This window comes from Bifidobacterium sp. ESL0825 (assembly GCF_052606465.1).
This window is the reverse complement of the sequence record NZ_CP199589.1, coordinates 1,785,317-2,016,002: the sequence shown is the minus strand read 5'-3', so window position 1 is coordinate 2,016,002 and position 230,686 is coordinate 1,785,317. Positions and strand designations below refer to the sequence as shown.

Annotated in this window: 186 protein-coding genes, 4 tRNA genes, 3 rRNA genes and 4 pseudogenes (1 of these 197 only partly in view); 76 read left to right on the top strand and 121 right to left on the bottom strand. The window is 58.4% G+C overall.

Features of this window, described 5'->3' with window-relative positions:
* The 9 genes from ACUIAG_RS08510 to ACUIAG_RS08470 form a co-directional block, all read right to left on the bottom strand.
* Positions 1–470, bottom strand: partial view of a hypothetical protein gene (locus ACUIAG_RS08510; protein ID WP_445339665.1) — the 5' end (the start) only. Its footprint begins 865 nt before the window's first position; 470 of the gene's 1,335 nt are visible here — the first part of the coding sequence; the start codon lies at positions 468–470; the stop codon falls past the left edge of the window.
* Entirely contained in the window at positions 467–823 is a 357-nt protein-coding gene (locus ACUIAG_RS08505; RefSeq protein WP_445339664.1) for a hypothetical protein, read from the bottom strand. Before ACUIAG_RS08505 ends, ACUIAG_RS08510 begins: the two co-directional genes overlap by 4 nt.
* A 459-nt stretch (positions 824–1,282) precedes the next feature.
* Positions 1,283–4,075: a hypothetical protein gene (locus ACUIAG_RS08500; RefSeq protein ID WP_445340400.1), complete on the bottom strand. Its 2,793-nt coding sequence runs from the start codon at positions 4,073–4,075 to the stop codon at positions 1,283–1,285.
* Between the two features lie 587 nt (positions 4,076–4,662).
* Positions 4,663–4,995 carry a hypothetical protein gene (locus ACUIAG_RS08495; protein ID WP_445339663.1) on the bottom strand — a complete coding sequence of 111 codons (333 nt, stop codon included), beginning with the start codon at positions 4,993–4,995 and terminating at the stop codon, positions 4,663–4,665.
* 854 nt (positions 4,996–5,849) lie between these two features.
* Positions 5,850–6,047, bottom strand: a complete 198-nt coding sequence (locus ACUIAG_RS08490; protein WP_445339662.1) for a hypothetical protein — start codon at positions 6,045–6,047, stop codon at positions 5,850–5,852.
* Between the two features lie 737 nt (positions 6,048–6,784).
* A complete protein-coding gene (locus tag ACUIAG_RS08485) occupies positions 6,785–7,102 on the bottom strand; it encodes a hypothetical protein (RefSeq protein WP_445339661.1) in 318 nt (105 codons plus the stop codon).
* A 293-nt stretch (positions 7,103–7,395) separates the two neighbouring features.
* Complete coding sequence (locus ACUIAG_RS08480; RefSeq protein WP_445339660.1) at positions 7,396–8,094, bottom strand: non-canonical purine NTP pyrophosphatase; 699 nt, start codon at positions 8,092–8,094, stop codon at positions 7,396–7,398.
* 36 nt (positions 8,095–8,130) lie between these two features.
* Positions 8,131–8,895: a ribonuclease PH gene (rph, locus tag ACUIAG_RS08475; RefSeq protein WP_445339659.1), complete on the bottom strand. Its 765-nt coding sequence runs from the start codon at positions 8,893–8,895 to the stop codon at positions 8,131–8,133.
* Positions 8,896–8,961: 66 nt separating this feature from the next.
* Complete coding sequence (locus tag ACUIAG_RS08470; RefSeq protein ID WP_339347018.1) at positions 8,962–9,600, bottom strand: Pr6Pr family membrane protein; 639 nt, start codon at positions 9,598–9,600, stop codon at positions 8,962–8,964.
* A gap of 103 nt (positions 9,601–9,703) precedes the next feature.
* On the opposite strand from ACUIAG_RS08470, the gene ACUIAG_RS08465 reads away from it, so the two are divergent.
* Together ACUIAG_RS08465 and ACUIAG_RS08460 are read left to right on the top strand one after the other, a co-directional pair.
* Complete coding sequence (locus tag ACUIAG_RS08465; protein ID WP_445339658.1) at positions 9,704–11,050, top strand: nicotinate phosphoribosyltransferase; 1,347 nt, start codon at positions 9,704–9,706, stop codon at positions 11,048–11,050.
* Positions 11,050–12,069 carry an aldo/keto reductase gene (locus ACUIAG_RS08460; protein ID WP_445339657.1) on the top strand — a complete coding sequence of 340 codons (1,020 nt, stop codon included), beginning with the start codon at positions 11,050–11,052 and terminating at the stop codon, positions 12,067–12,069. The genes ACUIAG_RS08465 and ACUIAG_RS08460 overlap by 1 nt, the downstream gene beginning before the upstream one ends.
* Before the next feature lie 25 nt (positions 12,070–12,094).
* On the opposite strand, the gene ACUIAG_RS08455 is transcribed toward ACUIAG_RS08460, so the two are convergent.
* Positions 12,095–12,406: a DUF3039 domain-containing protein gene (locus tag ACUIAG_RS08455; RefSeq protein ID WP_445339656.1), complete on the bottom strand. Its 312-nt coding sequence runs from the start codon at positions 12,404–12,406 to the stop codon at positions 12,095–12,097.
* A gap of 61 nt (positions 12,407–12,467) precedes the next feature.
* Between ACUIAG_RS08455 and coaD the strand changes: the two genes are divergently transcribed.
* The 9 genes from coaD (at position 12,468) to ACUIAG_RS08410 (ending at position 20,867) form a co-directional block, all read left to right on the top strand.
* The gene (gene coaD, locus ACUIAG_RS08450) at positions 12,468–12,977 is read left to right on the top strand and encodes a pantetheine-phosphate adenylyltransferase (protein WP_029677731.1); all 510 of its coding nucleotides are present in this window, start codon (positions 12,468–12,470) and stop codon (positions 12,975–12,977) included.
* Positions 12,977–13,666: a cell division protein gene (locus ACUIAG_RS08445; protein WP_445339655.1), complete on the top strand. Its 690-nt coding sequence runs from the start codon at positions 12,977–12,979 to the stop codon at positions 13,664–13,666. Before coaD ends, ACUIAG_RS08445 begins: the two co-directional genes overlap by 1 nt.
* On the top strand, positions 13,663–14,286 hold the full coding sequence (locus tag ACUIAG_RS08440) for a YceD family protein (RefSeq protein WP_445339654.1): 624 nt from the start codon (positions 13,663–13,665) through the stop codon (positions 14,284–14,286). The genes ACUIAG_RS08445 and ACUIAG_RS08440 overlap by 4 nt, the downstream gene beginning before the upstream one ends.
* A gap of 64 nt (positions 14,287–14,350) precedes the next feature.
* Complete coding sequence (gene rpmF / locus ACUIAG_RS08435; protein WP_015021378.1) at positions 14,351–14,545, top strand: 50S ribosomal protein L32; 195 nt, start codon at positions 14,351–14,353, stop codon at positions 14,543–14,545.
* A gap of 142 nt (positions 14,546–14,687) precedes the next feature.
* On the top strand, positions 14,688–15,449 hold the full coding sequence (gene rnc, locus ACUIAG_RS08430) for a ribonuclease III (RefSeq protein WP_445339653.1): 762 nt from the start codon (positions 14,688–14,690) through the stop codon (positions 15,447–15,449).
* Between the two features lie 217 nt (positions 15,450–15,666).
* Complete coding sequence (locus ACUIAG_RS08425) at positions 15,667–17,607, top strand: acetolactate synthase large subunit (RefSeq protein ID WP_445339652.1); 1,941 nt, start codon at positions 15,667–15,669, stop codon at positions 17,605–17,607.
* Between the two features lie 14 nt (positions 17,608–17,621).
* Positions 17,622–18,176, top strand: a complete 555-nt coding sequence (gene ilvN, locus ACUIAG_RS08420) for an acetolactate synthase small subunit (protein WP_029677724.1) — start codon at positions 17,622–17,624, stop codon at positions 18,174–18,176.
* A gap of 30 nt (positions 18,177–18,206) precedes the next feature.
* On the top strand, positions 18,207–18,866 hold the full coding sequence (locus ACUIAG_RS08415; protein ID WP_445339651.1) for a sugar O-acetyltransferase: 660 nt from the start codon (positions 18,207–18,209) through the stop codon (positions 18,864–18,866).
* Positions 18,867–18,920: 54 nt separating this feature from the next.
* Entirely contained in the window at positions 18,921–20,867 is a 1,947-nt protein-coding gene (locus ACUIAG_RS08410; RefSeq protein ID WP_445339650.1) for an ATP-binding cassette domain-containing protein, read from the top strand.
* Positions 20,868–20,869: 2 nt separating this feature from the next.
* Here the strand turns inward: ACUIAG_RS08410 and ACUIAG_RS08405 are convergent, their stop codons facing one another.
* A complete protein-coding gene (locus ACUIAG_RS08405; RefSeq protein WP_306221737.1) occupies positions 20,870–21,595 on the bottom strand; it encodes a type 1 glutamine amidotransferase in 726 nt (241 codons plus the stop codon).
* 91 nt (positions 21,596–21,686) lie between these two features.
* Between ACUIAG_RS08405 and cysS the strand changes: the two genes are divergently transcribed.
* Together cysS and ACUIAG_RS08395 are read left to right on the top strand one after the other, a co-directional pair.
* Positions 21,687–23,264: a cysteine--tRNA ligase gene (cysS, locus tag ACUIAG_RS08400; RefSeq protein ID WP_445339649.1), complete on the top strand. Its 1,578-nt coding sequence runs from the start codon at positions 21,687–21,689 to the stop codon at positions 23,262–23,264.
* A 4-nt stretch (positions 23,265–23,268) separates the two neighbouring features.
* Positions 23,269–24,279, top strand: a complete 1,011-nt coding sequence (locus tag ACUIAG_RS08395) for a LacI family DNA-binding transcriptional regulator (protein WP_313837085.1) — start codon at positions 23,269–23,271, stop codon at positions 24,277–24,279.
* Positions 24,280–24,305: 26 nt separating this feature from the next.
* On the opposite strand, the gene ACUIAG_RS08390 is transcribed toward ACUIAG_RS08395, so the two are convergent.
* From ACUIAG_RS08390 to ACUIAG_RS08375, 4 genes are all read right to left on the bottom strand, one after another.
* Positions 24,306–25,436, bottom strand: a complete 1,131-nt coding sequence (locus tag ACUIAG_RS08390; protein ID WP_445339648.1) for a glycoside hydrolase family 172 protein — start codon at positions 25,434–25,436, stop codon at positions 24,306–24,308.
* 93 nt (positions 25,437–25,529) lie between these two features.
* Positions 25,530–26,411: a carbohydrate ABC transporter permease gene (locus tag ACUIAG_RS08385; protein ID WP_306221734.1), complete on the bottom strand. Its 882-nt coding sequence runs from the start codon at positions 26,409–26,411 to the stop codon at positions 25,530–25,532.
* A 20-nt stretch (positions 26,412–26,431) separates the two neighbouring features.
* Entirely contained in the window at positions 26,432–27,367 is a 936-nt protein-coding gene (locus ACUIAG_RS08380) for a carbohydrate ABC transporter permease (protein ID WP_306221733.1), read from the bottom strand.
* Positions 27,368–27,398: 31 nt separating this feature from the next.
* Positions 27,399–28,709, bottom strand: coding sequence for an ABC transporter substrate-binding protein (locus ACUIAG_RS08375; RefSeq protein ID WP_101431937.1), 1,311 nt, complete (start codon positions 28,707–28,709; stop codon positions 27,399–27,401).
* Positions 28,710–29,115: 406 nt separating this feature from the next.
* Here ACUIAG_RS08375 and ffh point away from each other — a divergent pair, with 406 nt between their 5' ends.
* From ffh to rimM, 5 genes are all read left to right on the top strand, one after another.
* A complete protein-coding gene (ffh, locus tag ACUIAG_RS08370) occupies positions 29,116–30,732 on the top strand; it encodes a signal recognition particle protein (protein WP_306221732.1) in 1,617 nt (538 codons plus the stop codon).
* 30 nt (positions 30,733–30,762) lie between these two features.
* The gene (locus ACUIAG_RS08365; protein ID WP_445339647.1) at positions 30,763–31,725 is read left to right on the top strand and encodes an endonuclease/exonuclease/phosphatase family protein; all 963 of its coding nucleotides are present in this window, start codon (positions 30,763–30,765) and stop codon (positions 31,723–31,725) included.
* 171 nt (positions 31,726–31,896) lie between these two features.
* Positions 31,897–32,355 (top strand): 30S ribosomal protein S16, encoded by a 459-nt coding sequence (gene rpsP / locus ACUIAG_RS08360; RefSeq protein ID WP_045923945.1) that lies wholly within the window; start codon positions 31,897–31,899, stop codon positions 32,353–32,355.
* A gap of 35 nt (positions 32,356–32,390) precedes the next feature.
* Positions 32,391–32,624 carry an RNA-binding protein gene (locus tag ACUIAG_RS08355; protein ID WP_015021362.1) on the top strand — a complete coding sequence of 78 codons (234 nt, stop codon included), beginning with the start codon at positions 32,391–32,393 and terminating at the stop codon, positions 32,622–32,624.
* Positions 32,621–33,226, top strand: a complete 606-nt coding sequence (gene rimM, locus ACUIAG_RS08350) for a ribosome maturation factor RimM (protein WP_445339646.1) — start codon at positions 32,621–32,623, stop codon at positions 33,224–33,226. The genes ACUIAG_RS08355 and rimM overlap by 4 nt, the downstream gene beginning before the upstream one ends.
* 106 nt (positions 33,227–33,332) lie before the next feature.
* Here the strand turns inward: rimM and ACUIAG_RS08345 are convergent, their stop codons facing one another.
* From ACUIAG_RS08345 to ACUIAG_RS08335, 3 genes are read right to left on the bottom strand one after another with little or no spacing between them, the layout of a single operon-like run.
* A complete protein-coding gene (locus ACUIAG_RS08345) occupies positions 33,333–34,037 on the bottom strand; it encodes a LutC/YkgG family protein (RefSeq protein ID WP_045923943.1) in 705 nt (234 codons plus the stop codon).
* Complete coding sequence (locus ACUIAG_RS08340; protein WP_229132675.1) at positions 34,034–35,539, bottom strand: LutB/LldF family L-lactate oxidation iron-sulfur protein; 1,506 nt, start codon at positions 35,537–35,539, stop codon at positions 34,034–34,036. Before ACUIAG_RS08340 ends, ACUIAG_RS08345 begins: the two co-directional genes overlap by 4 nt.
* A complete protein-coding gene (locus ACUIAG_RS08335) occupies positions 35,536–36,354 on the bottom strand; it encodes a (Fe-S)-binding protein (protein WP_445339645.1) in 819 nt (272 codons plus the stop codon). Before ACUIAG_RS08335 ends, ACUIAG_RS08340 begins: the two co-directional genes overlap by 4 nt.
* 356 nt (positions 36,355–36,710) lie before the next feature.
* Between ACUIAG_RS08335 and ACUIAG_RS08330 the strand changes: the two genes are divergently transcribed.
* Positions 36,711–37,727: a YdcF family protein gene (locus tag ACUIAG_RS08330; protein WP_445339644.1), complete on the top strand. Its 1,017-nt coding sequence runs from the start codon at positions 36,711–36,713 to the stop codon at positions 37,725–37,727.
* A gap of 30 nt (positions 37,728–37,757) precedes the next feature.
* Here the strand turns inward: ACUIAG_RS08330 and ACUIAG_RS08325 are convergent, their stop codons facing one another.
* A complete protein-coding gene (locus ACUIAG_RS08325; protein WP_445339643.1) occupies positions 37,758–39,161 on the bottom strand; it encodes an MFS transporter in 1,404 nt (467 codons plus the stop codon).
* Positions 39,162–39,404: 243 nt separating this feature from the next.
* Between ACUIAG_RS08325 and trmD the strand changes: the two genes are divergently transcribed.
* Complete coding sequence (trmD, locus tag ACUIAG_RS08320; RefSeq protein WP_445339642.1) at positions 39,405–40,355, top strand: tRNA (guanosine(37)-N1)-methyltransferase TrmD; 951 nt, start codon at positions 39,405–39,407, stop codon at positions 40,353–40,355.
* A gap of 40 nt (positions 40,356–40,395) precedes the next feature.
* Here the strand turns inward: trmD and rsmD are convergent, their stop codons facing one another.
* The 4 genes from rsmD to ACUIAG_RS08300 all read right to left on the bottom strand — a co-directional run bounded on the left by rsmD (position 40,396) and on the right by ACUIAG_RS08300 (position 44,935).
* Complete coding sequence (rsmD, locus tag ACUIAG_RS08315) at positions 40,396–40,995, bottom strand: 16S rRNA (guanine(966)-N(2))-methyltransferase RsmD (RefSeq protein WP_445339641.1); 600 nt, start codon at positions 40,993–40,995, stop codon at positions 40,396–40,398.
* Positions 40,996–41,011: 16 nt separating this feature from the next.
* Entirely contained in the window at positions 41,012–43,489 is a 2,478-nt protein-coding gene (locus ACUIAG_RS08310; protein WP_445339640.1) for an ATP-dependent DNA helicase RecG, read from the bottom strand.
* A 101-nt stretch (positions 43,490–43,590) separates the two neighbouring features.
* Positions 43,591–43,785 (bottom strand): 50S ribosomal protein L28, encoded by a 195-nt coding sequence (rpmB, locus tag ACUIAG_RS08305; RefSeq protein ID WP_015021347.1) that lies wholly within the window; start codon positions 43,783–43,785, stop codon positions 43,591–43,593.
* A gap of 124 nt (positions 43,786–43,909) precedes the next feature.
* On the bottom strand, positions 43,910–44,935 hold the full coding sequence (locus ACUIAG_RS08300) for a helix-turn-helix transcriptional regulator (protein ID WP_445339639.1): 1,026 nt from the start codon (positions 44,933–44,935) through the stop codon (positions 43,910–43,912).
* A gap of 372 nt (positions 44,936–45,307) precedes the next feature.
* Here ACUIAG_RS08300 and ACUIAG_RS08295 point away from each other — a divergent pair, with 372 nt between their 5' ends.
* The gene (locus tag ACUIAG_RS08295) at positions 45,308–46,117 is read left to right on the top strand and encodes an ABC transporter ATP-binding protein (protein ID WP_445339638.1); all 810 of its coding nucleotides are present in this window, start codon (positions 45,308–45,310) and stop codon (positions 46,115–46,117) included.
* Here ACUIAG_RS08295 and ACUIAG_RS08290 read toward each other — a convergent pair.
* Positions 46,077–46,754 carry a sugar O-acetyltransferase gene (locus ACUIAG_RS08290; RefSeq protein ID WP_445339637.1) on the bottom strand — a complete coding sequence of 226 codons (678 nt, stop codon included), beginning with the start codon at positions 46,752–46,754 and terminating at the stop codon, positions 46,077–46,079. The genes ACUIAG_RS08295 and ACUIAG_RS08290 overlap by 41 nt on opposite strands.
* Positions 46,755–46,949: 195 nt before the next feature.
* Between ACUIAG_RS08290 and ACUIAG_RS08285 the strand changes: the two genes are divergently transcribed.
* Together ACUIAG_RS08285 and ACUIAG_RS08280 are read left to right on the top strand one after the other, a co-directional pair.
* Positions 46,950–47,402, top strand: coding sequence for a GNAT family N-acetyltransferase (locus ACUIAG_RS08285; RefSeq protein ID WP_445339636.1), 453 nt, complete (start codon positions 46,950–46,952; stop codon positions 47,400–47,402).
* Entirely contained in the window at positions 47,399–48,274 is an 876-nt protein-coding gene (locus ACUIAG_RS08280; protein ID WP_445339635.1) for a mechanosensitive ion channel family protein, read from the top strand. The genes ACUIAG_RS08285 and ACUIAG_RS08280 overlap by 4 nt, the downstream gene beginning before the upstream one ends.
* Positions 48,275–48,361: 87 nt before the next feature.
* Here the strand turns inward: ACUIAG_RS08280 and ACUIAG_RS08275 are convergent, their stop codons facing one another.
* The 9 genes from ACUIAG_RS08275 to leuC form a co-directional block, all read right to left on the bottom strand.
* On the bottom strand, positions 48,362–49,510 hold the full coding sequence (locus tag ACUIAG_RS08275; RefSeq protein ID WP_445339634.1) for a D-alanine--D-alanine ligase family protein: 1,149 nt from the start codon (positions 49,508–49,510) through the stop codon (positions 48,362–48,364).
* Between the two features lie 293 nt (positions 49,511–49,803).
* Positions 49,804–50,805, bottom strand: a complete 1,002-nt coding sequence (locus tag ACUIAG_RS08270) for an NAD(P)H-dependent glycerol-3-phosphate dehydrogenase (protein WP_445339633.1) — start codon at positions 50,803–50,805, stop codon at positions 49,804–49,806.
* Positions 50,806–50,918: 113 nt separating this feature from the next.
* Positions 50,919–51,812, bottom strand: a complete 894-nt coding sequence (locus tag ACUIAG_RS08265; protein WP_045923934.1) for a lysophospholipid acyltransferase family protein — start codon at positions 51,810–51,812, stop codon at positions 50,919–50,921.
* A 14-nt stretch (positions 51,813–51,826) separates the two neighbouring features.
* The gene (murA, locus tag ACUIAG_RS08260) at positions 51,827–53,158 is read right to left on the bottom strand and encodes a UDP-N-acetylglucosamine 1-carboxyvinyltransferase (RefSeq protein WP_445339632.1); all 1,332 of its coding nucleotides are present in this window, start codon (positions 53,156–53,158) and stop codon (positions 51,827–51,829) included.
* A 139-nt stretch (positions 53,159–53,297) separates the two neighbouring features.
* Positions 53,298–54,350, bottom strand: a complete 1,053-nt coding sequence (locus tag ACUIAG_RS08255) for a lysostaphin resistance A-like protein (RefSeq protein ID WP_445339631.1) — start codon at positions 54,348–54,350, stop codon at positions 53,298–53,300.
* A gap of 102 nt (positions 54,351–54,452) precedes the next feature.
* A complete protein-coding gene (locus ACUIAG_RS08250) occupies positions 54,453–56,981 on the bottom strand; it encodes a CPBP family glutamic-type intramembrane protease (RefSeq protein ID WP_445339630.1) in 2,529 nt (842 codons plus the stop codon).
* A gap of 167 nt (positions 56,982–57,148) precedes the next feature.
* Positions 57,149–58,108, bottom strand: a complete 960-nt coding sequence (locus tag ACUIAG_RS08245; protein ID WP_445339629.1) for a lysostaphin resistance A-like protein — start codon at positions 58,106–58,108, stop codon at positions 57,149–57,151.
* Positions 58,109–58,222: 114 nt separating this feature from the next.
* Complete coding sequence (gene leuD, locus ACUIAG_RS08240; protein ID WP_445339628.1) at positions 58,223–58,909, bottom strand: 3-isopropylmalate dehydratase small subunit; 687 nt, start codon at positions 58,907–58,909, stop codon at positions 58,223–58,225.
* Between the two features lie 52 nt (positions 58,910–58,961).
* A complete protein-coding gene (gene leuC, locus ACUIAG_RS08235; protein ID WP_045923930.1) occupies positions 58,962–60,365 on the bottom strand; it encodes a 3-isopropylmalate dehydratase large subunit in 1,404 nt (467 codons plus the stop codon).
* A 151-nt stretch (positions 60,366–60,516) separates the two neighbouring features.
* Here leuC and ACUIAG_RS08230 point away from each other — a divergent pair, with 151 nt between their 5' ends.
* The gene (locus ACUIAG_RS08230; RefSeq protein ID WP_045923929.1) at positions 60,517–61,305 is read left to right on the top strand and encodes an IclR family transcriptional regulator; all 789 of its coding nucleotides are present in this window, start codon (positions 60,517–60,519) and stop codon (positions 61,303–61,305) included.
* Between the two features lie 10 nt (positions 61,306–61,315).
* Here ACUIAG_RS08230 and ACUIAG_RS08225 read toward each other — a convergent pair whose 3' ends face one another.
* Positions 61,316–62,785 carry a serine/threonine protein phosphatase gene (locus tag ACUIAG_RS08225; protein ID WP_024627602.1) on the bottom strand — a complete coding sequence of 490 codons (1,470 nt, stop codon included), beginning with the start codon at positions 62,783–62,785 and terminating at the stop codon, positions 61,316–61,318.
* Positions 62,786–63,013: 228 nt separating this feature from the next.
* On the opposite strand from ACUIAG_RS08225, the gene ACUIAG_RS08220 reads away from it, so the two are divergent.
* The gene (locus ACUIAG_RS08220; protein WP_445339627.1) at positions 63,014–63,973 is read left to right on the top strand and encodes a polyprenyl synthetase family protein; all 960 of its coding nucleotides are present in this window, start codon (positions 63,014–63,016) and stop codon (positions 63,971–63,973) included.
* Positions 63,974–64,222: 249 nt separating this feature from the next.
* On the opposite strand, the gene ACUIAG_RS08215 is transcribed toward ACUIAG_RS08220, so the two are convergent.
* From ACUIAG_RS08215 to ACUIAG_RS08165, 11 genes are all read right to left on the bottom strand, one after another.
* Positions 64,223–65,716, bottom strand: coding sequence for a cytochrome ubiquinol oxidase subunit I (locus tag ACUIAG_RS08215; protein WP_445339626.1), 1,494 nt, complete (start codon positions 65,714–65,716; stop codon positions 64,223–64,225).
* Between the two features lie 261 nt (positions 65,717–65,977).
* Complete coding sequence (cydC, locus tag ACUIAG_RS08210; RefSeq protein ID WP_445339625.1) at positions 65,978–67,789, bottom strand: thiol reductant ABC exporter subunit CydC; 1,812 nt, start codon at positions 67,787–67,789, stop codon at positions 65,978–65,980.
* 67 nt (positions 67,790–67,856) lie between these two features.
* Positions 67,857–69,800: an ABC transporter ATP-binding protein/permease gene (locus tag ACUIAG_RS08205; RefSeq protein ID WP_445339624.1), complete on the bottom strand. Its 1,944-nt coding sequence runs from the start codon at positions 69,798–69,800 to the stop codon at positions 67,857–67,859.
* 61 nt (positions 69,801–69,861) lie between these two features.
* Positions 69,862–70,914 carry a cytochrome d ubiquinol oxidase subunit II gene (cydB, locus tag ACUIAG_RS08200; RefSeq protein ID WP_313838907.1) on the bottom strand — a complete coding sequence of 351 codons (1,053 nt, stop codon included), beginning with the start codon at positions 70,912–70,914 and terminating at the stop codon, positions 69,862–69,864.
* Between the two features lie 281 nt (positions 70,915–71,195).
* Positions 71,196–72,371, bottom strand: a complete 1,176-nt coding sequence (locus ACUIAG_RS08195) for an NAD(P)/FAD-dependent oxidoreductase (RefSeq protein ID WP_198189636.1) — start codon at positions 72,369–72,371, stop codon at positions 71,196–71,198.
* A gap of 315 nt (positions 72,372–72,686) precedes the next feature.
* Positions 72,687–72,758 (bottom strand) — tRNA-Gln (locus ACUIAG_RS08190).
* A 41-nt stretch (positions 72,759–72,799) separates the two neighbouring features.
* Positions 72,800–72,872 (bottom strand) — tRNA-Glu (locus ACUIAG_RS08185).
* Positions 72,873–72,940: 68 nt separating this feature from the next.
* Complete coding sequence (gltX, locus tag ACUIAG_RS08180; protein WP_313841605.1) at positions 72,941–74,467, bottom strand: glutamate--tRNA ligase; 1,527 nt, start codon at positions 74,465–74,467, stop codon at positions 72,941–72,943.
* A gap of 56 nt (positions 74,468–74,523) precedes the next feature.
* Complete coding sequence (gene nrdG / locus ACUIAG_RS08175; RefSeq protein WP_445339623.1) at positions 74,524–75,246, bottom strand: anaerobic ribonucleoside-triphosphate reductase activating protein; 723 nt, start codon at positions 75,244–75,246, stop codon at positions 74,524–74,526.
* An 83-nt stretch (positions 75,247–75,329) separates the two neighbouring features.
* Positions 75,330–77,726: an anaerobic ribonucleoside-triphosphate reductase gene (gene nrdD / locus ACUIAG_RS08170; protein WP_445340399.1), complete on the bottom strand. Its 2,397-nt coding sequence runs from the start codon at positions 77,724–77,726 to the stop codon at positions 75,330–75,332.
* A 348-nt stretch (positions 77,727–78,074) separates the two neighbouring features.
* Positions 78,075–79,079, bottom strand: coding sequence for a LacI family DNA-binding transcriptional regulator (locus ACUIAG_RS08165; RefSeq protein WP_445339622.1), 1,005 nt, complete (start codon positions 79,077–79,079; stop codon positions 78,075–78,077).
* A 314-nt stretch (positions 79,080–79,393) separates the two neighbouring features.
* On the opposite strand from ACUIAG_RS08165, the gene ACUIAG_RS08160 reads away from it, so the two are divergent.
* From ACUIAG_RS08160 to ACUIAG_RS08150, 3 genes are all read left to right on the top strand, one after another.
* Positions 79,394–80,497, top strand: a complete 1,104-nt coding sequence (locus ACUIAG_RS08160; protein WP_445339621.1) for an ABC transporter substrate-binding protein — start codon at positions 79,394–79,396, stop codon at positions 80,495–80,497.
* A complete protein-coding gene (locus ACUIAG_RS08155) occupies positions 80,494–81,282 on the top strand; it encodes an ABC transporter permease (RefSeq protein WP_306221699.1) in 789 nt (262 codons plus the stop codon). The genes ACUIAG_RS08160 and ACUIAG_RS08155 overlap by 4 nt, the downstream gene beginning before the upstream one ends.
* 121 nt (positions 81,283–81,403) lie before the next feature.
* Complete coding sequence (locus tag ACUIAG_RS08150) at positions 81,404–82,402, top strand: DUF805 domain-containing protein (protein ID WP_445339620.1); 999 nt, start codon at positions 81,404–81,406, stop codon at positions 82,400–82,402.
* A 51-nt stretch (positions 82,403–82,453) separates the two neighbouring features.
* Here the strand turns inward: ACUIAG_RS08150 and ACUIAG_RS08145 are convergent, their stop codons facing one another.
* Positions 82,454–83,320, bottom strand: coding sequence for a hypothetical protein (locus ACUIAG_RS08145; RefSeq protein ID WP_445339619.1), 867 nt, complete (start codon positions 83,318–83,320; stop codon positions 82,454–82,456).
* Positions 83,321–83,395: 75 nt separating this feature from the next.
* Complete coding sequence (locus tag ACUIAG_RS08140; RefSeq protein WP_445339618.1) at positions 83,396–84,052, bottom strand: histidine phosphatase family protein; 657 nt, start codon at positions 84,050–84,052, stop codon at positions 83,396–83,398.
* Positions 84,053–84,267: 215 nt separating this feature from the next.
* Between ACUIAG_RS08140 and ACUIAG_RS08135 the strand changes: the two genes are divergently transcribed.
* The 3 genes from ACUIAG_RS08135 (at position 84,268) to ACUIAG_RS08125 (ending at position 86,646) form a co-directional block, all read left to right on the top strand.
* On the top strand, positions 84,268–85,605 hold the full coding sequence (locus ACUIAG_RS08135; protein ID WP_445339617.1) for an MFS transporter: 1,338 nt from the start codon (positions 84,268–84,270) through the stop codon (positions 85,603–85,605).
* Between the two features lie 78 nt (positions 85,606–85,683).
* Complete coding sequence (locus ACUIAG_RS08130) at positions 85,684–86,190, top strand: GtrA family protein (protein ID WP_313841674.1); 507 nt, start codon at positions 85,684–85,686, stop codon at positions 86,188–86,190.
* A gap of 108 nt (positions 86,191–86,298) precedes the next feature.
* The gene (locus ACUIAG_RS08125; RefSeq protein ID WP_445339616.1) at positions 86,299–86,646 is read left to right on the top strand and encodes a phenylpyruvate tautomerase MIF-related protein; all 348 of its coding nucleotides are present in this window, start codon (positions 86,299–86,301) and stop codon (positions 86,644–86,646) included.
* Positions 86,647–86,768: 122 nt separating this feature from the next.
* On the opposite strand, the gene rplI is transcribed toward ACUIAG_RS08125, so the two are convergent.
* The 10 genes from rplI to ACUIAG_RS08075 all read right to left on the bottom strand — a co-directional run bounded on the left by rplI (position 86,769) and on the right by ACUIAG_RS08075 (position 94,936).
* On the bottom strand, positions 86,769–87,218 hold the full coding sequence (gene rplI, locus ACUIAG_RS08120; RefSeq protein WP_024627583.1) for a 50S ribosomal protein L9: 450 nt from the start codon (positions 87,216–87,218) through the stop codon (positions 86,769–86,771).
* Between the two features lie 14 nt (positions 87,219–87,232).
* Positions 87,233–87,481 (bottom strand): 30S ribosomal protein S18, encoded by a 249-nt coding sequence (rpsR, locus tag ACUIAG_RS08115; protein WP_015021310.1) that lies wholly within the window; start codon positions 87,479–87,481, stop codon positions 87,233–87,235.
* Between the two features lie 36 nt (positions 87,482–87,517).
* The gene (locus ACUIAG_RS08110) at positions 87,518–88,135 is read right to left on the bottom strand and encodes a single-stranded DNA-binding protein (RefSeq protein WP_306221694.1); all 618 of its coding nucleotides are present in this window, start codon (positions 88,133–88,135) and stop codon (positions 87,518–87,520) included.
* Positions 88,136–88,258: 123 nt separating this feature from the next.
* Positions 88,259–88,555, bottom strand: a complete 297-nt coding sequence (gene rpsF, locus ACUIAG_RS08105; protein ID WP_024627581.1) for a 30S ribosomal protein S6 — start codon at positions 88,553–88,555, stop codon at positions 88,259–88,261.
* Positions 88,556–88,694: 139 nt separating this feature from the next.
* Positions 88,695–89,690 carry a dTDP-glucose 4,6-dehydratase gene (rfbB, locus tag ACUIAG_RS08100; protein ID WP_445340398.1) on the bottom strand — a complete coding sequence of 332 codons (996 nt, stop codon included), beginning with the start codon at positions 89,688–89,690 and terminating at the stop codon, positions 88,695–88,697.
* A 61-nt stretch (positions 89,691–89,751) separates the two neighbouring features.
* Positions 89,752–90,900 (bottom strand): LicD family protein, encoded by a 1,149-nt coding sequence (locus ACUIAG_RS08095; protein ID WP_445339615.1) that lies wholly within the window; start codon positions 90,898–90,900, stop codon positions 89,752–89,754.
* The gene (locus ACUIAG_RS08090) at positions 90,893–92,023 is read right to left on the bottom strand and encodes an NAD-dependent epimerase/dehydratase family protein (protein WP_445339614.1); all 1,131 of its coding nucleotides are present in this window, start codon (positions 92,021–92,023) and stop codon (positions 90,893–90,895) included. The genes ACUIAG_RS08095 and ACUIAG_RS08090 overlap by 8 nt, the downstream gene beginning before the upstream one ends.
* Entirely contained in the window at positions 92,023–92,781 is a 759-nt protein-coding gene (locus ACUIAG_RS08085) for an IspD/TarI family cytidylyltransferase (protein WP_313838928.1), read from the bottom strand. Before ACUIAG_RS08085 ends, ACUIAG_RS08090 begins: the two co-directional genes overlap by 1 nt.
* Positions 92,782–92,819: 38 nt before the next feature.
* The gene (locus ACUIAG_RS08080; protein WP_445339613.1) at positions 92,820–94,097 is read right to left on the bottom strand and encodes an ABC transporter ATP-binding protein; all 1,278 of its coding nucleotides are present in this window, start codon (positions 94,095–94,097) and stop codon (positions 92,820–92,822) included.
* Positions 94,097–94,936, bottom strand: a complete 840-nt coding sequence (locus tag ACUIAG_RS08075; protein ID WP_313841617.1) for an ABC transporter permease — start codon at positions 94,934–94,936, stop codon at positions 94,097–94,099. Before ACUIAG_RS08075 ends, ACUIAG_RS08080 begins: the two co-directional genes overlap by 1 nt.
* 158 nt (positions 94,937–95,094) lie before the next feature.
* On the opposite strand from ACUIAG_RS08075, the gene ACUIAG_RS08070 reads away from it, so the two are divergent.
* Entirely contained in the window at positions 95,095–96,237 is a 1,143-nt protein-coding gene (locus tag ACUIAG_RS08070; protein ID WP_445339612.1) for an acyltransferase family protein, read from the top strand.
* Here ACUIAG_RS08070 and ACUIAG_RS08065 read toward each other — a convergent pair.
* The 3 genes from ACUIAG_RS08065 to ACUIAG_RS08055 are packed head-to-tail and all read right to left on the bottom strand — an operon-like array spanning position 96,226 to position 100,919.
* Entirely contained in the window at positions 96,226–98,271 is a 2,046-nt protein-coding gene (locus ACUIAG_RS08065) for a DUF6020 family protein (RefSeq protein ID WP_445339611.1), read from the bottom strand. The genes ACUIAG_RS08070 and ACUIAG_RS08065 overlap by 12 nt on opposite strands.
* Positions 98,272–98,289: 18 nt before the next feature.
* Complete coding sequence (locus ACUIAG_RS08060) at positions 98,290–99,222, bottom strand: glycosyltransferase family 2 protein (RefSeq protein ID WP_445340397.1); 933 nt, start codon at positions 99,220–99,222, stop codon at positions 98,290–98,292.
* Positions 99,222–100,919, bottom strand: coding sequence for a glycosyltransferase (locus tag ACUIAG_RS08055; protein WP_445339610.1), 1,698 nt, complete (start codon positions 100,917–100,919; stop codon positions 99,222–99,224). The genes ACUIAG_RS08060 and ACUIAG_RS08055 overlap by 1 nt, the downstream gene beginning before the upstream one ends.
* A 118-nt stretch (positions 100,920–101,037) precedes the next feature.
* Here ACUIAG_RS08055 and ACUIAG_RS08050 point away from each other — a divergent pair, with 118 nt between their 5' ends.
* On the top strand, positions 101,038–102,015 hold the full coding sequence (locus ACUIAG_RS08050; protein WP_445339609.1) for a glycosyltransferase family 2 protein: 978 nt from the start codon (positions 101,038–101,040) through the stop codon (positions 102,013–102,015).
* 37 nt (positions 102,016–102,052) lie between these two features.
* Here ACUIAG_RS08050 and ACUIAG_RS08045 read toward each other — a convergent pair whose 3' ends face one another.
* Complete coding sequence (locus tag ACUIAG_RS08045; protein ID WP_445339608.1) at positions 102,053–102,754, bottom strand: metal-dependent transcriptional regulator; 702 nt, start codon at positions 102,752–102,754, stop codon at positions 102,053–102,055.
* A gap of 175 nt (positions 102,755–102,929) precedes the next feature.
* Here ACUIAG_RS08045 and ACUIAG_RS08040 point away from each other — a divergent pair, with 175 nt between their 5' ends.
* The 4 genes from ACUIAG_RS08040 (at position 102,930) to ACUIAG_RS08025 (ending at position 108,088) form a co-directional block, all read left to right on the top strand.
* Positions 102,930–104,372, top strand: a complete 1,443-nt coding sequence (locus tag ACUIAG_RS08040) for an Nramp family divalent metal transporter (RefSeq protein WP_445339607.1) — start codon at positions 102,930–102,932, stop codon at positions 104,370–104,372.
* Positions 104,373–104,692: 320 nt separating this feature from the next.
* Complete coding sequence (locus ACUIAG_RS08035) at positions 104,693–106,135, top strand: catalase (protein WP_445339606.1); 1,443 nt, start codon at positions 104,693–104,695, stop codon at positions 106,133–106,135.
* Between the two features lie 126 nt (positions 106,136–106,261).
* Positions 106,262–106,349 (top strand) — tRNA-Ser (locus ACUIAG_RS08030).
* A 404-nt stretch (positions 106,350–106,753) separates the two neighbouring features.
* The gene (locus ACUIAG_RS08025) at positions 106,754–108,088 is read left to right on the top strand and encodes an MATE family efflux transporter (RefSeq protein ID WP_445339605.1); all 1,335 of its coding nucleotides are present in this window, start codon (positions 106,754–106,756) and stop codon (positions 108,086–108,088) included.
* A gap of 260 nt (positions 108,089–108,348) precedes the next feature.
* On the opposite strand, the gene ACUIAG_RS08020 is transcribed toward ACUIAG_RS08025, so the two are convergent.
* Both ACUIAG_RS08020 and ACUIAG_RS08015 read right to left on the bottom strand, forming a co-directional pair.
* Positions 108,349–109,782 (bottom strand): MDR family MFS transporter, encoded by a 1,434-nt coding sequence (locus ACUIAG_RS08020; RefSeq protein WP_445339604.1) that lies wholly within the window; start codon positions 109,780–109,782, stop codon positions 108,349–108,351.
* A 63-nt stretch (positions 109,783–109,845) separates the two neighbouring features.
* The gene (locus ACUIAG_RS08015) at positions 109,846–110,295 is read right to left on the bottom strand and encodes a MarR family winged helix-turn-helix transcriptional regulator (protein WP_445339603.1); all 450 of its coding nucleotides are present in this window, start codon (positions 110,293–110,295) and stop codon (positions 109,846–109,848) included.
* Between the two features lie 524 nt (positions 110,296–110,819).
* Between ACUIAG_RS08015 and ACUIAG_RS08010 the strand changes: the two genes are divergently transcribed.
* Both ACUIAG_RS08010 and ACUIAG_RS08005 read left to right on the top strand, forming a co-directional pair.
* A complete protein-coding gene (locus tag ACUIAG_RS08010; protein ID WP_445339602.1) occupies positions 110,820–111,257 on the top strand; it encodes a MarR family winged helix-turn-helix transcriptional regulator in 438 nt (145 codons plus the stop codon).
* Positions 111,254–113,527, top strand: a complete 2,274-nt coding sequence (locus ACUIAG_RS08005) for an ATP-binding cassette domain-containing protein (RefSeq protein WP_445339601.1) — start codon at positions 111,254–111,256, stop codon at positions 113,525–113,527. The genes ACUIAG_RS08010 and ACUIAG_RS08005 overlap by 4 nt, the downstream gene beginning before the upstream one ends.
* A 26-nt stretch (positions 113,528–113,553) precedes the next feature.
* Here ACUIAG_RS08005 and ACUIAG_RS08000 read toward each other — a convergent pair whose 3' ends face one another.
* Positions 113,554–114,324 carry a GNAT family N-acetyltransferase gene (locus tag ACUIAG_RS08000; RefSeq protein WP_445339600.1) on the bottom strand — a complete coding sequence of 257 codons (771 nt, stop codon included), beginning with the start codon at positions 114,322–114,324 and terminating at the stop codon, positions 113,554–113,556.
* Positions 114,325–114,672: 348 nt separating this feature from the next.
* Between ACUIAG_RS08000 and ACUIAG_RS07995 the strand changes: the two genes are divergently transcribed.
* On the top strand, positions 114,673–115,293 hold the full coding sequence (locus ACUIAG_RS07995) for an isochorismatase family protein (RefSeq protein ID WP_445339599.1): 621 nt from the start codon (positions 114,673–114,675) through the stop codon (positions 115,291–115,293).
* A gap of 18 nt (positions 115,294–115,311) precedes the next feature.
* Here the strand turns inward: ACUIAG_RS07995 and ACUIAG_RS07990 are convergent, their stop codons facing one another.
* Positions 115,312–116,058 carry an SDR family oxidoreductase gene (locus ACUIAG_RS07990; RefSeq protein ID WP_445339598.1) on the bottom strand — a complete coding sequence of 249 codons (747 nt, stop codon included), beginning with the start codon at positions 116,056–116,058 and terminating at the stop codon, positions 115,312–115,314.
* A gap of 218 nt (positions 116,059–116,276) precedes the next feature.
* Between ACUIAG_RS07990 and ACUIAG_RS07985 the strand changes: the two genes are divergently transcribed.
* The gene (locus tag ACUIAG_RS07985; RefSeq protein ID WP_445339597.1) at positions 116,277–117,200 is read left to right on the top strand and encodes a glycosyltransferase; all 924 of its coding nucleotides are present in this window, start codon (positions 116,277–116,279) and stop codon (positions 117,198–117,200) included.
* A gap of 3 nt (positions 117,201–117,203) precedes the next feature.
* On the top strand, positions 117,204–119,255 hold the full coding sequence (locus ACUIAG_RS07980; RefSeq protein ID WP_445339596.1) for a DUF6541 family protein: 2,052 nt from the start codon (positions 117,204–117,206) through the stop codon (positions 119,253–119,255).
* On the opposite strand, the gene ACUIAG_RS07975 is transcribed toward ACUIAG_RS07980, so the two are convergent.
* On the bottom strand, positions 119,252–120,214 hold the full coding sequence (locus tag ACUIAG_RS07975) for a glycosyltransferase (RefSeq protein WP_313838963.1): 963 nt from the start codon (positions 120,212–120,214) through the stop codon (positions 119,252–119,254). The genes ACUIAG_RS07980 and ACUIAG_RS07975 overlap by 4 nt on opposite strands.
* Before the next feature lie 162 nt (positions 120,215–120,376).
* Between ACUIAG_RS07975 and ACUIAG_RS07970 the strand changes: the two genes are divergently transcribed.
* From ACUIAG_RS07970 to ACUIAG_RS07960, 3 genes are all read left to right on the top strand, one after another.
* Positions 120,377–121,702: an MFS transporter gene (locus ACUIAG_RS07970; protein WP_313838965.1), complete on the top strand. Its 1,326-nt coding sequence runs from the start codon at positions 120,377–120,379 to the stop codon at positions 121,700–121,702.
* 414 nt (positions 121,703–122,116) lie between these two features.
* Positions 122,117–122,857, top strand: coding sequence for an SDR family oxidoreductase (locus ACUIAG_RS07965; RefSeq protein ID WP_445339595.1), 741 nt, complete (start codon positions 122,117–122,119; stop codon positions 122,855–122,857).
* 62 nt (positions 122,858–122,919) lie between these two features.
* Positions 122,920–123,336 carry a TIGR02328 family protein gene (locus tag ACUIAG_RS07960; protein WP_445339594.1) on the top strand — a complete coding sequence of 139 codons (417 nt, stop codon included), beginning with the start codon at positions 122,920–122,922 and terminating at the stop codon, positions 123,334–123,336.
* A 158-nt stretch (positions 123,337–123,494) separates the two neighbouring features.
* On the opposite strand, the gene ACUIAG_RS07955 is transcribed toward ACUIAG_RS07960, so the two are convergent.
* Positions 123,495–124,745 (bottom strand): MFS transporter, encoded by a 1,251-nt coding sequence (locus ACUIAG_RS07955; protein WP_445339593.1) that lies wholly within the window; start codon positions 124,743–124,745, stop codon positions 123,495–123,497.
* A 412-nt stretch (positions 124,746–125,157) separates the two neighbouring features.
* Here ACUIAG_RS07955 and ACUIAG_RS07950 point away from each other — a divergent pair, with 412 nt between their 5' ends.
* Entirely contained in the window at positions 125,158–130,362 is a 5,205-nt protein-coding gene (locus ACUIAG_RS07950) for a Spy0128 family protein (RefSeq protein ID WP_445339592.1), read from the top strand.
* A gap of 236 nt (positions 130,363–130,598) precedes the next feature.
* On the top strand, positions 130,599–131,015 hold the full coding sequence (locus ACUIAG_RS07945) for a hypothetical protein (RefSeq protein WP_045924232.1): 417 nt from the start codon (positions 130,599–130,601) through the stop codon (positions 131,013–131,015).
* An 83-nt stretch (positions 131,016–131,098) separates the two neighbouring features.
* On the opposite strand, the gene ACUIAG_RS07940 is transcribed toward ACUIAG_RS07945, so the two are convergent.
* The gene (locus ACUIAG_RS07940) at positions 131,099–131,869 is read right to left on the bottom strand and encodes an MIP/aquaporin family protein (protein ID WP_445339591.1); all 771 of its coding nucleotides are present in this window, start codon (positions 131,867–131,869) and stop codon (positions 131,099–131,101) included.
* 239 nt (positions 131,870–132,108) lie between these two features.
* Complete coding sequence (locus tag ACUIAG_RS07935; protein WP_445339590.1) at positions 132,109–135,603, bottom strand: SNF2-related protein; 3,495 nt, start codon at positions 135,601–135,603, stop codon at positions 132,109–132,111.
* A 160-nt stretch (positions 135,604–135,763) separates the two neighbouring features.
* Here ACUIAG_RS07935 and ACUIAG_RS07930 point away from each other — a divergent pair, with 160 nt between their 5' ends.
* The 4 genes from ACUIAG_RS07930 (at position 135,764) to ACUIAG_RS07915 (ending at position 140,529) form a co-directional block, all read left to right on the top strand.
* Positions 135,764–137,236, top strand: coding sequence for a DHA2 family efflux MFS transporter permease subunit (locus ACUIAG_RS07930; protein WP_445339589.1), 1,473 nt, complete (start codon positions 135,764–135,766; stop codon positions 137,234–137,236).
* 101 nt (positions 137,237–137,337) lie between these two features.
* On the top strand, positions 137,338–138,573 hold the full coding sequence (locus ACUIAG_RS07925; protein WP_445339588.1) for an FtsX-like permease family protein: 1,236 nt from the start codon (positions 137,338–137,340) through the stop codon (positions 138,571–138,573).
* On the top strand, positions 138,570–139,565 hold the full coding sequence (locus ACUIAG_RS07920; RefSeq protein ID WP_445339587.1) for an ATP-binding cassette domain-containing protein: 996 nt from the start codon (positions 138,570–138,572) through the stop codon (positions 139,563–139,565). The genes ACUIAG_RS07925 and ACUIAG_RS07920 overlap by 4 nt, the downstream gene beginning before the upstream one ends.
* 82 nt (positions 139,566–139,647) lie before the next feature.
* Positions 139,648–140,529, top strand: coding sequence for a hypothetical protein (locus tag ACUIAG_RS07915; RefSeq protein WP_445339586.1), 882 nt, complete (start codon positions 139,648–139,650; stop codon positions 140,527–140,529).
* On the opposite strand, the gene ACUIAG_RS07910 is transcribed toward ACUIAG_RS07915, so the two are convergent.
* Positions 140,508–141,173 carry an HD domain-containing protein gene (locus ACUIAG_RS07910; protein WP_445339585.1) on the bottom strand — a complete coding sequence of 222 codons (666 nt, stop codon included), beginning with the start codon at positions 141,171–141,173 and terminating at the stop codon, positions 140,508–140,510. The genes ACUIAG_RS07915 and ACUIAG_RS07910 overlap by 22 nt on opposite strands.
* Positions 141,174–141,406: 233 nt before the next feature.
* On the opposite strand from ACUIAG_RS07910, the gene zwf reads away from it, so the two are divergent.
* From zwf to pgl, 3 genes are all read left to right on the top strand, one after another.
* On the top strand, positions 141,407–142,888 hold the full coding sequence (gene zwf, locus ACUIAG_RS07905; RefSeq protein WP_231575765.1) for a glucose-6-phosphate dehydrogenase: 1,482 nt from the start codon (positions 141,407–141,409) through the stop codon (positions 142,886–142,888).
* Positions 142,885–143,892: a glucose-6-phosphate dehydrogenase assembly protein OpcA gene (locus ACUIAG_RS07900; RefSeq protein WP_445339584.1), complete on the top strand. Its 1,008-nt coding sequence runs from the start codon at positions 142,885–142,887 to the stop codon at positions 143,890–143,892. Before zwf ends, ACUIAG_RS07900 begins: the two co-directional genes overlap by 4 nt.
* Before the next feature lie 80 nt (positions 143,893–143,972).
* The gene (gene pgl, locus ACUIAG_RS07895; protein ID WP_445339583.1) at positions 143,973–144,764 is read left to right on the top strand and encodes a 6-phosphogluconolactonase; all 792 of its coding nucleotides are present in this window, start codon (positions 143,973–143,975) and stop codon (positions 144,762–144,764) included.
* Between the two features lie 134 nt (positions 144,765–144,898).
* On the opposite strand, the gene ACUIAG_RS07890 is transcribed toward pgl, so the two are convergent.
* The 6 genes from ACUIAG_RS07890 to ACUIAG_RS07865 all read right to left on the bottom strand — a co-directional run bounded on the left by ACUIAG_RS07890 (position 144,899) and on the right by ACUIAG_RS07865 (position 149,187).
* The gene (locus ACUIAG_RS07890; RefSeq protein WP_445339582.1) at positions 144,899–145,180 is read right to left on the bottom strand and encodes an ATP-binding cassette domain-containing protein; all 282 of its coding nucleotides are present in this window, start codon (positions 145,178–145,180) and stop codon (positions 144,899–144,901) included.
* Positions 145,146–145,298, bottom strand: a complete 153-nt coding sequence (locus tag ACUIAG_RS07885; RefSeq protein WP_181414382.1) for a hypothetical protein — start codon at positions 145,296–145,298, stop codon at positions 145,146–145,148. The genes ACUIAG_RS07890 and ACUIAG_RS07885 overlap by 35 nt, the downstream gene beginning before the upstream one ends.
* Positions 145,299–145,370: 72 nt before the next feature.
* Positions 145,371–145,865 (bottom strand): hypothetical protein, encoded by a 495-nt coding sequence (locus ACUIAG_RS07880; protein ID WP_445339581.1) that lies wholly within the window; start codon positions 145,863–145,865, stop codon positions 145,371–145,373.
* Between the two features lie 220 nt (positions 145,866–146,085).
* On the bottom strand, positions 146,086–146,820 hold the full coding sequence (locus tag ACUIAG_RS07875) for a FadR/GntR family transcriptional regulator (RefSeq protein WP_445339580.1): 735 nt from the start codon (positions 146,818–146,820) through the stop codon (positions 146,086–146,088).
* A gap of 79 nt (positions 146,821–146,899) precedes the next feature.
* Entirely contained in the window at positions 146,900–147,712 is an 813-nt protein-coding gene (locus tag ACUIAG_RS07870; protein WP_445340396.1) for an alpha/beta fold hydrolase, read from the bottom strand.
* 62 nt (positions 147,713–147,774) lie between these two features.
* Positions 147,775–149,187 carry a GntP family permease gene (locus ACUIAG_RS07865; RefSeq protein WP_445339579.1) on the bottom strand — a complete coding sequence of 471 codons (1,413 nt, stop codon included), beginning with the start codon at positions 149,185–149,187 and terminating at the stop codon, positions 147,775–147,777.
* 420 nt (positions 149,188–149,607) lie between these two features.
* Here ACUIAG_RS07865 and ACUIAG_RS07860 point away from each other — a divergent pair, with 420 nt between their 5' ends.
* Complete coding sequence (locus ACUIAG_RS07860) at positions 149,608–150,183, top strand: gluconokinase (RefSeq protein ID WP_445339578.1); 576 nt, start codon at positions 149,608–149,610, stop codon at positions 150,181–150,183.
* Positions 150,184–150,269: 86 nt separating this feature from the next.
* Positions 150,270–151,148: a phosphogluconate dehydrogenase (NAD(+)-dependent, decarboxylating) gene (gnd, locus tag ACUIAG_RS07855; RefSeq protein ID WP_445339577.1), complete on the top strand. Its 879-nt coding sequence runs from the start codon at positions 150,270–150,272 to the stop codon at positions 151,146–151,148.
* A 434-nt stretch (positions 151,149–151,582) separates the two neighbouring features.
* Here gnd and gndA read toward each other — a convergent pair whose 3' ends face one another.
* From gndA to ACUIAG_RS07840, 3 genes are all read right to left on the bottom strand, one after another.
* Positions 151,583–153,049: an NADP-dependent phosphogluconate dehydrogenase gene (gndA, locus tag ACUIAG_RS07850; RefSeq protein ID WP_313841654.1), complete on the bottom strand. Its 1,467-nt coding sequence runs from the start codon at positions 153,047–153,049 to the stop codon at positions 151,583–151,585.
* Positions 153,050–153,161: 112 nt separating this feature from the next.
* Entirely contained in the window at positions 153,162–155,483 is a 2,322-nt protein-coding gene (locus tag ACUIAG_RS07845) for a KUP/HAK/KT family potassium transporter (protein WP_445339576.1), read from the bottom strand.
* A gap of 175 nt (positions 155,484–155,658) precedes the next feature.
* Positions 155,659–156,615 (bottom strand): TatD family hydrolase, encoded by a 957-nt coding sequence (locus ACUIAG_RS07840; RefSeq protein ID WP_445339575.1) that lies wholly within the window; start codon positions 156,613–156,615, stop codon positions 155,659–155,661.
* 198 nt (positions 156,616–156,813) lie between these two features.
* Here ACUIAG_RS07840 and ACUIAG_RS07835 point away from each other — a divergent pair, with 198 nt between their 5' ends.
* Positions 156,814–157,878, top strand: coding sequence for a glycoside hydrolase family 43 protein (locus ACUIAG_RS07835; protein WP_445339574.1), 1,065 nt, complete (start codon positions 156,814–156,816; stop codon positions 157,876–157,878).
* A 1,119-nt stretch (positions 157,879–158,997) separates the two neighbouring features.
* Here ACUIAG_RS07835 and ACUIAG_RS07830 read toward each other — a convergent pair.
* From ACUIAG_RS07830 to ACUIAG_RS07810, 5 genes are all read right to left on the bottom strand, one after another.
* Positions 158,998–162,018 carry an HAD-IA family hydrolase gene (locus ACUIAG_RS07830; RefSeq protein WP_445339573.1) on the bottom strand — a complete coding sequence of 1,007 codons (3,021 nt, stop codon included), beginning with the start codon at positions 162,016–162,018 and terminating at the stop codon, positions 158,998–159,000.
* Between the two features lie 186 nt (positions 162,019–162,204).
* Positions 162,205–163,173, bottom strand: coding sequence for a carbohydrate ABC transporter permease (locus ACUIAG_RS07825; protein WP_198200905.1), 969 nt, complete (start codon positions 163,171–163,173; stop codon positions 162,205–162,207).
* Complete coding sequence (locus ACUIAG_RS07820) at positions 163,170–164,066, bottom strand: carbohydrate ABC transporter permease (protein ID WP_445339572.1); 897 nt, start codon at positions 164,064–164,066, stop codon at positions 163,170–163,172. Before ACUIAG_RS07820 ends, ACUIAG_RS07825 begins: the two co-directional genes overlap by 4 nt.
* A 35-nt stretch (positions 164,067–164,101) precedes the next feature.
* Positions 164,102–166,246: a beta-galactosidase gene (locus ACUIAG_RS07815; protein WP_445339571.1), complete on the bottom strand. Its 2,145-nt coding sequence runs from the start codon at positions 166,244–166,246 to the stop codon at positions 164,102–164,104.
* Positions 166,247–166,393: 147 nt separating this feature from the next.
* Positions 166,394–167,407 carry a LacI family DNA-binding transcriptional regulator gene (locus ACUIAG_RS07810; protein ID WP_445339570.1) on the bottom strand — a complete coding sequence of 338 codons (1,014 nt, stop codon included), beginning with the start codon at positions 167,405–167,407 and terminating at the stop codon, positions 166,394–166,396.
* Positions 167,408–167,619: 212 nt separating this feature from the next.
* Here ACUIAG_RS07810 and ACUIAG_RS07805 point away from each other — a divergent pair, with 212 nt between their 5' ends.
* Positions 167,620–168,960 (top strand): ABC transporter substrate-binding protein, encoded by a 1,341-nt coding sequence (locus tag ACUIAG_RS07805; RefSeq protein WP_445339569.1) that lies wholly within the window; start codon positions 167,620–167,622, stop codon positions 168,958–168,960.
* A gap of 360 nt (positions 168,961–169,320) precedes the next feature.
* Here ACUIAG_RS07805 and metG read toward each other — a convergent pair whose 3' ends face one another.
* Positions 169,321–171,195 (bottom strand): methionine--tRNA ligase, encoded by a 1,875-nt coding sequence (metG, locus tag ACUIAG_RS07800; RefSeq protein WP_445339568.1) that lies wholly within the window; start codon positions 171,193–171,195, stop codon positions 169,321–169,323.
* Positions 171,196–171,459: 264 nt separating this feature from the next.
* Between metG and ACUIAG_RS07795 the strand changes: the two genes are divergently transcribed.
* The gene (locus tag ACUIAG_RS07795) at positions 171,460–172,101 is read left to right on the top strand and encodes a hypothetical protein (protein WP_445339567.1); all 642 of its coding nucleotides are present in this window, start codon (positions 171,460–171,462) and stop codon (positions 172,099–172,101) included.
* The gene (locus tag ACUIAG_RS07790) at positions 172,098–172,544 is read left to right on the top strand and encodes a variant leucine-rich repeat-containing protein (protein WP_445339566.1); all 447 of its coding nucleotides are present in this window, start codon (positions 172,098–172,100) and stop codon (positions 172,542–172,544) included. The genes ACUIAG_RS07795 and ACUIAG_RS07790 overlap by 4 nt, the downstream gene beginning before the upstream one ends.
* Here the strand turns inward: ACUIAG_RS07790 and rsmI are convergent.
* Positions 172,523–173,476 carry a 16S rRNA (cytidine(1402)-2'-O)-methyltransferase gene (gene rsmI / locus ACUIAG_RS07785; protein WP_445340395.1) on the bottom strand — a complete coding sequence of 318 codons (954 nt, stop codon included), beginning with the start codon at positions 173,474–173,476 and terminating at the stop codon, positions 172,523–172,525. The genes ACUIAG_RS07790 and rsmI overlap by 22 nt on opposite strands.
* Before the next feature lie 223 nt (positions 173,477–173,699).
* Between rsmI and ACUIAG_RS07780 the strand changes: the two genes are divergently transcribed.
* Positions 173,700–175,256, top strand: a complete 1,557-nt coding sequence (locus ACUIAG_RS07780; protein ID WP_445340394.1) for a dolichyl-phosphate-mannose--protein mannosyltransferase — start codon at positions 173,700–173,702, stop codon at positions 175,254–175,256.
* Positions 175,257–175,321: 65 nt separating this feature from the next.
* Here ACUIAG_RS07780 and ACUIAG_RS07775 read toward each other — a convergent pair whose 3' ends face one another.
* Entirely contained in the window at positions 175,322–176,716 is a 1,395-nt protein-coding gene (locus ACUIAG_RS07775; RefSeq protein ID WP_445339565.1) for a GH1 family beta-glucosidase, read from the bottom strand.
* A gap of 212 nt (positions 176,717–176,928) precedes the next feature.
* On the opposite strand from ACUIAG_RS07775, the gene ACUIAG_RS07770 reads away from it, so the two are divergent.
* Positions 176,929–177,612, top strand: coding sequence for a DedA family protein (locus ACUIAG_RS07770; RefSeq protein WP_445339564.1), 684 nt, complete (start codon positions 176,929–176,931; stop codon positions 177,610–177,612).
* Positions 177,613–177,695: 83 nt separating this feature from the next.
* A tRNA-Ala gene (locus ACUIAG_RS07765) sits at positions 177,696–177,768 on the top strand.
* Between the two features lie 1,562 nt (positions 177,769–179,330).
* Here the strand turns inward: ACUIAG_RS07765 and ACUIAG_RS07760 are convergent.
* From ACUIAG_RS07760 to dnaK, 8 genes and pseudogenes are all read right to left on the bottom strand, one after another.
* Positions 179,331–180,716, bottom strand: coding sequence for an ATP-dependent nuclease (locus ACUIAG_RS07760; RefSeq protein ID WP_445340393.1), 1,386 nt, complete (start codon positions 180,714–180,716; stop codon positions 179,331–179,333).
* Between the two features lie 30 nt (positions 180,717–180,746).
* Positions 180,747–180,938, bottom strand: a pseudogene (locus ACUIAG_RS07755) (AAA family ATPase); the annotation flags it as partial.
* Positions 180,939–182,632: 1,694 nt separating this feature from the next.
* Positions 182,633–182,872: a helicase-related protein gene (locus tag ACUIAG_RS07750; RefSeq protein WP_445340392.1), complete on the bottom strand. Its 240-nt coding sequence runs from the start codon at positions 182,870–182,872 to the stop codon at positions 182,633–182,635.
* 139 nt (positions 182,873–183,011) lie between these two features.
* Positions 183,012–184,652: a DEAD/DEAH box helicase gene (locus ACUIAG_RS07745; protein ID WP_445340391.1), complete on the bottom strand. Its 1,641-nt coding sequence runs from the start codon at positions 184,650–184,652 to the stop codon at positions 183,012–183,014.
* Positions 184,653–184,854: 202 nt separating this feature from the next.
* Positions 184,855–185,385 carry a heat shock protein transcriptional repressor HspR gene (locus ACUIAG_RS07740; protein ID WP_024627809.1) on the bottom strand — a complete coding sequence of 177 codons (531 nt, stop codon included), beginning with the start codon at positions 185,383–185,385 and terminating at the stop codon, positions 184,855–184,857.
* Between the two features lie 52 nt (positions 185,386–185,437).
* Positions 185,438–186,442: a DnaJ C-terminal domain-containing protein gene (locus tag ACUIAG_RS07735; RefSeq protein ID WP_445339563.1), complete on the bottom strand. Its 1,005-nt coding sequence runs from the start codon at positions 186,440–186,442 to the stop codon at positions 185,438–185,440.
* A gap of 146 nt (positions 186,443–186,588) precedes the next feature.
* On the bottom strand, positions 186,589–187,314 hold the full coding sequence (gene grpE, locus ACUIAG_RS07730; protein WP_445339562.1) for a nucleotide exchange factor GrpE: 726 nt from the start codon (positions 187,312–187,314) through the stop codon (positions 186,589–186,591).
* Position 187,315: 1 nt separating this feature from the next.
* Positions 187,316–189,214 carry a molecular chaperone DnaK gene (dnaK, locus tag ACUIAG_RS07725; protein ID WP_445339561.1) on the bottom strand — a complete coding sequence of 633 codons (1,899 nt, stop codon included), beginning with the start codon at positions 189,212–189,214 and terminating at the stop codon, positions 187,316–187,318.
* A 396-nt stretch (positions 189,215–189,610) separates the two neighbouring features.
* On the opposite strand from dnaK, the gene ACUIAG_RS07720 reads away from it, so the two are divergent.
* The gene (locus ACUIAG_RS07720) at positions 189,611–191,383 is read left to right on the top strand and encodes a glycoside hydrolase family 13 protein (protein WP_445339560.1); all 1,773 of its coding nucleotides are present in this window, start codon (positions 189,611–189,613) and stop codon (positions 191,381–191,383) included.
* Positions 191,384–191,483: 100 nt separating this feature from the next.
* Here the strand turns inward: ACUIAG_RS07720 and ACUIAG_RS07715 are convergent.
* The 4 genes and pseudogenes from ACUIAG_RS07715 to ACUIAG_RS07700 form a co-directional block, all read right to left on the bottom strand.
* Positions 191,484–191,690, bottom strand: a pseudogene (locus ACUIAG_RS07715) (carbohydrate ABC transporter permease); the annotation flags it as partial.
* A 244-nt stretch (positions 191,691–191,934) separates the two neighbouring features.
* The gene (locus ACUIAG_RS07710; RefSeq protein WP_445339559.1) at positions 191,935–192,279 is read right to left on the bottom strand and encodes a hypothetical protein; all 345 of its coding nucleotides are present in this window, start codon (positions 192,277–192,279) and stop codon (positions 191,935–191,937) included.
* A gap of 10 nt (positions 192,280–192,289) precedes the next feature.
* Entirely contained in the window at positions 192,290–193,426 is a 1,137-nt protein-coding gene (locus ACUIAG_RS07705) for a hypothetical protein (RefSeq protein ID WP_445339558.1), read from the bottom strand.
* 824 nt (positions 193,427–194,250) lie between these two features.
* A pseudogene (locus ACUIAG_RS07700) lies at positions 194,251–194,406 on the bottom strand (beta-carotene 15,15'-monooxygenase); the annotation flags it as partial.
* 343 nt (positions 194,407–194,749) lie between these two features.
* Between ACUIAG_RS07700 and ACUIAG_RS07695 the strand changes: the two are divergent.
* A complete protein-coding gene (locus tag ACUIAG_RS07695) occupies positions 194,750–195,754 on the top strand; it encodes a LacI family DNA-binding transcriptional regulator (RefSeq protein WP_445339557.1) in 1,005 nt (334 codons plus the stop codon).
* Between the two features lie 35 nt (positions 195,755–195,789).
* Here the strand turns inward: ACUIAG_RS07695 and ACUIAG_RS07690 are convergent.
* Together ACUIAG_RS07690 and ACUIAG_RS07685 are read right to left on the bottom strand one after the other, a co-directional pair.
* Positions 195,790–196,313, bottom strand: a pseudogene (locus tag ACUIAG_RS07690) (extracellular solute-binding protein); the annotation flags it as partial.
* A gap of 450 nt (positions 196,314–196,763) precedes the next feature.
* Entirely contained in the window at positions 196,764–197,474 is a 711-nt protein-coding gene (locus tag ACUIAG_RS07685) for a histidine phosphatase family protein (protein WP_306221631.1), read from the bottom strand.
* Positions 197,475–197,539: 65 nt separating this feature from the next.
* Between ACUIAG_RS07685 and ACUIAG_RS07680 the strand changes: the two genes are divergently transcribed.
* Both ACUIAG_RS07680 and ACUIAG_RS07675 read left to right on the top strand, forming a co-directional pair.
* A complete protein-coding gene (locus ACUIAG_RS07680) occupies positions 197,540–197,905 on the top strand; it encodes a DUF4235 domain-containing protein (protein WP_313837254.1) in 366 nt (121 codons plus the stop codon).
* Between the two features lie 106 nt (positions 197,906–198,011).
* The gene (locus ACUIAG_RS07675) at positions 198,012–198,830 is read left to right on the top strand and encodes a nitroreductase family protein (protein ID WP_445339556.1); all 819 of its coding nucleotides are present in this window, start codon (positions 198,012–198,014) and stop codon (positions 198,828–198,830) included.
* A 183-nt stretch (positions 198,831–199,013) separates the two neighbouring features.
* Here ACUIAG_RS07675 and ACUIAG_RS07670 read toward each other — a convergent pair whose 3' ends face one another.
* The 4 genes from ACUIAG_RS07670 to ACUIAG_RS07655 all read right to left on the bottom strand — a co-directional run bounded on the left by ACUIAG_RS07670 (position 199,014) and on the right by ACUIAG_RS07655 (position 202,075).
* Entirely contained in the window at positions 199,014–199,265 is a 252-nt protein-coding gene (locus tag ACUIAG_RS07670) for a hypothetical protein (RefSeq protein WP_313837257.1), read from the bottom strand.
* 195 nt (positions 199,266–199,460) lie between these two features.
* Complete coding sequence (locus tag ACUIAG_RS07665) at positions 199,461–200,399, bottom strand: aldo/keto reductase (RefSeq protein WP_445339555.1); 939 nt, start codon at positions 200,397–200,399, stop codon at positions 199,461–199,463.
* A gap of 69 nt (positions 200,400–200,468) precedes the next feature.
* The gene (locus ACUIAG_RS07660) at positions 200,469–201,221 is read right to left on the bottom strand and encodes a tyrosine-protein phosphatase (RefSeq protein ID WP_445339554.1); all 753 of its coding nucleotides are present in this window, start codon (positions 201,219–201,221) and stop codon (positions 200,469–200,471) included.
* 194 nt (positions 201,222–201,415) lie between these two features.
* Positions 201,416–202,075 (bottom strand): NAD(P)H-binding protein, encoded by a 660-nt coding sequence (locus ACUIAG_RS07655; protein WP_445339553.1) that lies wholly within the window; start codon positions 202,073–202,075, stop codon positions 201,416–201,418.
* Between ACUIAG_RS07655 and ACUIAG_RS07650 the strand changes: the two genes are divergently transcribed.
* Positions 202,074–202,313 (top strand): hypothetical protein, encoded by a 240-nt coding sequence (locus ACUIAG_RS07650; RefSeq protein WP_445339552.1) that lies wholly within the window; start codon positions 202,074–202,076, stop codon positions 202,311–202,313. The two genes, ACUIAG_RS07655 and ACUIAG_RS07650, sit on opposite strands and share 2 nt — an antisense overlap.
* Positions 202,314–202,402: 89 nt before the next feature.
* Here ACUIAG_RS07650 and rrf read toward each other — a convergent pair.
* The 3 genes from rrf to ACUIAG_RS07635 all read right to left on the bottom strand — a co-directional run bounded on the left by rrf (position 202,403) and on the right by ACUIAG_RS07635 (position 207,693).
* A 5S ribosomal RNA gene (gene rrf, locus ACUIAG_RS07645) occupies positions 202,403–202,519 on the bottom strand.
* A 166-nt stretch (positions 202,520–202,685) separates the two neighbouring features.
* Positions 202,686–205,757 (bottom strand): 23S ribosomal RNA (locus ACUIAG_RS07640).
* Positions 205,758–206,168: 411 nt separating this feature from the next.
* A 16S ribosomal RNA gene (locus ACUIAG_RS07635) occupies positions 206,169–207,693 on the bottom strand.
* The 16S, 23S and 5S rRNA genes sit together here, the layout of an rRNA operon.
* A gap of 644 nt (positions 207,694–208,337) precedes the next feature.
* Here ACUIAG_RS07635 and ACUIAG_RS07630 point away from each other — a divergent pair.
* A complete protein-coding gene (locus ACUIAG_RS07630) occupies positions 208,338–209,093 on the top strand; it encodes a Sir2 family NAD-dependent protein deacetylase (protein WP_445339551.1) in 756 nt (251 codons plus the stop codon).
* 870 nt (positions 209,094–209,963) lie between these two features.
* Here the strand turns inward: ACUIAG_RS07630 and ACUIAG_RS07625 are convergent.
* Positions 209,964–210,344, bottom strand: a complete 381-nt coding sequence (locus ACUIAG_RS07625; RefSeq protein WP_101431815.1) for a toxin-antitoxin system protein — start codon at positions 210,342–210,344, stop codon at positions 209,964–209,966.
* Complete coding sequence (locus ACUIAG_RS07620; RefSeq protein WP_445339550.1) at positions 210,341–210,691, bottom strand: hypothetical protein; 351 nt, start codon at positions 210,689–210,691, stop codon at positions 210,341–210,343. Before ACUIAG_RS07620 ends, ACUIAG_RS07625 begins: the two co-directional genes overlap by 4 nt.
* A gap of 715 nt (positions 210,692–211,406) precedes the next feature.
* Here ACUIAG_RS07620 and ACUIAG_RS07615 point away from each other — a divergent pair.
* Positions 211,407–211,727 (top strand): hypothetical protein, encoded by a 321-nt coding sequence (locus tag ACUIAG_RS07615; protein ID WP_445339549.1) that lies wholly within the window; start codon positions 211,407–211,409, stop codon positions 211,725–211,727.
* A gap of 248 nt (positions 211,728–211,975) precedes the next feature.
* On the opposite strand, the gene ACUIAG_RS07610 is transcribed toward ACUIAG_RS07615, so the two are convergent.
* Positions 211,976–212,197 (bottom strand): hypothetical protein, encoded by a 222-nt coding sequence (locus ACUIAG_RS07610; protein ID WP_445339548.1) that lies wholly within the window; start codon positions 212,195–212,197, stop codon positions 211,976–211,978.
* Between the two features lie 121 nt (positions 212,198–212,318).
* Between ACUIAG_RS07610 and ACUIAG_RS07605 the strand changes: the two genes are divergently transcribed.
* Genes ACUIAG_RS07605 through ACUIAG_RS07595 form a run of 3 tightly spaced genes read left to right on the top strand, consistent with a single transcriptional unit; the run spans position 212,319 to position 213,029 of the window.
* Positions 212,319–212,534: a hypothetical protein gene (locus ACUIAG_RS07605; protein WP_045923824.1), complete on the top strand. Its 216-nt coding sequence runs from the start codon at positions 212,319–212,321 to the stop codon at positions 212,532–212,534.
* Between the two features lie 43 nt (positions 212,535–212,577).
* The gene (locus ACUIAG_RS07600) at positions 212,578–212,793 is read left to right on the top strand and encodes a hypothetical protein (RefSeq protein ID WP_445339547.1); all 216 of its coding nucleotides are present in this window, start codon (positions 212,578–212,580) and stop codon (positions 212,791–212,793) included.
* Positions 212,790–213,029 (top strand): hypothetical protein, encoded by a 240-nt coding sequence (locus tag ACUIAG_RS07595; RefSeq protein WP_445339546.1) that lies wholly within the window; start codon positions 212,790–212,792, stop codon positions 213,027–213,029. Before ACUIAG_RS07600 ends, ACUIAG_RS07595 begins: the two co-directional genes overlap by 4 nt.
* Positions 213,030–213,075: 46 nt before the next feature.
* Here the strand turns inward: ACUIAG_RS07595 and ACUIAG_RS07590 are convergent, their stop codons facing one another.
* A complete protein-coding gene (locus ACUIAG_RS07590; RefSeq protein ID WP_445339545.1) occupies positions 213,076–213,342 on the bottom strand; it encodes a hypothetical protein in 267 nt (88 codons plus the stop codon).
* Positions 213,343–213,765: 423 nt separating this feature from the next.
* Here ACUIAG_RS07590 and ACUIAG_RS07585 point away from each other — a divergent pair, with 423 nt between their 5' ends.
* Positions 213,766–214,023, top strand: coding sequence for a hypothetical protein (locus ACUIAG_RS07585; protein WP_445339544.1), 258 nt, complete (start codon positions 213,766–213,768; stop codon positions 214,021–214,023).
* A gap of 175 nt (positions 214,024–214,198) precedes the next feature.
* On the opposite strand, the gene ilvA is transcribed toward ACUIAG_RS07585, so the two are convergent.
* The 4 genes from ilvA to ACUIAG_RS07565 all read right to left on the bottom strand — a co-directional run bounded on the left by ilvA (position 214,199) and on the right by ACUIAG_RS07565 (position 221,354).
* Entirely contained in the window at positions 214,199–215,464 is a 1,266-nt protein-coding gene (ilvA, locus tag ACUIAG_RS07580; protein ID WP_198189759.1) for a threonine ammonia-lyase, read from the bottom strand.
* A 317-nt stretch (positions 215,465–215,781) separates the two neighbouring features.
* Positions 215,782–218,247, bottom strand: a complete 2,466-nt coding sequence (locus ACUIAG_RS07575; protein ID WP_445339543.1) for a bifunctional alpha,alpha-trehalose-phosphate synthase (UDP-forming)/trehalose-phosphatase — start codon at positions 218,245–218,247, stop codon at positions 215,782–215,784.
* A gap of 161 nt (positions 218,248–218,408) precedes the next feature.
* Positions 218,409–220,319 (bottom strand): glycoside hydrolase family 13 protein, encoded by a 1,911-nt coding sequence (locus ACUIAG_RS07570; RefSeq protein WP_445339542.1) that lies wholly within the window; start codon positions 220,317–220,319, stop codon positions 218,409–218,411.
* A gap of 60 nt (positions 220,320–220,379) precedes the next feature.
* Positions 220,380–221,354, bottom strand: a complete 975-nt coding sequence (locus ACUIAG_RS07565) for a ketopantoate reductase family protein (protein ID WP_313842275.1) — start codon at positions 221,352–221,354, stop codon at positions 220,380–220,382.
* Positions 221,355–221,576: 222 nt separating this feature from the next.
* On the opposite strand from ACUIAG_RS07565, the gene ACUIAG_RS07560 reads away from it, so the two are divergent.
* Complete coding sequence (locus ACUIAG_RS07560; protein WP_313837521.1) at positions 221,577–222,404, top strand: sulfite exporter TauE/SafE family protein; 828 nt, start codon at positions 221,577–221,579, stop codon at positions 222,402–222,404.
* A 9-nt stretch (positions 222,405–222,413) separates the two neighbouring features.
* Here the strand turns inward: ACUIAG_RS07560 and ACUIAG_RS07555 are convergent, their stop codons facing one another.
* Together ACUIAG_RS07555 and ACUIAG_RS07550 are read right to left on the bottom strand one after the other, a co-directional pair.
* On the bottom strand, positions 222,414–222,842 hold the full coding sequence (locus tag ACUIAG_RS07555) for a nucleoside deaminase (RefSeq protein ID WP_445340390.1): 429 nt from the start codon (positions 222,840–222,842) through the stop codon (positions 222,414–222,416).
* Between the two features lie 59 nt (positions 222,843–222,901).
* Complete coding sequence (locus ACUIAG_RS07550; protein WP_445339541.1) at positions 222,902–225,688, bottom strand: cation-translocating P-type ATPase; 2,787 nt, start codon at positions 225,686–225,688, stop codon at positions 222,902–222,904.
* 520 nt (positions 225,689–226,208) lie between these two features.
* Between ACUIAG_RS07550 and ACUIAG_RS07545 the strand changes: the two genes are divergently transcribed.
* A complete protein-coding gene (locus ACUIAG_RS07545) occupies positions 226,209–228,428 on the top strand; it encodes a cation:proton antiporter domain-containing protein (RefSeq protein WP_445339540.1) in 2,220 nt (739 codons plus the stop codon).
* Between the two features lie 6 nt (positions 228,429–228,434).
* On the opposite strand, the gene ACUIAG_RS07540 is transcribed toward ACUIAG_RS07545, so the two are convergent.
* The 3 genes from ACUIAG_RS07540 to ACUIAG_RS07530 form a co-directional block, all read right to left on the bottom strand.
* Entirely contained in the window at positions 228,435–229,190 is a 756-nt protein-coding gene (locus ACUIAG_RS07540; RefSeq protein ID WP_024627569.1) for an alpha/beta hydrolase, read from the bottom strand.
* 31 nt (positions 229,191–229,221) lie between these two features.
* Positions 229,222–230,031 (bottom strand): hypothetical protein, encoded by an 810-nt coding sequence (locus ACUIAG_RS07535; protein ID WP_445339539.1) that lies wholly within the window; start codon positions 230,029–230,031, stop codon positions 229,222–229,224.
* Positions 230,032–230,235: 204 nt separating this feature from the next.
* Positions 230,236–230,469: a DUF2188 domain-containing protein gene (locus tag ACUIAG_RS07530; protein WP_144085876.1), complete on the bottom strand. Its 234-nt coding sequence runs from the start codon at positions 230,467–230,469 to the stop codon at positions 230,236–230,238.
* Positions 230,470–230,686: the final 217 nt, after the last annotated feature.

Sequence of the window (230,686 nt, the reverse complement as noted above, 5' to 3'; positions counted from 1 at the left end):
CCGACCCAAGAATACGGGCCACTGCACTTCATATCTGCTTTGCTGTCCAAGCAGTAACCCATATACGCTTTCATCTGTTTGTCCTGTGACAGGCTTGCCGTGATATTTGAATATCTATCCTGAGCCTGTAAATCACTCATGGAAGCCGGATCAAAATTTGTGCAGTTATTGGTAGTCCAGGACCACGAAGAACTACCGTAAGACAGGGCCTTATTCTTGTCACCAACGACGGCCAAGACATTCAAGGGCTCAGGGTGACCACCAACCGCAAATTTTGCAGGATCAGAAGAGGAATCCGCGATATTCATGTCACTCTCAATGGATATGGCCAGGTAGTCATACAAACCAGAATTGATTATCTTATGAACGGTGAAGAACTCATCCTGATTTCTTGCCCAGGCTAAGGCCCCATCACAAGCGTCAGCATTTTTATTGCTGTCTACGTAATCATCTGGAGTTATAGTTTTCATATACCGTTCGCGTCTGTAATAGTCAGGATTGTCAGAACCAACAAACTGATATATGAAAGATAGATTGCATTGTGAGGGATTTTGGTATTAGTCCCACCAACACCAACGCAATCCGGCTTAAATTCATTGTGCTTTACGCGCAGGATGAAGTCCATGCGCAGCTCTTCCCGGTACGCATCAATCCTGTCGTTGAAAGCCATCATCCTATAGAGCTTCGGTTTTCTGCTGGCCGTTTCGTCCTGTCCATCAGCGGCATTGGCCTGATTGGTCGACAGGACGCTCAGCTCAAGCGGAACAACCACGGCCAACGTCGCCAGAAGGGTTACCAGAACGGCTATGATCGGAAGGCTCACATGCTGCGGACCTTTGGCGCTCCGTTCTTGTAACCTCTTTAATACAAGACCCCCCAAATCAAGATATAATTACCCTTTAGAGCGGCTTTACTTTGTTTTTAATTCCTCCCCGTTTGTTTCGACCTTATCGTAGAGATAAAAAATAGCATCTTCACTTTTTTCTTACACTCCATTACGAATGCTGGAATTGCAAGCATTATCTAGGATTCATATAGCGTGTTTCGCGAACGGTTTTCGCGACCGTTTACGGTCTTCATCCGGCTGGTCTGGGTTGGGGGTGGAGGCCACTTTGTCATGGAAAGGTCGACAGTTCGATCCTGTCAAGCGTTTCTTTCACCAGCTGCCCTTTAGACATCTGGACTCGAGTCCCGTCTCACGCACATGAAACACAAACAGGGCCTGCCCTCATCCCCCTAATTCCACGGAGGTAAGCGCAGACCCTGCCTTATGTCGTCGAAATCAGTATCGGCTCTCCTGCCTATTCCTTAGACAGGCAACAAAGCCTGCCAGACCCAATGTCAGCATCAACAGGATCTTGAGCACCGAAAGTGGCCATCTTCCGGCGAAGGGCAGGGAGGAGGTGGAGGGCCGGAATTCCAGTGCATGCGACACTGCGGCTGACTCGTTTCCTCCATGGAAGTTGCCGTTTAGAGGATCACTGCTTTCGGCATCATCGGAGGCAACCTGAGCGGTGAATTGCCCCTGATTGATGCCCTCAGGCGGAGTCGCCTGCCACAAGCCCTGGTCTCCCACGGCGACATCCGTACTGCTATTGCCGGGCCAGGTTATATGGACCAGGGTGCCCTTTGTCTCAGGAACCCTGGTGTTTCCATTGACATACTTATAGGCCTTGCCCGCCACCTGGAAGACGTCGTACCGCTCAAAGGTCAGAGTAGTTGGCGTCATGTCGACCGTCTGGTTGATGAAAGCCGGATCCGAAGGTACATTCAGGGGGTTGATCATCTTGACCTGGAAGATATACTTCTCTGTCTCGTCGTCACCGTTATAACCGGTAAACTTGTCAGCAGGGATGTTCAGCGTCCAGGACCATGTGGACGCCGCCGTCTTGGACAGACTAAGCGTGAGGCCCGTCGTGCGATCCGTGACGGAAGACGCGGTGTTGACCGCCGCATCCTTCTGGAATGTGTTGGCCGGAGTGGTCATCAGGCTGGTCCAATCAGAGGCAGTGTTCTGCTTCATGGAAATGGACATCTTGGAATCAATCACCCCCAGCCCTCCCGAGGACCAAGCTGTATATATAGGTGAAACAGTTCCTTTGAAGGTGACGACCGAGTTTGCCGGCAGAATACCGTTTTTCGTATGGGGCACTGTGACAGAAAGCTTGCCATCCGGAGCATTCTCGTTGGAGACGAAATAGGCTGTTCCTATGTTCGAGAAGAAGGAGGTCAAGCCGAACCCGGAGGCGGACTCAGTCACCCAGGCGTGATAGCGCCTGTAGCCGTTGTACTTGTTGCCTGGGTCCGGCGACGGATATTGCTTATTTGTGTCCTGTATCTGCCAGGACCCTCCCTGTCTGCTCATGGGATCGACCTTACAGACAGCATCCCCCAGCTTGAACCCCCAGGAGTCCGAGCTTTTGACCAGATCGTCGCTGCTCTTGCTCTGCCCCTCCTTGAAGGGATTGCCGGGATCCTCTCCGAACAAAGTAACCGTGTTGGGATGCGTATCGTCTTTGGAGGGAGTGCACTCACCGCTGACCACCGGATCAAGATTATCAGTATAGACGCTTCCTGAGGCATTCAAAGAACCGTCGGTATCATTCTGGATGTTGGTGATAGTCGGTTCACCAGGACGAGGCACATCATACTTATAGAAGGCAGTATCTATAGCCCATCCCGCATCCAGATTCGTATTTTTCTGAGCTTCAGGCATGTCGTCTGTTATCCCAACAAGGCCATCCTGTTGAGGGTCATATATCTTAGTGGTGATTTCAGGTGTGCTTGCCGTCGGCTTGCACTGGGTGCCATCGTCATTAGTAGTGACAGGCCAAGTAACTAATTTGAAATAACCATCGAGCTGCTGATATTCCTGAGCTTTCTTGAAGTCAATTGAACCATCAGGCAACTGTGCGGGCATGGGGTTCCCATTCTTATCAGTCGCGTACAATTCGTTCGAGTTGCTCGAAGTTGTCGGCAGATTATATGCCGTATTGGAATTGACCTGATATTGAAGACCCCAGGAATTGGTCAAATTATTGACGTCTGGCTTCTGACCAGTTACTAGCACAGGTTTAGGCGTCAGCGCATCGACAGGAACCCATTTGCTATCCTTCTGCCCCACCCATTGGTAGTAATACGAGTTGGTCTTGGAGCATATTCCACCAGCACTATTATTGCCACGTAAATTGAACCAATACACAAAGAAGGATTTGGGAGGCGCTACTCCTGGAACCGGCTTAGTTCCTATAGGAAATCCATAATCCGTTACCATGCCCCAATTGGCCTGGTGACCGCCATAGAGAAGGGGATTGCTGTCCCAACCAACCCAAGAACCGGGTCCGCTGCACTTAGGTTGGGGACTATTACCTAGGCAGTTGCCCATATACAGCTTGATGCCCTTGCCCTGGTCCGCAGTGATATTTGCAACCCTGTCTTGGACCTTACTGCTGATAGAGCTTGGATCGAAGGTGCAGTCATTCGTAGTGTAGTCCCATGGAGAAGTCCATGGGGAACTTCCACACGACAACGTATTGTTTTGTTGACCAACGATTGCGTAGACGTTCAAGGGTTCTGGATAACCGCCAGTGACGTAATATTTCGGATCATTGGAGGTATCCATATAGGACAAATCACCCTCTATGGATACAGCAAGAAAATCATATAAACCAGAGTTGATTACTTTATGAACCGTAAAGAACTCGGCCTCGTTTTCCGCCCATTGCTCAGCACCGCCAGTAGGGTCGTTAGGGTTTGTCGAAATAGTATTCAGATACCGTATCCTGCGATAGTGGGACGGATTTTGTGCTCCTTCAAACTGATATACGAAAGACAAATTACAGTTTACCGAATCATAAGGAGAAGTATCACGCATCGGTACGCATTGCGGATCGAATTCGTTGTGTTTCACGCGCAGGATGAAGTCCATGCGCAGCTCATCCTGGTAGGAATCAATCTTGTCGTTGTAGGCCAACATCTTATAGAGCAGCGGCTTCCTGCTTGCCGTATCGCCTTGCCCATCAATGGCATTGGCCTGACTGGCCGACAGGGCGCTCAGCCCAAGCGGAACAACCACGGCCAATGTCGCCAGAAGGGTTATCAAAAGAGCGACTATAGGGCGATCCACATGCCGTGGACCCTTATTGCCCCTTTCTTGTAATTGGTTCAACACGCTACCCCCCAACACCACTATGCGACCATTTCCAGAATCAGATGGACTGCACCCTTGTTTTGTCCCCAATGCAGGCCATGAAACCCTAGAGCACAAGTACCGCATCTTCACTTATGGCATCTTCTTTTTCCCTCTACATGCTTTAAGAGTACAGAGACTGTAAGCGTGATCTGGGATTCAGATAGGGTGTTTTGTGGCTGTCCTTAGTCTTTACTATGGACAGCCTGAACTAGGGGGGGGGGTGACGTCGACAGGACCACCATTCATCCTCTCAACTCAGTGGGGGCGGGGCGGGTCCTGTCGTATACTGCCGAAATAAGTGCCGGCTTTCCTGCCTGCCCTCAGGCAGGCCACGAAGCCGACCAGATCCAAACGCCATCAGTAGCAGGATTCTTAGCACTGAAGGCGGCCATCCACCGGTCAGCGACAAAGCCGAATTGGAAGGACGGAACTCCAGCGCATACGACACTGGAGCCGACTGGTTCCCGACTTCAGGAGGAACCGCCTGCCACGAACCCTGATCCCCCAACACCATCCGTGCCGCTATTACCAAGCCTGGTTATATGAACCAGAGTGCCTTTGGTCTCAGGAAACTCCGTATCCCCGGCCACACTACTTATGGCCTTGCCCACCTCCTGGAAGACGTCATACCGCTCCAAGGTCAACGCGGCGGGCGTCATGTCGATTTTCCGCTCAATGGACGCCGGGTATGAATGGTTGTTCATCGAGTTGATCATCTCAACCTGGAAGGTGTAGATCTGCATCTCGTCGCCGCCGTTGTAGGCGGTGAATTTCCCGGCAGGTATGTCAGCGTCCAGGACCAAGTGGAAGCCGCCGTCTTGATGACCTTCAGCACAGAACCTGATGTGGGGTCCGTGACGGAAGACGCAGTATCGAACCCCGAGTCTTTCTGGAAGGTGTTGGCCGGGGAGTCACCAAGGCCGTCCAGTTCAAGACGGTCTTCTGCTTCATCGAAACAGTCATCCTGGAATCCGTCATCCCCAGCTTCCCCGACGACCAGGCCGTATATAATGATGCTACAACCTTGAACAGGACGACTAAACCCGCCAGCAGGCTCCCGTTGACGGTATGGGGGCACCGTGACCGAGAACCTGTTTTCATCCGGGTCGTTCTCCCTGGAAACGAAATAATCCGTGCCGATATTCGAAAAGAACGAGGTCAGACCGAATACGGATACAGACTCAGCCACCCCGGCATGGTACCTCCGGTAGCCACTGTACCTGTTGCCAAGATCCGGCGACAGATACAGCTTGTTCGCGTCCTGTATCCGTCAGGAGCCTCCCTGTTTACTGTTAGTGTCGGCCTCGTACACAGCTTCTCCCAGCCTGAAACCCCATGTGTCCGATTTTTTCACCAGGTCATCACCTTCGCGCCTTGGCCGTCCGCAATCGGATTGATGGGATCCTCGTCATACAAAACAACCCATTAGGATGCTTGTCATCCTTGGAAGGTGTGCACTCACCACTGATTACCGGCTCAGGCTTGGTGGTATACACACTCCCAGAAGCAGCCAAACTGGCATCCGCGTCATTCACAATCTTCGTGATCGTCGGCTCATCAGGACGAGGCATATCATACTTATAAGACGCAGTATCAATCGTCCAACCCGCAGATAGATTCGTATCCTTCTGTACGGCGGACATATTATAATTGATTCCTACAAGACCGGCACTCTTAGGGCTGTACATTCCGAACCATCAGAATTTCTAGTGTCAGGCCAGGTCACCAATTTGAAATAGCCATCAAGATCCCGCTTCTCCTTGGCTTTCTTAAAATCAATCCCGCCATCAGCCTTCCGGGCAAGCATAGGATTGTCATCCTTGCCAGTATCAAAGACCACGTTGGTGGTAGTCAAATTATTGGGATTCGTCTGCTGTCCTGTTGACAGGACCGGCTTCTTAACAGGTACCCACTGGCTGTCCTTAAGAGCCGCCTATTGATAGTAATCAGAACTGGTCTCAGAACCGATGCCATTGGTATTGTTGGGTTTGCGGCGCAAGTTCATGCAATACACGAAGAAAGACCGTGCCGAGGCTGTGGCGTTTATATTTCCTACTAGACCATCGTTATAAGCCGGAAAACCATAATCGGTCACCATGCCCCAGTTAGCCTGATGCGCGTTATAAAGTTGTAGCTAACTGTCTCCTCCAACCCATGAAATATGCATCGCTGCATTCCAGGTCGCCTCCTCCGCTACCCAAGCAGTCACCCATATACACATTTGTCTGTTTATCCTTCGATAAACTCGCGGTTATATTTGAAGATATGTCCAGCAAGATGCTCATAGAGACTTGAGCGAAATTTGAGCATGTGGCGGTACCCCAGACTCGTGAAGAACTGGCGCAAGACAAAGCGTCATTCTAATCACTAGACAATAGCAAAAACAATCAAGGACTCAGGGTGACCGCCACCCACGAATTTTGCGGGATCTGCAGACTTATTCGCAATGTTTATATCACCCTCAATGAATACGGACAAGAAATCATATAAACCCGAGTTGATTATCTTGTAAACTGTGTAGCGCTCCACATGATCCCCAGCCATGCTACAGCCCCATCATACGCATTCCCATTTTTGTTATTTTCAAGGTCATTATCTGAAGTCATACTGTTTATATATCTTATACGATAAGTAATTTGTATGGTTATCAGAACCAGCATACTTATATATATTACATTTCGCCTTGCCACAGGTGTCCGACTTGCCCAGATCGACGCAATCCGGCTTCGAGTCGTTGTGTTTCACAAGCAGGATGAAGTCCATGCGGAACTCATCCTGCCAGGTATTAATCTTGTCGTTTGAAGCCAACATTCTATAGAGCCGAGGCTTCCTGCTAGCCGTTTCGTCCTGCCCATCATTGGCATTGGCCTGGCTGGATGAAAGCGCGCTCAGCCCCTGCGGAACAACCATGGCCAGCGTCCCCAGAAGGGTTACCAGAACAGCGATGAACGAACAGTTTCACGTGCAGCGATGCCTTATTGTTCCGTTCTTGCAATCGCTTCAATACGAAACCCCCAAGTCCCGATAGAGTCATGTGCTAAAACAGATCAACTTTGCTTTTAATTTGTCCCCCCCCCCTATCGCCGATATGCCATAGCGATAAAAAAAAAAAATCGCACCTTCGCGTTTCCTTGCATACTTCGAACGAAACCGACACTCAGAGCATGATTGTCGCAGTTTCGCGACTGTTCACAGCATGAAATCTATAAGAATTTATCAGTCTGTAAGTGGCCATCGCCCAGCACCCAGCTGATAAGAATCGGCATAATGGCCGCCAGAGCCTTGCCCCTGTGCGAAATAACGTTCTTTTCATCCGAGGTCATTTCCGCGGAAGTCAGCGGCTGCTGGCCGCTGGTGCGCCGGGGCTGATCATGAGGCACGAAAATCGGGTCATAGCCAAACCCGTTTTCCCCGCGTGCCTGGCGAATGATGCTTCCTGGCATCTCGCCAACCCTGGTCACCTGATGCCCTCGGACGGCATATCCCGCTACATCCGGAACGACCAGGGCGGCAGCACAGACAAACCGCCCTCCCCTGTGATCGTCAGGAATGTCGTTCAGCTGGTTCAGCAAGAGCTCCAAGTTGGCCTTGTCGTCGCCGTGGTGGCCGCTCCACCTTGCCGTAAGGATCCCCGGGGCGGCACCCATCACATCAACGACCAGCCCCGAGTCGTCCGCCAGCGCCGGCAGACCGGACTCCCGAGCGGCCTGTCCAGCCTTGAGAAGGGCGTTCTCCTGAAAAGTGGTGCCGGTCTCTACCGGATCGGGTAGTCCCAGCTGCCCGGCCGAAACCAGCTCGATTCTCCGCCCCTCAGCGGTCAAGAAACCGTCGAGTATGCGACGAAGCTCACCTAGTTTGCCCTCGTTGTGCGTGGCCACAACTACTTTTCTGATCCGCCCCATACCTGTCCTCCTCGCTGAAAATTCCTGCCCCGGACGTCAGTCGGATGCCAGAGCCTTGCGCTGAGCGGCCTGAAGCTCCTTGTTCCCCTTGGTTGCCAGGTCCAGCAAGGTGCCAAGCTCCTGACGATTGAAGGGACGATGCTCCGCCGTTCCCTGTATCTCTATGAAATCGCCGGAGCCGGTCATGGACACGTTCATATCAGTCATGGCCCTACTGTCCTCAAGATAGGGAAGGTCAAGCATGGGCTTGCCATCGATGATGCCCACCGAGACGGCCGAGACGCAATCCTTGATCACCTTGTCGGCACTGCGGATGTGATGGTGGTCCTGGGCCCATCGGAGGGCATCGACCATGGCCACGTAGGCGCCGGTTACCGAGGCTGTACGGGTGCCGCCGTCGGCCTGAAGCACGTCGCAGTCAAGCTGGATCTGATTCTCACCCAGAGCCTTCATATCCACCACACCACGCAGGCAACGGCCTATCAGCCGGCTGATCTCCTGGGTGCGGCCACCTACCTTTCCTCGAACCGACTCGCGTGCAGTCCTGTCACTGGTGGCCCTGGGAAGCATGGCGTACTCGGCCGTGACCCAGCCCAGCCCGGAGTCCTTGCGCCAACGGGGCAGCGTCGGCGTGAAGGAGGCCGTGCACATGACCCTGGTCTTGCCGCACTCGATCAGCACCGATCCCTCGGGGGCCTCCGTCCAATGCCTGGTGATGACGACCGGCCGCAACTCATCAGCCGCCCTGCCGTCAGGCCGCAGCACGGCACCCTCCTGGAGCATGTCCTTGATAGCAACCATCAGTGATGATCCTTTCCCGTTCCGCCCAGGCTCCCCTGGTCTGGTCCCCATTATTCCGTCAGCCGTCTACCGATCAATGGTCAGCGGTGTCTTGGCCGGCAGGATGCGATCGATCAGGAAGATGACCAGTGACAGGGCGAAGAAGACGACCAGGTACTCAGCCAGGTTGACTATCAGCTGGGCCCATCCTAAGTGTCCGAGGTCCAAGAAGGCATAGGGGTAGGGATTACCGCCCGGCTCCGGTCCCGAATGAGGCCAGATGGCGGCCCTGATCACTACGAAAGCTACGTAGAAGGGGAAATAGATCAGCCAGGTCAGCACGTTATGCCAGTGGAAACGACGATGAGGGTCGAACAGGAGGAAGTCCACCGATGCCAGGATAGGGCTGATGACGTGGATCATCCATGTGGTCCGGATACCCAGGACCAGCTTGTAGTCCGTGCTGTTCAGCCCCAGGACCAGGATGGCCACCAGCCCGGTGATGACTATGTAGAGCGTCAGACATCCTTTGAGCCAGGCGGGAGGCTGGATGCCCTTGAGCAGGGTGGCCGCTCCGGCCCAGAGCATGACCAGGCCTAGGGCGATATTGGTCTGGAAGGTAAAATAGACCCACTTGTTGCCGATCCCCAGCAGCCAGGCCTCATAGGTGCCGCCTAGGCAGAAAAAGGCGATCAGCAATCGGTAGATGCCCACGACGAATCTCATGCGGACCAGCATAGCCCGACCTTGGGAGGGCAGGGCGAGCCAAGCGGTCAGAGGATTAGACTGGGTGCCAACCAAGGGCCTTTCCACCCACAAAGGGGAAGATATGAACGCTGAAAACAATAGTAAGGACACCGGAACCTCCACGGCTCTGATGACCGATATGTACGAATACACCATGCTGGATGCCGCCCTGCAGGACGGTACGGCCGGACGCCAATCCGTCTTCGAGGTCTACACCCGGCACCTGCCGGCAGGGCGCCGCTACGGAGTTGTGGCAGGCACCGGACGGATTCTGGAAGCGCTGGCGGATTTCCATCCCAGCGAGGATGAGCTTCGCTTTCTGTCAGACCGTCACATCGTCAGCCAGACCTCCATCGACTGGCTGGAGCACTTCCGCTTCACCGGAACCATCCGCGGCTACCGGGAGGGCGAGATATTCTTCCCCGACTCCCCCATTCTGCAGGTCGAGGGCAGTTTCGGCGAGTGCACACTGCTGGAGACCCTGATCCTGTCCATACTCAACTACGACTCGGCCGTGGCCTCGGCCGCCTCCCGCATGGTCACCGCGGCCAAGGGCCGGCCCTGCATGGATATGGGTGCACGCCGTGCCAACGAGTATGCAGCCGTGGCAGCGGCCAGAGCGGCCATAGTCGGCGGATTCCAAGGGACATCAAACCTGCTGGCGGCCAAGCGATACGGTTTCAAGGCCATTGGAACCGCTGCCCACTCATTCACCCTCCTGCATGACAATGAACGCGAGGCCTTCCAGGGTCAGATTCAGGCCTTAGGCAAGGGGACCACCCTGCTGACCGACACCTACTCCATCGAGGAGGCAGTCAGAACAGCCGTCGAGGTTGCCGGACCGGAGCTGGGCGGGGTTCGCATCGACTCCGGAGACCTGGGCTCACTGGCACAGCAGGTCCGCGCCCAGCTGGACGCCCTGGGAGCCACCAAGGCCACAATCACCGTCACCAACGATCTGGACGAGTACGCCATCGCCTCCCTGCAGGATGCCCCGGTGGACTCCTACGGGGTGGGCACCATGCTGGTCACCGGTTCGGGGGCGCCTACCTGCGCCATGGTCTACAAGCTGACCGAGCGCGAGAACTCCAATGGGGACATGGAGGCTGTAGCCAAGAAGTCGGTGGGCAAGGCCTCGGTACCGGGACGCAAGCTGGCCTACCGCTCCTACCACAACGGGGTGGCCGATGCCGAGCACGTCATCTCGGGCGCCGAACAGGCGCTGGCGGCCTATACGCCTGAGCAGGACTGGCGGGATCTGCTGGTCACCTACGTGGATCATGGCCAGAGCAGGCCGGAGTTCCAGGGCGGGCAGGCCGTCCTGGATGCCCGGGAGCATCGGGCCAAGGCCCTTGAGGAGATGCCCATCAACGCCCTGAGCCTGATGAAGGGCGAGCCGGTCCTACCTACTTTGGTCAGGAGCATCTGATGAGCGCGCAAGGCGAAACCTACCAGCCAGACCCGAGCCGATATGATTCCACAGCCTACCGGCGTTGCGGTGACAGCGGTCTGAAACTGCCGCCCATCTGCCTGGGCTGCTGGCACAACTTCGGCGACACCACGCCCCTGGACCGTATGCAGGAGCTGTGCACGACGGCCTTCGACCACGGCATCACCCACTTCGATCTGGCTGACAACTACGGACCCGGACCAGGCGCCGCCGAGCGCAACATGGGAATCATCCTGCGGCGGTGCTTCAGCCACCACCGCCAGGAGCTGGTCATCTCCACCAAGGCCGGTTATGAAATGTGGCCTGGCCCTTATGGGGACTTCGGCTCACGCAAGCATCTGCTGTCCGGACTGGACCAGAGTCTGAAACGGCTGGGGCTTGACTATGTGGACATCTTCTACCACCATCGCCCTGACCCGGACACGCCTCTTGAAGAGACCATGGGCGCCCTGGCCCAGGCGGTCACCAGCGGCAAGGCCCTCTACCTGGGACTGTCCAACTACGACGGGCCGACCATGGCACGGGCCTCGGCCATCCTGACCGAGATGCACGTCCCCTTCGTCATCAATCAGAACCGCTATTCGATCTTCGACAGAACCATAGAGGACAACGGTCTCAAACAGGCAGTAATGAAAGAGAAAAAGGGACTGATCACCTTTAGCCCGCTGGCCCAGGGACTGCTGACCGACCGCTACCTGCACGGAATTCCCGAAGACAGCCGGATTCGGGCCGACGGCCGCTTCCTCAAGGAGTCCGCCCTGACCCCACAGCTGCTGAAGCAGATTCAGGACCTGAACGAGCTGGCCGGCCAACGCGGCCAGAGTCTGGCAGAAATGGCCCTGGCCTGGCTGCTCAGGGACCCGGCTGTCACCTCGGTGCTCATCGGCGCCTCCAAGCCCGAGCAGATCCTGGACAATCTCAAGGCCGTTCAGTCGGCCGACTTCAGCCAGGAGGAGCTGGAGACGATCGACCGAATCGCCTTGGGCAGGCAGTCCTGAAGCAGCCTGGGCCGCTCAGCAGTGCTTAGTGGCTGCCGCCGGTCATCTGCTCATAGATGCGCTTGCAGTCCGGGCAGACCGGGTACTGGGAGGGGTCATGCTTGGGCACCCAGACCTTGCCACAGAGTGCCACGACAGGCCGACCGGTCAGCTTGGACTCGGCGATGCGCTCACGGGAGACGTAGTGGGCGAACCTGTCGGCATCGCCCTGGTCGTTCAGCCGGGTTTTCTCGGCGGTCTCGGTGTCCGGACGGTCCAGCACGGCCGTGCCAGTACCCTGGTCGGGGTTCCGCTCTCGCTCCGGATCCTCCATGCGAATGCTCTTGCTTGCAGTCATGACACCATGGTACGGCGACGAGCTACACGTTCGCTCCCTATGACGCGCTACGCTGAGAATCATGACTATCGCTGTATGCCCTGGCTCATACGATCCGGTCACCTCCGGCCACATGGACGTGATCGAACGCTGCGCCTGCTTCTTTGAGACGGTCCACGTGGTTGTGGCCGTCAACGCCGCCAAGACCCCCATGTTCAGCGAACAAGAGCGGGTGGCCATGATCCGCCGGGCCCTGGACGAGGACGGGTACCCGAACATCACCGTAGCCTCTACTGATGGCCTGATCACCGACTACTGCCGTAAGGTGGGCGCCTCGGTCATCGTCAAAGGACTGAGGCAGAACGGGGACTATGAGGCCGAGCTGGGCATGGCCCTGGTCAATCGCAAGCTGTCCGGGGTGGAAACGCTCTTCCTGCCAGCCGATCCGGTGAGGGAGCACATCTCCAGCACCATCGTCAAGGACGTGGCAAGGCATGGAGGGGACATCACCGGCATGGTCCCCGACAGCGTCGTGGACGCGCTGATAGGCACATTGCACAGGGACACACCGCACACGGAAAAGAGCCAATGATGAACGAGCATACCCAGGAAAGGGACGATGGCGAGCCTATCGACGACTCGACCAGAGCGAGCGCTCCCAAGCCCGCAGTCGACATGAAGGACCTGCCCGACCTGCAGGAGGATCGGAGCAAGAGCGGGAACCCCCGATCGGAATTCACCACCGTCTATGACATCATCGACCGGATTCAGGCCATGCTGGACGAGGCCAAGGCCCCAATTTTCAGTCCGGGACTGGTCAAGGTGGACCGAGACGAGCTGGCCGATGACCTCAACGAGCTCAAGAAAATGCTGCCAGTGCAACTGGAACGGGCCTCGGCGCTCATGAGGGAGGCGGAACGTCGGCTGAACACGGCTCAGACCCAGGCCAACGCCACCATATCCGATGCCCAGAGTCGGGCTGCGGACATCGTCAAGGAGGCCGGCGAGCAGGCTCGCTTCCTGGCCGGCCAGGAGAATGTAGTGGCCATAGCCCGGCAGAAGGCCCAGACCATCATCGACACGGCCCAGTCCCAGGCAGACCGTCTGGTCCAGGGAGCTGATGGGTATGCCGCCCAGGTCATGGGCGAGCTTGATACCCAGCTGGGCAAGATGAGCCAGGATGTGCGTGCCGGCCTGGAGGTTCTCCATCAGCGTGAGCAGGAGGCGGCGCGTAGCATGAACGCGTCAGTCTCGGACCAGGGAGAGGAGGCACAGGGATGAGCAGACCGGAGGATTCCCCTTGGGCGGTTTCAGTGGCCCAGGTGTCGACGCGGGCAGGGCAGAGCACCCGGGTGGACCGTGATTTTCCATCCCCGGAGGGCATCGGCGACCAGGTAGTGGGCATCCCGGCAGGAACGCCTGTGCATGTGGAGGGAGACATCGACTCCCTGGTGGACGGACTCCTGTTGCAGGCCCATATCAGCGTGCCCCTGAAGACCGAATGCACCCGCTGCCTGAGGCCCGTCAATACCAGCATCAAGGACGACCCGGTGGTCTTCTTCCCCTACAAGGAGCCCGAACCGGAGCCGACCCATGGCAAGGAGGAGATCCTGGCCGAGCAGGAGGAAGAGGCTGGCGGCCAGACCTACCCGCTGGTCAGCGGAGGCGCCTTCATGGATCTGGAGGCCCTGCTGCGCGACACCCTGGTGGAGGCCCTCCCCCTGCAGCCCCTGTGCCGACCCGACTGCCGGGGCCTGTGCCCCCAGTGCGGCATGGATCTGAATGACCATCCCGATCACCACCACGAGATAACGGACGACCGGTGGGCGGCCCTGGAAGGACTCAAACAGCGTCTGGAGCAGGAGGAGAACCCCGGCAACGACGGCCGGGCTGGCGAATGACCGGAGGTTGCGGTAGACTACTCTACGCTTAAGCTCGAAGTATTCGATCGAAACAGAGGACAATATGGCACTGCCAAAGTACAAGACCTCGCGCGCCAACACCCATTCCCGGCGCGCCAACTGGAAGACCCAGGCCGCCGCTACGGTTACCTGCCCCAACTGCGGAGCTCCCGCGCTACCGCATATGGCATGCCCCAGCTGCGGCATGTACCGCGGGCGAGTCTACCGCGACGCCATTCGCTCGCAGTTCAGCAAGTGAGCCGATCAGCGATCAGCACGCAATGAAAGAACCCCGGCCATCGACGGGTGGCAGGGGTTTTTCCATATCATCAGATGGAAAGGCCGAGAAAGCGAGAATGACCATGCAGGCAGGGCACTCCAGGAAGGATCAGGAAGACCACATGCAGCAGAAGGAACAGGAGCAGGTAGATCCCGGCAACCAAGCGGCTGAGGAGCTCTTCCAGGCCCTGGGCGGCAGAGTCAGCCCGGGACTGTTGGTACACGCCCTGACCCATCGCTCCTTCGCCCATGAGCACCCAGGCATGCCCAACAACGAACGGCTGGAATTCCTGGGCGATGCGGTTCTGGAGCTGGTTGCCACCGAGACCTTATACAAGGTTCATCCGGACATGACCGAGGGCCAACTGGCCAAAATGCGGGCCAAGGCCGTCTCCGAGGAGGCCCTGTCGGCCATCGCCCGGGAGAAGCTGCACCTGGGGCAATATATTCTTCTGGGCCGTGGAGAGAGCGAGAACGGTGGAGCCGACAAGGACTCCATACTCTGCGACACCGTCGAATCACTGATCGGGTCGGTCTTCGTGGAGCACGGCATCGAGGGGGCCAGGACCACAGTCCACACCCTTCTTGACGACACCCTGGCCGAGGTAGCCACCGAGGGACCCGCACTGGATTGGAAGACCTCGGTTACCGTCAAGTCCCACAAGTTGGGTTTGGGCGAGCCCCGGTACACCATGGCGGTCTCCGGGCCGGAATACGCCCAGGTCTTCACTGCCGAGCTGCGACTGGACGACGGCGGGACCGTGATCGGCAAGGGCCGGGCCAGCAGCAAGCGGAAGGCCCAGCTGGCTGCGGCCGCCCAGGGGTGGAAGCGGCTGGACGACCAGGATCTGCTTAAGGCCCTTCGCACCGAGCAATCATCATGAGCCTCCAGCCGGAATTCCGGCATACGGTACTGCCGCCACGCCCCGACCAGACCCCTGTTTAGACTATGGGCATAACCCGGAGGCACGCCGTCACGAGCAGCAAAGGTGCCTCCTCCTGATCGGGATTCGTCCGCCCACCCCGCCGACGCTCCGACAGGTTCGTATTTCGACATGCACGGCCGCAGGTCGGCGCGCAGTCTGGAGGTCGAGAGGAAACATGAGTCTGCCGACACCTCTGCAAGCGTTCAGCTCGGTACCCAAGAACTGGGACCATGACGACAAGGATGTCCCCGCCCAGGGCGAGCCCATGACGGGAGCCCAAGCGCTGATTCGGTCCCTGGAGGACCTGGGGGTCACCCAGGTATTCGGCGTTCCAGGAGGGGCCATTCTGCCTACCTACGATGCTATTGACGAAAAGGCGCGCTTTAACTTCACCTTGGTTCGCCACGAACAGGCCGCCGGACACGCCGCCGAGGGCTACGCCGTCTCCACAGGCAAGGTGGGAGTCTGCCTGGTGACTTCTGGACCCGGAGCCACCAATATGGTCACCCCCATAGCCGATGCCATGATGGACTCGGTTCCCCTAGTGGTGGTGACCGGCCAGGTGGGCGTGGACTCCATCGGCACCGATGCCTTCCAAGAGGCTGACATCGTGGGCATCACCTACCCGGTGGCCAAGCACTCCTATCTGGTGACCAAGGCCCAGGACATCCCCCGGGTCATGACCGAGGCCTACCACATCGCCCGCTCGGGAAGGCCCGGCCCGGTAGTAGTGGATTTGAGCAAGACGGCTCAGAACGGCAAAATGCTCTACTCCTGGCCCCAGGAGATGATCCTGCCCGGCTATAACCCGGTGACGCGGGCCCATGGGCACGTCCTGGACGATGCCGCCCGACTCCTGGTCCAGTCACACAGACCTGTCCTCTATGTGGGTGGCGGCGCAGTCCGGTCAGACGCCCGTCGGCAGGTCCAGGAGCTCGTTCGAGCTACGGGTGCCCCCATGGTCACCACCCTGCCCGCGCGAGGCATCGTGCCCGACTCCGACCCAGCAGTTCTGGGAATGCCCGGCATGCACGGCACGGTGGCCGCCAATGGAGCTATCCAGCACTCTGATCTGCTGGTGGCTGTGGGCACACGCTTCGACGACCGGGTGACCGGCAGCCTGGAAGACTTCGCCCCGGTGGCCAGGGTCATTCATATAGACATAGACCCGGCCGAGATCGGCAAGAACCGGCAGGCGGATGTACCCATCGTCGGGGATGTGGGCCAGGTACTGGACGATCTGATCCCGGCACTCAAGGCGGCCCAACGCACCTGGGGCAAGCCCGATCTCAAACCTTGGTGGCGGCTGATCGACGGCTGGCGGCACGACTACCCCACCACCTTTGAGCCCAGCCCGGACGGCACCCTGGCCCCCCAGTGGGTGGTTCAGACCCTGAGCAACAAGGCCGATCCGAATACCATCTGGGTATCGGGGGTAGGCCAGCACCAGATGTGGGCCAGCCAGTTCATCGACTTCGAACGCACCCGCTCCTGGGTCTCCTCCTGCGGATTGGGGACCATGGGCTATGGTCTGCCCGCCGCCATCGGCACGGCAATCGGCACCAGGGAACAGGAAGATCCACGGCCCGTCTGGCTGATCGACGGGGATGGCTCCTTCCAGATGACCTCCGAGGAGCTGGCCACGGCCGGGCAGGCGGGGCTGCCCATTCGCATCGCCATACTCAACAACTCGGTCTACGGCATGGTCCGTCAGTGGCAGACCCTCTTCTACGGCAGCCACTACTCCCAGACCAACCTGGAGGACGGCGGCGCAAAGCCCGCAGAAGGCAACGGCATCCCCGACTTCGTCAAGCTCGCCGAGGCCTATGGCTGCCTGGGACTGCGGGCCTTTACCCAGGAGCAAGCCCTGGAGGCCATCGATAAGGCCAACGCAGTGACTGACCGACCGGTTCTGATCGACTTCCGCGTCTGGAAGGATGCCATGGTATGGCCCATGGTCCCGGCTGGCGCCTCCAATGACACCATCATCTATAAGCCTGGCGTGCAACCCCTGGCCGGCATCCGTCCGGAGCAGGAGCAGACCGAGCCGCATGAGCAGACCGGAGCCGACCGGGCAGCCATGGCCAGCGACGCCGCCGGTCGTATAAACAAGTAGGAAAGGGGCACCACATGGCCAATTATCCAGCTTCCAAGCCCGGTTCCGAACGGCACACCCTTTCCGTCCTGGTCGAAAACCGCCCCGGCGTCCTGGCCAGGGTGGCCGGCCTGTTCGCCCGGCGCGCTTTCAACATCAACTCACTGTCAGTCTCGTCCACTGAACGGGACGACATCTCCCGGATCACGGTCACAGCAGACGTGGAGGCCGTCCCCCTGGAGCAGATCATCAAGCAGCTCAACAAGCTCCTGCATGTGCTCAAGATCGTCGAGCTCAAGGGCGACGAGGCCGTGGAACGCGAGCTGGTGATGATCAAGGTCAAAGCCAACGAACGCAACCGCTCCGATGTGCTGGAGATCGTCAAACTCTTCCGTGTGCGCGTAGTCGACGTCCACCCCGAGTCCCTGACCATCGAAGCCACCGGGGCCGAAGGCAAGTTGGAAGCCCTGCTGCGGTTGCTGCGGCCCTTCGGCATCATCGAGCTGGTCAGGTCGGGCGCCGTGGCCGTGACTCGGGGACCCCGGGCCCTGAGCGAGAAGGTGCTGGGCTCCCAGATCACCGACCGCTGACTCATCCCATTATCCTGGAAGGCGGTGCCCATGACTGACGATGTGACGGCGGAAATGAGCCGGACCGGCCGAATCGAATGGGAGCGGATGGTATCCGGTCAGGTCTATCAGGACACCCATCCCGACATCGATCGCCAGAGGGAACGGGCCGAGAACCTCTTCCTGGAGTACAACAGGACCGGCCCTGGGCATAAGCAGAAACGCCGACGGATTCTGGAAGATCTTCTGGGCCAGGTGGGACAGGATGTCGTCATCAATCCGGACTTCAGATGCGAAGTCGGTTGCAACATACGGATCGGCAGCCAGACGCTGATCAATTATGGAGCCGTCATGCTGGACAACGCTCCGATCACCATAGGCAGGAACGTGTGGATAGGCCCCGGCGCAGGGCTCTTCTGCACCAACCATGCCCTGGACTATGAGGAACGGAAGGCTGGCGCCTGCCAGGCCCGACCCATCGAAATCTGCCAGGGTGCCTGGCTGGGCGGTCACGTGGTCGTCCTGGGAGGAGTGCGGATTGGCCGTGGGGCCGTCATCGGAGCGGGGTCTGTCGTCACCCATGACATACCGGATCAGGTAGTTGCGGTCGGCAACCCCTGCACTGTCCTGCGACCTATCACCGATGCGGACAGAACTGGCTATCTAGACAGAATTCGTCAGCGGGACCAGGGGAACGACCAGGACCAATAACCCCTAAAAGCCCAGAGCTCATTCCATCCAAGGCTGGCGGTAGATTGGGTAATCATGCCCATCTATGATCTCGGTCTGGAACACGTCGCTCTATCCTTCGCCACCAAAACCATCTTTACGGATGTGACGCAGGGCATCTTCGAGGGTGATCGTATCGGCATCGTGGGCCGAAACGGCGACGGCAAGTCCACCCTGCTGCACCTGCTGAAAGGCACCCAGGAACCCGAACAGGGCCGGGTGACCATGCGCAATGGACTCACCTTTGGCATGCTGGACCAACGTGATCCCCTGAAGGACGAGGACACGGTCCGCAAGGCGGCCCTGGAGAATCGACAAGACTACGAATGGGCTGCCGACCCCAGATCGCGCGAGATCGTCGAGTCCCTTCTGGGCGGCATGGAGCTGGAGGCCAAGGTGGGCACCCTGTCAGGCGGTCAGCGCCGCAGGGTGGATCTGGCACGGCTGCTGCTTCAGGATTGGGACATCCTGGCCCTGGATGAGCCGACCAATCATCTGGATCTGCTCACCATCCACTGGCTGGCCGAGCATCTGAAGAACCGCTGGGCCAAGAATTCCGGAGCCCTCCTGCTGGTCACCCACGACCGCTGGTTCCTGGACGAGGTCTGCACCTCCATGTGGGAGGTGCATGATGGAACCATCGACCCCTTCGAGGGCGGCTACAGCGCCTACATGCTCCAGCGGGTGGAGCGCGAGCGCCAGGCGGATCTGGCCGAGACCAAGCGCCGCAACCTGGCCCGCAAGGAACTGGCCTGGCTGACCCGAGGAGCCCGGGCCCGGTCGACCAAGCAGAAATTCCATGTCAAGGCCGCGCAGGAGCTGATCGCCGACGTGCCGCCCATGCGCAACAGCCTGGAACTCAAGCGGATGGCCACCTCACGCCTGGGCAAGCAGGTGGTGGACCTGGTCGACGTGACCAAGATCTATCCAGGGGCCGGTTCCGATGCCGATGGAAACAGGAACGACCGGGTCCCCTCCCCTCATGCCGAGCGCCCTCTGATGGGCTCGGTGACCGTGGCCGCCGATCCCGGCAAGGACCGTCCGGGCACTGCGGCAGCCGACACCCTCACCATCAGCGGACACAAGGTCCTGGACGACGTGACCTGGCTGATCGGCCCCGGCGACCGATTCGGCATCGTAGGCGCCAACGGAGCGGGCAAGTCCACCCTGCTAGGTCTGATTGACGGCAGCGTGGCTCCCACGGCAGGACACGTCAAGGTGGGCAAGACGGTCCGCTTCGCGGTGCTGACCCAGCGTCTGGATGAACTGGAGAAGCTGGGCCGCTATCGGATCAAAGAGGTCCTTAGCCGCTACAAGCCCACCTATCTGGTGGAGGGCAAGGAGGTGTCCCCGAGCCAACTGATGGAGCGCCTGGGCTTTGAAAGCTCCCAGCTGATGACCAGAATAGGCGACCTGTCCGGCGGACAGAAGCGCCGCATGCAGCTCCTGCTCATCCTGCTGGACGAGCCCAACGTGCTGGTCATGGACGAGCCAGGCAACGACCTGGACACCGACATGCTGGCCGTTATGGAAGACATGCTGGATTCGTGGCCGGGCACTCTGATCGTGGTCTCCCACGACCGCTACCTGCTGGAGCGGGTGACCGACCAGCAGTTCGCCCTGATCAACGGCAAGGTGGTTCACCTGCCCGGCGGCGTCCAAGACTACCTGGACATGGTCGAATCGGCCGACCGGGAGGCTACGGATGCACCGGGCCAGGCATCAGCCAAGGAGACCGGGAATCATAATCAGGCCAAGGCCGAACGTGTTGCCAGGCGAACTCTTAACAAGCAGGCCTCCGCCATCGAACGCAAGCTGGCCAAGCTGGCTGATCAACGCAAGGAACTTGAACGACAGATGGCTGAGCACGACCCAGGCGACTACCAGGGTCTCAACGAGCTCAACAGCAAGCTCAAGGATCTGACCGGGCAATCGGACCAGCTAGAGGAGGAGTGGCTGACCATCGGGGAGGAGCTGGAGTAGCCTCAGGCGGCAGCTAGCTGGGCGGCCTGAGTCGAGCACCTGGCCGCAAAGGCAGAGAAGATGGCATCGGCCAGAGGCTGCATCTGCGGCATCCCTTTGATAAATTCTTCGCGCATTTTAGCGATCTTGGACTTCTTCATCGTGCCAACCATGCTCGGCACCTGCATCCACTCCTCGAAAATGGGCGCCGTCACCTCCAGGTGGAACTGTAGGCCCAAGGCCGATCCAAGCCGAAAAGCCTGAACCTTGGTTGCCTGGGAGCGGGCCAGAAGCTTGGCCCCCGGCGGGAGGGTGACCTGGTCAGCGTGCCAGTGCAACACATCCGTGTTCTTGCTCCACATGGCCACGTCGTCGTCCTGCCCCACCCAGCGGATGGGGCCCATGCCGTATTCGGGATCCTGATCCCGCATCAGGGTGCCTCCCAGGGCCCGCGCCAGAATCTGATGACCCAGGCAAATCCCCAGAATGGGCTTGTTGGCAGCCATCGCCGCCTTGGCCAGCTTGGTCTCCGCCTTGAGTCCGGGGTGATGCGCGTAGTCGTCAGCCGACATGGGCCCGCCCATGATGACCAGTCCCGCCAACTCACGCGAGCGCGGCAGCTTGGGCTTCTTCTCGTCCACGATATTGGTGATCTCGGTGTCCAGCCCGCACTCCTGGAGGTTGTCGAGAATGCGACCCGGCTTCTCCCAATCCACATGCTGGACCACCAGCACCCTAGGTTTCGCCATGATTCCATTCTTGCACAGATGCCATCGGACCGGGTCTGCAGGCTCGGCATTTCCCCCTGGGCAGTCAGCAAGCCTTGGTAGGCTCAAGGATATGGATACGAGTTCGCAACCGCATGATTCCAAGGCTTCAGTCAGCCTGGCCGCAGCTGGTCTGCGTCTGTATGACACAGCTGGTCACCAGGTGACCCCCTTCCGGCCTATCGAACCGGGCAAGGTTGGCATCTACGTGTGCGGGGCCACGGTGCAGAGCTCGCCCCACATCGGCCACATCAGGACCACCTTGGCATTCGACGTGATCAGGCGCTGGCTGCTCAGGCTGGGCTACCAGGTGACCCTGATCCGCAACGTGACTGATATCGACGACAAGATCCTTACCAAGGCGGCGGCCAACGGCCAGCGCTGGTGGGAGCGGGCCTACATCTACGAGCGCGAATTCACCCATGCCTATGAGACCATGGGAGCCCTGCCACCCACCTACGAGCCCCGAGCCACTGGGCACATCCCCGAGATGATCGACCTGATCCAGCGCATCATCGACCGCGGCCACGCCTATGTGGTGCCCGACGAACAGGGCCGCCCATCAGGCAATGTCTACTTCGACGTGGCCTCCTGGCCTGAGTATGGTACCCTGACCCACCAGCAGACCGGCACCCAGCCCGCTGACGAGCAGGCCGCCGCCAACGACCGGCTAGGGCCCAGCATCGACACTGATGACCAGGCTGCCGATACCGATGAGGAGCCCGGCAAGCGAGACCCCCGCGACTTCGCACTTTGGAAGGCACCCAAGCCTACAGACCCGCCCACAGCTCGCTGGCAAACCCCCTTCGGCACAGGTCGGCCGGGCTGGCATCTGGAATGCTCGGCCATGAGTCACCGCTATCTGGGCGCGGATTTCGACATCCACGGAGGCGGCCTGGACCTGCGCTTCCCCCACCACGAGAACGAGATGGCCCAGTCGCACGCAGCCGGCTGGGGGTTCGCCCATCGATGGATGCACACGGCATGGGTGACCCAGAAGGGCGAGAAGATGAGCAAGTCCCTGGGCAACGGACTGTCCGTGGGTCAGGTGCTTTCGCAGCATCCGGCCTGGGTGGTGCGCTACGCCTTGGTCTCGGTGCAGTACCGGTCCATGCTGGAATGGTCCGACCAGTCCCTGCAGGAGGCCGAGGGCGCCTACGAGCGCATCCGCAACTTCGTGGACCGGGCCGGGCGGATCCTGGGCGCACAGCCCGAGCGTGCCCGCGTGGCTGGACTGAGCGCGGATGATCTGCCGGAGGACTTTGTGCAGGCCATGAATGACGACATCAACGTCTCAGGCGGCCTGGCCGCCCTCTATGCACTGATCCGTCAAGCCAACGCGGCCATGGATGCGGATCCGAATGCTCTGGATCGGAAGTGGCTGGCTAATGCCCTGCTCCAGGTCAGAGCCATGCTGGATGTCTTCGGCCTTGATCCCCTCGATCCCCACTGGGCCGGGGCTGCAGCCGACCATGACGATCAAGCCATGAACACCCTGGATGCCTTGGTAGGCCAGCAGTTGAAGGAACGCGATCAAGCACGAAAGGATCATGACTTCGCCCGGGCCGATGCCATCAGGGATCAGCTGACGGCGGCCGGCGTGACCGTGGCGGACACACCCGCTGGCAGCACCTGGGATCTGAACCGCTGACCTCATGTCCGATATACGCGATGTCGCCAGAAGGGCCGGAGTCTCGGTCAGCACAGTCTCTTATGCCTTCTCTGGCAAGCGTCCCGTCTCTCCGGAAACCTACCAGCGGATCATGCAAGCCGCCGACGAACTGGACTACGCCCCGGATGCCGGTGCCCGAATGCTGCGGGCCAAGCGCAATCAGATTGTCGCCCTGAGCGCCCCCCTGCGCCCCGGGCAGAACCGGGCCTCCTACGCGGATTACTTCATCGAGATGGCCAGCTGCGAGCATGCCCGTGGCTATGACTCCCTGCTGCTGACCGCCGAAAACGGCGTCGAAGATATTCGGCGGGTCACCCGCAGCAATCTGGCCGACGGCGTGGTCCTGATGGATCTGGTGGACGATGACATACGCGCCGCCCAGGCCGCCTCATACGGACGCCCCTGCGTGGCCTTGGGAGTGCCTCAGCAGCACGCAGCCTGCGCCTGTGTGGATTTGGACTTCGAACTGATGGGCCGCATGGCGGTGGAAGCCATGGCCCGGGCGGGATGCAAACGCCTGCTCTTTCTGGAGGATCTCGAGGGCGAATACCGGCGCGGTTCCGGCTTCCGCCTTATCCTGCTACGCAGTCTCAAGACCTGGGCCTGCCGCTTGGGCATGGATCTGCAGCTTCAGCCGGGACCTACCGGCAGCGATTTGGCCTATACCCAGCAGGTGCTGGATCTTATCCATCACGGCCGCATCGATGGCCTGATCGGCCAGATCCGCCCCTCCCTGCTGGACACCGTGGTGATTCGCATGCGTTCGGACGGCATGAGTATTCCTGATGACGTGGCCGTTCTGTCTTGCGCCGCAGGCAAGGTCAGCCCCACTCTTGAGCTTCAAGGCATCTCAGAGATGCCCCTTACCCCCCGCTCACTGTGTGCCAAGGCTGCGGATCTGCTGACCCAGGCTGTGGAGGAGGGGGCTTCCCTGGCCGGCCGAGTCCAACTGGAGCGTCCCAAGCTGATCGACCGCTCCTCCATCAGCCGATAGAAGCCGGAGACCGCCCGAGCCGCCACTCAGCGTGGCCGACGGTCCCTCTCCCCTGTCTCCAGCACATTGTGCGGGAAGGGCTGGTGAGGCTCCTGTTGGTACCAATAGGCCACACTGGCCAGGTCATCTTGACGTTCGAAGTAGCCCTGTTCGTCCACGCCTATCTGCTGCAAGGTCACCTTGATATCGCTCGCGAAAATAATGGGGTCGGGAATGTGCCAACGATAGAATCCTCTGGTCACCGGGGTATCGGCATCCCAGTACTGGGATTCGCGATTATCCAACTGCCTGGAATGGAAGGGAAATCCCATGTAGGCCCCGCTGTAGGTGACCTCGTGCATACAACCATCCGGATCCTGCCCGGCAAAGCTCCAGGCACCGCCGAAGTAATCCTCGCTGCCCGTGGAGCACCAAGTGGGATAGTCCTTGTCCCCGTCCAGGTAGACCTTGACCTCGCCCTCGCCCCACCAGCGGCTCTCCAGGGCAGTCAGAGCCAGATAGGTACCCACGTAGGAGCCCCGGCCATGTACTCCGTCCAGGATCACATAGTCCTGACCCAGTTCGGTGACCCGCTGACGGCGCCACTGGGCATGGAAGGTCATTACCTGCTCGGGCAGCTCGTCCTTTTCCACATAGTCGATCTGGTAAAAGAAGGCCTCGATGGGCTCGTTGTGGCGGTTGCGCAGGACGATCCGTGCCCCATGATGGAAAGGCATGGGCCAGTAGCAGTTGAAGCCCCGGCGTGGGTAGACGGCTACAGGCACGGACTCCACCCGGCAGCCCTGGGCGTGGCCACAGCAGAAGAAGTCGCCCAAAGGCACGCAGACTGAGGGCGTTTGTTCCCCATCCCAGTAACATTCCAGAATCAGATTGCGCAGGACGTTGGGCCCGGTAGGCGAAGTGGCATCGGTCACGGTCATCCAGATATGACGGATCTCGCCCGCGCCGGACAGGTCGGCTAGAACCATGTCCTGCCCAGGAGGGATGTTCCTCAGGCATGGGGTTCCTTTTCTGGATGGACCGAGATTGCTTGCAGTCATAGCTGCACTGCCCTTGCCTCCCCGAGGGTTCTCGGCGTTGATGCAACGGGTGCGGTCTGTGGATGGACGAGTCAGCGCCTCAAGACCGTTGGTGAAGTTCGGCATGGTCATACCCATGGTTGTGGTTGCCTTTCATGTTCGGGCCGCTCGCTCCCCTCCTCTGCCCTCTTGCAGCGGGCGGCCATGTTCAGTGTACTTGTGCAGCGGCGATTACTTGACAGCACCTGCCACTATCCCCTGCGAGAGCTTCCTCTGGAAGAAGATGAAGAAGATGATGGTGGGGATGATGCTGAGCAGGGAGGCGGATGCCAGGTCGGTGGCAGCCATGGTGTGCTGCCCCTGCATGGTCGCCAGAGCCAGCGGTATGGTCTGCGTCTTCTCGCTCATCAGGAAGGCCATGGGGATCATGTACTCGTTCCAGGTCCAGATGAAGAAGAAGACAAAGAGGACGCTGATGGTCGACCAGGACACCGGCAGTACGATCTTGCGCAGAATCTGCCAGCGCGAGGCCCCATCGACGGTGGCCGCTTCCAGGATGGCCTGGGGGAAGGTACCGTAGACCGAGGAGAGCAGGTAGGTGCCGTAGGCGCTCTGGATGATGGTGAAGATGATGATGATGGACCACTGGGAGTTGTAGAAGCCCATCCATTTGAACATGACGTAGAGCGGATAGAGCAGGGCCTCCTGGGGGACCATGTTGGCCAGCATGATGAACAGGAGGATGACCGTGTTGCCCTTGACCCTGCCGATGCCCAGAGCGAAGGAGTTGAGGACCGAAAGCAGGACCCCGACAACGGCCACTACCAGGGAAATCAGCAGGGAGTTGCCCAGCTTGAGCGGGAAATTGCTCTTGTTCCAGAAGGAGATGATGCCATCCATGCTGAAGTGGGCAGGCACGGACAGGGGACCCGTGGCGTTGTAGTCAGCCGTAGTCTTGAAAGCGTTCAGGACCAGGATCAGCAGGGGGAAGAGCATGATTACGGCTCCGGCAATCAGCAGGATCAGACCGGCCCAATCCCCCCAGGTGCGGATTCTATGGGCGTGCCGGGAGGACACCCGGGCGTCGGCTTGCAGTGTGGCTTGATTATTCATGATGTGCTTCCTAGCCTTCCTCAGGCGATGTTCTTTTGCACGCGCTTCTGCACGATGGTGAAGACGATGGAGAAGATGACGATGACCACGGTTAGGGATGTCGAGATGGCGGCACCGTAGCCCACCTGCTGCACCTGGAAGAACTGGTTGTAGGAGTAGTAGGAGGGAACCATAGTGGAGGTGCCGGGCCCGCCCTTGGTCAGCAGATAAACCGGAGCGAAGGTCTTCAGCGCACCGATGGTAGACGTGAGAATGACCACCAGGAGCTCGGGAATGATGGAGGGCAGGGTGATGACGCGAAACTTCTGCCACCAGTTGGCCCCGTCCAGGCTGGCCGCCTCGTAGAGCTCGGGATCCACCCGCTGCAGTCCGGACATGAAAATGACGATGGGATAGCCCAGCTGGATCCAGATCAGGATGACCATGAGGATGGGCAGGGCCGTGGTGGTCGAGCCCAGCCAGTTGTGGGCCAGTCCGCCCAAGCCGATCTTGGTCAGCAGGTCATTGACCGCACCGTCTTCAGGCCTGAAGATCCAGCCCATGATGATGGTGGCCACGGCCACGGGCAGAACCTGGGGCAGGTAGTAGAGGGCCCGCAGGGTCGAGGAGGTGTGGGGGCCGAACTTCTTCTGGATCACGTCAGTCAGGGCCGAGGAGATCAGCAGGCCCAGAACCGTGGGGATGATGACGATGGCCACGATGATCCAGAGGGTGTGCCCGAAGGAGACCCAGAAGGTCGAGTCGCCCATGAGTCGTCGCCAGTTGCGCAGACCCACCCATTTGGTCGGCCCCACCCCCCTCCAGCGGGTGAAGCTCAGGTAGATGTTCCAGAAGATGGGCACGATGACGATGGCCACGATGCCTATCAGACCGGGAATCAGATAAGGAACGAACCGCGAGGGCGCACTGCCCGGGATGCGGGACTGCGCCTTCTTCCTGCTATGTGTGTCAGACATGCTTGTACTCTCCTTGGCGGATTGACGCAGCTCAGTCGTCATCGAGATCGAGCTGGGCGACGCCGTCGTCGTAGTTCTTATGCAGGGTGTCCAAAACCTGGTCGGGGCTCTTGGTGCCGTTGACCAGCTCTTGGAAGGCGGCCGGCATGGCGTCGGTCAGGTTGGGCGCGGGGTAGTCGGGATAGTAGCTCATCCGGCTGGCGTCCGAGGCTTTGGTGTATTCATTGACCAGATCACGGCTCTTGGGGTTGGTAATAGCCGCCGTGTCAGCCGCCACTGGCACGCCGCCCTTGTTGCCGATGTAGTTCTGAACCTCCTTGGACAGGACCACATTGATATAGCGGGCCGCGGCATCCTTGCGCCGTGACTTCTGCGGGATGACCAGCAGGTTGCCCGCGCAGCCCTCGACCATCTTGGCCCCCGGGAAGATGGATGCCGTCCAGTCGAAAGCCTTGACCTGCTCCATGAAGCGGGTCTGGTTCCAGGTGCCGGTCTGGTAGATGGGATAGGTCCCCTTGATGAATGCCGTGGTCGTGTCCTCGGCCTTCATGCCGGTGGCATTCTTGGAGATATATCCCTTGTCGATCCAGTCACGGATGGTGTTGGTGGCGAAGGTCAGCGGCTTGCTGCGCCAGTTGACTGGATGCTTGTAGAGCTGCCAGTCATCGACGAATTGGGCATCGGCCTTGGTCATGGCCAGCTGCCACCAGAGCCAGAGCACCCCATATTCCTGGGCATCGGCCGCTATGGGCGTGACGCCGTGGCTCTTGAAGGCCTTGAGGGCTGCCACGAACTGGTCAAAGGTTTGCGGGATGGGGATCTTGTACTTGGCAAACAAGTCCTTGTTGTAGTAGACGCGCTGCATCTCCGCGTAGGAGGAAACCCCGTACCAGGTATCCCCGTCCATGACGCCGCGCTTGTCGTACTTGCCCACTGCCGCCGCCTGGCCACGCACCTTCTTGTCCCAGCCGTACTTCTGCACATAGGGCTTCAGGTCGGTCAGCAGCTGCAGGGTGGACAGGACCCCGGCCGAGCCGTTGCCGCGATTGGACTCCATGACGTCCGGGGCGTCGTCCGAGTTGAGGAACTGGCTGCCATTCTGGGCAATCTGAGTGAATGACTTTACCTCGAAATCCACCTTGATGCCGGTCTGTCGGGTAAAGATATCGGCAGCCTTCAGCCAGCCCCGGGCCTGACCGCTGCTGGGCTCCTCGTAGTACCAGATCTTGATGCTGGACGGATGGGCTTCCTGGGGAGCATCGCCCCCCGATCCGCAGGCCGCCAGCGGCAGGATCGACATGGCCAAGGCCAAGGCCGCCCCGATCCCTCTTCTGATCTTCATGATGGCTCCTAACTTCCTTGCATCCTTGCATCCATCTACTGCGATTCAACATGTCGAAAGGTTTCGACTTCAGGTGTAGTGCAGGCGTTGACCATGCCGTCGATGCAACCAAAATGTCGAATCGTTTCGATTCAGTATAGAAGCTGGTTGGGCACCATGTCAAGAAGACACAAAGTAGACTCATATCTTTCTTCTATATAGCTGCTCAGACCCTCTCACTCTCCTTCTTGTGATCGATACACCCGTGTTCAACCATTGTTTCCGTACTTCTCAACAGTCAAAGCACTACAACCGTTCGCCCATCAATATCGAATTCTCCCGAACCTCCTACGTCTGGTAGGCTCAGGGCACGGGCCTTACGGAGCTGCCGGCCAATCTCCCGGCTGACAGGTAGACTTGGGGCATTATGGCAGCATTTTCATCTTTGACCGACCGGCTCTCCCAGGCCTTCACCCATCTGCGTTCCAAGGGGAAGCTGACCGAGGCCGACATCGACGGCACAATCCGCGAGATCCGCCGCGCCCTCCTGGATGCCGATGTCTCCCTGGACGTGGTGCGCTCCTTTACCGGGCGCATCAGGGAACGCGCCCTGGGCGAGGAGGTCTCCAAGGCCCTGAACCCGGCCCAGCAGGTAGTCTCCATCGTCTACGACGAACTGACTGACATCCTGGGCGCTGGAGTGGATCGACCGCTCAATTTCGCCAAGAATCCGCCCACAGTCATCATGCTGGCTGGCCTGCAGGGTGCCGGCAAGACCACGTTGGCCGGCAAACTAGGCTACTGGCTCAAGGATGCCGGCCACACCCCCCTGCTGGTGGCGGCCGACCTGCAGCGGCCCAATGCGGTCACCCAGCTCCAGGTGGTCGGCGAGCGCGCCGAAGTGCCGGTATACGCACCCGAGCCAGGCGTGCAGACCAGCGGATCCGAGCTGGCAGCCCCGGGGCAGGTCACAGGCGATCCGGTCAAAGTGGCAGCCGACTCGATCAGGGTGGCCAAGGACAAGCTCTATGACGTGGTCATCATTGATACGGCCGGTCGGCTGGGCGTGGATCAGGAGCTGATGGAGCAGGCCCGCAATATCCGCGATGCCGTCCACCCCAACGAGATACTCTTCGTCATCGATGCCATGATCGGCCAGGATGCAGTCGCCACAGCCAAGGCCTTCGACCAGGGCGTGGATTTCACCGGCGTGGTCCTGTCCAAGCTGGACGGCGATGCCCGAGGCGGTGCGGCCCTGTCGGTGGCCTCGGTGACCGGCAAGCCCATCCTCTTCGACTCCAACGGCGAGGGCCTCAAGGACTTCGAGGTCTTCCACCCCGACCGGATGGCCTCCCGCATTCTGGACATGGGTGACATCCTGACCCTGATCGAGCAGGCCCAGCGCCAGTTCGATGAGGAGGAGGCCCGCAAGGCCGCCGGGAAGATGTCCGAGGGCAGCTTCGGTTTGGACGACTTTCTGGAGCAGCTCCAACAGGTTCGCAAGCTGGGTTCCTTCAAGAGCATTCTGGGCATGATCCCGGGCATGGCCCAGCACCGCAAGGAGCTTGAGCAGTTCGATGAGAAGGAAGTGGACCGGACCCAGGCCATCATCCAGTCGATGACTCCCCAGGAACGACGCGACCCCAGCATCATCGACGGCTCACGGCGGGCCCGGATCGCCTATGGCGCCGGCACTACGGTCTCGGCTGTCAACGGCCTGCTGCAGCGGTTCGAGCAGGCGGCCAAGATGATGAAGCGGATGACCAATGGCAGCCGTTCGATCCCAGGCATGGGCGGCATGGGCGCTGGCGGCGGCAAGAAGGGCAAAAAGGGCAAGAAAGGCCGCAAGGGTTCCCGTTCAGGCAATCCTATGAAGCGGGAGGCCGAAGAGAAGGCGTTACGCGAGCGCCTGTCCGGCAAGGGCAAGTCCTCCGGCGGCTCCGCCTTCGCCAAGCGCCCCGAAACTCCGCAGATGCCTGAAGGCCTGCCGGACCTGCCGCCCAACCTTGGCGGCGGACTGGGCGGTCTCTTCGGCGGCCGCTAAACCCCTCTCTCCTGCAGGAGACAATGGCACGTGAACACCCTTCTTTGGATTCTCCTGGGGCTCATCGCCTTGTGGATGGCCCTGCGCTTCCTCCCTGCCGGAGCTGACTGGCACCGCCCTCTGGTGGAGCTGATCGCTCTGATCGACCTCTTGGCCGTTCCCCTGTTGGCCATATTGATATGGACGGTCGTCGCAGGTGCCTGGCACCAATGCCTTCTGGCGCTGATTGAACTTACTCTGGTCAGCTGCCAACGCCTTCTTTACCGACTACCTCCAGCAGACCGGACCGGCCAACCATCTTCCGACCATGGACTGAGCGTCATGACTCTGAACTGTCGCTTCGGCCGGGCTGATCCTGAAGAAGTCGTGCGTTGCGTGCGCACCTATGGAGTAGAAGTGCTGGCCCTGCAAGAGGTAGAGGGGAAGCTGCTGGAATCGCTCCTGGATGCAGGCCTGAATCAGCACCTCCCCTACCTGACACAGGGTACTGCTAGCCCTGACGACAACGGCGGCTACAACGCCATCTTCTCGGCCCACCAACCCGTCAAAGCCTCGCCATCGGCTCTGGACCTTCCGGCAGCTGCAGTACCCCTAGTCGAGCTCAAGACCAGCTCCGGACCGATCCGAGTGGCCAGCGTTCATCCTAAATCACCCCAACGAGGCGCCAAACAGTGGGGCATGGGCATCGCTGCCCTGGCCAGGCTGACCCATCCACCCGTGCCCACCATCATCATGGGCGATTGCAACGCCACCCTGCAGCATCCGACCTTCCGGGCTATGCTGGCCAAATCCGGGCTGCATGACGCTTCTTTGCATCTGGAAGCCGGCAGCCACCTGACTTTCCCATCGGCAAGTGCGCTGCCCTCGTTGATTGAAATCGATCATATTCTGACGGACGGCGACCTGGTCCCACAATCCATGCACGCCCTACGGATTCCAGGCAGCGACCACCGAGCGCTGGTAGCCCGGCTGACTCCGCCGCATCGGCTCTGAACACCATACAGATTCACCACCCGCCATATCCCCCGGTTGAGGTATACTTTTGCTGTTATTCATGTCCGGAGGAGCCCTCTCATTCCGACGGCCGTGAGGAACACGCCAGGAGCGCCACCATGCCCCACATGGAGACGCCGCCGGGCACACCAAGTACCAAGGAGAGCCGTTTTGGCAACCAGAATTCGTCTGAAGAGAATGGGCAAGAAGTTCTACCCCTTCTACCGCGTGGTCGTGGTCGATTCCCGCAAGAAGCGCGATGGCAAGGTCATCGAGGAGATCGGCACCTACGATCCCAACACCCAGCCCTCTTCAATCAAGATCGACTCCGAGCGCGCCCAGTACTGGCTGGGTGTGGGCGCTCAGCCCAGCGACCCTGTCTTCAACCTTCTGAAGATCACCGGTGACTGGCAGAAGTTCAAGGATCTGCCTGGCAAGGAAGGCACCCTTAAGGTGCCCCAGGCCGAGATCGATGCCCAGGCCCGCATTGAACAGGCACAGAACGAAGCTCAGAAGCTCAAGGCTGCCAAGTCCGAGGCTGACGCCAAGGCCAAGGCCCAGGCGGAGAAGGAAGCCCCCAAGGCCGATGAGTCGGCAGATGCCGCCCAGGCCGAGCAGGCAGCTGAGTAAGGCATATTTACTGAGGATTGGAAGGACCGGCTATCATGCTTGCACAGGCCGTTGAGCACCTGATCAGGAACATCGTGGACTTTCCCGATGACGTGTCGGTCAAGTCCCACGAGAACTCTCGCGGAGAACTGTTGCGGGTGCGGGTCAACCCCGAGGATATTGGCCGCGTGATCGGCAGGGGCGGCAGGACCGCCAACGCCATCCGCACCGTGATCCAAGCGCTGGCAGACCACAAGGTGCGCGTCGACATCATGGACGTGCGCCGGTGAGCCCCAGCCGGTCCACCAATCACGACCCGCAGGGTCCGGACCCTCAGCAGCGAAGGTTGCTGAGGGTCTGCCGTATTGGCCGCGCCCAGGGACTCAAGGGCGAGGTCAACGTATATGCCTACACCGACGAGCCTGAGCGGCGCTTCGCCCCCGACTCCCAGCTGCAGACCGAGGACGGACAGGTTTTCACGGTGGTCTCCTCCCGCCGCTTCAAACAGCGTTGGATCGTCCTCTTCAAAGGCGTGGAAGACAGGAACACATCCGAAGCGCTGAACGGCATTGAACTGTATGTCCAGGCGGATCCAGCCCAGGAACTGGCGCAGGAGGATGCCTGGTATCCCGAGGATCTGATTGGACTCGAGGTTCGCATGGCTCCGGGCAACTCTCTGGGCGAGCCCTCCGGACGAGTGGTCGGCCAAGTCAGCGACGTGCTGGACGGCGTAGCCCAGCAGCAGCTGCAGATCTGCATGACCACCAAAGAAGACGACGAGGAGGCGGAAGGGCTGATACCCTTCGTCGAAGCCCTGGTACCCCAGGTTGACATTGAAAACGGGTACGTGGCCATCGACCCACCTGGAGGGCTTCTGCCTGGCCTGGTCTGAACCCGTCTTTCAGCAGAAGCGTATGTGGGGGTCAGCGTCCTTCTTCGAGCCGCTGACCCCCCACATATGGGAAATGCGCCCTGCCTAAGCAGGAAATGTTATAGAGCTACATGTCTTCAACCACAAGATATGTCATATCCAGGGGGCCATGCACGCCCACCACGATCACCATCTCGATGTCGCCCGTGTTGGAGGGGCCGGTGATGAAGTTGATGTTGGAGGTCTTGAGCTCACCTGAGACCAGAGCTGGGTCATAGTAGTCCATGGCTTGCCGTGTTCGGGGCAGGATCTTCGACTTGCGGATGATGCTCAGATAGTGCACCGGCAGGAAGTGGAAGGCACGACCCTGACCCGGGGTGGTAGCTACGGTGATGGTGCCCGACTCGGCCAGCAGGAAGTCCGCAAAGGCGATGGCTGTGCCGGACTCGTCGGCGGTCTTGATGTTCTCCTCGCGGCTGGCTCCCGGCTTCCAGAAAGTGGCGGGCGGGTTCAGACCGTCCCTCCACTCCTCCAGGCCGAAATCTGCAAACAGGTCGGAGGTGGGCAGCATCACATGGTCGCTGTCGTCCTTGCGCGAATCGATGAACTCGTCCAATGCAGTGGGCAACTCGGCCTTGGTGCAGGTGCGGAAGTCCACATGGACAGCCTCGCTGCTCTTCCGGGCGATCTCCAGCAGCTCGTCCTGGGTGTGACCGGACAGGGTGGTCTCCGGCAGGTCGTTGACCGGCACCAGAGGATGATCCTTGAGCTGGTGGCGGGGCCGTCCACTCTTCTTGGCCAGGTAGTCCAGGAATACCTCACGATCGGTCATGCCTGCTGCTCCTTCTTGTGATGAGCGAACCAACTGCGGAAGTTCTGCCCGTGCTTGGGCGGATCCGGCAGATCACGAACCTTGGTCCATCCGCCGAAGACGAAGGGCATCCATTCCACGTGCCGATCACTGGCGAAGAGGTTCTTGGCTGTCTCCGGCTGCTTCTTGGATATGGGCGTCAGCATGGTGTGATCCACCCCTAGGGCGGTGCGGAAGAGCGAGGAATGGCCAGTGCCCAGGCCCATGACCCTCATGACCGTGTCGTCGATCAGGTTGGCCTGGGACTGGTCATCCATCATGATCCGCCTGTGCTCGATCATAAGCTGATGCAGAGGGATCTTGACCGGGCAGGTGGCCGTGCATGCTGCGCACAGGCTGCAGGCGTAGGGCAGATCCCCGAAGTCGTCGTAGCCACCGTCCAGCACCGGCGAAAGCACCGAGCCCACAGGACCGGGATAGATGGATCCGTAGCCGTGACCGCCGATGTGCCGGTAGATGGGGCAGACGTTCAGGCAGGAGGCACAGCGAATGCACTGGAGGATGGGCTCGAAGACCGTTCCCAGGGCGTTGGAGCGCCCGTTGTCCAGAATGACCACATAGACATCGTCCGGTCCATCCGACTCCTGGCCGGTGCGTGGCGCAGTGTAGGTCAGATAAGAGGTCAGCTTCTGGCCGACAGCGGACCGTGCCAGCATGTTGTCCATGGTCTCGGCCTCCTTCATGGTCGGCACCAGACGCTCCATGCCCATGACCACCACCTGGGTCTTGGGAATGCACATAGCCAGGTCGGCGTTGCCCTCGTTGGTCACCAGGTTGATCATGCCGGTGTCAGCCACAGCGAAGTTGCAGCCAGTGATGCCCATGTCGGCCTCGAGGAAGTGCTTGCGCAGAACCTTGCGCGAGAAGCGAGCCATGTGCTGAGGGTCATTGTCGCCCTTGTAACCCAGCTTCTTCTCGAAAACCTGCCGAACCTGCTCGCGGTTCTTGTGCAGGGCGGGGAAGACCAGATGGGTGGGCTGGTCCCAGTCGTCCTCTTCCAGGATGAACTCGGCCAGGTCGGTCTCCAGCACCTCCAGGCCGGGCACCGTCATCAGCGTGGGATCCAGGTTGATCTCGCTGGTCACCATGGACTTGCTCTTGACGACGTGCTTGGCCTTTTTCTCGATGGCGATCTGCTTGATGTACTGGGCAGCCTCATCGTCGGTCTGGGCGAAGAAGACATGGCCGCCGCGCTTCTCCACGTTGTCGGCGAACTCCTCCAGGTAGTCAGGCAAATAGCGGATGACGTGCTGGCGGATCTGCTCGCCAAGGTCGCGCCACTGCTCCCAGTTGCCCAGCTCCTGTCGGGCGGCCTCACGCTTGACCCACTGCGCATCCTGGGCCTTGGCCACGGCCTGCTGGGCGAATTGGTCCTGCTCGGACTCTTTGACCCTGGTCAGGAAGGGAGCCTTGCTGGTTCGCAGATATTGTGCGGCCTTCTTGCCATTGACCATGCTGCTCATACCAGAGCCCCCTCTTCCTTGGCAGCCCTGACGGAACCCACGGCCCCATCGCCAGCAGAGCGGCCTTCCACATACTTGACACGGCTCATGTCCACGTTATGATTGAGCACCTCAGCCAGATGCATGATGGTGATCTTCTCGCCGCGCCGGTTGAAACGGCCGCCGATGTTCATCAGGCAGCCTGGATCGCAGGAGATGAGGACGCTGGCCTTGGTGCTGAGCACGTCGTTCACCTTCTCATCCACCATCTGCTTGGAGATCTCAGGCTCCTTCATGGAGAACATACCGCCGAACCCGCAGCAGTTCTCGATATGCGGCAGGGGGATCATGGTCAGACCCTTGACGTGGTCAAGCAGGGCGAAGGGGCTGGTCCGCTCCCCCAGCAGCCGTGTCATGTGGCAGGAACGATGGTAGGTGGCCACGGCGTTGAGTTCGGCGCCCGCGTCCAGCACGCCCAGCACACGATAGAAGAACTGCGAGAACTCATAGGTCTTGTCAGCCATGGTCTGGGCCTTGGCGGCATAGACCGGGTCGTTCTTGAGATGGAAGGGCAACTCCTTGAGCATATTCACGCAGGAGCCCGCCGGACCCACGATGTAGTCGGCGTCTACGCTCAGCAGGGCATCAACCTCGTTGCGCATGACCTGCATGCTCTCCTTGACATACCCGCTGTTGAAGGTGGGCTGGGCGCAGCAGATCTGCTCCTTTGGAAGGTAGGTGTCACAGCCGAACCGCTCCAGCACCTCCACCATGGCCTTCCCCACGTTCGGAAACATGAGGTCCACCACGCAGGTGGAGAATATTACTACTTTCATTACCGCACCTCTCTACAACCTTGCACGCCAGGTCCGAACCATCTCCGGATCGCGGAGAAACCCAACATCACTTGAACCCCTGATCCTCCCACCGCATCGCTGCCTTGCGACCAACCACGCCCATGCAGGCACCGATGTGCAATCCTGAAAGGACCCATCATTATCATGGTATCGACCTGGAATTCGCACCGTCGGGAATCGCCCACCCTCAGCTTTTGAACGTGTGAGATTTACCACATATATGCTACCACGGCAGGCTGGAAAGCAGTGGCATGTCAAGGACGAGCGGCGGCTCGTCTGTTCGCTACAGTGGAATAAAACCCTGCCAGTTCGTCCTCGGGAAGGGAAATCAAGGCATGACCAACTATATGCAGCTCCTCCTGCTCTATGCACCCGCCATCATCTTCGGCCTGCTCTTCCTCTGGGACCTGCACAAGGAGCCACGGCAGTTCCGCAATGCCATCTGGTTTCTGCTCCTGCTGCTGACCCTGGGCGGAGCGCTTCTTCTGCAGTTCGGCATGCGCTGGCTGATCCTGCCCCTGGTCATCCTGCTCATTGCCTCTCCCCTGCTGGTGATCTGCTTCCTGCTGGCCAACACTGTCATCGTCATCCGACATGAGGGAATCTCCCTGACCACTCTGCTGCCCGGGCTGCTGGCGCTGGCCGTGGTGGCCTACATGATTCTTTCGCCCCTCCTAGCAGGCTTTGGCGCTCCCTCATGGATGCAGAAGCTGGCTGGGCTGATCGACCTGGAAGCCACCTGGTTCTTCTTCTCCTTCCTGGCCCTGCTGCTCTATTCCAGTTTTTACAGGCTGCTGCCCCGTAAGCGTCGCTACGACTACATCATCGTCCACGGAGCAGGTCTGCGCGGCGAAGAACCCACGCCTCTGCTCCGGGGACGGCTGGACAAGGCTGTAGACCTCTGGAAGCGGCAGGGGCGCCTGGGACGATTCGTGGTCTCCGGCGGGCAAGGCCCCGACGAGGTGATCAGCGAGGCAAGGGCCATGGCTCAATATTTGCGCAACTCCTGCGGGGTGCCAGCCGAGGCCATCATCATGGAGGACAGGTCGACCACAACCCTGGAGAATCTGCGCTACTCCAAGCAGATCCTGGATGACCGCTACGAGATGGGCACCGGACCTGAGCATTACCGGGTGGCCCTGGTCACCAGCGACTACCACGTCTTCCGGGCCAGCGAATACGCCAGCAAGGTCGGACTGAATGCCGACGGAATCGGCTCACACACCAAGGGCTACTACTGGCCGACCGCCTTCATCCGGGAGTTCGTGGCCATCACCCGCATGCACTGGTGGCCCTACCTGGTCCTTGCGATAGGCTGGGCCGTCTGGATCGGCATTTCAGTCCTGCATTAACACCATCAACCCTTCAGAAGGAATCAGAGGTCATGCAACCTGAATCCCATCCCTATCCTGATCGGCCAGGCTGCGCTCCAGGAACCATGCCACCAGGAGGATGCCCAGGACGATGAGAAAGACGAAGACGAAAGCCCAGACGGCGCCGAACTGGAAGGCCTGAGGACCGGCATGGATCCCTCTGGCCTTGGGCATGCCAGTGATGATGGCAGCCAGGACGCCGGTCGAGGCGGCACCTGAATACTGCTGAAGGGTGTTGAAGAGCGCGTTGCCGTCAGGTACCAGTTTGGCTGGGATATGCTGCAGCCCGACTGTGAGCAGGTTGTTGAAGACGCAAGCCTGCCCGACCATGTAGCAGGCGTAGAGAAGAACCATCAGCGGGACGGACAAGTGCCGGCTGAGGACCAGGAAGCCTAAGGCCGAGAGGAAGAAGCCAGTGCTTCCCACCGCAAGCAGTCCAGGCAGGCCATGGCCATCCAGATAGCCGCCTGTGATGGGCTGGCAGAGTGCGGAGAGCAGGCTTCCTGGCAGCAGAAGCAGGCCGGCGACGGTAGAGGTCTCTCCCAGGACGGACTGGGCCATGTTGGGCAAGATAAACGTCAGGCCAATCTGAACGAACTGGACCAGGAAGTAGAGGATCAGGGCAAGGGTGAAAGTACGGTTCCGGAAGACCGCGATGTTGATCAGCCTGGTCCGCTGGCGCACAAGAGTCCAGACCCCTGCAACAAGTGCCAGGGCACCAATAAACAAGGACAGCCAGGTGATTGGACCATGCACATCCAAGGTGCTCAGACCCATGGTCAGACCGGTCAGGAAAATACCCAGAAGAAGGAACTGGAGCCAGGCGAAAGGACCGACATGGGCGCTCTCCCTGTCAACCGAGATGAGGGCAATAATCCCGAATACCAGCTCAATGGGCAGCACGATCAGGAAGATGGCTCTCCAGGATAAGGTCTGGATGACTGCTCCGCCAAAAGTCGGGCCCAGGGAGGGAGCCAGGGCCACCGCCATGCCGGCGCTGCCCACGTAACGACCCTGGATGTGGAGAGGAACCTTTTTCATGATCAGAGAGAACACCAAGGGAAGGGCGATACCAGTGCTAATGCCCTGCAGGAGGCGTCCAGCCATAAGGACAGGAAAGCTTGGAGCAAGAATGCACATCTGGTCGCTGCCCAGGAATATTCCTACGCTGGCCAAAATCAATGTGCGGGTTGTGAATGAGTGTTCCAGCCAGGCGGCGGCCAGAACCGTCAAGGCCACCACCAGCAGATAGCCGGTAGTCAGCCATTGGACTGTGCCCAGCCCGGTTTTGAAGTACCTGGTCATCTCCGGAAAGGTGACATTGAGCGAGGTCTCCAAAAGCACCCCGCAGAAGGCAAGGCCGGCAGTGCCGGTAATCAGCAGTTTTGTTTTCTTGTCAACATGGTCGACCATGGACCGTCCGCTCCTCACGCACCAGACTGTTCGCATAGCCATCACCACGGATCCGTACGGCATGGCATCATCCGATACCGCTCTCATTGCTGTTTACGCAACGGTTATAGCTCTCTGGCTGCGTTGATGACATCTCCCAAGCCGGATTCATACGCGACTTGAAGACCCAGACAGTGTAACACTCATAGGTGTACCAATCCGTGCCCGATTCCGACCCGAACAGGCTTGGGTAGAGTTGGTGGCATGCAAATCGATATCGTCTCTGTCTTTCCCGAGTATTTTGACGTAACTGGACTCAGTCTGCTAGGCAAGGCCCAGGAAAAAGGCCTGGTAACCATACACGCCCACAATCTGCGCAACTGGACCCATGACGTGCACCACTCCGTGGACGATACGCCGGTTGGCGGCGGAGCAGGTATGGTCATGAAACCCGAAGTTTGGGGTCAGTGCCTGGACAATCTGCTGGGCATGCCAGATGGACCGACTCAGCAACAACCGCCTTCGGACCAGACAGCCAACACCGCTGATGTTAATGGACAAAAAGAAGCGATGAAGAGGTCCGGCGAGAAAAGCGATGGCACAGCAGCCGAGGCCGATTCACCGGCAGACAGCTACAAGGCTGGTGCGGCCGGTCCAGTCCTGATCTTCCCCAACCCATCCGCACCCCTGTTCACCCAGGCCGATGCAACCGAACTGTCACGGGCGGAGAGGCTGGTATTCGGTTGCGGTCGCTACGAAGGCTATGACGCACGCATCCCCGACTACTACCGGAATCAGGGGATCGACGTCCGGGAGTACTCCATCGGCGACTACGTGCTCAATGGGGGCGAGGTGGCCGTCTCGGTCATGCTGGAGGCCATCACCCGGCTCCTGCCTGGGTTCATGGGCAATCCGGAATCCATCGTGCAGGAATCCTACACAGGTGATGAGCCACTGCTGGAATATCGCCAGTACACACGTCCCACCACCTGGCGTGGCATGGCCGTTCCCGAGATACTGACCAGCGGCGACCACGGAAAGGTGGACAGATTCCGGCGCGGCGAGGCCATCAGGCGAACCAGTCGGATCCGTCCCGACCTGATTGCCCGATTGGACTGTTCAACCCTCGATAAGCATGACCGCCGTCTTTTGGAGGATCTGGGCTGGGACACAAGAAAAACCCACCCGAGACCTCTGGACCAGCCATCAGACTGATCTGTCGTTAAATTGATCAACCTTTAAATTACAGGGCTAATCAGCGGGCTGTTAGATAATAGACTGCTGTTTCCCCATAGGTACGAGCCTGATCAATGGCCCATCCGTCAGGAGCCGTGGGCGGCAGGGTGCGTGTCGATCGCTCCAGAACAATCATGCCTCCATCGTCAACCATTCCTTGGGCAGTCAGACCGGTCATAATGCTTTGGCAGTCCTCCGTCGACAGATCGTAAGGCGGATCCATGAAGACCAGGTCGAAGCAGGCCTCGGACAGACCGGCATCCTCATGACCAGAGGAGAGGGGACGAACAAAGCGCTCGGCACGGTTTCTACTGACGCGAATATCCATGGTTTGATCCCAGGCCGGATGATGGCGCAACCCTGCGGCCGAACGTGACAAAAGTCCGGCGACACGACCAGAAGACTCCACGGCCACCAAGCTCTGGGCACCGCGGGAGAGGGCTTCGAATCCCAAAGCCCCTGTGCCGGCGAACAGGTCCAAGACCCGAGCGCCGGACAACAGGTCTTCGGACTCCAGATGGGAGAAAATGGCCTCCTTGGTGCGATCGGTGGTTGGTCGGGTGCCCTTGAGGGCCGCGGGAATGGGGAATCCCTTGAAGCGGCCGGCGATGATGTGCATATGGTCTGTTGTCCTTTCAGCTTGAGACCAGGAAGCCTTCGTTGCCCCTCATGAAGTCCAGAACGGCGCCAGCCAGTTCGGGCTGCCCGGCCAGAGCGGGGTCGGATTCCAGGAGTTGGTCTGCCTGAGTTCGGGCACGGGCAATCATGGGCGCGTCGGTGACCACCCGCAGAAGCTTCAGAGAAGAATGACCGCCGGACTGGGCATCACCCAACACGTCGCCGGCTCCTCTGATGCGGATATCCTCCTCTGCGATTTTGGCCCCGTCCGTAGTGTCACGAATGACCTCAAGCCGCTCGGCAGCTGGAGAATCCTCAGGGGCGCGCGAAATCAGGAAAGCCCAAGAGTCAGTGCCGCCGCGACCCACCCTGCCACGCAGCTGATGAAGCTGGGAGAGCCCGAACCGATCGGCATCAAAGATGACAATGCAGGAGGCTTGGGGCACATCCACCCCCACCTCCACCACAGTGGTGGCTACCAGCAGGGGGGTGCGACCCGAGGCGAAATCCGCCATAACAGCATTCTTTGTGGCGTCGTCATCCCGACCAGTCAGCGTGGCCATGGCAATGCCCTGGAATTGCGGCAGGGCAGCCAGTCGCTGACTCATTTCAACCACCGAGTGTAGAGGCGGACGCTGGCCATCACCTTGGCCTTCCTCAACCAGCAGTTCAGGTTGGGAGTCAGACGCACTGGATTGGCCGGAGCGGTCTGAGGAGGCCGAAGGGTCGTCCTCATCGTCGATGCGAGCGCAGATGACATAGGCCCGCTCCCCAGTCTCGATTCGCCGACGTAGATGCAGGAACATGGCACCCATGGTCGGTCCGTCAGACTCGGCGATGACGTGCGTGCGGACCGGTTTCCGGTTGCTGGGTAGCTCGGTCAGGGCGGAGATGTCCAAATCGCCGAACCAGGTCATGGCGGCTGTTCTCGGGATGGGCGTGGCGGTCATGATCAGCAGATGGGGAACGCGCTCGGATTTGCGGCGTAGCTCCTCGCGCTGCTCAACCCCGAAACGATGCTGCTCGTCGATAACAGTCAGGGCAAGATTGGGGGCCTGGAAGGTCTTGGAGAAGGCCGCATGGGTGGCGATGACAATGCAGGGACGGCCCGAAGCCGAGACAGCCAGAGCAGAACGGCGCTGGGCCAGTCTCATGCCGCCGGTCAGCAGCACCAAAGGCAGCACCAGCTGATCCTTCATACGAATCATGGTGACGTTGTCCACAGGCTTATGGCGGCCTTCGACGGCAGTAGCGGTCACATCGGTGCCCATGGCCTTGAGCATGCCGCCGATGGAGGCATAGTGCTGCTCGGCCAACACCTGGGTGGGAGCCACCAAGACAGCCTGATGACCAGCCTGAACCGCCTGGAGCATGGCTGCCAAGGCCACCACGGTCTTGCCAGAGCCGACCTCGCCCTGCAGAAGCCGCTGCATGGGCTGATCCTTGGCCATGTCGACGCCGATATCATTGATGACCTGACGCTGACCATCGGTCAGCTGGAATGGCAGAGAGTCGATGAAACGGGCAGGCAGGGTGTCTGAACGGTCAGCGCCCGAATCCGCGCATGGATAAGTGGGCTGTTGCTGGGTCTGTCGGCGGGTCTGCAGAAGGGCTGTCTGCGAGACGAAGGCCTCCTCATAGCGCAGGGTCTTGCGTGCCGCAGCGAAGTCGTCAGGGCTGTCGGGCGCATGCATGCCCAGCAGGGCACGAGCACGATGCATCAGCCCTTGGTCGACACGGACCTGCTCGGGCAGCACATCGGGTATAGCCCGACCCAACGCTTCTGGATTGATGCGGACCTCGGCACTGTTGTGTTCCTCTTCTGCGGCACCGGCTGCAGGGATGGTGCCAGATGCATCATCGGCCTGCGCCAGCAGACGCAGAAAACCCAGAATGACATCGTGAATATGGTCTGAGGAGATGCGGGAGCTGGCATGATAAACCGGCCGCGGTCGACGGACCCGCTCCAGGGCCTCGTCAAGGCTGGTCGCATCAGGCCGGGAAGCGTCCGCTGAAACCTCCTGATCAGCATCGGAGACAACCAGGGTCTCGGGATGGGTGAACTGGAGCTGATCCATGTAGATGCCGGGCTCACCGGCCACGACCAGATCCGCCCCCACCTGCAGCCGACGGACCATCCAGTCCATATAGGGCTTCTTGTGAGAAAAGAAAACCAGCCTGACCGACAGCGGAGTGCCGCCCCGACCGCTTACGAAGGCTGCATCATCCACCATCACGTCCAGCCGAAAACCCCGGTGCCCGCTCAGCGGCACCAGACGCACCTGATCAACCCGGGCGGTGAAGGCACAGGGCTCACCCAGCCGAATGCCGGCAATAGTGGTGATCTGCATGGGATCGGTAATGCGGAAAGGATAATAGGTCAGCGCATCCCCGACCGTGACCACGCCCAGAGCCTTGAGAGCGCTCACCCGACGCCTGTTGGCCACCAGCGAGGCCACGGTGCTGTGCAGACTTACACGAGCCACTGCCGACATACCCGATCACCTCCCGCAAGCGCCGACCATCATCCCTCAGGATGACAAGAACCCCCGGAGCTTATGCCCCCGGGGGTCCATATACGACCGACGAACCGCACTCAGGCGGCGATGCGCTGCACCTTGCCGGCCTTGAGGCACTTGACGCAGACGCGCAGACGCACGTTCTGACCATCAACGGTGGTGTGCACCGACTGCAGGTTGGGGCGGAAGATGCGCTTGTTCCGGATATGCGAATGAGAAACACTGTAACCGGTCTGCGGGCCCTTGCCGCACACCGCGCAACGAGCTGCCATGATGACTTCCTTTACGTTGTTTTCCAAGTCGTCCCAGGTGTTCTTGCCCGCAACGCAAGGCTACGGATGAACACACAACTTTGTTAGACTACTACATTCCGTCAAGTAAGGCAAATCAGCGTTCTCAAGCGCGAGGAGGCTTGCGGAAGATGCCAATCAGTGATTGGAGCACTCCGCAGAACACCCCGCCGATGATCCAGATGGCCCAGAATGGGATGCGCCACCCGAAGAGGTTGTCATAATTGCCCGAGAAGAGCATGGTCAGGGCCACCAGCGTACAAAGACCCATGATGGTTCCGCTGATGGCATTGCTTATCCGGTGCTCATACCGGTAAGTATCCCAGCGACCGTCCTCGGCGGAATCAACCTGCCTGTTGTAGGCCCGGAGGTTCATCATCCTATGGCTTGTTCCCGCATGGACCAGCAGAAAGACCCCCAGAGCCAGGAGAAGGAAGAAAACGAACCCCCTGACCTGATCGGACCAGCCCCAGATCAGGAATCCAGCAGAGTTGATCCCCACATCCAAGAGCACGACAGCCAGACCGCAGACCAGCTCCCAGGTAGTCTGCCGATAAACCCGCGAGCGCTCCTCATCGGTATAGAAATCCGCTACATAGGGATGCCGGCGGCGAAAATCCCTTCTGGCGGAAACCGCCGGTATCAAACAGGCCAGGCCCAGGACGATGCCGATCATCAGAGCAAGGAAGGCCAGACCATTCTGTGCGTCAGTCGGCTGGCTGACTGCGGCGAAGAGACCGGCGAAAGCCAATCCCAGCATGATGAGGGCGATGCCGAAAGCCATCCGCAGGCTGTAGGCATTACTGAAGGAGGCGTAGCCGGTCACGTCTTCCGAAACAGACTGGACAGGTATAGTCGTGTGCGTTGTCGAAGTCGTCTGTGCGGCATCCTGATGGTCCGGCCTGGACGCACGCTGCCCGGAACCCGGCTGCCGAACATCGCCTAGAACCAGGTCATCAAGGGTGCAGCCGAAGAGGTCGCAGATGGCCAGGAGCTTGTCCATCTCAGGATACGCCTTGTCCGACTCCCACTTGGACACCGCCTGACGGGATACCCCCACCAGCATGGCCAGCTGCTCCTGAGTCATGTTGCGCTGCGAACGCAGATATTGCACATTGGTTCTGAAACTCATAATGTTCTTTCTCCAGATCGGCAGATTGCCGATTCAACCAGCGACGAGACCATGATGAAACGTGCAGGGCTCCGACCGCCACCAGCTTTGGGTTGCACCAGACAAAGACACCAATATTTTCTGTCAACCGACGGTTGCATCCTTGCAATTCCAAGGAAGCAGGTGGTCGCTGAATCCCTATCATCCCCCCTCCGGCAAGCAATACGTCCCCTCTATGTTCACGATACATACCCTTCAGGAGGGAATGCGAATCCTGCAGACCACAACCCTGAATCGTCCCCGATTCGACCCTGAAAACACCCTGACAGGAGCTCTCGCCATGGTCTTATAGAGGTAGAAGCTAGGCAGATGATGACTGAAAGGAAGGCAACGATGCAGCATCGGGCGATCAAGGATCCATACGCACAACCGCTCATTCTGGACAAGATCTGCTACGACTACGGAAGGCGACAGAAGCAGGGCGCCCGAGTGCTGGACGAGATCAGCCTGGAATGCCAGGCGGGAACCTGGACGGCCATCATGGGTCCTTCGGGCGCCGGCAAATCGACCCTCCTCTATTGTGCCGCAGGACTGCTCCAGGTCAGGCAGGGCAGAGTGGCCATCGCCGGGGAGGACCTGACGCGAATGAAAGAGAAGGAGCTGACCCGACTCCGGCGCGACCATATCGGCTTCGTCTTCCAGGACTACAACCTGGTCAACGCCTTCACCTGCCTGCAAAACACCATGCTGTCCAGCCTCTTCGGCGGCAGGAAAATCTCCGCCCAAGCGGCCCTGTCTGCCCTGTCGAATGTCGGATTGGAAGGGTTCGCCAACACCTATCCGGCCGATATGAGCGGTGGCCAGCAGCAGCGCGTGGCCATCGCCCGGTCCCTAGCCGCCAGCCCGGAGATCATCATGGCCGACGAGCCCACCGGTGCCTTGGACACCCATAGCTCGCGGGAGGTCATGGACCTCTTCGACCTGGCCGTCCGCAGCGGTCAGACCATCCTCATGGTGACCCACGACCCCAACGTCGCCGCCCGCGCCCACCGGGTCATCTTCCTCCAGGATGGGCGCATTCAGGCAGCTTGCCCGGGCGGAGACCCGCAGACCATAGCCCAGCAGCTAGCCAGCATGGATGCTGCGCCAAACCAGGAGGCCTTCAGCCCACCTCTGGCAGTTCCATCCGATCAGCCTCGGTGATGGTACGAATTACCCGGCAGGGCACACCCACGGCCAGGGAGTCAGGTGCGATGTCATGGGTGACCACGGATCCGGCCCCGATGACCGCACCATCGCCGATGGTCACTCCCCCGGCCACAGTCACGTTTGATGCCAGCCAGCAGTTCGATCCGATGGTGATCGGGGCACCCAACTCGTAGTCGTAGAGGGAGCCATCCTCATGGCGCCTCAGATTCCGCTCCTGCCACCGCAGGGGATGCAGGGGGGTTGCCAGGGTGACATTAGGGCCGATCATCACATCGTCGCCGATCTGCACCGGGCAAGTATCCAGAACAGTGAAGTTGAAATTGGCGAAGATGCGCGAGCCAAGCTTGGTGAAGCACCCATAGTCGAAGTAGATAGGCCCCATGAAGTCGACGTCCTGACCATGTTGGGGCACCAGATCGTCCAGAAGCCGGCTACGCAGGTCCCGCTCCTGCTCAGAAGAAGCGTTGAAAAGGCGACAAAGCTCATGGGCCTTGACTCGCAGCTGGCTCAATTCAGGATCCGAGGCATCATAGAGCTCGCCAGCGAGCATCCGCTCCCTCTGCGAGCGCCGATTCCCTTTAGCGGCTCCGGCCGCCACACCTGTCAGTTTCGAGTCTTCATCCATGGCCATCCCATCGTTCCCGCGTCACTTCAGTGTCACTGCTGCAAGCCCGCACTGCTTGCAGAGTCCTCATCCATGTAATCGTCTGGGTCAGACAGCCGACAGCCCCACGTACCGTTCGCCATCCGATTGCGGACATCCATTCACGCCGAGGGTCAGGCTTGGTAGATTGGAGGCAGCGGAGGACCGTGGCGAGGAGGAAGCATGCGGTATGAGGTGAGTGAAGCCATTCCCGAGGATGCCAAGGCCATCCGTAAGGCCGTATTCGTGGAGGAGCAGGGTTTTCACAACGAGTTTGACCAAACGGATGATGCCAGCCTCCATATCGTGGCCTATGACGGGGATGAACCCGTAGGAGTATGCCGAGTCTTCCCCGACCAGGGCAAGACATGGACACTTGGCCGCTTGGCTGTTCTAAAGCCCTACCGCGGCCGACATTGGGGTGCCAATTTGGTAGGCAAGGCTGAGGAAACCGCTCAGAGCCACGGGGCCGACCGGCTCACACTCCATGCCCAAGAACGGGTAGCGGAATTCTATAAGTCCTTAGGGTATCGGGATATGGGCATTCACGATCAGGACGAGGGATGTCCGCACATGTGGATGGACAAGCCCCTAACAGACAGCGCTGGAAACGAGCCGGAGGTCCAGGCCTCATGAATCTGACCGTCAATCTTGCCACTACAAGCGTCGATCCGGACAAGGATCCCATGGGAAGGTCGGAACAGGCCATCTCCAGCTTCAGCGATGCCGTCATCTACTGGTTCCGCCAAAATTTCGGAAAGATCATCCTTCTGATTGTCGTGGCTGTCTGCGCTGCATTGATCTCCAAGATCGTAGCGGCGGCCATGCGACGTGCCTTGGAACGAACCAACCTGCCCAGTGCCTCCATCTTCGTCAACATCGTCCGCGCCCTGATCTGGATCTTCGCCGCTGCCACAATCCTGCAACCAGTCTTCGGAATTAACCCATCCACGGTGGTCGCCGCCCTGGGCGTCAGCGGCCTGGCGCTCTCTTTCGGATTGAAGGATACAATCGCCAACATCGTCGGCGGCTTCGGGCTCATGGTCAGCAAGGTGGTCCAACCCGGCGACATCATCACCATCCAGGGCACCACCGGAACCGTCCGCGACGTGACCTGGCGCCATACCATCGTCATCGACAGGACCGGCAACCAGCTGCTGATCCCCAACTCCATCCTCAACACCACGGCGCTCGAGAAAATCACCGAGGCCGGCGAGGCCGCCACCACCGTTCCCTTTACTCTGCGAGGAGATGCCGATATGGCCAAGTCCTCCCGTTCCATTGCACAGGTGGCGGCCCAGGCGACCAAGGGCATGGCCATGCCAGCCAATCCGCCCATCGTCCAGCTCCAGGGCTTCACCCCTTACGGCATCAAGGGCCAGGTAGTCATGTTTGCCAAGCAGGGCGTCATCGCCGCCGATATGCAGGATGCCGCCACCCGCGCTTTGGCGGGCCAGGACTACCTGGTCCAGGAGGCCGAGCTCCAAACAAAAGACGTTGAGTATTAACCAGATGATCCTCTCATCCTGTGGGAGAAATGCAAAACGGCATCTTTCCTCTCACGAGACGCCGCAAACTCCGCAGGCGACTCCGCGTCAGGCAGATACACCCTCAATCAGATCGGTGATCAGATCGGTGTAGGTAATCCCGGTGGCCTCCCAGGCCTTGGCATACATGGAGATGGGCGTGAAACCAGGCATGGTGTTGATCTCGTTGACGATGACCCTGCCCTCGGGCGTTACAAAGCAGTCGACACGGCTCAGACCGGCGCCGTCCACGGTTCTGAAGGCCTTGGCAGCCAGGTCGCGAACCTTCTGAAGAGTCTCCTCCGGCAGGTCGGCGGGAACCTCTACGTGAGAGGCGGAGGAGTCCACATACTTGCTGTCGAAGTCGTAGAAGGCCTCATCCTGATCAGCCTTGTCCAGTACCACCTCGCCTGGCCAGGCTGTACGGGGCTTTCTGTCCTTGCTCGATGAAAGCACGGCGCACTCGATCTCCCGCCCCTCAATGCCCTCCTCTATCAGAACCCGCCAGTCATGCCTTGCTGCCTCGGCGACCGCAGCAGCCAGGGCTTCGCCTTTGGGCTCTTCCACCTTGACCACGCCAAAGCTGGATCCCGCACGGGAGGGCTTGATGAAGAGCGGGTAATGCAGCTCTGCCTTCTCCACAGCGGCCAGCAGGCCGGCTCCGGATCGCTGTTCACGGGAGTCTATGGTGATGCCAGGAGCCACAGGTATGCCGGCTTGGCTGAGCAGAATCTTGGTATAGTGCTTGTCCATGCATGCGGCAGAGGCGAAGACCCCGCACCCAACGTAGGGCAGGCCCATCATTTCAAGCAGACCCTGTAGGGTGCCATCCTCACCGTATGGGCCGTGGAGCACCGGAAAGACCGCGTCAACATGCCCCAAAGGCTCCAGGGAACCGACTGCCCCGGAAGGTTGGGCTCCAGAGACCAGGTCGGCATGGTCGCCGATCAGAAACCCATCCCTGCCACGGGCCATGTCGAGGATGACCGGACGGCTGCCTTCGGTTATCTGCACCCTTGGCAGACTGGCATCGCCCAGACCCCATTGCCTGGGATCCTGGCCGCCTATGGTCCATCGGCCGTCCTTGGTGATGCCGATGGGAATGGGCTCGTATCGGTCAGCATCGATGGCATTGAGCACACCGGCCGCCGACACACAGGATATGGAATGTTCGTCAGCACGCCCGCCATAGAGCACCACAACACGTTTCCTGACCATCATCCCTCGGCTTTCCTCATCCCGGACATGCATTCGAGCCTCACGCATCTGCTCGGGCAGATACACCACTCAAGACAGCAGAATATCCCCTTGGCGGGCAGCAAGGCCTGGTCAGGGTCGCTCATCCACAAGCTTGGCACGAACAGGCATGGTCGAGCTGACGCAGGCACCGGACAAGTCAGACACGCGATTGATCCGGAAAACCATATATCGTCAAGCACAATGCTGGTAGCGCCGGCTTCAAAGTCTTCGCGCCCTCCATAGTCATCAGAATGTTCTGATGGCCACCAGACTCACTCTGTGGTGATCTGCCACCCGAACAGCTCGTCGATCATGCCCCGGCAGCTCAGACCTTGACCCAGCACATGGCTCATGGCCGTAGCCAGCGGGGTCGCCACCTGGTAACGCCTGCCCAGGGCGACGACAGCATCGGTGGTGGGCACGCCCTCGGCGACACCCTTGCTGACGCGAGTGGCTTCCTCAATGCTTTTGCCCTGACCCAGGTTAAAGCCAAAGGTGTAGTTCCTGCTCAGGGATGAACCGCAGGTGGCCACCAGGTCGCCGACCCCGGCAAGACCGGCGAAGGTCTTGGACTTGGCCCCGCAGGCCTCCCCCAGAGCAGTGAGTTCAGCCAGACCCCTGGCCTGGATCATGGCGGCTGTGTTCTCCCCGAATCCAGCCCCTCGTGACATCCCGACTGCCAGCGCAGTGACGTTCTTCAGCGACCCGCACATTTCCAGGCCGATCACATCGTCCGAGACGAAGGCCTTGAAATAGTCGTTCGTGCAGGCACGGGCTACTCTCATGGCTGTATCGGCATCAGTGCTGGCGACCACGGTGGCGCTCGGCTCGCGGGCGGCCACCTCCTTGCTCAGGTTGGGGCCGGAGACAGCCGCGAACCTGGCTGAGTCCAGATCCAGTGTCTGGCGGACCACCTGATCCATCCGTCTGTCAGTGCCCCGTTCAATCCCCTTCATCAGGGAAACCACAATGGCATCATGACCCAGCAGACCCTTGAATTCCGTCAAGGCCTCACAGGCATGCTGAGCGGCTATGGCCACGATCACGATTTCAGCCCCCGAGACAGCCTTGGCCCGGTCACCCTCAGCGCTGATGGCATCGGGCAGCCTTTCCACGGTCGGCAGGCGGCGGGCATTCGAACGCTTGCTGTTGATTTCGTCCACGACATCCGGGTCAATGTCCCACATGATCACCTGATTGCCTGCGTCAGCCAATACCTGGGCAAAAGCGGTTCCCCATGCGCCTGCTCCCAATACCGCGATCTTCGTCATCATTCTCCTTTGCATAATGCCGTGCGCACGGGAACGCCGACCAGCAGCCTTATTCTTGTCTCTACCATCCTATGACACCGCCGCCAGGCAGCTGGAATTAGAGGCGGGTTCCGGCCTTATTGCTCGCTTCTGGGCCGACGGGTCATGGTCACGTAATCGAAGTATCCAGCCGCTGGGGGCTCTTCGCCACGGATCTCGGCCATGACCTCCTCCATCCGGTTGCGTAGGCGGACACAGAGGGCATGCACGGACTGTTTGGGGGGTTCCGCTCCCCACTGATCCACGTCTTCCAGAAGGTCGGAATAGTCAAGGAGCCGGTCATAGCACATGACCACGTTCTTTCGAGGCCAGGGCCACTTGTGATTGATCGAAGCCGCCCCCCAGGTGATGCTGGGATACAGGGGAACCATGCGACCCAGCTGTCGCGAGGCTTCCAGGGCGATGAATCCGACACCGGGCTTAAGCGACATGGGCCACTTCAGAGGATCACGGGTCACGGTTCCCTCGGGCCAAATGGTCAGTGGCCTGCCCGAGGTGATAATGCTGATCGACTCCTCCTCAATCGACCTGGCCTTGCCTGACTTGCGCTCCACCGGCTGCATGCCCACCATGCGGAACCAGCTGCCGATAAGGGGCCAATGGGCCATTTCGGCCTTGGCCATGTATCGGGGACGGCGACCCAGGTGGAAGAGCGCCATCATGGGAATGAAAACGTCAAACTGGGTCACATGGGTGGCTGCGGTGATAAAGGGGCCGCTCTGCGGCACCCGTTCCAGGCCCCAGGCATAGACCCGGCAGGAGTCTCGCACCACCTGGGAGACTCCGCGCAACAGACGGGTAGTCCCCACAGGGTGCTGGCCGTCTATCTCATCCAGGGCCGGTATGCGGTGTCCAGTGGGATAGTAGCGGGTCGGATCCACCAACCTGTGCCGCTGGGCCAACAGGGCCACCTGCTGGTCGGACAGGGCCGGCACCGCAGAGCGTGGGGAAGGTTTGCCTTTGGAAGCCATCTATGCCTGCCGGATCAGTCGATCTGCGCGTCCAGGGCCAGCAGCTTGTCGCGGAAGTCTTCGTAGCCGCGGTCGATCAGGGAGATGCCGTGGACGGTGGAGGGACCGGAGGCCGTCAGCGCGGCGATCAGGTGGCTGAAGCCGCCACGCAGGTCGGGCACATCGATGTCCTGGCCGGTCAACGGGGTGGGCCCGAAGATGACCGCCGAATGGTTGAAGTTGCGCTGCTGGAAGCGGCAGGGAAGGGACCCCAGGCACTCCTTGTAGAGCTGGATGGTGGCGCCCATCTGAATCAGCGGCTCAGTGAAGCCGAAGCGGTTCTCGTAGACGGTCTCGTGAACGATGGAAAGACCCTTGGCCTGGGTCAGAGCGACCACCAGCGGCTGCTGCCAGTCGGTCATGAACCCAGGATGCACATCGGTCTCAATGGCCACGGGCCGCAGGTCGCCGCCCGGATGCCAGAAGCGGATGCCGTCGTCGCGCACGTCGAACTGGCCGCCGATCTTGCGGAAGACATTCAGGTAGGTCATCATATCGGGCTGATGGGCGCCCTTGACCATGATGTCGCCATGGGTGGCCAGGGCGGCGGAGGCCCAGGAGGCGGCCTCAATCCGGTCGGGCAAGGAGGTATGGGTGAATCCCTTGAGGGATGGCACCCCCTCGATGCGGATGGTCCGATCCACATCCACGGAAATCTGCGCACCCATCTTCTGCAGGACCGCCACCAGGTCCATGATTTCGGGCTCGGTGGCCGCCCCTGACAGCTCAGTGCGCCCTTCGGCCATGACGGCTGCCAGCAGAGTCTGCTCCGTGGCGCCCACCGAAGGGTAGGGCAGGTGAATCTTGGCCCCATGCAGACCATCGGGCGCCGTGATGTGTATGCCGGCCTCATGCTCCTTGTCGACATTGGCCCCCAGCTTGCGCAGGGTCTCCAGATGGAAATCGATGGGCCGGCTGCCGATGCGGCATCCGCCCAAAACGGGGATGAATGCCTCCCCCATCCGATGCAGAAGCGGGCCGGAGAAGAGGATGGGAATGCGGGAAGAGCCCGACAGGGTGTCTACATCAGCCACGTCGGCCAGCTCCACATGACTGGCATCGATGGTGACCACACCCTCCTGGGGACGAACATCCACCTTGACCCCGTGCAGCCTCAGCAGGTCAGAGACCACATGGACATCGCGGATCTCAGGAACGTTCTTAAGCACTGAAACACCGGGAGCCAGAAGGGCCGCCACCATGGCCTTGCTGACGAAGTTCTTGGCCCCGCGGATCTGGATGGTACCGTGCAGGGGTCTGCCGCCCACCACATGCAGCACATCATTCTGTGTATTCACCTTGGGCATATATCGGCTTCCTTCTCGTATCTGCTCAGAGCCGGGCTTTGGCACATCATCGGCCCTATCTGCAAGTCTGCCACAAGGGGTGTGGGGACACCGTGAATTGTCGCCTCGGGCATAGGGCGTCCACCCAGTCGGATACTGGTCAGGCGCCAGCTGAAACGAAGGGGGTCAGCATCGTGAAGCCCATGATCAGCAGCAGCATGATGAAAAATGGGCAGGCCCAGGCGCCATAGACGTTCGTATAGGTGCGGTTTTCCCGCAGAAAAGCGGTAATCCGATGACGGCCCAAATAGAGGACCAGAACGGCCGCCAGCAAGCCTGCCAGCATCATGAGCACGTTGATGTAGGAGGACATGTTGTCGCTCATAAACCCGAGAAGGAGTTCCAGCCCGTCGCTGACGACCAGATTGTTGAACACGTGCAGGGCTATGGACCAGAAGATGGAGTATTCGCAGGCCAGATAGCCCAGGAGCAGACCCATGATGAAAGCGAAGAACCCCTGGCCAAGGTCGCCATGGAAGAAACCGAACATGACCGCGGAGGTGACGATGGCGAAGACGTGGCCGTAGGACTTCAGCGCATGCAGGATGGCACCTCTGAAGACCAGCTCCTCGATGACGGGGGCCAGCAGGCTGACGTAGATGAACATGGGAATGGTACCCGAGGCCTGCTGGATCTGCTCGGTCGTGGTCCAGGACTGCTGCACTCCCAGCCGCGCCGTGGTCCAGTCCATGCCTGACTGATACCAGTCGGCCAGGGTCTGCCCGGTCAGCGTCAGCGCAAAGCATCCCAGCAGCACCTGCCAGGTCATGGGGTGCAGATCAGTATGGAAGATGCCCAGAGGGCCGGAATCGCAGATCTGCCGACGTCGTGTGAAGACCAGGAAGCAGAGGCCTGTGCAGGCGGCGATCAGGTTGATGATGCCCCCATACTCCTTGTCCGCATGGCTCATCACATATATAAATCCCGAGTGGGCAGGCACTGGATCAAACACGGCATTCCACTCCATTTGAGCCAGCACACCGAACAGAAGGCCGACGCTGTTGATGATAAGCAGGTAGACCAGCAGCAGGGCGGCCTGACGGTTGAGCATACCTCTGGCCGCACTCATCCATGCACGATCCGCCACGCCTCGTCTGGGCTTTTGAGCCTGCCCGGTCCCTGACGCGTCGGGCGCCGTCGCTGTCTGCCCCATGTCACCATGCCCTTTCATGATCCTCTGCAGGTTCGGCCATCCGGCATTGACCTCCAGCTTGTCCAAGTCTACGCCACCACCGCAGCGCCAATGCGTCATGCCTCAGAGCAGGCCGGGCACGAACTTGAAGACCGTCAGCAGCAGGCAGAGCAGCAAGTAGAGCAGGAACCAGGGCTGCCTCCAGGAAACATATGTGCCTTTAGGGGCTCGATAGCGCCGCCGGTAATCCAACAGACTGGTGCGGTGCAGGAAGAACATGAGCAGCCCAGCCAGAACCAAGACCAGCGCCACTGCCAAAATCGACAGACGAGCAGTTCTCGGGGCGCTCATCAGATATCGATTGGGCAGGCCGCTGAAGAGCAGATCACCGAGCACACGGGCTCCGACGGCCCAGATCAGACCATACTCCAGGGAGCAGTATCCCAATGCCAGCCCCAGCAGGAAGATCCAAAGCCCGGAGACCGGATCACTCTGCAGCAGGGCGCAGAGCAGGGATGCAGTCAGAATGGCAAAGACCCGGCCATACCGACGCAGCCCGTTGAGGATGATGCCGCGGAAGACCAGCTCCTCAGCCAGGGGGACCGCCAGGAGGGCATACAGGGCCATCATCGGCGAGGAAGCCCCGGTGACCAGTAGGCTGTGCGAGGCCAGGGAGGGGATGTGCAGAAGCAGACCGAAGTGATTGAAGAACTTGTTCAGTTCATGAACCATCCCTTGGCCCAGCAGGAGCACCGCGACCAGGGCCAGCAGAGCCGCCAGGGTCATTCTTCGATCCGTTCGCCAGCGGACGGCGTCCTGTCCCCGCTGATCCACACCTCGAATAACGCTCCACTCTGAAATGCAGGCATAGGTCAGCGCCAGCAGGACCGACAGGAGAGTAATCCCGTCGGATAGGAAGGCGATGGATCTGGGGTCCTTGACCTGTTCCATGACGACTGGCAGGATCATCCCCGAACCGACCATGAGCACCAGAACCGATATGGCCAGATAGACGAAGGCGAAGGCGGCCTGTCCGTTGACGGCGTGGAGGACCCCGGAACTGGCTGTGTAGGTGTTGGACTTGCTGGTGGTGGGTTTGGCCACAACTTCAGCAGCTGGCGCGACAGCGTCAAGTTCACTTGGAACAGCGATCGGCTGCGAGCTGACTGGCTCCGGTCGGCCTGTCCCTGTGACCGGTCCTGCCGAAGCATTGGAAACGACCCGCGGAGCTGCCAACTCGGCTGAAGGACGGGTACGGTTGCGAGCAGCCTGCCGCTTGGACGACCGACGGGCTCCCCTCTTCCTTTCACGGCTTCTGGCAGATAGGCCGAAATGAAGACCATGCGAAGAACGGGTCGGCTTGGTTGCATTCGCTGCGGCTTCCTCGGTCTCTGAGGACTTGGCCTTGGCCGCCACAGCAGCTGCAGCAGCCTCGGCAGCCTTGGCGGCGAGAGCCACAGAAGCGCCTGGAGCGGATACGGATGTCGGCGAAGACGCAAACTGGACGACCGACTGCGTCGCCGGAGCTGCGTTCACAGCCTCTGAAGATTCGGCAGGGGCAGGCTGAACGGCAATCGCTGCCTGACCGGTCTGCATGGGCTGGCCGGCATGATCCTTGTGCGCGAGCGCCGTCTCCTGTCCGTCAATAGCCTTTGACGAAACGACCCGACCACCGGTACCGTCACCGGCGACTGCGGCAGGCTGGGCAACTACCCGTGGAGTCGAACAGACCCGACGCCCCTGATGATCGGTTCCACTGGACACGGATTGTGCAGCAGCACCGTTGTCCCCAGAAGCCGATGAACCAGTGACCAGGGAATCCCAGTCGGCATCCGAGCGACGGACAACGACTGGCCGGTCGGCGAATACCACAGGGGCCTCAGACGCATGAACAGAGGCTGCGGGTGCAGGAATCTCCGAACCCGGTTTCGCAGACATCGAATCCTCAGCGCCGGAACCCGAGGGCGCCTCGAGCATAGTCGCCGACTTGGGTTCAGCTATTCTGACTGCGGAAGGAGCGGAAGCCGCAGGTTTGCCTGCACGGGTGCTTGCGGACGGCTTACGACGCTTGGGCATATTCCAAGAGAAGACCGGGCCATTGTTCTTTTCGGGCTTCGTCCAGGACCAGACGACCTTGGCGGCAGGCTGCCCCGGTTGCCCCGAGGTCTCCGTGGCTTTGGCAACCTCCGGCTCTCGACGAACCACCACACGCCGCGGAGACGACTCCTTGTCAGACTCCTTTCCGCCATGCCCGTCTGCTGGCAGATCTTCAGGGGGAAATGCGGGAACTCCCGGTTGACTGGCCATGGTGACCGAGTCCAAAAAATCATAGGATCCTGGAAGCACTGAAGGTCGTTCACCGACTGGTCTGGCACCCTTGCCGCCAGCTCCTTCATCACCCAGAACCGCGGTCTTCCTATGGGCTATCCGTCCCGGGTAGGCCAAGCCATCATCCACGGCCTCCCCCGGCAGGCTCAAGGGCGGCAGGTCGATGGACCCTTCCTCATAATCCCAATGACGGGCGTAGTCCTTGCTGGCACTGTGGCTTGCAGTCATGAGGGCAATAGAGGAGCGCGACATCTTCCAGCGCCCCTGATCGCTTTGAACATCAGCAGACTCGCTGCCGCTGCCGCGATCCTCGTCATCCCTCATCCGTCGATGATCCTTCCCCTTCATGCACTGCCGTACGACCGCCAAGGGCGTCCAGCGACACGAACCTTTCCCCACGTTCATATCAACAATACATATCCGAGTCTAGCCCGACCCCGCCCTTCCCCGACGGAATCCCGACAATGGGCCGGCCGCCATCGACTGTATGGTCAGGCCAGTCCTGGCACGAATTCGCTCAGGGCCATCAGCAGGCATGCCAGGCAGAAGAGCAGGAACCAAGGCGCCCGCCAGGAAGCATAGATTCCCTTGGGAGCGCGATTGCTGTGGCAGTAATCACGGAGAGTCCTTATCTTGAACAGCAGCCCGACGACACCAACCAGCAGCACCAGGATCATGAGAAAGCCCAGGCCGATGCGGACTACCTCGGGCGCCAGAGGCATGTACTTGGCCAACAATCCTGAAGAGAAAGCGTTGTTGAGCATGTGCACCAGCAGGGACCAGACCAGCCCATACTCCATGGCCAGATAGCCCAGAACCAGGCCGGAAATGAAACCGAACAGACCCTGGACCAAGGAACCATGCATGAAGCCGAAAAGCAGAGAAGAAGTAATAATGGCGAAGACCCGGCCAAAGCGGCGCAGACCGTTCATGATGACCCCGCGAAAGACCAGCTCCTCGGCAAAGGGCCCCAAAAGAATGCCATAGAAGAGCATGATCGGCGTTTCCATGCCTCCATCACCTGGTGCGGACGGCGGATGCAGGCCAGTACTGGACAGAATGGCGCTCAGTCCGGAGTTGGCTACCCCGGCCACCAGCTGACTGAGGAAGAAGCAGGCCAGGGCGATGATCAAGGCCAACAGGCTGAATCGTCGCGCAGTGACCCACTGCACCTGATCCTGGCCATGGCGTTCATGGCCCACGATGACCGGCCACTGGCTGATCAAGGCAAACAGCAGGGCCAGCACTACGGAGATGGCCACCGTCCAGTCACCCAGAGGGCCGTTGATCTGTGCCTCGGAAGCATGCGGGAAAAGAGCAGGCAGAACCGCCTTGCCCCCCAAAAGACCTGCCAGGGTCTCTATGGCCACGTAGATGAAGGCAAAAGCACTTAGGGTATTCACTGCCCGTCTAACGCCCCAGTCGTGCACATCGCCGCTGCTGTGCCTCATGATAACCGCTCCTCTTCACTCGCCAACTAGTCACAGGCGATCAATGGCTGTCTCATTCCATGGTAAGCGAAGAGGGAGCAAATGGCTTTCATATGAGGGCTCACGGCCCGTCGGTCAAATGATGCCGCGGTCAGCCAGGGGTCCAGGCCAGTCGATTTGACCCTCCCTGGCTGAAGTGACCGGCTCTTCTGGCATGTGCTGGGCCGGCAGAGTACGCGGCTTGAAGGGGAATCGCTCGGCCCGCATACGCTCATAGGCACGGATGTCATCCTCGTGCTGGAGGGTCAGATCAATGTCGTCGTAACCGTTCATGAGCCGCCACCGCACGTAGTCGTCTACCTGGAAGGGCAGAGTCACATCCGCGCAGGTGACCGTGCGAGCGCCCAGATCCACAGTCATCTCGATGCCGGGGTCCTCCTCCAGGAGTTTCCAGAGCAACTCCACTGATTCCTGGGGCATGATGGCGGCCAGAACACCGTTCTTGGCGGTGTTCCCATAGAAGATATCGGCGAAGCGGGGGGCGATGACCACGCGGAAACCGTAGTCCCGCAGAGCCCAGACCGCATGCTCGCGCGAGGAGCCGATGCCGAAGTCCGGCCCGGCCACCAGAACTCGGGCACCTGAATATTCGGGCCGGTTGAGCACGAAATTCGGATCCCTTCGCCAGGCGTAGAAGAGCGCGTCCTCGAAGCCGGTCTTCTGCACCCGCTTCAGGAATACGGCGGGGATGATCTGATCGGTGTCGACGTTGGAGCGGCGCAAGGGCACCCCGACCCCGGTGACAACGGAAAGTGGCTCCATGATGACCTCCTGCCTGCTGGATGGCGATGACGATGACGAATGATTGATGGGCTTACAGATCGGCCGGGGAGCATATGGTTCCCCGGATGGCCGTCGCAGCGGCCACCTCGGGCGAGGCCAGATGCGTCCTGCCGCCCTTGCCCTGACGACCCTGGAAGTTGCGGTTGGATGTGGAGATGGAGCGCTCCCCCGGCACCAGCTGGTCGGGGTTCATGCCCAGGCACATGGAGCAGCCAGCGTTGCGCCATTCGGCTCCAAAGTCCTCGAAGATGCGATCCAGCCCCTCCTTTTCGGCCTGAATGCGAACTCGCGAAGAGGCCGGAACCACCAAGACGCGATGCAGGTTCTTGGCCTTGTGGTGTCCCTTCATGATGGCTGCCGCCGCGCGCAGATCCTCGATGCGCCCGTTGGTGCAAGAACCAATGAACACGGTGTCCACGGCGATGTCCCGGATGGGCATCCCTGGCTTCAGACCCATGTAGTCGATGGCCTCCTGGGCTGCCTGGCGCTTGGCCGGGTCGGCGATCTTTTCGGGCACAGGCACATCAGCGGCAATGGGCAGACCCTGTCCGGGATTGGTGCCCCAGGTCACGTAGGGGGTCAGCTGGTCGGCATCCAGGATGACCTCCTTGTCGAAGACTGCGTCCGGATCGGTGGGCAGGGTACGCCAGTAGTCCAGTGCCTGATCCCACATGGCCCCCTTTGGGGCGTGCGGCCGGCCCTCCAAGTAAGCGAAGGTGGTATCGTCCGGCGCGATCATCCCGGCCCTCGCCCCGGCCTCGATGGACATGTTGCAGATGGTCATGCGCGCGTCCATGGACATGCGCCGAATGGCCTCGCCCCGGTACTCCAGAACGTGCCCTTGGCCGCCGCCAGTGCCGATCTTGGCGATGACGGCCAGGATGACGTCCTTGGCGCCCACGCCCGGCTTGAGCTGCCCGCGGACGGTGATGGCCATGGTCTTGAAAGGCTTCAGGCTCAGGGTCTGGGTGGCGAGAACATGCTCCACCTCGGAGGTGCCGATGCCGAAAGCCAGGGCCCCGAAGGCCCCGTGGGTCGAGGTATGCGAATCGCCGCAGACGATGGTCATGCCGGGCTGCGTCAGTCCCAGGACGGGTGCAAAAGCGTGGACAATGCCCTGATCGGCATCCCCCAAGGGATGCAGACGAACCCCGAACTCCCGGCAGTTGCGCTCCAGGGTGGAGATCTGCAGGGCCGAGACCTTGTCGGCGATGGGCCGATCGATGTCGATGGTGGGGGTGTTGTGATCCTCGGTGGCGATGACCTGGTCCAGGTGACGGATCTTGCGGCCTGCCAGGCGCAGCCCCTCGAATGCCTGTGGGCTGGTCACCTCGTGCATAAGCTGCAGATCGATGTAGATCAGATCGGGCTCGCCTCCCTGGCCCTTTCTGACCAAATGATCGGCCCAGACCTTTTCCGCCATTGTGCGTCCCATATCGCCTCCTGAAAACCTGCGACCAGCCGGGGCACCAATCTCATCGGCACCCCGCCGGCCTCTTACCACCGAGTATGGAACTGCCCAACCGTTATGAACTTTTGCATTTCATATACTGAGATGGCATAATTCAACCATGGACACACCTTCTATGAACGATGACGACAGATATCCCTCCGCAAATGATCCGAACATGCATCAGGAGGAGATTCATTCGGGCGTCGGCGTTTTGGACAAGACGGTGCGAATTCTGGACACCCTGGAGACCGGACCCATGACCCTGGGCCAGCTGGTCAACGCCACAGGGTTGGCTCGACCCACAGCCCACCGACTGGCCATCGCCTTGGAGCGCCACCGCTTCGTGCTGCGGGACGCGCATGGCCGCTTCGTCCTAGGCTCCCGCTTCGCCGAGCTGGCCGCTGCCGCTGGCGAGGATCGACTGCTGACCGCCTCGGGGCCCATCCTGCATACACTGCTCAACCGTTCGGGCGAGTCAGCCCAGATTTTCCGCCGCCAAGGCGAAGTCCGTGTCTGCATCGCCGCGGTGGAACGCGCCTCGGGCCTGCGCGACTCCATCCCCGTAGGCGCCCTGCTGTCCATGGAGGCCGGGTCGGCAGCGCAGATTCTGCTGGCCTGGGAGGAACCCGAGCGCCTCCATCAGGGTCTGCGGCACGCCAAGTTCAACGCAGCGACCCTGGCCACGGTCCGCAAGCGCGGCTGGGCCGAATCCATCAACGAGCGGGAAGAAGGCGTCTGCTCCATCTCTGCCCCCATCCGCAACGGATCCGGGCAGGTCATGGCCGCCATATCCATCTCCGGGCCGGTCAACCGCATGTCCACCACGCCGGGAAGGCGCTACGCCCCCCTGGTCATGGCCGCCGGCAAATATCTGACAGAAGCCCTGCTGCGAGCCTCATCTCCCGCCCGTCGCAGGGTCTGAGCGGGAATTCCTAACGCCTTGGTCCTGACCGCCGCCTGCTGGATCCCCAGGAGGCGATCAGCCCGGCAAGAGCCGTCAGGCCGCCCGCCAAGAACCCGGGCCGACGCAAGAGGTTGACCGCGTCCCCGGTGGAGGTGGGCACATGGCTCATGGCGAAGGTGTAGACCTTGTGGGATCCTGGCCGCCCCACCAATTGCCCGAACTCCAGGAGCTGAGTGCGAGGATGATGGGGATGGCGGATGTCGAACTCGAAGAGCCGGGCAGCCCGCTTGCTGGGCACCGGACCGTATGAGCCGAATCCGCATGTAGGCGTGGCCCCCAGCGTCAGATCTCCGCTACGGCCGACAAAGCCATTGCGGTGGTCATGCCCGGCGAAGAGGGCGAAATAGCCCCGGTTCCGGGTCAGCAGGTCATACTCGCCGCTGTCCTCATCCGGGCAGGAGACCCCCTCGCCCAGGTAGGAGCCGGGGCAGGTGCGCGATTCGTCCAGGATGTAGCAACGGGAGTCGAAACTTCTGTAGCCCTGGACCGCATAGGCTGTGGTGGCTGGCACCGGCTTGAGCAGATCGTAGAACTGGGGAATAGGCATGTGCTGGAAGACTATGGAACGATTGCCCAGAAGATCGGGAGCGGCCGCCAGAAAGTCCAGGGCCTGCGCCGACGGTGAGCCATAGCCTCCTGCCCGGGCATAGTCGCCAGAGTCCAGCAGGACCAGGCCCATGACCACCCCGTGACCGTCGCAATCCGCCACAGGCAGCGCGAAGGTGCCCGGAGCGCAGACGAAAGCCGTCTGGGAGGGCAGGGCCGACCCGATCAGCGCATGGACCCGATCAGGATGGGCGACCGTAGCCTCTGGGTTCAGGCAACCGGGCACCTCCCGATAGATGGCGTCCATCTGATCGGTGTCCAGCCCACACTGGAAGTCATGGTTGCCATAGGTGACGACGAAGGGGATCCCGCGTTCAACCAGTGGGCCGGTGATCAGGCCAACGGTTCTGCGGACCAGATCCTCAGTGTGCTTGATGTTCTGCTGGCGTACACGCTCGGCATCCCTGCGATCTGGTTCCCGGCGGTCCGCAGCAGCCTGGCCATCCTGGGACTTGGCAGAGCGCTTCAGAGAGGCTCCCCCAAGCCCCAAGGCGCCGCCCATGCTCAGACCAGCAGAATAGATGCCGTCCAAGGGAGTGCTCCAGCGCCTCTTGCGGAAGGTGCGCTCGTAGGCCGTGTCGTAACCGGCCACCTGGTTGCCTGAGAAGACCACCAGATCGGGCTTTGCCGCATCGCAAGCCGCGCCTATCAGCCTGATTGTGTCCGGAGAGACCTTGGGGCCTTCCTGGACGTCGGCCAGCTGCAGGAGTCTGAACTTGCCTGAGTAATGGAACTGAAGTCGCCCCAGCCGGGCCGAAACGGACAGCGGTCGATCATGCTCTCCCCCGCCGCCTTGTGGGGAGACCTGATCCGCGTGGTAATGCTGACTCATACATCCAGCCTACTTCACCTGGCTTCGCCTCTAGGCCGATGTATGCAGTCCTCTTACGAATCGGATTCAGGCCGCAACGTCACCACCGCAGGCCGGCACCCTGATGTCAGCTAGGCCACAGTGATTACGATGACGGCAAGGACCGGGCCGACAATCTTCAGACCTGGCCCTGGTCTTGGTATATTGGATACGTTGCGGTTCTTAACGAGATAGAGGGAGCGTACCTCCATGGCAGAAGGACAAGAGCTCCTGTTGCGCAAGGATCTTGAGCGGGTTGTCGACCGCCTGCACCAGGAACGTACTCATGTAGCGCCCTATCAGGAGGATTACCGTCGACTGCTGGATAACCACGGCAAGATGATTCGCGCCGCCATGGTGGTTCTCTTTGCGCGGGCCGGAGCACAGATCGAAGGACGCTTGGACGATACCATCATCACCGGCGCCGCCGCCATCGAGATGCTTCATCTAGCTACCTTGGTCCACGACGACGTTCTGGACAACGCCCCCATCCGCCGCAACAAGCCCACGGTCCACACCATCCGGGGCAACAAGGCCGCCATCTATCTAGGTGATCTGATCCTCTCCCGCTACATGGAGATCATGGCCTCCATCGCTCCTGACACAGGCTTTATCCGCGAACAGGCCGGCACGGTCTGCGAGATCGTAGGTGGAGAGCTCTACCAGGAGTCCGACCGCCACCACACCCACATAACCATTGACGATTACGACAGAGCCATCTCCGGCAAGACCGCAGCCCTCTTCCGTCTGGCCTGCCTGACCGGGATCCGCCTTGACGGCCAGCCAATTGACCCGGCATTGGAGCAGACCGCCAGAGACTTCGGCGGCAATCTAGGCATGGCCTTCCAGATCATCGATGACATCAACGATTTTGATCTGGATCGCGACACCGGCAAGCCCAAGCTGGAGGATATCCGCGACGGAATCTACACTCTGCCGGTTCTGTTGGGGTTCCAGAAGGATGAGAGCTTCAGAACCCTGGTCCAGCAGGACGATCCCGAACAGGTAGTCGACTACCTCAGAGCACATCCCCAGTTGATGGAAAGCAGCCGTCAAACCGCCAAAGACTATCTGCGGCGGGCTTCAGACAGCCTGGAGGATTCCCCAATGCCTGAGGGCATACGCAGCTTGCTGCAGCGGATTGTAAGCAAGCTGACTGCCCAGGTCTGACCGAATCGGCGCGACGGAACCGGCGCAGCATAGCTAGAGCGAGTGAGACCAGCCTCCTATCAGCCGCGAGCCGAACATCCGTCATATCTGCCACTTCATGCTTGGCATTGCTCTCTTTTCTGAATCTCACCACAGCTGGCAGCCGCTGATGACAAACACCCTATGACAGCAAATTCCCCGTTCCGGACCATACGATCCGAAGCGGGGGATTTGCCGAAGGGGAAGGGAGTGTTTAAGGTCAGCCGACCATTAGGCCAGGGCCACCCGAGCTGGTGCGCCGTGCACCTTGGCAGGCTGGGATCCATTGCCGTCGTCCGGCTTGTAGAAGGGTCCCTGGTGCAGGGTCCTCCTGGTGTAGAAGACCATGACTCCGCCCAGAACCAGGAAGAGCAGGAAGTAGACAATGCAGGTGAAGAGCAGGTTCGGCACTGTGCTGGTGGGCGAAACTCCATCGGCAATGGTCTGATAACCATAAACCAGCCATGGATAGCGTCCAAGCTCAGTCACCAGCCAGCCACTGGTCGTCGCAGCGAAGGGGGCGAAGGTAAAGATACCCATGATCCAGAGCTTCCAGCGTGTGGTGAACAGGGTGTTCTTCTTCTTACGTGTGAACCAGAGCACCAATGCTGATATCAGGGCAAAGGCAAACCCGATTCCGACCATCAGACGGAAGACCCAGAATAGGGTGGTGACCGGCACGTAGTAGTTCATATCCTTGCCATACTTGGCATCGTACTTCTCGTGCAGCTCTTTGTTTACAGTGTTCATGCCCTTGACGGCGCCTGTCTTCTTGCCGTAAGCCAGCTGTGACATGGCTCCGGGAATCTCGACGGACCCTTCAATCTTATGGTCCTTCTCATTGATCAGAGCCACGGCATTCCAAGGAGCGGGATCGCCGGTGTCCTCGTAGATGCCTTCGGTGGCGGCCAGCTTCATGGGCTGATCGGTCACGATGTACTTGCCCTGCAAATCACCGTAGGTGATCACGCAGATGGAACCGATAAGACCAAGCAGGGCGGCCAGACGAATGGACTTGGTGAACAGGTTGACCTTGGCCTGCTTCTCGGAGTCGGCCTCGACAGCAGCCACGGCCTGATCCTTGTTCCCCATGTGCATTCTCAGCAGGCTGAAGGCGCTGCAGCCCATGACCACGAAAGCCCCTGTGCAGACGGCGGCGAAGAAGACGTGGGGGAACTCGATCCACAGCTGGGGATTGGACATGACATCACCGAAGCTGCGCAACCGCACATGACCAGTGGCCTGGTTGATCTCGAAACCAACCGGGTGCTGCATGAAGCTGTTGGCAGCCAGAATCCAGATGGCCGACATGGAGGAACCCAGGAAGGTCAGCCAGATGAAGATCACATGCACGGCCGGCTTGAACCTATTCCAAGTGAACATCCACACGCCGATGAAAGTGGACTCCAGGAAGAAGGCCAGCAGGGCCTCGATGGCCAGGGGGGCACCGAAGATGTCACCCATGAACCTGGAGTAGTTTGACCAGTTCATGCCGAACTGGAACTCCTGGATGATGCCCGTGACCACGCCGACCGCGAAAGAGAGCAGGAAGATCTTGGACCAGAACATGGTCATCTTCTTGTAGACATCCTTCTTGGTCACCACATAGGTAGTCTCCATGATGGCGACCGCCAGGGCCAGACCGATGGTCATAGGGACATAGAAGAAGTGGAATATCGTCGTCATGGCGAACTGGAATCTAGACAATCCCAATACAGTGAACATCGTTCCTCCCAATCTCTGCAGGGTTCGTCGGGCGCGGGTACACGGGTCGGATCCGGACGGATTCAGATATGACCAGGCTTGTGCCCACAAGAACCTTTCAGCTCTCCCCGACTTCGCGACCTGGTCGCTTCCACGGGCTCCGGTTTCCTTTCCGTCCAGTCCATGAACCGACGGCGCACGGTGACCGGCCGGGAAGCCATCCGACAAGATCGGCGACCCGACAACCGTGCAAAATTCATTGCTCGGGAAACAGCCTGATGGTCATTCAACAGGGTTCCGTCCATCTGAATCTGACTGCTTCTTTAAGTATATCCCTTGACCGGCACCATTGTCCACGTCCGAGACATCCATGCGATAAAGTTCACGGAAACGGGCGTTCTCATGGTACAAATCAACAGGTCGACCCTGCATGGCTATATGACCATCCTGCATAAAGATGACCTGGTCGGCCTCCTCCAGCCCCTGGAGGTGGTGGGTCACCCAAAGAAGGGTGCGGTCCTGGCTGACCTTGAAGATCATGGCCATGAGCCGCCGCTCGGTTATGGGATCCAGACCGATGGTTGGCTCATCCAGAAGAATGATCGGCGTGCGCTTGAGCACAATCCTGGCCAGGGCCAGACGCTGGCGCTGCCCGCCTGAAAGACGGCCGCCGGCCTCATCCACCGGCGTGTCGATTCCCTGGGGCATGTCATCTACGACCTGATCCAGCTGTACAGCCTTCAGAGCCTGGCGAACCTGATCATCATCGGCCTGGGGAGCGCCCAGACGCACGTTGGAGGCGATGGTGGTGTTGAAGAGGAAGGCCTGCTGGTTCAGGTAGCCAAAGAGCTCAGGACGCTGATCCTGCAAGGCATCGACCGGTATTCCATTGATCAGGATGCGGCCACTGGTGGGGCGCAGGTCGCCCAGGAGCAGCTGAAGGACCGTCGTCTTGCCCTCGCCGCTGGGACCGAGCAGGGCCACGCGCTGCCCACCTTCGATTCGCAGGCTGAAGTCGTCCAGCAGCAGGGGGTCATCAGGACCATAGGAGAAGCTGACATGGTCGAAGACGATTGACTTGATCGGCCCCTCCAGCCTGGTCTGGGCGCTCGGCTCAATTCGCCGGGACTCGACCCGCTCGGTCAGATCATTCAGGTGGTCCAGCGAGTCTGTGTAGAGGGGAACCTCGGCCACGGCCTGGGAGACCACGATGAAGCAGTCGACCAGAGGGAAAACCGCCAGGACCACGGCTGCCGCGAAGTCCGCAATGGAGGTGGAGCTGGTCATACGCAGATCCGCTCCAACAATCAGAGCCACCACCATGAGGGCGAAAATCATCTGGATGCCGCAGTTGCGCCAGCGTTCAAACCGCTTCTGCTCTTTGCGGCCGGTGGCGATGTCGTTGAAGTCACCGGACGCCGTGTCCACGAAGCGCTGCCGACGGCGGGTAATCACCCAATCCCCCAGGCCCATGTAGCTCTCGGTCACTGCAGTGTATTGATCCTGTCGCCGTGCCTTCTCCATGTCGTAACGCCCGTCTGAATAAGCCAGCGAGACCAGCGGGATCAGGATCAGGATCAGGGCGAAAAGCAGGAAAAGCAGGAGCGAGGTCAGCCAGGAGAAGACGCCTACGGCGATGGTCACCACCACCCACATCATATAGGCTACGACCGTGGGGAAGATGGTGCGCAGGTAGAAGTTCTCCAGATGGTCCAGATCGTCCGAAAGCATGCCCAGGACCGTGCCTGTGCGCTCATGCTCGTTCAGGAAGGCCGCATCCTGCGAGAGGGTGCGGTAGAGCTGAACCCGCAGCTTGGAAACCACCCGGAGCACCCAGTCATGGCTCTTGATGCGCTCCATGTACTTGAATGTGGGTCGTCCGATGCCGAAGGCCCTGGTAAGGACCACCGGCACGTATACGGCGAAGATGTTGAAGGGATGGCGGGCCGACCTGCTGATCAGGAATCCCGATGTGAACATCAGCCCAGCCGCGCACACGAAAGTGATGGTCCCCAGGAAGAAGATCAGGGCAAGCAGCCCCTTGTTTTCACGCAGGTAGGGCCAGAACCAATGGTCCCGGTGCCAGATATGCATGTAGCCTGACAGCCCGCGGCCGCGGCGGGAGGTCTTCGACGATCCCGTGCCATTTCTTCCGGCGGTTTCAGTCCTGCTGGTAGTCGGCAATCTGGTTCCCTCCCATCTCATCGATCAGCGCATCCAAGGGTCCGCCTTGACCAATCAGCTTGCGCGGATCGCCCTGGGCGACAATTCGTCCATGCTCCAGCATGATCACCCAGTCCATGTTGGCCAGCCAGTGTAGCCGGTGGGTGGCCAGGACAACCAGGTGCCCGTCCATGATGGGCAGCAGGGTCTGCTTCAGGTCGTATTCGGTCTCGATGTCCAGGTGGGCTGTGGGCTCGTCAAAGAACAGAATCTCGCGTGAAGGGTCAAGGATCCCCCTGGCCAGGGCAATTCGCTGGGCCTGGCCGCCGCTGATGCCTCGGTTGCCCTCTCCAATCCGCGTATCCAGACCGTCAGACAATGTTTGCAGCCAGTCGGTCAATCCGGCTCGGTCGGCTGCACGGGCCACGGCGGCATCGTCTGCATCCTGCTTGTAGAAGCGGATGTTGTCGGCCACTGTGCCGTGGAAGATGAAGGGGTTCTGCGGAATGTAGCTGATGTGCCGCTGCCAGGCAGCCACGTTGCAATGCTCCAGCTGATGACCATCCAGGTCGATGGCGCCTGCCTTGGGCTGGTCAAAGCCGGCCAGCAGATCCATCAACGTGGACTTGCCGGCTCCAGAACGACCGACAATGGCCACCTTGGAAAAACCATTCAGGTTGAAGTCCAGGCCGCTCAGTGCCAGAGGCTGTTCCTGCGAATCCACAGCTGCCTCGTCTCCAGTTCCCTGCGATGCCGTGGAACCGACCTCAGCCGAGGCCGCTTCCCCATTACCGTCATGAACCTTGGAAGACTTGCGCTTGCTGCTCTTCTTGCCGGACTTTTGGCTCTCGGACTTGGCCATGGCATCCATCTGCGCCCCGGCTGAAGCGTTGCTCTCTACCGGCTTGGGGCCAGGATAGGCGAAGTCTATTCCTTCCAGGCGCAGGCGGCTGTCCTCCTTCCACCCGGACCAGTCCAGTTCCTCCAAGCGCTTGGGCTCTGGTTGCGCCAGCATATCCGCAATATCGTCCAAGGCGTTCTTGCCGTTCAGCGTGGCGTGGAAGTCGTCTCCGAACTGGCGGATGGGCATGAAGTACTCAGGGGCCAGAATCAGGGCCAGTAGGGCTGGAAAGAGCTCCACCTTGGCATTGATCAGATTGTTGCCCAGGAAGACAGCCATGATGGCGATGGCCAAGGTGGCAAAGAAGTCCAGAGCAAATGTGGAGGTCATGGCCACCCTGATAACGCTCATGGTCCTCTTGCGGAAGCGGTCCGAGACCGAATAGATCTCGTCCTCGTACTCCTTGTCAATGCCCAGCATCTTCAGGGTCGGCAGGCCCAGGACCGTATCCATGAACCTGGTGTTGAGCTTGCGGAACTGAGCGTACTGCCGGCTGGAACGATCCCTGGCTGCCAGGCCCAGGATGACCATGAAGAAGATAAGCAGGGGCAACATGAGCAGGAGGATGAGCCCGGAACCTGCATCCTGGGTCCAGACCACAACCAAGACAATCAATGGGATGAAAATGAGATCCATCATCTTTGGCAGGACCGTCAGCACGTAGGTGCGCACCTGGTCAAGCCCATCCACCAGCATGGTGACGGCCGAGCCCGTGCCACGCCGGGCCAGAGCCGACGGCCCCAGCGAGAAGACCTTGTCCTGAATACGGGGCCGAAGTTCGGCTACGATGGCGTCGGCACGGTCAGTGGCAAAACGATCCTTGGCCACATCGCAGAGCTGTCGACAGGTGTAGGCGGCCAGAAAGATCAGTGCCGGCACCACCAGCACCTTGAGGTTCTGAAGGTGCCAAATACGTACCAGAGCCAGGGTCAACCCATAGGCCTGAACCACCACGCCTATTCCCTGGACCAGGGACAGTGCGGCCAGCAGACCCAATGTGGACCGGACTCCGTCGAAACGGAAGAGATTTTTGTCAATCAATGCATTATCCTCCGGATGCGCTCCGGTCCTGCCAGCACTGCCCCCCTGCCTCCTTTAACTTTCAGACGGTCTCAGCCACAGTGGCCGAAGGGGCCACAGGAGAGGCCAGATGGGCACCATCGGTGTCCAGCCGCTTGCGCTGGATGAAGTAGCTCCAGATGAAGTAGGCCAGCATGATGGGCAGGAAGATGCAAAGCACCACAGTCATGATCTTCATGGTCAGCGGCGAAGCCGAAGCATCCTGAATCAGCAGGCTGTGGGCCGGATCATCAGCGATCATCACCCGCGGGAAGAGCCCGTTGAAGATAAAGGCGATGATGGCCATCAGGGTGATGCCCGAGCAGGTGAAAGCGTAGCCGCCATGCTTCTTGAAAACGGCAACGTGACCTCCAATAACCGAGGCCAGGATAATTACGGTGATCAGCCAGGTGGACAGGGGACGCGCCTTGTAGAAGTCGGTGTTGAAGATGGCCAGGAGCACGAAGACGACCAGAGCCGGATAGGCGATCCAGTAAGCCTTCTGGCTGACGTTGAGCATCCGACGGGAATCCATGACCCCCATCTTCAGGCTCAGGAAGTGCAGGCCATGAACGAAGCTGAAGAAGACGACAGCGATGCCGCCGACCACAGACAACCAGTTGAACACGTCGAAGAACCCGGGCCACGCATCGCCGTTCTTATCCATGGGAATGCCCTGGATCAGGCTGGTCAGCATCATGCCCAGGAAGAATGGCGCAAAGAGCGAGCCGATGAAGTTGGCCCACTGCCAGACACCACGCTCACGGCTGGTCAGCGCGTGGGAGGCGAACTCGAAAGAGACGCCGCGCAGGATCAGGGAGACCAGCACCAGGAAGAGCAGGAGGTAATACCCGGAGAAGAGGGAGGCGTACCAGAGTGGGAAAGCAGCAAACATAGCGCCGCCGGCGGTGATCAGCCAGACCTCGTTGCCATCCCAGTGGGGGCCAATAGCCCTCATGAAGGTGGCGCGCTCATCACCATCGCGGGCCACGAACCTGGTAGCCATGCCAACGCCAAAGTCGAATCCTTCAAGCAGAAGGAATCCTGCAAAAAGCAGGCCGATGACGAAGAACCACAAACCTTGTAGAAAACTCATGCTAATGCCACTCTCCTCTCGCTCCTGCCGATCCGCGCACGGGCACGGGGGCCTCCAACATTCTGGCGGAGGCCACAGTCGGCCACGGTCTTCGCCAGAATGAGGAGGAGCAGGAGGTAGTCAATAATGTCGATGGACGCAGGGCCGATGGCCATCGTCGCCCAGAACGATCCAATCCGAGGCTGGGACGGGACGAACATGCGCCGCTTCCACATGACCTGAATCATGTTCGTCCTCCTCTCCCTCGTCGTCTAGCCCTTTGCGTCCCTTGAGACGCTGGTTCAGTTGCTCTCCAACATGGTACGCACGTCAGCCAATTCCAGGACCGACCGCTCGTTCACGATCCACTTCAGGACCGAGACCACCTTGCCCTTGAGCTTCAGCGTGCCCATACGGTCGATTTCGGCAACCCCATCGTGAGGACCGAGAGAGCACACGGTCCCCAGGCTTCGGAAGGTGAACCGCTGGGGCTCCTGCCCCCGCATTCTGGCGAGGACATTCGCGGCCGCGGTATCAGCCTGGGCCATCGAAATCTGTGCAGTGGTTGGATAGAGCCGACCCGATTGGGGGTCGGGAACGGCGCTGACATCACCCACCAGGAATTCCTCTGGATGCTGCTCCACCGACAGGTCATCCCTGACCACTACACGGTTACGCTTCTGATTATACCCGGAATCGGCAATAACGTGGCTACCACGCACACCCGTTGTCCAAATGATTGTATGGGCCTTGAACTCCTGGTCATTGGAGACCACAGCATCCTGCCTGACCTCGGTAATGGGGGTCGAGGTGTGGAAGTTGACTCCCCGCTTGCGCAGGTAATCCACAGCCCAGTCGACCAGGTCCTTGCTGAACATAGGCAGAATCTTGGGCGAAGCCTCTATGCAGTCCACCTTGACCTGATCCATGGGGAAGCCCAGGCGCTTTGAGAGCTGAGGCAGACGGTAGACCAACTCGCCCAGGTACTCGATGCTGGTGAAGCCAGCGCCGCAGACCACGATGCTCAGATCCAGCGGATCATGGCTGGTCTGGTAGCGGGCCAACGTTTGCTCAAGCTTCTTGCGGGCCGCCAGAGCGGTGTCCACGTCAACGAGCGGCCATCCGTACTCTTCGGCACCCTTGATGCCGAAGGTTTCCGACTCGAAGCCCAGGGCGTTGACCAGGTAATCATAGGACAGAGGATCGTGATGTTCCAGGCTGACCTTGCGGTTGTCCTGATCGATGCCAACCACCTTGTCAATAATCAGCTCCACCGAATCAGGCAGGGACTTGCGCAGGTCGAAGACCACGTCCGCCGGCTCCTTGGTTCCCGCCGCCACCTGGTGCAGCTGGGTGGACTCGTAGTGGTACTCGTTCTGATTGACCAGGACTATATGGGCATCGGTCTTTGCATGAGCCAGCTTCTTGACCACGCGAAGACCCGCATAACCAGCTCCCAACACCATGATTGTCGTCATAATCACACACCTTTATCGAAAAAATCGTACAATGATTCATATACCGGGTGATGTAGCCCGATCAGCCGATGATTGGGTTCCTCACTCAAGCTTCTATGCTCAAAGTATCAGATTCCATCATCGGAAACTCTGACATAGCAGTCTGCCGGGCCTCCTCTTTTTGTTTGCTTGCTCACACCGTGGGCAACTCTGGTGGACGCCTCCGACCGCCGCCTTGCAAACCAGAAGCATCCCTAGAATCCATGGTAATGCGTAAATAAGAAGAGCGGAACACCGTGTCGGTATTCCGCTCCTTGGGACTTCATGTCTCTATCGCTGGGGTACCTGGACTCGAACCAAGAATGGATGAACCAGAATCACCTGTGTTGCCAATTACACCATACCCCAATTGGCTGTGCGACAATCGCTTGGACGATTGCCACATGTCGTACCCCCGACCGGATTTGGACCGGTGTTGGCGCCGTGAGAGGGCGTAGTCCTAGACCGCTAGACGACGGGGGCTTCACTTTTCGCCGCGTACGAACCCGGTTCAGCAGGTCAGTAGCACAACAAAAAAGAAATATACCCGCTCAGAGGTTTTGGCGCAAGTTGGCCATCCTTCGGAGTGTTGTGCCCTTGCCCAGGATCTCCAGGGACTCAAACAGGGGCGGTGAGACCCGCCTTCCCGAGACCGCCACCCTGACCGGGCCGAAGGCCAGACGGGGCTTGTAGCCGCCCTCATCCACCAGCGCCTGAGTGAGCAGGTCGTGCAGGTGATCGGTCTTCCAATCCTGGTCTGGCACATCCTGCAGGGCGGCAATGGCCAGGTCCAGAACCTGTCCAGCGGAGTCCTTGAGCTGTTTTCGGGCATCCGGCTCGGGTTCCAGGTACTCCTCCTGGCTGAGCAGACTGCCTACCATGCCGGAGACCTCGCCCAGCAGACGCACTCGAGGCTGGACCAAGGGGGCGGCCGCGGTCAGAATTCGCTGTTCACGATCGCTCAGATCCTGCCAGCGCTCGGCACTCACCAGCCCGTCGCGCTTGAGATAAGGCAGGGACCTGTCCAGGAAGTCCTGCGGCTCCAGCATGCGGATGTGCTCGGCGTTGATGGCCACGGCCTTATCGATGTCGAAGTGGGCCGGATTGGCCTTGACGTCGCGGATGTCGAAGTGCTCAACCATCTCATCCATGGAGAAGACATCCCGGTCGGGGCCGATGGACCAGCCCAGTAGAGCCAGATAGTTGAGCAGGCCCTCTGGAATGAAGCCGTGTTCCCGGTGCAGGAAGAGGTTGGACTCGGGGTCGCGCTTGGACAGCTTCTTCTTGCCCTGGCCCATGACGTAGGGCAGGTGTCCGAACAGGGGCATGGCCCGAGCGATGCCTAGCTTCATCAAATAGCGGTAGAGGACGATCTGCCGGGGGGTGGAGCTGAGCAGATCCTCGCCGCGCAGGACCACGTTGATGCGCATCAGGGCATCATCCACTGGGTTGGTCAGCGTGTAAAGGGGATCGCCGTTGGGGCGCACAATCACATAGTCGGGCACGGACCCGGCCTTGAACTCGATGTGTCCGCGAATCAGGTCGTCAAAGGCAATGTCCTCGTCGGGCATGCGGATGCGCAGGGCTGGTCGCCGGCCCTGATCGCGGAAGGCCTGACGCTGCTCCTCGCTCAGATCGCGGTCGTAGCCGTCGTAGCCGAAAGCGGCAGGACGGCCGGCGGCCAGGTTGCGCTCCTTGATCTCCTCGGCGGTGGAGTAGGACTCGTAGGCGTAGCCGGCATCCAGCAACTGCCGGGCTACATCGCGGTATATGTCGCCACGCTCGGACTGCCGGTAGGGGCCATCCGGTCCGCCAACCTCCACACCCTCGTCCCAGTCCAGACCCAGCCACTTGAGGGCCTCCAGAATCTGCTGGTAGCTCTCCTCGCTGTCGCGCTGGGCATCGGTGTCCTCGATGCGGAAGACGAAGGTGCCATGCGAGTGCCTGGCCTGGGCCCAGTTGAAGAGGGCCGTGCGGACCATGCCCACATGCGGAGTGCCGGTCGGCGAAGGGCAGAAACGGACCCTCAGATCCTTAGGCAGGTCGGGTTTAGCGTCGTGATCATGCTCATCAGTCATGACACCCATTGTGCCCCGGCAAGGCGACGTAGACCAATTCAGAGCAGGAGCCGGTATCAGCCCCGCTGCTGCTCCTGCTGACGGTCCTTGCTGTAGGTCTCGGGAATGAACCTGGTCTGGTCGTGTAGCTTGGGCCAGATGACCACCTGGCCCTGCTCCAAGGACCGTGGCACGTCGATGATCCGCTGGTTGTCCGAGCCTCGGAACTGGAGCAGGCTGTTTTTCCGATTCTCCAAGTAGCGTCCGTCCACCAGCACGTCAAGGTAGGAGATCAGCTGGGCCTTGTCCGGGGTCTCCCCCGGCCGGTTCAGCTCCTCCCAGGTGTAGCCGGTCCAGCACCAGATATCCTTCTCGTGGCCGAACTCGCGCCGAATCCGCTCCGAAAGGCCCAGCAGCATGGGGGTGTTGAGCAGGGGCTCCCCGCCCAGGTAGGTGATGCCCTGCACATAGGACAGCGACAGGTCCTTGACGATGCGGTCTTCAAGCTGCTGGGTATAGGGGTGCCCGGCGCCGAAGTCCCATATGGAGGCGTTGTAGCACCCCTGGCAGCGGAAGGGGCATCCGCTGACGTAGAGGGAGCAGCGGATCCCCTCGCCGTCGGTCATGACCAGACGCTTGTAGTCCGCCACGATTCCCCGACTGAGCCGGCGACCGTCCCACTGGCCGGCCTTGGGATTGTTGGTCAGTGCAGAGGGAACCCCCGGACCGCGCCCCTGCTCATCAGCTGCGAAGTCACGGTGGCCGCCCGTCTTTCTCATGACTGCCTGTTTGTCCGTCATCTGGTCCTCCTCATGACAATGGCGGGCCGCAAACTACTTGGCCCGCCATCAACTGCGTCTTGTCAGAGCTTATTCGTCAGAGCTTATTCGGCCTTGTCGTCGAACCACTCCTTGGTGGATCCATCCTTGAGGACCACGTGGCCGGTCTCGCCCTCCATGTGCTTGACGCGGTGGGCGATCTCCTCGTGCCTGCCGTGGACCATGGGCCGCTGGACGGGGTTGCCCAGGTAGCCGCAAGTGCGCTTGGTCACGTTGCACTTGTCAGGGTCGTCATTGCCGCACTCGGGGCACTTGAAGCCCTCCTCGGTGGGCTCGAAGTCACCCTCGTAGCCGCAGACGAAGCAGTGATCGATGGGCGTATTGGTGCCCAAGTAGCCGATGCCGATGTCGTAGGCGTAATCCCAGACCGCTTCCAGGGCCTTGGGGTTCTGCTGCATGGAGGGGAACTCGCAGTAGTTGATGAACCCGCCCGAGGCCAGGTAAGGGAAGTCCCGCTCGTAGCTGAGCTTCTCCATGGGCGTGGGCCGCAGCCAGACCGGGTAGTGGAAGCTGTTGGTGTAGAAGTCGTGGTCGGTCACGCCGTCGACTACGCCGAACTTCTCCTTGTCCATCCGGGCGAAGCGGTCGGTCAGCGACTCGGCCGGGGTGGAGTAGACCGAGTAGTGGTATCCCTCGGCCTTCTCCCACTGCTTGCAGAGCTGATTCATCCGGCGCACGATGCTCAGGGCGAATTCCTTGCCTTCGGGATCCCAGGAGTGGTCCTTCATCCAGTCCTTGCCGTAGAAGACGCTGGTGGCCTCATAAAGGCCGATGTAGCCCAAGGAAACAGTGGAGCGGCTGTTGCGGAAGAGGGTGTCCACGCTGTCGGTCGGCTTCAGCCTGCCGAAGGCGCCGTATTGGTAGAGGGTTGGGGCGTTGATGGGCGTGGCCTGCTTGCAGCGCATGATGCGGAACTGCAGAGCGTGATGGGCCACCTCCATGCGCTGGTCGAAGATCTTCCAGAACCGGTCCTTGTCGCCGCGGGATTCCAGGGCGATACGCGGGATGTTGACGGTGACGACGCCCAGGTTCATGCGGCCGTCCTCTTCGTCCTCCCCGGTCTCCGGGTTGGTCCAGGCCTGGAGGAAGGAGCGGCAGCCCATGGGGGCCTTGAAGGAACCGGTGATCTTGATCAGGTTCTCATAGAAGACCACATCGGGGTACATGCGCTTGGTGGAGCACTCCAGGGCCAGCTGCTTCATGTCATAGTTGGGATCACCCTCGTCGGCGTTCAGCCCATGCTTGATGGTGAAGACCAGCTTGGGGAAGATGGCCGTGTGGCGGTCCTTGCCAAGACCACGGATGCGAATCAGGAAGATGGCGCGCTGAATCTCGCGGGCGAACCACGAGGTGCCCAGGCCGAAGCCCACGGTAACAAAGGGGGTCTGGCCATTGCTGACACGGTTGGAGTTGATCTGGTACTCCATGGTCTGCATGGCATCATAGATGTTCTTGCGGGTCAGGATCTTGGCATAGACCTGGCGCAGCCGAACAATCTGGGGAGCGTCCAGATCGAAGGGGGCATCCTCGCCGATGGGAGCGCGATCGTCCAGGTGGAGCCAGTCAGCCTCCCGGGCCTTGAGGCCGCGGACGACATCCTTGGCCACGTCGATGGGCTCCTCGTCCGGCAGGACGGCCTCAGCCATGGAATAGTTCTTCTTGTAGTCCAGACGAGCGTACTTGTCCAGCATCTCGTCGCAGCGGTTGACGGTCTGGCCGCCGTACTGGGAGCCTGCGATGTCCTTGATGATCTGGGTGATCTGCGTGGCGGCCGTGCCGATGGACTTGGGCGAGTCCATCATGGCGTTGCCCAGCTCGAATCCGTGGGCCAGCATGTCGCCGAAGTCAGGCAGGGAGCAGTTGGTCTCGGCCGTAAAGGGCGAGTAGTCCGCGTCGTGGAAGTGGATGTCGCCCTTCATGTGGGCGTTGGAGACATCCTTGGGCAGCATGGCGAAGGCCGAGGCCTTGGAGACCGCGCCAGCCAGCAGGTCGCGCTGAGTGGCGTAGACGTTGGCGTCCTTGTTGGCGTTCTCGCGCACCAGGGTCTCGTCCTTGCTGGTCAGACGGTGGACAGCCTCGTTGACATCAGTGGCCTTGGCCCGCTGAATGTCACGGTCGAGACGGTAGGAGGTATAGGAGCGAGCGATCTCGTAAAGATGGGCATTGACCAGGGCATGCTCGACCAGGGTCTGGATGTCCTCAATCTTGACCGGGTTGGTGTAGCGATCGGTGATCTCGGACTGGACGGTCAGAGCCATGTCCCGAATCTGCTGGCGATCCTCAGGGCTGACCTCGTTCTTGACATCCTTGAAGGCGGCTTCGATGGCATTCATGATGTTGACGGGATCAAAATCGACGATCCGGCCGTCGCGCTTCTCGACCAGAATGCCATCGACAGCATCGCGATCCGAAATGCCACGCTCCTTCACGCTATCGGTCATGACCTCAGTATCCATCGTCACTCCTCATACGATTCGTACGGTTACTCATGTGCAGTTGCTTTGGCGTTCCCAAATTCCATGCTGGGAACGGCGAATCACATGGATGTCATTCTTTGCTGACAAGACTCACTCTATCACGCCGTGACCACCATATGTAGTGCCTGAGGATGATTTGTCGCCTACATATAGTAATTTTTATGTTTTGTGAACTGCGTCACAAATAGCAGGGTCTGGACAAGGGCGGCAAATGGCCGAAAGGCCATAGGAGGTCATCAACAGAGACGACACAGCTGCCCGACACGCACGTATTTTGTCCAGCCCCGACTCCTGCATCAACCAGGAAGAGGCCTAGGCCAGCAGACCCCTGGGCACGAAAAGGGTTTGGGTGCGCAGACGGCGATCCACGCCCATGCCCTCCGGAGCCTGCCGCCCAGGCTCGATCATGGATAGGAGCATATCAACGCCCTGACGGCCCATGCGATCCACCTGCTGGGAGATGACCGACACCTGGGGGCTGATCAGTTGAAAGACCTCCAAGTCGTCGAAGGAGACCATGGGCACGCGCGAGCGCAGATCGCCGTCCCACTCCATGGCGACGGCCTTGATGGCATCAGCCGAGTATCCGAAGATGACAGCGTCAACCCCTTGGCCAAGCAGGCCGCGCATGGTCGCAGCCGCCCGGGGACGATCCTCGAACCCTTGGCGGACCACCAACCCCGTCAGCCCCTGACGGACATCTACGCAGTCCAGAAAAGCCTGCTCACGCTCGCGAAAAGTATAGGAGCGGCTCTCCGGGCCCGGGACAAAGGCCACTCGTCTGCATCCCCTGGCTGCCAGAGCGTCCATGGCCGCCTCCAAGCCGGGCACAGGATCGGAATCCACCAAAGGGACACCGGGCAGGGTCTGGTCGGGACGATCCACGAAAACCACAGGGAATTCCCTTGCCAACATGGTGCGCAACATGGGTGAGGTGGGCCCGTCAGGCACGACCAAAACACCGTCCATATGCCGAGACAGAAGGATGCGGTAATAGTCCTCCTGCCTGCTGGCTTGGCAAGAGGACACGCCGATCAGGGGCGCGTAGCCTGCCGAGTAGAGCTGGTCCTGGACGGCGTAGACCAGCTCAGAGAAATAAGGATTGCGGATATCGGGAACCAGCAGGCCAACGGCATGCGAGCGCGAGGAACGCATGGAGCGGGCCCGGCTGTCGGGGATGTAGCCCAGCTCCATGGCCGCCCTGCGGACCCTGTCCTTGGTGGGCGGCGAAATGCGCCCCTTGTCGTTGAGCGCCTGGGAGACCGTGGACACGGACATGCCCGCCTGCTTGGCCACATCACTGATGGTCACCGACATGGGAACCCTCCGTCGACCCCTACCGAGATCGGTTGTCTTGTTCCGGACGAGACCGACAGCGGCCGGCCCGCACGGACCTCTCGTGAGTTTCCAGTATAGAGGCATACGATGCAACCTTTCATCACGGCGAGGCAGGACCGGCAGGCTTGGACTAGAGTGGTCTTGTTCGCGCGGCTGGTGGCAGCAGCCGTGGCACACATCGCAGAATTCCATCGGTCAAGACCGTACCGGATCGTCGCGCGGGCTCCTCACCTTCCCGTAGCGGCCCCGATGCGGATGGGCACCAGGGGTGCCGGAGAGGCAAGGTGACAGTGATGAGCATGTCGAGGAACAGTGGCTTCAGGAGAGTTCCCGGCCACAACCTGATCGTGCGGGCGCTCGCCCTGACAGCTGCGCTCTGCATGGCAGCCACGGGCGCAGCCTGCGGGGCCAAGGGGGCAGACGACAAGGCCGATGACGGCTCCAAACTGTCCTTCATGCTGGATTGGACGCCCAACACCAATCATGTGGGCATCTATGTCGCCCGGCATCTGGGCTACTTCGACAAGGCCGGCCTGAAGCTGACCATCCTGCCCACGGCCCAGGCAGGAGCCGAGACCTCCGTTCAGAACGGGGTCGCCGACGTAGGCTTCTCCAAGCTGAGCAACCTGGCCACCTTCAACTCCCAGGGAGCCGACCTGCGGCAGGTTTTCAACATAGGCCAGCATTCCGTGGCGCGCTGGTGCTCGCTGGCCTCGCGCACCGACATCCAGACCCCCAAGGACTTCGACGGCAAGACCTTCGTCAGCTTCGGATCGGCCGAACAGACGGCCGTGGTCAAGCAGATGATCCGCTATGCAGGCGGCAAGGGCGACTTCAAGCGGGTGACCAGCGGCACCAACACCTTCGCCACCCTGACCAGCGGCAAGGGCGACTTCGCCGGTTTCTACGCCAATTGGGAGGGGGTGGAGAGCGAGCTCAAGGGCCCGGCCCTGCACTGCTTCACCCAGGCCGACTGGGGAGTGCCCGGCAACCCCGACCAGCTGGGCTTCGTGGCCAAGAATTCCTGGCTGCAGCAGGCCGGCCACCGTCGCGCCCTGACGGCATTCGTCAAGGCCTGTCTGAAGGGATACGACTACGCCCTGAGCCATCCCGACCAGGCGGCGGACATCCTGGTCCAGGAGACCAAGGGGTCGGCCATCGACCCGACCCTGGCCAAGCGCTCCATGGAGAGCATCGTCAAGGAGGGGTACTGGGTTGACAGTCCAAATCAAAAGAGCATCAGCGGACTGATCAATGTCAAGGATGCCCAGGACTATCTGGACTTTCAGTTCAAGGCTGGCACTTACCGGGACGCTAAGAAGGGCGATCCCAACAAGGCTCCTCAGGCCACGGACCTGTGGACCGATCGCTACGTTCGGGAGGCAGCCGGTCGATGAAGGCACGCAAGCAGAGCAGAACCCGGGCGCTGCCTCCGACCCTCACCCTGCTGGCGCTCTTGATCATCTGGGAGCTGGCAGCCCGCCTGGGCGGAGTCAGCGAACAGGCCCTGCCGGCACCCAGTCGAATCCTGGTTGCCACAGTGCAGTCCCGAGAGGATCTGCTGCCCGCCACCGCCATCACCGCCCTTGAGGGTCTGCTGGGCTTCCTCCTGGCCTCGGTCCTGGGAATAGTGATCGGTCTGGCACTCTACAGCTGGCGCACCCTGCATGATGCCCTCTACCCTCTGATCGCCGGCGCTCAGATGATCCCGCTGATCACCATCGCCCCCCTGTTCGTGATCTGGTTCGGATTCGAGCCACTGGGCAAGGTAGTCATCGTGGCCGTCTTCGCCCTCTTCCCCATCGTGGTCCAGACCTACCGGGGCCTCAAGTCCGTGCCCCGCTTCTATCAGGACGTGGCCCTGAACTGCGGGGCGACTCGGACCTGGACCCTCTGGCACGTCAAGCTTCGGGTGGCCGCAGGACAGATCTTCGGCGGCCTGCGCATCAGCGCCGCCTATGTCTTCGCCACAGCGGCCACCTCAGAGTATCTGGGCGCCAGAAACGGCCTGGGCATATGGCTGCAGTCGGCCTTCAATTCCTTCAGAACACCGCTGATCTTTTCAGCCACCTTGGTCATCATCCTGCTGACCGCCCTCCTGCTGGCCCTGATCACCCTGATCGAGCGCCTCCTGCTGGGCGATGCAGGCGATGATCACATGGTCAATCCAGACGACGAGTGAAGAGTCCCCCATCCCCTGCACTATTCATGGCTATCAAGCGGAAGAACCGGCCTGCCATAATAGGAACATACGGAAAAGTCAGATTCAGGATTATCAATAGAAGATGAGAGGGACGACATCCATGAGCCATCCAGATGATACGAACAACGGGAACCAGACCCCCAATGACCAAGGTTCGGCCAACGGCTGGCCCCAGAATGACCACGCAGACGGAACCGGCTCAGGGCCCGCAGCCTACCTGAATCAGCCTCAGCCAGGACAATCCGGCCATGCGCCGGCAGCTTCGGATCAGAGCGACGTGTACCATCCGATCAGCGAAGCCCAAAGACCTGCCGACGATTACCGCCGGGAACAGCCATACCAAGGGCAGCCATACGGTCAACAGCCGCAGGGTCAACAGCCAGGCTACAACCAGCAACAGCCCTATGGTCAGCAGTACTACGGGCAGCAGCAGGCACCCTATGGTCAAGGCCCGAATCCCGGCCAGGCCAACGGTCAGCCCAATGGCGCAACCCCTCCGACTAGCTATGCGCCGGGCAACCCTTATCAATCGCCCGCGGGTTGGCCGCAGGCCAGCTACCAGCCGGGCCCCCAGGTCCCGCAGTATCCGGCCTACCCCTATGCGGATGCCGGATTCAACGGCGAGCCGCCACTGAACGCACCCTGGTACGGCATTGACTTCGTAAACGCTTGCAAGCGTTTCTTCGTCAAATATTCCGTCTTCTCCGGGAGGGCCTCCCGCGGGGAATTCTGGTGGGTTGTTCTGATGATCTTTCTCATCGACCTTGCGATCTCGATCATCACCTCAGGATCCATCTTTGTGGGACGGATTCTGTCCCTCCTGGTCACCCTTGGACTTTTCATACCCAATCTGGCTGTAGGCATACGGCGGCTTCACGACACCAACATGTCCGGCTACTGGATACTCCTGCCCTTTGCAAGCGAGCTGGTGGGCGCCATCCCTCTGGTCTTCGCCATCGTGGCTATTATTGACGGGCATCCGGGATCCTCGCTCTCCCTGCTTGGCTTGGGCGCATTGATCATAATCGCCGGAACCGTCGCCGGGATCGTTCTGCTGGCCCGACCCAGCGATCCACGAGGAGCCCGTTTCGATCGCTGAGTCCAGCCAGCCCTTCGCCTTGGACGATAGCAAGGCGAAGGGCAGAAGGTCTCAGAGCTCCACAGGAGGCTTGTTGGGATCCTCGGGCACATGGGCGAACTTGGCCTGCAGGGCCTCGCGGCTCTTGCGCTCGTCATCTTCCTTGGCCTTGCGCTTGGCCTCCTCGGGGTCCCAGAGCACCTCCTGACGATGATGGTCCCACTCGGCACCTGCCAGAGGAGCCAGCAGGTCCGCGAAGGCCTCCGGATCATCCAATAATCCCAGCGCCTGGACGACATCCTCGCCGGACAGGAAAGCCCGGGGAATGCCCAGCCGCTCGTTGAGCTCATTGACATAGACCAGTATTGGCGCAGCGGCCGCAGCGTGATCAGGGTCGGCGCCTGCACGCCGGAGCAGATCACGACAAATCGCCAGGCCGGTGGCCAGGGCCCGGGCCACCCCCTCCTTGTCCTGCAGAGATTTGGGGGATGCGCTCTGGTCATTCAAGGACTGCTCGGCCTTGGCCACGCCGGCGGCTACATCCTGCTGCCGAGCCTGGTCCCAGCCGCTGCCCAAGGTTTCAGCCAAATCCGCAAGCATCTTGGACCGATCTTCCTGCGCCTGTGCAGCAGCCTCGATAGCATCGTTGGCCGCCATGAGGGCATCCACCAGATCCTGGGGACGACCAGGAATGTCCTCAGCGCCCTCATAGACGTATTCAGCGTCGGGGATGGTCACATCCTCTCCCGTCATCAACTGCGCCAGCACCATGCTGATGCGCACCTGCAGGTCCTCCGCATACTTGGCGTCGTTGGCCAGATGTTCGGCATTCGTCAAGGGCCAAAGGTCTACCAGCCTGGCCCCCTGTTCAGCCGCCTGGGCCACGGCGGGCCGCCCGGCTATGGCCTCCAGGCTTCCCTCTACATCCACCATGATCATCACGCTCCTTCATCGGGTTCTCGGACAGTCATCCACGACAGTATCCTCAGCCATCCTAGGCCGTGCAAGCGGTCTTCACACGCCTGCCGCCGGGTCTGCGTAGGTGATTCCCAGCACTTTGCCGGTCTCACAATCCAGGGTGATGGAGGTCACCGAGGCCAAAGCGGTGGCTCGAAGGAACATATTGTGCTCGGGGTGACCGGTCTCCAAAAGATGACGGTAGGACCAGATGGGCGACTCATGCGAGACAGCCAGGATCTGCGCATCAGGATGGCTACGGACCACCTGCCGGACGAAATCCCCCACTCGCCGGGCGATCTGCCGATAGGACTCCCCCCAGCTGGGTCGGCGCAGGTCCAGGATCAGCCGCAGGTTGGAGGGCCGCCAGAGGGCCCCCTGCCCGCGTCCGATACGCTTGCCGCGGAATTCGTTGCCGGCCTCGATCAGACGACGGTCATAGACAGGCTCCAATGGTTTCAAACCGTGCTGGACACGAGCTGGGTTGATCTGCTCAAGCAGGACGGCTGTGGTCTCCCTGGTCCTGTCCAGCGGAGATGAGTAAACGGCTTCCAGATCGCGCATGCCAGGAGCCTCGGCCATAAAGCGGGCCGTCGCTTCGACCATGGCCCTTCCTCTGGCGGACAAATGGAATCCCGGCAATCGCTCATAGAGAATATGATCGGGATTATCAACCTGGCCATGACGGACGAAATGAATGGTCGTCGCAGGCACGACCCACCTCCCAAGCTCCCCGGCAGACCCGATAAGAGACCATGGCGGGGGGTAGAATTATCACTATCCCAATGGCACCCATCAGGCGCCGATATGGTTACCACTGTAGCAGTCCCCCCTAGCAGCCCCACATCCCTTTCATACATCTGCAAGGTTGTGGAGAAAACATGCTTCGGGACTGCAAAAACACTCAAGGAATGCGAGGTGAACAACCCATGCCACGGCAATTGAAAGCGGCTCTGGTCGAAGCCGGTCACAGGGTCTTCGGGGGATACTCGGCGCTCCTGCGACTGCCTCACACGGCACGGTTCGCAGTGGGGTCGGTTATCGCCTCCATGCCCTTCCCCATGGTGGGCATGACCATCACCATCTCGGTGCAGCACTACTACGGCAGCTACTCCTTGGCCGGAGCCCTGACCGCCATCCAAGCCGTGGCACTGGCCCTGGTCAGCCCCATGCTGGGCAAGATGGTCGACAAGTTCGGCCAGCGACAGGTCTCCATTCCCACGGTTCTGGTCTGGATCGTGGCCGCCACGATCCTGATCACAGCCATCACCGCCCACGCCCCCACCTGGGTGCTCTACCTGGTCACCCCGTTCATGGCGGCCATTCCGCCCTGGGGAGCCATGAGCCGTAGTCGGTGGACGCATCTGCTGCGCGGCGACCACCGAGCCACTAATCAGGCCCTATCCCTGTCAGGGGTCTTCGACGAGGCCATGTGGGTGATCGGCAATCCTCTAGCCTCCATCCTGGCGGTCATTTCAGGCGTATTGGCCTTCTCCTTTACCGGGATCTGTGTGCTGGTCGGGGCCTTTATGTTCCTATCCTGCCGAGAGACCGAGCCGCCCTCGCAGACGGACATGTCCCGCGCCCAAGGCATCACCCGCAAGGAGTACCGGGAGCGCCAGGCTCAGCAAGTAGCGCGCCTGCGGGATCAGGAGGGCGGAAACGGCCGTAGTGGCGCCTTCTGGAGCGCCGGCATGATCGCCGTCTGCGCCACCTGGTTCGGCCTGGGAGCCTTCCAGAGCGCCGCGTCCATCTCCATCATCGCCTTCGCCACCGAACAGGGGATGAAGCAGATGACCGGATTCGTCTTCGCCTGCTTCTCCTTCAGCTCCCTGGTCGGTGCCTTGCTTTACGGGGCCAAGAACTGGACCATCCCCCTCTGGAAGCGTTTCTACTTCTGCCTGCTGGTGGTCAACCTGGGCATCGGAACCTTCATGTTCGCCAGGAATCTGTGGACCATCATGATCATCTACCTGATCATCGGCGTCTGCCAGGCACCCACCTGGATCAACGGCAACCAGCTCATGCTCCACCTGGTGCCGCCCATCCGCTTCACCGAAGGCATGGCTTGGCTGAGCGCCATGAATTCGATCGGGTCCTCAGCGGGTTCGGCTGTGGCCGGGCAGTTCATCGACCGTTACGGATCCCAAGGCGGGTTCGGGGTGGTCACTGCTCTGGCTCTGACCTCGCTGGCTATCGCCTTTGTAGGGTTCCGTCAAATCCGAAACAGCACCGAGGAACCCATTCTGACCGAACTGCCCGCCTGAGGGCGCAACGTAAGGCTTTTGCGCACAAGCGGCTCCCGCTACCCCGCGAGCACAGCAGGGATGATTGAATGGGCTATCGTGCGTAGATTAATCGGACAGCTGCTCAAGTTCGGCATCGTGGGCGTCATCGCCTTCCTGATCGACATCGGCATCATGAACCTGCTGATCATGGGGCCACACCTGAACAATGTCCTGGCTGGGGCCATCTCCTTCCTGATCTCCCTGGTCTTCAACTATCTGGCCAGCATGCGTTACGTCTTCAAGCATAGGGAGGACATGGCCCGGTGGATGGAGATGGCGGTCTTTCTGGTCTCCTCGGTGATCGGCCTGGGGATCAATGAGGTGATCCTGTGGATGGGCACTGCCATGCTGCCGCCGGACGCCATCACCACCATGCACGCCCGTTACCTGCTCTATGCCAACATCGCCAAGATCACAGCCACCGTGGTGGTGGCCATCTGGAACTTCCTGATCCGCAAGTGGCTGCTGGATGCTCCCGCCCCCGGCAAGCCGGTCGACCCGCGTTCGGTGGCCCACCGTCTGGGGGCCTGGTCCCTGCGTCATCGGCCCTTCGGCTGGCGCTGAGCCAGCCTGTCCGGTCAAGGCTACTATGGGACGGGAATAGTCAGCCATCCGGCATACGGACCGGGTCATCCTGATTGGTCATGCCGGACGGATCGGAAAGGAAGCGCCATGCCCGTCATCCACACCCATGTAAGCACACCCATCACCGCCGAACAGCGCGAACGGATCAAGACCGCCTACGGCAAGGCCATCACCGCCGTCCCCGGCAAGTCCGAGGGCTGGCTCATGTGCCCCTTCGAGTCGGACATGCCCATCTATTTCGGCGGTGACGACAGCAAGCCTGCAGCCTATGTCGAGGTCAACGTCTTCGGCAGCAACGTACCCAAGTCCGCCTGGGAAAGCCTGACCAAGACCATCATGGACACGCTGGAATCTGAGCTGTCCATTCCCAAGGACCGCACCTACATCCGCTATACGGCCACCACTGACTGGGGATGGAATGGCGGCAATTTTTAGGCGAACAATCCTCTGTAACGCGTAAGGAGGCCTTCCCGCACATATATGTGCTGCGGGAAGGCCTCCTGCTTAAGCCCAGATCCCTATTTCAAAAAGGATCGTTATGGGATAGGTCAGATTTACTACTCTGCGACGACCTTGACCGTGAAAGCGGCCGAGATCTCGGGGTGCAGGGCCACGGTGGCCGGGAACTCTCCGGTGGTCTTGATGGTCTCCACGGAGATGGAGCGGGGATCCACATCGGCCAAGGGGCGAAGAGCCTGGGCGATGGCATCATTGGAGATGCCGCCGAAGAGCTTACCCGAATCGGACACCTTGGCTGCGATCTCGACGGTCTGGCCATCGATGGCGGTCTTGGCTGCCACGGCGTCCTCGCGGGTGGCCATGGACTTAGCCCGACGTGCCCGCTGCAGGGATTCGATCTGTGCAGCAGCGCCCTTGGACCAGGCGAAAGCCAGTCCCTGGGGGATCAGGAAGTTGCGCGCATAGCCAGGCTTGACCCCGACAACGTCGCCCTTATGACCCAGATCGGTCACGGTATCGGTCAGAATTACCTTGGTTTCCTTTGCCATAATCCGGACCTCCCTCAGCGACCGTTGGTGGCGTAGGGCAGCAGGGCCATCTCGCGGGCGTTCTTGATAGCCTTGGAGATTTCGCGCTGCTCCTGGACGGTGACACCGGTGATGCGGCGGGAACGGATCTTGCCGCGGTCAGAGATGAACTTGCGCAGCAGAGCCACGTCCTTGTAATCGATGGTATGAATCTTGGCAGCCCTCAGAGGATTCGGCTTTTTCTTGAAGGGCTTGACCGGCGGTTGCGGCCTTTTACGTGACATTGGTACTCCTTAAATGAATGATGACGCTATGAAACTTCAGAACTCGGGATCGTCTCCAGAACCACCGAACTCGCCGGTGGACCCAAAGGATCCGAAGGAATCGCCGGATCCGGTCGATGACCAAGGATCCTGGGCCGGGGCCTGCTGGCTCTGCGCTGGCTGCTGACGACCCATAGGGGCCGATGCCGCGCCGGTGCCGCCCTGGTAGGATGCCCCACCCTGGTAGCCGCCGTTGCTGGAGCCGGCGAAACCGCCACGAGATCCTCCGCCACCGGTGTTGGCGTTCCTGGTGACCTGAGCGGTGTTCCGTGTCAGTGCAGGTCCGATCTCGTCCAGACGCAGCTCCACAACCGTGCGGTTATTGCCCTCGCGATCCTGATAGGAGCGCTGCACCAGACGACCCTGGGCTATTACCCTCATGCCCTTGGTCAGGCTGGCCTGAATGTTGGAGGCCATGGGACTGTAGGTAGAATCCCAGGCCGAGCAACGCATGAAGAGCGAGTCGCCGTCCTCCCACTGCCCCGAGTTCCTGTTGAACTGCCTGGGCGTGGACGCGATGGTCAGGTTGGCCACCGTGCCTCCGTTGGAGGTCGTACGCACCTCCGGATCCGCAGTGAGATTGCCCACCACGGTGATGTATGTATCTCCCGCCATGTCACGACCTTTCCTCGGAGTGAGGACTTGGGAATGGGCCTACTGGGGCGAATCCCGCACCCTTGGACCTTCGACGCGAGAACTGGATGTCAGCCGACGCTTCGATGTCCTTTTGCTGTTTGCTTACTTGTCATCCTTACGAAGAATCTTGGTGCGGATGACGGACTCGTTCAGGTTGAGCACACGATCGAGCTCAGCGCTGGCGGCAGGCTCGCAGGTGTATTCGACCACCACGTAGTTGCCTTCCTTGTGCTTGTCGATCTCATAGGCCAGCTTGCGACGGCCCCAGACGTCGATGTTGTCGACGGAGCCGCCTTCCTTGGTGACCACCTCGAGATACTGGTCGGTCAGCTTCTTCAGCGAGCGCTCATCCATGGCCGGATCGGCAATGAACATCAATTCATACTTGTGCGCAGACATCACCCACCTCCTTTGGACTTACAGGTCACGGACCTTCCGTGACAGGAGGGTGTATTGCACACCAATCGTGGCTGAACGATCCTCTGGCCACGACGGGAACCCGACTAGTTTACATCCAAGGGTGGTACAGCTACAAATATCAGTGTCCCTGCTGCCGATAGCGAGCCTCGACTGCCTGCTTATCACCTGCCCACCACCTGCGGTGACGGCGATACCAGTCGATCGTCTCTGCCAGACCCTGCTCGAAGTCTCGGTGCAGAGGCCGCCAACCGAGATCCCGTCGTATCTTTCCGGCATCGATGGCATATCTACGATCCCCTCCAGGCCGATCTGCCACCAAATCGAATTCGTCTGGCCCACGGCCCATGAGGCGCAGGATCATCCTGAGCACCTCCATGTTGCTCAACTCGCCATCCGCGCCGATGAGGTAGGTTGATCCAGGCGCTCCATGAACCAGGATGCTCCAAATGGCCCGGCAGTCATCCTCCACATGGATCCAATCCCGGACCGCACGTCCTTGGCCATAGATTCGTGGACGGATTCCGGACAGGATGTTGGTGATCTGCCGAGGAATGAATTTTTCAATGTGCTGATAGGGACCGTAGTTGTTGGAGCAATTGGAGATGGTCACACGGGTCCCATAGGTGCGCCACCAGGCTCGCGCTAAATGGTCCGCCCCTGCCTTGGTGGCCGAATACGGACTCGAGGGCCGGTAAGGGCTGGCCTCGGTGAAACGGTGCGGATCATCGAAGTCGAGATCGCCGAAAACCTCATCAGTGGACACCTGATGGAAGCGAAGGCCGTGGCGACGGGCCGCCTCCAGCAGAACATAGGTGCCATAGAGATTGGTCCTGATGAAGGGCGCTGGATCCTGGATGGAGTTGTCGTTGTGCGACTCAGCCGCAAAATGGACGATGGCATCGACATGAAACCGGCGAATGGCCTGTTCCACAGATTCCGCGTCGCAGATATCGGCATGGACCATATCGATCCGATCGGGAATAAGGCCATGGAGGTTATCGATCTTGGCTGCATAGGTGAGCAGATCGTAAACCACGATGTGCGTGTCGGGATGGTGGGCCAGCACATAACGCACAAAATTCGTGCCGATGAACCCGGCACCCCCCGTCACCATCAGGCATGAGGGCTCGGCTGGCTCATGGTCCTCAACACTGCCCGTACGAAGCCCAGACACCTCACTTCCGCTCTTCATCGCCAAGGGCCCGTTCCCCGTCTGCCGAAAGTATCCGACGCATGGCTCGTACCGATTCCGGCGAAGCAATGTACTCATCAGTGACATGCTCATGGGAATGCATGTCGCGCGGCAGAGCCATGTAATCACCATAGGCCTTACTCAGGTACTCACGATAATTGCGGGGCACTGGAACGGAGATCCCGCGGAAAGGCAGAGTCGTTGAACCGGTCCAATTATCGGTCAAGTAGGGACCGGATTGGCGCACCTCATCGATGTTTTCAATGCCCCTAATCAATCCTGTAGCGCCATCAGCTGTTGGCAGGACGGATACGCGAGTCGCCAGATCTTCTAGGTGTGCGTGCAGGTCGGATTCCAAAGCGGGTATCAGAGGATCTGCGCCGGCAATATAAATATCCCGGCTCCAAGAGGAACTCTGGTATTGTTTGCGGATTTCCTGGACAAACTGTACACGTTCCTGCGTGCAGACCTGCCATGCATCTTCCGGATCGCCAGATACCCAATCCAAAGGGAAAAGATCAACAAAACAGGGGTTGGCTTCATCTATTGACCGGAATCTAATCTGCTTGCAAGGCACATACCAATCCCAGACGACCGTGACACGGAAACGCCCATCCTCGCGTACAGCTTTTTCCAACCGCCTCAACTGTTCACGAGTGATATAGACGTCAATATCGTCATCCCAAGGGATGAAATCCTGCTGGCGGAAGGCACCCAGCACTGTACCGCCGGTACCCCAGTAGGAGATCCCATGATCCCGGCAAAACTGATCAAAAAGTTCGAACAGTCTGGCCTCCGCATCCTGGAAGAGCGCATGAACGCCTTTAGCCTTAGGCAATCCTCTAAAGAATCTGAGTTGAGCCTGCTCAGTCGTCTCATGATCTCCTCGGAACAGCTGCCAGTACATAACGCTATTCGAATCATGGACGTATTCCAAGGTCTCATTCAGTGCAAGGCATTGCTTCTCCAAGCGATCAAGACTCTCCTGAGCCTTATCCAGGGCCTTCCGCTGATCATCAATCACGTGAAGGAGTCGAGCGTATCTGGCGTCATCCTGCGCCCGGAAGTCCCGGAAAGACCGGGAGGAGATGGGCAGGCGCCTTTTAATACCGGCGATCAGACGGCTATTCATTGTCTATGCCTTTCCCTACAAGATTGCCGGTCTGCCATGTAGACGGCCGCATACCAAAATACTGACCGGTGCGTTCCAGTCCCTGCGCCAGTCCGACCTCCGCCTCAAACCCCAGAGCCCGTATTCTGGAAGTATCAAGAATATTGTCCTCCGGAGGGGAGAAGCGCGCAAGCTCATCTTGATTAGGCTGTTCATACCGCACCAGACCGCCCGGGCGTCCAAAAAGCTGGGTCAATTTCCGAGCCACCCCGGCTATGGTGACTTTCTCCCCGCTATTGGCAATGTTGTAAGTTGAGTTCTGTCCACGCAATAGAAGCAGCATGATGCCATAGACCGCATCTTTGATATAGCAGTAGCTGCGTCGCTGCAGACCTGGACTGTGCATTTCGATGTCTCTGCCCTCTTGAAGCATTCGCAGGAAAAGCGTGACGATCTTGGGATCGTCGAGACGATCACCTGGGCCATAGAGATAGGCCATACGTGCCACATTCACAGGAAGACCAAGCTGTAGACGTGCCCCTGCGCAAAGGTTTTCAGCGGCTAACTTGCTGATTGGATAGCAGTTGCGAACCACCGACGGATCAAAGTTGCCCGTATCCTCCTCTTTGAGGGTCCCCTCCTGGCTATGACCCGCATAGGCTTCAACGCTGGACAGATAGACCATTCGGCGGGGCTTAGTATCCAGGCCTGCCAGATATTGCAGAATCTGGTCAGTCCCAACCACGTTGGTCATCATGGTCCCCATGGGATCGGATTGGTAAGCCACGGGGTCGGCATTGCTGGCGGCGTGGATGCAATACTCTATCGGACCTTCGTTTTGCAGCGAGAGGGGGGCGCGAAGATCCTGTTCCACGAGCTGCAGCCATGAGTCCTCCCAGTCGTCGCCCAAAACATCTCGCAGACGTTTCCGACTCCTGACCACAGCAAGAACATCGATATGCAGGCCATGACGACGACGCAAAGCAGCTATCAGATGCAGAATGAAGGAACCCACAAAGCCTGTTCCGCCGGTAATCAGTATCCTGCAGCCATCCAGCTCCCGCCACAAGTCCGGATGGGCGTCGGCCAGATCATTCACATCCTGCTTCAGAATGTCTGCATCTACCCTTCCTCCTCCGGTCATCAGGCCATTCCCTTCGCATCGAGATAGGCCTCGAAGAGCGCCACATCCTCGGGACTGGTGAGCTTGAAGTTGGAATTGTCACCAGCTACCGCATGAACCACATGACCAGTTTCGATAAGCAACGTGCAGGTAGCGACTGAATCATGAATGCCCATCTCATCAGCCTGGCGATGGATTAGTGAAAGATCGCGCAGACGCAAGCTCTGCGGGGTCTGGGTTCGCATGATGTGAGAGCGCTCAACCACTCTGTTACTTGACTCGCCGTCATCGGTATGGAGCAAGGCCTCAGTTGCCGGCACTACGGTGATGGCATTGCCGTATTTCTCCACGCCGGCTATGTTGGCGTTGATCACCTCTTCAGTCAACAAGGGGCGAACTCCGTCATGGATCAAAATGATGTCCTCAGGCGAATACTGCTCCTCCAGATAATGCAGGCCGCAGCGAATGGATTCGAAGCCGCTGACACCTCCAGGTATGACGGATCGGACCTTGGTCAGCCCGCAATCTTTGACGTATTGCTCAACGATTCCTGTCCACTCGGGCAGGGATACGACAATGATGTCCTCGACGGCCACTGCTCGTTGGAAAGCTTCCAAGGTATAGACCAGTACCGGCTTGTTCCGAACTACCAAAAACTGCTTGGGCACCGGCCCACGCATACGGGCGCCAACCCCGCCAGCCAATACCAGGGCGACGACCCTAACGGTGGACTCATCTGGGGAATCCATGCTCTTCTTTCCCTGGCTCTCATGACTCATGCTCTAATTCTATCGAAACGGCTACAAGGACTGACAGGTTAGAGTGATTCCTCGCCCAAGAGACTGATCTGCAGCCCACGGTCACTCAATAATGCGTATTCCCTGTTTCGCTTGTCTCTGATGGCAAAGACACAGGAGTTCTCGTCATTAGTGAAGGCAACCATTTTTGTGGGGGCATTTTTGTCCGTTTGCTCGGCATCTCGCACACGCAGGGATACGACAAGACGAAATTCACCATTGTTGAAAATATTCAGGGGAACCGAACAATGCACCACCTGATGCCCACAGGCTTTTAGACGAATGGCATCGGAACCCGTGTCATAGGCTATGCCTCCACGCCGGGTGTCGTGCATGGCAATGGCCATGTAGAGATTGTCGTACTCAGCGCAGTCGTATTCCACGTCAAAGCGGAAGGTATCCGAGCTCTTGCAGACCGAGGAAGTTACCGGATAGGCGCGCAGGAGGGGCACCTGAGCGCTGAGACCGGTTGGATATTCGTCCCCTTGCTTCTTGCCATCGGATTGCTTGTCAGGAGCCTTGAGATTCTCCAAGGTGTAGCGGTTAGCGACATCATCCTTGTCGCCATTGATCACCACATGGCCGTCCTTGATCAGGATCGCCCGGTCGCAGTACTTCTTCACGGCACCCATGTCATGGGTGACGAGGATGACCGTCTTATTGGGATCCTTCTTGACCTCGGTGAAGTAATCATCGCATTTACGTTGGAAAGCCTCATCGCCGACGGCCAGAACCTCGTCCAGGATCAGTATGTCACCTTGGGCCTTGATGGCCACGGAAAACGCCAAGCGCACTTGCATGCCGCTGGAGTAATTCTTCAGCTTCTGATCCATGAACTCGCCCAGTTCAGCGAAGTCCACGATGTCATCGTACATGGCATCAACCTCGCTGCGAGTAAATCCAAGCAGAGCTCCGTTCAGATAGACGTTCTCGCGGCCCGTCAGCTCCGGGTTGAAGCCCACCCCCAATTCGATAAAGGGCACCAGCTTGCCCGTATAAGAGATATGACCGCGCTCAGGATAGTAGATGCCCGAAATCAGCTTGAGCAGGGTCGACTTGCCACTGCCATTGCGCCCGACAATGCCAAAAAAGTCACCCCGATGCACCTGGAAGGACACATCCTGCAGCACCTGCTGCTCCTTGTATCCTTTGATTCCTCGGGTCCAGTTGATAAAGGCCTGCTTGAGTCCTGTGGCTTGTTCGGTAGGCAACCGAAAGACCTTGTCCACATGCTCCACGGACAGGACCACGGGCCGATCGTCTTTTTTCTGACGGATTGGTTCCCCAGCCTTGCTCATCACATCACCTCGGCGAATTTGCGATTGTACTTGCGGAATACGCTTACACCCAGGACTACCATGATCACAGTGAGCAGGATGGGGATCATGGTCACAAAGGGATTGCTGATCTGGTTCCATACAGTAGGAGTGGTTTCCGGAGCGATGAATGAGTGCCGGATATCCTGGATGGATTGCGCAATAGGGTTGAGCAAAAGCAGCTTGGCTACGACAGGACCCCACCAATGGTGGATTCCCGACACCGCTGTCAGCGGATAGATGACAGGGATGGAATAGAAGATTACCTGTTGCAGCACGTCCCAGATATGCGACACATCGCGGAAGTATACATACATAGTAGCCATGATCAGCGTGAATCCCAGGGCCAAAATATACAGCTGGAAGACACTGACGGGCAGTAGCAGCACCCTCCAGGTGAAATGCACCCGACAGAAGATAGCGAAAATGAGAACCACGATCAGGTTGATGCCGTAACTGATCAGCGCCCCCATGGTAGCAGATACCACCACGATGTAATTGGGGAAATGCACCTTACGCAGGAGGTCGCCACGATCCACAATAGAACGCAGGCCTATGGAAGTTGACTCATTGAAGAACTGCCAGGAGCTTATGCCTAGAAGCAGCACAACAGGATAGGTCGGCGTGCCATCGGTCATCCTGAGGAATTTGGCGAAGACCAGATACATAACCACAAAGAGCATCAGTGGCTGCAGAACCGACCAGGCAACCCCAAGGAAGGATCCCTGATACCTGAGCTTGAAATCGGTCTTGACAAGCTCACGCAGGATAACCCATGAATAGTGGTATCGCTGGCGTAATCTATCTACGATGCTTCTCACAACCGTACAGACTACCAAACAGCCGTGAAAGTTATTCTCCTATCTCTGCATCCTCACAAATAACAACGGGTTGTTGAGACTTTACAGCCACTGCTTCAGGTAGGCACCAAGCATTATCCTGTGACGTATTCATATCATCTCGATGGGAGATCAGAGCGATGTCTCAACCAGATAAGGTAACAGGCCGATCAGCTCGCAGCCTCAATATCGAACTCCTACGCATATTGGCAATGCTGCTAGTCGTTTATTGTCATATGATCATCCACGTTGATTTCACTAACGGGGTCTCGCGCATCGTATTGCCCATGTACCCAGGCTGGAAATCTGCAATCAGTTTCACTATTATGCAATACGGACAAGTAGGCGTTTCAATCTTCTTCATGATATCGGGATATTTCTTGGTCAAGAAACAATTTTCGTGGAGGCGTATTTTCTCAACTTGGTTCCAGATGTTTCTCTATGCGGTTCTATGCTTAGGAATTGCAATTATTGCCAAACAATTCCAACCTCTGCCGTTCGGCACCAATGAGCTGCTGTCGGGTTCCCAGACGCTGGGTACAGTCCTATGGAGTTTGTGCCCATTTTTGTACAATAGCTACTGGTTCATAGATGTGTATATTCTCATGCTGCTTCTTAGCCCATTTATCAATACTGTATATACGCACATGTCCCAGAAGCAGATTCTTGCGCTGATCGCACTTCTCATGTTCATTGGTACCTGGCCCTTATTTTTAAGTAGAGCTAATTACTGGAACTATGTAGTCTATGCCGTTCTGGGATACATCATCGGCGCTTATATCCAGACCTACCGAGATTCACTGCGCGCCGTATCAAACGGTGTACTGGCCGTCTGCACAGTATTATGTACAGCACTCATGCTGGGATTCAATCATTTTGTCTTGTCAGGATCCCGCTGGGCGCAAAGACTGACTTGGACTGATCAGATCCATCTGGGTCTGCAAATACTGCCTATCTGCATCGCCTTTTGCTTTTTTGTGGCAGCTTGTCGACTACCTCAGATCCGCCTTCCGCACATGTGGAGCACTTTCCTACTACATGTATCAGCCGGGACCTTCGGTGTCTACCTCCTGCACGAGAACACATTCGGATTCCGATTCATCTGGGGTGTCGTCACTTCTTGGCTACCAAACATATCCAGCAAGACCGGTTTCGTTTTAACTTTTATAGTTACGGGATTGCTCATCTTTGCTGTTCTTGACGTTATCGCTATGCTGATCGACCGATGGCTTATCTATCCGTTGCGTAACCTCATCATTAGCAAAGTTGAGCTATTCCAATGAACGACTAGATAAGCTAAATTCAGCGTGCTTCGCAGGGGTCGTTTGACTACATTTCCCCTTGTTGCTATCGACTATGACGAATGGTATAGCAATTGTCAGTACAAAACAGAAAAGAAAGCTAAGTGTATACCGAACCTGGTGCGTGGGCAAAAACAATAGACTGCACCAATTGACGAGGGTTGGAATCAAATAATATAAATTTCTATAACGCTTAAGCGCTACGGTAAGTCCAAGTGCAGACAAAGGTATCCATAGCACATACAAGGCCTCGGCGCCTAGGAAAGAGAACGGCGGAATTTTACTCAGCGTATTTCTCAATGGGACCGCGATCTTTTCCTGAGTGTAACTAGGCTTGCATTCAGAATAAGCCCTTAATATCTTTGATCCTCCAGCTTCCCACCAACCACAACGAACAGGCCCAGTACGGTAGTACGTTTCACCATAGACAAATGAGTCCAACAAGTATGGTACTGCAGTAATATAATCCTTTGGATAACGGAAAAATAGTCGAATCCATGTTTTAATAAGTCTTAATCTGTCTTTTGAGCTTGAGCCAACCTTATATCCATAATGCTTAGCATTATCAGCCGAGTTGGCTTTCCAATTTGGTTTTATATTGTCAATATCCAGAACCTTGTTTATTGCCTTCAAATCGGACTCAGCTAATTCGTCCTGATGTAGTATAGCTACTTTTGACAGCTGTTGAATAGGGACAGAAAGTGCTTCTTGAGGTCCACCAGGTGCAATGTGCAGTGCAGGAAAAACTGCTACAGGTACCAGAACTACTACCAAAGCAGCTGGGACCAGTACCGAGATCAGCAAAGCAATTCGCTGCTTCCTATGTAAAACCAACAACAGCAAAAGCGACAAAGTCGTAATATAGATGCTCGTTTTCTTCGTCAATCCAGAAAGTACACCAAAGATGATGAGGAACGCCACTAGTTTCCAACCGACACGGTGATTGTTGATACACCGGTAAACTAGTTCAAAAAAAGCCACTAGCCATAAAAGAAAAATGGGAACCCAGGTAACGTCTTTGACTACGATGCTCATATTCATCGGAAAGATCGGCAATGCTGCTGCAAAGCACCAGCATGCACTAACACATGAATCAGTGAGATTTGTCCGCTGTCTGACCCAAACTAGCGATATTACGATAGCAAATGCTGCGACAAAACTTTGCAATATTATTAGAATTTGGAACCCTACAATCTCATTTCCAAGCCATAGCCCAAGTTTGTCGAATAACACATACAGATAAGCGTCTACGAAAGGATGGTGATCCTGCACTGCATACCCTGGTAAATCTACCATTGTCATAGGATCCCAAACGTGCCTAGTACGGAATTGAACTAGCTGCAATACGGTATCGATGTCAATGATCGCGGGTCCTTGGATTATCAGCATAGGCATCCAGCAAAGAACCATTGCCGCAGTAGTTAAAGCCAAATGACTAGCTGAACCGTCAAATAGATGAGCCCATTTCTCCAGAATATTGGAACATTTGAGGGAAGTGGTGGTCTCTACGCTTTCTATTTGCCTACTCTCACTAAAATTATTAACCTTTTCTGTCAGCCAACAGATTCCAACAGTGAGAGCAAAACCAATTGTTGACAGTTGAACAATGAATACCATCCAAAAGATCGGCTCATGCCACCTCGCTACACCATTCACATAATTCGGATAGCCGTTGTTAGATACGCCGGAATTTTTCACTAGTCGAGGTATGACGATCGAAAAAGCCATGAAGAAAGCGACAGCCGCTGAAATCAGCTTTTGTCTCCTACTGGCATTTTCAAATTTAGGGTACAAAAAGTACAATAATAAGCCCAGACCCAAAGCAAGCAATGCAGAGCCCACAGGCCCTACTTGAGCAATGGAATCAAAACCACTGGCTGCCAGGTTGGAAAAGTTCTCAAATACTGCAGAATCCAGGTTTCTGAATAATAAAGACTGTGCACCAAGGGTTCCTACGAGTACTGACAGAAGATATCGCGTCTTGTCTGCACTTGATAGGTTTTTTACTTTAACCATTCTGTCCCTCACAACTGCTTATAGTTGCGGATAATCAATTGATGGGTTGAACCTTATAGCTTCAATCATCTTGCAGTACATCTGACGGCGCAGTTTTTTATCCACTCCCCCGGACCGCATGGAATACCAAACCTGGGCGCAAAAGAGCAGATAATGGACCAAGCTCTTGTGATGCAGTCTGTAGGACCCTTGATTGCGGATACCATAGGCGAACTTCCAGGCGTTCTTCTCGTTGATCATCGAGAAATTGACCCCCTTGTTCTCACCCATATCGTGCACCACAACGCTATCGAGAACCTGAACACCGGGGCAGTCTCTGGTGATGCGCAGAGTGTACTCGGCATCGTCAAACCAGATGAAGTACTCCTTGTATGGCAGACCGTAGGCTTCCATGACCCAACGTGGGATGAGCACGGACACGAAGGACGCCTGATTAATCAGCACCAGATCCCTGAGCCCCATGGCACGCAACCGACCCCAGTCCCAGGTAGGCACAGGATTGTTCATTTCTGAAATGGTTCCGTCGATGTATTTGATCAGGGAGCAAGCAAAGGGAATATCCGGGCTTAAAGCCTTGGTGGCTTGTTCATAGCCTCCGAGCAACTTCTCCAAGGCATCCGGCTCAGGATATCCGTCATCATCGAAGATCCACACGTAGTCGAGACCCATCCGGTAGCCCTCGCGCATGCCAGCAGAGAAGCCGCCTGCCCCGCCGACGTTCTTGGGCAAAGTGACAATGCGAAGCTCCACCTTCCCTTCCAAGGGGAACGCGTCCTGATATTCATGCAGGTAATCCGCGGTCCCGTCAGTCGAAGCATTGTCGACAATGATCAGGACCTCGGGCAGAAAGGTCTGGGACTCCAGGGATGCCAGAACCTTCTTCAGCTTTTCCAGACGGTTGAAAGTGACGACGACAGCGGCCACATTCCTCCGGTTATCTACAACATTCATCACTGCGCCCATTCTCCCAACATTCGGGTGAAGAAGGAGTCAGCCGATTCCTTCCTTGAAAACTCCTGAAGCCGTTCCAGCTCCGCCGTCCACAACCGTCTGCGATCCTGTTCATGATCGTTCATCCTCAGCAAGGAGCGGACCGACTGGCGGACCAGCCCCAGTGATTCTCGAGACAGCAGCCCCTGGACAGGAACCAGCGTCGATTGAGAACCGACATCAGCGCTCAACACTGGTATACCCCGACTGATGGCCTCAATGGTCGTAAGAGTAATACCTTCGTTGATTGACGTGACCAGCAGAGCGTCCGCCCAATCATATGTTGCAGAAACCGGCTGAGAGACATCGCGCCGTTCCACTGCACGATCCAGACCATATTTCTCCAGAAGTTTGCGTACCTCCAGGTCCATATCGCCGCTGCCATGCATGATGAACCGAAAATGACCCGGGAAACGACGCTCCATTTCCTTGGCGACATTGATGAATGCCTCAGGACGTTTCTGTCTGGTCATTCTTCCCACAAAAGCGACATGGAAGACGCCCTGTTGCACGCGGTCCTTGTACCTTGGATGCATTTGATCGGCAGTCAGACCAACCAAGGGCGCCATGACCACCTTTTTCGCCGCTATGCCATGATGATTTACCAACCAATCCTGCAGTTGAGGCGAAATAACATGGTGCAGATCAATATAAGGGTCGCGGCTCACGCTCTGGTTGGGATAGCCACCCCGGTCGTGGTATTCAAGAATATGCAAGGAATCGACAATGAACGTATGCGGATAGTACCGCTTGATCCACCAGAGCCGGTCATACATCCACTGATTGTGATGAATCATAACGCCGCGGATATTGTACTGCTCAAACAGAGCCCTGAGCAGCGGCACGTCGCCGATGCCTTCCTGTGCAGGAAAAGTCAGATTGATGACGAGGGCATCATCCAAATCCTCGTCGACAATCCATGGCTGATGACTGTCGTTGTTGGTGATGACGATAGGCAATAGTCCCGCTTTACGAGCCAGAGCTACTGTTTCCATGGCCCAACGCTCGGCTCCCCCAGGCTGCAGCCAATGCATGGCAATAATGACAGCTTTCGGATCCGAAGAGTCCGGTTGTCCAGGCTCGATGGGACTGCCGGGATGATGCACAGCCCCATGAGCGAACAGGTCGCTGGTTGAATCGGGACGATAAGTCTCAATAGCCTGGTATCCAGCTTTCTCACGACTACGCCGGAGCAATTCGCGAACTTGATCAAATAGGAGAGGAAAATGCAGCTCGCAGTAGTTGTAGATCTGGTTGCGCATAGGCAGCCGAGAGGATAGATTCCGAGCCTTAACCGTCATATCAGTAGCATCGTCCGGGGTAAGCAACACATACCGTTCATTCCAGTCAACCAATTGGTGGTGCTGGTCAAAATAGTGAGGAGCAAAGGCTGTCTTAGGCTTAGATGTTGACCTGGCTTTGAATTCGGCTACAGGTTTAAGTCCGGCTCCCTTAGTTAGAGAACCGTTCAAAGTCGACGTGTCAGTCAAGCGGGGATACTGCCAGTCTTCACCCATATAGATCTTATAGAGCAGTTCTCGACCAGGCTGCATCAACGAATGATAGTTGACTGCTGAAATAACCAATCGACGTTGCCGTTTGCTCAAGCCATCAAGTTGCTTCCAGGCATCAGATCCAGTTTCAAATAGCTGCTGCATGTGGTCTATGCTAACCTGAGCGCAGTACGCGGATTGAGCGTACCTCTGCTATTGCCCACAAATTTCATAATCTTATATCCACCTCAATCTGAGAATCCCTATATGTATAGTATTAATCATGAAGCCTGCCTTGGAAGAAGTCACCATTGCCGTTCTCTTACCCTGCTACAACGAGGAACAGACAATAGGAAAAGTCGTCGACGACTTCCACAAAGCACTTCCAACGGCGACCATTTACGTCTATGACAACAACTCTACAGACAAGACAGCTTCCATAGCGCAATCCAAGGGCGCAGTAGTCCGACCGGAACCGCGCCAAGGTAAGGGCAATGTCATACGGGCCATGTTTGAAGATATCGATGCCGACGTGTATGTCATGGCCGATGGCGACGACACCTATCCTGCAGAAAGTGCTCCCGCCATGGTCGATAAAATCCTCGAGGGCTATGACATGGTGATAGGCGACAGGTTGAGCTCAACCTACTTCCAGGAGAACAAAAGACCCTTCCACAACGTCGGCAACAGATTAGTCCGTTCGGCAATCAACGGCATCTTCGGTGCGCAAGTCAAGGATATTATGACGGGCTATCGGGCTTTTTCGTTTACCTATGTCAAATGCTACCCGATCCTGTCCCATGGATTCGAAGTGGAAACGGAAATGACCATACACAGCCTAGATAGGAATCTACGGCTGTATGAAATGCCCGTTCAGTACCGTGACCGTCCTAAAGGCTCCCACAGCAAACTCAACACTGTAGGCGATGGGGTCCGCGTACTTTCCACCATTTTCAGAATGATCAGGGAGTACAAGCCTCTTCCCTTCTTTGGAGGCTGCGGTTTGCTGATAGACTTGGTCGGTTTCGGTTTTCTCTTGTCGGTTATGCTTGAATTCTGGCACACAGGATCGGTTCCGCGCATTCCTACCCTCATAGGATCAGTGCTGTTAATCCTGGTCGGTTTGTTATCCATCATCGCCGGCATTATCCTCGACATTTTAGCAAAAAACGACAGAAGAGCCTATATTCATACTTCAAACTTATTCGCATATCTTCACCGTCATCAGCAAAAGCGCAAGGCTAGCCACAACGAGCAGTGACACTGGTCAATACGACAAATCGCCTAATGGTTTTTAATCAGATAAGGCTGACCTGAATCAATGCTGCCTGTTCTTGGGACAGCACAAGGAGATCGCCCGGGGCAGAGCCGGATCTGGATTGCGTATCCGACAGGCTTACGGCTAGTTCATCACCAGCTTGCCGACTTTTCACCTGCACCAGACAGCCAGGTCCTATATGGTAATTGCTGAGTGTGCGCAGCATTCGTGGATCCTCATCGCTGACTCGTTGTACACGTACCGTCAAACCAGCAGCTACTTCTGAAAGAGGCCTTGTGGTTGTAGGCAAAAGGGGGAGATCCCCCTCTGCCGAAGGTATAAGATCACCGTGTGGATCCGCAGTAGGGTGTCCGAGATATTCATCGATGCGGTCCACCATCTTGTCGGAGACAGCGTGCTCAAGGCTGTCCGCTTCCTCATGCACCTCATCCCAGCCGTAACCGAGGACCTGCACCAGGAAGGTCTCCAGCAGCCTGTGGCGTCGGACCATGGTGACCGCATAGCGACGACCGGTCTCAGTCAGCTCCACCTTGCCGTAAGGCCTGTGAGTGACCAGGCTAGCATCGACCAGACGACCCAGCGCGCCCGAGACCGTCGACTGTTTCATGCCTGTCCTTTCTGCCACCGCAGTGGGCTGGACAGGGCCCTTGTCCCATTCCTGAAGATCCCAGATGACCTTGAGATAATCCTGGGCGCTGGAAGACAGTTCGGCAATTCCCATGTTCCACAGTCTATAGCACAGATCCAAGGCGCGATCCGAGAGCAACCCTGCAGGCATATTTCGACATTGTCACAGATCACCTCTGGTATTCTTCATCAAGCGCCATTAGACTTCGAAGGGTCGAAGTCTATAGACAGCCACACGACCGCCACGGTCCACAATCAAGGAAGGTGACATGCCGAACACTCAGACCCGACCCGCCTCAGGGTCCGCCAGTCCAGCCGGATCCGAAGTCAGGACTCCGCCGTCCAGTCGGCAGCACCAATCCCATCCCATCATCGAGACGGCCAACGGACGCTCCCTGGAGGAGATCAACGCCACAATCTCCGTGCCCAACTCAACCTCCTCCTTCTGGAAGAATCTGGCAGCCTTCTCCGGCCCGGGCGCTCTGGTGGCAGTCGGCTACATGGATCCAGGCAACTGGATCACCTCCATCGGCGGCGGCGCCCAGTATGGCTACCTGCTCATGAGCGTCATCCTCATCTCCAGCCTGATCGCCATGATGCTGCAGTACATGTCGGCCAAGCTGGGAATCGTGACTGGTCTGGACCTGGCCCAGGCCACCCGCCAGCACACCAGTCGCCGGCTCAGCTTCGTCCTTTGGATCTGCACGGAGCTGGCTGTGATGGCCACCGACATCGCCGAGGTGATCGGCGGAGCCATCGCCCTGAAACTGCTCTTCGGCATTCCTCTGATCCTGGGCGTGACACTGACCGTGCTGGATGTGCTCATCCTCCTGCTGCTGACCAAGATCGGCTTCCGGCGCATTGAGGCCATCGTGGCTACGCTGATCATGGTCATCATGGCGGTCTTCCTCTACGAGGTCTTCCTGGCCAAGCCTGACATGCCCGCGGTCTTCCGTGGGTTCATCCCCGACAAGGCCATCCTGGGCAACGGCCAGTTGACCATGGCTCTGGGCATCGTGGGCGCCACGGTCATGCCTCACAACCTCTACCTGCACTCATCCATCGTCCAGACCCGCGACTTCGACCGAAACGACGACCGTCAGGTTGCCAACGCAGTCCGCTTCGCCACCTGGGATTCCAACATCCAGCTGTCCGCCGCCTTTGTGGTCAACTGCCTGTTGTTGGTGCTGGGCGCGGCCATGTTCTTCGGACACGGCGAAGGGCTGGACACCTTCACCGCCCTCTACAACGCCCTTGGCGACAAGACCATCGCCGGTCCGGTCGCCTCCGGCCTGCTCTCCACCCTCTTTGCTGTAGCCCTGCTAGCCTCCGGTCAGAACTCGACCATCACCGGCACTCTGACCGGACAGATCGTCATGGAGGGCTTCATCCGCATGAGGATTCCTCTCTGGCTGCGCAGGCTGGTCACCCGTGTGATCTCCATCATCCCCGTGCTGATCTGCACCATCGCCTTCGGCGGCAAGGAATCCGCCTTGGATAGCCTGCTGGTCTACTCCCAGGTCTTCCTGTGCGTGGCCCTGCCCATATCCATGATCCCCTTGGTCTGGTTCACCTCCTCCAAGAAGATCATGGGCAAGTACGCCAACCCTCGATGGATGGCCTTCCTGGCCTGGATTGTGGTGGCTGTCCTGACCGGGCTCAACCTTCAGCTGGTCATCCAGGATGTGAGCGAACTGATACAGATGCTCTGAGCACCAGTGCTCTAATGGGAGCCGCCGCCGTTTGCCGATTGAATGAGGCATCGTCGGCGGCTCTCTTGTAATTCCGCCCGCAACAGACACATCACTCTTCGTCGTCATGAGCATCTTGCTCGATTAGTGACATATCTGACTCTCGCTCTGCGCGCATATCCACCAACTCCATCCCCAGTCAGATACGGTGGAGAATAGCAGGATTTTATCAAGAGTCCTGCTATCAGCGACCGGACAGTCGACCAGAAGCAGGGTCGCAGACCAGGCCCGCATGGAACTGCCGATCGCAAAATCATAGATGTCACAGGAATCGAGCAGATATGAACGATAAACTCACTACCAACGAAGGGCAGCCCTGGGCAGACAACAACCATAGCCAGACGGCGGGCACCCGCGGACCCATCCTCATGCAGGACTACCAGCTCCTCGAAAAGCTGGCCCACTTCAACCGCGAGCGCATACCAGAGCGCGTAGTCCACGCCAAGGGAGCCGGAGCCAAGGGAACCTTCACCTTGACCAAAGACATGAGCGCCTATACCAAGGCCGATGTATTCAATGGAGCCGGCAAGACCACGCCCATCCTGCTGCGCTTCTCTCAGGTGGCCGGCGAATCCGGCTATCCCGACACCCTGCGCGACGTGCGGGGCTTCGCCCTGCGCTTCTACACCCAAGAGGGCAACTACGACGTGGTGGGCAACAACACCCCCATTTTCTTCGTCAATGACCCCCTGAAGTTCCCCGACTTCATCCACTCGCAGAAGCGTGACCCAGCCACCCACCTGCGCAGCCAGGAGATGCAGTGGGACTTCTGGTCGCACTCCCCCGAGTCGGTACATCAGGTGACCTACTTGATGGGCGACAGGGGCAACCCTGCCAGCTACCGGAATATGAACGGCTACGGAAGCCACACCTTCAAGTGGGTCAATGCGAAAGGCGAGCAGTTCTGGGTCAAGTACCACTTCCTGAGCGAGCAGGGCGTGAAGAACATGACCGACGAGACCGCCGCCAAGGTCGCCTCCGAGGACACTGACTTCCTCCTGCATGATCTCTACGATGCCATCGACCGGGGCGACTACCCCAAGTGGAAGGTCTGCGTGCAGATCCTGCCCTACCAGGAGGGCCTGGAATACAAGGACGATATCTTCGACGTGACCAAGGTCGTCTCCAAGAAGGACTATCCGCGCATTGAGATAGGCGAGTTCGTGCTGGATACCAACCCGACCAACTACTTTGATGACGTGGAGGAGGCGGCCTTCTCCCCCGCCAACTTCGTCCCCGGCATCGAGCCCTCGCCCGACAAGCTGCTGCAGGGCCGGCTATTCGGATACAAGGACGCCGAGCGTTACCGCCTAGGCGCCAACTACGAACAGCTGCCCATCAACCGCCCGGTCAATGAGGTTCACAACTACGAGCGCGATGGGTTCATGTCCCAAGGTCAGGATGGATCGGTCAACTACGAGCCCAACAGCAAGGGTGGCCCCGTGGAAGACAACGATGCCCGGATGCACGGCGATGCCGTCCAAGGGCAAACTGAGTACTCCCGTCCCTATGACAAGGACTACTATTCCGCAGCCGGCCGTCTCTATAGGCTCATGAGCCCGGAAGAGAAGGACCGTCTGATCCAGACCATCAAGAACACCCTGGGATCCGTCGATGACCAGGAGATCCAGGTTCTCGAGACCAGGCAGTTCTACCAGGCTGACCCCGACTACGGCCAGCGCGTGGCTGAGGCTCTTGGCCTTTCCATGGATCAGATCAAGTAATACAGAAACAGGGCGGGAACTGCCGGCGACACGTCTGAACTGGCCTGCAATCCCCGCCCTGTGTTACTATTTCCTAGTTGCCTTGATAAGGGTCACGTAGGCTACGACCCCGTTCATTGCAGCCTTGGAGGATTCGCCTAGTGGTCTATGGCGCACGCTTGGAAAGCGTGTTGGGTTCACGCCCTCACGAGTTCGAATCTCGTATCCTCCGCCAGCGGAGTCTTGGACAGTGGCCCAAGACTCTTTTTGTATGCAGAATATCGGTATTGTCATCCTTTGCGCTGTCGATCCCCTGATCTTCCACTTTGTTTGATCTTATCCGTTCGTTTAATATAGTAAGCTAGGCGGTCTTGTTGCCAGAAGAGGCCTCATCACCTAAGTGCCTCGCAAGACAGTGATGTCCGGAGGCGACCAGACGCTGCGAGCATGGGCGAGACAAAGAAAGTTCAGGGCCATATCTTTGAAGACTTACTGCAAATGCAGGCGAGGATACACTCAGGCCCGTCACCAGTTACAAGTTGGCACCCGTGCATCTTTGCAACAGGTGGGCTTACTCAAGCGAACCACCAGTCGCTTCCCCGTGAGGTTCGAGACCGGGGCAGAGCGGGGACTTGACGCATGAGCGACACTATCAAAACATGCCTACGCAATGCGGCCATTGGAGTCCCCCTATTATTTCAGAGCATTCTTTTTAACGTCATGTTCTATTGCGACTCCTTCCTGCTCGGCTTTGTCGGCGAGCACGAGGTGTCAGCAGTCTCGGCAGGCTCTCAAGTCATCTGGTTGTATGAAGCCCTGATAACATGTCCAGCCTACGTCTGCGGGACTATAGTCGGCAGACTTGAAGGAGCAGGCCGAAGATCAGAGATACGCACTGCTATATCGAGATGTTTCGCCTTTACCGGTATTCTTGTTTTGATCGTGGGTTCGGGACTCTTCATAACATCGCAAACCGTTTCTTTTGCAATGATTCATAATCCGGATGCCGCAGACATGATGACCATCTATGTCAGGTGGGCCACTGTCGCATTTGCCTTAAGCACCTTGGGCACGGTCGCAGAATATGCCCTTCAGAATATGAGAGAGCAGAGGAAAGTATTATCTATCTACATCTGCGAATTCGCGATTAAACTGTCAGCTTCGGTCTTCTTCCTTTTCTATATGCATCTCGGCATTTTTGCCATCATCTCGGGAATGTTGCTATCAAAAGTGGCAAGAGTCGTGATGTTGCTTTTCACGCTCTTTCGTAAGATGCGTGGATTGGCCTCCGCCAGGGGACATGGCTATGAATACTCGTGGCAATCCTACACGAAGCAGTGCGTGCCGCTTGGCCTTTCAGTATTGCTGTGGAACATATCCACCATCATCATCTCTTCGAGCTTCGGCAGACTCGATATTTCCGCGTATACTGCATATGCGTTATTGAACAATGCCGTGTACATCATCCTTATTCCCACTGAAGCATATACAAAATCACTGGCAGTTCTGGTCGCTAGGCTGATAGGTGCCTCTTCTGGGCTAAGCCCTGAGTACGTCCACAGTAGACTGCAAGTTATGCGATCTGCAAATGTGATGATCGGCGTCTTATCAGTTTGCATTTCGTACATCTATATAAGCGTCATACCTTTGATGCAACCAGGCATCAGCACAAGGGTGTGGTCGCAGGTGCATGTAATCGTTCTGCCCTTTTTGGGATATATCGCCTGCAAGAGCATAACTGATTCGATTACCGAGGGCTTCCTTCGCCCAGTATTGGATAACGCTTTTCTCTTCCTTGTCGAATTCCTGGCCTTACCCTGCACAATAGTCGTTTTCTACGTCCTCAGCATTTCCCTGCTTGACGGATTCTGGTATCTCTTCGGGCTTGAGTTATTCAGGATGTTGCTGGCCTGTGCCCGAGAAGCAGTCTGGGTCCGAAAAGGGCTGCCAAATGCTACAAAAGACGATGGATAAGTTAATTCCCTTATTTTCGTCGTCTCTTATGTATACGTGTCTGGGGATCTGCAATGAATCTCTTAATTCTTGTATTCTCCGGCAACAAAGGTTCTCTTCGCCGATCCAGAATCCTGTTCGCATTATGCAATTATGTAGTTGGCGTTTCCAAGAGTTTTAAGTATCAAATTATGACCGATGTATGTATCCCTGCTCGTTGGCATTATGAGCCAATCGCTGTCAGCAATGGCCTCTGCTTTGAAAGCGAAAAGATATCTTTCTTACTCATTCTCAGTTTTATGCCGCTTAAGGAAAAGCGAGGCACACAGGCCGATTAGGGCTACGAGCATAAGGAAGATGAAGGCCCACTGGTAGCCCTGGTCGAGAGCTTGGGCTGGAGTGGCTCCGCTGAGACTGCCGCGCTGAGCGCCGATGGTGACGATCATCATGGCTGCAGCTGTACCCAGCGAGCCTCCCACCTGGCGGACAGTCGAAGCAGCAGCGTTGCCGTGGGCTGTGAGTTCTGCGGGCAGTGCGTTGATGCCCTCGGTGAAAGTGGTCATCATGACCAGTGCCACTCCTGCCAGGCGCAGAGCATAAGAGGAGGCGATCACAATAAGACTGGTAGTGGTGCCAAACCATATCATCGGCAAGGTTCCGGCCAGCAGCACCGTGTACCCCAAAAGGGAAATCTTCCTCGCTCCGATTCTTTGATAGATCAGACCAGAGAGAGGGTTGAATATGCCCATGACAATGGCTCCCGGCAGCATGACCAGACCAGAGGTGAGCGCGCTTGACCCGCGCGTATTCTGGAGGTACAGGGGAAGCACCAGCTCCACCCCTACCATGGCAATGTTGCTCAAGGTGCTGAGCAGACTGGTCAGGTTGAAAGTAGCGTTCGTGAAAACACGCAAATTCACCAGCGGCGACTCCAGACGCAGCTGGCGCCGGCAGAACAGGATTACTACCAGCACGCCAGCAAGCAGCAATCCCAAGTCAAGCACTGACGCACCACCCGCGTCCCCTATGGCGGACAGAGCATAAAGAATGAGCCCGAAACCTAGGCAGGAATATACCACGGAAGGCACGTCCAGCCGGGTTCTCACCTGGCGGTTGACCGTGTAGACCAGGAAAAACGACGCCACCAGGATCGCGGCACTCAAGGCGGCAAGCAGCACAAACAAGGCCCTCCAGGACCAGTGCTCCAAAACAAACCCCGAGAGCGTGGGGCCAACCGTGGGACCCAAGGCCACCACCAGACCCACCACGCCAAGGGCCACACCGCGCCTGTCAGGCGGGAAAAGCAGCAGTACCACATTCTGAATGAAAGGCATCAGCGATCCAGCGGCCACAGCCTGGATGATTCTGCCCACCAACAGCAGCGGGAAATGCCCTTCGGAGAAGATACAGACCAGGGAGCCAGTCAAAAAAATAGCCATCATGGCCATGAAGGTGTGCTTGGACCGGAAGTTGGAAAACACCCAAGCCGATACAGGTATCATCAGCCCCACGACCAGCAGATAGGAGGTGCTCAGCCATTGTGCGGTGGATTGGGACACATGGAATTCCGCCATAATGGTTGGCAGAGCATTGTTAAGGAAAGTCTCCGCCATCAGGGCCAGGAAGGCCCCTGCCAAAAGCGTGCCCATCATCGCAGTGCGACTTCCCCTAGCCCCGCACTGGCTGCCTTCCTCCCTGCCGCCATCCTTATTCATACCGCATCCTCCCCGTCTTTCATCGACTAAGTCTGAAGCCTGCATGATCCAACTAGAAGCAGATCAGGATTCCATGTTTCTAATGATCCGTTCCAGGTAGCCGACCAGCCGTCTGCTCTCCTGCTCATCGAACCCAGACAGGGCAAGTTTGCCCGTGGCCTCCAATGCATGTCGGATCTCGACCTGGTGGGCATCCAGCTCATTGCGCGCATGTCCGGTAAGCTCAAGAACCATCTGACGTCGGTCATCAGTCTGAGGCTTTGCCGTCAACCATCCTGCCTTGACCAGCCGTTTGACAACCCCCCGAACCGTGGGATGGCTCAAACGGAACCTGTCGCCCACCGTCTTCTGCGTCACCTCCAGGCCCTCCTGCTCATACAGGTAATAAACCATGACAAACTGAGGACCAGTCAGATTGGGAAAGATGCTCCGCACACACTCGTTCATATGCTTTTCCAGCAGGGTGTTGGCTATTTTGACCAGTCCCTCCGGCCGCTTCTCCGAGAGCTCCAAAAGATACCGCCCCTCTAAAATGTAGCATGCTACATTATTGATGAAGAAAGACTTGCTGTCAAATCAAGGAAATACAAGAACCTATTCATCAACGTTCTTAATACAGGAGGCTCGAGCAAAAGAAGAGCCTTAGCTCAGCCTCTCCGACCGGTGGGCATGCTGGTTTACCTAGCATTTAGGCCTCAGTATCGTCGTTCTGCATAGCCGATTGGCTAAGCAATGCTGATAGGGTGATAAGTTGACACTCCATCCCACCGCCGCTGTCAACAAATCACGAGCCTTTAGTCCAATAGACCTCCTTTACCTTGGAGCGACCAACAGAGAAAATTGCTAAACCGCATCAAGGGATCCACCAGGCAGACACACGCCTACTCTCATGCAAGAAGCTCTTTCAACAACACAAGGCCAATATTGAACCTCCTGAGACGTGGCTTCATCAGTCGATACAGTCAGACAAGAACGAATTCAGAGAAAAGCAAGCTATCCGGGCAATAGATAGTTTCCGATATGATATAGTTTCTATAATGCAATCATATAATCCGTCCTCCCTCTACGATGCTCTCATGTATCTGCAGTGCGAATTCGTAGCAGAGCGCAACAGGGTCAACCCGGGGAACATCACCTGGCAACAGTTCGACATCCTCACCGTTCTGCGCACAGGAGCGTCCACGCCCTCACAGATTGGCCAACGACTCGGCATAACCCGATCCAAGGTCTCCAAGAACCTCAGCACGCTGCGCGATCTCGGATACATCAGACAGGTGCCTGACGCCCACGACCGGCGAGAGCTGGAGACCAGTCTGACTCAGGATGGCCGGGACATGCTTGACATCATCGATCAACAGCATAAAACCCTTGAGGAAGATGCCCGACAGGTCTGGTCCAAAGACGAACAGGAAGAGTTCGCTACTCTTGCCAACAGGCTTATCAACAAGCTACGCCAGGAGCGAGTCGCCCGATGAGGACCGAGTGCATTCTTATTGATCGGGCCTCCACGCACAACCTCAAGCAAGTCTCGCTGGCCATACCCAAGAGGGCCATCACCGTGGTCACCGGCCTGTCGGGTTCAGGAAAGTCGTCTCTTGTGTTTTCCACGCTGGGAGCCGAATCACAGCGCATGATCAATCGCAGCTACAGCTCCTACATTCAGCAGCTCCTGCCCAAGTATGAGCCTGCGGAAGTCGCCCGAATCGACAACCTGCCCTTCTCCATTGTCGTAACCCAAAAGCAGCTCTCGGGCAATGCTCGCTCAACCGTAGGCACCTGCACTGATATCTACACTGCCCTGCGCCTGCTATTCTCCCGCATGGCCCAGCCATTCATCGGGTACTCCATGACGTACTCCTTCAACAATCCTGCGGGAATGTGTCCGACCTGCCAGGGCCTGGGTACTGTACGCAGTCTGGTGCTTGATCGCCTGCTCAACGTGGATCTCTCGCTGAATCAGGGAGCCATCAACTTTCCCACCTTTCAGCCGGGCGGCTGGAGGCTGACCAGGTATACGGATTCAGGCTATTTTGACAACGATATGCCCTTACGTGAGTGGACCAGCAGTGATCTTGACCTCCTGCTCTACGGCAAGAAGCAAAAACCAGCACACCCTAGTCCCAACTGGCACAAGACGGCCATGTACGAGGGATTGGTGCCCCGAATCACCAAGACCTTTATCAACCAAAACGCCGACAAATACCAGCATGAGCTCGAGCAGGTTACACGAATCGCCCAGTGTCCTGACTGCCAAGGGGCCAGGGTCAACGCCAAGGTCCGCTCAGCCAAGATCGGCAGACTGAACATAGCTGACTGTTCTGCCATGAGCGTGGCTGACCTGCAGGACTGGCTGGGAAAAATTCATGACGATCAGGCTGACACCATTCTGCAGGACCTGAAGCGCAAGATAGTCAACCTGATAACGGTTGGTCTGGGCTACTTGAGTTTGGAGCGTGACACCTCTACGCTTTCCGGAGGAGAGGGACAGCGTCTGAAAATCGCCAACTGCCCGAACAGCCCTTTGAATGATGTTCTCTACATCTTTGACGAACCGAGCGTTGGCTTGCATCCCCATGACCTGACCGGGATCAAGAAAATCTTCAAGGACTTGCGGAACAAGGGCAATACGGTGGTGATCGTGGACCATGACCCCGAGCTCATCGCCATCGCTGGCCATATCGTCGACATGGTGCCAGGAGCAGGCACGGAAGGCGGACAGATCATCTTCGAGGGAGACCACCGGTCTCTGTTGGAAAGCGGCACAGCCACGGGCAGAGCCCTGTCAGATCCAGGCATAGTAAACGAACCGGCAGCGCCTGCACAAGGATTCTATGCAATAGACAAGGTCACTGCCCATAACGTCAGAGAAGCCCGCGCCAAAATACCCAGGCATATGCTGACTGTGGTGACCGGAGTGGCCGGCTCAGGTAAGAGCACGCTGATCAGGGAAGGCTTCATGGCTCAGCACGATGCCATACTCCTGGATCAGAAGCCGATCAAGGCCAGTGGACGCTCCAACCTGTTGACCTACTTGGGTGTCTTCGACCCGCTGCGTAAGACCTTCGCCAAGACCACAGGCGAATCCCTTTCACTCTTTTCATTCAACGCTGCTGGAGCCTGTCCGGTTTGCAAGGGCAAGGGAGTCGTCACCCTGGATATTGCTTACATGGGTGATACCAGCACTGTCTGCGAAAGCTGCCATGGAACCAGGTATTCAACGCAGGCTCTGTCTGCCAGATATCGCGGTTTCAGCATTGCTCAGGTGCTGAAACTGACTGCCAGCGAAGCTATGCACCAATATCGTGAAGTGCTGGGGCCAGCCATGAAGGCACTGGAGGACGTCGGGCTGTCTTACCTATCCATTGGGCAAGCTCTCGATACGCTCTCAGGCGGTGAGTTGCAACGCCTCAAACTGGCCAAGCTGCTCAAAGACGGAATTCGCGAGACCTTGATTTTGGATGAGCCCACCAGTGGCCTGCACGAATCCAATATCTTGCAGCAGATTGCGCTCTTGCGCAAACTCATCGCAAGCAAAGGACTCACTATCATCGCCATAGAATACAACCTGCGCTTCATAGGTCAGGCTGACTGGGTGATCGACATGGGCCCAGGAGCCGGGAGCGCGGGCGGCAAGGTGCTGTTTGAAGGGGCTCCTCTTGCACTGATGCGCCGCAATGACACTCCCACAGCCCGAGCCATGAATGCCTATTTTGGCTTTATCAAGGATGCAGCAGTGCGATCATAAGAAGCTGCATTCAGATCAGCAACAGTTCAGCAATCTTGCAGACGACGCTTCTGCCTGCCATCCTGATGGAAATTGTCATCATCAAGCCAGGTCTCCAGCCGCTCTTTCACGGCCGGCCATTCGCTATCCAATATGGAAAACCAATCCGTATCGCGAGTTCGGCCCTTATAGACCATGTCGTTTCTGAACCGGCCTTCAGCCTTGAACCCCAGCCTCAGCGCAGCTGCCCGCGAGGGCGCGTTGAGGCTGTCGCACTTCCACTCGTATCGGCGATAACCCAAGTCCTCGAAGACATGCCGAGCCATCAGATACTGGGCTTCGGTTGCCTGTCTGCTTCTCTGCAACTCTCTGGTATAGATGACATGGCCCATCTCGACGCTTCCCATATCCGCCCGAATCCGCATCAAGGCATACATGCCCAACAGATCCGACGAACGATCAAGCTTCACCAGCTCTCGTAAATACGAATTCTCCCCGCCCGCAAGCCGTCCAATACCAAGATCGGATGTGGACGGCTTACACAGAATGGCAAAGAAGAGAGGATCCCGGCTTGCAATCATCGATGCAAAGCCTGAGTCGAATGCTGGTCTATCAGGGTAGAGATCGTGGGTGCTATAGGTCATGATGGATTCGTCGCATTCCGGACTGAAAATCCGCTCATAGAAGGCATCACCTTGGTTTTCGTCCAAGGGCACTACCAGAACGGTCCTGCCAGTCAAGTTGACAGGCTCCGGCATCATGGCCCCGGCAAACGAAATCGCATCCCCAATAGGTTGACCAAACTCATTGGTCCTCATACCCGCATCTCCTCCCTTGGAACGATGCCCGCTCCGTCATCGTACGGAAGAGGTGGCCCCAAAAGCATCAGCCATAACTCCGTACAATCCTGGCACTTAGGCTACCAAGCAAACACCCAAAAAGTCCGTATGGATCCGCCTCACGCAACCACGTATGATCACCCTTGCTACCTCCTTATCATCTCGTGCACAAAATGCTGATTCGCCGCCATATTTGTCCACATGCATTCAAGCTGGAGGACCGACGCATCTGCGAGAATTAGACTGATACGCACGAGGAAATGATCGAGGAGCTCCATCCGGTATTCCCTCTGCCTACCGTCAGCATCGACCAAGGGAGTGATCACCATGTCCAAGGCTTTGATCGTCGTGGATGTTCAACCGACCTTCTGTGAAGGAGGTGAGCTGGGAGTCGAGGGCGGTAACGCCACAGCTGGCAAAATCGCCGACTACGTCCACAGACATGCCGGGGACTACGCTTACATGGCCACCACCCAGGATTGGCACATCGAGCCTGGATCTCACTGGTCCGATCATCCGGATTTTGTGGACACCTGGCCCAAGCACGGCGTAGCCGGCTCACCCGGGGCGGAGCTGCATCCCAGGATTCGGCAGCTGGGCATCGCCCATCACTTCAAAAAGGGTCAGTATTCAGCCGCCTACTCCGGGTTCGAAGGCATCGAAGACAACACCGATCGGATCCAGAGCAGGGAAGAGTTCGCCTCGGCCAAGTCATCAGGCATCACCTTGACCGACGCCCTGGCACATGCTGGGGTCAACCAAGTGGATGTAGTCGGCATCGCCGAATCCCACTGCGTCAAGGAAACGGCCCTGGATGCCGCGAAGCTGGGCTACCAGGTCACGGCCTTCGAGGATCTGACTGTCCCGGTCAGCAAGGATCAGGGCGTAGAGGCTCGAAAGGCCATGGCCCAAGCCGGCATTCGTCTGCTTTCCTCCAGTGGCAACTGAAGGCAGCGGCAGAGGAATTCACCAGGGCTGGATGGTGGGGCCTACGGTGAACTCCGATACATTGGTATCCTCAGGCTGATCAATGGCAAAGGCCACCACTTGGGCCACCCGTTCGGGATCAATCTGGTAGCTGTCGTAGGTCTTGTTCATATCAGCCAGGGTCTGCTTGTCCGTGATAGTACCCAGCAGTTCAGTCTTAATGGCCGCCGGGTAAATGGTAGAGGTGCGGATATGTGTCCCCTCCTGGGCGGACTCCATCCTGAGCACCTCCATCAGATCACGCAGGCCCCACTTGGTTGCCCCGTAGACCGCTCCGCCAGTATAGGCTTTGAGCCCAGCAACCGAAGAGGTGGCGATGAACTGCCCGTGGCGCTGCCCGGTGAACTCCGGCAGGGCCGCAGCAATGCCATACAATGCGCCTTTCAGGTTGACGTCAATGGTGCGGTCCCACTCGTCCACATGCAGAGCCGACAAGGGCGAATTAGGCATGAGCCCGGCGTTGAGGAATACCACGTCCACCCCGCCGAACTGCTTCTTGGCGAAAGCCACGAAGTCTTTGTTGGCCTGTCGATCGGTCACATCCAGAGCCATAGAGGCAGCCTGGCCACCCGCCTGAACGATGTCGTTGACGATTGTATCCAGCCGATCCTTACGACGAGCGCCCAGCACCACCTTGGCACCTCGCTGTGCCAACAGCCTCGCTGTGGCCTCCCCGATGCCGGACGAAGCTCCGGTGATCAACACTGTCTTATCTGCAACTGTCATAACAGTCCCACCTTTCCTTATCTTCAATCGGCCTGATGATACAACCTCGAGTCGCTGGAAGTGCAAGTCTTGCTATAGCCAAGTCCAGACCAACAATCGTGATCAAATGCGTGGCATGGGGCTGAATCTATTGAGAGGGACAGGTCAGTCAGGACTGCGCTGGCCGGACACATGTAGAATCGACGCAGTAATCCACGAAGAAAGGCGGCTGCACTGCCATGAGCACAAGGAATCAGAGCCATACTCCGTTTTCCCTCCTGATGGCTGTCTATGCCGGGGACACACCCTCCTTCGTTGCCCGCGCATTGAAATCCGACACCATTGAACAAACCCTCATGCCCAATCAGGTCGTCATTGTGTGCGACGGTCCATTGGGCAGAGAACTGGCCCAGCTGATTGATGGATATCCAGCCGAGTTGAAGAGGCAGCTGCTCCAGACCGACAGGGCCAAGGAAATGCCCGAGTTCACAATCGTGCGGCTGCCAACCAACAGAGGCCTTGCCCATGCATTGAATCTCGGGTTGAAGTCCTGCAAATACGAACTGGTGGCCAGAGCGGACAGCGACGACATATCGCGCCCATCGAGATTCAACGTTCTCATCCCCTTGCTGGCCTCATCGGGTTTAGACGCCTTGGGGAGCGCCATCCAGGAGTTTTCAAATGACGAGCACACTCCCGGCCGGATCCGCTATCTGCCAAGCGGAGGATCCGAACTTCGGACATACGCCACCCTGCATTCTCCGCTGCACCACCCCAGTGTGGCCTTTCGCAAGACCAGCGTGTGCAGGGTGGGCGGTTACCCAGAGAATGCCGGGCGCTTTGAAGATTACCGTCTTTGGGAAACCATGCTGGTGGCCGGCGAGCATATCGGCAACATCGAGGAACCTCTGGTCCTCTATCGATCCGATAGGTCTATGTATCACCGCAGAGGCGGCATGCGCATGTTTCGTGACGAGCTGCGCCTGCAAAACGAATTTCTGCATGATGGCTTCATCAGCCCCATACAATTCGTCAGAAACATCCTCATCCGCGCCTGCTACCGTCTGTTGCCCGACCAAGTACGCAGCTGTCTATATGCCATCATGACCACCCTGCTCAACAGGTTCCATGGGAAGTCGGTGAATGACAGCCGAAAGAAGTGAATCATGCAATCAACCCTGATGACCTGGCAACAATCCTGGCCACTGCTACTGTTCATCATCGCAGCCCTGTATCTGCCCGGCTGCCTGTTGGTGGCAGCACTGGGTAGCCGCAAACCCATCTTCTTAGCGGCGCTTGGCCCTGTGACCTCCATCGCACTGGCCGGCATTGATGGCGTGCTCTTCCAGCCGCTCGGCATATCCTGGAACTGGTGCTCCTACGGACTTTCAGCAGTGATACTCATTGTCATCATTCTTCTGACGCGTCAACTTTTCAATCATTTTCGTAATGCAGATGGAGTCGACCGAAAATCCTCGGCGCTGACTACCAATGTCGGAAAACCCAAACCTCGATTGAGGCACTTCCTTCCGGCAATCATCGGCACAGCACTGGCCGCCTGCAACATCGGCATCAGACTGATGCACGCCGCGCCTTCGCCTGACCAGGTAACTCAAAATTACGATTCGGTCTTCCACTACAACGTAGTGGCACGAATTGTGCTCACCGGTCAGGCTTCATCCATGCATGCTCTTCCGCCCATCAGGGAAATATATCCCATAGCATTTCAGGAATTCGCTGCCATGGGAGCGATGGTCTACGGACCTGCCACAGCAGTCAGCGCAGTCACCTGCACCTGGCTGGTCTTTGCTGCTCTGATATGGCCAGTCTCCATGCTTTTCCTGACCAGAACCCTGCTGGGCAGACATACCTGGAGCGATCTCCTCGCACCGGTACTCGCCTCATGCTGCGCCGGTTTCCCCTTCCTCTTGCTGGATTGGGGCACCTTATATTCCATGTTCGCTGGTCAGGTCATACTGCCAGTCTTCGTTGCGCTTACCTGGGCTTGGTGTACACACGAGTGGCGGGAAAGTCGCCGATCCATAGTCGGCTTTGCTTGGATTCTTCTCAGCGTCGTCGCCGTCTCCTTCTGCCATTTCAGGGTCATGATGACCGGTGCTCTTCTTGTACTGCCAGTGGTTTTGTCTTGGCTGGTCATGGCAGGAAGGCAACTGGCCCAAACCAATAAGCATCGTTTCCACCTAGCCGCCGGTGTATTGACTGCAGGCTTCTTAGTCCTGATGGCTATAGGCCTCAAGATCTTCCACAATCTGTACCTGCGTGGTCCTGCACGAAAAATATCAGATCATCTCAACGGCGGACCGGCACAACCTACGGAAGACCTGCCATCAGCCATGATGCGCTTTTTGCTGGGTCAGCCCATCGATTCAGGCAACCGTCGGCTGCCGATCTACTGGCCCCTGGCTCTGGCCCTGATCCTGGCTCTTATTGTCCTCTGTCTGCACCACAGCAGAAAGGACATGCTCCTAGTATCCTCCTTCCTGCTGCTGGGTCTGGTCTTCGTCGCCTGTGCGGGCACCCATGCCGATTGGGCCAAGATCCTTACAGCCTTGTGGTACAAAGATCAACGCCGCCTGTTTTGTGCTTGGCCTGTAGTAGCCATACCCGTCATGGGTATGGCATTGGAGCATGGCATCGAGGCCTTAAAAAGGCTTGCGCCGCAGGCTGAGAAGATGATATCGATGCCAATTATGATGTTGACAGCCACGCTAGCCGTACTGATCTGCGCCGTAAATCCGCAGTCGGACTCCATGGTGAAGACTTTAGGCTCAACATATGCCTTCGCAGCCAACAACGCCGATGCCCCGATGCTGTCAACTGACGAATTCCTGCTGATGAAGAGAATGGGCCGCCATGTATCGGTCAGCGAGCAAGTCCTGTCCGATCCATGGAACGGCAGCGGATACATGCTGGCTGTTGGTGGCGCCACACCTTTCTACGCTCATCTCAATATGAACTGGGATCAGGATCATGCCTACCTGGCCACAAACTTTGAGCACATAGGCTCCGACCCACAGGTATGCAGGATCCTGACCGATCATCACATTGACTGGTATGCGGATATGGGTGGACCATACGTTGCCAACGACCCCCAGCATCAGATCTTCAATGGCCTCCAACCCGTTCCGCAAGCCCTTCAATTGGTCGACAGCCAGGGTCGGGCGAAGCTCTACCGGATTACCGCCTGCCGTCCCTAATCGGCACGGTCGATCAGTGCCTGAGCCTCGGGTTCCTGGGCAAACAGATCATGGTTGCTGCTAGGGCGTGTAGTCAACCCGACTTTTAATCCTCGAGACAAGCAATGCAAGATCAGTTGCCGATCATGCGCCCTGACAAGGGTAAGAAGCCACCGTCTGCCGGTAGCGAGTAGCAACGCCAGAAATTCAATCGTTGTGAAATTGCCCCTGCTGAATCGGAACATCCATATCTTGTTACGCACCTCGTAAAAGAAACGAGAACCCGGGTCGGCATCGCTGGAGCCAAAAACCTTGGTTTTATGCCATACCCGACTGGCAGGAACGTAATAGCCTATGCCTGTTTTCAGCAGTCTGGAAGTGTATTCAAAGTCGTCATTCCAAAGGAAGAAGGCGGCACGTGGCAGGGTTCTTGTAGCTCGGACGGCCTTGACGTTCACCAAGCAGGAGACAAAAGACAAGGAGCGGACCTGATAGGCATGGGCGCTGGCCTGCAACTGCGGTCTGCCTCTTCTGATCGGCAGACGCCGACGGGGCTTGTTCATCCCATGCACCCTGCCGTCAACCCACACAGCCTCAGAACCCAAAACGGCGGGCCAGGAACCATTATCGGCTCGAGCCTCGGAGGCAGCATCCAGCAAAGCGGATAGGGCATTGAGCTGGGGCACCACATCGTCATCCATCAGCCACAGGTAGGCTTCACACTGAGGAGGAATCTTCGCCAAGGCCGCTGCCATGCCAGCCACGAATCCTCCTGCACCGCCCATATTGTGATGCAAACGGATCAAGTCAGGCTTCAGGGGGTGCGACAAGACCACATCCACCGATCCATCCACACTTGCGTTATCTACGACAAGGACTCGATCTGGCTTGCGGGACTGGCCACTTATGCCATCCAGACACTCCTGAAGGAGTTTGGAGCGGTTGTAGGAGACAACAACAGCGACGACAAAAAACCTCATAGTCTGCATTGTAACGATAGGTGAGGGTCAAATATTGAACTACAATTAGTTCTTAAATTCCCTGTAGTGGACATTCAGAGCAGACAAACCGCGAATCAATGGGATCATAACATTCAAACAGCAGTTAGTTTGTCCCGATTCGGCGAGAGAAAGGTCGCAGCTATGTCGACCACACCGATACAGTCTTCATCCCGAAAACAGGCTGTTTATCCGTACCTGATCGTGCTGTCGGGCATCGTCTTCACGGCCATCCCCGTATCGCTGGTATGCAGTTGCGCAGGCATCTTCTTCACTCCTGTCAGCAACTACTTCCATGTTCCCAAGGCCGCATTCACTGGGTATTTCAGTATATTCAGCATCACCATGGTCATCTTCCTGCCAGTGGCCGGATGGCTGATGCACCGCTACGATCTGCGCATCGTCCTGACGGCAAGCGCCATCCTTGCCGGACTCGGTTGCCTTGGTATGTCCCGATCATCCGCCATGTGGCAGTTCTATCTATGCGGAGTAGTTCTGGGAATCGGCATGCCGGCCATCCTCTATCTGTCAGTGCCCACGCTCATCAACGCCTGGTTCCGCAAACGGGTCGGGTTCTTTATCGGCCTATGCATGGCCTTCACCGGCATAGGCGGAGCGATCTTCAATCAGATAGGCACCATGATCATCAGATCCGCCCCTGACGGATGGCGGCGGGGATACCTGGTCTTCGCTATTCTCATTCTGGTGGTTACCCTGCCCTTCACCATCTTCATCATTCGCGGCACGCCCGAGCAGATGGATCTGCATCCCTACGGCGCCGCCGACCAGCAGTCCACGGAAGTTGAAGCGGCCAACAATAGCGCAGACGCCGGGGACAAAGATAAAAAGAGTCCAGAGCCTGCCGCGTCGACCGTGGGCATGACTGCTTCCCAGGCCTTGCGCTCCCCTGCTTTCTGGGCGCTGGCGCTCTTCTGCGGTCTGATCACCATGAATCAGACCATCTATCAGTTCCTGCCCTCCTATGCGGCATCCCTGCCATCCATGGCGGCCTACACGGGACTAATTGCCTCCTCCTGTATGGCCGGCCAGGCTATCGGCAAGGTCATACTGGGCATGGTCAACGACGGCAGCATCGTGGGCGGGCTCTGCCTGGGCATCGGCGGCGGCATCCTCGGTGTCTGCCTCATGGTCGCTTTCCCCGGATTGCCTGCGTTACTGCTGCTAGGAGCCTTTGCCTTCGGCCTGGTCTACGCCTGCACTACGGTGCAGACGCCCATTCTGGTTACAGCGGTTTTCGGCTCGCGTGACTACACCAACATCTATGCACGTATTCAGATGGTGGGCTCCCTGGCCTCGGCCTTCGCCGCTCTCTTCTGGGGCGCCATCGCTGACCAGCGCCACGGCTACATCATTATGTTCGGCCTGAGCATCCTGATTATGGTTGCGGCCTTGTTCCTGGGCATTATTCCTTTGAAGGGTGCGCGCAAGTCGGCTACTCAAACCAGTTGATCGAACCCTGCAACTAGTAGCCTCCGCAACATTCCATTTTTCGTCACGCGCCGACAGGAGGCGGCAGAAGTAGCTACTACTACCTGGTCCATGTCACCGATATAGAACTCGTGCCGCGGCCAGGGCCAGACGGCAAGGGCCGGGTGCCTGTCACCATCACCGACCTCAGTCTTGACCGACCTGTGGATCATCAACTCTATCGCCATCTGCTCGATATCTAAGCGCAGCCCAGTCAGCAGAAGAGGCACACTGCTTCAGTGAGGAAAATAGTGTGGCCTCTGCAGAACTGTTGGCGCCTGATGGATAACCTAGGAGCGTCAGTGGGACGAGGGTCATCCATACGTTCAGTCACCAGCGTGGGCATGCCATAGCATACGATGAAATACGACAGCACATCTCTATAAAGGAGTGGATATGACTGATCGTCTACAAGGTAAGGTGGCCATCATCACCGGAGGAACCGGCGGCATGGGCATAGGCATCGCCGAATGCTTCGTCCGCGAGGGGGCCAAGGTGGCCCTTACCGACATCAAGGAGACCGATGCCTCCCGCAGCTTCATGCAGGAGCATCCCGGGCAGGTCGTTTTCCACACCCTGGACGTGACGGACGAGGACCAGTGGGTCTCCACCATCGACACCGTTGAAAAAGAGTTGGGCCAGCTGACCACCGTAGTCAACAACGCCGGAATCGGCGACAAAGGCGTCACCATGGACGAGGAAAGCTACGATGACTGGAAGAAGATCATCGACATCAACCTGAACGGAACCTTCCTGGGCACCAAGCATGGCATGCGGGTCATGAAAGGCCGCGGAGGATCCATTATCAACATCTCCTCCATCGAGGGCTTCGTGGGCCTGAGCCGGGCTGGAGCATACAACGCCAGCAAGGGCGGCACCAGGCTGCTGACCAAGTCTGCCGCTCTGGATTCCGCCAACAACAACTACGGCGTTCGCGTTAACTCGGTCCATCCCGGATTCATTAAGACTCCTCTGATCAGCCAGAGCCTTGAGGACAGGATGAGCAAGCTGACGCCCCTGGGCCATATCGGCGAGCCCCAGGACATCGGCGAAATCTGCGTCTACCTGGCCAGCGACGAATCCAAGTTCGCGCTGGGTGCCGAATTCGTCGTGGACGGCGGATTCATCGCCCAGTAAGGAATTCCCGTAAGGAATTGTCCCAACCCCTTCTTCTGCCAGTCCGCTTCACAGTGATACAAGTGGCTAGGCTGAAGGAGGGGTTCACTTATGCCCCCAACGAGGGGGGTCGCATGCGACTATGGCATCAAGATTTAATCCCGCTGCTTCCCAGACAGCAGCTGCTGGGCCAGCATAGGGAGATCACTGCCCTGCGGGGCCTTGGATGGGGTCGACGGCATGCCACCGTTGACTATGTCTTCGACCACTGCCCATACAAGCTCTTTCAATTTCATCTACTGGTCATGGCAACGATGCGCGAGCGCGGCTATCATCCTGATCCTGTCTGGTATGATCCGTTCTACCGCGGCAGGCACTGCCCGCCATACAAGGATCTGACTGCCGTGCCGTTGACGGACCCCATCTACCCCGAGCACGATGCAGCCTATCTGCAGGAATGCTTGGAGAATCTGGCGGGGAAGGGCATCCATTTGGCCTAAAGGCGATCCTCAGGGCCGGTGCCGACTGGCTGCTGTGGCCATAAAATTCACTGACGTGTACGGCAATATTTGGGAACGGCTGTTTGAATCAGAGTATCTGCCCAAAGACCGTACTTCGCCCGACAACCGGTTGACGGAGTTTTGCCAACCGAAGGGCGTCATTCCCGAGTGAGCCTGGACACCGGGGGCACCAGGAGGGTGACCGCCACCAGCAAGAACGCCAAGGGCAACAGCGCCGGCCTGACACCGGTATGGTCGGCCAGAAACCCGATAGCCGGAGGGATGATCCAGGAGACCCCATAGTAGGCAGTGGAGATGACCGAAGCACGCTGGGCCGCCACGGCTGGATCCTTGGTTGCCAAAGTAGTAACAATGGGTACGCCCAGAGCAGCTCCGACACCCCAAATTCCAGTGCCCACAAGGCTCAACACAAAAGAGGGCGAAAGAGCGTAGACCAGGATGCCCAGAGCCGAGACCAGGAGGGTCAGGACCAGCGAGCGCATGTTCCCCAACCGCTCGATCAGATGTGTCCCCAACAGCCTTGAAACGATCATGGCTGCAGCGAAAATCGTGGGAGCAAGACCGGCTTGAGACTCGGGGACGCCGAAGGCATCGACCAGGCCGATCCCGCTCCAGTCGTTGACGGCACCCTCGCTGGCCTCCAGGGCCACGTTGATCAGAGCAAGAATGAGAACCAAGGCATCGCCCCAGGCAGCCAACTGCTTGCCGAAGGCGGACGATTGCCCTGAACCCGCCTGCTGATCCGAACGTTCGTCGTCAGCGCCTCCCTTGTAATCCCCTAGAGGCTGAGCCGGGCAGAGCAGGACGCAGGCGACCACCAGAGCCAGGCTGACCAGCGCATTGACCGCCAGGTGCGCACCTATGGCTACACCCAGGTGAGATAGGAGCGCGCCCAGTCCCAGAGCAAGAAACATGCCCAGGCTATATGAGGCATGGAAGCGCGGCATTATGGACCGAGAGGAGAAGCGCTCCACCGCGCCGGCCTCAACGGTGTTGACCGTTCCCCAAAGGCTGATCCCCGCCGAATTGAAGAGCAGGCCCAAAACCACCCCTGGCACCGAACGCAGAGTGACGGCCAAAGCCGCGATTACCATGCCCAGGCACCAGGTGGAGGCTGCCAGCAGCATGGCCCGGCGCACACCCAGCCGATCAGTCAATACACCCGAGATCAGCATGCCGACCAGAGCGCCGCAGCCGCCCAGAATGGTCATCAGAGCCAGGCCCGAAGGCTGCAGACCGAGGCTGGCCTTGACTGTTGGCAGTCGAGAAATCCAAGCCGAAGTACCGATGCCCATGATGATGAAAAACCCGTAAACGGCCGACCGCTCGCGCATTCCGTGACCTGGAGGACCGACCGCCGAAGGCTCCCGATGATCCCGTTCACTCATGCGGGCCTCCTTGCTCTGTCCATAGTTGACCCTTTTTCTCCGGAGACGCACAGCAATAGCGGAATCATAGCCAAGGATTCTGTATACTGTTCCACAGCACTTTTATCGGATGACTTGAGAACCATCGTAGACAGTCGACCGGATGACCCGAAGGGGATGCCCGGCCCGACGCCCCAAGCGGTCGTCGGCGCTCAAAAGGAGAAACGTGGCAAAGGGTAATTTGAGCGGAAAAGTTCTGGCCGGCCTGTTGGCTATGGCCACGTTAATACCCACTATGGCCTTAGCCGATGGTGGACAGACAGCTGATGCCCAGACCACCGCCTCCACATCAACATCTGCAACAACACATGCACAGCAGGCAACCGCGACAAACCAGGCATCGTCCACGTCGACCCAAACCTCGACTCCACAGTTGAACACCGCCGCGTCTGGGGCAGCCCAAACCGCTCAGGAGTCGGAGTCAACCTCCTCGAGCCAGGCCGCACCCATACAACCCAGCACAGGGCCGACCACCAAATCGGCAATCAAGGACATGCTGGACACCGACGACGCCGTGGTCACCACACTGTCCCAAGCATCCCGCTCCACTGGCACGGCTCCTTTCGACAACGACAACAACCCCGGCGACGACCACGATGCAGACAATGACATAGTGCGCACTTTCGATAAGGTGTCCTACACCTACTCTTTTGCCGTAAATACCCGCAGCGAGACAACCAGCTATCGCCGAGGCCGAATAGGCTTCCAATTCAGACTGAGCCAGCCCGAGGACCAGGTCACCTTTGATGTGAATTCCATGGGCTGGGTGGACACTACGCCGGAATACCAGCCAAAGCAAACTACAGAGACTATCGACGGTCATCCGACACAGGTGCTTACCGTTTACAGGCTACTCACCGCCCCACAGAATTTGCCTACCGTTATTCCGGGATCCTCCAGCGTCACTCTGGTCCTTCGGGTCCGAAGCATGCCCAATGGCAGCAAATTCGCCCCCGAGGTCCAAGCCTGGGGCGCTCCGAATACCACCACCAAGACCGATCCTGCTTCAGCCACATCCGATCAGGTCACCGTGTCGGCCAAGCTTAATCTGAACCTGCGAATCACTGGCGGAACCAATGAAGGCTCCGGCAACCAAACCTTCGACTTCAACACCCCAGCCGCCAGCAATTACCCCAACCATGAGCTGGGTAAGCGCAAGGGGATAATCAGCAAGTTCAACTGGGCCGTTGACATGCGTTGGCCCGATCGAACCAAGGGCCTCAAGGGTCTGGAGGTTCCCACTGGCCCCATTACCTTTTCCCTGTCACTGAGCAATTTGTGGCAGACCGCTGGCGGAGATGCCTACCCGAAGATAGCGGATCTGCAACCCTACTTCTGGGACATCGGCACCATCGACGGCGACTTCAACAACAGCGGACGCAACACCGGCGATCAGGGCTGGAGACCCACTCTCAGCAACTATGGCTATGCCCGATCCACGGGTGGCACGGCTGGAAAGGACCAAGTCCAAGGCAATGGTCAATACACCGTGGCTGAACAGCGCAACAGCCAGGGCCTCAGGCTGGACCTGACTTTGAAGGACTATAAAACCAACGACCCCTTCCCCTACCTGGGACACACCTATGCACCAGACGCCAAGTGCACGCCTGCCCTGGCCTCGACTGACTGCACGCGACAAGAAGTGGCCGAAATCTCCACTGGTTACCTATATGTCTTCAACCCCTCCACTGTCGACGGCAAGGACGTGGCCAACTACTATGGACAGACCGGTCTCAGCTTGCAGAGCAAGGTCGACGACGGCAACCTGAGTGCGAAATCGCTATCAAACCAGTCTTTACCCCATGCCTCTGGCCCCACGGACACGTCAAACCAACCCGACCAGTCCGATGACATGTGGCACAACGTCATCTTCACGCTAGGCTCCAACACAATAAAGGCAGGCATCAGCAACATCATTCAGTACAGTTGCATGACGGCTCCTAACTATTTTGATGACGGCGTGGACTGCGGGTGGTGGAATGCTCCTGACAACCTACGGGGGACCGACTCAGCAGTCGCAGGGACCCAAGTGCGGGTAACGGCCGGCTTCAACTTCAAAACCAGCAAGGCCGATCTGCCTCTGCTGGGAATGTCCTTGGTCAAGATCGACCCAAAGGTCGTTAGACTGCCGGACCCCGCAGGTCTGGATATTCCCTGGGTCAATGGCATCTGGCAGAACAGCAAATACGATAAATACGAGCGAACGAGCGATCAAAACCCGTCACAGGAACTGGTCATGTACGCCACCAAACCCGACGGAAAGGACTGGAAAAACGACACTGAGCAAGCCAATGCCGACATAGAGGATCTGAACTTTTATAGCACGCAGGAGGATGCAAAGAAGCATGGCACGGTTGTAGGCATGCTGCTGGGCGGGCACACCGCCGCGCCCACCAGTTTTGCCGAAGAGAATTCCCGATTCGGCTTCGGCGGATTTGTGATCAACGTCCTCCCCGATGCCAAAGTAGGTTCGGTAGCCCAGCTGACATCAGTTTCGCGCACTTTCACCCGCAGCCAATTAGCAGCTATGGCCGGGCTAAGCCCCGAGAACTCCAGCGATCAGGAATGGGAGGACTGGGCCAAGCAACAGAAACCCTACGATCTGGCCAAAATCAAATCTCCCGTCTTAGCCACGTCAGTCGGAGGCTATACCAAGGCCAACTATGACCAAATAAACGGTTACCTGGGCGGAGACACCGGCGGCAATGAACACGGGGACAGCCTCTATGTAGCCGGCGAAACCAACACCATCTCCAACGCCGTGGCACAAACAAGCACCAATTCCAAACCCAAAGAATACTTTGACATAGACAGCGATCAACGGTTCGTTGACTGGCGGCTAACCATCAACACCGGCACATCAGCTTCCCAAGCCAACAAGGGCGCCAAAACCGAACTCTACATCACCGACAAACTACCGGCAAAGCTCCACTACATCCCCGGCAGCGCCCGATTGGGTGGCACATATACGGAAGCCACGCCTGAAATGGGCCACATAGAGGGCGGAACCGCCTGTGAGCCATCAGTGAGCACGGACTCCGTAACCGGAATCACCACTCTGTCCTGGACACTGACGAACATCCCTGTGGACGGCAACAACCGCGTCATCCACTTCTCCACCTCCCTGGGCGACCTGACTGACCCTAGCAAAGACATCGGTTCCAACGAAGACCTGACGACCTCTGCCACAGTTCAGTCAAAACAGAATATGTCCCAGCCCAACACATACTTGAAGACTGCCGACTCCTTCACTATCCACGCTTGGCGGACCAACACCACCAGCCTTTCCACTTCAGCCGTACAGGATACGAATGAAGCCGGTGCACCAATCGGCTTCACCAACATGCTGAGCAGCACCGCAGGCAGCGGCAAGCAACATCACTATGCCATCGACATCATGCCGTACAAACAGACAAGCGGCAAACCCGACTTCCACGGGGAACCTACTTTTGCCGATATGAGCATAAAAGCTTCGGCGGGGGCTAGTCTGAGCCGAATCACCATCCGCTACACCACAGATTCTCGATGGCGGGTGAATGACACGAGTTCCATACAATCCCAGGAATACCTCTCTTGGGACAAGGCTGACTTGGACACAACAAGTGGCGAAGTGAAAATGCCTGAAAACGTGGTCGCCTGGGCCTTCATCATCGATGGGCAGCCCAACCAATTCCGCTATGACATTACTTTCCATATAAACCCCGGAAACAACTCCTCCGGCGACCTCTATCGGAATCGCTGGGGCAATGCACTGAACCAAATGCCTGCCCAGGCCATGGTTGTTCAACGTTCCATCAGTGGCATCGTATGGTACGACGTCAATGGGGACGGCACCCGCTCTTCAGAAGATATTCTGCTTAAAGATGTCAAAGTGACCCTGCTCAACGATTCTGACGACAAGCCCGCCAAGTCGGTCGTCACCCCACATGATGATCTGAGCACAAAATCTGATTCCCAGGGCAAGTACGAACTGACCAATATACCGGCAGGGCAATTCCATCTGCGGTTCGACCCCGCTCCGAGTACGAACTGGACCCACCTGTCTACGACAATCCAAAAGGCCAGCGGAGCCAGCCCGAGCGAAAACTCCTCAGCCAGCGACATACTGGAGGACGGAACCTTGAAAGGCGCCGTCATCAAGGATATTAAGTTCCAGAAGGCCGAGGATATGGTGGACGCGGCCAGCCAATCCCTGGATTTCAACAACTGTGGCCTGACAGGACCAATGGACACCAATGAAGTGTCTGCAGGAGTCAAAGTACAGATCCAAGGCAGGAACTGGCTCAACTCAGACTCCTTCACGTTAACTGCCGAGCCCTTGGGTGGCGCACCGTCCGCAGCGTTGCCCAGCCAAATCACCGTAGACGCCGACAACCAAAATATTCAGGTGCCCGTCAACGTGTCTGCTCTGCCCGACGATGGCAGCTACGAGTATCGTATACACCAGGAAACCGGCTCCATTCCTGGCCTGACGTATGATCAGAGCACTGCAATCCTGACCATCACTTTGACAACCGATGCAGCTCAGTTACACCGTACCGCCAAGGCGCAGTGGACTGACAGCAAGGGCAAGAAGATAGACACGGCCACCTTCACCAACACCTACCAGGCCAAGTCGGCCACGGTCAGGCTCACCGCCTCCAAGCACCTGGAAGGCCGGGGCCTGAAAGCCGGAGAGTTCGACTTCCTCCTGCAGAACACCAAGGGCGGGAAGCCGGCCCAGGCATCCAACAAGGCCGACGGGACCGTCGCATTCCCCGACCAGACCCTGACCGAGGCCGGCGACTACACGTACTCCGTGAGCGAGGCCCAGGGCAGCCTGCCCGGCATCACCTACGACCAGAAGACGCACCGGATCACCGTCCATGTCACCGACGACCAGCAAGGCCAACTCCAAGCCACCATCGACGGCAACAACCCCACCTTCACCAACCATTACCAGGCCAAGCCGGCCAAGCCCGTCATCACCGCCACCAAGCACCTGCAGGGCCGGGACCTGAAAGCCAACGAGTTCACCTTCCACCTGTACGACGGGGAGACCGGCCATGAAGCGGGCTCGGCATCCAACGACGCCCAGGGCAGGATCGCCTTCAACGACCTGACCCTGGACCAGCCCGGCGACTACCACTACACCATCCGCGAGGACCAGGGCAGCCTGCCCGGCATCACCTACGACCGGCACGCGGCCACGGTCGACGTCCACGTCACCGACGACCTCAACGGCCAGCTCCAAGTCACCATCACCAGCAAGGACACTACCTTCACCAACACCTACCAGGCCAAGCCGGCCAAGCCAGACAACCCTGACAACTCCGGAGGACATGACAAGCCGAATCCACCGGTAGAACCGAGCAAACCGAGCGAGTCCGATCATGCACCCAGCAATAACCAAAAACCGGTGCCAGGAAACCAATCTTCTGATGACCAAGCAAGGCCATCTGCAGATTCCCAAGCCCTAGCCGCCTCAGGCTCAGAAATAGTCATGCCTGTAGTGCTGACTGTCGGCACTGCCGTCCTCGGCCTGGCACTGATGTGCTTGTTGCGGCACCGCAGGGATCAGGATGCTGACCTGGGCTAATCGTTCCCCGCATGAGAACACAGCTGGGCCTCTTCTTCACTAGTGACAGGCACCTATGGCGAACCTCACGGTTCCCTGCCCCTATCTGCAGACGAAATTTGCTATTCTTGCAAGTGGAAGGAATCTTGCATCCAGAGGTCACCGTCGACGATGGACGGTCACCTGAACGGTCATGGCCCTGCACGGTCATGATGTCGATTGTCACACGTGCAGGCCGTCACACAGAAAGGTCAGTCATGGCAGACGATACAGTCATTGTTGTTGATACTTCCATGTTCGAAAAAGACGCCGACGCGAAAACCGCCAAAGCCAACGAGGTCGCACGCAAATACGGCATCAGCGACGAGGCCCTTAAGAAGGTCGAGGATTACAAGGATCAGTTGAGCTACCACCAGGCATGGGATCTGCCGTTCCTGGGCTACGTGGACGAAGACGGCTATGGATACGCCTACGTGCCCAACAAGGCTGTCGCAGCCGATGGATGGGATGCCCACAAGGCCTTCCTGGACCTGCCTGATGATGTCCAGACGGCCTTCGCCATCCGCATGCTCTTCACTCATCGCGACGTCGACCGCCACGGTGCAGAGATGTTCCTTCACCACGGCCGCGGGCTGACAGTCCGCTTCCAGGAGCCCACCTCAGCCAGCTACTGAGCCTGAGCTGCCTTAACTAACTCGACCCCCGGCCCTGTCGTAATAACCCCCTGACAGGGCCAGGGGCTTTTCCATGCCAATGATCAAGGCAGAAGCCCCATCCAGGCAGGAGCTAGCACACCGAAGCAGGCTCCGACGATCGGCCCGGCAAAGGGTATCCAGGCGTAGCTCCAGTCCGCATCCTTCTTGCCGGACATGGGCAGAAGGCAGTACGCCAATCGAGCGGAAAAGTCACGTGCAGGATTCATAGCCGCACCGGAAACCCCGCCCAGGGCCATGACCAGAACCGTGATGACCAGAGCCACGCCCAGGGGCCCGACTTGGGTAGGCGTCCCCCCATTAAGGAACACCCAGGCAACCAGGATGGCCGTGCCGATGGCCTCCGACATCAAATTCCAGAAATTCGAACGTATGGCCGGCTTGGTGCAGAAAACCATGAGTTTGGTATCCGTATCGGTGGGAAGTTCGAAATGCTTGCGAGTGCCCAGGTAGCCCAGGCAGGTGCCAAAGAAGGCCCCCAAGAACTGGGCGGAAATGAAGATGGCCACATTGGCCAAGGTGACCGGAATGCCGCCCTTGCCCATGGCCAGACCGTTCAAGGTCGCCTGCGGATCAATCCAGTGACCGACCACCCTGGCCAGGGTCACGGCCGGATTGAGATGGCCGCCCGTTCTCCACCCCGCATATACGCCCACATAGACAGCAAGGCCCCAGCCCAGTGAAGCGTTGATCCAGTCGGCCCGATAGGCCCCTGTCTTGGGGAGCGACCTGCTGGCTGCAACCATGAAAGCAATGGCCATCATAAGGGCCGTGCCCAGGAACTCTGAGCAGAACATTTGCATGCCGCTGATCATGCTCTCTCCTCCAGCTTCCCGTAATCAAAGGAGCTGAAGGTGACCAGACTCCCAGAACCGAATAGTCAACTGCTGCCAAACCGACAAAACCACCGGTGGAGCAACCAACAATCTGCTCATACATATAGTCTTTCGATTTGACTAATACATCAAGAATAACCGAAGCCGTGACCCAAGGGTCTCGTCACCATGATGCTGTATTCATGACCATTGACCAGTAGATCAGCAGCCGTTTCGGATCAGCCCAGCAGGGCCAGGAGGTCCTTTCTGCTCAGCCTGGCCACGCTGGCAGCACCGGTGGATGCGGCCGAATCGACAAAGCGCGATGCCAGGTCGCTCTTGCTGTGCTGCAGGTTGAGGATGCGCTCCTCGATGGTGTCCTTGGCTACGATCTGGTAGACGTTGACATCCTGGGTCTGGCCGATCCGGTGGGCGCGGTCGTTGGCCTGCTCCTGGGCTGCAGCGTTCCACCAGGGGTCCGCATGGACGACAACACAGGCCCCGGTCAGGTTGAGCCCGGTGTTGCCGGCCTTCAGGGAGATCAGGAAAACCGGCGTGGCATCCCTATTGAACTGTTCCACCAGCTCCAGCCGTCGCTTCTTGGAGGTGGCGCCGGTGATCAGGTCGTAGGACACGTCCAGCCGACGGAGCCGCTGGGCTATCAGGTCCAGGTAGGAGGTGAACTGGGAGAAGATCAGCATCTTGCGTCCGGCATCCTGGCAGGAGGCCACCAGATCCTCGATGGCATCCAGCTTGGCCGAATCGCCGCGCCGGTCTCTACCCTGATCCTGATAGACCAGACGCGGATCGCAGCAGACCTCCCGCAGCCTGGTCAGCTGGGCCAGGACCTGGATTTTGCCGACCTCGTACTCCTGGTCCCTTTCCTTGTTGAGCGTAGCCCTCAGCTCCTGCTCCAGGGCCGCATAAAGCTTGCGCTGATGACCCTGCAGGGGCACGCTGATCACGTTTTCGATCTTCTCGGGCAGATCCGTCAGCACCTGTGACTTGAGCCGACGCAGAATGAAAGGCCCCACCAGGGCCTGGAGCCGGGACTGGGCATCCTGGTCGCCGCTGAGTATGGGCATCTCGAAGCGGTCCCGGAACCGGGAGTAGGGACCCAGCATCCCGGGCATCAGGAAGTCGAAGATGCTCCAAAGCTCGGACAGCCGGTTCTCGATGGGCGTGCCGGTCAGGGCGAACCGGTGCAGGCTGTCCAGAGCGCGTACAGCCCGCGCGGCCTTGGTGGCATGGTTCTTGATGTACTGGGCCTCATCCAGAACCAAGGCATACCAGGGCAGACTCCGATACCGGTCCAGGTCCCGCCTGAGCAGATCATATGAAGTGATCAGCAAATCGTAGGATCTGGCCTGATCCAGCAGCGCCTGACGTTGGCTGCGCCCCCCGGCCAGGACCGCCACCCGCAGATCCGGCGTAAAACGGCGGCACTCGGCCTCCCAGTTGTAGACCAAGGAGGCCGGACAGACGATCAGCGAGGGTCCCCGATCCCTGCCCTGATCCCGACGGGAGAGCAGGTAGGCCAGCATCTGTATGGTCTTGCCCAGGCCCATCTCGTCGGCCAGGATGCCGCCGAATCCGCGGTCGCTCAGGGTGCATAGCCAACGCAGCCCCTCGACCTGGTAGGGTCTGAGCTGCCCGCGCATCCCATCGGGGACCTTGAACCCCTGAGGATCGGGCTTGCGTTCCTTCAGGTAGTCGCGGAAGCTGGAATCGCGGTCATGCTCGGGCACCAGCGCATCCAGGTAGCCGAGCTGAAAGTCAGGCACCCGAACCGGCCCCTTGGCCAGATCAGCAGGGTCGATGCCCAGGTCTTCGGCCAGGGTGTCCACAGCCTCGGTATTCAGATCAGCCAATTCGACGAAAGCCCCATTACGCAGGCGATGGAAGCGCCGACGGCGGCGATGGTCAGCCAGGATGGCAGCAGCCTCCTCGGGCCGTACCTCATCGGCAATGGGCGAGATCTCGACCAGACCGGAGCGCACCCGCACACCCACGCGGATCTGCGGATGAGAGACGACGCTCAGCCCGTCGAAGGCCGGGGTGGAGAAGACCTGTCCCAGACCCTTGAGCACAGGCAGGCCCCGGGTCAACAGGGTGTGGATGGCCTCCTCGTTCTCCTCGGGGATACGGGCCAGCCCCTCCTCCATCAACGGGAAATAGCGGCGAACCGTCTGCCGGGCCAAAGACTCGATCTCCCGATCTCTGCCGGATTCATCCTCCGAAGCAGGATCAGCGCCGACGGACAGAAGACGGTCCCCGTAGCGGGCCTTGAGGTCACAGCTGACCCCCTGCCGATCCCTGTCCAGGTAAAGTTCGATCCTGCAGGGCGGCCGCCGCCGGGCATCCAGCTCCTCGGGCAGACTGGCAGAGAGCCCGGATCCTTCCTGGGCGCCCTGATCCAGGTCAGGCAGGACGGTCCGGGCGAACAGATCCAGGTCGTCGGCGTCCAGATGCAGATCCCGATCCTCGCCAGGACGGCAGAGGGTCTCCAGCAGATCCCGATGACGCATGAAACGCGCGCTGCAGCGGTGGATGACCGGCCCCGGATCCAGCCCTAAGCCGGGTTGCGAAGGGCGCACGATAACGAAGGAAGAGGCCTGACCGACGATGAAGCGCTCCACGGCCAGGGCATGGGTGATCCGGTAGCCATCCGCCTCCTCGCTGACCGCGATGCCAGGGTCCGGATCTCCGTCGAGGACGGGGGCAGGCATGGTCTGCAGGAAGGAGTCCTCGGGAGGCGTGTAGTCCAGGGTGAACCCGGAGTCTACGAACAGGTCGAGAATCTGCGCCACTTCGTCGTCGCTGAGCCGGATCCCCGCCAATCCTGCGCGTGCAAGGCGGCGGCGCATGCCTCCCTCCTGTTCGGCCAGGCTGCGGCGGATGGCACCGGCCCTTTCAAGAATGGTCAGCAGAGCCTGGGCCCGTTCATCAAAGGTGTCACGAGAATGAATGAAGGCCAGCCGCCGCCCGTAAGACATGAATTCGCCATGGTCCACGGCACGCAGCAGGGCCGGAAGGTCCTTGACCAGGTAGGCGACCCCGTGGGAGGACAGGGTGATGTGCAGACGGACCAGCCAGCCGCCGCGCTCACTGGTCAGATCGGGGATAAGCCCGACCGAGCCGATGGGCAGGTGACGGCCGCCAACCGGTCCGCTCTCCTGCTTGAGCAGGTTCAGCTGGCGGTCACGAAAGGCCTGCCGACGCCGACCCTCCTGCCGGCGCATGTAGGCTGCCAGGGGTCCCGAGGTCGACCGGGCGGAACTGGATCGACCCTGGTCGCCGTCCCAGTCATCCGATCCTGCAAAGGATTGGCTGGACTCGTTGTAGGCCATGATCAGGGCGACGACATGCTTGCAGGCAGGACCCTGGCGCCCAAAGGCCCGGCAGGTGCAGGAGGAGTCAATGACCCGATGGGCCTGCTCGTCCAGCCGAGCCTGGACCATGCAGTCACCGTCCGGCTGATAAGTGGCGGGCACACGCCCCTTGAGAACGGTCAGAGCCCCCAGGTGCCGCAGGCGCAGGTCTGTAAAGCGGCGGTCATCCAGCAGTTGATGGGCGCGGAAGTAGGCCTTGCCGCCCAATCGGCGCAGAGCGGCGTCAGAGATGGTGTCTGGATCGCCGAAGGTCCGCCCCTCCTCCTCATCGCCCGGATCATAGAAGCCATGGCCTCCTGAACCAACGGCTCTTGACCCGTAGACCGCTGCATGCCAATCCACACGCACCCTCCTTATGGTCTCTGACGACCATTCCCGAGCATAACCTTTTCCGTCCCGATGCGGCACGCCTTCGGCGAAGCGAGTAGACATGCCGACTTACGAAAAAATGACCGCCTCCCTAAGATGGCGTGCTGTTTGTCTGAAGAAGGAGATCATTATCGTGCACAACACGTCCACCTCTGCCTCTGTTCACCGGTCACGACCGGCCGTCCCCCATCCCTGGCCGGCCATCGCCGCGCTGATGATCGGGGCTTTCGTGGGCATGCTGAGCGAGACCTCGCTCAATATCGCCCTGCCCAACCTGATGGAGAGCTTCCAGATCCCCGCTGCCACCGTGCAATGGCTGGTCACAGGGTACATGCTGGTCATCGGCATCGTCCTGCCCTTCTCCAGCCTGATCTCCAAGTGGTTCACCACCAGGCAGACCGTGATCTTCGGCCTGGTCGCCTTCCTGGCAGGATCGGTGGTCTCGGCCATGGCCCCCACCTTCCCCGTCCTTCTGACGGGACGGCTGATCCAGGGCATCGGCACCGGCCTGATCCTGCCGCTCATGTTCACCGTGGCCATGCTGATCTTCCCGCCAGCCCGTCTGGGCACGGTCATGGGCATGTGCGCTCTGGTCATCATGTTCGCCCCGGCAATCGGCCCGACCCTGACCGGGATCATCCTGGGCAAGCTGACCTGGCACTGGATCTTCTGGTTCTTCACCCCCTTCCTGGTGGTGGCTCTGATCTTCGCCGTCTGCTTCCTGAAGAACGTAGGAACCATCACCCACCAGCGGCCGGACTTGGCCTCTATTCTGGAGTCCATTGTCGGCTTCGGCGGACTGGTGGCAGGAGTCAGCCTGGCCAGCCGTTATGGATGGCTCTCCCCGGTCACCCTGATCATTCTGGTTGTGGCCCTAGTAGCTCTGGTCCTCTATATTCGTCGTCAGCTGGGCCTGGAACACCCGGTGCTCAACCTGCGCATCTTCTCCATCCCGGCCTTCCGCTACGGCGCCACCCTGGTCATGCTGGACTTCGCAGTCATCCTCTCCTCCATGTATCTGCTGCCCCAGTTCCTGCAGCGTGGGCTGCTCCTGCCCGTGGCCATGACCGGCATCCTCATGCTGCCCGGCGGGGCCATCAACGCCCTGGTCTCGGCCTTCGCCGGCCGGCTCTACGACGGCTTCGGGGCTCGTATGCCCGTCCGCTGCGGCTTCCTTGTCGCCCTGCTCGGCACGGTCATCCTCCTGTTCACCGGCCCGCACACCCCTGTGGCCCTGGTGGTGGTGGCCCACATCATTTTGATGATCGGCTGCCCACTGGCCATGTCACCGGCCCAGACCTACGCGCTCAACTCTCTGAGCGGCCCGCAGTCCGGCGACGGAAGCACCATCATCAACACCATGCAGCAGATCGTAGGAGCCGTGGCTACGGCCATCACCACCTCCCTGCTGGCCATGGGCGAGGGGCAGGCAGCCGGAGTTGACAAAGCCCAGGCCTTCACCAGGGGCACCCACTACGGATTGATCTTCACCCTGGTGCTGATCCTGGCCGCTCTGGCCGTCTCCCTGAAGGTGCGCAACTTCTCCCACGCCGAGCAGCCAGAGGCCGAACGGGACATTCAGCAAGCTCCAAGTTCGCACCGCTAGCTTGGGAGCGTCCCTGGCTAGACTGGAGGACGGCGACCGGACTTTAGGCCCGCCATTGTGGGCCGCCCGGTCATCCCTGGAACGCTATCAGGAAGGGTGTCATGTTCGTTCTCAAGAACGCCTGGTTCACCATCAGGCGGCATGCGGCGCGGAGCCTGGTCATGGTTCTGGCCTGCCTGGTCGTGGCGGCGCTGGCCACGACGGCGGCCACCGTGCTCCAGACTGACACCAAGGCACGCACCACAGACTACGAATCCCAACAGGTGGATGCCGTCATCAGCCCGCGCAAGGGAACCAAGGCCTCTCCCCTGGGTTGGAACGAGTATTCCAAGTACGCCCAGCGCCTGCAGATGGATGGCATGCAGTACAAGGCCTACTTCCATGAGACCGCCGACATCAGCCCGGAGGGACTGCCCCAGTCAGGCACCTACTCCCTGGTGGGCGTCTCCGACAAGGAGGCCGAACCCACCCTGCCTCACGGCCCCTTCGCCGTGGATCAGGGCAAGGGGCTGGACTACGCCTCCCAGAATGCCTCCGGCGCCCAGACCGTGCTGATCTCCAAGCAAATGGCGCAGGCTAACAAGCTCAAGGTGGGCGACACCCTGACCATCAAGGATCCCCGCCAGCAGGATCAGCAGGTCAAGCTGACCATCTCCGGCACCTACCACTACCGCAAGGCTGCCGATCAGACAGCCAACCGGGCCATTTACACGGCCTATCCCACTTTTGCCATGCTGGGGCTAGATGCAGCCAGCAAGCCTGGAGACCCCGGCCATGAACTGCTCGTCGCCTTCGTCCTGGATTCGCCAAGCACCTACCAAAAGTTCATCAAGGAGCTGCGCAAGGACGGGCTCAAGGCCTCGCAGTACGACATCGACTCCCCCAGTCTGAAGAACTACCAGCGGCGGATGGAGCCGGTCCACCGGGCCGCCGACCAGGCGCGAACCGTCATTACCCTGGTCTGCCTGCTGGGCGGGCTGGTTCTGCTGGGCTGCCTGTTCCTCATGCTGCGCGGCCGTGCCAACGAAATCGGCATGGCCATCACCATCGGGGTCCACAAGGCTCGGCTGGGTTGGCAGTTCGCCCTGGAGACCCTCTTGCTCACCCTGCCCGGACTGGTGCTGGGCCTGGCTCTGGGCACCGCGATCAGTCGGCCCCTGGGCCGGTCGCTCTTCCGGCTGGGGAGCCTGGCCAGCATGCCGCATGCTGGTCTGATCTGGAAGATGATCCTGATTGGCCTGGCCGTCTGCCTGGTCCTCGCTCTGGCAGCAGCCGCCAGGGTAGCGGCCTTCAGAACCGCCCAGCTATACACCAACGACCTGGAGGACGAGGCATGAGCAAAAAGACATCGGACCAGCAGCCGGACGAAAACTCCCAGGAAAAGGCCGAGACCAAGGCCGCCGATCAGAAGCAAGCCGCTCAAGCAACGGCCGATGCCGAGCAAAAAGCCGACGAGAACACCAGCACCGGACCGCTGCCCGAATCCGAGGAAGAAGCAGCCACTCAGACGGGCGAAAAGTCCGAGGAGGATGATTCCTCTGAAGAGGACCTGTCGATGGCTGCCTTCAAGGTGGTCATCGAGCAGGAAAATGCCGAAGATCCCGACGGCGGTCAGGAGGAGGACCCGCTGCTGGAGACCGATGAACAGCGGATTCTGGTTCCTGGCGGCTACCCGGTGCTCTCCCTGAAGCATGTGGATTACACGCGCAAGGTCCAGGGTCGCCCCGAACAGATCCTGGACGATGTCGATCTGGAATTCCAGCGCCGCCGCATCTATTCGGTGGAGACCACTACGCCTTCCGGACGGGCCGCTCTGATGGCCCTGATGACCGGTCTGCGCGCTCCTACCCAGGGCAGCGTGCTCTTCCGGGGCACGGACCTGCGCCAATTGTTGGCTTCCGACTATCGCGGCCATCAGATCGGAGCCATCTTCGGCACCGATGCCCTGAGGCGCGACCTGACCGCCGTACAGAATCTTGTCTACACCATGGAGGCCAGCGGACGCACCTTCCTGGGCCCCAAGGACAATCTGGCCCGTCAGTTGCTGGACGAGGTGGGCTTCCCGGAGCGCCTGCAGGACAAGCTGACGGCTGATCTGGGCCACTTGGACTTCCGCTTGGCCTCCGTGGCCCGTGCCCTGTGCTGCGAGTGCGACGTGCTCATCGCCGACGAACCCACCGAGGGGCTGGAGCCGAGCGACTGGGACACCCTGCTGGCCACCCTGAAGCGGGTCTCCCGCCGTCATGACTGCGCAGTGATCATCCTGACCTCCGGCGGTTCTGACACCGTGGACGAGGGCACCTACGACGACCGATTCATCGTCGATTGAGCCCCAGTCTTCCCGGCCGGGGACGGACAGCACTGCACTGATTTGTTCGGTCATCACCCATGAGGAGTGGATACCCCGGGTCATGACCGAACAAATCGGTTCATGCAACAATGACCCACGCCGGCAAGGGAGGGTCATCCTGCACCATCACCATGGATTCGGACCTGTTCGGGAGGTCGGCGTCAAGGAAGCCATATGGATTACCCCAGGGCTGCTGATCGCTCAGAACGCCTGGCTGGCATCCCAAGGCCGTCCCTCATGGGCCCTGTCAGCCCCACCGACTTTGTGGCTGGATGAACTGGACCAGTCCCTGACCGAACGCAGGATTCTGACTGTGACGGCAGAAACCATCCTGACCTGGCGTCGGCTGCCATCGGGCTTGGGACAACGTCCCTGGTCGCAGCTGGCCGCCGGCCGGGTATCGGGCCTGCCTGCGGCCCGACGGACCCTTGAAGGCCTGCAGAGCAACCTGCGGACAGCCCCTGCGCAATCGCTGATTCGAATCCAGACCCACCTGCCCAATATCCATGAGGAGTGGCGGGTCATCATCGACAGGGATCGAATCGCGGCCTCCAGCGGATACTGCCTGCATGAGGACGAGGGCTCTCGAGCCATTACCACGGTCTTCGACGGCGCCATCTTCGATCCCAGGCATCGAACGATCGCCGAGAACTGCGCCCTCCAGGCAGCCAAAGGTCGATCTCCTGCTCCGATCAGCGTGGATCTGGCCTTCCTCCGTGGATTGGATCGGCCTCTCGTCCTGGAGGGAAACCCGGTCTGGTGCGCAGCCCCTTACGCTTACGGGCCGCAGGGCATGGTCTCGTTCTTGAAAGCCGTAGCGACCTGCCGGACCGATCCAGTCGATCCCTATCAACCAGACCCGTGGATGCTGCGCGAATTCGGCGGCCGCTTCCGCAGTTCCTGGGGGCCGGCCCGGCCGGATCAGACGATGGTCATGCCGTAGTGCTTGGCCAGGGGCTGCAGATCCGGCACCCCATACCGGGCCACCAGCTGCCTCCAGCGGGCCAGGTTGTCAGGACCATACTTGGCTGTGCGCTTGGCGGCAGTGGGCTCGGAGACGAAGATGGGCGGCTGGTGCTTGCTGTGGAACTTGTCCGCATACATGACCACCTCCTGCTCAGGGTTGACCGGCAGGTAGTCGTCAGGCGGCAGGTTCAGATGCTCCTCCTCAACCTGGCGGCGGGTCAGCCCCACCCCGGTATGGTTGCGGGCGAACTGGGCCACCGACTCGTCCACCCCAGCGTCCCGCAGCAAGTGGTAACCCTCCAGCCCATGTTCGATGTACCGCTCGCCCTGGAAGGTCAGGGGGCGGCCCTGGGAACCATCGTCCTTGAGGATCCGGTAGGTACCGATGTCGTGCAGCAAGGCGCCCGTGCGGACCAGGTCACGGTCCAGAGGCCGCTCGGGCAGAACCCCGTCAGGATCATCATCACGCAGCAGGCGTTCGTTGACCTGGTCGACCATACGCACCGCGAGGGCGGCAATGATCTGGCAGTGGGTGTGTATCAGTTCATAGGCGGCTTGGGAGGGGGCATACTGACGGTGCAGGGCCTCGGCCATGGGAACATTGGGAGTCATACCGACCATTCTAGGGATTCCTGACGCAAATGTGACCTTTGCGACGCTTATGCACACTTCAGCGGATAATCGGCCCTGCCCTTCTGCCGCCGACAGTACACTAGGAGCCACAGTATTTCACGAGGAGCACTATGGACACTTCACCACTTGTGCGCTCCGCCGACCAGCCCGCTCCTCCAGACGAGGACGGCGGCCGACAGGCGCCCTGGCACAACCCCCTGCTGGACCCGCGCGATCTGCGCATGCCGCGCATCGCGGGCCCCAGCTCATTGGTCATTTTCGGCGTCACCGGAGATCTGGCCAAGAAAAAGCTCTTGCCGGCTGTTTATGACCTGGCCAACCGGGGGCTGCTTCCAGCCAGCTTCGGGCTGATCGGCTTCGGACGGCGCGACTGGAGCGACCAGCAGTTCGTCGCCTTTGCGGAGGAGAACGTCCGCGCCCACTGCCGCACCCCCTTCAACGAATCCACCTGGCGACATCTGAGCCAGGGCATGCGCTTCGTCAAGGGCAGCTTCGACGATGCCGAGGCCTTCCGCCGCCTGTCGGCCACCGTCTCGGAGCTGGATCGGGTCCGGGGCACACGCGGCAACCATGCCTTCTACATGTCGGTGCCGCCCAAGGCCTTCCCCCAGGTGGCCCGCCAGCTGGCCGAGTCGGGGCTTTCCCACTCCAAGGAAGGGGCCTGGCGCCGCGTCATCATCGAGAAGCCCTTCGGCCACGACCTGGCCTCGGCCAAGGAGCTTGACCGGGTGGTCTCCGAGGTCTTTGAACCGGATTCGGTCTTCCGCATCGACCACTACCTGGGCAAGGAGACCGTGCAGAACATCCTGGCCCTGCGCTTCGCCAACATGATGTTCGAGCCGGTCTGGAACTCCAACTACGTCTCCCACGTGCAGATCACCATGGCCGAGGACATGGGCATCGGCGGCAGGGCCGGCTACTACGACGGAATCGGAGCAGCCCGGGACGTCATCCAGAACCATCTCCTGCAGCTGATGGCCCTGACGGCCATGGAGGAGCCGGTCTCCTTCTCGGCGTCGGATCTGACGGCTGAGAAGACCAAGATCCTTTCTGCTGTCCGTCTTCCCAAGGACCTGGCTGCCCACACTGCTCGAGGCCAGTACACGGCAGGCTGGCAGGGCTCCCAGCATGTGGTCGGCTACCTGGACGAGGACGGGATCGATCCCTCCTCTACCACCGAGACCTATGCGGCCATCAGGCTGGATGTGGACACCCGCCGCTGGGCCGGCGTCCCCTTCTACCTGCGCACGGGCAAGCGCCTGGGCAAGCGGGTCAGCGAGATCGCCATCGTCTTCAAGCGTGCCCCCCACCTGCCCTTCGAGGCCACAGCCACCCGGGAACTGGGCGCCAACGCCGTAGTCATCCGCGTACAGCCCGACGAGGGCGTGACCATGCGTTTCGGGGCCAAGACCCCTGGCTCGGCCATGGAGGTGCGCGACGTCAACATGGACTTCTCCTACGGGCGTTCCTTCACCGAGGCCTCCCCCGAGGCCTACGAGCGGCTGATCCTGGACGTGCTCCTGGGAGACCCGCCCCTCTTCCCCACCACCGAGGAGGTCAATCTCTCCTGGAAGATCCTGGACCCCATCGAGGAGTTCTGGGCCGGACAGGGCCAGCCCCAGCCCTACCGCGCCGGCACCTGGGGTCCGCGGGAGGCTGATCTGATGCTGGCCCGCGACGGATACCACTGGAGGATGCCATGATCGTCAGACTGAACAACACCACTACCTCCGCCATCGCCCGGGAGATCGACGAACTCCACGTTGAACGCGGGGAGGCCGCCCAGGGACGGGTGCTGACCCTGGTCATCATCACCGAGCAGGCCCATCTGGAGACAGCCCTGGAGACCATAAACGCCGCAAGCCGCGAACATCCCTGCCGGGTCATCGCCATAGTGACCGATGCCGAAGACCATCAGGCCGGGCAGGATGCGGACCAGAGGACCGCTGCAGCACAGACCTCTGATGACTGCGTCTCCTACAAGAACACCGACCACAACGGGGATCGCACGCTGGATGCCGAAATACGCTTCGGCTCGGATGCTGGTGCCGGCGAAGTGGTGGTCCTGCGACCAGTGGCAGCCCTGCTGGACCATTCCGACGCGCTGGTCATTCCCCTCCTGGTTCCGGATGCGCCTCTGGTAGTCTGGTGGCCCACCAATCCGCCCCTGGATCCCTCGCAGGATCCCATCGGGACCATGGCCGCCAGCAGAATCACCGATGCCATGGAGGCCGACGATCGCCAGGCCACCTTCGCCGGGCTGCTGGCCCATTCGCACGCTGAGGACGTGGACCTGTCCTGGACCAGGATCACCATCTGGCGAGCGCTGCTGACCTCCATGGTGCAGCAGCCGCCCCACCTGCCCATCCGTTCGGTCAGGGTGACCGGCCAAGCCCACTACCTGCCGTTGGAGCTGCTGGCCTCCTGGCTGGCCCTGAAGCTAAAGGTGCCGGTCACAGTCGAACGCGACCCGCAGGCTCAGGCGGTCACCGGCGTCTACTTCGAACGTCCGGACGGGGTCATGAGCATGGAGCGCCACCATGACGACCAGGCCCGGATCAACCAGCCCGGTCAGGCCTCGCAGACCATCTCCATGCCCCTGCGCTCTGCCGTGGACTGCATGAGCGAGGAACTGGGTCGGTTGGATCCTGACGAGGTCTATCAGGATGTCATCCACACCGGCTGGGGAATGGTCGACCACCAGTAGACCTCTGCAGTGACTCAATCCATATGCAAACGTCTGGGTGTAGGCTGAGGCCAACATCACCTGCATGCAAGGAGGATCAGATGACCGATCGTCATGTCGTGACTTATGCCACAACCAAGCTGCTCAATCAAGCCACCGCAGCCCGGATCCTGCTGGAGCTGGGTGACCTCCTGGCCCGTCAGGACCGGGCCGATCTGGCGTTGACCGGCGGCCGGGACGCTGCGGAGGTCTATGCCCTGATGGGCGCTGATCCCCTGAGCCAGAGCGTGGACTGGAGCAGGGTCCACCTCTGGTGGAGCGATGAGCGGTTTGTGGGACTGGAAGACCCGGACCGCAACGACGAACAGGCACGGCGGGCCTGGTATGGCTCGCTGATCGACCAGGGGCTGCTGCCCCAGGCCAACGTGCATCCTATGCCCGTGGACACCCGCAGCCCAGCCCAGGTGGAAGCCGCTGACCAGGAGGAGAACGAACAGGCTCTGGCCCAGGCGGCAGCCACCTACCAGCAGGAGATCATCGACCAGCTGGGCCCTGAGGGCCGCATGGATCTGGCCGTCTTTGGCGTGGGGCCCGACGGCCACTATGCCTCCCTCTTCCCCGACCGCTCCGAGGTCAAGCTACAGGACGATGATTTGCTGGTGACGGGCGTCAGCAACTCCCCCAAGCTGCCGCCGCTCAGGGTCACCATGACCATGCCATTCATCCGCCGGACCCCCAAGGTCTGGCTCTTCACCTCAACCACTGAGAAAGCCTCGGCCGTGGCTGCAGCCCTGGGAACCACAGACGACCCCCATGTCCCCTCCTCGTATGCCAGGGGCACCCTGGAGACCCTCTGGCTCCTGGATGCCGATGCCGCCTCGGGGCTGCACTGAGTTTCGACATACAGACGATGCGCACATGTAAATAATTCAAAACTTCAAACTTTGCTTGTCTACAAGACGCTGAAATTTTCAGGCCCATCCGTATCAACGGCTAAAAGCGCAAAAATGTACCAGCTGCCTGATGGTCACTCGGTCTGGGAGCATGAACACTGACAGAGTGCGCGAGGATCTGCCCAGCAGCGCATAAGAGCCCGTATAGCGCTATCGAGCAGCCGAGGGACATTCAGCAATGCGCTCTTGCCGAGGCCGGACTCTCCCACGATTGCGACCTTCTCGCCCTCGGCGACCGTCAGCGAGAAATGTTCAAAAAGAGTGGCTGAAAATGAGCCCCTCTTAATGTTTTGCGATCCAGGTTGAGATCGATGACCTTGTTTATTGCTGCAGCACACCCAATGCGTTAGGCACATGCCTGAGCCTCCAAGTGATTAATTGAGCGACCGGGGCAACCAGCAAAAGATCAAACAGCGATGCTGCAAGCAAGGCCAGCCAGTCCATCCTGATCATTCCCCACAAGCCATAGACCATGAACGAAGCATCCTTCCTTCGCCAGGAACCACGTCCTGAATAAGCTGTCGGCGACAACAGCAACCAATGCAATCATGGAAAGACCCGCATAATATACCGACGAAGTCTGCTATAGCTCAGCCCCACCTTCAGATTGATCGTGAAATCGCTCATCATCACGCGCACGCTGATCAGCGCGCTCCAGGCTGACGGCACAATAGCGAGAACAAGGAGCATGCCGGAAGCCATGGTCGGAAAACTCAGGGAAGAGACAAAATAATCGTTGTAAGAGTCAATGCTGTCCTGCTGGCTGTAAAAGTTGAACTTGGCCCCGATCTTATTGTTGATATAAGCGCCTAATTCGGACACGTCCGCACGATCCGTATCTGCTGGAGCGAGATCCGTGAGCGCGTTGACATAAAAACTGACATCGGCCTGTTCGACGAAAGCCTTGGTGACGGGCATGACTACCGAGAACTTGTAGTACAGCTGCGCATCAAGCGCATAAAGGTGTGAATGCACCGAATTCTCGACAATGACACCGACGACCTTCACCATCACTTCTCGCAGGAGGGCAGGCTCGTGCATCTTGAGTCAAGCTCCAGACGATCAGGCTATCCCAGACTGCGCCGGTAACCTTGGTGTGCGCTGCAACTCCGTAAGGCAAAAGCCTGACGCTGCAAGTACAGTGAAAGAACCTAATAGCTAAGCGAATTTGGCTGCGCACCATGACAAGGGCCAAGCCGCGAGCCTTTGGCCGATTGACGCTTGCCTCTACTCGCTGATGGACCAATACGTACAGGCCATATCAGCTGCTCTGCTGTCTGGTCATCCGTGCAATAGCCGTATCCGACTCATCCACGATTTGACGCATGGCCTCTTCGGCAGCAGTCCCATCTCCTTGACGGATGTATGCGGCCACATCCCCATGCAAGCGAAGCGCCCGCTCATCTGCCCGCTCGGGCATCAGTTCATGCTTGGTGCGTCCTTGCAGAATCGCTGCGATGACCTTGCGCAGGGCTGCAAACATACTGTTACCTGACGAGCAGAGCAAGGTGGAATGAAATCGCTCATCAGCCTTGAGATATTCGGGACTAGTGGCCTGTTGACTATATGCAACCATGTCAATCGATGCCTGTGTCAATGCCGCCCAATCATGAGCTGTGGCCTGTGTAGCAGCCAAACGGGCGGCCAAAGGCTCCACACCAGCACGCAATTGTGAGAGCTCGTGCAGAGTCTGGGCTCGCTGTGGCCCCCGGAGTCTCCAATCGATAATCTGAGGATCGAAGATGTTCCACATGTCACGAGGATTGACTCGCGCGCCAGACTTGCGTTTGACGACCACTAGACCCATGGCCTCCAGCACCCTCGTCACCTCGCGCGTGACTGTGCGCGAGGGAGAGGTATCGCCAACATCAGGCTCCGGCAGATGTTCACCTACGCCTATGTTCCCGCTGACGATACCCATCCCCCACTCATCGAGCAATTGATCATGCATGGATCTGGCAGCATGAGAACCCGTTTTGTTCATATGAGTCGTCATACCGTCAGCATATCAACCGCTCTTTGCGGTTATTTGAAAATCACCCGATGAAGCCTCCAATTCGCCTCCGCCGCTGCTATCAGTCAGCGTGCTCAATAAATTCTTTGACCAGGCCGGCATACTCGTCCGGCCTGTCTTTGCGTGTCTCATGAGATGCGTTCAACCGATGAGCGTCAGCTTCAGGAACTGCAGCTCGCACTCGTTGCATGCACTCTTCAGAAATTACCGAGCCTAAATTCGGATCACCAGCCACTAGCAGGAAAGGCATGCGCAAATCAGGCAATGACTCTGGAGTCGCGGCAGTTCGCCAGTTATGCTGCCTGTTCACAAATTCGATATCGACATCCAGCTTGGCGTCCAGCCATGTACCTGCATCGACAGGATCCCAGGCACGCGTTTTGTTCCAGCCGTCAATCAGCAGTTCGCCAGCGCTCCAACGCTTGATTTGCCGAGCTCTGCCCATAAGCATGAGGGGGAAACCATTGTTATCGGCCTCAACCTCCCCGGCTACCCATGCAGGCTCGTCTAGGATCAGCCGAGATACCAAATCCGGCCTTTCCAAGGCAACCAGGTGAGCTACGACTCCCCCCATCGAGTGCCCCACGAGGATTATCGGTCCAGCATGCATGTCCTCAATGGCTGAGATGGCTTGATCAGCCAGGGTCTCCATCCTGAAATCGCCGTCAAGCAATGGGGTCTTGCCATGAGCATTCTGATCCAAAGCTACAATGGAACGTTCTGCTGGCATCCGACTAGCGAAGGTGGACCAGCATCGTCCTGAATCATATACCCCATGGAGGGCCACTATCGTGCTTTTTTCAGCATGTTCGGAGGATGCTGTCGCTTCCCAGCGCCAAGCGCTAAGCTGGCCATATCGCTCATGAACAGGCATTGCCGTTCTTCTATTTACATCCGACATCGTTACTTCCTCTCATTCAACGCTTTTGCCATTGCTTAAAAAATCACCCAGCAACAAGCCACCATCGCGAGTCCGAGCACTGAGGCAATGCATGAACCCAGCGACCAAGTCTTGAACGTCTGCCCCACGGTGAGCCCGAAGTACTCCTTGACCAGCCAGAAACCTGCATCATTGACATGGCTGAGGAAACCGGAACCTAGTCCTATAGCGAGCACAAGCAGGCTCAGATGCACAGGGTCGAGGCCGACAGCCAGCTGAGAGACCAGTCCGACAGCAGTCAGGGCGGCAACGGTAGCGGAGCCAGTAGCCATTCGAATAAGAGCCGCTACAATCCAGCCCATCAGGAAGGCAGACAGACTCAAAGCGCCAGCCAGCTTAGCAACCACTCCGCCAGCACCGATATCCACCAGGGTCTGCTTGAAACCGCCGCCGGCGCCGACAATCAGCAAGACCCCGGCAATGGGTGCGAAAGAGCCGCCTACAACATCCATGATCCTCTTCCAGGACATTCCGCCAGGCAGACCAAGAGTGAAGAAAGCAGCAATGACAGTCACCAGCAAAGCTACCAGAGGGGTACCCAGGAAGCCGATAATCGAAAGCAATGGCGTATGCCGGTTAGGCAGAGCAATCTCGCACACGGTGTTCAACAGCATCAGGATGACGGGCAGCAAAATCGTGACAATCACCATGAAGCCCTTTGGCTTAGGACGATTGGGATTCTGCTCGTCACTGTCATCCTCAGGCGCATAGACAGGAGCAAAACGAGCAAGTATGGGGGAAACGACTGGCCCCATGACCAGAATCAGCAGCAGAGCGATTGGCAGTCCGAACATCATCGTCAAACCCAAATCAGCATGCAGAGCATCGACAACAGCTAGAGGACCGGGATGCGGAGGCACCAAAGCATGCATTTCACCAAGTCCGAAGAGCATAGGCAGGCCGATCAGCATGACCGGGAGCTTGGAACGGCGGGCGATAAGCAAGGCTAGAGGCACCAGCAGCACAACACCGATTTCGAAGAACATGGGAATGCCGATAATGGCGGCAATCAGAGCCACTAATAAAGGCAGCAGCTTTTTGTTGCTGACTTGGAGCAAACGATCCACCAAGGTGTTGGCTCCACCTGATTCAAGCAAAAGGTTGCCTACAATGGCACCAAGTGCCACCAAGGCACCCACACCACCCATTGTCGATCCGAATCCGCTGGTGAACGACTCCATTGATTTTGTAGCGGGCACACCAACGCCTATTGCCAGAGTAAGCGAGGAGACCAGCAAAGCTATGAAGGGGTGCACTTTTGCCCATGCAATCAGGAGCACAATCAGAGCAATCGCTATCAGAGCCCAAGTAATCAATCTAGGGGTGCTTGCGACGACTGGCGCTGCTTTTGCTGCGCCAGCTGCAAGCGTTTCAATATTGGACATCATCATCCTCCGAAGAATAGGCATCCTAAGATGCTTACCATCACATACCACCTTGTAGCAGTAGCTTCATTGACGCTTTCACACTATAAATAGTATTAAAAGTATCAATTATTAATATATATACTACTTAATAATCGAATTCTAAAATCAAGTGTGCGTTTTTGCAAAAACGCTTTCAAATCAACATCATTAAGTACTATTTAATATTAGTATAGTGATATGTTGTATGAATATAACAATGTGAGACATACGGCTAACTAAACCTAGCCCGCACAAATAATGGTTACTGCCGAGCCACCGCCGAGTATCCAGGAGCTGGGGATGCCCCAAACGTGAATAGCAGTGAAAGGAAACAACATGGATTCACCCCATTCAACGAAGACAAGGCGTGCAGGGTTCGCCACAGTTCCTGCGGTGGTAGACGACACAGTACCACAAGGGTATTTGGATGCAGCGACGCCGGTTCTGGTCATCATGGGAGTCTCCGGCTGCGGCAAAACCACCATGAACGAGCACCTCGGCAGCAAACTGGGTTGGGACATGGCCGAGGCCGACGACTTCCATCCCCAGGCCAACATTGACAAGATGGCCCATGGCGTCCCTCTGACCGACCAGGACCGATGGCCTTGGCTGGACAGCATCCACAACTGGATCGCGGACCATATACGCCGAGGGGTGCCCGGGACCGTTACCTGCTCGGCCCTGAAAAGGATCTATCGTGATCGACTGCGTATGCCAGGCGTGGTCTTCATCCATCTCAGCGGGGACTACGACTCCATCATGGAACGGCTTTCCAAGCGGCAGGGTCATTTCATGAAGCCGCAGATGCTGCGTTCCCAGTTCGACACCCTAGAGCCTTTGGGGCCGGACGAGGTCCACCTGACCATTGACGTGGACCTGCGCATGTCTCCTGAAGTCGAGGCAGAGGAGGTCATCGACACTCTAGGCCTGCAGTGCGAGGTCAAGGCGCACGCCGTCCAGGTCCAGACTGAGCGCGCTCGGCAGGTAGCCCGCCAGTAGCGTCGGCAATTCGGCCCGACCGCGGCCAACCTCCAACCATCGCGGTCAGCATCAACTGTTGCAGTCAAGGGAGAGGAACTGACATTATGAAGATCGGCATGATCGGACTGGGACGCATGGGCAAGAACATGGCAGACCGCCTGCGCTCCGGCGGCCACCAGGTGGTCGGCTACGACATCGCCCCAGACTCGGGCAGGGATGTGGACAGCCTGCAAGCCCTGGTACAGGCACTTGAGATCCCCCGGGTGATCTGGGTCATGGTACCAGCCGGCAAACCCATCGAGTCCACTCTTGCTCAGCTGGGAGAGCTGATGGAGCGCGGCGACCTGGTCGTGGATGGGGGCAACACCCGCTTCATCCAGGACCAGGAGCATTCCAAGGCCCTGGCCACTCAAGGCATAGGACTGGTGGATGTGGGCACCTCCAACGGCATCTGGGGCAAAGAAAAGGGCTACGCGCTGATGGTCGGCGGCTCGGATCAGGATGTGGCCCGAATCCGGCCCATCCTGGACACCTTGAAACCTGAAGGGGACTACGGTCTGGTCCACGCGGGAGGAACCGGCGCTGGCCACTATGCCAAGATGGTCCACAACGGTATCGAATACGGGATGATGCAGGCTCTGGCCGAAGGGTACGCGGTTCTTGAGGCCTCCGACCTGATCAAGGAGCCAGGCGAGGTAATCGAATCCTGGCGCAAGGGCTCGGTCATCCAGTCCTGGCTGCTGGACCTGCTGGCCCAGGCGCTGAAAGAGGACCCACACCTGAGCGAAATCGCCGGCAAGGCCGATGAGACCGGCGAAACCAAATGGATGATCGCGGACGCCCTGGAGCTGGGAGTGCCCACACCGGCCATCACCTCGGCTCTCTATGCCCGTCAATCCTCCAAAATCGAGGACCCCATGACCATGAAGGTGGTATCCGCTCTGCGCAGCGCCTTCGGCGGCCACCCCATCGTCAAGGAGTGACCGAGTCCCGGGCGGATAACATCAGCATCCAACCTGCGGATGAACCTAGACCGTGGCGCCGTCATCAACAAAATCCGAGGGGCGAAATAACTCCGCTTCGGCAATCATCGCCCCGCCTGCCCTGGACGAACTGCAGCAGGCCGCGGATCCAGCCGCCCCGGCCCGGCAAACAGGTAAATGCAGTGGTTTCCCGTGACCAGGATCCCCTTTGACATGATCGGTTTTGAACAGCACTGACAAGAGCGACCTGGCCCGCAGGGCGGTGGATGCTCCCCCTAGCCCGTCTACGAGGAGTCGATGAAGTTCAGCCCCCACCGGACGGCTGCCGGCTGGTGGTCCGGGAATCCACAGCCAAGATCCGTTGACAGGTTGACAAAAGGGTCCGCGCTGCCGATTTAGCGGCTGTGCGGGCCCTTGCGATTCTGGCGAGAAGCTCAGTCCTGCTTGATCTCGGACTTGTCCTCGGCCCAGAGGGTGTGGAAGGCGCCTGGCTGATCCACGCGCCCATAGGTGTGGGCGCCGAAGAGGTCACGCTGGCCCTGAATCAGGGCGGCGGGGAGCCTATCGGAACGCAGCCCGTCGTAGTAGGACAGGGAGCTGGCGAAGACAGGGATGGGGATGCCGGCCTGGGTGGCGCGGGCCACGACACGCCGCCAGGAATCCTGGGCCTGCTCGACCGCCTGCTTGAAGAAGGGGTCGAAGAGCAGGGAGCCCGGCTCACGGCCAGAGGCGTATGCATCGGAGATCCGATTCAGGAACTTGGCCCGAATGATGCAGCCGCCGCGCCAGATGCGGGCAATGGCACCCATGTCCAGCTTCCAGCCGTAGACCTGGGCACCCTCCTGCATCTCGTTGAACCCTTGGGCATAGGCCACGATCTTGGAGGCGTAAAGCGCCTGGCGGATGTCCTCAATGAAGGACTTGCGAGCCTCGGGGTCGTCGGCCAGGTCGGCCATGACGGCCTTGGGCTGCGGCCCCTTCAGACCCTCTTGGGCCGCCTGACTGCGCAGCTCCGGCGAGGAGGACAGCCCCCGGGCAAAGACGGCCTCGCCGATGCCGGTCACGGGCACGGCAAGATCCAACGCGGTCTGCACGGTCCAGGTGCCGGTGCCCTTCATGCCGGCCTGGTCGGTGACGATGTCGATGAAGGGCTTGCCTGTGGCAGCATCGGTGTGATGGAGCACCTCAGCGGTGATCTGCACCAGATAGGAGTTCAGATCCCCCTGGTTCCACTCCTCGAAGACCTGGGCGATGGCCTCAGGCTCCATGCCCAGGCCCCGGCGCATCAGGTCATAGGACTCGGCGATCACCTGCATGTCGGCGTACTCGATGCCGTTGTGGACCATCTTGACGAAGTGGCCCGCACCGTCGGTGCCGATATGGGTGACGCAGGGCTCGCCATCGACCTTGGCGGCGATGGACTCCAGGATGGGCCCCAGGGTCTTCCAGGACTCATCGGTCCCGCCCGGCATCATGGAAGGCCCCAGGAGGGCGCCCTGCTCGCCACCAGAGACGCCGCAGCCCACGAAGTGCAGCCCACGGGCCCTGATGGCCTTCTCCCGACGGATGGTGTCCTTGAAGTAGGCGTTGCCGGCGTCGACGATGATGTCCCCCGGCTCCATCAGGTCGGCCAGGTCGTTGATCATCTGGTCGGTGGGATCCCCGGCCTTGACCATGATGATGGCCGTGCGGGGCTTGGTCAGCGAGGCCACGAACTCCTGCAGGGTCTTTGACGGGACGAACCGGCCCTCCTGGCCATGATCGCGGATCAGGGTCTCGGTGCGCGAATAGTGGCGGTTGTAGACCGCTACGGTATTGCCGTGCCGTGCCAGGTTCCTAGACAGGCTGGCACCCATGGCGGCCAGACCCACGACTCCGATATTGGCTTGAGCTTGTGTCATCACATCACCTTTCGACGGTAGCCCGGAAAGGCCGGGCACCAGGTTCCATGCCGTCAATTCTATGGCCCGGACCCGATTTGGGCCAGGCTCCCCAGGGTGAGATTCCACTCACTCAGCCCTTGTGGTGCTTGCCGCCCTTGATCTTGCGGGAGGGCAGGACCACACGCGTCAGCTTGGGAACCGCCCGGGTGGAGACGAACAGGGGCTGCACCTCCACGATGGGGTTGTAGGGAGCCAGACCGAACCATTTGATCGGCGAGCCCGCCACCTTGCGGATGGCGTACTTGACCTTCAGCGAGAAGGCGCCGCGGGAGTCGATCTTGGACTCGGGCATCAGGGCCTTGTGGACCAGCACATAGGTGACTGTGCCGATCTGCGGGTCCTCGTCCACCTTGGGGTAGATGGAGGGCTGCTTGGGCAGCTCGCCGCTGTCGATCAGCTCGTGCATGATCTGGTGCAGGTAGGTGGCCACATTCTGATCCACCTTGAAGCCCAGCCTCATGCGCACGCGGAAGAGGTAGTTGGTGCCGAAGTTCTCCACCGAGTACTTGCGGGTGTAGGGGGCGTCCGTGGTCTGGACTGAGACGGCCCACCAGGCCCGGGCCCGCTTGGGCCGGTTGGCGAAGATGGAGAAGAAGATGTCGGTGTCCAGCCGCCGCATCTCCGCGTCCGAGGTCAGATAGACCAGGTTGTCCGCGTAATAGGGGACACGGAAGTCGTTGTGGAGCATCTCCAGGGCGGGCAGACACTCCTTGGCCGTCATATGCCGACGCTGCGAGCGCTCCACCTTGGTGCCCACATCCCAGGTGTACATGATGTAGAGGATGGCCGCGGTCAGCAGCATGGTGAACCAGCCGCCGTGCATGAACTTGGCCATGGAGGCCATGAAGAAGAGGATCTGGATGGCCAGGAAGACCGCAGCGAAGAGCAGGGAGAGCGCCCGCTTGCCGTCGTGCCAGATGTAGTCAGCCAGCAGAACGGTGGTGGTGATCATGGTCACCGTCAGAGCCAGTCCGTAGGCGGCCGAAATATGCTCGGAATCCTTGAATATGGCCAGCACCGTCAGCGTGGCCACACACAGGACCCAGTTGATGGTGGGGATGTAGAGCTGGCCGCGGGTACGCGCCGGGTAACGCACCTGAAGGTGAGGCATCCAGTTGAGGCCGGTGGCCTCCGAGACCATGGTGAAGGCGCCCGTGATCAGGGCTTGCGAGGCGATGACGCCGGCCGTCACCGACAGGAGGACCGCCACGTACCGCACGGTGGTGGGCATCATCTGGAAGAAGGGGTTGAGCCCGTCCACACCCTGCAGGGCCTTATTGTCGCGGTTTCGCAGGATCCATGCCCCCTGGCCGAAGTAGTTGAAGACCAGGGCGATGTTGATGAAGGGCCAGGTCGCGTAGATGTTGCCGCGGCCCACATGCCCCATGTCGGAATAGAGGGCCTCGGCTCCGGTGGTCGACAGGAAGACCGTGCCCATGATGGTCAGGCCCACCGGATTCTGCGGGCTGAAGAGGAAGCGGATCCCGTAGACCGGGTTCAGCGCCTCGAAGATGGACCAGTCGTTGCCGATGCAGTAGATGCCGATCAGGGCCAGGAAGGCGAACCAGACCATGACCACGCTGCCGAAGACCTTGCCGATCCGCTCGGTTCCGCGCGACTGGACCGCAAACAGGATCAGGATGATCACGAAGGTGATGACCATGGTCAGGTTCCCGTTTTCACGGAAGATCGGAGTCAGCACAGGGATGGTCTTGAGTCCTTCGACTGCCGAGGATATGGAGACCGCCGGGGTCAGCACCGAATCAGCCAGGAAGGCTGCGCCGCCGACCATGGCCGGGATGGCCAGCCATTTGCCGTAGTGCCGGACCAGGGTGTACAGGGCGAAGATGCCGCCCTCGCCCTTGTTGTCGATGCGCATGGCCACCAGAACGTACTTGACCGTGGTGATCAGCGTGATGGACCAGAAAACCAGGGAGAGCATGCCCAGCACGGCCGCCCTGTCCACACGGGCCATGCCTCCCTGCCCTGCCACGAAGGCCTGCATGGTGTACAGGGGTGAGGTGCCGATGTCTCCGTAGACCACGCCCAGGGCCACAATGCACATGCCCAGGCTGATCCTGTCTGGCGAGGACTGCACCCGCCGCCACCAGCGACCCAGAGGACCCTTTGGCGGGGTGCGACGACGCTGGGCTGCCCGCTGGGCCTCGCGCCGGACCCGCTTGAGCTCGTTCTCCTCCTCCCGGGTGCGGGACTTGGCAGAAATCTTGGGAGCCTTGGTGAAGCTCTCCTGGGGAAGTATCGATTCTTTCGTCGGCCGACCCTTACGACGGGCCGTCGTCGGCTTCGCCCCTTTTTCACCGGATAACCGGGGTGGTTCGTCAGCGCCCCTGCCATCATCCTGAGCCGCCAACTCATGCCGCTCATCCGCCATAGAGCCCTCCATCGGCCAAAGCCTTCACTCATCTACTTCCGGGTGCCGTATGTTGCTGTTTGCGCACACGTGCGACGACAACCGTAGCACTCTCCCCCCACACTTGGCAGAGGTGATTCAGACCGCGACACACCATTAGCTTAATCCCGCCCTGGCACTATGCGTCGAACATCCTTCACAGGCCATAAACCCGGCGCGTGGTGGCTGCTGTCGCTTCGGCCACTTGGGCCAGGGGGCGATCCAGGGCATCAGCCATAGCGCGCAGGGTGTAGGGAATCATGTAGGGGGAGTTGGTGCGTCCCCGGTAGGGCATGGGACTCAGGTAGGGCGCATCGGTCTCCACCATGATGTGGTCCATGCCGACCACGGACAGGGCCTGGCGGATTCCCTCGTTGCCCTTGTAGGAGACCGTCCCAGAAAAACTCAGATACCAGCCGTGCTCGGCGGCCACCTGGGCCATCTGCCCATCCCCCGAATAGGAGTGGAAGATCGTGCGTTCGGGAGCGCCGTCCTCCAGCAGGGTCTCAATAACCTGCCGATGGGCGTCGCGGTCGTGGATCTGCATGGGCAGGCCCAGCTCCTTGGCCAGGGCGATGTGGTCGCGGAAGGCCTGCCGCTGGATCTCTTCGGCCCCCTGGCCGGTTCGGAAGAGGTCCATGCCCGTCTCTCCGATGGCCACCACCTGGTCGGGATATGCCCGAGCCAGGCGGGCGACCTCCTCAAGCGCCTGCTCGAAAGAAACCTCATGCCAGGGCTGATATTGCAGCGGCAGTCCATCCGGTCCCGGCACCCCTCGATGGCCGTGCAGGACGGCCTCATTGGGATGGATGGCCAGGGCCGCGTGAACCACCCCGGGATGGGCCAGGGCCAGATCCACAGCCGTCTGCAGGTTGGGCAGCTCGCAACCCACGTCGATGGCCCCGACCACCCCCACAGCACGGGCCCTTTCCAGCTGCTGGTCGACTGTGCGGACGGGGACCGGATCCTGCCCGCGCTCCCTGGCCTGCCGGTCCATCTCCTGGGCGAATGGGACCACGGAGGCCATGTGGGTGTGATCGTCGATGACTCCGATGCCTTCGGGCAGCGGCTCGGGATCGGGAGCCCAGCTGCGGTTGCGATGATGCTTGCTCATGGTCCACAGTCTAAGGTCTTGTGCGGCCCAATCTTCGACCCGCCCAGGTGGCCGACTCCGCCAAAAGGGAGGACTGCAGCTAGAATCACCTCTGACGGCCCAGGACCAGCCGGATAGGAAGAACGAAGAAGCAGCCGTCGTCCGTCTGCCAGTCCCCCGCCGCCGCGGTACCGTTGCCGAAGGCAGAAAAGGTGGATTATGTCTATGGATTGGCAGCCCTCGTTCGAGGCGACCAGCGCCTACCTCTTCGTCCACTTCACCGGCCATGAACAGGCTGAGACGGATGAGCAGCTCTACTTCGCCCTCAGCCGGGACGGCCTGCACTGGCATGACCTGCGCGCCCAGGGAGACCCTGTTCTGACCTGGAGCGAGGGCGAGGGCGGCGTACGCGACCCCTATATTGTTCGAGGCCCTGACGGCCTCTTCCACATCATCGCCACCGACCTGTCCGTCTACCACAGGGGCGGCTGGCAGGAGGGCCGGTCCACGGTGGATGGATCCACCGGCCTGGTCATCTGGGATTCGCCGGACCTGGCCCACTGGGGCAGACCCCGCCTGGTGGACGTGGCCTCGGCCATACCCAAAGCGGGCATGGCCTGGGCACCGGAGGCCTGCTGGGATGCCGACAGGGGGCAGTGGATAGTCTTCTGGGCCACGGCTGCCGCCGACAGCGCCGAGGATCCGACCGCAGCCGACCTGGCCAACGAGCTGGGTGACGGCATCAACATGTACTACGCCACCAGCACTGATCTGGTTTCCTTCTCCCGCCCGGTCAAGTGGATCGACCGCAGCAACGGCATCATCGACACGACCATGCTCAAGGCGCCCGACGGCTGGTGGTACCGGGCCTCCAAGGATGATCAGATCACCCTGGAACGCACCCGCAACCCCTATGCGGCCACCCATGAGCTGGTGCGTACCGACGACGACCAGGCCTGGTCATACCTGTCCAACCTGACCGACATCTTCGGCCAGGGGCGCTACTCCTCGCGGTATCTGGAGGGCCCCGAGCTCTTCCTCTACAACGATGCCGACGCCGCAGGACCCGACGGCAGAACCATGCCTTTCGGCTTGATCTGCGACCAGTTCGCGGAAGGCCGGGGCTATCTGCCCTTCCGCTCCGCCGATCTGTCTTCCAGAGAGCGGCAGGACTGGGCCTTGGTCAGCGACATGAACTTCGGCCGGCTGACCAAGCGCCACGGCTCCATCATGCCCATCACCGAGAGCGAGTATCGAGTTCTGAAACGGACCCTGACCCGCTGAGCGACGGCAGCATGCAGGCAACCATGACGAAGCCTGACACGAATAAAATCCCATAATCGTGTGTTATTGCTCCAAGGTTCTCTCTCTTGCTCCTCCATAGGGGACAAGACCAGCAATAACTTAGCACGGAGCCATAAGTGAATAGGATCCAGATATCTATAACCACAACCTTTTTGAAAATTTATTTTCGGGACTATAGACTCACCTGAGTTCGTTATCCCCCGTTCCAGCCGTCCCCAATTAGCCTGGTAGTCACCCAATCTGTTTCTCCCTAGGGGAGCCCTGTAATCCAAATCCAAATTACCCTTAGCCGTACGGATTATGGTGTACCAAGACTCGTGCAGACGACAGTAAGCGCCACTCTTGGTCAAGAGCTCCCGATATATGCGGCACTCCACGATCTGGTCTGCATTCTCAACGGTAGAAAGCCCATAGACGATAACTTGATTCATGATCATGCCTGCCAAAATGGGATTAGCATTGCTAGGATTTTGTTCCCCACAAATAGCAAGAGGATAGGAGCGATTCTGCCTGCGTCCGGTCTGCAGTAGAGGGAATCCACCGAAGATTGATGCTATACAAGCTTCTCGTAGAATCGACATATACCACAGCATCCTCACGTTCCCTTTTGAACTTCTCCGATCTGATTTCTTCTCGTTGGCACGACCGTCACGAGAGCACCTAACTGATGACAGGCATCCGGATATGTCACTCACCACTGTGGCTTATGTGTGATAAGTTGCCTCTTCAAGGCCACGCAGACCCATCCTAAATCAGCCAAACGTAGCCAATCCTATTGGAGCTCTAGCCAGATATAACCCCAGATTTTAGACTTATCTTTGCTCGGCACGATGCCAATCCAGCTCTCAAAGGATATTGTCTAAAACGGCGCACAATAAATTTCACGCCGTTATGAACATCTGCTTAACCCTCGCGACCAGTTTCTCTCAGCCTGAATCATTTCATGACCAGAGAACGTTCGCCAAGACCAGCTACAGAGACTTCACGTAGGTATAGACAACCCGAGGAGACATCACATGTATAGCCCCGTCTAATGTCAAAGAAACACATAAGCTAACAGTCACCTATCACCTGCCTCATTAGTAGGGGACAACAACATCACACTCTACATGGATGTCCTTGGACTTTAACCGTGATCTCTGGACCGGCAATCCGTTGGATGTCAACATCATCGTGAGTAACTGTCACTCTAAACCGAGTGCTACCAACAACAAGCTGATAGGAGAGACGATCCCACTCCTCAGGCAGACGCGGGTCGATGCTCAGCCCTGTACCACCAGTGTCCCGCAAGCCGCCGAAGCCACAGATCAGACTGGACCAGACACCTCCACAGGCGGCAAGGTGAATCCCGTCATCTGTATTAGCGTGCAGGTTGGAAATATCAGTAAATAGAGACTGCCGGAAGTACTTCATAGCTAAATCACCCCTACCAACCTCAGCCGCAACAATACACTGGGAAGCAGCAGATAGGGTCGAGTCCCCTGTGGTAAGTGGATCATAGTAGTCGAAATCAGCAAGCTTCTGTTCAGGCGTAAACCACGAACTGAGCAAATAGAGGGCCATAACTACGTCAGTCTGCTTAAGGACCTTGTGGCGGTAAATCACCAAAGGATGATAATAGAGCAAAAGAGGCCGAGCTGTGAACCGATCGAAGTGCCACCGCGGGCGTTCCATGAACTGGGCATCCTGTGCATGAACTCCTTCGTTGTTGTCATAGGGAACAAACATAGACTCGGCAGCCCGTTGCCATGCCTGAGCCTCCTCGTCATCGAAGTGGAGCCGTGCACGAATCTGTCCGATCAGATCTACGCGATTCCGGCGTAGAAACTCGTAGCCTTTATAGGCGGCCAACAGATTAAAGCTCGCCATCTCATTCGTATAGAGGTTGTCATCCACCAAGACAGTGTATTCATCCGGACCAGTTACGCAATGAATATGAAAACGGCCATCATCTTTATATCTTCCCAAGCTCATCCAAAGACGGGCAGTTTCGACCAGGATATCAATCCCCTCGGCTGCCAGAAAGTCCTTATCATTACTAACCTGAATATATTGGGCAACGGCATAGGCAATGTCCGCGTCGATATGGTACTGGGCTGTCCCTGTCGGGAAATAGGCCGAGGCTTCCTCACCATTCACGGTACGCCATGGGAAAAGAGCTCCGCTCAAATTCAAGGCCGCTGCCCTTCGTCGAGCAGCCGGTAGCATCAAATAACGGAAATGCAATAAAGCGCGTGCACGTTGCGGATCAGAATAGATCAGGAAGGGAAGAATGTAAATCTCCGTATCCCAAAAGTAGTGACCGCTATATCCAGATCCACTGAGCCCTTTAGCTCCAACACCGTTGACAATCTGCGCCGTCGACTGAGCCAGTTGGAAAAGCTCCCAGTGGATCAACTGCTGGGTGCGACCATCATCCTTGGCCGCAACTTTAATATCTTCTTGCTTCCAGAATCTTTCCAGCCATTTGCGCTGGAGATCTTTGATTCCCTGAACGTCTTGAAGGCCAGCTTTCTCCAAGACATCTCGGCACTCCTCCACCAGATGACGGGTGCCTTCCCCTTTAGTTTGCACTACCAGACCATTCCCTGTAGTACCTTCGGGCAAAATCGGATGACTTCGGTAGGCGGCATAACGAACCAGCCGAGCCGAGTCACCACGCTTAATCTCAAACCGCCAGGACTGTCCCTCAACTGGTCGACCGTTTTTATACTGCTTCACACCTAATGCCACACTCAGGCGAGAATTGTTGCAGCGATATACGTGGTAGTTCCCTCCAACTTCCGGATATGCTTCGTTAGCAAGTACTTCGTGAATACCGCACCCGTCGACAGTCTGCGACTTACGAGGATCCTTGACCGCAGAATGTTGAGACATATCAACGTTAATCGCTCCATCCACGACTACAGTTATGTCTCGATCAGGAGATTCCATTTGGACTACAAAAACGGTCAAATCCTTATTGAACAGACAGACCATCCTCTCCAAACTGACTCTTAATCTAGCTCCATCGTCAAGCTGATAATCACAAACAGTGGTAGAAATGCCTGATCGAAAATCCAACTTCTGCTGCATCGTCTTGGGATGACTTAGCGGCAGCCCCTCGACTTTGAAGACAAAATCAGATGCATCTGGCACACCTTGAATGATCTGTCCTACCTTTGCATATCCATAGCCGCCCTCAGGGTGGGTAATATCAAAAGTGTCGTGAAACCCGCTCAAAAAGGTGCCACTACCCAAGGAGCGTGTACCATCACCCTGTCCTCGGACGCCGATATTGCCGTTGGTCACCGAGAAATTCGTTGCGCTTACTTCATCGGGGCTTCCTATTTCAGTGAAGCTCCACTCATCTATTGGATATCGATCCGAGTCCAAGTTGGGATCCCGTTGAAGTCTGCGTTCTCCGCAATCGTCTTCAATCAATTCAATGAGGTTATCCACAACATGGTCCGCACCCGCTTCCAGCAGTTCCTTTCGACCTGCTCCACGATCCACGCCAATAACCAATCCGAACCGACCAGCATGGCCTGCGGCTACGCCCGACAAAGCATCCTCTACGACTAAGGCATCCTGATTACGAAGCCCCAGCTGCTTAGCTGCATACGCATAGGTATCTGGGGCAGGCTTACCTGCAAGCCCTAATTCACTCTTGGTATTTCCGTCCACTACTGTATCGAAGAACCCAGCTATACCGGCAGCTTGTAAAACGGCAGCCGCATTCTTCGAACTGGACACTACGGCAAGTTTTTTCCCACTAGCACTGAGATGACGCAAAACATCTATAGTATCCGGATAAGGCTTGATGCCTTGTTTACTTAGCATGCGCTCAAAATTAGCGTTCTTTCGATTTCCGTACCCACAAATTGTGTCAGTCTCAGGTCCATCATCCGGATTGCCCCAGTCCAGATGTATACCGCGACTTTCCAGGAATGCGTAAACACCGTCATAGCGTGGCTTACCATCTACAAAAGTGTAATAATCCTGCTCGGTATATGGATCAGATCCTTGGGGCAAAACCTCGTCAAAGAGCTGCTTCCAGGCTGCTTTATGCAACTTGGTAGTGGGCACTAGCACCCCATCCAAGTCGAAAAGGGCACAGGCGAATCGGGTGATTTTCATAAGATTCAATCCTATTGCCCCTTTATGACGAAAACGCCCATCAAAAGCAGCTCTGGAACAGTTTTACACAAGGTGGACAGTTCACACACTCGAATCTTACCAAGACACCAAAGCACGAATGTCTTATGGGTTCGAGTTAGTGAATATCGTGCCAAACTCTGCGTGTGATCCTCGTGATTTCTTTTCTTATTCTTTGACGGCTCCTGCGGCGAGGCCGGATTGCCAGTATTTCTGCAGGAGGAGGAAGGCGATGACCAGGGGGATGATGGTGACCAGGCTGCCGGTGATGACCAGGTTCTGGATGGCCTGCCCGCCCGCGGTGCTGGCCTGGTCCTTCCACTGGTTCAATCCGATGGTCAGCGGGTACCAGTCCGCGTCCTTGAGCATGATCAGGGGCAGGAAGTAGTTGTTCCAGGTCGCCACGATCGTGAACAGGGCGCAGGTCACGATCCCCGGCGCCAGCAGGGGCAGGCTGATCGTGCGGAAGGTGCGCCACTCCGAGGCGCCGTCCACGCGCGCCGCCTCCAGCAGCTCCCCGGGCACGGCCTGGTCCGAGAAGATCCACATCAGGTACAGGCCGAAGGGGCTGATCAGGCTGGGGATGATCATGGCCCAGGGCGTGTTGGTCAGCCCCAGCTTCGCGAACAGCAGGAACTGCGGGACCGCCAGGGCGATGCCCGGCACGCTGATCGCGCCCAGCACCACCGCGAACACCGCCTTGCGGCCCGGGAACCGGAACTTGGCCAGCGCGTACCCGCCCATCACCGCCAGCAGCGTGGCGCCGCCCGCGCCCACCACCACGTACATGAGCGTGTTCGCCAGCCAGCGGGCGAAGATCCCGTCCTGGTAGGAGAACACCTCCCGGATGTTGTCCCACAAGGCGAACGAACGGCCCGGCCCCAGGCCAAACGTGCTCGTGAAATCCGCCTGCGTCTTCGTCGCGTTCACCAGCAGGTAGGCGAACGGGAACAGGCAGTACAGGGCGAACACGCCGCACGCCAGCGTCAGCCACACCGACCGGCGCGGATTCGACGGGTTCGAGAACCCGCTCGACGCCGCACGACGCCGCTCAGCCCGCTCGTCCGCCGCCACCCGCCTGGCCCGCGCACGCTCCGCCGCCCGCACCCGGCGGCCCTCAGCATCCAGCACGCTCATCGCATCTGCTCCCTCATGCTCCGCAGCTGCACCGCATACGCCACCAGCATCGTCAACGCCGCCATCACAATAGCCAGCGCAGCCGCATAATTGGACTGATTGCCCGAAAAACTCAGATTATACGCATACATGTTCGGCGTGTAATACGTCGTGATCGCATTGCCCGGCACCATGTTCTGCATCACGCTCGGCTCGTTGAACAGCTGGAAGGAGCCGATGATGCTGAAAATCACCGTGATCGCCAGCGAGCCCCGCAGCTCCGGCAGCTTCACCCGGCGCACCACCTGCCACTCGCTCGCCCCGTCGATCGCCGCCGCCTCATACAAGGAGCGCGGCACCGTCGACAGCGACGAATAGAAGATCAGCATGTTATACCCCGTGAACTCCCACGTCACGATGTTCCCGATCGACGCCAAAAGCACCGACGGCTGCAGCACATCCACATGCGTGCCCAGCCACGCGTTCAACGAGCCCACCAGCCCGTACTTCGCCCCGTACATGAACCCCCACACCAGGGCCGACACCACCGCCGGCACCGCATACGGCAGAAACGTCGAAATACGGAAGAACCGCATCCCATGCAGACGCAGCGAATCCAACGCCAACGCCATCAACGCCGACAAGCACAGCATGATAGGCACCTGCACCACCGTGAACACCACCACCCGGCGCACCGACGACCAGAACTGCCCGTCAGCCAGCAGACGACGATAATTCGCCAACCCCACAAACACCGTCCCCCCGACCATCCGATGCTGAAACAAGGAAATCCACACCGCATACAACACCGGCACCACAAACACCACCACAAACACCACCGCAAACGGCCCCATAAACAACCAACCACGCCAACGAGAACGATCTGCGTTTCTGGGTTTCTTTAAGACGCTCATGGAACTTCTCCTTTCTAAACTCCAGGCAAGCGAGGTTATTCAACCGACTCCGATGAGTTAATTCCAGCTTCGATGACCATCTTTACGTCCCATGAACCTAGTTCGATCGGCTTCTCCGTCGGGCTTTTTTCCTCGCATGAGGATAACAAGTAGGGACCAGGAACTGAGACCGTGGAAGGACGCCAGTCCCAATTGAAGTACCAGTGGATTCTCTGATTGTCGGCATTGTGAGCAGAGGCGTGCGTTACATGCCCCTCCATTTCCTTGTCCTTATTGGCCCATTCGTCTGAAGGCAGAGCCCAGTCCAAAATGGAAGCTGCCAATTGAATATTTGGCACAGTGCCAACCAGAGTTACCCTTCCGGTGCCGGCCGCAGCCGAAGTCACTGCAGAAAAGCCCGAAAAGAACGGGTGATCAACACCGACCAATGAGTCTGCCCCTCGACCACGAAGACAGTCGATCCATTCGGTGGCACAGGAACCTTTTCTGAGTGTCATCAGACCAGTTGCTACAACAGGTAAATCACGATCAAGTTTTGATGACTCTTGATAATCTGCCCGAGCTAAAGTGCTCAATCCCGCTGGTTGCACATCCGCGCGAGCAACTGCCATCGAGTCCGCATAGAGGCTGCGTGGACCAAGAATCAAATGACCGCCTGAATGCACATATTCGATCAGCCAGTCCCGCATTTCATCGCTGCAAAGATAGAGCCCTGCAACAATCATGACTGGGTACCTGACGCAGAATTTTTCTGGTCTTAACTTGAGCCCATTAACATCAACCAACTGCGAATCAAAAAATATTCGAGCCTGATGCCCAGAGAAGAAAACACCACGATAAAAAGACTCGAAAATCTGATCGTAAGCATTTTCATTTCTAGTTCTATGCGGCGCTTGACTTTTGTCCTGAGCAATTGGAGGTTCGTAAGACAGCCCTGCCCTAGAATCAACTGAATATAACATCGCGATGTCATAGTCGGGCATCAATCCTTGAAGAACATCTTCCTGCGCATGTATTTCTTGCCCGAGTGCCGCTATTTCTTGATAGGACCTACCAGGTTTGCCATCATGGGGCAGTACGCTGCCCCAGTACATTTCAGCCCCAAATGGAAGTTGTCGCCATTGCCAGTATTCGATCATCCGGGCACCACGAGCTATCATTTGCCAGGCAGCCATCCGCAACTGACCGGGATAAGGCGGATACATATCGGCAGACCCACCAATCGGTCCTCCATTAGTTTCAGCTACCAAAAACGACCGCTGTTTTACAGCAAAAGTCCTATCGGAGAGTAAAGAGATTTGCCAGCTTCCAGTAGGAAGCCATGGCAAATGGTTGTCAGCCTGATTGCTGAAATTGAGGCCATCCTGGGCTTGGTAGTAAATATCACTGCTGGCCACATCCAGTTCGTCGGATGACAAACTTTCGTCAAAGGCCGTTCTGCCTAAAGCCATGTTAACGGTTATAAACTGATCATGCCGACACAGTTCTTCTATGCATTCACGTTGCCAATGCAACATCTGGTTAGTCAGCTGATATTGATACCGTCTCCACTCAATGTCGTACTGAGGTTGGCAATTTCCTTCAGGCCGCCATAAATCATCCCATGTGCTGAGCTCATGAGACCAAAAGACTAGCCCCCAAGCCTCGTTCAGAGCCTTGATGCTTCCATATCGCTGGCGCAGATAATCTTTAAAGCCTTCGAAAATGGAAGGCGATGTATCAATTCGGTAACCCGGCTCATTATGAAGTTGCCAGCCTATGACGGCAGGGTGGGACGCATAACGCCCTACGATTTTGCGAATAATGCGTTCGGCATAAAACCGGTAAGCTGCGTGACTGTAGTCATGCTCTTCCCGCCAGCCGAAAGGCATGGGTTTGCCATGATCATCATGAAGCGCCACCTCAGGATACTTCCTTACCAACCACTGAGGAATGGCAAAAGTAGGAACGCCGATAATGGCATGAATACCACTCGATAGGGCAGCATTCAAAGTTGGCTCTAACCAATCCAAATTAAAGACGCCGTCCTCCGGCTCCCAGTGCGACCAGCTGCCCTCACCTACTCGAATCACGTTCATATGAGCCTGACGCATCAGACGCATATCCTCTTCGAGGTGCGATGTACTCTGGTACTCCGGATAATACGCAGTGCCAAACAACAAATCATTTGATGCCTGCATCACATCTCCTTTGAATGTGAACGTTCATTTATATAACTACATACAGTAAAACATGCTTTTTAAAGGAACGCAAATTCGCCATTTAGTATTATTCTACTTATATTGGCACGTTCACTTTATGAATAAAATAGACTAAACACCAAACTTTCAGCGAATCTGAGTGCTGGATTCTCTCACTATCAACTTCGGCTTTATCAAGGAACATGTTGCTTTCATATCCGGATTGTCTATTAACTCAGCCGTCACCTGTAGGGCTTGATGAGCCAATAGGTCAAAGTCCTGGTGAATGGATGTCAAAGAAGGAGTCAGATAGGAATCTATGTGTAAGTCATCGTAACCGGATATTTTCACATCCTGGGGCACTCTGAGGCCTTGTTCCATCAAGGCTCGCATTGCTCCAATCGCCATTTCATCATTGGCAGCAATCAAAGCATCGGGAACATCCTGCGCCATTTGGATTCCTGCTCTATAACCTGATTCAGCGCTCCAATCCCCCTTATATAAACGCCCATTGAGAAAAGCGCCCTGATAACTAAAACCAGCCCAGCCGCTCAATCTGTCTCGAGATGAGTACCATCCATCAGGCCCATTGAGGAAGTCGATCCTTCGGCATCCTTGCTCAGCCATATGCTGCATAATCATACGCACACCTAACTGCTGATCCATGTCTATGTATGAGACATCTTGGGTTCCAGGCATAGAGGCACCGACACTGACAAGAGGAAGATCTGAAGTCATGCGAGCTAAAGGCTCCTGCCATGTCTGCTCAGCTACGATAATCACTGCAGCTACGCCAAAACTTAGTAATTGATTCAAAGCCTTTAGGCAGGACTCCTCAGTGCGATCATTTAGGATGGCTGTCCGCAACATATATCGACCTTCGGCAGCTGCCTGCTCAACGGCCCACATAACATTAACAGGGCCAGTCTCATTGGTCGGAGGGACAAGAATGCCGATTGTCTCAGGCGACAAGCTCCGCAACATCCTGGCATTCTCATTTCGTCGATAACCTGTAATGCGAATGGCTTCCTGAACAGCAGACAGCGTTTTTGCTCGCACTCGCTTCGGATTGTTCAACACACGTGACACCGTCTGATGCGAAACACCGGCAACACGCGCAACGTCGACAATGGATACGGAGCGACGCTTTCTAGCAACCACTATTCAAGCCCCTTTCATCCTAGAAAACTCTATGTTATCAATGGTATCTTGCCGAGCAGATTTGACACTTAAAAGATGAACGTGCACAATAATTGATACAAGCAACGAAAACAGTTATTTAACAACAAAGGAGTTTGTTTTTCTTATTTGAGTGAACGTTCACTCAAATAAGTTCTATATTGATGTCGCTGCTTTCGGAAGGAAGGAAATCGATGAAAAAAACAGCAATAAAGCTTATCGCTTTAGCTAGCTCAGTAGCATGCGCTCTTTCGCTTGCCGCCTGTGGCAATGCCGGGTCATCAACCAGTGGCAAAGAACAAACAGAGCTCAGTCTTTGGTCGTGGGACCCCACAATTGAAGCCGCTGTGAAAGCTTATAACTCTTCACAGAACAAAATTCATGTCAAGGTCACTAATCCTGGCTCTGGCTTGACATCCGAACAGTATGTTGCCTTGAACAACGCTTTACAAGCCGGAAAAGGCATTCCCGATATGACGCTAGTGGAATATATGGTCCTTCCCCAATATTCCCATATGGATGCATTCCTTGATCTCACTGAGAAAGGAGCTGATAAAGAACAGGGTAAGTTCACACCAGGCACTTGGAGCTCGGTCAACTTCAACTCCAAAATCTACGGGATGCCTGTCGATTCAGGACCCATGGCTTTCTTCTACAATCAAGAGGTATTCAATAAGGCGGGTATTGCCGAACCGCCTAAGACCTGGGATGAGTTTTATCAGGATGCAAAAAAGATTCGTTCCGTAGGCTCATTTATCACATCAGATTCAGGAGATGGAAGCTTCTACAACGCAATGGTCTGGCAGGCCGGCGGCCATCCATACAAGACCAAGGAAAATGACGTAACAATCAACCTCGTCGAAGATGGCGGTGTGCAGAAGTTTACAAAGTTCTGGCAAAAAATGCTGGACGAGGGACTGATTGACACATCCTTCACAATGTGGACAGACGAATGGAACAAGGCGCTAGGCGATGGATCCATAGCGTCACTGCCCAGCGCGGCGTGGATGGCAATGAAACTATCGCAAAGCGCACCGCAGGCGAGCGGCAAATTCAGAGTCGCCAAGATGCCGCAGTGGGAAGCAGGCGAAACAGCTAACGCTGAATGGGGTGGTTCCTCCTTGGCCATTCTCAAAGCATGCCCTAAAGAAAAGCAGGATGCAGCATGGGACTTCATCAAGTATGTGACTACAAATGACGAAGGCATAAAAGTTCGCGTAGATAGAGGTGCCTTCCCAGCAACAAAGGCCACTCTGAAAAGCGACAAGTTCCTTTCAACTACTACAGTTAAGGATGCGCATAACAAGGACGTAGAATATTACGGAGGACAGGAATTCAACAAGATTTTTGCCTCCGCTGCCGCTGACGTGAAAACCAAATGGTCCTTCCTTCCTTTCGAAATCTACGCACGCAAAGTCTTCGGAGATTCCATGGGCGATGCGTACCGTAAGCATGGCACACTCGAGCAAGGGCTTAATTCATGGCAGAAAGTACTCATCAAGTACGCAAAAGATCAAGGCTTTACCGTCAAATAACTAGTCTCCACTTCAGTTAGCGCACGGCTTTCAGGCAAGATAGACTTACCTCTATCCTGTCTGAAAGCCGTGCGCTAACTATAACCAATTATTTTCTGTTCGCGCGAAAAACTAGCAACAGTACGACAAAAAGCTATAAGTTGATACAAAAAAGTCAAAACATAAAAAGAACCCGGCGGTTCGAAGAGCCGCCGGGCGAGAAGAGAGAGAAGAAGGGGTTCAGTTATCGGGGCCGCACGACCCCCATCGGCCAGTACTTCAACCGACAGAACAAATATAACCAGCGCTACCTTGGAGGAAGTGCCCGAAAACCTCAAAGTTCTCTGTGAATCAGGAATGCCGTCCCGGGCGCGTCGACCGTCACTTGCCCTGGTCGCCCGCCAGCTTGGCCTGCTCCGCCTCGAATCGGGCGCGCTCTTTGGCCTTGCGGCGGTCCAGCTCCTCCTGGAAGCGGTCCAGCTCCTCCTGCACGGCTTCCTTGGGAATGCGCGGAAAGATAGGTGTGGGCCGATCGATCGGCGTGCCGTCCATGAGGGGCTCGCGCGCCCAAGGATGGACCGTCTCCCCCAACCGGTAGTCGCCGGTGATGATGGGATAGTGGAAGTCGGACCGATCCAGGTCGTCAACCTCCTCGACACGAGGCAGGGGCGAGAAGGTGCCCTTGCCGCCCATGGTCTCCCAGACCCGCTGAGAAGCATGCGGCAGGAAGGGGGCCAGCATGGTGTTGGCGTCCAGCACGGCCTGCGCTGCGGTGTGCAGGACGGCAGCCAGTCGGTTCTGGTCATCCTTGATCTTCCAGGGCTCCTGGGCGGAGATGTACTTGTTGATATCGCCCACCAGAGCCATGGCCTCGACCAGGGCGGCCTTCTGGCGATGGTGCTCGATCAGGGAGCCCACGGTATCGAAGGCCTGCAGGCTGCGGGCCAGCAGGGCAGTATCCTCCTCGGTCAGCCAGTCCTCCTCGATGCGGGGGATGCTGCCGAAGTCTTTGTTGAGCAGGTTGGCCACGCGGTTGACCAGGTTGCCCCAGGAGGCGGCCAGCTCCTCGTTGTTGTGCCGGACGAACTCCGCCCAGGTGAAGTCCGAGTCCGAGGTCTCCGGACCAGCGATGGAAATGTAGTAGCGGACTGCATCGACCGGGTAGCGCGCCAGGATGTCCTTGACGTAGATGACGATGCCCCGCGAGGAACTGAACTTCTTGCCCTCCATGGTCATGAACTCGCTGGCCACCACCTGCTCGGGCAGGTTGAGCTCGCCGTAGGATCCCGGCTGTCCGCCCTTGGACCCCTGGCCGTTGTAGGCCAGAATCTCCGAGGGCCAGATCTGCGAGTGGAAGGTGATGTTGTCCTTGCCCATGAAGTAGTAGCCCAGGGCCTTGGGGTCATTCCACCACTTGCGCCAGGCCTCGGGGTCGCCCTGACGGCGGGCCCACTCGATGGACGCCGACAGATATCCGATGACGGCGTCGAACCAGACATAGAGCTTCTTGTTGGGGTCGTCGACCCAGCCGTCCACAGGCACGGGAATGCCCCAGTCGATGTCGCGGGTGATGGCTCGCGGCTTGACCTCCTTGAACAGCCCCAGGGAGAAGTTGAGCACGTTGCTGCGCCAGCCCTTGCGGGTCTTCAACCAGGCCAGGTTGGCCTCGGCCAGGGCGGGCAGATCCAAGAAGAAGTGCTTGGACTCCTCGAACCGGGGGGTCTCCCCGTTGATCTTGGATACGGGATTGATCAGCTCGTCCGGATCCAGCTCGTTGCCGCAGTTGTCGCATTGGTCGCCGCGAGCGCCGTCAGCACCGCAGATGGGGCAGGTCCCCTCGATATAGCGGTCCGGCAGGGTCCGGCCAGTGGAAGGCGAGATGGCCACCTTCTGCTGGCCTTCATAGATGTAGCCATTGGCCCTGCACTGGCGGAAGAGCTCCTGCACCACCTTCTCGTGATTGCCGGTCGTGGTCCTGGTGAAGAGGTCATAGCTGAGCCCCAGATCGCACAAATCCTTGACGATGACCCGGTTGTAGCGGTCGGCGATCTCTTGGGGACCCACACCCTCGGCGTCAGCCTCCACCAGGATGGGGGTGCCGTGCTCGTCAGTCCCCGAAACCATAAGGACATCATTGCCCTTCATGCGTTCGTAGCGTGCATAGACGTCCGAGGGGACGCCGAACCCAGCGACGTGGCCGATGTGACGGGGCCCATTCGCGTAGGGCCAGGCGACGGAAACAAGGATATGACTCATACCAGCAAGATTATCGGCTCAGGCCTACAATCCCCCTGCTCGTCCACAGGACTGCCGTCGAACAAGCAGATTATCCACAAGTGCACAAATTTGGCCCTCCCTCAGGCAAATTCGGGACCAGCCGTTTACAGTCGAACCATGAATCGAGAACACGTCCTCGGGGGAGTGACGTGGACGCCTACCACTGCCTATGGCGCCAGCCACACCCTCAGAGCTACAACAAAGCCGCCAGGCCGAGCACCGCACGCCGACACCGCTCAACAGTTGCCCGGACCACCAGCCGGGGCAGCGCCGATGCGCACCCGCGGCCGTCCTCCTACGACCGAATTTGGGGCCCTGACCCCCGATCCCAAGCCGCTGCCCAGTCTGATCCAAACCGGAGATCTGCCCGGCCCGCTCAGTCTCAGCCTGTTGGTGAATGAGGGGATCGTAACCTGTCTGGACCGATCCTGCTGCTACCTGAACGAACAGGCTGAGGGACTCTACGGTCGCGCCTCCATCGTCATGCCCATGGTCCCTTACGGCGCAGCAGCATGCGGCGGACTGGCGCTCTGGATATGGATCAACGGCCGTTTCCCCGACACGCTGGACATTATCTCCAACTCCCACTTCCGCACGCCGGTTCACGGCAGGCCCCTGCACCCCCACCAGCGACAGCTGGATGCCCGCTATCTGATGAAGCTTGGGAAACTTTGGGTGACTTCGCCGCTCTGGACGGCCTGCGATCTGGCCTGCGATCCCTCGGGCCAGTGCAACGGAGAAGAGACCATAGCGGTCTTGCATGAGCTCATGGAGCGATATCAGGTCAGCTGCGGATCCTGTGAGGCGCTTCTGTCCTCCAACCCCCGCTGGCCTGGCCACGCTCAAGGGCTGGAGACCATAAGAAGACTCAAGGCGATCCTATGAGTCTGACAGTGAGGTATGCCCGAGGTACGCACGGCCATCATCGGCACCGAGGCAGGGCCCGGAGCCATCGTGGGTTGTCCGCCACTGAACGCATGGCCCGGCTCATGACTGCCATCAGCAGCCGGTCGCGCTCCTCAGCAGATGACGATTTGAGCCAAGACGAACCTGATGGCATCCACCCGATGGCCGAGATGCGTGCCCCGCCACCGGAGCCTCCACTGGTGCCCACAGCGCTGATGGCCACAGACCCCGCGACCGACCCGAGCATCCTCTGGGCCATCGCCCGAGAAGAGCCTCAGCTGCGCCGGTGGCTGGTGGCCAATCCCGCTGCTTCGCCAGCCCTGCTGGAGACCATCTCCCAGCTGGGCGGGCCCGGTGTGCGCAGAGCACTGGAGGTGTTACTTAATGAGGGGAGCGGAAATCAGTCCTCTTCATCCTCTTGAACGGCCAAGGCATAGATCCGCTTGCGATTAGGCAGGCTGCCATCAGCCAAGGGGTGCTCGGCAGCTACCCGTGCGATGGCCTCCTTGAGACGCAGTCCCTCGGTTCGAGCCAAATCACGTGCCAGAACCGCCAGCCGCTGATCATCCATGGCCTCAGGATCGTTGCGCCTGGCCTCCAAGGCGGATGCGCCAGCCACGACCAGGACCATCTCTCCACGGGGAGGATCCTCCTGGAGGGAACGCACAATTTCACCGACTGTGCCCCGCCGGATCTGTTCATGTTCCTTGGTCAGCTCCCGGCAGAGGGCCATGAGCCGGTCGGGGCCGAAGACCTCCTGAAGGTCCTGCATAGCCTGATCAATGCGGTGGGGCGTCTCGTAGAAGACCATGGTCCGCTCCTCGCTGCGCAGGGTGCGCAGATGCCGCAACCGCTCCTGGTGCCGACGGGGAAGAAACCCCTCATAGCAGAAGCGGTCGGTCGGCAGACCAGAGAGGGCCAGGGCATCCAGCACGGCGCTGGGGCCAGGGGCACAGGTGACCGGTATGCCTCGCTCAATGGCCCGCCTGACGATGGCCATGCCCGGATCGTTGATGGTGGGCATGCCCGCATCTGAGACCACCAGCGCGCAAGCTCCGTCACGCACCTGATCCAGGATGGGATCGGCCATCCGCCGCTCGTTATGATCGTGATAAGCCATAACCTTGCCGCCTACGCGCACCCCCAAACGATTGGCCAGATCATAGAGCCGCCGCGTGTCCTCTGCTGCCACCAGGTCCGCTGACTGCAGGAGCTCCACCAAGCGTGTCGAGGCATCGGCGACATTGCCTATAGGCGTGGCCGCCAGCACCACTGTTCCACGTGAAACACTGGGCGAAATCGACCCTGCATGGCTTTCTCCACCCTGTATATGTCCATCGCTCCGGCCATTCATGCTGCTCATGCCTTCAGTATGGCCTAATCTAGGGGTGATGACATCTTTGGCAGGGCTTTCTTCGCAGCATCGCTCCTCCAGACACGGCAGGCACGCCGCCCGCCGGTCCGGTCGCCCTGCCATGCTGTCCATCTTCAGCACTCCCAAGGGTCACCACACCAAACGAGGGATCTCGATACCCCGGTTCTCCCGGCGGCAGAGCAGCTGGCTGGCCTGCATACTCATGGCGCTTCTGGGCGGGCTTCTGCGGTTTGTGCGGCTGGGCAGCCCTCGGGCCATCGTCTTCGACGAGACCTATTACGTCAAAGACGCCTGGACCATGCTGATGACCGGCGAGCCGCGCAACTGGCCCAAAAAAGCCGGCCCCCTTGACCTTCCCATCGACCAGATCTTTGCCCAGGGGCATACCAGCGACTGGCTGCCCCAGGCCGAATACGTGGTTCACCCGCCGGTGGGCAAGTGGTGCATCGCCTTGGGTCTCAAACTGTTCGGCGGAGCCGGGAATCCCTTCGCCTGGCGAGCGGCCACTGCCCTGGCAGGCACCATCGCCATCCTGCTGCTCTGCCGAGTAGCCCTGCGCCTCTTCCATAACCTGCCCATCGCCCTGACAGCCGGCTTCCTCATGGCTATCGATGGTCTGGGCATCGTTATGAGCCGAACCGGCCTGCTGGACAACTTCGTCATGATCTTCGTCCTGGGAGCCTGGCTGTGCCTGATGGGCCACCGGGACTGGGCTCGGACCAGGCTGCGACAATCCTGGGCCAAGGATCAGGCTGATTTCCGCCTGCACTACCGGGTGAAGGTCATCCAGTCACAGGGACAGCAAGGACGGCAAAGCCGTGTCGAACTGCCCGTGGCCACTACCGGCCCCTTCATCGCCTGGTCCTGGTGGCGGACAGGAGCCGCCCTGCTCCTGGGCCTGGCCACCGGCACCAAGTGGTCAGGCGCCTACTTCTTCGCCGTCTTCGCCCTGATCTCAGTGCTCTGGGATGGCTGGGAACGCCATCAGGCAGGATACGGATCCTGGCTGCAGAGCACCGTGTTCAGGGACGGGCTGCCGGCGGCCCTGCTTATGATCCCCGTCTGGGCGGGCACCTATCTGGCCTCCTGGACGGGATGGTTCCTGCACGGGGATTCCTTCATGCACAGCTGGGCGGCCCAGCACCCTGGCCAGGGTCTGACCTGGCTGCCGGAGGGGTTGCGGTCCCTGGCTGAATACCACCGGCAGATGTGGCACTTCCACACCACCCTGCATACACGACACCCATACATGGCCAACCCCCTGACCTGGCCCTTGCAGATCAGACCCACCAGCTTCTACTGGCAGAAGATCACAGGCTTCCCCGGCTTGTGCGGACTGGCCAAGGACTCTCCCTGCGTGGCCGCCGTCACATCCTTGGGCAATCCCCTGACCTGGTGGTTGGGCAGCATCTGCATGGTTCTGGCCATCGTCATCGCCGTCGTGGTCAAGCACGGAGATTGGCGGATCTGGGGGGTCCTGGCAGGCATGCTGGCCGGCTGGCTGCCCTGGATCCAATACATGAACCGGACCACCTTCACCTTCTATTCCATCGTCATCCTGCCCTGGATGATCCTGGCAATCTGTTATGTGGTCAACTGGCTACGGCAGAATTCGGACAGCATCCTCTACCGGCAGACCATGATCATGGGCCTGACCCTGCTAGGCCTGACCTCGGTCTTCTTCTATCCGCTGTGGACCGCCATGCCCATCCCCTATGACTTCTGGCGCATGCACATGTGGCTGTCCAGCTGGATCTAGGACAAAGGAGGCGGCCGGACAGGGATGCCCGACCGCCTTGCAGCAACGTTTGTGTGCCGTCGTGCTCAGACTGCACGAGCATGGATGATCTGCGCGTACCGCAGACCGGAATCCTTCCAGATCCTCTCCTGGGTGTCATAGTCGACCCTGATCAGCCCAAAGCGCTTGGTGTAGCCCAAGGCCCACTCAAAGTTATCCAGCAGGGACCAAGCGAAGTAACCGGTCACCCGGGCTCCTTCATGGATGGCCCGGGCCACGGCACGCAGGTGCTCCTCCAGATAGGCCACCCGCTGGGGATCGTGCACCCCTTTGCCGCCAGGGAAGGATGGATCCATGCTGACCTGGTCCTCCCAGGCAGATCCGTTCTCGGTGATCATAAGATCCAGCTTGGGGAAACGGCCGGAGACCTCCATGAGCAGATCGGTCAGCCCCTGAGGCTCCTGGTTCCAGCCCATGGCGGTCAACGGCCCCTGAGGAGGCAGAGTCTCGACCATCTCCTGGGCGGGCATGGGGTTGCGCTCGGAACCAGCGCCGCTTCGACCCCGCACGTGGTTGGTTGAATAGTAGTTGATGCCCAGCACGTCCAAGGGCTGATGGATCTGTTCCAGATCACCGTCACGAACAAAGCTCCAGTCAGTGAGGCCCTCGGCGGCATCATGGATGCGTTGGTCATAGGTGCCGGCCAACATGGGGCCCAGCCAGACCTCGTTGGCGAACAGGTCAGCCCGGGTCTTGGCCGCCAGATCCGCCGGATCGTCGCTATCGGCCCGGTTGACCTGCAGGTTCAGGGTCACCGATATGCGTGCCCTGTCACCCAGTTCGGCACGAATGGCCTGGGCTCCCAGCCCATGAGCAAGGTTCAGATGATGGACTGCTGCCAGAGCCTGCCCGTAGTCGCAGATGCCTGGAGCATGGCCGCCATTGCCGTAACCCAGATAGGCCGAGCACCAGGGTTCGTTCAGGGTGGTCCAAGTCTGCACCCGATCGCCCAGAGCCTTGGCCAGGACGGCTGCATAGTCGGCATACCGTTGGGCGGTGTCGCGGTTGGCCCAGCCTCCAGCCTCCTGCAGGTACTGGGGCAGATCCCAGTGGTAGAGGGTGACGACAGGCTTGATGCCGTTTTCCAGCAGCATGTCCAGCACCCGCCGGTAGTGGTCCAAGCCAGCCTGGTTGATGGCACCGCCTGCCTGGGGCACAATGCGAGGCCAGGCTACAGACAGCCGGTAGGCCCCCACCCCCATCTGCTTCATCAGAGCAATGTCCTCTGGGTAGCGGTGGTACTGATCACAGGCGACATCGCCATTGGATCCATCCGCTATCATTCCTGGCTGCCTGCAGTAGACGTCCCAGATGGAGTCTCCCCTGCCGTCCTCATGCGCCGCACCCTCTACCTGGAAAGATGCCGTTGCCGTGCCCCAGGTGAAGTCCTCAGGGAAAGCGAGTCGCTCGTCATTGACCATATGTCCACTCCTCGATTGTGTGACCCTTCCTGCCTATCTTCGCACAGGAGGACCGACGACAGGACCGTGGCCGACAGCCGATAAGTCCCGCAACGATGGGTTGTGTTGTCCTCGCAAGGAATCAGACCGGGGAGTACCGGGTGCCAAGGCCAGCTTGTTAAAGTGTGTCTCGGTTCTGGAAAAGCACACATCGACGGAATGGAACGCGATTCATGGGGTTCGTCAACTGGCTGATACACCTGCTCAAGGATCCGCGCAGCGCCATCGCGAGCTGGATCGCCATGGGGCTGATGCCGACCTACGGGTTCATCTTCCTGATCATCTTCATCGAGACAGGCGTGGTCTTCATGCCCTTCCTGCCGGGCGACTCCCTGCTCTTCGCCGCCGGCGTCTTCGCCCATGACCCATCCAGCGGCATGGCCTTGGACGTGCTCCTGCCCGTCGTCTGGTTGGCCCCAATCCTGGGCGACCAGAGCAACTACTTCATCGGACACTTCTTCGGCCGGGCCATCGTCCGTTCGGGGCGCGTGAAGTCACTGACCCCCGAACGAATAGCCAAGACCGAAGGCCTGATTGACAAGTGGGGCCCACTAGCCGTAGTCCTGGGACGCTTCCTTCCCTTCATCAGGACATTCATGCCGTTCATATCGGGCATCTCCGGAATGCGCTGGCGGCGTTTCACCCCCTTCAGCATTCTGGGCGGTCTGATATGGTCCACCCTCTTCACCCTCCTGGGCTACTTCTTCGGGGGCATCCCCGCAGTCCAACAGCATTTCGAGCTGGTCATCATCCTGATCCTGGTCATCTCGGTCCTGCCCACGGTCATCGGCCTGCTCAAGGCAAAGTTCGGCCGCAAGAAGGCTTCCGCCGAAAAAACCAGCGCCAAGGCGGACTGATGCCTGATCTGGGATATTTTGCGTTTGGCCAGGGCACGCGCTAAAGTAAGCTTCTGTTGTTCGGCTACGGTCGGGCAACGAATGGGGCTGTAGCTCAGTTGGTAGAGCGCTTCGTTCGCATCGAAGAGGTCGGGGTTTCGACTACCCTCAGCTCCACAGTGTCGGTGGGGGTCTTCTCATCGAATTATCTTTCTTTTCAATATATTTACATGTTGCTATCAATAAAATGATAATAGATTCTAAGCCTATATATCTCAAGAATTCCATCTTGCTTTCTCCGTTTAAAGCTCTGTACAAGCTGATGCCAATTTTGCAATCTGAAGAAAATGCCGTTTCAACAAGGCAGCGGTCTGAAGTAGGTGTATCTCAATTGACAACCATTCTTATACCTCATAAATTGCACACGTGCACAACGACTACACGATACTCTTAGAAAGTCTCGGCTCCGGCCATAGCGGGCTTTATATATGACTGGATAGCGACTTCGATCAACACCAAGCTATCAATTCAACAAGAAATTACTCCGGCCGAGATTAAGGATGCCAAATCCCATGCAGTCGTCGCCTCAGTCAAGTCCACGTTTTTTAGCTTGCCATCATAAAAGCCATGATCTGGATTCTCTTGAGAACAAAAGTGAGCTGTAGTAGTTCTCCTCACGATGTTCATTTGAATCATAAGTCTGTACAGTTCAACTCCTACGAACTTGCTCTTTATCTACTGTTAAGACTTGACTCTTTTTAATTACAAAACATTCATAATATCGCAGCTCTTCTCAAGAAGCTAAATATAATAGTTTTCAAGCGTGATAACTTGTTGACTCTAATAGTATGGCTTGGCGTGTTTCCTTACCCGAGTTCGCAATGCCTATCCAACTGATGCCGAGCGCCAACCTTTATTTATCACTCAGCAACAAGGGTCTGATCTGCATCACTCTACGTGCAGACACCGAATAATATATTTTCTTAATCGAAGCAATAGTTTTCTTCATCGCGACACACCATTGGGGTGGAAAAAATACCGTCCTCGAAAGCTAACAACACCTTCTTGTCGAATTTGACCCCTACTTTCTCAATACCTCCGGCTGTTAGACAAGCACTTTTTCCAATATAAATACATTATACCAGGCTATATTAAACTACAAAGGGTCCAACTACATGCAGCTGATGAGCAACACGCACTGACGCCTAAAACTCCCATACTCAATAATACAGAATATCTTTAAGATTGTACACCAACTTATTATAGCAACAACGTATTTACCTGTGACCGTAGCCGGATTATCACTGCTCTTCAGTTAATTAATTGGATTATTGATCACACTCTGCGTTCTGTTTGTCTAAAGTGTATAAAATTACGCATGCAACATGAAAGTCACAATCGCTTACAGGATCTACAGTAGATTAATAGATCTTAGGTCAAAGAAACCACAACATTCGATCCTACATCTCGGCCGTTAGCTTCTAGAACAAGGTAGGCAACCGTAACAACGTTAAGCTGATGCTGGCGAAATTCAAAATCCACCAGCATCCACTATATTTCAAAATATAATTTTCAACAGCCTTTCATTCTGCTATCTTATCTAGTTAACATACCGATGGGTCTCACTATACATCTATACCCACCAGAACCGGTCTGAATCGAAAATAAAACGTTGTACTCACTATCCTTAGAACATCGATATGTTTCTTTTGCGGCTCAGGTAATTCTCATCTATAGAATCAGACTTTAGCGGGCTTTTGCTGAAGATACTTCAATATCTCTATCATTATCTCAATTGAGTTTTTTAACTGAGCATCCGTAAACTTATTGTCTTTATGAGGATCATCGTCTCTGTGAGGATGATCAATCATATTACGTATGCCTAAAGGTAGGAATTCTTTCACCTCACGCTGTTGTCCTATTCTATCATCATATCGAACTATATATTCGGTATGAATCGATTGCTGATCAGCTATTTCCTTCATTTTCTGGCCACAAGCCTGAATAGTCATATCCTTAGGTTCTAAAGCAAGCTTGCTTCTACAGGCAGCCTTTCTTTGATTGAGAATTTCATAAATATCCCCAAAAAGCTCAATGTGGTATTCAACTGTTGGTATGTCAAAAGCGAAATAGGTGATCTCAGATAAAGATCTGGGTCTATCGGCTCTTTTCCCAGGCAGATTCACTGTGGTAACTCCGTCATGAGCTCTTAGCATGAAAAGCGCATCCTGATTTTGTTCGATGTTCCTAATCATGTACGGAGAGTGTGTTGTTATCAGCAGCTGGTTCCCTTCAATGCTCAAGTGCTCTAGAGCCTCGGCTAGTTTAATCTGTGCTCTTGGATGAAGGTATGTAGTAGGCTCATCTAGGCAAAATAATTCATTTTTTTTCATGCCATTTGTCTGATCTGCCAGTAACTCAATCACAGCAAGCGCAAATGCCCGCTGCATACCTGTACCTTTTTCCTCTAGACCTGTTTCAATGCCGTTTTCTTCTCTTAGGATTACCGTTCCTTGTTTGGTAAAACTCTCAACCGACGGTGGGTCAAATTGGAAACGAACACTATTATTTCCACCATATTGCTCATCGAGTTTGTTTTTCAAAGCGGACAAAGTGGCTTCAACCAAATCGGCAAAATTCTTTTCAGCAGGATGTCCATCAGCATTCTCAATAAAAAGATTCTTATGGGCAACTTTAAATTCCTTCCACAAATTACCCTTTTTGAGACTTTCTAATTGCTGGCCGATTAATTTGCCTAGTGCCTTATTAGGAGAGAAGTCAGCTACAGTTTCTGGAGTATCTTCCGCCCAAACGAAAACCGGGTCGAGTAATCGTTGGACGAGTGCTGGTATACCGGTCGGATTTTCCCAAGTCTGTTCGTCTTCTGATTCTGCCTGTTCGTCTTCTGATCCTGGTTTACATATGAATATTTTTTTAGGATCAGATGCAAGCCTTTTAATTTTCAGTTCATAGATTGGCTCTTCCCCATCCGGCAACTTTTTCTTAAATAAATAATCCACAAGTTTAATAAAAGCAGGATCATTCAAAATCGTTTTATTTTTTAAACCCTGATTCTCGTCATCATTCACTGTCACTTCACCAGGGGAAAAAGTGATAATAGCCATTACACAGCATTCCGCATCAGAACTTGATTCGTCGCTTCGAAAGATAATGTCAGACGCATTCTGTCCTCTTCCCAACCCTGACCGCAAAAAGGATACAGCACGCAATATGCTGGTTTTACCAGAATTGTTATTCCCTACAAAAAAATTGATCCCTTTAGATAGTTTTAGCTTTAAATTTTGATGGCAAAGGAAATTGGTCAAACGGAGCCGAGATATATACACAATTACGTCCCTTCATTGACAAAAATGAACATGGCAATAATGCAAGCCAGCAGCATTATACTTTCGCTACGTTTTTAATGCAAAACGAATTTTGAATCAACTTAGAAACAGGTAATAAATCTTCTATCCGGATAGTGATTGTTTTTGTAGTTATTGATCTAAATTCAGATTATGAATAACAGCTCTAGCTGACTGCGATGTTGGGGCAATAGATTAATCTTGATGAAGCCCCTGAAAGTCTTGTCCAGAACCGAGCACTTCTCTGCTGAAATCAACACCAAAGCGTCGTTAGGGCACTGTTCGACTTCTTTTTTACATGTCATTACCCTTGATAAAATTACTGCTTTACCCCACACAGCTATTTATGTACAAACCGTCAAGAATACCAATTCACCCTCAAACTGGGATCTTATACCTATGTACTAAGCATGCCGAGTTTCTCGAAAGATACTAAAAGCGGCTCGCATGGCACATTGAGAGCTGATGCAATTAGACGTTGATGAAACACCTAAGACAGGGCTTTAACCATTTATTCATTTGATCACAATTAAGCGCGTGGACAGACTTTGAAGCCAACTTTTATAAGTTTAATAAATTGCTCTATCCTAAAGAAAACCAATATATATATACCACAAATAGCTAGCTTATTATCGACCATTCCACTCTGACTAAGGATGTTAACACACCTAGCACAAATCGCTATAGAATTTATTTCTGCATACTCAAGTGCCAAACTTTGGATTTGACTCGTATCTGAATACGGACGCACCGGAACACATAACCCGCTAACTAAAACAACTTGTACCTTAGAATAGTCACAATGGGCAGCTATTCAAGCAATAGCTTGAAGCTTTTTGATTACGTAAACTTTGCTCACCATGACCGTGCCATTATGAACCAATTCTGACTTTTCAAGTGAATATAGATGTAGCGAACAAGAACGGACATGTTTACTCAATCTCGTTACTGCTCTTTATTGCCAGTAAGATGAATCCTATCCCTACCATTAGAACCGATTGAAACGTCGGTCTTGACTTTGGAACTGACGCCGTGGCAAACTGTCGCGACCTTCGACCAACTGGTGTAAAATGGCGAAGAAGCAGCATGATGTCAACCAAGAAGCCGGAGCGGTCATAGTCAGCCTTTTCAGAGTTTGCTGCACTCTGAACATAGCGTGAGTGGAAACGAACGAAAACGTCTCGAAAACAACAAATCTGCTCGGTTATCTCTCTAACAAGAGCTCTAGTTTGGCTAAGCAGAGGGTCAAACACGAAAGGCGTCTTTCTGCTGAACACAAAAATCAGCTTGATCAGCTCAGCGAAATCGGACTCATGAGCAAGGATGCCGGCAACATCACAAATGCTCCTCTGCATAGTCAGGAAGGCAGCTCCAACCCTCTGTATTTCAATAGAGTAATTAGGAATGCAATATAGAATCCTGGCTTCAGACATGTGTATTGTTGGTCAGCATCGGACATATACGAGAAGGCGAGCAACGTTCCACAGCTAATTGCCGGCATGTCTAAAAAAGGACGATCTCTTAATTGTCCTCAATCGGCGTGTGCCGGATGATGTTCTAGCCTTTCTGCGCAAACAATTGCCGTCCGCAAAGACCTACACATAGCCAAAGGTACGTGAGGGTTTGCCGAGCTCACACTACTCGCGCTTCAGTGGCAACTGCTTATGGACTTGACCTTATGACGTGAACCATCCTCGGCATTCGTTTGGCTTCCACCCGCTGATTGAGATCACTGACACTGTATCACCCAGAACACCAGGCCTGTCTGTGCGCCCACAGGAACGAAGAGAAACCCTGTTATTATCTGTCAGATCGGTCTGAACGTCCGGGTTCGCCCCGTCGACATCTATACCCTCTTGTAGCTTGTCTGTAGCGATCAAGACCTTAAACCGGCAATTTGAAAAGTACCATGATATTATAACTTTTTATTACTGTGATGGGTTGCCACGCTATGGAACTACCGAGATGTAATTGTCTTTCCGACAGCAAATACGCAGAGCCTATCAGCATCAATAACCGCGATGGACGCATTATGCAAACGCGCCCATCGGTGAATCAGCGCCTAGATGCAGAGCGGAAAGGGTTATCGTCACGACGATGACGGCGATGACCACGACGGAATCCATGACGGTCGGCATCAAAACGAGAGCCAGAGCGACCGTTGCCATGACCGTGGCTATGACGGTCGGCCCGCTCGCTGCCGCCAGTATGACGATGTCCTCTGGTCCGGCCGTCCAAGGGGCCATCCTCGCGATCGAATGCCGGTCGGTCCTCTGAGGACCGCCTGGAACGGGAAGGTCGACGATCCCGATCCCGGCTCCGGCCACCACGATCAAAGCGCCTGTCCGAGCGAGAACGGCCCCGATGTCCGCTCCGGCCACCACGTCCACTACGCGCAGACCGGCCATTGGAGGCCTGCGGCTGCTCGACCTGCAAGGACCAACCATGTACTGGTTTGGCCAACGGCCCCACGAGTTCGGTAACCTCAGGCGAATCGGCGGTCACCTGAACCGGCTTGGCATCGATATGGGCCATGTGCAGCATCCGCCTGGTGTCGCGCCACTGGTCGGGCAGGACCAAGGTGACCACGTCGCCGGAACGGCCGGCCCGGGCCGTACGCCCTGACCGATGCAGGAAGGACTTGGAATCGGCCGGCGGATCCACCTGAACCACAAGGTCTACGTCACTGATGTCCACGCCGCGGGCAGCCACGTCGGTAGCCACCAGGACCTTCACCTCGCCCCGTGAGAAAGCCCCTAGGTTGCGATCGCGCTGGTTCTGAGAGAGGTTGCCATGCAGCTGTGCGGCCGGTATGCCGTTGTCAATCAGGTTCTTGGCCAGCTTCTTGGCCTGGAACTTGGTCCGGGTGAAGAGAATACGACGTCCGGTGCCTGAAGCCAGCTTGCGCACGAGATCATGCTTGGCGGCCTGGGTGGTGCGGAAGATGTGGTGGGTCATCAGATCCACATGCTGGGTTGCCGAATCCACCTCGTGAATCTTGGGGTCCTTGAGGAAACGCTTGACCACGGCATCCACACCGTGGTCAAGGGTGGCCGAGAAAAGCATGCGCTGACCGCCGGGGCGAACCTGTGCCAGGATCCGCTCCACGGCAGGCAGGAAGCCCATGTCAGCCATCTCGTCGGCCTCGTCCAGCACAGCGATCTCCACGTCCTCCAGGCTCAGCTTGTGCTGACGGAGCAGATCCTCCAAGCGACCAGGGCAGGCCACCACAATCTTGGCCCCGCGCCGAAGGGCATCGACCTGACGGCCCTGGCCAACGCCGCCGTAGACGGTGCAAGTTCGCATGCCGTAGGCCTGGGCCAGGGGGTTGAGAACCTCGTCGATCTGATTGGCCAGCTCGCGGGTGGGAGCCAGAACAAGACCGCGCGGGCGGGGCAGGCTGCCTGATCCGGCGGCACCCCCCCGGCCGTGGCGAACCCGTCCTTCCTCATCGGCAGCCAGTCGAGCCACCAGGGGGATGCTGAAAGCCAGGGTCTTGCCGGAACCAGTCCGCCCCCGGCCCAGGATGTCACGGCCGGCCAGGGCATCAGGCAGGGTATCCCGTTGGATGGGGAAAGCGCTGGTCTTGCCGTCCTTGCGCAGGACGCGGACCAAGGGTTCAGGCACCCCCAGCTGGTCAAAAGCCATAGGTTCTACAACGGAATTGTCGGAATTGGACGAATTGGAATCGGGCATGGATGAAGCAGTCACAATGACCTTTCACAACAGGGAAGAAAACGGTACTGTCGGTCGACAGTTCGCAGGCCGCGTGCAAAGCAGAGAATGACGAATTTCGCGCAAGCGGTTTCCCCGTACTCAAAGCATTCAGGCGACGATCAGCCGCAGCTCTTGGGCTAGCGGCCAACCTGTACACCATAGCACAGGCCCCTCACCTGCTTCAGGAGCGTACGCTCCAGACGATCAGCGATTTGGACTCAGTCGGATCGGCCTCGTCATGCGTCGTGTCCTGCCGCCAGAGCCGGGCCCTGCTGGACCGCCTGACTTCGACGACCCGGCCGTCGGCAGCGGCGGCGAACATGCTGGATCCCTGTGACTGGTGGGAGCGGCGCAGCTGGCGCCTCAGCTGACGATTCTCCTCGGCTAGGGCCAGGATCCTGGTCACCCCGGCCAGGTTGATGGACTCGTCCTGGCTCAGATGCTGAGCCTGACCCAGCCGGTCCAGATCCCGCAGGGAGTATCGGCGTGCACCCCCCTCGGTCCGTTCCGGCACGATCAGACCCAGCCGGTCGTATTGGCGCAGGGTCTGCGGATGGATGTTGGCCAACTGCCCGACCTGGCCGACGCTGAAGACCGGCAGCTCGATGTCCAAGCCGGCATCATCGGCAGCATCCAGACTGATGCGCCCGGCCACCAGACCGCGAGCGCAGGCCAGATAGATCCGCCTGGTCTCGGGATCCACCCTGACCATGATCATCACTCCTCTCCGCTGTTCGTTCCAACCTGATCCTGCATCGGGATCGTCATATCTTCATGCGCTCCCCGGCGATCCGCTCGTCGAAGTCGCCACTGGACTTGGCGAAGTCTCGCATGGCCTTCTTCTGGGCCATGCCCAACCGACAAGGCATGCGGATCTCAAGCCGCCCCACCAGGTCGCCCTTGCCGCGCCGGTCTTGTACCCCCTTGCCGGCGATGCGGATCTCGTCGCCGCTGGAGGAGCCGGCCGGGATCTTGAAGGTGACGATCTGGTCGTCGATGTCCCGGGCCTGGACCTTGGCCCCCAGGGCAGCCTCGGATACCGTCACCGGCAGGGTCATGACCAGATCCCTGTCCTTCATGGTGAACCGCTGGCTGGGCTGGACACTGATCTGCAGGTAGAGGTCGCCATTGGCGCCCCCGTCCCTGCCGGGCCGACCCTTGCCAGCCAACCTGATCCGCTGGCCATTGCGAACCCCAGCAGGGATATGCGTCTTGAAGCGCTTGCCGCCCACGCTTAGGGAGACCGTAGCCCCCTTGACCGCCTGACGGAAGGACAGGCCGATGCGCGAATTGCGATCCTCGCCCTTGACTGGCCTGGGCCTGCTCTCCTGGTAGGCGGTCCGGCCGCCACCGCCGGCACCCCCGCCGAAGGAGGAGAAGATGTCAGCGAAGTCCGGCTGTCCCGAACCATCGCCGAAACGGATACGGGTGCCTCCAGGCGCTCCAGCCCCACCGAACATGGAGCCGAAGATGTCCGAGAAGGCATCGGTGTTGAAGCCGCCCTGGCCGGAACCCCCGGCGAACCGGGCTCCCCCCATGCCGAACTGGCGGATGGCGTCGTACTTCTGACGTTGCTCCTTGTTGCTGAGCACGTCGTAGGCCTCGGAGATGTCCTTGAACTTCTCCTCAGCCTCCTTGGTCTTATTGAGATCGGGATGGTATTTGCGGGCAAGCTTGCGGTAGGCCTTGGTGATCTCCGCTTCGCTGGCGTCCTTGGAGACACCAAGGACCTTGTAATAGTCCTTGCTCAGCCATTCATTCTCAGCCATCCATGTCTCCTTTCCTCATAAGCTACGAATATATCGAATTGGAATCCGCCCTTTCGCGTGCGGCGGCGGGCAGGGCCATAACCCACCAGCCGCCGCATGCGAAGGCGTCGATTCAGCCTGCGGAAGCTCCGCAATCACCGTCCCTGCTACTGCCCGGGCGAAGTCACCACTACCCTGGCAGCCCGGATCACCCGGTCGCCGATCCGATAGCCTGCCTCAACGACCGTGTCAACGGTCTCTTTCTTGGCATCGGGGTCCGGCTTGTGCAGGATGGCCTCATGCTTGGTGGGGTCGAAGTCCTCGCCTTTCTCACCGAACTTCTCGACGCCGAATTTCTCGAAGGTCTTGTCGATCTTCTTGGCTACGGCCTGGAAGGAGTCGTCCATCTGCCCGTGCTCCTTGATCCGGTCAATGTCATCAAGGGCCGGAAGAAGGGCTGTCAGCACATCCACGATGCCGTGCTGGCGGAAGATGTCCTGCTCCTTCTTGGCGCGGTTGCGGAAGTTGACGAACTCGGCCCGCTCGCGCTGGAGAGCCTCCAGGTAATCGGCGGCCTCCTTCTTGGCCTGACCCAGAGGAGTCAGCCCATCTGATTCCTTGTCGGCGCTCTCCTCCTTGGCCGAGTCAGCATCAGTCTTGTCATCAGCCTGAGCATCCGCTGACGACGCGTCCTTGACGGAGGAATCCGACGAGGACTGGCTAGCCGCCTGGCTCTCGTCTGCAGCGCTCTCGCCGGCATGACGGCCGCGCGCCGCTTCCTGATCAGGTGTCGAAGCGGCGTCAGAGGCCTTGGCCTCGTTCCCATCCGGTTCGCCGGCGGCGGCCGGGTCACCCTTCAGCGGCCCGGCATCATCCTTGTCGAAGGCCGACATGTCACTCGCCGTCCTTCTTCTTGTCGTCGTCGTCCACGACCTCGGCATCCACCACGTCGTCATCGGCGGACGCGGAGGAGCCTGCACCCGAGGCAGCACCGGCGGCACCTGCAGCGCCCTGAGCGCCTGCAGCGTCAGCGGAGCCCTGCTGGGCGTAGAGGGCCTGGCCGATCTTCTGGGCAGAGGTCATCAGCTCGCTCTGGGCGTTCTTGATCTTGTCCATGTCCTCGCCCTTCAGAGCCTCTTTCAGAGCGTTGACCTTGTCGGTGACCTCCTTGGCCACCTCGTCGGAGATCTTGTCTTTGTTGTCGTTGACCAGCTTCTCGGTCTGGTAGGCGGCGGACTCGGCGGCATTGCGGGTGTCGGCGTCCTCACGACGCTGCTTGTCCTCGGCCTCGTGAGCCTCGGCCTCCTTGACCATGCGGTCAATCTCGTCCTTGGGCAGGGCGGAACCACCGGTGATGGTCATGGACTGCTCCTTACCGGTGCCCTTGTCCTTGGCGGAGACGTGCACAATGCCGTTGGCGTCGATGTCGAAGGTGACCTCGATCTGAGGAACGCCGCGCGGAGCCGGAGCGATGCCCGTCAGCTCGAAGGTGCCCAGAGGCTTGTTGTCACGGGCGAACTCGCGCTCACCCTGGTAGACCTGGATCAGCACGGAGGGCTGGTTGTCCTCGGCGGTCGAGAAGACCTCGGACCGCTTGGTGGGGATAGCGGTGTTGCGGTCGATCAGCTTGGTCATGATGCCGCCCTTGGTCTCGATGCCCAGGGAGAGCGGGGTCACGTCGATCAGCAGGACGTCCTTGCGGTCGCCCTTGATGACGCCGGACTGCACGGCAGCGCCGACGGCCACAACCTCATCAGGGTTGACGGTCTGGTTGGCTTCCTTGCCGCCGGTCAGTTCCTTGACCAGGTCCTTGACGGCGGGCATACGGGTGGAGCCGCCGACCAGCACCACGTGATCGATGTCCTGAACCGAAATGCCGGCATCGTGCAGCACGTTGTTGAAAGGCGTGCGGCAGCGGCCCAGCAGGTCAGAGGTCATCTCTTCGAAGTGCGCCCGGGTCAGGGTCTCGTCCAGGTGGACTGGAGTCCCGTCGGGGGTCATGGCCAGGTACTGCATGGAGATGCTGGTGGAGGAGGAGGAGCTCAGCTCCTTCTTGGCCTGCTCAGCAGCCTCCTTGAGCCGCTGCAGGGCGATCTTGTCCTTGGACAGATCCACGTTGTACTTGTTCTTGACCTCGCTGACCAGCCAGTCGATGATCTTCTGATCCCAGTCATCGCCGCCCAGCTTGTTGTCGCCGTTGGTGGCCTGAACCTGAATGGTGGAGAAGCCGTCGTCGTCCTTGCCGATCTCCAGCAGGGAGACGTCGAAGGTGCCGCCGCCCAGATCGAAGACCAGGATGCGCTCATCCTCCTTGCCCTTCTCCAGGCCGTAGGCCAGGGCCGCGGCGGTGGGCTCGTTGATGATGCGCAGGACGTTCAGACCGGCGATCTTGCCGGCATCCTTGGTGGCCTGGCGCTGAGCGTCGTTGAAGTATGCAGGGCAGGTGATGACCGCGTCGGTGACGGGTTCGCCCAGGTAGGATTCGGCATCCCTCTTGAGCTTCATCAGGATCTGGGCCGAAATCTCCTGGGGGGTCCACTTCTTGCCGTCGATTTCGACGGTCCAGTCGGTACCCATGTGGCGCTTGACCGAGCTGATGGTCCGGTCCACGTTGGTGACCGCCTGGCGCTTGGCCACTTCGCCGACCAGAATCTCGCCGGACTTGCTGAACGCCACCACCGATGGCGTGGTCCGCGCGCCCTCAGCGTTGACGATTACGGTGGGCTCGCCGCCCTCCAGGGTTGCAATGCAGGAATTGGTGGTTCCCAGATCGATGCCAACTGCACGTGCCATACTCATTACCTCCTGATGAAATTGGGGCGCAGGGTCTGGCCCTGCACCTCATCGTTCACGTTCTCCGCTCGCGCTTCGTTCGTGGTCCCGATGGCCGGCTCCCGTCGGCCCGGGCAAGCAGCCATCATGACCACTCCGAAACTTGAGCCTACATCACTCAACTTCTTCTGGCAAATATTATTCCCACTGCGTCTAAATTGCCGAGCTAGATAAATTTGATGGTAATGAGAACGTATGCACTTACGTATTTTCAAAGCCTGCCCTGAATCAACTTGATTCTGAAGTAAGCTCTATTCAATGCCCTTCTAAAACGCGAAACCGATGACCAATGGTTTTGCTATCGTTGTCATATAAAAGCTGATCAATAAGACGGCCTGTTTCGAGGAGGAGATGTGCATGACCAACAACAACATGAACGATGATTGGTGGAAGCAGGCAGTTGTATATCAGATATATCCGCGCAGCTTCAAGGATGTCAATGGCGACGGCATTGGCGACATCCGAGGCGTGACCGAAAAAATGGAATATCTGCGAGACCTGGGCGTAGATGCCATCTGGCTGTCACCCTTCTACCCATCGGAATTGGCCGACGGCGGGTATGACGTCATGGATTACCGCAACGTCGACCCACGCCTGGGCAGCATGGCTGATTTCGACGAAATGGCCAACAAAGCTCATGCCATGGGACTCAAGGTCATCGTTGATATTGTGCCCAACCACACGTCGAACAAGCACGAATGGTTCCAGAATGCCCTGCGGGCAGCTCCAGGCTCTCCCGAACGGGACAGGTATATCTTCCGCCGGGGCAGGGGCGCGAATGGAGAACTGCCGCCAAACGGCTGGATGTCCTTGTTCGGCGGACCTGCCTGGGAGCAGGTCGACGATGGCGAATGGTATTTGCACATATTTGCCAAAGAGCAGCCTGATTTGAACTGGAAGAACAAGGATGTTCACGAAGCCTTTAAGGATATATTCCGCTTCTGGTCCAATCATGGCACGGACGGCTTCCGCATCGACGTGGCTCACGGTCTGGCCAAGGATCTAGACAGCCGCCCCCTGTCCGAGTTGGATAGGTGGCCCGTTCAGGAACAGTCCAATTATCACAACTATGAGCATCCGCTATGGGACAGACCCGAAGTGCATGACATCTATAAGGAATGGCGCAAGGTCTTCAACGAATTTGAACCTCACCGTTTTGCAGTCGGAGAAGCCTGGGTCGTGCCTGAGCACCAGCATCTGTACGCATCCGAGAACGAACTAGGGCAGGTTTTCAACTTCGAGTTCGCCAAGGCCAATTGGGACTGCAAAGCCTTGTACACCGCAATCGCCGAAGGCCTGCAATCTGCCGAGGATTCAGGGTCGACCACAACATGGGTGATGAGCAACCACGATGTAGTCAGACAGGCCACCAGATACGCACTGCCCCAGGTGGACAGCTCCACTTATCATCAGCTTGACAAGGACTGGCTTCTTCGAGATGGACAAACCTACTTCGAAGACCGTGCCAAGGGCACGCGCAGGGCACGCGCAGGGTTCGCCATGGAAGCCGCCTTGCCCGGCTCCGTGTACATCTATCAGGGTGAGGAACTTGGCTTGTTCGAAGTCCCTGATATTCCCTGGGACCGTCTGGAGGATCCGACTGCGCACCGAACCCGCGGCAAATACACTGAAAAAGGCCGTGATGGGTGCCGGGTTCCTCTGCCTTGGGTTGCGGGAGACACCCCTGCCCCCGCAAAGTGGAATCCAACCTTTGGAGAAGGGGCCTCCTTCGGGTTCTCCCCCTCTCATGCCAAAGACGGAAAGCCGGCCAGCGATCCACATCTTCCGCAGCCGCTCTGGTTCAAAGACTTTGCCGTGGATAAGGAGGAAAGCGACGAGACCTCAATGCTCTCCCTCTATCGGAAAGCCCTGAATCTACGATCCACACTGCTGACCCCTACAGGCAATGCGAAAGTCACGGCTCTATCTGCCACTGACGGCAGGATTTCCTATACACGCAAAGCGCTTGTCGATTTCAAGCCTGCGGAACTGACCTGTCTGACCAATTTTTCACAGGCGCCGACTCCACTTCCGCAAGGACGAATTGTGCTCACATCGGGCGACCTAGCCGAGGACGGCTCGCTTCCCCAAGACACAACCGCTTGGGTAGTTCGCACAGTGCAGGAATAACGGACAAAGAACGCTGAGCACAAGTCAACAAAAGGGCCTCGCAGTAATCCACATATTGCTGCGAGGCACTTTTAAAATCTGGTATGTACCAGATTTTGGTTTATCCTTTGACGGCGCCGGCGAGGACGCCTTTGATGATGTATTTCTGGCAGATCAGGTAGAAGACGATGATGGGGATGATGGCCAGGACCAGGCAGCCCATCATGGCGCCCATGTCCACCGAGCCGTACCCGCCCTTCAGGTACTGGATGGCGATGCTCATGGTCTTGAACCGGCGCATGTCCAGGGTCAGATAGGGCAGCAGAAAAAGAGTAAAGGTAGTTTAGTCAACCGCTGTCAGACTACTGGCCATAGCTATGATTCTAAAGTAACGACACTTTCGGACGCTTAATATTTTTCGGTTGTGTTTTTCAGTTAGAGCACTTCTCATATTCCTCGAATCCGGAAAATATGGTTAATCCCAGAACACAGAAATTCCTTGAAATTGAAGGAATTTAGATTGGTGGTTTCTGGCGGTTTCTTTTCTCTTTTACAATTATCGCCTCATGGATCTAATCAATATAAGTGAAAAACTGCGGAGGACGGGCAATCTTTTCTGAGTAGTCCTTCAACGGAAGCGGGGTTTTAAAACGCCTTACATTACCGAGCCGAATTGCAAAAGCCAATGATGATCCCTCAAAATATTTCATGAATTCGGATTTACTCATACCTCCGTATTTATGTGTTTGCCTCCATATTTTATTTGGAGACGACTTGAGAATGCCGTCGATATGTGCCTCGGCTACAACTGCTCCCTGTGGAAGTGTCGAGTATATAACGAGCGTATCCACATCGGTTCTTTTGAAAATTCTTCTACGGAATTCGTAAGTTTTGTTTCCCAGTAGAATCTGTTCCACATATCGAGGCTTAATCGAGAACATAGCTTTCATTGATTGCCCCTAGCTTGAGAATCTGCTTGAACGACATTTTTGATAACGGTGTACATACAATTCGAGCGTCCTCGCTTATGACCCCTTCGTCCAGTAGTTTTTGTCTGTTGGGATAACGATCGAATCTAAAGTTATAGAGGAAATTGATGATCCATGGATACTTCTTTTCTAAATAGAAGCGTCTTAGTTCTTCCTCTGTGAAAACGCTCCGTCCACTTATATCGGAAAGGAACTCTTCAACGTTGGGAAATTCTGAGATATTGTGAATTTCTGTGATAGTTCCAACAGAACTGACGACGCTCGCATAATAGGCACGCATTCCAGGCGGAGCTGTCCTATATGATATGATGTGGTCTCCTGGTGAAAGTTGATTGCCGTTTCGAGCTCCAGATAAATATACCTTTTCGATTGTATTGACGACTCGATTGTCCTTGATGGGCTCGCCATACTGTGTACGTAGCTGGGTATCACCATACAGCCTATCGTGATACTCCGGAAAAATAGATAGCAAATAGTCGTTGCCGGCATCCGGATCTATGAAGGGGAAATTTGCTGACGGTCCGCGCATTGCAGTTTTTTGAGGACGACATTTGAAAAGAACCTTTTCTCCGCTTTCTCTTTTGATTGCACGTTCCACAAAACCGTATTCTTCCATTAATCCGCGGAGCGGTTGAGTGTTGGCATTGTCGAACATTGTGACATAGATATACTCATAGTTGCTTTCGGCAAACCTTCGTAAGGCCACGGCAAGAAGCCGCTTACCAACACTGGTGTGGTGGTTAAAGCCCACTTTGAAAGTACCAACTTTAAGGCGAGGAATTGTCAAAGCAGGAATAGTCGATTCATCGATTCCCTCTTCGTCTTTTAAATAAAGCATCGCCGACAGACGACCCGTGCGCTGATCAACAACGACGTATGCTTCCTCACCAGCCGACGCTTTCTTCTGAACCCAGTTGTCGAAACCCGCATAGGAATTTTTCAAGCTGTCGAAGAACGGATCGTCAAGCTTCAGTTCTCCAAAGCGCTTCTTCTGAATAGGATCATCCCTTATGGTCATTACTTTCCTCCAACCAAGGCCGTAAGGGTTGTGGATTCCCCAAGTTGTGCCACCCATAGTATTTGACTCGAAGTTTTGCCCGATAGGGGAAAGAGAGCATCGAATTCCTCATCTGTTATGGCCGCGTAGCGTCGCAGAGCTGTTTCATCTTCGCGACTCACAGGAAACGACCTTTCTATGCGATACGTTCCAAGATCATGCCCGTCGTACGCACTGACATAGTGTATGGCTTGAGCATCCAGGAAAGATTCGTTCCGCACCTCGAAGGTCTTCCTGCCATCTCGTATCAGGATTGCAAATTCATCGCGCACCCGCGCTGTAACGATAACAGTTCTCTTCACAATAGTTTTCCTGCTCCTTTCTAATCTCCGATATCGTCCCTGGCCCACTTTTTTCGTCCGCGTCTTTGCAGTGTCATAATCAATTGTGCGCTATTTCAACTCTTGATTCTCACTTGGGAAGTAAGAGGATCGCAAGCTGCTTTGTCTCTTTCTCAGCTGGTACACATATCTTGTGGTTCGCGTCTTGAGAGATCGAATTCATATTGATACTTTATCAATAACGTATGTGTACATTTGTGAAAAGATAATACAAATACAGATATCCTCAGATACTACTGGCTGGGGGGGGGGGGGGGATCTTGCTTACTTCCTCCCGATTTGTATCTTTTTGTTAGTGAACAAGGGTTATAGCCGAAGTTCCCATCCCCCTCAGACTAATCAGCTCTAACGCAGCATCCGTACGTGTATTCAGGCTTGGACTGATTCCTACCACTTGAAGAATAGCCCCAATATCGATAAGGGAATGGCTGCCAAACTCCGATACCGAGTTTGAGCGAGAATAGGTCGGATATAGTTCGATGCCGCATCCCCTCGCCCCTAAAGACTTCTCCTGGCAGCGTCATGGCCGGCGGTTAGAACAGCTCCGATAGATATCGGGAGTATTGATGCTACCACCATGAGGATATTGATCCATATTGCATCAATAAGATCGGTAAGACCTCTCACGAAGCCTGAATCATGAGAATGAACACTCAACGGGACCTCCGAGCCAAGAAAGGGCAAGATACCGGCAACGACACTTGCCATATCGCGATGCCCATCTTCTTAATTGCCTACTGCAAACTGGTGTAGACTCTGTCATTCGTCGGTAATGTAGTCTCGCAGATCAGGTAGAATCATGTTTGCAGGCTAATAGGCTTCCACACGTTAACAACTCCGATGTCATTTTCAGCACTCCAATGGCGTTTGTGGCAGTTGAAGACCACATATACTGAGCTGGCCGTATTTCAATCAAGCGCGCTATTATCAGATAGCTGAGCACCGCCATGGCATCCAAATGCAAGCGCTGGTCTTGGCTCAGCATTAACAAGGAGTATCCATGGAGCCCACAATCCAGGAAGTGGCCAGACAAGCGAACGTTTCCGTGTCCACTGTCTCCCGGTCGTTCACCCGACCGGAACTGGTTTCCGAACGTACACGCTCAAGGGTCCTGTCAATCGCAAAACAATTAAATTTTTCGATTTCGCGATCCGCGACCGCTCTGAAGTCAGGCCAGTCCTTACGTGTGGCAGTTCTCATCAGCGGCCACTTGAACACCTGGTTCAACTCGACCATCGTGGAAGGCTTCAACGAAGTCTTTTCACACAACGGGTATGACATCTCTATATGCCAGATCACCAGCGGCCAGGCGCGAAAAGAATTCTTCGAAGCCTTGCCAGTGAAGCGCAATGTCGATGCTGTCATCGTCACCTCCTTCGACATCGAGTCCTCCGAGGTCTCTCGTCTTAGCAGCATCAATGTGCCGATCCTCAGCCTTAACGTCACCGAGGAGAACGGCTTCATGGCTTCAGTGCGCAACGATGATTTCAATGGTGGCATGCTGTCGGCCAACCATCTGCTAGCACTAGGGCACACACGTATTGCATATATTCGGTCAACTCCTGTTGCTTCCCTTCGTTTCAGCGTTCAAGCCAGGTTGGAGGGTTTTTTGAGCGCCTGCAGGGCAGTTGGCATCAAACCAACGGTTCTGGCAGCCCCAGCCACCGAAAACCCCACCAGTGCTGTACTGGCAAAGCTGGCAAGTATGAAGACCAGGCCCACCGCGATTGCCAGTCAGGAGGATTTTTTGGCGATACCGCTGATTTTCCAACTGCAACGGTTTGGCATCGCCATTCCCTCGGACATGTCCGTCATCGGATACGACGACAGCAGATTCGCAGAGGACATCGGGCTGACCACCGTTCGGCAGGAACCCTATGAGATGGCTGTCTCACTTGCAAAGAAGACCCTCCAGCTTATTGAGGGGAACAGGCCGGAGAATCTGCATGAGCTGATCGCTCCCACATTGATCCTCAGGTCGTCAACCGCTCCACTCAAGCGCTGAAGCCTTCCTTACTACGAATCAATGCTTATCCTGATACTCACCCGCTCAGTTGTCGACGAAGCGTTCTTGTCCAAGCACCGGTACTGCGTGGAACCGGTCGCCAATCCCTGCTTATGCCCGTTGGTCAGACCCATGTAGATGGGTATCTTACCGACCTTGTCAGCATCCATCCCATCATTCTGCAGATCAGTCCAAGCCCAAGTGTCGTTTTGATAGAATGCAACATCCCCCAAGGCAAATTCGGAGTTCGCATCACCGTTCGTCTTGCTGCTGAGCTGCGAGCGCGGAGTGGTCGAATCCGCTATATAACAGGTCAAAAAATATCCTTGAACTGAGGCAGGTAGGTGCCTTTGATGCTGGCCGGCTCCTGCGTGATCCCATCGTCTTTGAATTCTCCATCTAGCGCCATGTTGGCCAGGAGGTGTCATACCGCTAGATGGAGATTGAGTCGAAACCAGCTGAAGTAAAAGCTCCCTTGATGCCGAGTTCGTCTTTGTGTTTCTGCATCCCCATCGGCAACTGCCTTGAGCTTGGCAAATGAATGGATGCCTTTGACGGATTTGACCGCTGGTCTTAAGTGCACTTGTCCGGGATGTCCTTTCCGATGCGATCATGATCCGCGAAACATGTCCACGAGCTATGACAAGGCCACTCTTCCCTCAAATCGATAACGTAATATCATCTCTTTGAGGCTTGGAAACATTGCCCTCGCAATTACTGTTACTGAGATACACGCTTCTGTACGCCATTCTCAGCGCGCAAAAACTGGTCAATGCTTTTGATGTCTCCGCCTGCCGAGCCAGCCAGGCGGAGCGCACCGTCGTCAAGATGGCACAAAGCCAAAGCCAGATAGACCGAATACTCAGCATTGAGTCCTTTCCCACGGCTATAGCCTGCCAGGAGTCAGGAGTATGGCATGGCAGTATTTCTTACGTTCGTACCGGGGAAAAGAGCCACGTTGGGGCGCAGGCAGCAAGTCGCGACTAATACAAACTGATATTCAGCCCAATCACACGTTCCACTGCCTGAGCACACGCTTGCCCTGGTAGATGCCAAGAACACCGTAATGCGCCGTATTCATCCGGAACAGCTGGGCCTTATGGGGATCCAAGTCAAGCCACTGCGTCGTCAGGATGCGCAGGATGTGGGCGTGCGCCACCAAGAGCACATGCCGCCCCGAACACACCAGGGGCTCGAGCCATTCGACGATCCCACGCGCACGGGCAGCTACCTGATCCAGACTTTCGCCCTGAGTCACATGTACGGAAACGGGACTGCCCGAAGGCAGATCGACCACCCGGTCGCCACTCAGCTCACCGATGCCCAAAGCATGCGGACCGTCGATCCACAGTTTCCACTCCCGGCCAAGGCTGGCCACCACATCCTGAGGACGGTGCCCCTCGGCCGGACCGTAATCCCACTCCAAGATCTCATCCATCGGCGCCGGATCAGGGAAACCGGCCAGCTCGGCTGTCTGCCTGGCTCGTTGCAGGGGGCTGGAAAAAATGCAGTCAGGGTCAAACCCATTGGGGAAGGCCTTAGCCAGCCTTTGACCCGCCTCCTTGGCCTGTTCGCGCCCTTGGTCAGTCAGGGGGATATCAGTGCGCCCTGTATATTGTCCGGTTTCGCTCCAAACTGTCTGACCATGCCGCAGCAGCACAGCGTAGCCTTCGCTCTCGGTCGAGGCATCATTGCCCGACGTATTCTTCGCAATGTCCATGGATAGCAGTTTAACCCACGGTCCGGTCACGCCCCAGACCCCCAGGCGTGTGGGATAATGGACCCATGACGGACTCAGGACGGGAACCTGGCGGGATGGCCGACCAAGTGGTCGGCATGCTTCATCAGGTGGATGGCAAGGTGAATGACATGCGCAACTCGATTGAATCGGACCCGGAATCGCTGACAGACAAGCTGGTCAAGTTCGCGCTTCCCAGCATCGCCGCACTGCTGGCTGGCAAGCTCTTCCAAGCCTTCTGGGGCGGACTGGTCCGCAAGCGCAACGGAGGCGTGGACAGCCCTGAAGAGGATCAGGAGAGCGCTACCGCAGGTCTCCTCTTTGGCGTTCTGTCGGCCGCCGTCACCGCTCTGGTCTCTGGTCTGTCCGAGCGTGGTTCCCAGGCTCTGATCGACCGTCGTCACCAGCGCTGAAAGCAAGGGACGCTGACTGATAACCAGGCTGGTCCTGATAACGCTGATTGCGTGATTTTGACGACAAGGTCTTGCATTGGCAGGCGTTGACGGCCAGAATGTCAAAATGACCTTATCAAATTCACAGAAAACTCCGGCCGCGAATCCGGCCGACAACCCCACCATACGGACCTTGCTTGAACGACGCTCCATCCGTGGATTCACCGACGAACCGATCGACGACCAGACCATCGCCCTGCTTGAGCAGGCGGCTCAGCATGCAGCGACCAGCCGGTACTTCCATGAATGGTCGGCCATCAGGGTCACTGACCATGATGAGGCGCTTGCCATCGCAGATATGGCCCATCAGCGCTATGTTGCCGAAGCCCCGTTGCTCTACATCTTCCTGGCCGACCAGCGCCGCAATGCCGATCTGGTCCGGCGATTCGCCGATGATCTGGATCCGGACACCACCCTGCTCAACACTGGTTATGTCTTCCTGCAGTCACAGAACGACGCGGTCCTGGCCCTGCACGCCATGGAGACCGCCGCCAACGCGCTGGGCCTGGGCGGAGTCATTCTGGGCAGCGTCATCAATGACACAAACAGATTGATTGATCTGCTGAAGCTGCCCAAACTGGTCTATCCGGTGCTGGGTCTTGCCATCGGCCATCCGGCCCAGGATCCGGATCCCAAGCCCAGGATGCCTCGTCAGGCGCAAATCTTTACCAACACCTATCAGCGGGCCGACGATGATGCAGACATGAAGGATGCCTTGGCTGACTTCGATCAGACGGTCACCCGCTATTATCGCGACATCCGGCACCTGGACGACCCCCACCGCTCGTTCAGCGCCATGATGGCTGGCAAGGTTCGCAATCCCGCCTCCGGCCATGAACCCATGCTGGATTCGATCCGCCGACAGGGCTTCGACCCAGCCTGCTAGGGCAACGAAATCTCTGCTGGCCAGACAACTGCAGGGCTCACCTGATATGTTCACCAGCCTAGTTCACCGGCCTTAGGTGAACAGACAAAGCCCAATCGGCCCCTAACAGCGAGATCAGCGGAATCCGATCTTGCTGTTAGGGGCCGGCAGAGTCAATCAGCATCAACTCGGCAATGACTGCTCCTACCGACGACGAGGTTTATACCCACGTTTGCGGCTATGCGGTTTCAAAGTTCGCGAGCCCATCCTCGTGCGCTGGTAGGAGCCCGGCTCATGACTGGTCAGATGCCAGCTTCCGCAGTAATCGCAACGGTAGACCCACAGAAGAACGTTGCGTTCGACCATGCTACGGTCGGCGGCCTGCTGGGCCTTGGCCCGATCGTGATACATGATCTTGGACGTAGCAGCGCAACGTCGTGGGGTGAAATAATGCATGACAGCGTACGACTACCTCGAAACCGATCTGACTTTCCTTCTGCGCACTTATACACTCATAGCGCCCAACGCCCGGCCAGACAGGCCCTGTCAGATGACGCAAGCCGATGATGCAAGATCAGACTGGCAGGGCGCAATCGTTCATAACCCGAAGCAGTTAAAGCCGGGTGGACGTGAGCGACCCTAGAACACAGATCAGGGCAGGTCGTGACCGGCGCTCAGGTAGAGGTCGTACCATTCCTGGGCTGTCAGATCCACATCCGCGCCAGCGGCCATCTGCGTGATGCGCCCGGGGTTCATAGATCCCAGAAGCACCTGTATGCCGGCGGGATGCCGCAGAATCCAGGCCACAGCAATAGCGCTTTTGGCTACCCCATGCTGCTTGGCCAGTTTGTCCAACTCTGCATTGAGTTCGGGATAGCGGGGATTGTCCAGGAAGACCCCGTCGAAGTATCCGGTCTGGAAGGGGCTCCAAGCCTGAATGGTCATGGACTTCAGCCGCGAATAGGCCAGAAGACCGCCATCATGATCCAGGCTGGGATCGTCGCCCATATTGACGTGGATCTCCTGGTCGACCATGCCGGTGTGCCCCAGGCCGAACTGCAGCTGGTTGACCTCCAGCCGCTGGCTTACCGCGCTCTGCAGCAGCTCCACCTGCATGGGGTTGACGTTGCTGACGCCGAAGTGCCGAACCTTTCCACTGGTCTGCAGTTCATTGAAGGCCTCGGCCAGATCGTCCAAGTCGACCAGGGTGTCGGGACGATGCAGCAGCACGAAGTCGACATGGTCGGTCTGCAGGTTGACCAGCTCCTCATCCAGGGCCTTCAGCAGGTGATCCTTGGAGAAGTCGTAGCGGGTGATCTGGTCGCTGTCCGGGTTGCGGAAGATGCCGAACTTGGTCTGGACGCCCACGCTGTCCCGGTCTACGCTCAGATCCTTCAGAGCCTGCCCCAGAGCCCGGCTGCTGGCCCCGGCATGGTAGCAGTCTGCAGTGTCGAAGAAGTCAACGCCCGCATTCATGGCCGTCTCCACAATGGTCCGCGCTTCCTCGCGGCTCTTTTGATCGATCCGCATGACCCCCAGGGCCACACGGGAGGCCCGGAATCCGGACTGTCCTAAGTTCATGTATCGCACAATGTCCTCCTCGCAATTAACGTCTAGGCTCGAGTCTACCCGCTCCAGCCGCCTTCCAGCCTTATGCGGTTACTCAAGCAGGTTGCGACGTAGGGCCTCTACCTGATCTGGCCCGAACCCTAGGGCCTGCCGCGCATAGGTAAAGACGTCCCCATAGGCCTCGATCATGGTCTGTTGGGCATGAGCCAGGTATTCTTTCTTGACGCAGAGCGCAATCTCTAGCGCGTCCAACGAATCCTGGTCGAAGCCCTTGGCGCGGAATTGGTCCAGCAGCTGATTGTTGGCCGCGACCCTCTCTTGGTTGGTCTTAAGATAGTCCGCGAATATCTGGTCGTCGTCCACCTCCAGCAGCCAGAGCACCAGGGCCGCAGCGAACCCGGTCCTGTCCTTGCCGGCAAAGCAGTGGAAGAGCGTAGCCCCCTGTGTGTTGCCCACGACGATGCGCAGGAACTTCCCATACCCCTGCTGGGCCGCAGGATTCATGACCAGGTCATGGTAGACATTCAACATGTGGCCGTTGACCTGATCAGCCAAACCCAGCGAGGCGAAATCGTCCAAACTGGCGCCGCTGGTGCCACTTTGCTCCAGCAGATCGATGTTGGTGAAGGTCACACCATCGATCCTGTCGTCCGGACTTTCTTGTCTCTCAAAGGGCCGGCGGAAATCCACAACCTGTGTCACCTGGTAGCGGTCGACCAACTCCCTCTTCGTATCTTCGTCCAGACCCACCAGCTGCCCGGACCGGATGAACTTGTGCTGGCGGACCCGGCGGCCTTGGATGGTCCGCATGCCACCCAGATCCCGAAAATTGGTGATGTTCATTGACGACCTCCTTCGGTTGCGCCCAGTCCCCACGCCAACCCCACCTTCATAAAGGTCACTGGGACGCAATGCGCCAGCGCGCGATCAACAGCATAAAGGCAACAAGCAATGCAACCAAGGTACCATTCCTGTTGCTCTGCAGACACGCCATAGTCTGTAGGCGGACGTTGCTCTTGAGGAATTGGCGGGTTCTGTTACTGGTTTGCAGTCAGGGCCTTGCTGATGGGCGTGCTGCCGCCGATGATGTTGTAGATCCTGCCTATGGTCTGCTCCAGGTCGACGCAGTCGGCCAGGCATTGTGCCACGTCGGGGATCGGTATGGGACCGGGCCCGTCTGGCTCGACCTGGATGGCTCCTGTGCCGGTCTGTTCGGTCAGGCTGCCTGGCTCGATAATGGTGTAGTCCAGCCCGGAGCTGATCAGGTATTGGTCGGCCATGTTCTTGGTCACGTAATAGTCGGCAAGGGCGTCGATGGCAGGTTTGACCTGGGGCTGCTCCCAGCGCAGCCAATCGGCTGCATACATGGCTCCCAGCATGACATACCTCGTGATGCCGACCGCTTTAGCGGCCTCTATGGTCTTCATGGCTCCCAGGGCGTCAATCTGGTTGATGTCCTTGCCACGCGATCCTGCAGTGAAGACGACAGCATCCGCATGCGACTTGCGGAATGCGTCGGTTACCTGGGAGAGCGGGTCATGCAAATCCAGAGTCATTGGTTCCACCTGCTGGCTGACGGGAATCTTCGAGGCCCCTCGTGCGCAGGCGACCACTTCATGACCGGCTTTTACCAGATCAGCGCAGGTCAATGCACCTACTCTGCCTGTGGCTCCTACAAGAATGATTCTTTTGCCCATGTTTATCCGCTTTCTCCGCATATGTGTTTTTGTGCGCCCGATTCGGCTGCTTTCCATTCTAGATGTCCTGGACCAGAAACAACAGGCGGCAAAACAGGCCAGAGCTTCCGGATCAGTGATTTCAAATATCAAGTCGCAGGCTGCTCAAATACAAGTCAGCATGAGTACGAAGCAGCTTTTTCATATTCCGCTTAACCGCGTTCACTTACTTGGAATGTGGCTTTGCGAGAAGGCATGAATCTTTAAGCCCAGGTCTGTTGCGGATATGAAAAAGGGAGGCATCTCGAAGGATATTGTCCTGGAGATACCTCCCTTAATCACGTTTAGTGGCGGCGGTGTGCTACTCTCCCACACTCTTCCGGGTGCAGTACCATTGCCGTGCTGGGTCTTAGCTTCCGGGTTCGGAATGGGACCGGGCGTCTCCCCCAGGCCATGACCGCCGCGAATCTTCAATTCTGCCGACCCTGCCGGGTCGGGGTCTCCTGGCGGCTTGGGGACCGGATGGTGGACGCGTGTCTCGTGTTTCGATCGCCTGTGCGTGTTCGTGTTCATTGCCGCAGGCATGTGTTTCGCAGTCGGGTTGATGCCGCCGCCCCTCACGGGGGCGGGTGTTGTGTTGTCTTCGACCATTAGTGCCGGTCGGCTCCGCCCCTTGCGGGGTGTCCACGTCCGGTCTATCGACCATGTGTTCTGCATGGGGTCTTCAGAAGCCGGAAGGCTTCATGGAATCCTTATCTTGGAGGGGGCTTCCCGCTTAGATGCTTTCAGCGGTTATCCCATCCGAACGTAGCCAACCGGCCGTGCCGCTGGCGCGACAACCGGCATACCAGAGGTTCGTCCACCCAGGTCCTCTCGTACTATGGGCAGGGCTCCTCAAGATTCCAACGAGCGCAGAGGATAGAGACCAAACTGTCTCACGACGTTCTGAACCCAGCTCGCGTGCCGCTTTAATCGGCGAACGGCCGAACCCTTGGGACCTGCTCCAGCCCCAGGATGCGACGAGCCGACATCGAGGTGCCAAACCATCCCGTCGATATGGACTCTTGGGGATGATCAGCCTGTTATCCCCGGGGTACCTTTTATCCGTTGAGCGATGCCGCGTCCGTACGCCGGCACCGGATCACTATCTCCGACTTTCGTCCCTGCTCGACCCGTCGGTCTCGCAGTCAAGCTCCCTTGTGCGATTGCACTCAACACCCGATTGCCAACCGGGCTGAGGGAACCCTTGGGCGCCTCCGTTACTCTTTGGGAGGCAACCGCCCCAGTTAAACTACCCGCCAGGCACTGTCCCTGGCCGGGATGACCGGCCGAGGTTAGAGGCCAGATGAGGACAGAGCGGTATTTCACATTCCGGCTCCACGGATGCTGGCGCACCCGCTTCGAAGCCTCCCGCCTATGCTACACAGTCCGCACCTAACGCCAATACCAAGGTATAGTAAAGGTCCCGGGGTCTTTTCGTCCTTCTGCGCTTAACGAGCATCTTTACTCGTACTGCAATTTCGCCGAGCTCCTGGTCGAGACAGTGGGGAAGTCGTTACGCCATTCGTGCAGGTCGGAACTTACCCGACAAGGAATTTCGCTACCTTAGGATGGTTATAGTTACCACCGCCGTTTACCGGGGCTTGAATTCACCGCTGCCCCCTCCGAAGAGGGATGACGGATCCTCTTAACCTTCCGGCACCGGGCAGGCGTCAGTGCATATACAGCGACTTACGTCTTCGCATGCACCTGTGTTTTTGGTAAACAGTCGCTACCCCCTGGTCTGTGCCGCCCCCACCGGCTCCGCGCGCAAGGCGCCTCACCGGCAGGGGCCTCCCTTATACCGAAGGCACGGGAGTGATTTGCCGAGTTCCTTGACCAGGATTCGCTCGATCGCTTTGGTATACTCTACCTGACCACCAGTGTCGGTTTAGGGTACGGGCGGCGCCACTCCTCACGCCGAAGCTTTTCTCGACGGAACGGCACACCGGATTCGGGGCACAAGGCCCCCCATCATCACACCTCGCGCTCATGCCGGGCGGATTTGCCTGCCCGACGCGCCGCATGCTTGACCACGGATAACCACCACCGCGGCCCGGCTCCCGTTCCGTGTCACTCCCGCGCTACCCGCCACGCATCCACACGCCGGTCCCACCACATCGGCAGGTCCGAAGACCAGCCTCCGAGGCAGGTAAGGGCACGCTTCCGCGTCTTGGATTGGACGGCTTGACGCCGGTAGGAGAATATCGACTCCTTCATCCATTCGACTACGCCTGTCGGCCTCGCCTTAGGACCCGACTCACCCGGGGACGACGAACGTGGCCCCGGAACCCTTGGTCATCCAGCGGGCGGGATTCTCACCCGCCTCTCGCTACTCATGTCTGCATTCTCACTTCCACACGGTCCACGGCCGGCTCACGCCGCCGCTTCGCCCCATGCGGAACGCTCTCCTACCCAGCACAGCAAACTGCGCTGCCGCGTCTTCGGTGGCGTGCTTGAGCCCCGCTACATTATCGGCGCGGAACCACTAGACCAGTGAGCTGTTACGCACTCTTTCAAGGATGGCTGCTTCTGAGCCAACCTCCTGGCTGTCTATGCGACTCCACATCCTTTCCCACTTAGCACGCGCTTAGGGACCTTAGACGACGATCTGGGCTGTCTCCCTCTCGACGACGGAGCTTATCCCCCGCCGACTCACTGCCGCGATACACCTCGCACGTATTCGGAGTTTGGCTGCTGTCGGTACCCGATACGGGCCCTCAAGCATCCAGTAGCTCTACCCCATGGAGGCACTCACGCGACGCTGCACCGAAATGCATTTCGGAGAGAACCAGCTATCACGGAATTTGATTGGCCTTTCACCCCTAGCCCCAGGTCATCGGCCCGGTTTTCAACCCAGGTCCGTTCGGTCCTCCCACGCGGTCTTACCCGCGCTTCAACCTGCCCAGGGCTAGATCATCCCGCTTCGGGTCCAGGACACGCGACTGGAAACGCCCTTATCGGACTCGCTTTCGCTACGGCTGCCCCACACGGGTTAGCCTCGCCACGCACCACTGACTCGCAGACTCATTTTTCGATAGGCACGCCGTCACCCCGAAAGGCTCCGACGGATTGTAGGCACACGGTTTCAGAAACTCTTTCACTCCCCTCCCGGGGTGCTTTTCACCTTTCCCTCACGGTACTCGTACGCTATCGGTCAGACAGGAATATTCAGGCTTACCCCACGGTCGGGGCCGATTCACACGGGATTCCACGAGTCCCGCGCTACTTGGGAACAAGAACCGGCAGGCGGCGCGCCTTCGGCTACGGGGCCATCACCCTCTACGGCCGGGAATTCAATCCCGTTCGCCTCACACGCCGCTTTATCACTGCCGCCGGGCCCGTCGGAGCCCGGACGCCAAGTCCCACAACACCCATGCCGCAACCCCCGACGGGTCTCACACGGCACCGGTTTGGCCATCATCCGCTTTCGCTCGCCACTACTCACGGAATATCCTTTCCTGCAGGTACTGAGATGTTTCACTTCCCTGCGTACCCCCCGCACGAATGCGGTGCCGGCCCATAACAGCCGGCGGGTTACCCCATTCGGACACCCTCGGATCAAAGCCCTGTCGGCGGCTCCCCGAGGCCTATCGCGGCCCCACGCGTCCTTCATCGGTCCTGTCTGCCAAGGCATCCACCATGCGCCCTTGCCGACAACACGGCCACAGGCCATGCCACGACAACAACAACTGCGAACTGCCAGACGACAAATCATCACACTAAACGATCACAAAACGATCGACCCGAACCCACCAAAAAATGGGCCCGGACGAAACAATACAGCAGACAGCCAGCCAGAAAAGCCAGCCATCCGCTCGCGTCCACTATCCAGTTCTCAAGCCACCAGCGCGCCGCCAAGACCCGCCACAGGGCAACACCCCATGCAGGAACCCGACGGGCGGCAGGAACACCACCCAAAACAAGGTGGCGGTCCGGGAACCCAACAGCGCATCCATGCCACAGCCTCAAGACCGTTCCACGCCAGCACGCCCACACCATCCGACCAACCGGCCGGACCCGCAGGCACGACCCCCGCGCAGCACGCGCGGAAGGATTTCCAAAATCTCCGTAGAAAGGAGGTGATCCAGCCGCACCTTCCGGTACGGCTACCTTGTTACGACTTAGTCCCAATCGCGGACCTCACCTTAGACGGCTCCCCCCCAAACGGGTTGGGCCACCGGCTTCGGGTGCTGCCCACTTTCATGACTTGACGGGCGGTGTGTACAAGGCCCGGGAACGCATTCACCGCGGCGTTGCTGATCCGCGATTACTAGCGACTCCGCCTTCACGGAGCCGGGTTGCAGGCTCCGATCCGAACTGAGACCGGTTTTCAGGGATCCGCTCCATGTCGCCATGTCGCATCCCGTTGTACCGGCCATTGTAGCATGCGTGAAGCCCTGGACGTAAGGGGCATGATGATCTGACGTCATCCCCACCTTCCTCCGGGTTAACCCCGGCGGTCCCCCGTGAGTTCCCGGCATGACCCGCTGGCAACACGAGGCGAGGGTTGCGCTCGTTGCGGGACTTGACCCAACATCTCACGACACGAGCTGACGACGACCATGCACCACCTGTGAACCGGCCCCGAAGGGAAGCCGCGTCTCCGCGGCCGTCCGGCACATGTCAAGCCCAGGTAAGGTTCTTCGCGTTGCATCGAATTAATCCGCATGCTCCGCCGCTTGTGCGGGCCCCCGTCAATTTCTTTGAGTTTTAGCCTTGCGGCCGTACTCCCCAGGCGGGATGCTTAACGCGTTAGCTCCGACACGGAACCCGTGGAACGGGCCCCACATCCAGCATCCACCGTTTACGGCGTGGACTACCAGGGTATCTAATCCTGTTCGCTCCCCACGCTTTCGCTCCTCAGCGTCAGTGACGGCCCAGAGACCTGCCTTCGCCATCGGTGTTCTTCCCGATATCTACACATTCCACCGTTACACCGGGAATTCCAGTCTCCCCTACCGCACTCCAGTCCGCCCGTACCCGGCGCCGATCCACCGTTAAGCGATGGACTTTCACACCAGACGCGACGAACCGCCTACGAGCTCTTTACGCCCAATAAATCCGGATAACGCTTGCACCCTACGTATTACCGCGGCTGCTGGCACGTAGTTAGCCGGTGCTTATTCGAAAGGTACACTCACTCTCGCTTGCTCCCAATCAAAAGCGGTTTACAACCCGAAGGCCGTCATCCCGCACGCGGCGTCGCTGCATCAGGCTTTCGCCCATTGTGCAATATTCCCCACTGCTGCCTCCCGTAGGAGTCTGGGCCGTATCTCAGTCCCAATGTGGCCGGTCGCCCTCTCAGGCCGGCTACCCGTCGAAGCCTTGGCAGGCCATCACCCCGCCAACAAGCTGATAGGACGCGACCCCATCCCATGCCGGTAAACCCTTTCCCGCACCATCATGCGATGATGCGGAGCATCCGGCATTACCACCCGTTTCCAGGAGCTATTCCGAAGCACGGGGCAGGTTGGTCACGCATTACTCACCCGTTCGCCACTCTCACCGCCAAGCAAGCTTGGCGGATCCCGTTCGACTTGCATGTGTTAAGCACGCCGCCAGCGTTCATCCTGAGCCAGAATCAAACCCTCCACAAAAAACCATGAAGAAGGCCGAAACAGCCCACATCAATAATTGACGGGCCAGCTTCCATAAGGAGGAAACCAACCCACGAAAAACCCCGACACCCCTCACAACGCTCCCACGTACCCGACAACAGCCGGGCGGGCATCGGACTGGCAATCAAAAAGCTATAAGTAGCACAAACACGCTCTTGAGTTCTCAAACCACCACCACACCAACAAGCCATCCAGCTTCCTCCCGGAAGAAGAACCGCCGTGTTGAGCAGCAAGAGATAAACTTACCACGAGCCGGCCAAAACGCAACTCGGCCATTCTGGGAGCACCCTTAAAACCAGCAATAACAAGCCCTCAGACGGCGTGTCGTCATATGTCCCTTTTTATTTTAGAACATCGCGAAGTTGGGACTTCAGCCTACCGTTTCTGCGTCATGCACACATTTTATTCACAAAGTATTGCTTGAGCCACTGCTGGGTCGGCGTGTCAGCATGATCCTTCTGAATTCTGGTCAGGACCGGTTACATCCAATACGGAGTTCGCCTTTCGTCCGCGATCGCCAGTCATCCACACCCTACGAATGCGAATGTTGATATAGGTGTATATTCGCGCACCAAGTTGGCCTTCGACTCATTGAGTCTATTAACGGATGGTAAGACGGGTGTATGAGCACAACAATTGCAGTACTGACCGGGGCGGGCATCTCGACTTCAGCCGGCATACCGGATTTCCGCGGGCCTGACGGGGTTTGGACCAAGCATCCCGATCAGATGAGCGTCTATGACCTGGACCTGTTCATGAGCGACCGGAAACAGCGGGAGTATTCATGGCGGTGGCAAAAGGAGTCGCCGGTCTGGAAGGCCCAGCCCGGAGTGGCCCACAAGGCACTGGCCAAGCTGGAGCAGGCAGGCATGCTGAACCTGCTGGCTACGCAGAACTTCGATGCCCTCCACGAGAAAGCCGGCAACTCCGAGGACGTCATCGTCAACCTTCACGGAACCATCGGCACCTCCCACTGTATGAAATGCGGTCAGGCATACCGGACAGCCGACATCATGGCCAGGCTTGATCAGGAACCCGACCCACACTGCCATAAGCCCATGCCCTACCAAGGCAACATGCCTTGCGACGGCATCATCAAGACCGATGTGGTCTACTTCGGTCAAGCCCTACCTGAGGGCGCCATGGAGAAGAGCATGAGGCTGGCCAGCCAGGCCGATCAATTCTGGGTGATCGGGTCCACCTTGGAGGTGTATCCTGCGGCCTCGCTGGTGCCAGTGGCAGCCCAGGCGGGCGTGCCAATCACCATCATGAACATGGGTTCGACACAGTATGATTCTTTGGCAACCCGACTCATCCACGAACCCATCGAAGAAGCGCTGCCCAAGCTCGTTGACAAGACCATCACCGGCCAGAGTTGATTCCCTAACCTTTCCACGCAATTATTGGAACAGGTCTGCGATCTGCAGATTTCTGATGGGCCCTGCAAGAACCTGCAGGGCCCACTATGGCAATCCTTGAGCCGTCTTCCGTCTCACTACAGACAGACTCCGCCTGTACCGGTCCCCTATCACGCGGATACTCTACATCAGGAAACGTAACCCTGCCCTAGAAGAAGGAGGGCGAATCGACTCCGGAAGCCGAAGTCTTCCCGCCCGAGCAAACCTATGATGCCCTGGGCATGCCCTTATCAGCAACGACGAGGACTGGGACCAGATACCAATAGGGTCCATGAAATCGAACAGGAATAACCGCGCTTCCCCGCTCCTCTGCATCCAACGCGCCCCATCATATCTCTCCACCTATTCGCAGCACCGACAGAGTCGGTTCTTTGATCCAAAACCCCCATAGCCACACCACAATGATCAGCGGACACCCCTGGCTTCAGGCCATACATCCCATCGGGGCCTTTTCATGCCCGATAGCATACTTTTAGTAGAGCCATAAGCCTGAAACGCCTTGTCCCAACAGAGCTCCGACGCTTCCGATATAGAATCCAGCTCTCTCAGATGGTCACCAAGTAGATTACATGTGTAATAGCCGAGCTCAAACGCGCCCGAAAGACATGATCACGAGTCCAAATTCATCGGGGAAAGCATCGGCACCTCTCGCCAGCGGAAGAAACGACCGCTTAATAGTGTCCGCATCCGGCGAACCCGCTGGGCCATCATGGCACACATGGCCAGCTGGGGCTTCCCTTGACAGCAGATGATCAAACGGAGGAGTGCCGAATATCCCGGAATGATCATGCAAGGTCGCCGCGATCCAGCAGGTTCGGCTTCAGTCCCGTGTCATGCGCCGACGAGTTCGGTGTGGTGGTTTTCAGCGTCCCGCTGGACGAGCATGCGGAAGTATTCGCTACGGTTCTTCAACCCCTCGCGCTTGATGGCGGCGGATACGTATTCGTCCATGGGTTCGCTCAAGCGCACGCTGTGCTGCACGCTCGGTTTCCTGCCCTGTTCGCGCTGCTCGAGCGATGGGCGTCCCATCAGGGTGGCGAACAGCTTCGTGGCATCTGTGTCGGGGTCGAGCATGGCCTGGCTGATCCTCCTGGCTTCCTCGCCGCCCCATGCGGAGACCGGCGGCTTCGAGGGGGCCCGGTCGAGCCGGTCCATGCGGTTCTCGTATTCGCTTGCCTTCACAGTCGTGCGCCGTGTGTTCTTGTCGCTCATTGCCGTTTCCTTTCCGTCGTCGTCCTGTTCCCGCCCCGGCCGTCGGACCAGCGGTGCCAGTAGTCGCGCCACAGTCCGCCCAGGTGCATGACGTGGAATACCCGCATGTCGGGCCCATCGGGGTGGATGAGCACTTCGAGCAGGTCATCGTCCAACGCGCCTGGGTGCCTTTTGCACACGATGAGCGCTGTCGGCGGATCCCCGGGCGCCGGCGGTGGCACGGACGGGTCGTCCGGGTCAACGATCGCGGTCCATACCGGTTCGCCTATAGCCCTGAGCACCATGGCCTCGTCGAGGCGGTCCTCGCCGAAATGCCGGTGCGCCGAATCCGTGAACCTAATCGCCATACCACTATTGTAATGCACTTTTATGGCGCCGGGAAGAGGTTCCTTCCTGTTAATGGGCGCACTACAGGGGATTCGGCATGCTGAGGCGATGACATGATCGGCCAGAGGATGAGGCAGCGCTCTGCAAGCATCAAAGAAGAGATGGGGGTTGCCGGGCGTTTCCTGCGGCGGCAAGGCGGTGTGCTTCACCATAGTGGCTCAACCAAGATTCGACAAGCAAAGAGCAAGGGATGTATTCGCTAGCGAAGTAAATCAGCGGGGTAATTTGATGGAGTAATACAACTTTGTATGACTGAAATGCACTGGAAAGGAGGCGGAAATGGCGCGAAGTGAAAATGATATAAGGAGAGAGAATGCGATCTTGCACATTGGTAAAGGTCGACGAATCTGCACGCAAAGATGGTCTGAAGAATGGGGAGATCAGATACGCCGTCCGCCACCCTTTCGGCTTTCAAAAACCCTGGGCAATCCCGGAGAGGCGACGGTCGCGTTCGTCGGCCCCAGGCATGAAGGAGGCTCGCCCCATAACGTCATCGAGGTGATTGCGGCTAGCCGTGAGGATGGCCTCCTGCATGCATTCCACGCCATGCCCATCACCGACAGGTGGATGCATCTAATGCATTGCAAATGACGGCGGTTTTGCTGAAGGACCCGCTATCCCAGACCGTTTGGCCTGGGGATGGCGGTCTCCCGATAAATAGAAAGGAAAACGCAGGTGAGCTATACAAGCGAGGAGCTTGATGCAATGGCTGACCGGGGTGAGCTGAAGCCCGCGCCCGGAACTGCGGTGTACAGGGACCCTGGTGCTCCGGCCCTGAAGGACAAAGAGTTGATGGGCATCTTCGCCGGCCGACCCCGCGAAGAGGAGCAACGTCCCGTCAACGTGGAACTACGTGTGAAGGTCACGCCGACCATGAAGGACCCCCTGAAGCGCATCGCCCGGGAGGAGAACCTGCATAACTCTTCGGCGCTGGTTCACTCCGTCCTGGCCGACTTCATCCGGAATCGGGCGAAAAAAGCATGTAAAGCCTTTTGACTGCCTGGCTTCTGATTGTCGTTGTCTTAAGCAAAAAGCAATGGCTGCGATCCGGAAAAAGCCGCGGTCTTTTCCTGATTACAGGAGCCTATAAAACGACCCGAAGCCGAAATGAATCATCGAGGAGGATGCCCTCCACAGCAGGACGCGGCTGGTAGATCCAAGGAATACTCAGAAGAAAAAAGTGCGGCCTTTGACTGCAGGTCGTCAGTGTGGTGCCATATAGATAGAAGGCGGGAGAGAGGAGCTCAAACGCTCAAGATGACCAGAAGCGCCGGCAGGCATGGTGTAACGAATACCAGGAAATCGGCTATGCCGTCCTGCATTATGCAGGCAAAGAGGAGGTCTAGGCTCGGAATGGGCTGGATGCCGTGGTGTTCGTCGGGCCCAGGCATCCTGGAGCGCTTGAAAAGAATTGCATCGAGGTCATAGTCAAGGAAGACGAGCCCGGGGAATTCGTCGCCTTCCACACCTTGACCGTCAACGACGTGTGGCGCTATCTGATTGAGTAGCACAAGCGCGACCGATAGACGGACAGACAAACCAACCAACGATCAAAAAGCCATGTCTATGGATAAAGGAATCGAAGCCATGAAGGAATACGAGTACGAGCCTAAGACGGAAAAAGAGCGCCGGCAGATGGAGGAGATGACCGCCAAGGCCGAACGTGGGGAGCGCCTGGATGCCGTCCCCGGCTCCGAACAGTTCATGGACCCGAACCGCGAGGTGGACGAGGACCAGTTCTTCAGGGATCTCCATACGGAATTCGAACAGATGCGCCTGCGCCGGGCCGAGGCCACCCGGTGAGGGCGAAGAGAGACAGGCGCACAGGAAGGGAAAGGAGCGCAAAATGGCCAAGCAAGTCACATCCGAGAACCAGAAGGACATCGATGCGATGATCCATGCAGCCGATCGGGGGGAGCTGATCCACCACACGGAGGCCGCCATCCGGCGGGACCCCGGCGCCCCGCTGCTGACCGACAAGCAGGCCGCATCGCTCATGGCCCAGAGCATGGCGAAGTTGGAGAAGCTGGAGAAGCAAGGGGCCGAGGAACGGACCGCGTGATGCGCCTGGAGGGTCAGGGCGCCCAAGGACCTGGGCGACAAAGCCAGCCGGGCGGCCAAGAAGGAGGGCACCCCCAAGTCGGCCATCATCCGCAAGGCATACCCAGAACGGCCAGCCGGTCCTGGGTCATCCTGGTGGACAGATTCTCCATCTCCATGCATGCGATACAAGCCTGCCGGAGCCGGCAGGAAAGAGCAGAGTCGGGCGTGCGCACCGGAAGAACTGCCACAGTCTGAAGCAAGCATTCCACCGTTATCCCAAAAAGGACCCGAAACCAGCTCATCACATCCATAGAACACCGGCAATCACGAAATCACCATCAATCAATACACCCCAAGTGCGCCAACCAGCACAGACAGCAATCACGTCCAGACAAGCCACAATCAGACCAAATTCAAGAGATGGACTTCTTGCATTAAAATGCGGAAAATCCGGTGTTATCGTTGAAATGACACCAAATTCTGCGCACGATGCGCTAATCCGACAAAATTCGGCTGCAAGGACATGCGCAAAATCCAAAATCTGCGCGGGAACCAATGCACGAAACAAGCGAGATCAACGGCCTTTATGTGGACCGTTGCCTGTTTATGCAGCAAGCCGTACCTGCCGGCCAAAGGCAAGAGGAAGATTCAGCGATTCTGCTCACCAAAGTGTATGAACAACTACCACTGGAACGAGGACAAGGACGCCCTAAACCGGTTCGCCGACAAGTCAAAGATGACCCGCCAGCACGGAAAACAAACAGCGAACGCCGAGCGGAAACCTTGAATCCCTCCTCTTTAACAAGAACCCTCACTGCGTAGATATACTGAATTTAGTATGAAAAATCTTCTCTTGCCGGGAACAGAACGGGGAACAAAGAGAAGCAGTAAAGGGTATTGCCTCCTTACGAAAGAATTCGCCAGTCAGAATCCACGGCCCCTAGGCGGACCGCAATGGAAGCAGCTCAACAGGCAGCGCTGGGCCTACCTAATGCCCGACTTCTGCCGCATATTTCTGCCTATCCGCAACCCCGAGCCTGGTGCAGCCGAATGGGTGCGCATCAACGGCAGCCGGACCTACGCCTACCAGACCCCGGTCATCACCTGGAAATCGCTCCGGAACCAGATGGGCTCGAACTATGCAGAAGCACGAAACTTCGTCACCAGATTCAAACAGTCGCAGAACCATAAGGCCGCTCTCTGGAACGCGGCCCTGACCGAGGCCGGCGCAGAGGGCAGCCTACATTAGAGCATCAAGAAAGACGGCGCAAGGATTGCCATAGATAGTCCATGCAAGAACCTGCAGGCTATCAGCCAAACTCAGCAACGGCGACGGCCATTCTGGCTGTTTGCCCGGTCGTGATCCTTATCTTGGAACCTTGGAAGCTGGGCATTGGACCCCGGTTCCGATCGGGAAGCTAGGCTCAGTAGTTCTGATGGACCTGGAAGCCTCGACTGCGCAAGGTATCCAAAATCTGGGTGATGTGGTCGGGGCCGTTGGTCTCCACAGTCACCTCCAAGAGCACGCCGTTGTCATAGTGGCCGGAAGATTTGAACTGGTCGTGGTTGAGCTCGATGACATTGGCTCGCAGATCGGCCAAGACCGTGGCCACATTGACCAGCTGGCCGGGAACGTCAGGTAGCTCCACGCCGAACTGCATGATGCGTCCGCGGGAGATCATCCCCCGCTGGATGACCGCACCCATGGTGACCGTGTCGATGTTGCCGCCCGAGATGATGGGGACGATCACATGCGGACCCGGGGCCGACCGGAAGACATCGGACTGCAGATCCAACTGGCCCAAGGCCGCCAAGGAGACCGCTCCGGCTGCCTCGACCACCAGTTTGTGCTTCTCCAGCATGAATAGGATCATCTCGGAGATGTCGCTTTCGGTCACCTGGACCAGATCATCCATATATCGGCTGAGCAGAGCGTAGTTCAGATCGCCGGGACGTCTGACGGCTACGCCCTCGGCAGCTGTGCGCATCTGATCCGCTGCGATCACATGACCAGCTGTCAGAGATTCACGCCAGGCCGGAGATCCGACCGGGGTGGCTCCGATGACCCTGACGTCTGGCTTGAAGGTCTTTACGGCGAGCGCCACGCCGGCGCCCAGCCCGCCCCCACCCAGGGGAACCACGATATCGGTGACATCGGGCACGTCCTGAAGAATCTCCATGGCGATGGTTCCCTGACCGCAGACGACCTCGTAGTCGTCAAAAGGCGGGACGAAGGTCATGCGGCGATCACGTGCCAGACCCAAGGCGTAATCGGAACTTTCGTCGAAGACCTCGCCCTGCAGGACAACCTCGGCGCCATAGGCCCGAGTGGCATCGACCTTGAGGGGCGGCGTGATCCGGGGCATGACAATCGTGGCCTTCGCGCCACGGCTGCGTGCGGCAAAAGCCACCCCCTGGGCATGATTGCCGGCGGAAGCGGTGACGATGCCGCGATCCAGCTCGTCCTGATCCAACGAGGCCACCTTGTTATAAGCTCCGCGAATCTTGAAGGATCCGGTCAGCTGCAGATTCTCCGGCTTGAGCAGAACGCGATGGCCTATCCGAGCACCCAGATCATCGGATTCCTCGATAAGGGTATGACGGGCCACACCTTCCAGACGTTGGGCGGCTTTGCGCAGATCAGCGGCATGATCGGACTCAAGACAGGCAGTGATTGTTGAAGTATCCATGCTCCAAGTATGGTCGGCCGGGCCCGACCAATGGGGTCAGCCGTCAACATGGTGGACACCCAAACCTGCCAAACACCAAAAGATGTGAGCACTCGAACGTTTGGATACCCGAAAAGTTGCCGACAGTTCTCGACAGTCGCCACTAAGAGGTAGCGACAGGCAACAGTCGCAACCTACAGCCCATGATCATCCGTCCGCGGTCATCACAGGCTGTCACCGCAGTGAGCGCCAATCACCGCCAGCTGCCCGTGAACTTACCGGGCTTCACGAGCAGTCACCGGTGGGGCAAGCGATCGTCTGCCTGACTTGCCCCCGCCTCACTTCTCGTCAGTGAGCTGGGCATGCGCCTCGTCGACCACGGTATGGTCGTCGCGGAAGTCGTGGGATGCCACGGGCTCATTGGAGTCACGGGCCACACCGGCACCCAGGTCGGCCAGCAGCAGAGTGACTGCGGTCGGATCGTTGACCCGCAGCCGGGCCTTGGTCTGGCCGGGCCCGACCTTGATGGTCCATCCCTTATCGGGCATGACGGCAAACATGGTCTCGTCCGTTTCATCGTCGCCCAGGGCCATCATGAAGTCGTAATCATCGCTGTTGACGAAGGGCAGGATGGCCTGGCCCTTGCTGGTGGCCACAGGGGTGACCTCGACGACCTTGGAGTTCTCCATGATCATCAACCCCAGGCCGACCACTACTCCGCGCAGACGATGGAGCAGATCCTGACGCTCCTGTTCCGCCACCTGGGCATCGCTCATCCGGTAGTGCCAGGCCACCGCATCGGACTTGCTCTCCACAAAGGAGTTGGGGACCCTGGTGGCCGACTCATCCATGATTGGTCGGATCACCTTCTGCCAGGTATCGGAGTCGGGCAGGCCTTGCGCCCGCTGCCACTCGTCCGAGTCGCTGCCGGGCAGGTTGCGGTTCCAGGCGCCGTGCTCGGCAATCAGCCCCACCGGCAGGTCGCCGAACCAATCCTGCATGATCTGATGGCTGCGGCCGGAGACCAGCAGGAAGTCCACATCGGGATTGCTTCCCACCTGGGTCAGCAGACGGCGGAGGGCCTGGGTGGGCTTGGCCCGCTCAGGACGGCGAACCAGCGGGGTCAGCGTCCCGTCATAGTCACACAGGACCAGACGACGATGGGCGCCGTCCCACTGACGAACGATGGCGTTGTGGTGATCCATACGCAGCCTCCTGTCTGTCATGCCCGGAGTGGAGACCTGCCGCAGGGAGTCAAGGAACGAGGTGCACCAGTTGGCTGCGGTGCGCACCTTGAGCCGGGCCTGCATGCGGATGTTGCGCCGCTTGGACTCCTCGGGGGTGATCTCCAGAGCGTTGTGCAGGGCCTCGCAGACCATGTCGATGTCGTAGGGATTGACGATGAAGGCATCGGTCAGCTCGTCGGCAGCCCCGCACATGTCCGACAGGACCAGGGTGCCGTCGCGCCCGTCATGGCAGGCCAGGTACTCCTTGGCCACCAGGTTCATCCCATCGCGCAGGGGGGTGACCAGGGCTACGTCTCCAGCCGTGTAGATGCCGCAGACCGGCTTGATGGACAGGGAGCGGGTGATGTAGTGGATGGGGGTCCAGGCCAGCAGGGAGTAGCGGCCGTTGATCTCGCCCACCAGCTGGTCCACCTGGGCCTTGAGCCGCTGATAGGACTCGACGACCTCACGCGAGGGGGTGGCCAGCAGGTAGTAGGTGACATGGCCCACCCACTCAGGGTACTTGTCCAGCATGCGGCCGAAGGCCTGAAGCCGCTCGGGCAGACCCTTGGTGTAGTCCAGCCGATCCACCGAAACGATGACCTTGTTGGAGCGGCTGCCCACCGAGGAAGCCGCCTGCTTGGCCAGCGTGGACTCGGGGATGTCCTTCTCCATGTAGTGGCTCCACCAGTTGGCGTCCGATGTGGCGGCTTCGTTGGCCGCCACGCCCTCGGCAGTCACCGAGGTGCGGTAGCGATGACGGGGGGACTTGCCGCAGGCCTCGTCGATTCCTCGACGCATGGCCCGGGCCAGGCCGGAGTGGGCGGTACGCCGGTAGAGGTTGTAGTCGATGCCAATGGGGAAGGCGTCGATGGCTGCTCGGTGGCCGTCAGGCATCTCGACCACGCCGTCCCGGTTGACGGGCAGTTCGGGCAGCAGCCTGTGCAGGGAAGCCAGGAAGCTGGCGGAGAAGTCCACCGTGTGGAAGCCGATCAGGTTGGCGCCCAGGACGCCCTCCAGGATCTCGCGGCTCCAGGGCAGGGAGCGGAAGATCTCGGCGCTTGGGAAGGGCACGTGCAGGAACCAGCCGATGGAGGCGTCAGGGTAACGTTCGCGCAACATCTTGGGCAGGAGCATCAGGTGGTAGTCCTGGACCCAGATGGTGTCGCCCTTGCGGATAAGCGGCTCCACCACCTGTGCAAAACGCATGTTGACCTTGCGGTACATCTCCCAGTCCTCCTGGCGGAAGACGGCCTCGTGCGAGAAGTCATGGAAGAGCGGCCACAGGGTGTTGTTGGAGAACCCGGCGTAGTATCCGTTCAGCTCCTCCTTGCTCAGGAAGATAGGAATGCACCGGCTCTCCCGGTAGGCCTGACGGATGCGGTCCAGCTCCTTTTCCGAGTACTTCTGAGGATCGATGCCGCTCCAGCCGATCCAGAGGCAGTCCTTATGGGAACGGTGGTAGGGGCCGATGGCCGTGGCCAGTCCCCCCACGTTCTGGTGCAAGGTGTAGGAGCCGTCTTCCTGCGCCTGCAGTGACATGGGCAAACGATTGGAGACAATGATCAGACGAGACATGCAACCCGCTTTCTATTCCCGTCCGTGCCGGAATCGTCGGGATTGACCACGGCACGGACCCATCGCCCCTGGACCCGGGGGACCCATCCGGTCCCACAGGTCCATCGGGGCATCGCTGACTTCCACTCTAGCCTGGAAGTTGTGCCGGCGACGGGGTTTCCTCAGAGTCGGTAGACGAAACCCTCCCATGGGGAGAGACGACCGGTCAGCAGTGAGCTGGCAGTTTGCTCGGGCCGGTAGGTGGATATGAGGATCCGGTCGGGGTCCACAGCCCCAAGAGCCATAGAGGTGAATCCGGTCTGGTCCAAGCCCAGAAGCGCTGCGGTTTCAGGAGGCAGTGAGGCCGGGCGGCTGCTCAGATTGACCACAACCAGCAGGCGCTGGCAGGGCAGGGCATCCAGAACACTGGCAGCCTCGGGTCCCGACTTGGGTTCCGGCGCCTGGTCCAGGCAACGGGTGAATGAATAGATCTGGTTCGCATCCGGATCCAGAAGGGTGAAGTCGCCGGCCGCCACGACCGGATTGGTGTGACGCAGACGAATCAGCTCACGGTAGAAGGCCAGAACCGATTCAGGGTCACGCAGCTCGGTCTTGGCGTTGATCTTGTCCCGGTTAGCATTGACGGCCAGCCAGGGCTCCTTGGGAGCATAAGAAGCCGTGAAGCCAGCGAACTTGGTGGAGTCCCACTGCATGGGGGTGCGGGCATTGTCGCGGCTCATATAGGCCAGGGCTGCCATCATGGACTCCGGATCCTGCTCGTGCGCCTGGTCGACCCGCTGATGGTAGAGGTTGATGGATTCCAGATCCTGGTACTGGTCAAGGCTGGTGAAGCCGGCGTTGGTCATGCCCAGCTCCTCGCCCTGATAGATGTAGGGGGTCCCCCGGTGCATGTGCAGGAGGAGCCCCAGGGCCTTGGCCGAACGCGAGCGCAGCTCCTCGCTGGAGGTGTCGCCCCAACGGGAGACGATCCTGGGCTGGTCGTGGTTGTCGAAGTAGAGGCTGGCCCATCCGGCCTTGGCCACGGCCTGCTGCTGCTCGTCCATGACCGCCTTGAGCCGGGAGACCCGGAAGGGGCGGATGTCCCACTTGCTGTCCCCGGTGTCGACCTCGGTCTGGGTGAAGAGGAAGAGCATGTCCAGCTCGTGGTTGGCCGGATCGGTGATCTGCCCGCTGCGGGCAGGCGCCAGACTGGGAGCCTCCCCCACGGTCAGGTAACCCTGCCGACCCTGGAAGACCTGGCTGCGCATCTCTTGGAGGAATTCGTCCAGTCTGGGGCCGTCCACGCAGAAGGGCACCGAGGACGAGTACCCCTCAGGCCCCACGGGACCGTCAGCGATGGCCGATCCGTCCTCGCCGGGCAGACGGCCCTCGGGGTCGACGGTCTTGGAGATCATGACGATCACATCCATGCGGAACCCGTCGATGCCCCGGTCCATCCACCAATTCATCATGTCGAAGACGGCCTGCCGGACCTGGGGGTTCTCCCAGTTGAGGTCAGGCTGCTTCTTGGAGAACAGGTGCAGGTAGTATTCGCCTCGCTGTGGATCGTACTGCCAGGCGGAGCCCCCAAAGTAGGACCCCCATTGGTTGGGCTCTGCGCCCGGGGTGCCGGGTTCGTGGCCGGCCTTGGCGGGACGCCACCAGTACCAGTCGGCGTGCGGGTCATCCTTGTTGCGGGAGGCCTGGAACCAGGCGTGCTCGTCCGAGGTGTGGTTGACCACCAGATCCATGACCACCTTGATGCCCCGACGGTGGGCCTGGTCCAAAAGCTCGTCCATATCGTCCATGGTGCCGAAGATGGGGTCGATGTCCTGATAGTCGGAGATGTCGTACCCGTTGTCATCCTGGGGAGATCGGTAGACAGGGCTCAGCCAAATCACGTCCACGCCCAGATCGGCCAGGTAGTCCAGACGCTGGGTAATGCCCGGCAGGTCGCCGTAACCGTCGCCGTTCGTGTCCTGGAAGGACCGTGGATAGATCTGGTAGACCACCGCATTGGCCCACCAGGGGTTGGGGGTGGCTCCGTTGGTCCGCACCCGGTCGGGCAGCTGCATGCGTTCTTCCTGGGTCATGATCCTCCTGGCCGGACGGGTTCGGACGTCCTTGTGCCACCCCCACTATAAATCACCCATTCACCCCCGGTTGGCCTGCTCCTCATGATGGACGCGGAAGGCCAGCTCGGCCAGATGGACGCCGTGGGTCAGGAACTCCTGGGTCCGGCAGACGTAGTCATGCTCGCGTCCCAGACGTGCCAGATAGCCGTTGATGTAATCCACCTCGGTCGGGCGGCCCTTGGACATGTCCTGATACATGGAGGGGTAGTGGAGGGGATTGCCCACGCGGCTGACGTAGTCCACCTCGTCCAGGGTCTCCTGCCGGGTCTGGATCAGCTGCTTGCCGGCCCGCTCGCAGGCGTCATAGGCCTCGTCGATCAGCTGGCGGGACATATCTTTGGCGCCCGGGTAGGAGATGAACTGGCCCATGGTGATCTGGTACATGGTGCAGATGGTGTTGACCACCGAGTTGAAGATGATCTTGGCCAGGCAGGTGCCCTCGAAGTTCTCGGTCAGGATGGGGTTGAGGTTGGCGGCCTTGAAGTCCTCGGCCATTCCGCGCTCCAGGTCGCTGGTCTGCTCGGTCATGGCGCACAGATGCATGGAGCCGGCCCCGGATTTGCCGATGAAGTCCACGTCGCCCGGCCCGTTGAGGACTGTGCCGATCATGGCCGTGCCGCCGTAGATGCGCTCTTTTGGGAAGTACTTGAGCAGCTTGTCGAAATGCCCCCAGCCGTTCATGGCCGAGAAGACCACCTGATGGTCGCGGAAGAGCGGTGCGCAACGCTCCAGGACAGCCTCCAGCTGCATCTGCTTGAGCATGACGATCCAGACATCGGGGTCGCCCTTGTAGTCCTCGGGGGTGTAAATGTTGACGGGCACCAAATGACGATTTTCGTGATCGCGGGAGACATAGACGCCTCCCTGGTCATGAACCTTGTCAATATTGGGCATCCAGGTATCCACGAAATCCACCTGCAGGCCGGCCTGCTCCTGCAGCAGCACACCCAGACGATAGCCCATGGCTCCGGCACCGATGACCGTATATCGCATCGAAACACACCCTCTTCATTTTCTTGATTAGACAACGCACCTCCGGGGACCGGCCCGGGGGATACCAAGCAGTATGCCGAGACGGCAGAAGGGAACCAAGGCAACGGTCGCATGGTGGACATAAGAGCTGGGACATGCCAGGATTCCCGCACCTTGGAGGACCTGGCCGCATACGCGGACATCCCGCCATCCCGATGAAAACGTCGACCTAGGCTGGAACCCATGCAGAAAGAGCAGAGAGGAGCCGGAAGGATGGACCGGCGGACCCTGGCCATCCTTGTCCTGGTGGGCGTGATCAGCGGATTCCTGTCGGGGATGTTCGGCATCGGCGGCGGATCGATCATCGTGCCTGCCCTGGTATGGACCGGACTGCAGCAACGGCAGGCCTCGGCTACCTCGCTGGCATCAATGATCCCCATGTCGCTGGCCGGTGTGGCCTCCTACGCCCTGGGCGGGCATGTGGACTGGCTGGCAGCCCTGCTGCTGGCCGTGGGCACGGTCATTGGGGCGCAGATCGGCACCTGGCTGCTGGACCGGCTTCCAGAGGTGATACTCAGGTGGCTCTATGTGGGCTTCCTGATGGCAGTCATTGCCCAGCAGCTGCTGTCCACGCCCTCCAGAGATAGCAGCATCCAGCTGAGCCCGGCGGTGGCTTTGATCATTCTGCTGGTCGGAATCCTGATCGGAACCCTGTCAGGGTTGCTGGGCGTTGGCGGCGGAGCCATAGCGGTCCCTGCTCTGGCTCTGCTGGGCGCCAGCGACCTGATCGCCAGGGGGACCTCCCTGCTGGCCATCCTGCCCAGTTCACTGTCAGGGACATTCACCAACCTTCGGCACCACCTAGTCCACGCCGGTCAGGGGCTGCTTCTGGGCATCGTGGCTGCTCTGACCACACCGGTGGGCACCTGGGCAGCCTCAGGAGTCAGCGCGCGAGTGGGCGCCAATCTGTTCGCCGCCTACCTCTGCCTGATCGTCCTGCGCTGCATCTGGGCGGCCCTCCAGGTCACCCCGGCCTTCCAGCGGTACAGAGCCAATCACAGCCACCGCTGAAAACAGGACTCAGTCCCGGCGGTGCCGGGCGAAGAAGTCGGCAAGGATCCCGGCGCATAGCTGTTCACACACGCCGCCCAGCACCTCGACCTTTGACCCGGTGTGCGGGTCACGGGGCAGATCCCAGACCGACCCGCAGGCTCCCATCTTGGGGTCCCAGGCGCCGAAGACCACCCTGCTGAAGTGGCAGGCCATCAGGGCTCCGGCACACATGGGGCAGGGCTCCAGGGTGACGACCATGGTGCACCCTGCCAGATCCCAGCCCGCGTCGGATTTCCCGATGGCCTCCATCTCGGCATGAGCCAGGGGACGGCCCAGGGTCTGCCGCTGGTTGAAGCCCCGACCGATGACCCGGCCCGAGGCATCCAAGACCAAGGCGCCCACGGGCACGTCCCCCTGGTCTCCGGCTATCCCGGCCAGCCGCAGGGCCTCCTCCATGGGCGCCTTCCACCGTTCTTGCACGGGCTCAGTCTGACAGTCCAGCCCGACAGGCCAGTTCAGTTGATCATGCCCGCGATGCGGCGGCGCACATGGTGCAGATGGCCCTTGGGCCGCCCGGACGTGTCGATGCCACGCTTTGCCAGGAAGGCACGAACCATCTTGTCGCCCTCGCTGAAGATCAGGACCGTCAGCCCAATCACCAGGCAGATGAGCCACTGGCTTGCACTCAGTGGAGCCATGCCCAGTACGCCTGCAACCGGAGCCAGATACATGGCTCCCGCATGGATGCCCAGGGCCACGAACGAGGCCACCAGAAGGAAGGTGTTGTCCAAGGGATTGAGTTGGAAGATCAACCTGTTCTCGGACCTGGCCGACATGGCGACGAAGAAGTTGAAGAGGACCAGCAGGGTCAGGGCGATGGTACGGGCGTGGGCCAGATCCATTCCCGCGTTGATGTTGAGGCGGAAGAGGACCAGGATGCAGGTGGCCATCCAGAGCCCGCAGACGGCCAGTCGCGCCCAGAGCACCCGCGAGAGCAGGCCCTCTCCAGACGAACGTGGGGGCGACTCCAGTTCATCCCCGTTGCCTGGTTCGAATCCCAGGGCAATATCCTGGACACCGTTGGTCACGAAGTTGATCCAGAGCATCTGCAGGGGCAGGAAGAGCAGGGGCTCCTCGGAGATCACATTGACCCCGACGGCGATCATGGCGGCTGCAGCCGTGGACAGAAGGAAGTAGGCGGACCCGCGGATGGCCTTGAAGATGACCCTCCCCTGGCGCACGGCCTGGGTGATGGTGACGAAGTTGTCGTCGGTCAGGACCACATCGCTGGCCTCCCGGGCCACGTCAGTGCCGGAACGGCCCATCGCGATACCCACTGAAGCTGCCTTCAGTGCCGGGGCGTCATTGACGCCGTCGCCGGTCACAGCCACCACGTGGCCCTCGTCCTGCAGGGCCTCCACAATGCGCAGCTTGTCCTGGGGGGAGACGCGGGCGGCGATGGAGGTCTCACGCAGACGGGCCCGGAGGACCTCGTCACTCATCTCCAGCATTTCGCTGCCGGTCAGCGCCTGGTCGGTGTGCTCCAGACCCAGGCGGCGGCCTATGGCGGCCGCGGTCACCGGGTGGTCGCCGGTGATCATGACCACGCGGATGCCGGCCCCTGCGCATTCGGCGATGGCCTCGCGCACGCCGGGTCGAGGCGGGTCGAGCATGCCCTCAAGCCCCAGGAAGGTCAGGTCGTCAGGTCGACGACGGGAGGCGGGGTCCTGGTCAGAGGAGAGGACCCTGCTGGCCACGCCTATGACGCGCAGCCCCTGGGAGCCCATGGCTTCGTAGGACTTGTGGACGGCCTGGGTGTCCAGGGGAACGACCTGGCCATCCGGATCCAGCATGGTTCGGCTCATGGCCATGACGGCGTCCGGGGCGCCCTTGACGTATTGGGTCAGGGTGCCGTCCGGACTGCGGCGGATGGTCATGGAATGGAGCAGCTCTGGCTCGTAGGGGGTCTCCATGACGATAGGAGCGTCCAGGTCTTCAGCAGTCACAGCCCCGGTCTGGTCGGCCAGGCGGGCCATGGCCATGTCGACCGCGTCGCCGCTGTATTCGATCTCGCCCTGTTCATTCGGCTGCCGGTGGGCCTCATTGGTCAGAGCCCCGGCCCGAGCTAGGGCGGCCAGGCCGCTCATACGGTCGTCGTCGGATACAGCCGCTGCGCCCAGGTCCAGGCCCTCTACGGGGACCGGCTGGCCGCCGCCCAGGGTGAACTGTTCCACGGTCATGCGGTTCTGGGTCAGCGTGCCGGTCTTGTCCGAGCCGATGACGGTGATGGAGCCCAGAGTCTCCACCGCTGGCAGCGAACGGACGATGGCATGGTATTCAGCCATCCTCGAAACGCCCAAGGCCATGGCCACGGTCAGCACGATGGGCAGGGCCTCGGGCATGGAGGCCACCACCAGCGAAACTGCTGACAGGAAGGCCCCCGTGGCATCGCCATTGAGGATGGCTCCGCCGATGAAGACGAAGATGGCCACCAGGATGACGGCGACGGCGATGCCCAACTCAGTGCGATGGATGATCCGCTGCAAAGGTGTGCGGCCCTTGGCCACATGGACCAGATCGTTGATCTCGCCCAGCTCGGTGTCGGAGCCGGTGGCCACCACCAGCCCGCGTCCACGGCCGCTGGTGACCATGGTGCCCGAGAAGGCCATGCAGTGCCTGTCGCCCAGTGCTGCATCGCGGTCCACGGGGTCTGTATTCTTCTTGGCGTCCTCGCTTTCGCCCGTCAGCATGGCCTCGTCGATGCGCAGGTGAAGGGCCTCGACCAGCCTCAGGTCGGCGGGGATGCGGTCGCCGCTCTCCAGGAGGACCAGATCGCCCGGGACCAGCTGGTCGGCGTCAATCTGCTCCATCCGGCCCTGGCGCACCACCCGTGTGGTGGGGGTGGACAGGGTGGTCAGGGCCTCCACGGCCTTGTCAGCCTTGGACTCCTGCACATAGCCGATGATGGCATTGAGAAAAAGAACCAGGAAGATGGCCGCAGCGTCCACATAGTGCTGCAGAAAAATGGTGATGATGCCGCAGACCATCAGAACGGCGATCAGGGGGCCGGCGAACTGCTCCAGGAAGAGCTTCCAGCGAGGTTTGGCCTGGGCCTCAGCCAGGCTGTTGGGCCCGAAGAGCTCCAGTCGGCGTGCGCTCTCCTGCGTATCCAAACCTTGGTCCCCGGTGTGCAGGGTCTCCAGCACAGCCGAGGTCTCCAGGCTGTGCCAGTCGGTGTCGTCGAAACGCATGTCAGCCCCTGCTGCCGCTGCGTTCTGATTCGTAATGTTTGTAGATGTCATGGATGATGTCATCGGTCAACCTGGCCTTTCCAAACCGGATCGGTCATTTGTCCCCGCATGCGACCCTCTGCAGTCGTTCTTGCAATCTTCCTTTTGGACCGGGGGATGTCCAAAAGCATCGGGGAAACAATAGCGTTCATGCAAGTCCCCGGGGTCAAGAGATGGGGCTCCATGGTCAGCCGCCGCAAGCAATGCCCGCTGGGAGGTTCGGAGCCTTCCCGGTCTTCACGAGTATACCGATTGAGCCGGCCTTTCATGCGCTTGCGGGGGTCCCCGGGCCGGATTTTCACAAATGTTCGCCTATCGCGAGCGCAGTCTGTCCACCGTTTTGACTGAAGGTGTCAACTTAGCGCACATTGTCCATCAATACTGTTCCTGGATATCGCCATTCCGTATACTGGACTATGCGACGTCGATCCTCATGCGACCCTGCACTCGAAGATTCCTTCATTGGTCGAACGAACCCTGCTAGTCGGGCCTGCGGCAGCCCGCCCGGGATTGCGTGGCGGAAAGGAAGCCCGTGGAAACATTCATCCTCATTCTGTGCATACTTGCTGCCGTCCTCGTCTCTTCCTTCATTTCCAGATTCATTCCCCGGATCTCCACCCCTCTGGTCCAGATCGCCCTGGGCGCAGTCATGGCCCTGCTGCCCATTTTCCCGCGGATGCGGCTGGATCCTGAGCTGTTCATGGTCCTCTTCATCGCGCCCCTGCTCTACTACGAGGCCCACACCATCAACAAGGTGGAGCTGCTCAAGGGCTTGCGGTCATCCCTTTCCCTGGCCATTGGCCTGGCTGCCCTGACCATGATCATGGTGGGCGTCATCCTGCATGCTGCCTGGCCCATGTTCCCCCTGGCTGCAGCCATGGCCCTGGGCGCCGCCCTGGGGCCCACCGATGCCGTGGCCGTCTCCTCCCTGGGCGAGAGCGCCGACCTCACACCGGACGAACATTCCATTCTTGCCGGCGAATCGCTCTTCAACGACGCCACCGGCGTCATCGGCTTCCAGTTCGCCATCCTGGCTACCGTGACCGGCTCCTTCTCCCTGCCCCGGGCCCTGGGCGAGTTCCTCCTCGAGTTCGTGGGCGGCATCGGCTTCGGCCTGATCATGGGATTTGTGGTCAATTGGCTCTTTGAGTCAGCCCGTCGCCTGGGCTGGGAAACCACCACCACCAGGATCCTGCTGGAGCTCTTCCTGCCTTTCCTGATCTACATGGTCGGGCAGAACATCCTGCATGTGTCCGGGGTCCTGGCCGTGGTCTCCACCGGACTGCTGGTTCGCTTCGACCACACCGGAGTAGGCCCCAACACATCCAAGGCCAACATCGTCTCATCCAGCGTCTGGAAGGTGCTCTCCTTCAGTCTCAACGGCGCGGTCTTCGTCCTTCTGGGCATGCTGCTGCCGGCGGCCATGGGCACCAGCTGGCGAGACCGGCGGGTCAGCAACTGGATGCTGGTGGCCACCATCACCCTGGTCTGCCTGACCGTGATCGTGCTGCGCTTCCTCTGGACGGCCAGCGTCCTGATCTTCACCAAGGACCATGAAACCGGCAGCAGACGAAGGATCACATCCAAGCTCCTGAGGTCGGCGGCCGTCATGACCTTCGGCGGCCCCAAGGGGACCATCACCCTCTCCTTGGCCCTGACCATCCCCTATATGACCGACGACGGGTCCGTCTTCCCCATGCGCAGCGAGCTGATCTTCGTGGCCGCCGGGGTCATCATCGTCACCCTGGTGCTGGCCAACTTCGCCCTGCCGCTGCTGGCCCCCTCACAGAGCAGCGAGGTGCCGGCCCAGCAGGTCGAAAAATCCATCAAGGTGCTCAGGGGCACGGTCCGGGAGCTCTCCAGCAGGATCACTGACGAGAACCGGCTGGCCATCCAGCAGGTGATCAAGCAGTACAACCACCGCATCGCCAAGCTCAAGTCGCGGATCGGCCAGTACTCCCCCAAGGACTTCCAGGACCTGCAGGTGCAGACCATGGAGTGGGAGCAGGACTACATGGAGGAACGGCTGAGCCGGATCGAGGAGGCCCAGGACCAGCTGGAGGAGCGGATCAAGAACGAGAACGCAAGTATTGAGCAGGCACCTGCATCAGCACAGCCTGCGACCGAGGCCGAACCCAGCACCGAGGCCGAGACCGTAGCAGACAGGGATGCCGACGCCCAGCTGATCGACCGGCGCAGCGACCGCGGAGACGACCAGGAGGAACTGCTGAATCTGCGCAGCCAGGAACAGGCCGCCCGCAGAATCCTGTCCACCATATCCGGGTCCCTCTTCCACCTGGACAGGGGCGGGGAGCTCCGCTGGAGGGCCTACACGGCTCGCAGACGACTCAGGGGCCTGCTGCACAGCCAGTTCCACCGCCTGAAGCACATGACCCAGCCGATCGACAAGGACCGTGTCTTCGTGGCCGGACGCCACCTGCAGGCGGAGATGAACCACTTCCTGATTGAAAAGCTCTACTCCGAACTGGGCAAGGGACGCTTCAAGACCGAGGACCTGCTCAACACCATCATCAACCACCAGATGATCGAATCCTCGGCGGAGGGGAAGACCGAGTACGCGGGCATGCCTGCCGTCAGAGACCAGGTGGAGGAAGCCAAGCGCGAAGGGTATGCCATCGAGCTGGGTCAGATCCAAGACATGGTCGAATCCGGGGAGATCTCGCGTACGACAGCCAGGAAGATGCGCCGCAACGTCTACGTCATGCAGGTAGACGCCGACTCGGCCCTGTGAGCCGATCTACATGAGGCCCGAGGTCACGTCAATCTCGCCCAGCCACTGGCGAAGGTCGTTCATTTCGCGCATGTCGACGGCATGATCCAAGTGGTCGTACTCGGTGGTGTGCAGCCAGACGTGCTCGTCCAGCCAGGCGGCCAAGGCCCGGAATTCGTACTTGGGCACCGTGGTGTCATCCGAACCGAAACCCAGAAAGACCGGCTTGTTCAAGCCAGCCAGGCGCTCATCCGCGGGAGCGGTGCCAGGCACCAGACCCGGGGCCAGGAACCCGGACAGGCATATGGATGCCCGGTAGCGCTCGGGGTTGACCCGAAGCAGATGAACAGCCAGCATGGCTCCCTGGGAGAAGCCCATGGCCACCACCGGTCGGTCCTCCGGGATGTTGGCTGAAACCCAGGCGTCCACAGCCCGAGCGGCTGCATAGCCATCCCGATCCAGGTCCTCCTGCTCGGGGCGCATATCGTGAAACCAGGTGTAGCCCGGGCCGAACATGCCGCGCTCGCTGCCTGGCACCACCATGGGCGCCCGAAGGGATGCGTAGTCGTTGTAGGGGGCCACGTAGCGCATCAGGTCAGCCATGTCCTCCTCGTTGGAGCCCCAGCCGTGCATGAGTACAAAAATAGGCCGCGAGGGGTTGCCCGTGCCCTGCTTGCGGGACCAACGGACCTGCTCGACCTTGAGCTCCTGCCCAAAACGTCCGGGCACCACCGTGGAGGGCCGACCCACCAATCCGCCGTCATCCTTTTGTGCTTGATCCATATCTGCCACGATAGTCGACTGGCCCGGTCATTCACTGCTGGCTCATGAGCGGCTCGGCCTGGCCACCCCACTGGCCCTGCAGTCCGGTCACCTGGGTCTTGCTGCCCACCACCATCCAACGCTTGCCGGTCAGCATCCATAGATCCTGGGGCTGCAGCCCACCTCCGTAGCGGGAGAGCAGATCAGGCACGCGGGCGCGGATGGGGCCCTTGGCCAGAGATGCCGCAGAATCGTTGTCGAAGACCACGTAGGCCATGGTCGTATCCGTGCAATACCGGGCCTGGGAGATGCCCACATACCCGTCTAGGCCGATGTCATGCCAACCCGAAGCGCACTGACCGACAGCCTTGTCGATACCGCCGGTCATAGCCTGAGCCGAACTGATGGGCGCTTCGTCACGCGCAGGAGCCTTGATGATGCCCTTGGGAAAAGAGTTGGCGATGAGCAGGCCTGCCACGGTCAAGAGCATTCCGCAGACCAGAAGGATAATGCCCGCCGAGCCTACCGATGGCCGGTTCGGGACTGGTCCGGAATGACGGGCTATGACGACCAGGATGATGGTCAACAGGGCAAAGGCCACAGAGACGCCCACCCAAGCCGAGATGCCCACCTGGCCTATGACCCCCAGCCTGGAGGGGGCTATGGCATGGGCCAGCAAGGCTGCGCCCGCCAGAGCCGAGACCAGCCCCGTAACTGCCGCAAACCGACTCCAGATGTTGGCATGGGCTATCTGAATAGGACGCTCATCAATATCCGGGCGAGGAGGATAGGAGGCTGGCAGACCCTCGTCATACCCGCTGTCCGCCAGCCGCTGATCCAGCTGGTTGAATCCATCGGCCATCGACCTCGCCACCTTTCACGGTTGGTTTCAGTCTATGGGGGCGGACACAAGCAAACCAGCGAGGGCGACCAATGCTTCACCATCCCAACATCCTGCTGGGCTGATAGATGGGCATAGTTCTATAGGCATAGGTGCTTATCGCCGCGATGTTCGGCACATGCACAGGCCCGGTGACGGCGAAAGGTCCCAGAGCTCAGTTAGCGTTCACCCCTTGATGTCTCGGGGATCCTTCTTGCCTATGGTGCGCTTGTCGCGGATTTTGTTGCCGCCCTTGTTATGGATGTTGACCTCGCCGCCGCCGGACCGGTCTGCAAAGACCTTGGCCTGCTTGGTGGCCTCTGCCTTGGTGGCGAAGGTGCGGGAGACTCGTGAGGCCCCGGCCCGCTTGACTGTCCAGAGATCGCGATCCTCGTCGTATTGCACGTGATAATCAGCCATGATGGCCGTCCTTTCCATACTTCCCTGTACCCCCTCATCTTCCACTGCCCGGCCTGAGGCACCGTGCTTCGACACACCAGAATTTTCAGGAATATTGTCAGATACTTATTTTGCGAAAGGAATACTTTTTTACTAGCTTTACGACCTATAAAGAGTCTGAAAATGGCATTTGTAATAAAACAGCTTTAGGAGAGAGGACAAATACAAACGGCAAAAT

What these genes read in the sequence shown, in the direction of transcription:
- ACUIAG_RS08485 (WP_445339661.1), bottom strand. Translation starts at nt 7,102, where the DNA reads ATGGTTGTTCCGCAGGGGCTGAGCGCGCTTTCATCCAGCCAGGCCAAT.
- ACUIAG_RS08480 (WP_445339660.1), bottom strand. Translation starts at nt 8,094, where the DNA reads ATGGGGCGGATCAGAAAAGTAGTTGTGGCCACGCACAACGAGGGCAAA.
- rph (WP_445339659.1), bottom strand. Translation starts at nt 8,895, where the DNA reads ATGGTTGCTATCAAGGACATGCTCCAGGAGGGTGCCGTGCTGCGGCCT.
- ACUIAG_RS08470 (WP_339347018.1), bottom strand. Translation starts at nt 9,600, where the DNA reads ATGAGATTCGTCGTGGGCATCTACCGATTGCTGATCGCCTTTTTCTGC.
- ACUIAG_RS08465 (WP_445339658.1), top strand. Translation starts at nt 9,704, where the DNA reads ATGAACGCTGAAAACAATAGTAAGGACACCGGAACCTCCACGGCTCTG.
- ACUIAG_RS08460 (WP_445339657.1), top strand. Translation starts at nt 11,050, where the DNA reads ATGAGCGCGCAAGGCGAAACCTACCAGCCAGACCCGAGCCGATATGAT.
- ACUIAG_RS08455 (WP_445339656.1), bottom strand. Translation starts at nt 12,406, where the DNA reads ATGACTGCAAGCAAGAGCATTCGCATGGAGGATCCGGAGCGAGAGCGG.
- coaD (WP_029677731.1), top strand. Translation starts at nt 12,468, where the DNA reads ATGACTATCGCTGTATGCCCTGGCTCATACGATCCGGTCACCTCCGGC.
- ACUIAG_RS08445 (WP_445339655.1), top strand. Translation starts at nt 12,977, where the DNA reads ATGAACGAGCATACCCAGGAAAGGGACGATGGCGAGCCTATCGACGAC.
- ACUIAG_RS08440 (WP_445339654.1), top strand. Translation starts at nt 13,663, where the DNA reads ATGAGCAGACCGGAGGATTCCCCTTGGGCGGTTTCAGTGGCCCAGGTG.
- rpmF (WP_015021378.1), top strand. Translation starts at nt 14,351, where the DNA reads ATGGCACTGCCAAAGTACAAGACCTCGCGCGCCAACACCCATTCCCGG.
- rnc (WP_445339653.1), top strand. Translation starts at nt 14,688, where the DNA reads ATGCAGCAGAAGGAACAGGAGCAGGTAGATCCCGGCAACCAAGCGGCT.
- ACUIAG_RS08425 (WP_445339652.1), top strand. Translation starts at nt 15,667, where the DNA reads ATGAGTCTGCCGACACCTCTGCAAGCGTTCAGCTCGGTACCCAAGAAC.
- ilvN (WP_029677724.1), top strand. Translation starts at nt 17,622, where the DNA reads ATGGCCAATTATCCAGCTTCCAAGCCCGGTTCCGAACGGCACACCCTT.
- ACUIAG_RS08415 (WP_445339651.1), top strand. Translation starts at nt 18,207, where the DNA reads ATGACTGACGATGTGACGGCGGAAATGAGCCGGACCGGCCGAATCGAA.
- ACUIAG_RS08410 (WP_445339650.1), top strand. Translation starts at nt 18,921, where the DNA reads ATGCCCATCTATGATCTCGGTCTGGAACACGTCGCTCTATCCTTCGCC.
- ACUIAG_RS08405 (WP_306221737.1), bottom strand. Translation starts at nt 21,595, where the DNA reads ATGGCGAAACCTAGGGTGCTGGTGGTCCAGCATGTGGATTGGGAGAAG.
- cysS (WP_445339649.1), top strand. Translation starts at nt 21,687, where the DNA reads ATGGATACGAGTTCGCAACCGCATGATTCCAAGGCTTCAGTCAGCCTG.
- ACUIAG_RS08395 (WP_313837085.1), top strand. Translation starts at nt 23,269, where the DNA reads ATGTCCGATATACGCGATGTCGCCAGAAGGGCCGGAGTCTCGGTCAGC.
- ACUIAG_RS08390 (WP_445339648.1), bottom strand. Translation starts at nt 25,436, where the DNA reads ATGGGTATGACCATGCCGAACTTCACCAACGGTCTTGAGGCGCTGACT.
- ACUIAG_RS08385 (WP_306221734.1), bottom strand. Translation starts at nt 26,411, where the DNA reads ATGAATAATCAAGCCACACTGCAAGCCGACGCCCGGGTGTCCTCCCGG.
- ACUIAG_RS08380 (WP_306221733.1), bottom strand. Translation starts at nt 27,367, where the DNA reads ATGTCTGACACACATAGCAGGAAGAAGGCGCAGTCCCGCATCCCGGGC.
- ACUIAG_RS08375 (WP_101431937.1), bottom strand. Translation starts at nt 28,709, where the DNA reads ATGAAGATCAGAAGAGGGATCGGGGCGGCCTTGGCCTTGGCCATGTCG.
- ffh (WP_306221732.1), top strand. Translation starts at nt 29,116, where the DNA reads ATGGCAGCATTTTCATCTTTGACCGACCGGCTCTCCCAGGCCTTCACC.
- ACUIAG_RS08355 (WP_015021362.1), top strand. Translation starts at nt 32,391, where the DNA reads ATGCTTGCACAGGCCGTTGAGCACCTGATCAGGAACATCGTGGACTTT.
- ACUIAG_RS08345 (WP_045923943.1), bottom strand. Translation starts at nt 34,037, where the DNA reads ATGACCGATCGTGAGGTATTCCTGGACTACCTGGCCAAGAAGAGTGGA.
- ACUIAG_RS08340 (WP_229132675.1), bottom strand. Translation starts at nt 35,539, where the DNA reads ATGAGCAGCATGGTCAATGGCAAGAAGGCCGCACAATATCTGCGAACC.
- ACUIAG_RS08335 (WP_445339645.1), bottom strand. Translation starts at nt 36,354, where the DNA reads ATGAAAGTAGTAATATTCTCCACCTGCGTGGTGGACCTCATGTTTCCG.
- ACUIAG_RS08330 (WP_445339644.1), top strand. Translation starts at nt 36,711, where the DNA reads ATGACCAACTATATGCAGCTCCTCCTGCTCTATGCACCCGCCATCATC.
- ACUIAG_RS08325 (WP_445339643.1), bottom strand. Translation starts at nt 39,161, where the DNA reads ATGGTCGACCATGTTGACAAGAAAACAAAACTGCTGATTACCGGCACT.
- trmD (WP_445339642.1), top strand. Translation starts at nt 39,405, where the DNA reads ATGCAAATCGATATCGTCTCTGTCTTTCCCGAGTATTTTGACGTAACT.
- rsmD (WP_445339641.1), bottom strand. Translation starts at nt 40,995, where the DNA reads ATGCACATCATCGCCGGCCGCTTCAAGGGATTCCCCATTCCCGCGGCC.
- ACUIAG_RS08310 (WP_445339640.1), bottom strand. Translation starts at nt 43,489, where the DNA reads ATGTCGGCAGTGGCTCGTGTAAGTCTGCACAGCACCGTGGCCTCGCTG.
- rpmB (WP_015021347.1), bottom strand. Translation starts at nt 43,785, where the DNA reads ATGGCAGCTCGTTGCGCGGTGTGCGGCAAGGGCCCGCAGACCGGTTAC.
- ACUIAG_RS08300 (WP_445339639.1), bottom strand. Translation starts at nt 44,935, where the DNA reads ATGAGTTTCAGAACCAATGTGCAATATCTGCGTTCGCAGCGCAACATG.
- ACUIAG_RS08295 (WP_445339638.1), top strand. Translation starts at nt 45,308, where the DNA reads ATGCAGCATCGGGCGATCAAGGATCCATACGCACAACCGCTCATTCTG.
- ACUIAG_RS08290 (WP_445339637.1), bottom strand. Translation starts at nt 46,754, where the DNA reads ATGGCCATGGATGAAGACTCGAAACTGACAGGTGTGGCGGCCGGAGCC.
- ACUIAG_RS08285 (WP_445339636.1), top strand. Translation starts at nt 46,950, where the DNA reads ATGCGGTATGAGGTGAGTGAAGCCATTCCCGAGGATGCCAAGGCCATC.
- ACUIAG_RS08280 (WP_445339635.1), top strand. Translation starts at nt 47,399, where the DNA reads ATGAATCTGACCGTCAATCTTGCCACTACAAGCGTCGATCCGGACAAG.
- ACUIAG_RS08275 (WP_445339634.1), bottom strand. Translation starts at nt 49,510, where the DNA reads ATGGTCAGGAAACGTGTTGTGGTGCTCTATGGCGGGCGTGCTGACGAA.
- ACUIAG_RS08270 (WP_445339633.1), bottom strand. Translation starts at nt 50,805, where the DNA reads ATGATGACGAAGATCGCGGTATTGGGAGCAGGCGCATGGGGAACCGCT.
- ACUIAG_RS08265 (WP_045923934.1), bottom strand. Translation starts at nt 51,812, where the DNA reads ATGGCTTCCAAAGGCAAACCTTCCCCACGCTCTGCGGTGCCGGCCCTG.
- murA (WP_445339632.1), bottom strand. Translation starts at nt 53,158, where the DNA reads ATGCCCAAGGTGAATACACAGAATGATGTGCTGCATGTGGTGGGCGGC.
- ACUIAG_RS08255 (WP_445339631.1), bottom strand. Translation starts at nt 54,350, where the DNA reads ATGGGGCAGACAGCGACGGCGCCCGACGCGTCAGGGACCGGGCAGGCT.
- ACUIAG_RS08250 (WP_445339630.1), bottom strand. Translation starts at nt 56,981, where the DNA reads ATGAGGGATGACGAGGATCGCGGCAGCGGCAGCGAGTCTGCTGATGTT.
- ACUIAG_RS08245 (WP_445339629.1), bottom strand. Translation starts at nt 58,108, where the DNA reads ATGAGGCACAGCAGCGGCGATGTGCACGACTGGGGCGTTAGACGGGCA.
- leuD (WP_445339628.1), bottom strand. Translation starts at nt 58,909, where the DNA reads ATGGAGCCACTTTCCGTTGTCACCGGGGTCGGGGTGCCCTTGCGCCGC.
- leuC (WP_045923930.1), bottom strand. Translation starts at nt 60,365, where the DNA reads ATGGGACGCACAATGGCGGAAAAGGTCTGGGCCGATCATTTGGTCAGA.
- ACUIAG_RS08230 (WP_045923929.1), top strand. Translation starts at nt 60,517, where the DNA reads ATGAACGATGACGACAGATATCCCTCCGCAAATGATCCGAACATGCAT.
- ACUIAG_RS08225 (WP_024627602.1), bottom strand. Translation starts at nt 62,785, where the DNA reads ATGAGTCAGCATTACCACGCGGATCAGGTCTCCCCACAAGGCGGCGGG.
- ACUIAG_RS08220 (WP_445339627.1), top strand. Translation starts at nt 63,014, where the DNA reads ATGGCAGAAGGACAAGAGCTCCTGTTGCGCAAGGATCTTGAGCGGGTT.
- ACUIAG_RS08215 (WP_445339626.1), bottom strand. Translation starts at nt 65,716, where the DNA reads ATGTTCACTGTATTGGGATTGTCTAGATTCCAGTTCGCCATGACGACG.
- cydC (WP_445339625.1), bottom strand. Translation starts at nt 67,789, where the DNA reads ATGCATATCTGGCACCGGGACCATTGGTTCTGGCCCTACCTGCGTGAA.
- cydB (WP_313838907.1), bottom strand. Translation starts at nt 70,914, where the DNA reads ATGAGTTTTCTACAAGGTTTGTGGTTCTTCGTCATCGGCCTGCTTTTT.
- ACUIAG_RS08195 (WP_198189636.1), bottom strand. Translation starts at nt 72,371, where the DNA reads ATGACGACAATCATGGTGTTGGGAGCTGGTTATGCGGGTCTTCGCGTG.
- gltX (WP_313841605.1), bottom strand. Translation starts at nt 74,467, where the DNA reads ATGACTGATGAGCATGATCACGACGCTAAACCCGACCTGCCTAAGGAT.
- nrdG (WP_445339623.1), bottom strand. Translation starts at nt 75,246, where the DNA reads ATGACGGACAAACAGGCAGTCATGAGAAAGACGGGCGGCCACCGTGAC.
- nrdD (WP_445340399.1), bottom strand. Translation starts at nt 77,726, where the DNA reads ATGACCGATAGCGTGAAGGAGCGTGGCATTTCGGATCGCGATGCTGTC.
- ACUIAG_RS08165 (WP_445339622.1), bottom strand. Translation starts at nt 79,079, where the DNA reads ATGTCGGTGACCATCAGTGATGTGGCCAAGCAGGCGGGCATGTCCGTG.
- ACUIAG_RS08160 (WP_445339621.1), top strand. Translation starts at nt 79,394, where the DNA reads ATGAGCATGTCGAGGAACAGTGGCTTCAGGAGAGTTCCCGGCCACAAC.
- ACUIAG_RS08155 (WP_306221699.1), top strand. Translation starts at nt 80,494, where the DNA reads ATGAAGGCACGCAAGCAGAGCAGAACCCGGGCGCTGCCTCCGACCCTC.
- ACUIAG_RS08150 (WP_445339620.1), top strand. Translation starts at nt 81,404, where the DNA reads ATGAGCCATCCAGATGATACGAACAACGGGAACCAGACCCCCAATGAC.
- ACUIAG_RS08145 (WP_445339619.1), bottom strand. Translation starts at nt 83,320, where the DNA reads ATGATCATGGTGGATGTAGAGGGAAGCCTGGAGGCCATAGCCGGGCGG.
- ACUIAG_RS08135 (WP_445339617.1), top strand. Translation starts at nt 84,268, where the DNA reads ATGCCACGGCAATTGAAAGCGGCTCTGGTCGAAGCCGGTCACAGGGTC.
- ACUIAG_RS08125 (WP_445339616.1), top strand. Translation starts at nt 86,299, where the DNA reads ATGCCCGTCATCCACACCCATGTAAGCACACCCATCACCGCCGAACAG.
- rplI (WP_024627583.1), bottom strand. Translation starts at nt 87,218, where the DNA reads ATGGCAAAGGAAACCAAGGTAATTCTGACCGATACCGTGACCGATCTG.
- rpsR (WP_015021310.1), bottom strand. Translation starts at nt 87,481, where the DNA reads ATGTCACGTAAAAGGCCGCAACCGCCGGTCAAGCCCTTCAAGAAAAAG.
- ACUIAG_RS08110 (WP_306221694.1), bottom strand. Translation starts at nt 88,135, where the DNA reads ATGGCGGGAGATACATACATCACCGTGGTGGGCAATCTCACTGCGGAT.
- rpsF (WP_024627581.1), bottom strand. Translation starts at nt 88,555, where the DNA reads ATGTCTGCGCACAAGTATGAATTGATGTTCATTGCCGATCCGGCCATG.
- rfbB (WP_445340398.1), bottom strand. Translation starts at nt 89,690, where the DNA reads ATGGTGACGGGGGGTGCCGGGTTCATCGGCACGAATTTTGTGCGTTAT.
- ACUIAG_RS08095 (WP_445339615.1), bottom strand. Translation starts at nt 90,900, where the DNA reads ATGAATAGCCGTCTGATCGCCGGTATTAAAAGGCGCCTGCCCATCTCC.
- ACUIAG_RS08090 (WP_445339614.1), bottom strand. Translation starts at nt 92,023, where the DNA reads ATGACCGGAGGAGGAAGGGTAGATGCAGACATTCTGAAGCAGGATGTG.
- ACUIAG_RS08085 (WP_313838928.1), bottom strand. Translation starts at nt 92,781, where the DNA reads ATGAGTCATGAGAGCCAGGGAAAGAAGAGCATGGATTCCCCAGATGAG.
- ACUIAG_RS08080 (WP_445339613.1), bottom strand. Translation starts at nt 94,097, where the DNA reads ATGAGCAAGGCTGGGGAACCAATCCGTCAGAAAAAAGACGATCGGCCC.
- ACUIAG_RS08070 (WP_445339612.1), top strand. Translation starts at nt 95,095, where the DNA reads ATGTCTCAACCAGATAAGGTAACAGGCCGATCAGCTCGCAGCCTCAAT.
- ACUIAG_RS08065 (WP_445339611.1), bottom strand. Translation starts at nt 98,271, where the DNA reads ATGGTTAAAGTAAAAAACCTATCAAGTGCAGACAAGACGCGATATCTT.
- ACUIAG_RS08060 (WP_445340397.1), bottom strand. Translation starts at nt 99,222, where the DNA reads ATGAATGTTGTAGATAACCGGAGGAATGTGGCCGCTGTCGTCGTCACT.
- ACUIAG_RS08055 (WP_445339610.1), bottom strand. Translation starts at nt 100,919, where the DNA reads ATGCAGCAGCTATTTGAAACTGGATCTGATGCCTGGAAGCAACTTGAT.
- ACUIAG_RS08050 (WP_445339609.1), top strand. Translation starts at nt 101,038, where the DNA reads ATGAAGCCTGCCTTGGAAGAAGTCACCATTGCCGTTCTCTTACCCTGC.
- ACUIAG_RS08045 (WP_445339608.1), bottom strand. Translation starts at nt 102,754, where the DNA reads ATGGGAATTGCCGAACTGTCTTCCAGCGCCCAGGATTATCTCAAGGTC.
- ACUIAG_RS08040 (WP_445339607.1), top strand. Translation starts at nt 102,930, where the DNA reads ATGCCGAACACTCAGACCCGACCCGCCTCAGGGTCCGCCAGTCCAGCC.
- ACUIAG_RS08035 (WP_445339606.1), top strand. Translation starts at nt 104,693, where the DNA reads ATGAACGATAAACTCACTACCAACGAAGGGCAGCCCTGGGCAGACAAC.
- ACUIAG_RS08025 (WP_445339605.1), top strand. Translation starts at nt 106,754, where the DNA reads ATGAGCGACACTATCAAAACATGCCTACGCAATGCGGCCATTGGAGTC.
- ACUIAG_RS08020 (WP_445339604.1), bottom strand. Translation starts at nt 109,782, where the DNA reads ATGAATAAGGATGGCGGCAGGGAGGAAGGCAGCCAGTGCGGGGCTAGG.
- ACUIAG_RS08010 (WP_445339602.1), top strand. Translation starts at nt 110,820, where the DNA reads ATGCAATCATATAATCCGTCCTCCCTCTACGATGCTCTCATGTATCTG.
- ACUIAG_RS08005 (WP_445339601.1), top strand. Translation starts at nt 111,254, where the DNA reads ATGAGGACCGAGTGCATTCTTATTGATCGGGCCTCCACGCACAACCTC.
- ACUIAG_RS08000 (WP_445339600.1), bottom strand. Translation starts at nt 114,324, where the DNA reads ATGAGGACCAATGAGTTTGGTCAACCTATTGGGGATGCGATTTCGTTT.
- ACUIAG_RS07995 (WP_445339599.1), top strand. Translation starts at nt 114,673, where the DNA reads ATGTCCAAGGCTTTGATCGTCGTGGATGTTCAACCGACCTTCTGTGAA.
- ACUIAG_RS07990 (WP_445339598.1), bottom strand. Translation starts at nt 116,058, where the DNA reads ATGACAGTTGCAGATAAGACAGTGTTGATCACCGGAGCTTCGTCCGGC.
- ACUIAG_RS07985 (WP_445339597.1), top strand. Translation starts at nt 116,277, where the DNA reads ATGAGCACAAGGAATCAGAGCCATACTCCGTTTTCCCTCCTGATGGCT.
- ACUIAG_RS07980 (WP_445339596.1), top strand. Translation starts at nt 117,204, where the DNA reads ATGCAATCAACCCTGATGACCTGGCAACAATCCTGGCCACTGCTACTG.
- ACUIAG_RS07975 (WP_313838963.1), bottom strand. Translation starts at nt 120,214, where the DNA reads ATGAGGTTTTTTGTCGTCGCTGTTGTTGTCTCCTACAACCGCTCCAAA.
- ACUIAG_RS07970 (WP_313838965.1), top strand. Translation starts at nt 120,377, where the DNA reads ATGTCGACCACACCGATACAGTCTTCATCCCGAAAACAGGCTGTTTAT.
- ACUIAG_RS07965 (WP_445339595.1), top strand. Translation starts at nt 122,117, where the DNA reads ATGACTGATCGTCTACAAGGTAAGGTGGCCATCATCACCGGAGGAACC.
- ACUIAG_RS07955 (WP_445339593.1), bottom strand. Translation starts at nt 124,745, where the DNA reads ATGAGTGAACGGGATCATCGGGAGCCTTCGGCGGTCGGTCCTCCAGGT.
- ACUIAG_RS07945 (WP_045924232.1), top strand. Translation starts at nt 130,599, where the DNA reads ATGGCAGACGATACAGTCATTGTTGTTGATACTTCCATGTTCGAAAAA.
- ACUIAG_RS07940 (WP_445339591.1), bottom strand. Translation starts at nt 131,869, where the DNA reads ATGATCAGCGGCATGCAAATGTTCTGCTCAGAGTTCCTGGGCACGGCC.
- ACUIAG_RS07925 (WP_445339588.1), top strand. Translation starts at nt 137,338, where the DNA reads ATGTTCGTTCTCAAGAACGCCTGGTTCACCATCAGGCGGCATGCGGCG.
- ACUIAG_RS07920 (WP_445339587.1), top strand. Translation starts at nt 138,570, where the DNA reads ATGAGCAAAAAGACATCGGACCAGCAGCCGGACGAAAACTCCCAGGAA.
- ACUIAG_RS07915 (WP_445339586.1), top strand. Translation starts at nt 139,648, where the DNA reads ATGACCGAACAAATCGGTTCATGCAACAATGACCCACGCCGGCAAGGG.
- ACUIAG_RS07910 (WP_445339585.1), bottom strand. Translation starts at nt 141,173, where the DNA reads ATGGTCGGTATGACTCCCAATGTTCCCATGGCCGAGGCCCTGCACCGT.
- zwf (WP_231575765.1), top strand. Translation starts at nt 141,407, where the DNA reads ATGCCGCGCATCGCGGGCCCCAGCTCATTGGTCATTTTCGGCGTCACC.
- ACUIAG_RS07900 (WP_445339584.1), top strand. Translation starts at nt 142,885, where the DNA reads ATGATCGTCAGACTGAACAACACCACTACCTCCGCCATCGCCCGGGAG.
- pgl (WP_445339583.1), top strand. Translation starts at nt 143,973, where the DNA reads ATGACCGATCGTCATGTCGTGACTTATGCCACAACCAAGCTGCTCAAT.
- ACUIAG_RS07890 (WP_445339582.1), bottom strand. Translation starts at nt 145,180, where the DNA reads ATGTGCCTAACGCATTGGGTGTGCTGCAGCAATAAACAAGGTCATCGA.
- ACUIAG_RS07885 (WP_181414382.1), bottom strand. Translation starts at nt 145,298, where the DNA reads ATGGTCTATGGCTTGTGGGGAATGATCAGGATGGACTGGCTGGCCTTG.
- ACUIAG_RS07880 (WP_445339581.1), bottom strand. Translation starts at nt 145,865, where the DNA reads ATGCACGAGCCTGCCCTCCTGCGAGAAGTGATGGTGAAGGTCGTCGGT.
- ACUIAG_RS07875 (WP_445339580.1), bottom strand. Translation starts at nt 146,820, where the DNA reads ATGACGACTCATATGAACAAAACGGGTTCTCATGCTGCCAGATCCATG.
- ACUIAG_RS07870 (WP_445340396.1), bottom strand. Translation starts at nt 147,712, where the DNA reads ATGCCTGTTCATGAGCGATATGGCCAGCTTAGCGCTTGGCGCTGGGAA.
- ACUIAG_RS07865 (WP_445339579.1), bottom strand. Translation starts at nt 149,187, where the DNA reads ATGCCTATTCTTCGGAGGATGATGATGTCCAATATTGAAACGCTTGCA.
- gnd (WP_445339577.1), top strand. Translation starts at nt 150,270, where the DNA reads ATGAAGATCGGCATGATCGGACTGGGACGCATGGGCAAGAACATGGCA.
- gndA (WP_313841654.1), bottom strand. Translation starts at nt 153,049, where the DNA reads ATGACACAAGCTCAAGCCAATATCGGAGTCGTGGGTCTGGCCGCCATG.
- ACUIAG_RS07845 (WP_445339576.1), bottom strand. Translation starts at nt 155,483, where the DNA reads ATGGCGGATGAGCGGCATGAGTTGGCGGCTCAGGATGATGGCAGGGGC.
- ACUIAG_RS07840 (WP_445339575.1), bottom strand. Translation starts at nt 156,615, where the DNA reads ATGAGCAAGCATCATCGCAACCGCAGCTGGGCTCCCGATCCCGAGCCG.
- ACUIAG_RS07835 (WP_445339574.1), top strand. Translation starts at nt 156,814, where the DNA reads ATGTCTATGGATTGGCAGCCCTCGTTCGAGGCGACCAGCGCCTACCTC.
- ACUIAG_RS07830 (WP_445339573.1), bottom strand. Translation starts at nt 162,018, where the DNA reads ATGAAAATCACCCGATTCGCCTGTGCCCTTTTCGACTTGGATGGGGTG.
- ACUIAG_RS07825 (WP_198200905.1), bottom strand. Translation starts at nt 163,173, where the DNA reads ATGAGCGTGCTGGATGCTGAGGGCCGCCGGGTGCGGGCGGCGGAGCGT.
- ACUIAG_RS07820 (WP_445339572.1), bottom strand. Translation starts at nt 164,066, where the DNA reads ATGAGCGTCTTAAAGAAACCCAGAAACGCAGATCGTTCTCGTTGGCGT.
- ACUIAG_RS07815 (WP_445339571.1), bottom strand. Translation starts at nt 166,246, where the DNA reads ATGCAGGCATCAAATGATTTGTTGTTTGGCACTGCGTATTATCCGGAG.
- ACUIAG_RS07805 (WP_445339569.1), top strand. Translation starts at nt 167,620, where the DNA reads ATGAAAAAAACAGCAATAAAGCTTATCGCTTTAGCTAGCTCAGTAGCA.
- metG (WP_445339568.1), bottom strand. Translation starts at nt 171,195, where the DNA reads ATGAGTCATATCCTTGTTTCCGTCGCCTGGCCCTACGCGAATGGGCCC.
- ACUIAG_RS07790 (WP_445339566.1), top strand. Translation starts at nt 172,098, where the DNA reads ATGAGTCTGACAGTGAGGTATGCCCGAGGTACGCACGGCCATCATCGG.
- rsmI (WP_445340395.1), bottom strand. Translation starts at nt 173,476, where the DNA reads ATGAATGGCCGGAGCGATGGACATATACAGGGTGGAGAAAGCCATGCA.
- ACUIAG_RS07780 (WP_445340394.1), top strand. Translation starts at nt 173,700, where the DNA reads ATGGCGCTTCTGGGCGGGCTTCTGCGGTTTGTGCGGCTGGGCAGCCCT.
- ACUIAG_RS07775 (WP_445339565.1), bottom strand. Translation starts at nt 176,716, where the DNA reads ATGGTCAATGACGAGCGACTCGCTTTCCCTGAGGACTTCACCTGGGGC.
- ACUIAG_RS07770 (WP_445339564.1), top strand. Translation starts at nt 176,929, where the DNA reads ATGGGGTTCGTCAACTGGCTGATACACCTGCTCAAGGATCCGCGCAGC.
- ACUIAG_RS07760 (WP_445340393.1), bottom strand. Translation starts at nt 180,716, where the DNA reads ATGGCTATTATCACTTTTTCCCCTGGTGAAGTGACAGTGAATGATGAC.
- ACUIAG_RS07745 (WP_445340391.1), bottom strand. Translation starts at nt 184,652, where the DNA reads ATGCCCGATTCCAATTCGTCCAATTCCGACAATTCCGTTGTAGAACCT.
- ACUIAG_RS07740 (WP_024627809.1), bottom strand. Translation starts at nt 185,385, where the DNA reads ATGGTCAGGGTGGATCCCGAGACCAGGCGGATCTATCTGGCCTGCGCT.
- ACUIAG_RS07735 (WP_445339563.1), bottom strand. Translation starts at nt 186,442, where the DNA reads ATGGCTGAGAATGAATGGCTGAGCAAGGACTATTACAAGGTCCTTGGT.
- grpE (WP_445339562.1), bottom strand. Translation starts at nt 187,314, where the DNA reads ATGTCGGCCTTCGACAAGGATGATGCCGGGCCGCTGAAGGGTGACCCG.
- dnaK (WP_445339561.1), bottom strand. Translation starts at nt 189,214, where the DNA reads ATGGCACGTGCAGTTGGCATCGATCTGGGAACCACCAATTCCTGCATT.
- ACUIAG_RS07720 (WP_445339560.1), top strand. Translation starts at nt 189,611, where the DNA reads ATGACCAACAACAACATGAACGATGATTGGTGGAAGCAGGCAGTTGTA.
- ACUIAG_RS07705 (WP_445339558.1), bottom strand. Translation starts at nt 193,426, where the DNA reads ATGGGTGGCACAACTTGGGGAATCCACAACCCTTACGGCCTTGGTTGG.
- ACUIAG_RS07695 (WP_445339557.1), top strand. Translation starts at nt 194,750, where the DNA reads ATGGAGCCCACAATCCAGGAAGTGGCCAGACAAGCGAACGTTTCCGTG.
- ACUIAG_RS07685 (WP_306221631.1), bottom strand. Translation starts at nt 197,474, where the DNA reads ATGGACATTGCGAAGAATACGTCGGGCAATGATGCCTCGACCGAGAGC.
- ACUIAG_RS07680 (WP_313837254.1), top strand. Translation starts at nt 197,540, where the DNA reads ATGACGGACTCAGGACGGGAACCTGGCGGGATGGCCGACCAAGTGGTC.
- ACUIAG_RS07675 (WP_445339556.1), top strand. Translation starts at nt 198,012, where the DNA reads ATGACCTTATCAAATTCACAGAAAACTCCGGCCGCGAATCCGGCCGAC.
- ACUIAG_RS07670 (WP_313837257.1), bottom strand. Translation starts at nt 199,265, where the DNA reads ATGCATTATTTCACCCCACGACGTTGCGCTGCTACGTCCAAGATCATG.
- ACUIAG_RS07660 (WP_445339554.1), bottom strand. Translation starts at nt 201,221, where the DNA reads ATGAACATCACCAATTTTCGGGATCTGGGTGGCATGCGGACCATCCAA.
- ACUIAG_RS07650 (WP_445339552.1), top strand. Translation starts at nt 202,074, where the DNA reads ATGTTTATCCGCTTTCTCCGCATATGTGTTTTTGTGCGCCCGATTCGG.
- ACUIAG_RS07655 (WP_445339553.1), bottom strand. Translation starts at nt 202,075, where the DNA reads ATGGGCAAAAGAATCATTCTTGTAGGAGCCACAGGCAGAGTAGGTGCA.
- ACUIAG_RS07630 (WP_445339551.1), top strand. Translation starts at nt 208,338, where the DNA reads ATGAGCACAACAATTGCAGTACTGACCGGGGCGGGCATCTCGACTTCA.
- ACUIAG_RS07625 (WP_101431815.1), bottom strand. Translation starts at nt 210,344, where the DNA reads ATGAGCGACAAGAACACACGGCGCACGACTGTGAAGGCAAGCGAATAC.
- ACUIAG_RS07620 (WP_445339550.1), bottom strand. Translation starts at nt 210,691, where the DNA reads ATGGCGATTAGGTTCACGGATTCGGCGCACCGGCATTTCGGCGAGGAC.
- ACUIAG_RS07605 (WP_045923824.1), top strand. Translation starts at nt 212,319, where the DNA reads ATGAAGGAATACGAGTACGAGCCTAAGACGGAAAAAGAGCGCCGGCAG.
- ACUIAG_RS07600 (WP_445339547.1), top strand. Translation starts at nt 212,578, where the DNA reads ATGGCCAAGCAAGTCACATCCGAGAACCAGAAGGACATCGATGCGATG.
- ACUIAG_RS07585 (WP_445339544.1), top strand. Translation starts at nt 213,766, where the DNA reads ATGCCCGACTTCTGCCGCATATTTCTGCCTATCCGCAACCCCGAGCCT.
- ilvA (WP_198189759.1), bottom strand. Translation starts at nt 215,464, where the DNA reads ATGGATACTTCAACAATCACTGCCTGTCTTGAGTCCGATCATGCCGCT.
- ACUIAG_RS07575 (WP_445339543.1), bottom strand. Translation starts at nt 218,247, where the DNA reads ATGTCTCGTCTGATCATTGTCTCCAATCGTTTGCCCATGTCACTGCAG.
- ACUIAG_RS07570 (WP_445339542.1), bottom strand. Translation starts at nt 220,319, where the DNA reads ATGACCCAGGAAGAACGCATGCAGCTGCCCGACCGGGTGCGGACCAAC.
- ACUIAG_RS07565 (WP_313842275.1), bottom strand. Translation starts at nt 221,354, where the DNA reads ATGCGATATACGGTCATCGGTGCCGGAGCCATGGGCTATCGTCTGGGT.
- ACUIAG_RS07560 (WP_313837521.1), top strand. Translation starts at nt 221,577, where the DNA reads ATGCAGAAAGAGCAGAGAGGAGCCGGAAGGATGGACCGGCGGACCCTG.
- ACUIAG_RS07555 (WP_445340390.1), bottom strand. Translation starts at nt 222,842, where the DNA reads ATGGAGGAGGCCCTGCGGCTGGCCGGGATAGCCGGAGACCAGGGGGAC.
- ACUIAG_RS07550 (WP_445339541.1), bottom strand. Translation starts at nt 225,688, where the DNA reads ATGACATCTACAAACATTACGAATCAGAACGCAGCGGCAGCAGGGGCT.
- ACUIAG_RS07540 (WP_024627569.1), bottom strand. Translation starts at nt 229,190, where the DNA reads ATGGATCAAGCACAAAAGGATGACGGCGGATTGGTGGGTCGGCCCTCC.
- ACUIAG_RS07535 (WP_445339539.1), bottom strand. Translation starts at nt 230,031, where the DNA reads ATGGCCGATGGATTCAACCAGCTGGATCAGCGGCTGGCGGACAGCGGG.
- ACUIAG_RS07530 (WP_144085876.1), bottom strand. Translation starts at nt 230,469, where the DNA reads ATGGCTGATTATCACGTGCAATACGACGAGGATCGCGATCTCTGGACA.